The 175,510-nt window shown below is 51.0% G+C and carries 152 protein-coding genes, 2 tRNA genes, 1 other RNA gene and 2 pseudogenes; 95 read left to right on the forward strand and 62 right to left on the reverse strand.

Annotated features, from left to right (window positions below; translation table 11 throughout):
- Window positions 1-353: transposase (locus AC5L4R_RS00900; RefSeq protein WP_494478020.1), on the forward strand; the 353-nt coding region annotated here is incomplete at its 5' end.
- Between the two features lie 245 nt (window positions 354-598).
- Here the strand turns inward: AC5L4R_RS00900 and AC5L4R_RS00905 are convergent.
- The 3 genes from AC5L4R_RS00905 to AC5L4R_RS00915 form a co-directional block, all read right to left on the reverse strand.
- Window positions 599-1,399, reverse strand: a complete 801-nt coding sequence (locus AC5L4R_RS00905; RefSeq protein WP_494473460.1) for a segregation and condensation protein A — start codon at window positions 1,397-1,399, stop codon at window positions 599-601.
- Window positions 1,400-1,422: 23 nt separating this feature from the next.
- Window positions 1,423-2,508 carry a tryptophan--tRNA ligase gene (gene trpS, locus AC5L4R_RS00910; RefSeq protein ID WP_494473461.1) on the reverse strand — a complete coding sequence of 362 codons (1,086 nt, stop codon included), beginning with the start codon at window positions 2,506-2,508 and terminating at the stop codon, window positions 1,423-1,425.
- Between the two features lie 134 nt (window positions 2,509-2,642).
- Window positions 2,643-3,617 (reverse strand): LpxL/LpxP family acyltransferase, encoded by a 975-nt coding sequence (locus AC5L4R_RS00915; RefSeq protein WP_494473462.1) that lies wholly within the window; start codon window positions 3,615-3,617, stop codon window positions 2,643-2,645.
- Between the two features lie 471 nt (window positions 3,618-4,088).
- Here AC5L4R_RS00915 and AC5L4R_RS00920 point away from each other — a divergent pair, with 471 nt between their 5' ends.
- The gene (locus AC5L4R_RS00920) at window positions 4,089-6,233 is read left to right on the forward strand and encodes a carbon starvation CstA family protein (RefSeq protein ID WP_494473463.1); all 2,145 of its coding nucleotides are present in this window, start codon (window positions 4,089-4,091) and stop codon (window positions 6,231-6,233) included.
- A gap of 46 nt (window positions 6,234-6,279) precedes the next feature.
- Complete coding sequence (locus tag AC5L4R_RS00925; protein WP_494473464.1) at window positions 6,280-6,582, forward strand: YbdD/YjiX family protein; 303 nt, start codon at window positions 6,280-6,282, stop codon at window positions 6,580-6,582.
- Between the two features lie 86 nt (window positions 6,583-6,668).
- Here the strand turns inward: AC5L4R_RS00925 and AC5L4R_RS00930 are convergent, their stop codons facing one another.
- From AC5L4R_RS00930 to AC5L4R_RS00940, 3 genes are read right to left on the reverse strand one after another with little or no spacing between them, the layout of a single operon-like run.
- Window positions 6,669-7,235: an O-acetyl-ADP-ribose deacetylase gene (locus tag AC5L4R_RS00930; RefSeq protein WP_494473465.1), complete on the reverse strand. Its 567-nt coding sequence runs from the start codon at window positions 7,233-7,235 to the stop codon at window positions 6,669-6,671.
- 49 nt (window positions 7,236-7,284) lie between these two features.
- Window positions 7,285-9,105, reverse strand: a complete 1,821-nt coding sequence (locus tag AC5L4R_RS00935; protein ID WP_494473466.1) for a monovalent cation:proton antiporter-2 (CPA2) family protein — start codon at window positions 9,103-9,105, stop codon at window positions 7,285-7,287.
- A 36-nt stretch (window positions 9,106-9,141) separates the two neighbouring features.
- Entirely contained in the window at window positions 9,142-9,897 is a 756-nt protein-coding gene (locus AC5L4R_RS00940; protein WP_494473467.1) for a hypothetical protein, read from the reverse strand.
- A gap of 189 nt (window positions 9,898-10,086) precedes the next feature.
- Here AC5L4R_RS00940 and AC5L4R_RS00945 point away from each other — a divergent pair, with 189 nt between their 5' ends.
- The 6 genes from AC5L4R_RS00945 to AC5L4R_RS00970 all read left to right on the forward strand — a co-directional run bounded on the left by AC5L4R_RS00945 (window position 10,087) and on the right by AC5L4R_RS00970 (window position 17,583).
- A complete protein-coding gene (locus AC5L4R_RS00945) occupies window positions 10,087-10,998 on the forward strand; it encodes a hypothetical protein (protein WP_494473468.1) in 912 nt (303 codons plus the stop codon).
- An 84-nt stretch (window positions 10,999-11,082) separates the two neighbouring features.
- Window positions 11,083-12,288 carry a type II secretion system inner membrane protein GspF gene (gene gspF / locus AC5L4R_RS00950; RefSeq protein ID WP_494473469.1) on the forward strand — a complete coding sequence of 402 codons (1,206 nt, stop codon included), beginning with the start codon at window positions 11,083-11,085 and terminating at the stop codon, window positions 12,286-12,288.
- A 157-nt stretch (window positions 12,289-12,445) separates the two neighbouring features.
- A complete protein-coding gene (gene gspG, locus AC5L4R_RS00955) occupies window positions 12,446-12,916 on the forward strand; it encodes a type II secretion system major pseudopilin GspG (RefSeq protein ID WP_494473470.1) in 471 nt (156 codons plus the stop codon).
- A gap of 110 nt (window positions 12,917-13,026) precedes the next feature.
- Window positions 13,027-15,207 (forward strand): cytochrome c biogenesis protein CcdA, encoded by a 2,181-nt coding sequence (locus tag AC5L4R_RS00960; RefSeq protein ID WP_494473471.1) that lies wholly within the window; start codon window positions 13,027-13,029, stop codon window positions 15,205-15,207.
- Window positions 15,208-15,396: 189 nt separating this feature from the next.
- The gene (locus AC5L4R_RS00965; protein ID WP_494473472.1) at window positions 15,397-16,827 is read left to right on the forward strand and encodes a phospholipase A; all 1,431 of its coding nucleotides are present in this window, start codon (window positions 15,397-15,399) and stop codon (window positions 16,825-16,827) included.
- A 3-nt stretch (window positions 16,828-16,830) separates the two neighbouring features.
- Window positions 16,831-17,583, forward strand: a complete 753-nt coding sequence (locus tag AC5L4R_RS00970; RefSeq protein WP_494473473.1) for a ComF family protein — start codon at window positions 16,831-16,833, stop codon at window positions 17,581-17,583.
- On the opposite strand, the gene AC5L4R_RS00975 is transcribed toward AC5L4R_RS00970, so the two are convergent.
- Both AC5L4R_RS00975 and AC5L4R_RS00980 read right to left on the reverse strand, forming a co-directional pair.
- On the reverse strand, window positions 17,569-18,408 hold the full coding sequence (locus AC5L4R_RS00975; protein ID WP_494473474.1) for a UDP-2,3-diacylglucosamine diphosphatase: 840 nt from the start codon (window positions 18,406-18,408) through the stop codon (window positions 17,569-17,571). The genes AC5L4R_RS00970 and AC5L4R_RS00975 overlap by 15 nt on opposite strands.
- Before the next feature lie 16 nt (window positions 18,409-18,424).
- A complete protein-coding gene (locus AC5L4R_RS00980) occupies window positions 18,425-18,934 on the reverse strand; it encodes a peptidylprolyl isomerase (protein ID WP_067055938.1) in 510 nt (169 codons plus the stop codon).
- 278 nt (window positions 18,935-19,212) lie between these two features.
- Here AC5L4R_RS00980 and AC5L4R_RS00985 point away from each other — a divergent pair, with 278 nt between their 5' ends.
- Both AC5L4R_RS00985 and AC5L4R_RS00990 read left to right on the forward strand, forming a co-directional pair.
- Window positions 19,213-20,958, forward strand: coding sequence for a glutamine--tRNA ligase/YqeY domain fusion protein (locus AC5L4R_RS00985; protein WP_494473475.1), 1,746 nt, complete (start codon window positions 19,213-19,215; stop codon window positions 20,956-20,958).
- Window positions 20,959-21,377: 419 nt separating this feature from the next.
- Entirely contained in the window at window positions 21,378-22,448 is a 1,071-nt protein-coding gene (locus AC5L4R_RS00990) for a D-alanyl-D-alanine carboxypeptidase family protein (protein WP_494473476.1), read from the forward strand.
- An 84-nt stretch (window positions 22,449-22,532) separates the two neighbouring features.
- Here the strand turns inward: AC5L4R_RS00990 and AC5L4R_RS00995 are convergent, their stop codons facing one another.
- Entirely contained in the window at window positions 22,533-22,856 is a 324-nt protein-coding gene (locus AC5L4R_RS00995) for a TraR/DksA family transcriptional regulator (RefSeq protein WP_494473477.1), read from the reverse strand.
- 296 nt (window positions 22,857-23,152) lie between these two features.
- Between AC5L4R_RS00995 and AC5L4R_RS01000 the strand changes: the two genes are divergently transcribed.
- The 4 genes from AC5L4R_RS01000 to ruvA all read left to right on the forward strand — a co-directional run bounded on the left by AC5L4R_RS01000 (window position 23,153) and on the right by ruvA (window position 26,983).
- Window positions 23,153-24,361, forward strand: coding sequence for a phosphoglycerate kinase (locus AC5L4R_RS01000; protein WP_494473478.1), 1,209 nt, complete (start codon window positions 23,153-23,155; stop codon window positions 24,359-24,361).
- Between the two features lie 230 nt (window positions 24,362-24,591).
- Window positions 24,592-25,011, forward strand: coding sequence for a hypothetical protein (locus AC5L4R_RS01005; RefSeq protein ID WP_494473479.1), 420 nt, complete (start codon window positions 24,592-24,594; stop codon window positions 25,009-25,011).
- Between the two features lie 212 nt (window positions 25,012-25,223).
- A complete protein-coding gene (fba, locus tag AC5L4R_RS01010) occupies window positions 25,224-26,261 on the forward strand; it encodes a class II fructose-bisphosphate aldolase (RefSeq protein ID WP_494473480.1) in 1,038 nt (345 codons plus the stop codon).
- A gap of 86 nt (window positions 26,262-26,347) precedes the next feature.
- Window positions 26,348-26,983 (forward strand): Holliday junction branch migration protein RuvA, encoded by a 636-nt coding sequence (gene ruvA / locus AC5L4R_RS01015; protein WP_494473481.1) that lies wholly within the window; start codon window positions 26,348-26,350, stop codon window positions 26,981-26,983.
- On the opposite strand, the gene accC is transcribed toward ruvA, so the two are convergent.
- Both accC and AC5L4R_RS01025 read right to left on the reverse strand, forming a co-directional pair.
- The gene (gene accC / locus AC5L4R_RS01020; protein ID WP_494473482.1) at window positions 26,980-28,329 is read right to left on the reverse strand and encodes an acetyl-CoA carboxylase biotin carboxylase subunit; all 1,350 of its coding nucleotides are present in this window, start codon (window positions 28,327-28,329) and stop codon (window positions 26,980-26,982) included. The two genes, ruvA and accC, sit on opposite strands and share 4 nt — an antisense overlap.
- A gap of 47 nt (window positions 28,330-28,376) precedes the next feature.
- Entirely contained in the window at window positions 28,377-28,781 is a 405-nt protein-coding gene (locus tag AC5L4R_RS01025) for an acetyl-CoA carboxylase biotin carboxyl carrier protein (protein ID WP_494473483.1), read from the reverse strand.
- 483 nt (window positions 28,782-29,264) lie between these two features.
- Between AC5L4R_RS01025 and guaB the strand changes: the two genes are divergently transcribed.
- The 3 genes from guaB (at window position 29,265) to pdxH (ending at window position 32,950) form a co-directional block, all read left to right on the forward strand.
- Window positions 29,265-30,731, forward strand: a complete 1,467-nt coding sequence (gene guaB, locus AC5L4R_RS01030; protein ID WP_494473484.1) for an IMP dehydrogenase — start codon at window positions 29,265-29,267, stop codon at window positions 30,729-30,731.
- Between the two features lie 48 nt (window positions 30,732-30,779).
- The gene (glmM, locus tag AC5L4R_RS01035) at window positions 30,780-32,135 is read left to right on the forward strand and encodes a phosphoglucosamine mutase (protein WP_494473485.1); all 1,356 of its coding nucleotides are present in this window, start codon (window positions 30,780-30,782) and stop codon (window positions 32,133-32,135) included.
- A 134-nt stretch (window positions 32,136-32,269) separates the two neighbouring features.
- Window positions 32,270-32,950, forward strand: coding sequence for a pyridoxamine 5'-phosphate oxidase (gene pdxH / locus AC5L4R_RS01040; protein ID WP_494473486.1), 681 nt, complete (start codon window positions 32,270-32,272; stop codon window positions 32,948-32,950).
- Window positions 32,951-32,969: 19 nt separating this feature from the next.
- Here pdxH and AC5L4R_RS01045 read toward each other — a convergent pair whose 3' ends face one another.
- Window positions 32,970-33,860 carry a DegV family protein gene (locus AC5L4R_RS01045; RefSeq protein WP_494478021.1) on the reverse strand — a complete coding sequence of 297 codons (891 nt, stop codon included), beginning with the start codon at window positions 33,858-33,860 and terminating at the stop codon, window positions 32,970-32,972.
- A gap of 437 nt (window positions 33,861-34,297) precedes the next feature.
- On the opposite strand from AC5L4R_RS01045, the pseudogene AC5L4R_RS01050 reads away from it, so the two are divergent.
- From AC5L4R_RS01050 to hemE, 3 genes and pseudogenes are all read left to right on the forward strand, one after another.
- Window positions 34,298-35,519, forward strand: a pseudogene (locus AC5L4R_RS01050) (RNA-guided endonuclease InsQ/TnpB family protein).
- Between the two features lie 101 nt (window positions 35,520-35,620).
- Entirely contained in the window at window positions 35,621-36,736 is a 1,116-nt protein-coding gene (gene proB, locus AC5L4R_RS01055; RefSeq protein ID WP_494473489.1) for a glutamate 5-kinase, read from the forward strand.
- Between the two features lie 64 nt (window positions 36,737-36,800).
- Window positions 36,801-37,874 (forward strand): uroporphyrinogen decarboxylase, encoded by a 1,074-nt coding sequence (gene hemE, locus AC5L4R_RS01060; RefSeq protein ID WP_494473488.1) that lies wholly within the window; start codon window positions 36,801-36,803, stop codon window positions 37,872-37,874.
- 420 nt (window positions 37,875-38,294) lie between these two features.
- On the opposite strand, the gene rnpB is transcribed toward hemE, so the two are convergent.
- From rnpB to coaD, 3 genes are all read right to left on the reverse strand, one after another.
- Window positions 38,295-38,659, reverse strand: an RNA gene (gene rnpB / locus AC5L4R_RS01065) — RNase P RNA component class A.
- A gap of 81 nt (window positions 38,660-38,740) precedes the next feature.
- Window positions 38,741-39,007 (reverse strand): YfhL family 4Fe-4S dicluster ferredoxin, encoded by a 267-nt coding sequence (locus AC5L4R_RS01070; protein ID WP_494472292.1) that lies wholly within the window; start codon window positions 39,005-39,007, stop codon window positions 38,741-38,743.
- Window positions 39,008-39,034: 27 nt separating this feature from the next.
- Complete coding sequence (coaD, locus tag AC5L4R_RS01075) at window positions 39,035-39,580, reverse strand: pantetheine-phosphate adenylyltransferase (protein WP_494472293.1); 546 nt, start codon at window positions 39,578-39,580, stop codon at window positions 39,035-39,037.
- A gap of 253 nt (window positions 39,581-39,833) precedes the next feature.
- Between coaD and smpB the strand changes: the two genes are divergently transcribed.
- Both smpB and AC5L4R_RS01085 read left to right on the forward strand, forming a co-directional pair.
- Window positions 39,834-40,304 carry an SsrA-binding protein SmpB gene (smpB, locus tag AC5L4R_RS01080; protein WP_494472294.1) on the forward strand — a complete coding sequence of 157 codons (471 nt, stop codon included), beginning with the start codon at window positions 39,834-39,836 and terminating at the stop codon, window positions 40,302-40,304.
- A gap of 9 nt (window positions 40,305-40,313) precedes the next feature.
- Window positions 40,314-41,147, forward strand: a complete 834-nt coding sequence (locus AC5L4R_RS01085) for a methyltransferase domain-containing protein (RefSeq protein ID WP_494472295.1) — start codon at window positions 40,314-40,316, stop codon at window positions 41,145-41,147.
- Here AC5L4R_RS01085 and AC5L4R_RS01090 read toward each other — a convergent pair.
- Window positions 41,113-42,273, reverse strand: a complete 1,161-nt coding sequence (locus AC5L4R_RS01090) for an extracellular solute-binding protein (protein ID WP_494472296.1) — start codon at window positions 42,271-42,273, stop codon at window positions 41,113-41,115. The two genes, AC5L4R_RS01085 and AC5L4R_RS01090, sit on opposite strands and share 35 nt — an antisense overlap.
- Window positions 42,274-42,694: 421 nt before the next feature.
- On the opposite strand from AC5L4R_RS01090, the gene nadR reads away from it, so the two are divergent.
- Both nadR and pnuC read left to right on the forward strand, forming a co-directional pair.
- Window positions 42,695-43,798, forward strand: a complete 1,104-nt coding sequence (gene nadR / locus AC5L4R_RS01095) for a multifunctional transcriptional regulator/nicotinamide-nucleotide adenylyltransferase/ribosylnicotinamide kinase NadR (protein ID WP_494472297.1) — start codon at window positions 42,695-42,697, stop codon at window positions 43,796-43,798.
- Window positions 43,799-43,839: 41 nt separating this feature from the next.
- Window positions 43,840-44,580 (forward strand): nicotinamide riboside transporter PnuC, encoded by a 741-nt coding sequence (pnuC, locus tag AC5L4R_RS01100; RefSeq protein ID WP_494472298.1) that lies wholly within the window; start codon window positions 43,840-43,842, stop codon window positions 44,578-44,580.
- Between the two features lie 36 nt (window positions 44,581-44,616).
- Here pnuC and AC5L4R_RS01105 read toward each other — a convergent pair whose 3' ends face one another.
- From AC5L4R_RS01105 to AC5L4R_RS01125, 5 genes are all read right to left on the reverse strand, one after another.
- Window positions 44,617-45,321, reverse strand: a complete 705-nt coding sequence (locus tag AC5L4R_RS01105) for a hypothetical protein (protein WP_494472299.1) — start codon at window positions 45,319-45,321, stop codon at window positions 44,617-44,619.
- Window positions 45,322-45,483: 162 nt separating this feature from the next.
- Window positions 45,484-46,377, reverse strand: a complete 894-nt coding sequence (gene argB / locus AC5L4R_RS01110; RefSeq protein WP_494472300.1) for an acetylglutamate kinase — start codon at window positions 46,375-46,377, stop codon at window positions 45,484-45,486.
- Window positions 46,378-46,422: 45 nt separating this feature from the next.
- Complete coding sequence (locus AC5L4R_RS01115) at window positions 46,423-47,958, reverse strand: phosphomannomutase/phosphoglucomutase (RefSeq protein WP_494472301.1); 1,536 nt, start codon at window positions 47,956-47,958, stop codon at window positions 46,423-46,425.
- A gap of 107 nt (window positions 47,959-48,065) precedes the next feature.
- The gene (gene dut, locus AC5L4R_RS01120; protein ID WP_494472302.1) at window positions 48,066-48,527 is read right to left on the reverse strand and encodes a dUTP diphosphatase; all 462 of its coding nucleotides are present in this window, start codon (window positions 48,525-48,527) and stop codon (window positions 48,066-48,068) included.
- A 28-nt stretch (window positions 48,528-48,555) separates the two neighbouring features.
- Window positions 48,556-48,801: a hypothetical protein gene (locus AC5L4R_RS01125; RefSeq protein ID WP_494472338.1), complete on the reverse strand. Its 246-nt coding sequence runs from the start codon at window positions 48,799-48,801 to the stop codon at window positions 48,556-48,558.
- On the opposite strand from AC5L4R_RS01125, the gene AC5L4R_RS01130 reads away from it, so the two are divergent.
- The 4 genes from AC5L4R_RS01130 to AC5L4R_RS01145 all read left to right on the forward strand — a co-directional run bounded on the left by AC5L4R_RS01130 (window position 48,755) and on the right by AC5L4R_RS01145 (window position 56,435).
- A complete protein-coding gene (locus AC5L4R_RS01130) occupies window positions 48,755-52,456 on the forward strand; it encodes an AAA family ATPase (RefSeq protein WP_494472303.1) in 3,702 nt (1,233 codons plus the stop codon). The genes AC5L4R_RS01125 and AC5L4R_RS01130 overlap by 47 nt on opposite strands.
- Before the next feature lie 303 nt (window positions 52,457-52,759).
- Window positions 52,760-53,740 carry a cell division protein ZipA C-terminal FtsZ-binding domain-containing protein gene (locus tag AC5L4R_RS01135; RefSeq protein ID WP_494472304.1) on the forward strand — a complete coding sequence of 327 codons (981 nt, stop codon included), beginning with the start codon at window positions 52,760-52,762 and terminating at the stop codon, window positions 53,738-53,740.
- 161 nt (window positions 53,741-53,901) lie between these two features.
- The gene (gene ligA / locus AC5L4R_RS01140; protein WP_494472305.1) at window positions 53,902-55,968 is read left to right on the forward strand and encodes an NAD-dependent DNA ligase LigA; all 2,067 of its coding nucleotides are present in this window, start codon (window positions 53,902-53,904) and stop codon (window positions 55,966-55,968) included.
- Window positions 55,969-56,147: 179 nt separating this feature from the next.
- Window positions 56,148-56,435, forward strand: coding sequence for a YMGG-like glycine zipper-containing protein (locus tag AC5L4R_RS01145; protein ID WP_494472306.1), 288 nt, complete (start codon window positions 56,148-56,150; stop codon window positions 56,433-56,435).
- 170 nt (window positions 56,436-56,605) lie between these two features.
- Here AC5L4R_RS01145 and AC5L4R_RS01150 read toward each other — a convergent pair.
- The 7 genes from AC5L4R_RS01150 to leuS form a co-directional block, all read right to left on the reverse strand.
- A tRNA-Lys gene (locus tag AC5L4R_RS01150) sits at window positions 56,606-56,681 on the reverse strand.
- Window positions 56,682-56,761: 80 nt separating this feature from the next.
- Window positions 56,762-56,837: transfer RNA gene (locus tag AC5L4R_RS01155), tRNA-Lys, on the reverse strand.
- 132 nt (window positions 56,838-56,969) lie between these two features.
- Window positions 56,970-58,931, reverse strand: coding sequence for a MacB family efflux pump subunit (locus AC5L4R_RS01160; protein WP_494478023.1), 1,962 nt, complete (start codon window positions 58,929-58,931; stop codon window positions 56,970-56,972).
- A gap of 67 nt (window positions 58,932-58,998) precedes the next feature.
- Entirely contained in the window at window positions 58,999-60,324 is a 1,326-nt protein-coding gene (locus AC5L4R_RS01165; protein ID WP_494472308.1) for an efflux RND transporter periplasmic adaptor subunit, read from the reverse strand.
- Between the two features lie 339 nt (window positions 60,325-60,663).
- Window positions 60,664-61,734, reverse strand: coding sequence for a DNA polymerase III subunit delta (holA, locus tag AC5L4R_RS01170; RefSeq protein ID WP_494472309.1), 1,071 nt, complete (start codon window positions 61,732-61,734; stop codon window positions 60,664-60,666).
- Between the two features lie 23 nt (window positions 61,735-61,757).
- Window positions 61,758-62,321 (reverse strand): LPS-assembly lipoprotein LptE, encoded by a 564-nt coding sequence (locus AC5L4R_RS01175; RefSeq protein WP_494472310.1) that lies wholly within the window; start codon window positions 62,319-62,321, stop codon window positions 61,758-61,760.
- A 35-nt stretch (window positions 62,322-62,356) separates the two neighbouring features.
- The gene (leuS, locus tag AC5L4R_RS01180) at window positions 62,357-65,002 is read right to left on the reverse strand and encodes a leucine--tRNA ligase (RefSeq protein ID WP_494472311.1); all 2,646 of its coding nucleotides are present in this window, start codon (window positions 65,000-65,002) and stop codon (window positions 62,357-62,359) included.
- 169 nt (window positions 65,003-65,171) lie between these two features.
- On the opposite strand from leuS, the gene AC5L4R_RS01185 reads away from it, so the two are divergent.
- Window positions 65,172-65,522 carry a Spx/MgsR family RNA polymerase-binding regulatory protein gene (locus AC5L4R_RS01185; protein WP_494472312.1) on the forward strand — a complete coding sequence of 117 codons (351 nt, stop codon included), beginning with the start codon at window positions 65,172-65,174 and terminating at the stop codon, window positions 65,520-65,522.
- 80 nt (window positions 65,523-65,602) lie between these two features.
- On the opposite strand, the gene ccoP is transcribed toward AC5L4R_RS01185, so the two are convergent.
- The 4 genes from ccoP to ccoN are packed head-to-tail and all read right to left on the reverse strand — an operon-like array spanning window position 65,603 to window position 69,106.
- The gene (ccoP, locus tag AC5L4R_RS01190) at window positions 65,603-66,802 is read right to left on the reverse strand and encodes a cytochrome-c oxidase, cbb3-type subunit III (protein WP_494472313.1); all 1,200 of its coding nucleotides are present in this window, start codon (window positions 66,800-66,802) and stop codon (window positions 65,603-65,605) included.
- Complete coding sequence (locus AC5L4R_RS01195; RefSeq protein WP_067056036.1) at window positions 66,799-67,005, reverse strand: cbb3-type cytochrome oxidase subunit 3; 207 nt, start codon at window positions 67,003-67,005, stop codon at window positions 66,799-66,801. Before AC5L4R_RS01195 ends, ccoP begins: the two co-directional genes overlap by 4 nt.
- The gene (gene ccoO, locus AC5L4R_RS01200; protein WP_494472314.1) at window positions 67,005-67,622 is read right to left on the reverse strand and encodes a cytochrome-c oxidase, cbb3-type subunit II; all 618 of its coding nucleotides are present in this window, start codon (window positions 67,620-67,622) and stop codon (window positions 67,005-67,007) included. Before ccoO ends, AC5L4R_RS01195 begins: the two co-directional genes overlap by 1 nt.
- An 11-nt stretch (window positions 67,623-67,633) precedes the next feature.
- Entirely contained in the window at window positions 67,634-69,106 is a 1,473-nt protein-coding gene (gene ccoN, locus AC5L4R_RS01205) for a cytochrome-c oxidase, cbb3-type subunit I (RefSeq protein ID WP_494472315.1), read from the reverse strand.
- A gap of 431 nt (window positions 69,107-69,537) precedes the next feature.
- Between ccoN and AC5L4R_RS01210 the strand changes: the two genes are divergently transcribed.
- Window positions 69,538-69,933, forward strand: coding sequence for an SCP2 sterol-binding domain-containing protein (locus AC5L4R_RS01210; RefSeq protein ID WP_494472316.1), 396 nt, complete (start codon window positions 69,538-69,540; stop codon window positions 69,931-69,933).
- A gap of 215 nt (window positions 69,934-70,148) precedes the next feature.
- On the opposite strand, the gene AC5L4R_RS01215 is transcribed toward AC5L4R_RS01210, so the two are convergent.
- Window positions 70,149-71,096 carry a hypothetical protein gene (locus tag AC5L4R_RS01215; protein WP_494472317.1) on the reverse strand — a complete coding sequence of 316 codons (948 nt, stop codon included), beginning with the start codon at window positions 71,094-71,096 and terminating at the stop codon, window positions 70,149-70,151.
- A gap of 332 nt (window positions 71,097-71,428) precedes the next feature.
- Between AC5L4R_RS01215 and AC5L4R_RS01220 the strand changes: the two genes are divergently transcribed.
- Both AC5L4R_RS01220 and lolD read left to right on the forward strand, forming a co-directional pair.
- Complete coding sequence (locus AC5L4R_RS01220; protein WP_494472318.1) at window positions 71,429-72,664, forward strand: lipoprotein-releasing ABC transporter permease subunit; 1,236 nt, start codon at window positions 71,429-71,431, stop codon at window positions 72,662-72,664.
- Between the two features lie 39 nt (window positions 72,665-72,703).
- The gene (lolD, locus tag AC5L4R_RS01225; protein WP_494472319.1) at window positions 72,704-73,390 is read left to right on the forward strand and encodes a lipoprotein-releasing ABC transporter ATP-binding protein LolD; all 687 of its coding nucleotides are present in this window, start codon (window positions 72,704-72,706) and stop codon (window positions 73,388-73,390) included.
- A 1-nt stretch (window position 73,391) separates the two neighbouring features.
- Here lolD and AC5L4R_RS01230 read toward each other — a convergent pair whose 3' ends face one another.
- A complete protein-coding gene (locus AC5L4R_RS01230; RefSeq protein WP_494472320.1) occupies window positions 73,392-74,222 on the reverse strand; it encodes a YdcF family protein in 831 nt (276 codons plus the stop codon).
- A gap of 110 nt (window positions 74,223-74,332) precedes the next feature.
- Entirely contained in the window at window positions 74,333-76,291 is a 1,959-nt protein-coding gene (gene htpG / locus AC5L4R_RS01235; RefSeq protein WP_494472321.1) for a molecular chaperone HtpG, read from the reverse strand.
- A gap of 179 nt (window positions 76,292-76,470) precedes the next feature.
- On the opposite strand from htpG, the gene AC5L4R_RS01240 reads away from it, so the two are divergent.
- A complete protein-coding gene (locus tag AC5L4R_RS01240) occupies window positions 76,471-76,926 on the forward strand; it encodes a hypothetical protein (RefSeq protein WP_494472322.1) in 456 nt (151 codons plus the stop codon).
- Window positions 76,927-77,015: 89 nt separating this feature from the next.
- On the opposite strand, the gene ispH is transcribed toward AC5L4R_RS01240, so the two are convergent.
- The gene (ispH, locus tag AC5L4R_RS01245) at window positions 77,016-77,966 is read right to left on the reverse strand and encodes a 4-hydroxy-3-methylbut-2-enyl diphosphate reductase (RefSeq protein ID WP_494472323.1); all 951 of its coding nucleotides are present in this window, start codon (window positions 77,964-77,966) and stop codon (window positions 77,016-77,018) included.
- Window positions 77,967-78,165: 199 nt separating this feature from the next.
- Here ispH and gmk point away from each other — a divergent pair, with 199 nt between their 5' ends.
- A complete protein-coding gene (gmk, locus tag AC5L4R_RS01250) occupies window positions 78,166-78,783 on the forward strand; it encodes a guanylate kinase (protein WP_494472324.1) in 618 nt (205 codons plus the stop codon).
- Window positions 78,784-78,854: 71 nt separating this feature from the next.
- On the opposite strand, the gene AC5L4R_RS01255 is transcribed toward gmk, so the two are convergent.
- The 6 genes from AC5L4R_RS01255 to ahcY all read right to left on the reverse strand — a co-directional run bounded on the left by AC5L4R_RS01255 (window position 78,855) and on the right by ahcY (window position 87,509).
- Window positions 78,855-80,657, reverse strand: a complete 1,803-nt coding sequence (locus AC5L4R_RS01255; protein ID WP_494472325.1) for an acyl-CoA dehydrogenase C-terminal domain-containing protein — start codon at window positions 80,655-80,657, stop codon at window positions 78,855-78,857.
- Between the two features lie 126 nt (window positions 80,658-80,783).
- Window positions 80,784-82,577 carry an acyl-CoA dehydrogenase C-terminal domain-containing protein gene (locus tag AC5L4R_RS01260; protein ID WP_494472326.1) on the reverse strand — a complete coding sequence of 598 codons (1,794 nt, stop codon included), beginning with the start codon at window positions 82,575-82,577 and terminating at the stop codon, window positions 80,784-80,786.
- A 214-nt stretch (window positions 82,578-82,791) separates the two neighbouring features.
- A complete protein-coding gene (locus tag AC5L4R_RS01265; RefSeq protein WP_494472327.1) occupies window positions 82,792-83,583 on the reverse strand; it encodes a 16S rRNA (uracil(1498)-N(3))-methyltransferase in 792 nt (263 codons plus the stop codon).
- 21 nt (window positions 83,584-83,604) lie between these two features.
- Complete coding sequence (gene bioA / locus AC5L4R_RS01270; RefSeq protein WP_494472328.1) at window positions 83,605-84,960, reverse strand: adenosylmethionine--8-amino-7-oxononanoate transaminase; 1,356 nt, start codon at window positions 84,958-84,960, stop codon at window positions 83,605-83,607.
- Window positions 84,957-85,847, reverse strand: coding sequence for a methylenetetrahydrofolate reductase (locus tag AC5L4R_RS01275; protein WP_494472329.1), 891 nt, complete (start codon window positions 85,845-85,847; stop codon window positions 84,957-84,959). Before AC5L4R_RS01275 ends, bioA begins: the two co-directional genes overlap by 4 nt.
- A gap of 246 nt (window positions 85,848-86,093) precedes the next feature.
- Complete coding sequence (gene ahcY / locus AC5L4R_RS01280; RefSeq protein ID WP_494472330.1) at window positions 86,094-87,509, reverse strand: adenosylhomocysteinase; 1,416 nt, start codon at window positions 87,507-87,509, stop codon at window positions 86,094-86,096.
- 575 nt (window positions 87,510-88,084) lie between these two features.
- Here ahcY and AC5L4R_RS01285 point away from each other — a divergent pair.
- Both AC5L4R_RS01285 and AC5L4R_RS01290 read left to right on the forward strand, forming a co-directional pair.
- Entirely contained in the window at window positions 88,085-89,038 is a 954-nt protein-coding gene (locus tag AC5L4R_RS01285) for a hypothetical protein (RefSeq protein ID WP_494472331.1), read from the forward strand.
- A 209-nt stretch (window positions 89,039-89,247) separates the two neighbouring features.
- On the forward strand, window positions 89,248-90,351 hold the full coding sequence (locus AC5L4R_RS01290) for an RNA-guided endonuclease InsQ/TnpB family protein (protein WP_494472332.1): 1,104 nt from the start codon (window positions 89,248-89,250) through the stop codon (window positions 90,349-90,351).
- Window positions 90,352-90,408: 57 nt separating this feature from the next.
- On the opposite strand, the gene AC5L4R_RS01295 is transcribed toward AC5L4R_RS01290, so the two are convergent.
- Window positions 90,409-90,876 (reverse strand): Lrp/AsnC family transcriptional regulator, encoded by a 468-nt coding sequence (locus AC5L4R_RS01295; RefSeq protein WP_494472003.1) that lies wholly within the window; start codon window positions 90,874-90,876, stop codon window positions 90,409-90,411.
- Between the two features lie 172 nt (window positions 90,877-91,048).
- Between AC5L4R_RS01295 and leuA the strand changes: the two genes are divergently transcribed.
- From leuA to AC5L4R_RS01310, 3 genes are all read left to right on the forward strand, one after another.
- Entirely contained in the window at window positions 91,049-92,761 is a 1,713-nt protein-coding gene (leuA, locus tag AC5L4R_RS01300; RefSeq protein WP_494472004.1) for a 2-isopropylmalate synthase, read from the forward strand.
- Window positions 92,762-92,770: 9 nt separating this feature from the next.
- Entirely contained in the window at window positions 92,771-93,091 is a 321-nt protein-coding gene (locus AC5L4R_RS01305; RefSeq protein WP_494472005.1) for a YcgL domain-containing protein, read from the forward strand.
- A 79-nt stretch (window positions 93,092-93,170) separates the two neighbouring features.
- Entirely contained in the window at window positions 93,171-93,632 is a 462-nt protein-coding gene (locus AC5L4R_RS01310; RefSeq protein WP_494472006.1) for a resolvase, read from the forward strand.
- 70 nt (window positions 93,633-93,702) lie between these two features.
- Here the strand turns inward: AC5L4R_RS01310 and AC5L4R_RS01315 are convergent, their stop codons facing one another.
- From AC5L4R_RS01315 to AC5L4R_RS01335, 5 genes are all read right to left on the reverse strand, one after another.
- On the reverse strand, window positions 93,703-94,032 hold the full coding sequence (locus tag AC5L4R_RS01315) for a hypothetical protein (protein WP_067054646.1): 330 nt from the start codon (window positions 94,030-94,032) through the stop codon (window positions 93,703-93,705).
- Between the two features lie 133 nt (window positions 94,033-94,165).
- On the reverse strand, window positions 94,166-94,960 hold the full coding sequence (locus tag AC5L4R_RS01320) for an ABC transporter ATP-binding protein (protein ID WP_494472197.1): 795 nt from the start codon (window positions 94,958-94,960) through the stop codon (window positions 94,166-94,168).
- Between the two features lie 86 nt (window positions 94,961-95,046).
- Window positions 95,047-95,946: an ABC transporter permease gene (locus AC5L4R_RS01325; RefSeq protein WP_494472007.1), complete on the reverse strand. Its 900-nt coding sequence runs from the start codon at window positions 95,944-95,946 to the stop codon at window positions 95,047-95,049.
- 177 nt (window positions 95,947-96,123) lie between these two features.
- Complete coding sequence (locus AC5L4R_RS01330; RefSeq protein ID WP_494472008.1) at window positions 96,124-97,176, reverse strand: ABC transporter substrate-binding protein; 1,053 nt, start codon at window positions 97,174-97,176, stop codon at window positions 96,124-96,126.
- Between the two features lie 231 nt (window positions 97,177-97,407).
- On the reverse strand, window positions 97,408-98,526 hold the full coding sequence (locus tag AC5L4R_RS01335; RefSeq protein WP_494472009.1) for an ABC transporter substrate-binding protein: 1,119 nt from the start codon (window positions 98,524-98,526) through the stop codon (window positions 97,408-97,410).
- 298 nt (window positions 98,527-98,824) lie between these two features.
- Here AC5L4R_RS01335 and AC5L4R_RS01340 point away from each other — a divergent pair, with 298 nt between their 5' ends.
- The 14 genes from AC5L4R_RS01340 (at window position 98,825) to pdxA (ending at window position 108,870) form a co-directional block, all read left to right on the forward strand.
- Window positions 98,825-99,142, forward strand: coding sequence for a hypothetical protein (locus AC5L4R_RS01340; protein ID WP_494472010.1), 318 nt, complete (start codon window positions 98,825-98,827; stop codon window positions 99,140-99,142).
- 232 nt (window positions 99,143-99,374) lie between these two features.
- Window positions 99,375-100,157, forward strand: coding sequence for a molybdate ABC transporter substrate-binding protein (gene modA, locus AC5L4R_RS01345; RefSeq protein WP_494472011.1), 783 nt, complete (start codon window positions 99,375-99,377; stop codon window positions 100,155-100,157).
- Window positions 100,158-100,182: 25 nt separating this feature from the next.
- Window positions 100,183-100,872: a molybdate ABC transporter permease subunit gene (gene modB, locus AC5L4R_RS01350; protein ID WP_494472012.1), complete on the forward strand. Its 690-nt coding sequence runs from the start codon at window positions 100,183-100,185 to the stop codon at window positions 100,870-100,872.
- An 18-nt stretch (window positions 100,873-100,890) separates the two neighbouring features.
- On the forward strand, window positions 100,891-101,535 hold the full coding sequence (locus AC5L4R_RS01355) for an ATP-binding cassette domain-containing protein (RefSeq protein ID WP_494472013.1): 645 nt from the start codon (window positions 100,891-100,893) through the stop codon (window positions 101,533-101,535).
- 117 nt (window positions 101,536-101,652) lie between these two features.
- Entirely contained in the window at window positions 101,653-102,957 is a 1,305-nt protein-coding gene (locus AC5L4R_RS01360) for a molybdopterin molybdotransferase MoeA (RefSeq protein WP_494472014.1), read from the forward strand.
- A gap of 135 nt (window positions 102,958-103,092) precedes the next feature.
- On the forward strand, window positions 103,093-104,148 hold the full coding sequence (gene moaA, locus AC5L4R_RS01365) for a GTP 3',8-cyclase MoaA (protein ID WP_494472015.1): 1,056 nt from the start codon (window positions 103,093-103,095) through the stop codon (window positions 104,146-104,148).
- Window positions 104,149-104,183: 35 nt separating this feature from the next.
- Complete coding sequence (gene moaB, locus AC5L4R_RS01370; protein WP_494472016.1) at window positions 104,184-104,711, forward strand: molybdenum cofactor biosynthesis protein B; 528 nt, start codon at window positions 104,184-104,186, stop codon at window positions 104,709-104,711.
- 3 nt (window positions 104,712-104,714) lie between these two features.
- Window positions 104,715-105,233 (forward strand): cyclic pyranopterin monophosphate synthase MoaC, encoded by a 519-nt coding sequence (gene moaC, locus AC5L4R_RS01375; RefSeq protein ID WP_494472017.1) that lies wholly within the window; start codon window positions 104,715-104,717, stop codon window positions 105,231-105,233.
- Entirely contained in the window at window positions 105,220-105,477 is a 258-nt protein-coding gene (gene moaD / locus AC5L4R_RS01380; protein WP_494472018.1) for a molybdopterin converting factor subunit 1, read from the forward strand. The genes moaC and moaD overlap by 14 nt, the downstream gene beginning before the upstream one ends.
- 3 nt (window positions 105,478-105,480) lie before the next feature.
- A complete protein-coding gene (locus AC5L4R_RS01385) occupies window positions 105,481-105,975 on the forward strand; it encodes a molybdopterin synthase catalytic subunit (protein WP_494472019.1) in 495 nt (164 codons plus the stop codon).
- Between the two features lie 114 nt (window positions 105,976-106,089).
- The gene (locus tag AC5L4R_RS01390; protein ID WP_494472020.1) at window positions 106,090-106,299 is read left to right on the forward strand and encodes a (2Fe-2S)-binding protein; all 210 of its coding nucleotides are present in this window, start codon (window positions 106,090-106,092) and stop codon (window positions 106,297-106,299) included.
- A 318-nt stretch (window positions 106,300-106,617) separates the two neighbouring features.
- Window positions 106,618-107,100, forward strand: a complete 483-nt coding sequence (gene bfr, locus AC5L4R_RS01395; RefSeq protein ID WP_494472021.1) for a bacterioferritin — start codon at window positions 106,618-106,620, stop codon at window positions 107,098-107,100.
- A gap of 65 nt (window positions 107,101-107,165) precedes the next feature.
- Entirely contained in the window at window positions 107,166-107,642 is a 477-nt protein-coding gene (gene bfr, locus AC5L4R_RS01400; protein ID WP_494472022.1) for a bacterioferritin, read from the forward strand.
- Between the two features lie 133 nt (window positions 107,643-107,775).
- The gene (gene pdxA / locus AC5L4R_RS01405) at window positions 107,776-108,870 is read left to right on the forward strand and encodes a 4-hydroxythreonine-4-phosphate dehydrogenase PdxA (protein WP_494472023.1); all 1,095 of its coding nucleotides are present in this window, start codon (window positions 107,776-107,778) and stop codon (window positions 108,868-108,870) included.
- A gap of 125 nt (window positions 108,871-108,995) precedes the next feature.
- Here pdxA and AC5L4R_RS01410 read toward each other — a convergent pair whose 3' ends face one another.
- The 4 genes from AC5L4R_RS01410 to sat form a co-directional block, all read right to left on the reverse strand.
- Window positions 108,996-109,172, reverse strand: a complete 177-nt coding sequence (locus AC5L4R_RS01410; RefSeq protein ID WP_494472024.1) for a hypothetical protein — start codon at window positions 109,170-109,172, stop codon at window positions 108,996-108,998.
- 36 nt (window positions 109,173-109,208) lie between these two features.
- Window positions 109,209-110,018, reverse strand: a complete 810-nt coding sequence (locus tag AC5L4R_RS01415; protein WP_494472025.1) for a peptidoglycan DD-metalloendopeptidase family protein — start codon at window positions 110,016-110,018, stop codon at window positions 109,209-109,211.
- A 95-nt stretch (window positions 110,019-110,113) separates the two neighbouring features.
- Complete coding sequence (locus AC5L4R_RS01420; protein ID WP_067054699.1) at window positions 110,114-111,019, reverse strand: SDR family oxidoreductase; 906 nt, start codon at window positions 111,017-111,019, stop codon at window positions 110,114-110,116.
- 250 nt (window positions 111,020-111,269) lie between these two features.
- The gene (gene sat / locus AC5L4R_RS01425; RefSeq protein ID WP_494472198.1) at window positions 111,270-112,520 is read right to left on the reverse strand and encodes a sulfate adenylyltransferase; all 1,251 of its coding nucleotides are present in this window, start codon (window positions 112,518-112,520) and stop codon (window positions 111,270-111,272) included.
- A gap of 400 nt (window positions 112,521-112,920) precedes the next feature.
- On the opposite strand from sat, the gene AC5L4R_RS01430 reads away from it, so the two are divergent.
- The 5 genes from AC5L4R_RS01430 (at window position 112,921) to AC5L4R_RS01450 (ending at window position 118,383) form a co-directional block, all read left to right on the forward strand.
- Complete coding sequence (locus AC5L4R_RS01430) at window positions 112,921-114,606, forward strand: nitrite/sulfite reductase (RefSeq protein ID WP_494472026.1); 1,686 nt, start codon at window positions 112,921-112,923, stop codon at window positions 114,604-114,606.
- A gap of 43 nt (window positions 114,607-114,649) precedes the next feature.
- Window positions 114,650-115,309 (forward strand): DUF934 domain-containing protein, encoded by a 660-nt coding sequence (locus tag AC5L4R_RS01435; RefSeq protein ID WP_494472027.1) that lies wholly within the window; start codon window positions 114,650-114,652, stop codon window positions 115,307-115,309.
- Between the two features lie 158 nt (window positions 115,310-115,467).
- A complete protein-coding gene (locus tag AC5L4R_RS01440; protein ID WP_494472028.1) occupies window positions 115,468-116,103 on the forward strand; it encodes a phosphoadenosine phosphosulfate reductase domain-containing protein in 636 nt (211 codons plus the stop codon).
- A 185-nt stretch (window positions 116,104-116,288) separates the two neighbouring features.
- Window positions 116,289-117,728: a siroheme synthase CysG gene (cysG, locus tag AC5L4R_RS01445; RefSeq protein ID WP_494472029.1), complete on the forward strand. Its 1,440-nt coding sequence runs from the start codon at window positions 116,289-116,291 to the stop codon at window positions 117,726-117,728.
- Window positions 117,700-118,383 (forward strand): alpha/beta hydrolase, encoded by a 684-nt coding sequence (locus tag AC5L4R_RS01450; protein ID WP_494478022.1) that lies wholly within the window; start codon window positions 117,700-117,702, stop codon window positions 118,381-118,383. The genes cysG and AC5L4R_RS01450 overlap by 29 nt, the downstream gene beginning before the upstream one ends.
- Window positions 118,384-118,430: 47 nt before the next feature.
- On the opposite strand, the gene purB is transcribed toward AC5L4R_RS01450, so the two are convergent.
- From purB to dapD, 3 genes are all read right to left on the reverse strand, one after another.
- Window positions 118,431-119,840, reverse strand: coding sequence for an adenylosuccinate lyase (gene purB / locus AC5L4R_RS01455; RefSeq protein WP_395146778.1), 1,410 nt, complete (start codon window positions 119,838-119,840; stop codon window positions 118,431-118,433).
- Window positions 119,841-120,363: 523 nt separating this feature from the next.
- On the reverse strand, window positions 120,364-121,110 hold the full coding sequence (gene queE, locus AC5L4R_RS01460) for a 7-carboxy-7-deazaguanine synthase QueE (RefSeq protein ID WP_494472031.1): 747 nt from the start codon (window positions 121,108-121,110) through the stop codon (window positions 120,364-120,366).
- Between the two features lie 172 nt (window positions 121,111-121,282).
- Entirely contained in the window at window positions 121,283-122,116 is an 834-nt protein-coding gene (gene dapD / locus AC5L4R_RS01465; RefSeq protein WP_494472032.1) for a 2,3,4,5-tetrahydropyridine-2,6-dicarboxylate N-succinyltransferase, read from the reverse strand.
- A 271-nt stretch (window positions 122,117-122,387) separates the two neighbouring features.
- On the opposite strand from dapD, the gene cysK reads away from it, so the two are divergent.
- Window positions 122,388-123,440 carry a cysteine synthase A gene (cysK, locus tag AC5L4R_RS01470; protein WP_494472033.1) on the forward strand — a complete coding sequence of 351 codons (1,053 nt, stop codon included), beginning with the start codon at window positions 122,388-122,390 and terminating at the stop codon, window positions 123,438-123,440.
- Between the two features lie 105 nt (window positions 123,441-123,545).
- Window positions 123,546-124,355, forward strand: coding sequence for a 2OG-Fe(II) oxygenase (locus tag AC5L4R_RS01475; protein ID WP_494472034.1), 810 nt, complete (start codon window positions 123,546-123,548; stop codon window positions 124,353-124,355).
- Here AC5L4R_RS01475 and AC5L4R_RS01480 read toward each other — a convergent pair.
- The 3 genes from AC5L4R_RS01480 to lipA form a co-directional block, all read right to left on the reverse strand.
- Entirely contained in the window at window positions 124,344-125,270 is a 927-nt protein-coding gene (locus AC5L4R_RS01480) for an alpha/beta fold hydrolase (RefSeq protein ID WP_494472035.1), read from the reverse strand. The genes AC5L4R_RS01475 and AC5L4R_RS01480 overlap by 12 nt on opposite strands.
- A gap of 156 nt (window positions 125,271-125,426) precedes the next feature.
- Entirely contained in the window at window positions 125,427-126,911 is a 1,485-nt protein-coding gene (gene putP, locus AC5L4R_RS01485; protein WP_494472036.1) for a sodium/proline symporter PutP, read from the reverse strand.
- A 327-nt stretch (window positions 126,912-127,238) separates the two neighbouring features.
- Window positions 127,239-128,339 carry a lipoyl synthase gene (gene lipA, locus AC5L4R_RS01490; RefSeq protein WP_494472037.1) on the reverse strand — a complete coding sequence of 367 codons (1,101 nt, stop codon included), beginning with the start codon at window positions 128,337-128,339 and terminating at the stop codon, window positions 127,239-127,241.
- 488 nt (window positions 128,340-128,827) lie between these two features.
- Here lipA and AC5L4R_RS01495 point away from each other — a divergent pair, with 488 nt between their 5' ends.
- From AC5L4R_RS01495 to lldD, 24 genes and pseudogenes are all read left to right on the forward strand, one after another.
- The gene (locus AC5L4R_RS01495) at window positions 128,828-129,946 is read left to right on the forward strand and encodes a putative oxygenase MesX (RefSeq protein WP_494472038.1); all 1,119 of its coding nucleotides are present in this window, start codon (window positions 128,828-128,830) and stop codon (window positions 129,944-129,946) included.
- A 50-nt stretch (window positions 129,947-129,996) separates the two neighbouring features.
- Window positions 129,997-131,058, forward strand: coding sequence for a methionine synthase (locus AC5L4R_RS01500; protein WP_494472039.1), 1,062 nt, complete (start codon window positions 129,997-129,999; stop codon window positions 131,056-131,058).
- Window positions 131,059-131,123: 65 nt separating this feature from the next.
- On the forward strand, window positions 131,124-131,615 hold the full coding sequence (locus tag AC5L4R_RS01505) for a flavin reductase (RefSeq protein ID WP_067234866.1): 492 nt from the start codon (window positions 131,124-131,126) through the stop codon (window positions 131,613-131,615).
- A gap of 116 nt (window positions 131,616-131,731) precedes the next feature.
- The gene (locus AC5L4R_RS01510) at window positions 131,732-132,697 is read left to right on the forward strand and encodes a bile acid:sodium symporter family protein (protein WP_494472040.1); all 966 of its coding nucleotides are present in this window, start codon (window positions 131,732-131,734) and stop codon (window positions 132,695-132,697) included.
- A gap of 325 nt (window positions 132,698-133,022) precedes the next feature.
- Window positions 133,023-135,647 carry a bifunctional aconitate hydratase 2/2-methylisocitrate dehydratase gene (acnB, locus tag AC5L4R_RS01515; protein ID WP_494472199.1) on the forward strand — a complete coding sequence of 875 codons (2,625 nt, stop codon included), beginning with the start codon at window positions 133,023-133,025 and terminating at the stop codon, window positions 135,645-135,647.
- A 318-nt stretch (window positions 135,648-135,965) separates the two neighbouring features.
- Entirely contained in the window at window positions 135,966-138,782 is a 2,817-nt protein-coding gene (gene aceE, locus AC5L4R_RS01520) for a pyruvate dehydrogenase (acetyl-transferring), homodimeric type (RefSeq protein WP_494472041.1), read from the forward strand.
- A 124-nt stretch (window positions 138,783-138,906) separates the two neighbouring features.
- A complete protein-coding gene (locus tag AC5L4R_RS01525; protein ID WP_494472042.1) occupies window positions 138,907-140,979 on the forward strand; it encodes a 2-oxo acid dehydrogenase subunit E2 in 2,073 nt (690 codons plus the stop codon).
- A 179-nt stretch (window positions 140,980-141,158) separates the two neighbouring features.
- Window positions 141,159-143,060: a tRNA uridine-5-carboxymethylaminomethyl(34) synthesis enzyme MnmG gene (gene mnmG / locus AC5L4R_RS01530; RefSeq protein ID WP_494472043.1), complete on the forward strand. Its 1,902-nt coding sequence runs from the start codon at window positions 141,159-141,161 to the stop codon at window positions 143,058-143,060.
- A 32-nt stretch (window positions 143,061-143,092) separates the two neighbouring features.
- Complete coding sequence (locus AC5L4R_RS01535; RefSeq protein WP_494472044.1) at window positions 143,093-144,061, forward strand: AEC family transporter; 969 nt, start codon at window positions 143,093-143,095, stop codon at window positions 144,059-144,061.
- A gap of 260 nt (window positions 144,062-144,321) precedes the next feature.
- Window positions 144,322-145,008, forward strand: a complete 687-nt coding sequence (locus AC5L4R_RS01540; RefSeq protein WP_494472045.1) for a hypothetical protein — start codon at window positions 144,322-144,324, stop codon at window positions 145,006-145,008.
- Between the two features lie 257 nt (window positions 145,009-145,265).
- Window positions 145,266-146,369 (forward strand): RNA-guided endonuclease InsQ/TnpB family protein, encoded by a 1,104-nt coding sequence (locus AC5L4R_RS01545; RefSeq protein WP_494472046.1) that lies wholly within the window; start codon window positions 145,266-145,268, stop codon window positions 146,367-146,369.
- Between the two features lie 67 nt (window positions 146,370-146,436).
- The gene (gene tolQ, locus AC5L4R_RS01550; protein WP_494472047.1) at window positions 146,437-147,204 is read left to right on the forward strand and encodes a protein TolQ; all 768 of its coding nucleotides are present in this window, start codon (window positions 146,437-146,439) and stop codon (window positions 147,202-147,204) included.
- 146 nt (window positions 147,205-147,350) lie between these two features.
- The gene (gene tolR, locus AC5L4R_RS01555) at window positions 147,351-147,809 is read left to right on the forward strand and encodes a protein TolR (RefSeq protein WP_494472048.1); all 459 of its coding nucleotides are present in this window, start codon (window positions 147,351-147,353) and stop codon (window positions 147,807-147,809) included.
- 199 nt (window positions 147,810-148,008) lie between these two features.
- On the forward strand, window positions 148,009-148,995 hold the full coding sequence (locus AC5L4R_RS01560; RefSeq protein ID WP_494472049.1) for a cell envelope integrity TolA family protein: 987 nt from the start codon (window positions 148,009-148,011) through the stop codon (window positions 148,993-148,995).
- A 124-nt stretch (window positions 148,996-149,119) separates the two neighbouring features.
- The gene (locus AC5L4R_RS01565) at window positions 149,120-150,412 is read left to right on the forward strand and encodes a TolB periplasmic receptor (RefSeq protein WP_494472050.1); all 1,293 of its coding nucleotides are present in this window, start codon (window positions 149,120-149,122) and stop codon (window positions 150,410-150,412) included.
- 35 nt (window positions 150,413-150,447) lie between these two features.
- On the forward strand, window positions 150,448-150,903 hold the full coding sequence (locus tag AC5L4R_RS01570) for a DUF4870 family protein (protein ID WP_494472051.1): 456 nt from the start codon (window positions 150,448-150,450) through the stop codon (window positions 150,901-150,903).
- A gap of 178 nt (window positions 150,904-151,081) precedes the next feature.
- On the forward strand, window positions 151,082-152,116 hold the full coding sequence (locus tag AC5L4R_RS01575; protein WP_494472052.1) for a quinone-dependent dihydroorotate dehydrogenase: 1,035 nt from the start codon (window positions 151,082-151,084) through the stop codon (window positions 152,114-152,116).
- A gap of 59 nt (window positions 152,117-152,175) precedes the next feature.
- A complete protein-coding gene (locus tag AC5L4R_RS01580) occupies window positions 152,176-152,736 on the forward strand; it encodes a CvpA family protein (protein ID WP_494472053.1) in 561 nt (186 codons plus the stop codon).
- 167 nt (window positions 152,737-152,903) lie between these two features.
- On the forward strand, window positions 152,904-153,911 hold the full coding sequence (locus AC5L4R_RS01585) for an RNA-guided endonuclease InsQ/TnpB family protein (RefSeq protein WP_494472054.1): 1,008 nt from the start codon (window positions 152,904-152,906) through the stop codon (window positions 153,909-153,911).
- Window positions 153,912-153,985: 74 nt separating this feature from the next.
- Window positions 153,986-154,114 (forward strand): annotated as a pseudogene (locus tag AC5L4R_RS01590) (hypothetical protein); the annotation flags it as partial.
- A 204-nt stretch (window positions 154,115-154,318) separates the two neighbouring features.
- Window positions 154,319-155,854 carry an amidophosphoribosyltransferase gene (gene purF, locus AC5L4R_RS01595; protein WP_494472055.1) on the forward strand — a complete coding sequence of 512 codons (1,536 nt, stop codon included), beginning with the start codon at window positions 154,319-154,321 and terminating at the stop codon, window positions 155,852-155,854.
- Between the two features lie 359 nt (window positions 155,855-156,213).
- Window positions 156,214-157,908: an L-lactate permease gene (lldP, locus tag AC5L4R_RS01600; RefSeq protein ID WP_494472056.1), complete on the forward strand. Its 1,695-nt coding sequence runs from the start codon at window positions 156,214-156,216 to the stop codon at window positions 157,906-157,908.
- A 70-nt stretch (window positions 157,909-157,978) separates the two neighbouring features.
- Entirely contained in the window at window positions 157,979-158,737 is a 759-nt protein-coding gene (locus tag AC5L4R_RS01605) for an FCD domain-containing protein (protein ID WP_494472200.1), read from the forward strand.
- Window positions 158,738-158,764: 27 nt separating this feature from the next.
- Complete coding sequence (gene lldD, locus AC5L4R_RS01610) at window positions 158,765-159,967, forward strand: FMN-dependent L-lactate dehydrogenase LldD (RefSeq protein WP_494472057.1); 1,203 nt, start codon at window positions 158,765-158,767, stop codon at window positions 159,965-159,967.
- A 63-nt stretch (window positions 159,968-160,030) separates the two neighbouring features.
- Here the strand turns inward: lldD and AC5L4R_RS01615 are convergent, their stop codons facing one another.
- The gene (locus AC5L4R_RS01615) at window positions 160,031-160,573 is read right to left on the reverse strand and encodes a hypothetical protein (protein ID WP_494472058.1); all 543 of its coding nucleotides are present in this window, start codon (window positions 160,571-160,573) and stop codon (window positions 160,031-160,033) included.
- Window positions 160,574-160,719: 146 nt separating this feature from the next.
- On the opposite strand from AC5L4R_RS01615, the gene AC5L4R_RS01620 reads away from it, so the two are divergent.
- From AC5L4R_RS01620 to AC5L4R_RS01660, 9 genes are all read left to right on the forward strand, one after another.
- Window positions 160,720-161,139, forward strand: coding sequence for a helix-turn-helix domain-containing protein (locus AC5L4R_RS01620; protein ID WP_494472059.1), 420 nt, complete (start codon window positions 160,720-160,722; stop codon window positions 161,137-161,139).
- Between the two features lie 22 nt (window positions 161,140-161,161).
- Window positions 161,162-161,809, forward strand: a complete 648-nt coding sequence (locus AC5L4R_RS01625; RefSeq protein ID WP_494472060.1) for a hypothetical protein — start codon at window positions 161,162-161,164, stop codon at window positions 161,807-161,809.
- A gap of 99 nt (window positions 161,810-161,908) precedes the next feature.
- A complete protein-coding gene (locus AC5L4R_RS01630; protein ID WP_494472061.1) occupies window positions 161,909-163,573 on the forward strand; it encodes an ABC1 kinase family protein in 1,665 nt (554 codons plus the stop codon).
- 48 nt (window positions 163,574-163,621) lie between these two features.
- Window positions 163,622-166,483 (forward strand): bifunctional [glutamate--ammonia ligase]-adenylyl-L-tyrosine phosphorylase/[glutamate--ammonia-ligase] adenylyltransferase, encoded by a 2,862-nt coding sequence (glnE, locus tag AC5L4R_RS01635; RefSeq protein WP_494472062.1) that lies wholly within the window; start codon window positions 163,622-163,624, stop codon window positions 166,481-166,483.
- A gap of 232 nt (window positions 166,484-166,715) precedes the next feature.
- Window positions 166,716-167,642 carry a branched-chain amino acid transaminase gene (locus tag AC5L4R_RS01640; RefSeq protein WP_494472201.1) on the forward strand — a complete coding sequence of 309 codons (927 nt, stop codon included), beginning with the start codon at window positions 166,716-166,718 and terminating at the stop codon, window positions 167,640-167,642.
- Between the two features lie 20 nt (window positions 167,643-167,662).
- Window positions 167,663-168,436, forward strand: a complete 774-nt coding sequence (locus tag AC5L4R_RS01645; protein ID WP_494472063.1) for a glycosyltransferase — start codon at window positions 167,663-167,665, stop codon at window positions 168,434-168,436.
- Window positions 168,437-168,463: 27 nt separating this feature from the next.
- Window positions 168,464-169,339 carry a WaaZ-like lipopolysaccharide core biosynthesis protein gene (locus AC5L4R_RS01650; protein ID WP_494472064.1) on the forward strand — a complete coding sequence of 292 codons (876 nt, stop codon included), beginning with the start codon at window positions 168,464-168,466 and terminating at the stop codon, window positions 169,337-169,339.
- Between the two features lie 16 nt (window positions 169,340-169,355).
- Window positions 169,356-170,189: a hypothetical protein gene (locus AC5L4R_RS01655; protein WP_494472065.1), complete on the forward strand. Its 834-nt coding sequence runs from the start codon at window positions 169,356-169,358 to the stop codon at window positions 170,187-170,189.
- Complete coding sequence (locus AC5L4R_RS01660; protein WP_494472066.1) at window positions 170,186-170,896, forward strand: hypothetical protein; 711 nt, start codon at window positions 170,186-170,188, stop codon at window positions 170,894-170,896. The genes AC5L4R_RS01655 and AC5L4R_RS01660 overlap by 4 nt, the downstream gene beginning before the upstream one ends.
- Here AC5L4R_RS01660 and AC5L4R_RS01665 read toward each other — a convergent pair.
- Genes AC5L4R_RS01665 through AC5L4R_RS01675 form a run of 3 tightly spaced genes read right to left on the reverse strand, consistent with a single transcriptional unit; the run spans window position 170,893 to window position 173,778 of the window.
- Window positions 170,893-171,978, reverse strand: a complete 1,086-nt coding sequence (locus tag AC5L4R_RS01665) for a glycosyltransferase (protein WP_494472067.1) — start codon at window positions 171,976-171,978, stop codon at window positions 170,893-170,895. The two genes, AC5L4R_RS01660 and AC5L4R_RS01665, sit on opposite strands and share 4 nt — an antisense overlap.
- A 52-nt stretch (window positions 171,979-172,030) precedes the next feature.
- The gene (locus AC5L4R_RS01670; protein WP_494472068.1) at window positions 172,031-172,921 is read right to left on the reverse strand and encodes a glycosyltransferase; all 891 of its coding nucleotides are present in this window, start codon (window positions 172,919-172,921) and stop codon (window positions 172,031-172,033) included.
- Window positions 172,922-172,974: 53 nt separating this feature from the next.
- The gene (locus AC5L4R_RS01675; RefSeq protein WP_494472069.1) at window positions 172,975-173,778 is read right to left on the reverse strand and encodes a glycosyl transferase; all 804 of its coding nucleotides are present in this window, start codon (window positions 173,776-173,778) and stop codon (window positions 172,975-172,977) included.
- 165 nt (window positions 173,779-173,943) lie between these two features.
- Here AC5L4R_RS01675 and argC point away from each other — a divergent pair, with 165 nt between their 5' ends.
- Complete coding sequence (gene argC, locus AC5L4R_RS01680) at window positions 173,944-175,014, forward strand: N-acetyl-gamma-glutamyl-phosphate reductase (RefSeq protein WP_494472070.1); 1,071 nt, start codon at window positions 173,944-173,946, stop codon at window positions 175,012-175,014.
- Window positions 175,015-175,510 lie beyond the last annotated feature (496 nt).

Consider the following 175,510-nt stretch of genomic DNA (forward strand, 5'->3'; position numbering starts at 1 on the left):
GTTTTACCACGCTTTTAACAGGTGATGAATCTGCCGTTTACGCCGACAGTGCGTATAAAAGCCAAGCCCATGACGACTATCTTGCCGAGCATGAGCCACCTATCAACAATCATATCCATGATAGGGCGTGGCGTAATACACCACTTACCGAACAGCAAAAACGTACCAATACCCAAAAGAGCCAAACCAGAAATACGGTAGAACGGGTATTCGGTCATTTTAAATTGCATTATGGGATGAGCAAGGCTCGTCATCTTGGCTTAATGCAATTTCATACCAGTACCTTGCTTGCTAGCATTGTGCATAATTTAAAAACCGCCCTAGGTTTGAAGCGAAAATATGGACTGCCTTAGGGTTATTGTGTCTGTTGGTTGGTAAAACTAGCCAATAGACGTTAATTGACTGCAATTTAGGAGGCTTTTATGCCAATTCGGTGACTTTTTTCGCTTCTTTAACACCAATTCCAGTTTTTAGTTGAGTTTGGATTTGGTGGCGAGAGATGGTCGCTGGTTTGTGCAAAGGTCTCTAATTTAAAAAAAAGCAAGCCTTGTTAATAAATTAAGCGTCATCGGCGGGTGCAAAGATAGCTTACAAACCCTCACTCTGCCCAAATCAGCGTTAATTGATCTGAAGGGGTCGCGCTGTCTTCATCGATGATAAAATCAATCAAATGCTGCTTGGCAAGCTCTAACACGGCGACAAAGCTCACCACCACGCCAAGCCGACCTTGGCGTTTGTCTAATACCTGCCAAAACGGCGCGCGCTGCTGACTGCGCATAAACTGGCGAATACTGCGCATCCGCTCGGCTAGGCGCACGCGATCGGCACGAATGTGATGGGTGTGCAGTTGATAATCGGGGCGCATCTGCATGGCGCGTAGGCTTTTGGCTAGCCAGTCGGCAGGGTAGGGCGCACGCAAGTCAGCGGCGGCCTGGGCAAGGCTGTCGTCGTCGGGCAGGCTGGCGTACGCCAAAAACACATCGCGCTCTAGGCGCAATAAGCTATCCAAACGCTCGCTGACGTGTTTGATTTGTGCATAATGGGTCAGGCGGTCAAGCAAGGCTTTGGTTGGGCTGATATCGTCTGGCACGGGGCTTGGCGCAGGTAGCAGCAGCTCGGATTTAATTGCAATCAGCGTGCTTGCCATCAGCAAGTAATCCCCTGCCAATTCAAAGTACGCGTCGTCTAGTTCTTTGATATAGTCAAGATATTGCGCGGTAATCGGCAGCAGCGCGGTGCTTGTGATATCAAAGTTATTTTTTTTGACCAAGTACAGCAAAAAATCCAATGGGCCTTCAAACTGCTCAAGCCAAATGGCAAACGCGGCAGGCGGAATGTACAAATCCTCGGGCAGCGATTGCACGGGAGTCTGGTACAGCCGTATGACGGGGGTATCCATAAATTTTAACGCTGTTTTTAAAACTATTTCAACTTAGCCAAGGGCTTGATACCCACGGCTTTACGCACTTTTTCCATGCGTTTGCGGCTTTCGCGACGGGCTTTGTCTGCGCCCAGCTGTAGGATTTGTTCAAGCTCTTTGGGGTTTGCCATCAACGCGTGGTAACGCTTGCGAAACGGTGCGATTTCGCTATTGATTTTATCAAATAACGCCTCTTTTGCCTCCCCCCAGCCGATGCCTTGTTCAAAACGCGCGCGCATGGCGGCTTGTTCGGCAGGTGTGCTAAAGGCTTTATAAATCTCAAAAATCGTTGATTCATCGGGGTTTTTGGGCTCATCGGGCAGCTGTGAGTTGGTCACAATGCGCATGATGGCCTTTTTGAGGGCTTTTTCGCCATCGACTTGTGGATTGTCGCCAAATAGGGGGATGGTGTTGCCATAGCTTTTGGACATTTTGCGCCCATCAAGCCCCGTCAAAAGCGGCGTGTCTTCATCCACCAAGGCTTCAGGCAACACAAACAGCGGCTTGTCGGCCGCGCAATAGCGGAAGTTAAATGTGCCTGCGATATCGCGCGCCATCTCAATGTGTTGGATTTGGTCTTTGCCAACAGGCACATGGGTGGCGTTAAACATCAAGATATCGGCTGCCATCAGCACAGGATAGCCAAACAAGCCCATGCTGATGCCAAAATCGGGGTCGGTGTCGGGCGTGGCGGTATTGACATCCACCGCCGCCTTGTAGGCATGAGCGCGGTTCATCAAGCCTTTGGCACAGTTGCAGCTGAGCACCCATGACAGCTCAGGGATTTCGGCGATGTCCGATTGGCGATAAAACACCACGCGCTCAGGGTCAAGCCCGCAGGCAAGCCACGTTGCCGCGATGGCTTTGGTCGAGGCGTGTACCGCATCGGGATCATGGCATTTAATCAACGCATGTAAATCCGCCAAAAAAAAGTACGCATCGTGCGTGCTATTGGCAATCGAGGCAATCGCTGGGCGAATTGCGCCAACATAGTTGCCCAAGTGCGGAATGCCTGAGGTGGTAATGCCGGTCAAAATGCGTGTGGGTGACAAATTGGGGGTTTGCGCGGGTGTTTGAGGTGTGGTCATGGTCGGTCTTATTGGTGAATACCAAGTCAAATGCAAAAACGGTCAATGAAAATCGGCAGTATAGCAAAATTTGGCGCGCCCGTCTTATCGGCTCGGCTAATTTATCGGCTGACAAGGACCGATAGGCTAGGGGTCTATTTGGCATAATATTTTTTGCCATCGGGCTGGGTCTTAAAGCGGCGGTGAAACCACATGTATTGCGTGGGGTCAGCTAGCATAAGCTGTTGCAATAATGCATTAATCCGTGTCGCGTCGGCGGTTTCATCGCAGCTGGGGTAGTCGCTAAGCGGTGGGCTGAGCGTCAGCTGATAATGTGGACGCGGCGCATTTGCCGCGCTTGTGCGATAGGCATGAAACATAAAAAACACGGGCGGTTTTTGTTTATCGCCCAAACGGGCAAGGCGGCGTTGGGCGGTGATCGTCGCCGCAGGTACACCAAAAAATGCTGCCATCACGCCTTGTTTGAGCCCAAAGTCTTGGTCGGGAGAATACCACACCGCGTGTCCGTCTTTGAGGCTTTGCGCCAGCGCGCGCATATCACGGTGGCTGATTTGGCGGCGATAAATCCGCGTGCGCGCATTGAAAACAAACCATTCTAACAAGGCGTTGTTTTGCGGACGATAAATGACATCAATAGGCAGCACATGGCTCATCAGTAAGCCGCCCAAATCCAGCAACGTATAATGCGCCCCCAGCAAAATCACCGCGTGGCCATCGGCTTGCGCCGCCAGTACCGCCTCTGCGCCCGTCACATCCCAACAGCCATCAAACACCTGCGGGCGAAACCACGCGCACAGACTTTCAAACACGCCGATGCCTGCATTGATAAACACCTGTTTGGCAAGCCGTTCATGCTCGGCGGCGGATGCGTCAGGAAAAATCAACGCCATATTGATAAGCGTGTCACGGCGGCGGCGTGCAATACCGTGATACAGCACCACGCCCAACGTGCGCCCCAGCCAAAATTGCACACGCAGCGGCAACCACACCCACGGCAACACACACGCCATCAACAGCCAAATCCCCCAATATTGCGGCAACAAAAACCGCCATACAAACGGCTGGCGTGCTTGTGGCATTGGCTTAGCAAGGTTAGATGGGTGGTTCATAGCGGTCAAGGTTGGATGGTAAAAAGCTAAGTAAGTGAAAGCTGGTTTATTAAGCCCTAATTAACAACCGCGCGCTAACAACGCTGCTAACTAGTATTTTATAAAAAAATGTTGGCATTTATCCAAAAAATTATGCTAGGTTTGTAGCAAACACTGTGTTACAATCCAGTGAGAATGTAACGCTTACGGGATGTTAAGTAAGCTTTGATCCAGTTTGGATAACGCCTTTGTGGTCTAAGCATGGATTGTCTAAACCGATGAAACCGCTTGACCGCAAAGACTGCTTGAGCGTCAAGCGGTTTGGTAAACATCCATCCATCGTAAGTGGTTGCGCTGATTTCGTGTTAATTTGCCATGATGGCATGTTTTATCAATCTACGTCAAGGATAGACGTTGAAGCTGCCGCCACGATGAGTCAAAGGGGTTGCTGCGGTCTATCCGATGACGGCTAACGTTCACGAGGGACCGTGTATGGCGACTCATTTTTCCAATTCTGCTACCCGTACGCCACCCAATCACGCGCCAAACCCCACGCCAAAACGTGGGCTAGGCTCGCATTTGTTGTGGTTGGTGATTGCAATCATCGGCGCATTTGCCATCGGCACGTTGGCGCTGCACCGTGGTGAAACCATCAGCGCGATTTGGCTGGTGGTTGCGGCGGCGTGTGTGTATAGCATTGCGTATCGCTATTATAGTTTGTTTATCGCGCAGCGTGTGTTTGAGCTCAATCCGCGCCGTGTGACCCCTGCCCATAGGCTCAAAGACGGGCTGGATTATGTGCCGACCAACAAACAGGTGTTGTTTGGACACCATTTTGCGGCAATTGCAGGGGCAGGGCCGTTGGTTGGGCCGATTTTGGCCGCACAAATGGGGTATTTACCCGGCACACTGTGGCTGCTGGTTGGTGTGGTGTTCGCAGGCGCGGTGCAGGATTTTTTGGTGTTGTTTATTTCCACACGCCGCGATGGCAAGTCGCTTGGTGAGATGGCAAAAGACGAGCTTGGCAGCTTTGCAGGTATCACGGTCATGCTGGGTGCGCTGGGTGTGATGGTGATTATTTTGGCGGTGTTGTCGTTGGTGGTGGTTAAGGCACTCGCGCATAGCCCATGGGGGCTGTTTACCATTGCCATGACGATTCCGATTGCGTTGTTGATGGGCGTGTATATGCGTTATTTGCGCCCCGGCCGCATCATGGAGGTGTCGGTCATTGGTTTTGTGCTGATGATGGCGGCGATTGTGTTTGGTGGTAAAATCGCGGAAAATCCGTATTGGGCGGACGTGTTTACGCTGTCGGGTGTGCAATTGACGTGGCTGTTGATGGCGTATGGCGTGGTTGCGTCGGTGCTGCCTGTGTGGCTGCTGCTTGCGCCGCGTGATTATCTTTCAACTTTTTTAAAAATCGGTGTGATTGCAGGCTTGGCGTTGGCGATTGTGTTCACCATGCCACAGCTACAGATGCCAGCTTTGACCCAATTTATTGATGGCACAGGGCCGGTGTTCAAGGGTGCGTTGTTTCCGTTTTTGTTTATCACCATTGCATGCGGCGCGATTTCGGGTTTTCATGCGCTGGTGTCCAGCGGTACAACACCCAAGCTGGTTGATAATGAAGCCGATACGCGTGCGATTGGCTATGGTGGCATGTTGATGGAGTCGTTCGTTGGCATCATGGCATTGATTTGCGCGTGTGTGCTTGAACCGGGGGTGTATTTTGCCATCAATGCGCCAGCCGCATTTTTGGGCACAACGCCAGAGGCTGCGGCTGCGGCCATTGCCAACTTGGGCTTTGTTGTCACCCCAGACGCGCTAACCACCTTGGCACAGCAAGTGGGTGAAACATCGGTTATTTCACGCACAGGCGGTGCGCCCACGTTTGCCATCGGTATGGCGCATATTTTGTCGTTGATTTTTAATAACCCTGCGATGATGGGCTTTTGGTACCATTTTGCGATTTTGTTTGAGGCGTTGTTTATTTTGACAGCCGTCGATGCAGGCACGCGCTCATGCCGTTTTATGGTGCAAGACACCTTGGGCTTGGTCGCCCCTGTGTTCAAAACGCATAATGCAGTGACCAATTTTATCGCCACGCTTATTGCGGTCGGCAGTTGGGGCTTTTTTGTTTATCAAGGGGTGGTTGATCCGCTCGGTGGTATCAATTCATTATGGCCATTGTTCGGTATTGGCAATCAGCTGCTGGCTGCGATGGCGCTGACGCTTGGCACGGTGGTGCTGTTTAAAATGAAAAAACAGCGTTATGCATGGCTGACGGTATTGCCGATGATTTTTTTGGTCATCACTTGTATGACGGCAGGTTGGCAAAAGATTTTCCACAGTAACCCTGCTATTGGCTTTTTGGCGCAAGCGGATAAATACAAAGCTGCGATCGCCGCAGGTGAGGTGCTCAAACCTGCCAAGGATCTGGCAGAAATGCAAACCATCGTGCTATCCAACCAAATCAACGCCGTACTGTGTGGGTTTTTTATGACGGTATTGGTGGTGATGATTTTGGCATCAATCCGCAGTGTGCAACGCGCATTGGCAAGTCCTGTGCCTACCGTGGTTGAGGGCGAAGCAGTGTACGCTGATCCTGTACCATTATCGGTAAAGGCCGCGCATTGATGGTCAACAGACGACAACAAAGACACAGAATCAAAAGGTTAGCACAATGAAAAATCCATTGGCTGATAACAGCAAAATCTTGTTGGTTAATATGGTCAAAATGACCTTGCAGGCGCAAAAACAGCTGCTATTAACCCCCAAAAACTTGGCACGTGTCGCGCTGTTGGTCAAGCGGCTGCAGCAAAGTTTTCGCTTGATGGTTGGCGTGCCTGATTACGCCACCTACCTTGAGCACATGCGCACGCACCATCCCGACCTTGAGGCGATGGACGAAAAAACGTTTTTTCGTTACTGTGTGGATGCGCGTTATCCCACCAGCGGTGGTAATATGAAGCGTTGTCCGTGCTAAGGTTACTACTTTTTAACATTAAAGGTTTAAGGTTAAAAAAAAAGACGGTCAGTAGCCGTCTTTTTTGTGGCAAAAAAATATCAAACTTACGCCAATAACGCGTGATACAACGCCGCGTTGTCATCATCAAAGCAGACAAAGATAACGTCGCGCAATGTGGTTGTGGGGTGCTGCGTCAGCCAAGCGCGCACCGCATCAAGTGCCACTTGGGCAGCCTGCGCTTTGGGATAGCCGTACACGCCTGTCGAGATATTCGGAAAAGCTACGCTTGTCACCGCATGCGCGTCCGCCAGTGCCAGTGACTCGCGATAGCAGCTGGCCAACAATGCCGCCTCGCCTTGCGTGCCGCCATGCCACACAGGGCCGACCGTGTGAATGACATAATCGGCAGGCAGTTCGCCTGCGTGGGTGATAACCGCTTGTCCCGTCGGGCAGCCGCCTTGCCGCGCGCGGATGTCTTGGCACGCGGCCAATAAGGTTTTGCCTGCTTTGCGGTGGATTGCACCATCGACACCACCGCCGCCCAACAGGCTGCTGTTGGCGGCATTGACAATCGCGTCCACGTGTAGCGCGGTGATATCACCTGTGATGACCGCTAAATTGGTGTGGTTGATGGTGGTTTGTGCCAGTGGTTGGGGTGATGTGTGGTGCATAGTGGTTGCCTGATGTTAATGTGATAAAAATCTGAAATTGATGACAAAATTAGTCGTCTTTTTGTGCCATCAATGCTTTGGCTTCATTCAAATCGCTTTCAAACAGGCTTTCAAGCTCTGCCGTTGCCGATTGTGCCGATTCGATCAATTTGGCTTCATCGTCATAAATCGCCTGTTGCTGCTCAATCAATTCATCGTCATAATCGCGGAACATACGCACACTTTTACGCGCAAATTCCTTGCTAAAACCAAGTACCTCTAGCGATTCGCGCGACATATCCAACGCCGACAGATAAGTTTCACGCCAAATGTATTTGACCCCAACCTCACGCAAGCGATAATAATGCTGGCGGTTGATGGCGCGTGCCAAAATCGTCACCTCAGGGTAAGTGCGCACGACATAATCTGCCACAGTGACCGAATGCTCAATGTCACCAATCGCCAAAATAAACAGCCGTGCCTTGCCCAGCCCTGCCGCGCGTAGGGTGTCGGGGTTGCGCGGATCGCCATAAAACACACTGTTACCAAATTTGCGTACAAAATCGACTTGGTTGGCAGATTTTTCAATCGCGGTAAATTCGATATTGTGCATCCGCAGCACCCGTCCGATGATTTGCCCCATACGCCCAAAACCTGCCAACACCACAGGATGGGCATGGTCGGGGATGGTGTCATAATCGCGGGCAGGCGCGCGCTTGGCAAAATACGCCTCACCCACGCGACCCCACAGCCAAAACGCCAGCGGCGTAAGCGCCATCGATACCGTGACGATCAAATCTAACGTCGATTGTTGTTGGTGGTTGAGCAAATGCTGCCCACGTGCCACGCTAAACAGCACAAACGCAAATTCACCGCCTTGCGCCAAGGTCACCCCAAGGCGTAGGCTGTTGTCCCAGCGGTTGCCCAATGCGCGTGCAATCACGCTTAGCACGGCAAATTTGACGGCAATCAGCCCTAGCGCCGCGCCGATAATCAATAGCGGCTTAGCAACAATCAGCTTGACATCGGTCAGCATACCCACAGAAATAAAAAACAGCCCAAGCAGCAAGCCCTTAAACGGTTCAATACTCGATTCAATCTCATGCCGATACGCTGAGTCCGCCAACAGCACGCCCGTCAAAAAAGCACCCAACGCCATCGACAGCCCGATGTAATCCATCAGCAGCGACACACCCAGCACGATAAACAACGCCACCGCCGTCAAAAGCTCAGTGGCGTGGCTGTTGGCAACAAATTTAAAAAACGGGCGCACCACATAGCGACTGGCAAACACCAAACCTGCAAAAATACTGATCACCTTGGCAAAATATTCCCAATCGTAATGCTGCTGCTCTTGCACGCCCGACAAAAACGGCAACGCAGCCAGCAGCGGAATCACCGCGATATCTTGAAACAGCAAAATCGTAAACGCTTGCTGCCCGTGGGTGGTGGATAGTTGGCGGCGTTCGGTCAAAAGCTGCAACACAAATGCCGTCGAGGACAACGCCAATCCAAAACCGATGACAAAACTTTTTGCCCATGCCAAACCAAACACGACATGCACCAATGCCATCAGCACCGCGCCTGTGACTGCCATTTGCAAACCGCCCATGACAAAAATCAACTGCCGCAACGCCCACAGCCGCGACGGTTGCAGCTCAAGCCCAATCAAAAACAGCAGCAACACCACACCAAATTCAGAAAAATGCAGCAAATGGTTGGGGTTGTTCACCACATGCAGCCCACTAGGTCCAAGCAATAAACCTGTCAGCAGGTAGCCCAACACCGTGGCGATGCCAAAGCGTTTGCCAAGCGGCACCAAAATCAGTGTCGCGCCCAACAAAATACAGACTTCTAACAACAGGCTATTTGTGGTAGCGGCGGCAAACATCGGCGTTATTCCTGATTATACAAAATAATTGAATCTTTAAAGCTTAACAAATACCCGCCACACGCCGTTGTCGGCAATCGGATTTTGGTAGGCGTCATTGCGTTTTTTGCGCGGTGTTTGGCGGCTATCGAGCAATTTCATATCAGGCAAGGCATGAATGATAAGCCCCGTGCGATAAAAGCGTATGCGCTCAGGCTCAAGCAATTCGCCTTTGGCATTTTTGCAAAACACATACGCGCGCAAATCAATGAATTCTCGGTGCGCCACCAGTCGCGCATCGGCGGATTTTGCCAGCGCGTGCGTCATGCGCTCCACTTGTGCCTCATCAAACGCGCCGCATTTATCCACCAACGCACCTACCGCGCCGAAGTTTTTGGATTCTTTGGCACGGGTTTTGGTCAGATGCAGCTTGGCAACGTGATAAATAAACTGCGGAATCTCAAGGCTGGCTGGCAGTGGTAGATAGTCGGGCGGCAACCCTGCCGAGGGGTAAAACTGCTTAGCGCGCGCAAGTAGCGGCTGCCAGTCGTGCTGATAGGCTTGCACGCTTGCCAAATTGCCTGCATAAATCGGTAAATCTTGGATTTGCGTGAGCGTGGGTGGTGGAAAAAAATCCGCGCGAAACTGCGCGATATCGGCTTGTAAGGTCGAAAGCAATGCCTTGACGTGTTTTTTTTGTGTTTTGGCATCCAGCGTGCTTGCCTGTGATGGGTCAAGCTCAAGCTGATTATACTGCTCAAGGCTTAACTGATGAAAATCAGGCACAACAAACGGGGCAGAACGGTGTGACATACGGGCTCTTTTTTTATTACTATAAATTGGATAACAATCAATCGGCTGTTTGCCATTGTCACACATTTTTGCATGGCTGCAAACGATTATCTTAAGGTGATGCGCTTGCTCACAAGCCATGATAGCAACACAAACAGGCTTATGGTATAGTGACATTTTGACCAAAATCCTAAGCCATATCATCGCCCGATGTCTGAATCTGCCACCACCCCAGCCACTGCGTCTGCACCGCCCGATACGTCCGCGCCTGTCAGCGTGGGCTTTACGCGTCAGCCGCCCACACTTGCCGAGTTGTCAGCGCGGCGGTTACGGCTGTTTCGCCAGCAGGAAAATGCCGTTGGCGCGTTTTATCAGCAGCTAAGCCAGCGTTATGCTGCCAACAGTGCCAATTCTGAGCCGCTGTTTTATGTCACCGCGCACTGTGCACAGTTTGCTGAGTGGGGCAAATTCCAGACTTTGCGCCACCTTGATGTACGCGGTATTGCCGACACTGACGCGCTACAAACCTTGTTTGATCATCTGCACATTGTTGATGATTTGTTGCTTCAAGTCGTGCGCCGCTTACCGCCACAGCGTCCGTTGGGTTGGCAAATCACCAGTCACGCGCCAAACGCGCTCAATGTGCCGACATCTGCGCCCGTGCGCCAATTACCACGTCGCGGCATCGAGCAAAGCGCCGCCGCTACGGTGCTGCAATTTTTGGGCGTGGCGTGTTTTAGCCAAGACAAAACCTATTTTATTGGGCATGTGGCAGGCTATTTGTTTTGCTGCTATTATTTTGCCCATTTGGGCGTGCACTATGCCGCAACAGCGCTCAAAGAACCGATTGCCAACGATTACCCATACCAGTGGGTTGAAGTTGCTGAGTTGGTACGACTGTTGCAAGCGTTTGACCCGTTGCTTAAAGCTCAGGTCTATCAACTGGCGGTGTATTGCGCACAAATCAGCGAATACGCGCTCAGCAAGCAAATTGAAAAACTGCTGATCGGTGAGGTCAATAGCTTTGATAAGTTGCCGCTGCGTCACGCGCTTGCCGAGCAGGTACAATATGACCAAACGCTGATTGAGCCATTATTTACGCCACTAAAAAGTATGCGCTAGCGACTTGACGGGTCAAATGGTGGCAAGTAATCGCAAATAATTTTAAAGATATATCAAGCTAATTTAAACTTATAAGCCAAGACCATGCCTGCCTATCAATACAAAGCCATGGACACCAGCGGACGCGCGCGCCAAGGTATTTTAGAGGCCGACTCACCGCGCCAAATCCGCCAACAGCTACGCGAGCAAAATCTGTTGCCCGTTGAGGTCAATGCCGTGCAACAAACCTCCAGCACGCGCCGCAGCGTCTGGCAAAAAGGCTTGAGCGCGTATGATTTGGCCTTGATGACGCGCCAGTTATCGGTGCTATTGGCGGCGGCAATGCCAATCGAGCAAGCACTACAAGCCGTTGCCAAGCAAAGCGAAAAAGCCCATGTCAAGGCACTGCTGCACGCCGTACGCGCCAAAGTGCTTGAGGGCTTTAGCCTTGCCACCGCGCTGCAAGAATCGGGCAGTTTTCCGCCGATTTATATCGCCACGATTGCTGCAGGCGAGCGTTCGGGGCATTTGGATTTGATTTTGGCACAGTTGGCAGACTACACCGAAAACCGCTTTGCCATGCAAAAAAAAATCCAAGGCGCATTGGTATACCCTGTCATTTTGTTGGTCATGGCATTTGCTGTGGTGATTGGGCTGATGACGTTTGTTGTGCCAAAAATCGTCAAGGTGTTTGAGCAATCCGAGCAAGCGTTGCCGTGGATTACGCAGGCGGTGTTGGCAGTATCGCACGTCATCACCACAGGTTGGTGGTGGCTGTTGGCGTTGGTCATGGGTGTGGCAATCATCGTGATAAAATTTGTCCGCTCACCGCTTGGGCGTGCGCGTGTGGATGCCTTGACATTGCGTTTACCGATTTTTGGCAAATTAAGCCGTAGCCTCAATGCGGCCCGTTTTGCCAGTACGCTGTCGATTTTGGTGCGTTCAGGCGTGCCACTGGTCGAGGCGTTGGCGATTGGCGGTGCGGTCACCACCAATGTGCACATCAAGCGCAGCATTGAACAAGCCACCATCAAGGTTACCGAGGGTGCAAGCCTGTCAAGTCAGCTTGAGCGCAGCAATTTTTTTCCGCCGATGATGGTGCAGATGATTAAAAGTGGCGAGCAATCAGGCGAGCTTGACAACATGTTGGCACGCGCGGCAGACATGCAGCAAAATGAAGCCACCACGATGATTAGCACGCTGTTATCCTTGCTTGAGCCGTTGATGCTGGTGTTGATGGGCGTGATCGTGATGACGATTGTAATGGCGGTGATGTTGCCGATTGTCAATATGAATGATTTGGCAAATTAAACAGGGCGCAGGTCTGACAGGTTTAAAAAAACTTTGCGACAAGCTTACCCAAATCTAATTTTTTGCAGTTTGGCGTTAATTTGCCACCAATGCGTCAAATATTGCGACTATAATGCAGATTTTATCCGTTTTACCAAACTACTTATCGTTGGTTTTTATGAATAACACGTTGAACACATCAGCCGCTCACCCCACGCTTTATCCAGCCCAGTTGCATCGCCAAGCAGGTTTTACCTTGATAGAGGTGATGGTGGTCATCGTGATTTTGGCAATTTTGGCAGGCTTGGTGGTGCCCAAAGTGGCAGGACAAAGCGACAAAGCGCGCGTCAAAACCACTGAGACCGCACTAGCCACCACGTCAAACGCGATTGACATGTTTAAAGTCGATAACGGACGCTATCCGACCACCCAAGAGGGCTTAGCCGCGCTGTTCACACCGCCGCAAAACGCCAAAAACTGGCCAGAAGGTGGCTACATCAAAGGCGGTATGCCAAAAGACGGTTGGGAAAATGACTTACAATACGTGCAACCTGGCAGTGAAGGCCGTGCGTATGATTTGTTTTCGTTGGGTGCAGATGGGCAAGAAGGCGGCGAAGGGCTAGACGCGGACATCATGGCAAAACAATAAGCCATCAACAGGCAGGGCAGTAAAATAAGCAAGGTTGGATTAAATTGGTCACAAATAATATTCGATGGGCGCTAAAATTGCTGTTGGTAAGCGGTTGGTTGGGGCTTGCCATGCCTACTCAAGCCATCAGCCTAAGCGATGCCTTTGGCGATAGTGGCGCAAATGTAGGTACGATTAACCCTGCCAATGAGATCAGCGGTGTGCGCGTTGAGGGTGCAAAACCGCTGCCTGTGACACAAGCGTTTAATGTGACGATCAGCCAGCAAGACGCGCGTTTGACCATGCAAGCGCAGGTGCAAGATGGCTATTACGTCTATCGTGATAAGTTTAAATTGACCTTGCCCAACGGCGTAACCGCCACGCCGTTGACCTTTGGTGCAAAGCCAAGTTTTGTGGATGACCCCGATTTTGGGCGCGTGGCGGTGTTTGACCATGATGTCAGCGCGACCACAAGCTTAAAACTTGCCAAAAATTCAGCCAACCTCGCCAATGACAAAACTGTCACCTTAAAATGGCAAGGCTGCGCCAAGGCAGGTTTGTGTTATCCGCCGCAAACCGTGACCTTAACACTGGCAGATGTGCCACAACTTAGCCAGCCAAAAACCGAAACCGCCGAACAGCCTACAAAATCCGCTAGCGAACGTGTAGCGGCTGTCAACCCAGCCACCAATACCACAAATCCCAACGCGTCCACAAAATCAGCGATTTTACCAACGCAAGCTGCGTCTGTGCCTGCTCTTAGCGCGTCTACTACTGCGGCAAATATTGCCGATCGCGCGGCAAGTGCCACAGCAGATAGCAGTCAAAATGAATATCTAGCTGCCAGCGCCTCTGTGACGGCAAGCGCAAGTAACGCAGATGTGCCCATACTTGCATCCTCCAGTACTGTTGGTGCCATTATCAGCACCACGCCGTCACCCACCACCACCCAGACCACTTTACCAATCGATCGCCAAGCCAATGATCCGTTTGGACTCAATCAACATGCGGCGCTAGCGTTGCTGCTGTTGTTTTTGGCAGGGCTTGGGCTAGCATTTACGCCGTGCGTGTTGCCAATGTTGCCGATTGTCGCCAACATCGTCGCGCAAACCGCCAGTCGCAGCGATGGCAACAAAACCTCACGGCGGCGCGGTTTGGTTTTGACAGGTAGCTATGCCATCGGTGTGGCAAGCAGCTATGGTGTGTTGGGGGCATTGGTGGCGGTATTTGGGCAGTCACTTGGACTGGTCAATCGCTTGCAGCAGCCACCCGTGTTATTGGCGTTTGCTGCGCTGTTTGTCGTGTTGGCGTTGTATATGCTCGACAGATTACCGCTGCGGTTGCCTGCACCCATTGCGGCGCGTGTGCACAGGCTTGGGCAAGTTGGGCAAGCGCGTTTGGGCAGTGTGGGTGGTAGCTTATTGGCAGGGTTTTTCTCGGCGCTGGTCATGTCACCGTGTGTGTCTGCACCATTGGCAGGTGCGCTAGCAGGCGTGGCAGCAACGGGCAATGCGTGGCTCGGGTTTGGTGCATTATTCATGCTCGGGCTTGGGCTGTCCACGCCGTTGGTATTGCTGGCTGCGACACAAGGCACACTCATGCAGCGGTTGCCCAAGGCAGGCGCTTGGATGAATTGGGTCAAGGCAGGGTTTGCTTGGCTGCTGTTGGCAGTGGCATTGTTGCTGATTGAGCGTATCTGGCAGTCAAGCCTTGTGTTGCTCTTGTGGGCAGGTTGGTGGGCGGTGTTGGCATTGGGGACGTGGCAAATGCCCAACCAATTGCCAAATTCATCTGACCAGTTTGTTACCAACCACCTAAGCCGCCAATTGCTGTGGCGCGCGCCTGCGGTGCTAATGTTGGCATGGGTCGGGTGCTTGGTGGCAGGATTTGCCTCAGGCAGCCACAACAGCTTGCAACCACTTGATAAATTGACCGCACAAGCTGCTAGTCAGCCCACCAGTATGACCTCAGCAACTACACCTGCACCGATCACCATCACCGATGTCAATGCATTGCCTGCCTTGTTGGCGCAGCATCCGCGCGTGTTGGTCGAAGTCACCGCCGATTGGTGTTTGGAGTGCCGTTTGACGGAGCGCGACTTGTTTGCCGTGCCACCTGCTGAATTGGCTAATTGGCAGCGCGTACGGCTGGATGTCACTGCCGACACACCTGCTAGCCGTGCAGTATATCAAACGTTGGATATTTTTGCCCCACCTGTGTTGTTGTACTACCAAGAGGGCAGGTTACAGCTTAAACAGCAAGGCGCGGTATCGCGCAATCAGTTTGAGCAAACACTGGCGCGGCTACGTTAGCACCCAGCCAGTATTTAAAAAATCCAATCAAATCGGCAGATTACCATCTTTAAAATGGCTGTAATCGTCGCGCGGTAAATTTGTGCAACACGCTTGTCTAGCGTAGCACAATGTGTCATCATATACCCATTTATCCTAGCGTTTTTTTATCGACAAAGGCGAGCGCCCTGCTAAGCCTTAGGAATCGTCATGTCATCATTACCGCGATTATTCTCCTTGAGCGTGTTGGCATTGGCTATTTTGACCAATCCTGCACACGCCGCCAAAAGTAAGACCGCATCCAAGTCAGCGACCAGCAAAACCACCAAAAAGTCCACCGCCAAATCTCGTCGTCAGCCAACCACACGCAGCCAAACCTCTGCCGCAGCTGCCGCCAAAGACACGAATGCCGCTGCTGCCAATGCCGCTATCCCAAATGCTGCCAGTGACCAATCGCTTGCGCTGATTCAACGCTGTAGCAAGGAGTTTGACAACGCGGTGCGTTTGGCCTGTTATGATCGTGTGTCGGCGAACGCGGCGGCAGGCAATAGCGTATCGGCAAACGATGACACCAAAACGCCGCTGGATTTGGGCAAAACGTTGGCAGCAAGTTTGAGCGCGCGCCGCGCCGTGCCCGTGTTGGTGGATACCAATGCCGACGAGCTGACCAAGCAAAATGATAACGTTGGCGCTATTGAGGTCAAAGGCGTTAAGCCATCACAAGGTGACAAGCCAGCCACCCCCGTCAAAGTCACCAGTACTGACCCCGATGCCGCTCAACAAGTGCTTGATGAGGCAGGCATTACCGCCACCGATGTTGAGCGCTACACGCCGCTTAGCGTGTTGTATGACTTGGACAAAAATGATCCGCGCGGTATTTTTACCATTCGCCCCCACAAGCCCATGCACGTGTTGCCGCTATGGTATAGCGTCAGCCCGAACCGTGATCCGCACTCACCGCGCCTAGAGACACCCGAGGATTACCCCGACTATCAACACCTTGATAGCAAGGTACAAATCTCTTTAAAAACCAAAATGATGGAAGATTTGTTTGGCACGAGTGCGGACTTGTGGCTGGGCTATACACAAAAATTCTATTGGCAGATTTATAATTCCAAAGATTCGCGGCCGTTTAAATCATCGGATTATGAGCCAGAAGTGTTTGTCACCCAACCTGTGTTGGCGGATTTACCACTTGGTGGACGTTTGCGTATGGTGGGTGGCGGCTTTGTGCACCATTCAAACGGTGAATCTGAACCGCTGTCACGCTCGTGGAACCGCATTTATCTGATGGGCGGTGCAGAGTGGGGTAAGCTATCGGTGATTCCGCGCATTTGGGCGATTTTGCCAGACTTTGACAAAGACCATATCGACAACAAAGACATCGGCGATTATATGGGCTATGGCGATATCCGCTGGCAATACGCGCTTAGCAACCAACAAAGCCTTGGCGGCTTGGTGCGCTACAACCCTGCTGAGAACAAAGGCGCGGTACAGCTTGATTATGCCTATCCGCTACGCGGTGGTGTCAAGGCGTATGTCCAGCTTTTTCACGGTTATGGCGAGCGGATTTTGGACTATAACCACAAAGATACCAACATCGGCGTGGGCTTTATGTTCAACGATTTTCCGGGGATTTAACCCATGCTGGCAGGCAGCGCAAATCCCTACCTCAGCCAGCCGCCTGCTTGGTGGCAGTTACCGTTCGCGCCTGCGCTGGTGTGGCATGGCAGGTTTGGACACTGCCAGCTTTGCCGCTTGTATCCTTGTGTCACAAACACCGCTCACCAACTGGCGCGCACCAATCGGCATTGGTTGAACCGTTTGGGCTTTTTGTGCGCCTCTTGCCATGCCAGCATGGCTTGGCAAAAGGCGACCTTTCGGCTCAATCTTAGCAATGGCGATACACTGGCAGGTGTCGCCAGTACCGCGTATGCCTATCCGTATGAGCGCGTGATGACGCGCTACAAAAACCAACACAACCTAACCCAGCTGCTGCTGCTGGTGCACGCGGTGCGTCAGCTTGAGCCGCCACCAAAGTGCCATGCCGCAAGCAGCGTCATTATGCCTGTGCCAACGACCACAGACCGCCTGCGCGAACGCGGATTTGACGCGCTGGGCTGGTTGGCAAGGTATTTGAGTTTTCACTGGCAAATACCGTTGTTTACGGGGCTTGCCCGTCATGAACGCCAACGTCAGCAAGGCTTGAGCCGCGAGCAACGTTTAGACAACGTCAAGCAAGCGTTTTATCTAATGGCGCGTCCGTCAGCGCGGCATGTGATTTTATTCGATGATGTGGTGACGACGGGGGCAACCTTACAAGCCATCATCGAGGACAACCGCTTACACGATGGCAACTATCAGCTGCATGCGCGCGGAATCCTACACGGCGCTTAGGCGTTTGGTGGCTGGCAAAAACTGGCATTTGACCAGTTGAATATCCCCCGCCAACAACACCCCAATCACCGCATCCACGCTTTTTGTAGGGGTGACGCGCCAATCACCCAAAACCAAACGCCGCTTGCCAGCGGGCAGTACATGTTCGGCAGGGCGGTGGGTATGCCCGTGTAGTAAGCGGTCAGCAGATTGCAACGCGCGCTGCACCGCATCGCGATTGACATCCATGATGTGTTGTGCGGTTTGGGTTTTGACGTGGTTAGCCTGTTGGCTTGAGGCGCGTAAACGCGTGGCAAGGCGTTGGCGTTGGGATTTGGGCAAGGCGAGCAAGGCGCGTTTGGTGAATGGATTTTGTATGACCGCACGAAAACGCTGATAGCGTGTGTCATCGGTACACAGCGCGTCCCCGTGTTCGACACGCACACGCTGTTTGCCGACCTGCCAATGATACGGCTCAGCCAGTAGCTGGCCGCCAAACGCGGCGCAAAACCCTTGCCCCAGCAAAAAATCGCGATTGCCGCGCAGCACCAACACCGCACAGCCGCGCTGATTGAGCCGCCGAAGCCGCGCCAACATCGGGGCAAGCCATGCCGCGGTGGTGGGCGTACTGAGCAAATCATCGCCAAGCCACGCGGCAAACCAATCCCCCAAAATCCACAACTGGGCAAGATTTGGCAGGGTCAGCGCGTCATCTAGCAACGCCAAAAAAGCCTGCATCAGCGCAGGCTCATCGGGTGATAAATGGATATCACTGACCAACAGTGCCGTGATGGCATCCGCTTGTGTGCGTTGCAGCGACGTCCATACAGGCAGAGTGTTTGACATCACAACCCGTGGGGGATTATTTTTCAATCACACGCGCATGGGTGATGACAATCGGGGTTTTGGGCACATCGCCATGAAAACCGACTTTACCCGTGGGCACGCCTTTGATTTTATTGACCACATCCATGCCTTCAGTGACTTTACCAAATACGGCATAGCCCCAGCCTTGTGGCGTTTTGCTGGTATAGTTCAAAAAGCCGTTGTCTTTGACATTGATAAAAAATTGACTGGTGGCAGAATTTGGGTCACTGGTGCGCGCCATCGCCACCGTACCGATGTCATTGGTCAAACCGTTGTCGGCCTCATTGGCAATCGGTGCGTTGGTTGGTTTTTCGCGCATGTTAGCATCCATGCCGCCGCCTTGAATCATAAAGCCATCAATCACGCGGTGAAAAATCGTTCCGTCATAATGCCCAGATTTGACGTAGTTCAAGAAGTTTTCTACCGTTTTGGGCGCTTTTTCTTGGTTAAGTTCAATGACAATATTGCCTGCGGTGGTTTCAAGCTCAACGTATGGCATATCCATAAATTTCCTCATGCTTGTAAACAAAAATTTAGCGCGCCTAGTCTAGCCAATTTGCTGCCAAAAGTCACCTGTGCGATCGTCATGACTGTGTAAACATGTTGGGTTTTAATCAGCCAATCAGCCAAATCGCCTAGCAATTTACACCATACCTTACAACAGCCGTCAAACAATGGCTATGCTGCCAACCTTTGCTAAACCTTGCCAAAAGCTGTTAAAATAAGGCAATTTTCACACAATTTTTTATCCTCCTACCACCGTATTAGTTTTGGATTGTTGCTATGTCAAAATCGTCACCAAGCGCGCCTGCTGATTTGCCCGAAAAAAATGATTTTATCCGTGCCATTGTGCGCGAGGACGTGGCGCAGGGACGCTATGACGAAATCGTCACGCGCTTTCCACCAGAGCCCAATGGCTATTTGCATTTGGGGCATGTCAAGTCAATTTGCCTCAATTTTGGCTTGGCCGATGAGTTTGCAGGCGTGTGCCACTTGCGCTTTGATGACACCAACCCTGAGGCCGAAGAGCAAGAATTTGTGGATAACATCAAACAAGATGTCGAGTGGTTGGGCTTTCGTTGGGCAGGTGCGCCGCGTTACGCCTCAAGCTATTTTGAGCAGTTATACCGCTGGGCGGTGCAGCTGATTGAACAAGGCGATGCGTATGTGGACTTACAAACGCCTGAGCAAATTCGCATCAATCGTGGCAGTTTTGGGCAAGCAGGTGTGGATTCGCCCTATCGCAATGCCAGCATTGAGGAGAACTTGGCGCGTTTTGAGGCCATGAAAGCAGGTAAGTTTGCCAACGGTGCGGCGGTGTTACGGGCCAAAATCGACATGGCAAGCCCAAATATGAACCTGCGTGATCCTGTCTTATACCGCGTGCTGCACCGCGAACACCACCAAACAGGCGCTGCGTGGTGTATTTATCCGATGTATGATTACGCCCATCCGCTATCAGATGCGATTGAAGGCGTGACCCATTCGGTGTGTACGCTGGAATTTGAAGACCATCGCCCGTTTTATGATTGGGTGGTTGATAAAATCGGTTTTGCCAAACCACCGCACCAATATGAATTTGCGCGTCTCAACGTCAGCCACGTGCTAACCAGTAAACGCAAGCTCAAGCGTTTGGTGGCAGATGGCTTGGTCAGCGGTTGGGATGACCCACGTATGCCAACCGTGGCAGGTATGCGTCGCCGTGGCTATACGCCTGAAGGCTTGCGCGATTTTTGTGACCGCGTGGGGGTCAGCAAAGCCGATGGCGTGGTGGATTTTGGGCTGCTGGAGTTTAGCCAACGCCAATCGCTTGAGGATACCGCCGCGCGCGCCATGGCTGTACTAAATCCGCTCAAAGTGACCATCACCAACTTTGATGAAGCCGTTGCCGATGTCATGACGCTAAAAAAACCCAGCGTACAGGCGCGCCTTGCTGGTGATGTGTTGTGGCTGACCCAGCCCAAGCACCCAAATGCCGATGTCAATGCCGCCTTGGGCAACCGCGACATTCCATTTACCCGTCAAATTGTCATCGACCGCGCGGACTATGAAGTCACCCCACCTGAAGGCTACAAACGTCTATCGCCTGATAACCGCGAAATCCGCCTGCGCAACAGCTACATCCTTCACATTGATGAACATCGCACCGATGACGCAGGCAACGTTGTCGAGCTGTTGGCGACCATCGACCCCAAAACACTGGGCAATAACCCTGAAGGGCGTAAGGTCAAAGGCGTGATTCATTGGGTATCGGCGACGCATGGCGTGCCTGCCGAGGTACGCTTGTATGACCAACTATTCACCCAAGAAGACCCTGCCAAAATCGATATCGACAATCTGGCGCAACAAATCAACCCCGAATCCTTGCGCGTGGTGCATGCGTTGGTTGAGCCTGCGCTGGCAAATAGCGCGGCAGGTACGCGCTGGCAATTTGAGCGCGAAGGCTATTTTGTCGCCGACAGCCATGACCACAGCACCGAACACCCCGTGTTCAACCGCATCGTCACGCTAAGGGATGGCTATAAATAACCTGTTGCCAGCGTATTTGGGATAAAAGATATCTTAAACAATTGTATCAATTGGTCATTTTTTTGTAGAACTTGGGCAAAAACGGTCTGTTTGCCCATTTTAATGCGTGGCATTGTGCTAAAATTTGTTGTGTTAAAATTGGTAACAAAACGTTGGCTTTGGTAAATTTTGCTCAGTTTATAAACGATGGGTAAAATATCGTGGTGTTGTGACAAATTTGTCAAATAAAACGCAAAAATGTCGCGTTGGCAAACCCACCGCCCATCTAAGGCATCAACGTGGGGCATAAATTCATCAAATTTCCTTAAAGATGGCGATCCGCTTTGCTGGAGAATGGTGTTAGTATTTAGGGGAATCTCATGCGTTTGCAATTAACCTTGCAGACATAGATTGAAACATCAAAAAACGTGGTAGCAGCTATGAAAACAATCTTGAATCGACTGATGGCAGGCGCGTTGTTGGCAGCGTTGTCAATCTCAGCGCAGGCAGATTTGGTGATTCATTCAGGTGGACAAACAAGCTCAACTGGGCAAGGACGCGTGACATGGGGCGGCGAAAATAGCTTGAATAAAGCCCGCGCTATCATGTACAGCCAGCCAGCCTACAATACCACCTATAACAGCGGCTACAACAACAGCTACAGTGCGCCAAGCAGTAGTTACAGCGGCTGGAGTGAAGAGGACAATTTTAGCCCAAGCTGGCAAGCTGGCAGCACACGCGCAACGGGCAACTACTACGCCGCGTCCAAAGGTGCGTTGGTCATGGATGCCCTAAGTGGCCAGATTTTGTACGAAAAAAACGCTGACATTGCGCGCCCCATTGCGTCTATTAGCAAGCTTATGACCGCAATTTTGGTGGCAGAGTCGGGCGCGGATATGAATGAAATGCTGACCGTGGATTCACTGGATTTTAAAACCCCAAAAAAATCGGGCAGTGACCGCCTAAAAGTTGGCGACCAGCTTAACCGCGCCGAAATGCTGCTGATGATGCTGATGAAGTCCGAAAACCCTGCTGCCAAAGCCTTAGCGCGTACCGACCCCATGGGCTATGACGCATTTATCGCGCGTATGAATGCCAAAGCGCGTGAACTTGGCATGACCCAAACGGAATTTTATGACCCATCGGGGCTTGATTCACGCAATGTCGCCTCACCGCGTGATTTGGCGCAGTTGGTGCGCTATGCGTATCAGCATAATCTTGTGCGCAGCTTTAGCACCACCCCCAACCGTGATTTTTACGTCAATAATCTAAGCTCAGGCTTTCGCAGCATCTCAGCACGCAGTACCAATTACATGGTGCGCGATGGTTTGTACAGTCTAGGCTTGTCAAAAACGGGCTATATTCGCGAAGCAGGCAACTGCGTGGTATTTGAAACCAACGTTGGCAGTCGCCCAACGATTGTGGTCTTGCTTGGCGCGACAGATTCTAAAATGCGTTGGAATGATGCCGAAAACATCATCGCAAATTTAAGTATGCGTAAATACACATGATAGCCATTTAATAAAATAATCAGCAAGGTATTACCCCCAATACCTTGCTTTTTTTACTCACTATCAAAATCTATCCAGCAAAAACTACTGCGCGTGCTGCATGCAGGTGGTGGCAAATGGCACAGCTTGTAAGCGACCATCCTCGATATCCGATCCACACACCACGCACACACCGTATTGGCCATTATCCAAACGGCGCAAGGCTTGATTGACCAGCTCCAAATTATCCTGTGCCTCAACCAGCAAGTTTTTACGCATGTCGTTTTGCTCAGCAACGACGGCTTGGTCTTCCCAATCTTGTATCATGTCATCGGCAGGGTGGCGGATATCGTGCTCGATTTTGTCGATACGGGTTTCATATTCGTCTTTGAGCGCGTGGAGACGTTCAGCGGCGGCTTGATGATCCATGGCTATTTCCTTAAGTTTAACTAAAAAAATACCTAAAAAATTGACCAAATAATAGGTCAGCATTGATGGCTATTATTTGCCAAAATGGGCGTAATAGCAAGCCCAACCAAGCAATGCCACGCATCTGGGCTTTTTGACTGGCAAATCTGCGCCTAAATCTGCTAAACTGGGTACGATTTGCGCAGGTGTCAATCTGCTATCGGCAGGTTATCTGCGCCTCTATATGGATTGCAATTTTTTAGAATTTATAAACTTTTTACGTGGTTTTTAATAACCTGCTTTTGCTAAGGTGTGCTATGCAATTTAATCGCTTACAAGATTTTGATTTAGCTGGTAAAACGGTCTTAATTCGCCAAGATCTAAACGTGCCTGTCAAAGACGGCAAGGTCACCAATGACGCGCGTATTCAAGCCAGTTTGCCAACCATCCGCCAAGCCCTACAGCAAGGCGCGGCGGTGATTGTCTGCTCACACCTTGGGCGACCCGACCCTGCCAACATTGATGCCAAATACTCCTTGCAGCCTGTTGCCGATTACCTCACCCAAGCCTTGGGGCAACAGGTGCGTTTGGTCAGCGATTATTTGCAAAACGGTGTGGACGTACAGGCAGGCGATGTGGTACTGCTTGAAAACGTGCGTTTTAATGCAGGCGAAAAGAAAAACGATGCCGATCTTGCCAAGCAATACGCTAACTTGTGTGATGTGTTTGTCATGGATGCGTTTGGCACCGCACACCGCGCCGAAAGCTCAACCGAAGGCGTGATTCACCAAGCCAACGCCGCGTGCGCAGGGCCGTTGTTGGCAGCCGAGCTTGATGCGTTGGGCAAGGCCTTGCACAACCCTGCCAAACCCATGCTGGCGATTGTTGGCGGCTCAAAGGTTTCAACCAAATTGGATGTTTTGACCTCGTTGGCTGATATCTGCGACCAAATCATCGTCGGTGGTGGTATTGCCAACACATTTTTGGCAGCGCAAGGCGTGGACGTTGGCGCGTCATTGTATGAAGCGGATATGGTGGACACCGCGCGCGCCATCATGCAAAAAACCGATGTACTGTTGCCAAAAACGGTGGTGGTGGCTGACAAATCGGCGATTAATTTTGATGACTTTGTTGGCTCATTGGCACAAGCGCAAGCGGTCACCAAGTCCGTTGCTGATATTGGCGCAGATGACATGATTTTAGACATTTCTGCCGACAGCGCAGCGCAGATGGCACAAGCCATTCACACTGCCAAAACCATTTTGTGGAATGGTCCTGTGGGTGTCTTTGAGGACGACAAATTTGCCCAAGGCACGCAGATTATCGCGCAAGCCGTGGCAGATAGCACAGGCTTTAGCATCGCAGGTGGTGGTGATACACTGGCCGCGATTGACAAATTCAACGTTGCTGACGGCATTAGCTACACCTCAACAGGTGGCGGCGCGTTTTTAGAATTTGTTGAAGGCAAAACCTTGCCAGCCGTGCACGCCTTGAGCCAGCGTTATCAAGGGGCAGCGCAGGGCTAATCCACCACACGCCTTGCCTTTGTCAATGTTACACGCTACCGCAGCTTTGCTAAGCTAAATAGCCGATTGGTAATAAAATGTAGTTTAGTCGGTTTTAATATTGTTTAAGTGCATGGCTTAATTTAGACTAGCGTTCACTTTTAAGGTTAAAACCTTGCAATACGACACAAGACAAGTTTTGCGCTTTTCGGGTATCAAGAAAAGCGCGGCGTGAATAAAGGATATTTGCCATGAAAAAAGTTTTGATGGGTGTCATGTGTGCAGCGGTATTGGCGAGCAGTGCGTGCAGCGAGCGCACCGAGCAAGCCGCGGCGAATGGTAACCCACAGATGGCGGCGGATTCGGCAGGTCAAGACATCAAACAAAACACCGCCGAGTCGGCTGCGATGGTAGAACAAGCAGGGCAAAACGTGGCAGAGGCCGCACAAACAGGTGCGATGGTGGCAACCGGCGCAGCGATGAATGCTGGCGAGGCAATCGCCAGTGTCTCAACTGCCGCCACAGCAGCAACCGCCGACGCTGTTGCAACAGGCGCGCAAAATGTCGCGCAAGGTGCTGAAAATGTGGCGGATAAAGCCGCTGCCGCGCACAGTGGGGTCACTGATCCCAACCAAAATCCAAACTTAGTACCAGAAAAACAAAACTACTAATCAGGCGTTTTGGTCAGCGCCTAGTGACGGCTAAACGCCCAAGCCTGTGTGGGTTTGGGTTTTTATCTAACCAGTTGTGTCAAGTTTTGCCACCCATGCATGGTCTGTCACAGGTTTGGCATGGTTTTTGCTGGCAGATTTTGCTATACTGACAGTCACGCTAATTTAAGACAAATAACACGCAACCTTAAAATCGTTAAAGAGAATTTTATATGGCTTTAATCTCCTTGCGCCAGCTACTTGACCATGCCGCTGAACACAACTACGGTGTGCCTGCGTTTAACGTCAATAACCTAGAACAAATGCGCGCCATTATGATGGCAGCCGATGAAACCAATTCACCCGTGATTGTACAAGCCAGTGCAGGCGCGCGCAAATACGCAGGCGCGCCGTTTTTGCGCCATTTGATTTTGTCAGCGATTGAAGAGTGGCCGCATATCCCGGTGGTCATGCACCAAGACCACGGCACCAGTCCTGCCGTGTGCCAGCGTTCAATTCAGCTGGGTTTTTCATCGGTGATGATGGATGGCTCGCTCAAAGAAGACGGCAAAACGCCTGCGGATTATGACTATAACGTTGCCGTCACGCGTGAAGTGGTCAAAATGGCGCACGCGTGTGGCGTATCGGTTGAAGGTGAAATTGGCGTATTGGGCAGCCTTGAGACGGGCATGGCAGGTGAAGAAGACGGCGTGGGTGCTGAAGGACAGCTTGATCATTCACAGCTTTTGACCAGCGCGGATGAAGCTGAGCAGTTTGTCAATGACACCCACGTGGACGCGTTAGCCATCGCGGTGGGCACAAGCCACGGCGCGTACAAGTTCACTCGTCCGCCAACCGATGATATTTTGTCCATTGCGCGTATCAAAGAAATCCACGCGCGTATCCCCAATACCCATTTGGTCATGCACGGCTCATCAAGCGTACCGCAAGAGTGGCTTCAAGTCATCAACGAATACGGTGGCAACATCGGTGAGACCTATGGCGTTCCTGTTGAGCAAATCGTAGAAGCCATCAAGCATGGGGTGCGTAAGGTCAATATCGACACGGATTTGCGCCTTGCTTCAACGGGTGCTATTCGCCGTTATTTGGCACAAAATCCTGCCGAGTTTGATCCGCGCAAATACCTAAAAGAAACCATCAATGCGATGAAAGATATCTGTGTGGCGCGTTATACCGCATTTGGCACAGCAGGTCATGCCGATAAAATCCGCCCAATCAGCCTAGAAAAAATGGTTGATTACTACAAATAAGTGTTAGAAAAATTTAACCAAAGGCTAAGTTTGTCCCAGACAGGCTTAGCCTTTCATATTGCGTTATACAAACAGACAGTAACAGCATGATTGCAATATTACAAGGGCAGGTGTATGACCTGCTTGCGCCCATGGCGGTGATTTTGACCGCCAATGGCGTGGGCTATGAAGTTGAGTTGGCGCTCAATGCGTTTTGTCAATTGCAGCTTAATCAAACGGTGACGCTGTGGACGCATTTGGTGGTGCGTGAAGACGCGCAGCTATTGTATGGGTTTTTAAGCCAAGCTGAGCGGGATTTGTTCCGCGTGTTGCTCAAGGTCAATGGCGTGGGCGCAAAAATGGCACTGGCGATGATGTCCACCTTGAGCTTGGCTGAGCTACACCGCCATATCCAAAACCAAGACGAACACGCGCTGACCAAAATCCCTGGCGTGGGCAAAAAAACCGCCCAACGGCTGATTGTTGAGCTCACTGACAAACTTGCGCATATCGGCACAGGCGCGGTGATGACAGAGCTACCCGTGAGTGCGGCCTTGCCTGTGCAGGGTGTGAGCGAAGCGGTGGTGATTGCTGAGGTTGAGGCGGCGTTGGTGTCACTGGGCTATCGTGACAAAGAGGCGCAAGCAGCGATTAAAGTCGCCCGTGAGCACAGCCATATCAGCGCGGATGATTTGACCACCCAGCATTTGCTAAAACTTGCCTTGCGCGCCTTGGCGGTTTAAGCTGAGTGCGCTTTGAGCAGAACGTTTTCTAAATAGTGAATATTTTGCGCCTGCTCACAAAAGGCGGTGTCTGATAAAATCACATCACGGTGCAACGCGACATTGGTTGTGACACCCGTGATAATGAGCTCATCGAGTGCTTGACGCAGCTTGGCAAGTGCCTGCTTGCGCGTTTGCCCGTGGCAAATCAGCTTGCCAATCAAGGAATCATAAAAGGTTGGAATGGTGTAGCTAGGATAGAGGTGCGAGTCAAAGCGCACACCGCAGCCATTGGGCGCGAAAAAATGCTGCACCGTGCCTGGAGAGGGCAAAAACGTGCGCGGGTCTTCAGCATTGATGCGGCATTCTATCGCGTGCCCACGGACGCCAATCTCATCTTGGTGGTAGGACAGTCCATAGCCCGAGGCGATTTTGAGCTGCTCGACCACGATGTCGATGCCCGTTACCTGCTCAGTGACAGGGTGCTCAACCTGCACACGGGTGTTCATTTCAATAAAGAAAAATTCGCCATCTTCGTACAAAAACTCAAACGTCCCTGCACCCCGATAGCCCATTTGCTCACAGGCGCGCACACACGCGACCAGAATCGGTGCTTTGATATCGTCAGGAATATCGGGCGCAGGCGCTTCTTCAAGTACCTTTTGGTGACGGCGCTGCAAAGAGCAATCGCGGTCATACAGATGAATGGCGTTGCCTTGGCCATCGCCCAATACTTGCACCTCGACATGGCGCGGATTTTTGAGATAGCGCTCCATATACACGCTGTCATCACCAAACCACAGCTCGGCCTCTTGCTTGGCGGCTTGCAGCTGGGGGAGCAGGTGCTCGACGCGCTCGACGACGCGCATGCCGCGTCCACCGCCCCCTGCCGCCGCTTTGATAAGCAGCGGAAAACCAATCGCGCGCGCTTGCGCCTCAGCGTTTGCCAAGGTCACGCCTCCTGCTGAACCTGGCACGGTTGGTACGCCTGCTTTTTTCATCGCGTTGATGGCAGAAATTTTGTCGCCCATCAAGCGAATATGCTCAGCGGCAGGCCCAACAAACGTCAAGCCTGCCTCTTCGATACGCTCGGCAAATTCGGCATTTTCGGACAAAAAACCATACCCCGGATGAATAGCATCCGCGCCTGAGACATCGGCGGCGGTCAAAATCCGCTCAACATTCAAATAACTGTGGACAGGGCTGGGCTCGCCAATACAAATCGCTTCATCAACAAAGCGCAAGTGCATCAAATTGCTATCGGCCGTTGAATACACGCCAACGGTTTGGATACCCAGCTGCTTGCACGCGCGCACGATACGTAGCGCGATTTCTCCGCGGTTGGCGATGAGCAATTTTTTTATCATAATAATCTACATCAATCGTTTTATGACCAGCACCATGCTGGCAAGCCCTAGGCTTGATAGCGCACAATCGGTTGCCCAAACTGCACCACATCACCATTTTGTACCAAAATTTCGGCAATAATTCCACTTTGGGTTGCCTCAAGCGGATTCATGATTTTCATTGCCTCAATGATGCCCAGCGTGTCGCCTGCTTGCACACGTTGCCCCACTTGCACAAATGGTGCGTCATTCGGGCTTGGCGCAACATAAAACACGCCAACCATCGGCGATGGCTCAACCGCGCCTGCAGGCGTTGGTGTTACGGTGGGTATCGGTGCGGACATCGTGCTAGCACCTGCTTGCGGCAAATGGCGCAAAATAGCCACTTTTTTGTCGCCATCTTGCAATTCTAACTGGGCAAGCGCACGCTGCTCCATCAAATCAATCAGCTGTTTGATAAATGCGATGTCCATGTAATAGCCTTGTCTGATTCCGTTTACCGATTTTTGTGCGTTATTGGGTGCGGTGAAGGGCGTAGTTTACCAAGCACCACGCCGCGTGTTGCTTGGTATTGTAACAAGGTTTTTCAAAAAACGGTAGCATTATGCCCATGCCATAGACTGAATTTCAGCATTTGGCTCCTTAGGCAGGCTTAAAAAAACCTTACTGTTAGTGTGGGATAGCCGCGACATTGTTTTGCCAAATGACACATTGCGTGGCGTTTTGGCATAAAAAGTTTTGGTAAAACGGGCAAAAATCTGCTACAATACGCGGTCAAATTTATATCAAATACAGGCGGATGACCGCGTGATTGACCATAATACCTTCTAAATGCTAGGGCTGGGCAGGCAACTGTTCAGCCTTTTGCGGTTTTTGGCTGGTTAAAAATCGCTGTTGGGTGGTTGATAAGGGTAGGATGGCACACGCTGCACGCCGATGGCAAACGAGGTAATCCCATGCTCCGAATCGTAGATGAAGCCTTGACGTTTGATGATGTGCTGCTATTGCCTGCATACTCTGAAGTCTTGCCCAAAATGGTCGATTTAAAAACGCGCTTGACGCGTGATATCACCTTAAATTTGCCGTTGGTGTCAGCGGCAATGGACACGGTGACCGAAGCCAAAATGGCGATTTCGATGGCGCAATTGGGCGGCATTGGTATCATTCACAAAAATATGGACATCAGCCGCCAAGCGCGGCAGGTGCGCCATGTCAAAAAATTTGAAGCAGGCACGGTGGCTGACCCAATCACAGTCACGCCCGATACAACCGTTGGCGAGGTGCTGCGTATCACACGTGAAAACCGCATCAGCGGCGTGCCAGTGGTTGAGGGCAAACAGGTTGTCGGTATCGTGACCCACCGTGATGTGCGGTTTGTCACCGAGCTTGATGTCCCTGTGCGCAGCGTGATGACCCCCAAAGAAAAACTTGTCACGGTCAAAGAAGGCGAGTCGCAAGAGAACATCAAACGCTTGTTGCATGAACATCGTATCGAAAAAGTCATTGTTGTCGATGATGACGGTAAGCTAAAAGGCTTAATCACTGTCAATGACTTTACCAAAGCAGAGAATAACCCAAATGCCGCCAAAGACGCGCAAGGGCGTTTGCGTGTGGGCGCGGCAGTGGGTACAGGTGCAGACACCGAAGCGCGTGTGGAGGCTTTGCTTGCTGCCGATGTGGATGTCATCGTGGTGGATACCGCCCACGGGCATTCAAAAGGCGTGATTGACCGCGTGGCATGGGTCAAACGCAACTACCCACAGGTGCAAGTTATCGGCGGTAATATCGCCACCGCCGATGCGGCATTGGCATTGCGCGATGCAGGCGCAGATGCGGTCAAAGTGGGTATTGGCCCTGGCTCAATTTGTACCACACGCATCATTGCAGGCATTGGCGTGCCGCAGATTTCGGCAATTAGCAATGTGGCAGACGCGCTTAAAGATGAAATTCCGCTGATTGCTGACGGTGGGATTCGCTTTTCGGGCGATATTGCCAAAGCCTTGGCGGCAGGCGCGTCGTCGATTATGATTGGTAGTTTGCTGGCAGGTACTGAAGAAGCGCCCGGTGAGGTGGAGCTGTACCAAGGGCGGTATTACAAAGCCTATCGCGGTATGGGCAGCCTTGGCGCGATGAGCGGACAAAACGGCTCGTCTGATCGTTATTTTCAAGACAGCAAAGATGGTGTGGAAAAATTGGTGCCCGAGGGCATTGAGGGACGCGTCCCTTATAAAGGCCCTGTCACCGCCATTGTCAATCAACTGGCAGGTGGGGTGCGCTCGTCGATGGGCTACACAGGATGCGCGAATATCGAAGCGATGCGCAAACAACCCCAGTTTATCAAAGTCACCTCAGCAGGGATGAAAGAATCGCACGTGCATGACGTGCAGATCACCAAAGAAGCGCCAAATTACCGCATTGATTAATCACGTATGGGTTCAACATAATACATCAGATAAATTCGTGTGGTGACGATGAGTTATTTTGGTACAGATGGTATTCGTGGGCGTTTTGGCGAGCAGCCAATTCACCCGCAATTTTTGATTAAATTGGGTTATGCGGCAGGCAAGGTATTGCTTGCCGAGCAAAACGCACGCCGCGATGGGCAAGTGCCCAACGTGGTGATTGGTAAAGACACGCGGCTGTCAGGTTATGTCATCGAGGCGTGTTTGCAAGCAGGATTTAACGCGGCAGGCGTGGATGTCCACATGTTAGGCGTGATTCCAACGCCTGCGATTGCACACTTGACGCGCAGTTTTCATGCCGATGCTGGCGTGGTCATTTCTGCGTCGCACAACCCGTTTTATGATAATGGCGTGAAGTTTTTTTCACGCGATGGCAAAAAACTGTCTGACGCGACACAAGATGCCATCAATGCGCTGCTAGCGTCGCTTGAGAACCAAGCAATCGGCATTGACAGCCCTGAGGCGCTGGGGCGGCATTATCGGGTTGAGGATGCCAAAGGGCGTTATATCGAGTTTTGCAAAGGCACATTTCCGTATCACCTCAACCTCTCCGCCCTAACCATCGTGCTTGATACCGCAAACGGTGCAGGCTATAGCGTAGCACCGCGTGTGTTGCGCGAGCTTGGCGCGAGCATCATTGGTATGGGTGATGAGCCTGATGGGCTTAACATCAATGCCAAGGTGGGTTCAACCCATCCACAAGCGTTACAACAAGCCGTATTGGCGCACGGTGCGGATTTGGGCATTGCTTTAGATGGTGATGGAGACCGCATCATCATGGTGGATGAACGCGGTCAGGTAGTCGATGGCGACGCGATTTTGTATGTGCTGGCCACCCAAGGCAAACACAAGGCGGTGGGTGTGGTTGGCACGTTGATGAGCAACATGGGCTTGCAGCTGGCACTGACGCAGCAAGGCATTGACTTTGTGCGCGCCAAGGTTGGCGATCGCTATGTCATGCAAGCGCTTGAACAACGCGGTTGGACACTGGGTGGCGAGTCGTCAGGGCATATTTTGACCTTGGATAAAGCCAGTACGGGCGATGCCATCGTGGCGGCATTGCAGGTGTTGGCACTGGTTGTCGAAACGGGCAAATCGTTGAGCCAGTTACTGACAGGCTACACCCAACTGCCGCAAACGTTGGTCAATGTGCGTCTCAATCAACGTCAAGACCCGTTTGCCCACCATGAGCTTGCCGCGCGTTTTGCCGAGGCAGAGCAGAGCTTGATGGGGCGCGGGCGGCTGCTCATTCGCCAGTCGGGCACTGAGCCTGTCATTCGGGTGATGGTCGAAAGCGACGACGAAACCGAGTGCCACACGCTGGCAAATGAATTGGCAGGTGCGATTCGCCAAGCATTGGCATAACTGGCATAATGGGTTTAGACGCTGCCGCGCGAAGCTTGTTGTCTTGGCAAGATTGGGCTAAACTGGTTCGATAGATACAGTGACCAACCAACTTTAGCCCAATTTTAACGATACCTAACCGCAGAGCCCTCACCATGCCAAGCGCACCACACCACACCGAGTTTGATTTTACCAACCAACGCCAATCGTACGAGCAAGGCGAACTGCTAGAAATCACCTTGCCCGATGCGCCCATGCCACTGCTACAAACATGGCTCAAGCAAGCGTTGGCCACCGAGCCGCATGAAGCCTATGCCATGGCATTGGCAACTTGTGGGCGCGACCATCAACCATCGGTGCGCACCGTGTTGATGCGCGAGCTGGTTGCATTGGCTGATGGTCAAATTGGGCTGACGTTTTATACCAACTATGACAGCGCCAAAGCCGCTGATTTAGCCGCCAACCCACGCGCTGAGGTGTTGTTTTTTTGGGCATCGCAAGAGCGGCAAGTGCGCATCAGTGGGCAAGTCGCCAAGGTCAGCCGTGAGCAAACCGCCGACTACTTTGCCAAGCGTCCGCATGATAGCCAGCTGGCAGCTTGGGTCAGTACACCGCAAAGCGGCGTGGTTGATAGCCGCACCACCATGCAAACGCGCTATGACGCGCTTGCCGAGCAGTACCGCGACCAAACCGTGCCTGTACCAGATTTTTGGGGAGGGTATCAGCTGATCGCTGAGCATATCGAGTTTTGGCAAGGCCGTGCCAACCGTATGCACGACCGCATGGTGTATGTCTGGCAGGGAGCAGGTTGGACGCGTGAGCGTTTATTGCCTTAGTCGCCCCAACGTGCTGCCCTCACGTCAGCAAATGGCGATACAACAGCGGAATATCACCGTAAAATGCGCAAAGTCCCACAGCAAACACCCCGTGGTTGGCAATCGAAATCGGTGATAGTTCAACAATCGGTACTTGCGTCAAGCCGTATCGCTCTGCCAACAGCCGCTGCAAGGCAACTGATATATCCTTGGACACCGCCGTATCCGCGATAAACAGCGCACTGGCGCGCAGGCCTGCACGTTTGGCCAAGTGTTCGGCAATGCGCGTAATCGCCCGTTCGGTTTTGCGCACTTTGTCTGATACAATCAGCGTGCCCGTTTCATCAAGGTGAATCACAGGCTTGATGTCTAGCAAATTGGCAAGCCAGCCTGTGGGCGCGGAGATTTTTTTGTTGCGAATCAGATAATCAAGCTGACTGACAGTGAAATAAACATCGCTGTTGGCGCGCAGCGTATTGAGCCGTGTGACGATGTCATCAAACGATTTGCCTTGACTCAGCATGACACCTGCTTCATACACCAATGCACCCTCAGCCACGTTGATTGACTTGGTGTCATACACGCAGATATTCAGCTGTTGGGCAAAGCGCGGGCGCACACGCTCAACGATTGCTAAGCTGTCGCTAAATTGTGACGAAATACAGCTGACAAACACATCGGTATAGCCGCGTTGTATCAACTGGGAAAACAAATTGGCGATTTCATGCTCGCTGGCAGGGGTAGAAGACGCCAGCGCGTGGGGGCGCAGCGGATTGGTCATAATCTCAACCAGCCGCTGACTGTTGATATTTTTGCCATCGATGAATTCAACCGTATCAACCTTGACATGCATACGCAACAATTCAAGCTCAAACGGCAACGCCATACCCTGCAAACAACATGATGACGTGGCAACCACAATCGGCTTCATAGCAATCCCTGCCCAAATGTTAATGAAAATAGTCAGCGTCATCACCGTGGCGTGCCATCAACTGTCCTTGTGTTGGCTAACGTGCGGTGAAGGTCTGCTTAACATAGCAAAAAATTTATCCTGCCGCAAGCTTGGCTGAAGTACGGGTTGGGTGGCGCGACACGTATCGTGTTCAACCATTATCACAAACTTGCATTAGTGGCGCAATTTTATGCCAACGGGTGATAAAAATAGTCTCAAGGGGCGCAAAAGAGCATTTATTCCGCTGCATAAACTTGCTAAGATAACAGGCTAATTTTTTTATCCTCCGTTGTCGTAAACCTGCGCCTTTAGGCGGTGGATACAAGGCAACACGGGAACTAAAATTACACACGAATTTTTTTAGCGTGTGTGTTTTACCACGTGTGCTTTACTACAAATCTTGTTAAAATAACCCCATGAAAACCCTCAAGCTACGCATACGAGATAAAAACACAGACCAAATTAACCGCCTAAGTGGTTCGGTCAATTTCGTGTGGAACTACATCAATGACTTGAGCCTGCAATACCTTAAACGCACAGGCAAATTCCTATCTGCCTATGATTTAAACAAATACACCAAAGGCAGCGGCGAACACCTAAATCTACACAGCCAAACCATCCAAGCCATCAACGAAACCCACGCCAAATCGCGTCGCCAATTTAAAAAAGCCAAACTAAACTGGCGCACCAACAACCCCAAAGTTAAGCGCAAATCACTGGGTTGGCTACCCTTTAAACACAGTGCCATCAAACACCTAGCCACCAGACAAACAGGCAAAAAAGGCTTAAAATCTACCCTACAGCTTAGTTTAGCTCACGGGCAAAAGCTAATTATTGACCTATGGGACAGCTACAACCTAAGCCTATACCAAATTAACACCTGTGAAATCGTACAAGACAGCCGTAACCGATGGTATGCGTGTATCACCGTCAAAGACTACCCCAAACAACCATGTGGGGCAGGTAGCGTCGGCATTGATTTAGGCTTAAAAGACAGTGCTACCGCCTCAAATGGCGACAAGCTACAAATCAAGCAAACGCTCAAATACGCCAAAGCGTTAGCCACCGCCCAACGTGCAAATAACAAACAGCGTATCAAGGCAATCCATGCCAAAATCAAAAACACACGCCAAGACCTAATACATAAATTCACCTCCCGATTAGTCAAAGACAATGCCCTAATCGTGGTCGGTGATGTTAAAACTCCCCAATTTAACAGTAAACAAGGCAAACTCGCCAAGTCGGTTTACGATGCAGGTTGGTTTGAACTCAAACGACAACTGACTTACAAATGCGAGCACGCAGGTTGCCGTTTTGAAATCGTGAATGAACGATACACTACCTGAGGACGGCACTAGCGAAGCACCGCTTCGCCCGTCCGCAAGACAAGGGCTATGCCCGCCGTGACGTGTTCGTGCTGTGGCGATACGTCCAGTAGTCCGAAAGGTAGAGCAGGTTTGCGAATAAGAGATGAGAACGGATAAGCAAAGCACTGCTTTGCCCGTTCGCAAGACAAGAGCTATGCTCGCAGTAGACTTGTGCAAAGTGTGGCACATGGCATGATAGAGATATCAATGCCAGTCGGAACATTCTTGCGGCAGGTCTAACCGTCTGGGAGCAGGAATCCCCTCACTTTAGGGAGGGGAGGAAGTCAAAAAACAGGTGTTTTGTAAAATTTTTGATAAAATCGACCACAAGGAAATCGCGCGGTGACCGCCACTTTATCTAGCCAAGCCTCCCTGACAGAGCAACCTATAGCCGCCAACGGCAAGCCCAAACGTGCGCCGATTGTGGTGGTCAAAATCGGCTCATCGCTACTGACCAACAACGGGCGCGGCCTTGACCGCACAGCGATTTATGAATGGGCAAAACAAATTGCGCGGCTGCACCAAGCAGGGCAGCAGGTGCTATTGGTTTCATCGGGCGCGGTGGCAGAGGGTGTGGTACGCATGAACCTTGATGAACGCCCCAAAAAACTTGCCGCCTTGCAAGCGTGCGCCGCCGTCGGGCAAATGGGGCTGATTGAAACGTGGTGGTCGGCGCTGATTCAATACGGTATCCAAAGCGCGCAGCTGCTACTGACCCACGACGACCTAGCCAACCGTAACCGCTACCTAAACGCTGCCAATACCTTGCAGCAGCTGCTAGACTGGCAGGTCTTGCCCGTCATCAATGAAAACGACACGGTAAGTGTCGGGCAAATCAAGTTTGGCGACAATGACAGCTTGGGCGCGATGGTGGCAGCGATGGTCAAGGCGGATTTGTATATTATTTTGACCGACCAAGACGGCGTTTTCACCGACAATCCCCGCCACAATCCCGACGCAACCTTGATTGCCCATGAGCGTGCGATGGCAGATTATCTGTTTGATATCGCAGGTGAGGGCGGTAAACTGGGCAGTGGCGGTATGCTGACCAAAATCCGCGCGGCGCGACTGGCGGCGATGGGCGGTTGCCCAACTGTGATTGCTAACGGGCGTGTTGATGCTGTCATCACACGCATTGTGGGGGGTGAAGCGATTGGCACGCGCTTGACGACCAATGACGCGGATAAGAGCATTGCCAAAAAGCAATGGCTTGCCGCCCATTTGCGTATGGCAGGGCGGTTGGTGCTTGACGCAGGCGCGGTCAATGCCATTGTCAATCACGGCAAAAGCCTACTATTGGTTGGCGTGCGTGAATTGCAAGGCGATTTTGATGAAGGCGATGTCGTTGAATGCGTCGATGAGCAGGGCACGCGCGTGGCGGTCGGGCAGGTCAGTGCCAGCGCGCAAACCGCCCGTGATACCCTTGCCAACCAATCCGCGCAAAATTCAGTGATTTTACACCGCGACAATATGGCAGTGGTGATTTGATGGTTGGTGCAAGCCAACCGCCAGACCCAAGGACTTACCAAACTTACAACCCAGTAGGCGACCGATGACCCAGCACCCGTTTCCCCCCTTAAAAAATGACCGCTTATTAAAAGCCCTACGCTTTGAGCCGATTGACACCACGCCTGTGTGGATGATGCGCCAAGCAGGGCGTTACTTGCCTGAGTACAAAGCCACGCGCGCGCAAGCAGGCGATTTTTTAAGCCTATGTAAAAACACGGCGCTTGCAACGGAAGTCACCTTGCAGCCGTTGCGGCGTTTTGACTTGGATGCGGCGATTTTGTTTAGCGATATCCTAACCATCCCCGACGCGCTTGGGCTTGGGCTGTACTTTGAAGCAGGGGAAGGCCCTAAATTTCGCCGCACTGTGCGCAGCATGGCGGACGTTGAGGCATTGCCTGATGTCGATATGGTGGCGGCATTGGACTATGTCATGGCAGCAGTGACCAGTATTCGCCATGCACTTGCTGGGCAAGTGCCGTTGTTTGGTTTTTCAGGCAGCGCGTGGACACTGGCAACTTACATGGTCGAGGGCGGCAGCTCACGCGATTTTCGCTACACCAAAGGCTTGCTGTACCGTGAGCCTGCTACCTTGCACGCGCTGCTTAGCAAACTGACTGCCGCAATTATTGAGTATTTGGCAGGGCAAGTCGCGGCAGGTGCGCAGTTGGTGCAGGTGTTTGACAGTTGGGGCGGCGCGTTGGCGCATCGGCAGTTTGTTGAATTCTCCCACCAGTATAATTGTCAAATCGTGCGCGCGCTCAAAGCCCGTTGCCCCGATGTGCCTGTGGTGCTATTTACCAAAGGCGGTGGTTTGTGGTTGGATGAACAAGTCATGAGTGGCGCGGACGCGCTGGGCTTGGATTGGACAATGCCGCTGGCACGCGCGCGCCAAATCGCCGTGCCCAAGCAAGTCGCGCTACAAGGTAACCTCGACCCTGCCACACTGTATGCCGCGCCTGCCGATATCCGCCGCCACACCCATGCCATGCTTAATGACGTATATCGCGATGGCGTAACAACAGGTTACGTCGCCAACCTTGGGCATGGTATCAGCCAATGGGTCAATCCCGACCACGCCAAAGCATTTATCGATGCGGTGCACGATTATCGCTGTTAGCGGTATTGTTGCACCTCAATCAAAAAGCCCAAACCAAGGCGGTTTGGGCTTTTGTTAAATTCCAAGCTTTTTTATCATTCGTTGCCGTAAACCTGCGACTTCAGGCGGTGGATATAAGGCAATTGTTAAATGCGATGAGTTTTGCTATACTCATCTCACTATATTCAATGTCTTACATTCCACAGTTAAGTTAAGACTAAATTGCGAGTACGCAGTAACTTAACTGGTAAGACGTTTCCAAACACACACTTAAGCTAATTCGTGTCTAAGACAATCCTAACGGTAGGATTAGCTTAAAATAAGAACCTAAGATGTACGGTGTGTCGTACGGGCGGTTGCCATTGTCTTAGGTTTGCGGTGGGGCTTCACCGTCTTGCAGAAGGAATCCCCTCACTTTAGGGAGGGGAAGAAGTCAAACAAAGATTTGACAAACCGATAAGCCGGGTTCTGTCGAGGACGAACATTCATCTAGGCGCAGCGTCGCCGCTACGCTCAAGCAACCTACCCGTGTCCTATGCGGGCCACACGAAACGGACACCTATTTGGTCTTGCTACGAGTGGAGTTTACCTTGCCGTGCGTTGTTACCAAGCACGCGGTGGGCTCTTACCCCACCGTTTCACCCTTACCGCGGCAAGCATGCTTGCCGAGGCGGTCTATTCTCTGCTGCACTGGTCGTAGGCTTGCGCCTCCCAGCCGTTAGCTGGCACTCTGCCCTATGTAGCCCGGACTTTCCTCCCTACCGTTGCCTGCTGTGGCGTGGTACAGCGTTCGTCTGGTCTGCCAAAGGCAAATTATAGCACAGTTTTGGCAAGTTTTGTCAAAATCAGCAAATTTTGCCCAAACCCATGCCGCCCAATCTAGCCAATCAGGCATTGGGCGCGTCGTTTTGTCCCGTCAAACGCTGATACTTTGCCATAAGCTCATCGTGGCTTTCGATATGCTCAGGGTCTTTAGGGATACAATCAACGGGGCATAGCAAAGCGCACTGCGGTGTGTCATAATGCCCCACGCATTCGGTGCACAGCGCAGGGTCAATTTCATAAATCAACTCGCCCATATAAATCGCTGCATTTGGGCATTGCGGCTCACACACATCACAGTTGATACATTCGTCAGTAATTTTTAATGCCATGTTTCAATATATTTAAAAAATAACGCATCAAATCAAGCCATCGCGTTTTTTTTGGGCAAACGCAGCCTCAACCTCAGGCGGCACAAACTTGCTGCTATCACCGCCCAACTTGGCGATTTCGCGCACCAAGGTCGAGGAGATAAACGAATACTGCTGCGCAGGCGGCAAAAAAATCGCCTCAAAGTCAGGGTGCAGCTCACGGTTGATATTGGCAAGCTGAAACTCATACTCAAAATCCGACACCGCACGCAGGCCACGCAGCACCGCACTGGCGCGTTGGCTGGTAAACAAATCCACCAACAACCCCGAAAATCCGATGACCGTCACATTGGGCATGCGGTGTACGCACGCCTCAACCAACGCCACGCGCTCTGCCAAACTAAACAGCGGCTTTTTGTGGTGTCCGTGCGCCACCGCAATGACCACCTCATCAAACAGTTTGCTGGCGCGTTTGACCAAATCCAAATGCCCGTTGGTAATCGGGTCAAACGTACCGGGATAAAGAATACGGCTATGTTTTGGGCTATGACAGGTGGAATCGGCAACGGTTTGGGAATCAGCGGTAGCAGCCATAACAACGCCTAACGTGGTGGGGTGGAATAAAAAATAAGCAGGTAATACAAGACAGTGCCATACAAAACCGTATTGTAGCACAAAACGGCAGCAAAAAATCGGACTAAAAAATTGTGCCCCATGTCGGCAGGTAGCCAGCCGTTGGTCACCTGATTGCACCAGATGCGGACATTTGGGGAGACAGGTTGCGCAAGCCTGATTGTTTTTTGCGTCAATTTGCCCTATATTAGATGGTTTAACTTGGGAAAAAATTATGAGTAAAAAGGCGAAAACGCCCAGCCTGATTGCCAGTAACAAAAAGGCGCGTCATGAGTACTTCATCGAGGAAACCTACGAAGCAGGGCTTGAGCTGCTTGGCTGGGAGGTCAAATCGATTCGCGCAGGCAAGATGCGTATCACCGAAAGCTATGTCACCTTCAAAGACGGCGAGGCGTTCTTATTTGGGGCACATATTCAGCCGCTGCTATCTGCCTCCACGCACATCGTCGCCGATGCCATGCGCACGCGTAAACTTTTGCTACATCGGCGCGAGATTGACAAGCTGTTTGGCATGGTCAATCAAAAAGGGCACACCTGTGTCGCGCTTAGGGTATATTGGAGTCATGGGCTGGTCAAGTGTGAAATTGCACTGGCAAAAGGTAAAAAACTGCACGACAAACGCGCAACGCTCAAAGAACGCGACTATCAGCGCGACAAACAACGCGGTTTTAAACACTTGGCTTGATTAACACCCATGACCGACCGCAATTTTGACGATATCAGCAGCCATTTTGCCCAAAAAATCTATGGCGGCTTAAAGGGGCAAATCCGTTTGGCGGTGCTGCGCCGTGATTTGCACAACTGGCTTGCGGCATGGCAAGCGCACAATCCGTCACGCGCGTGTCGGGTGTTAGATATTGGCGCAGGGCTTGGGCAGCTTGCCATTGAGCTGGCAGTGGCAGGGCATACCGTCACGATCAATGATGTATCGGCAAATATGCTGGCATTGGCGCAACAGGCCGCACAGGCGCAAGGCGTGGCAGAGGCCATCAGTTGGCACACTTGTGCGTATCAAGATTTGGCGGTGCGTCTAGATAAGGCGGATACGCCAGCGTTTGATTTGATTTTGTGCCATGCGGTGCTTGAATGGCTGGATACGCCACAAGCGATTATGGCGTTTATCGATGATTGGCTGGTGGCAGGTGGTGCGTTGTCACTGTGTTTTTATAACCCTGCCAGCTTTGTTTATCGCAACCTTATCATGGGCAATTTTAATCTGCTTAACAACGCAGATTTTCAAGCCGATTCGGGCAGCCTAACGCCCAATCATCCTGTTGAGCTGGCCGCGGTACAAGGCTGGCTAGACGCGCTTGGCTATACGGTGGTGCAAAGCTCGGGGCTGCGCGTGTTTCATGATTATGCACCCCTTAAGCGTGGCGGCAATGCCAATCCCGACGCGGTGATTGCGATGGAGCTTAAATACAGCACACAAGCACCGTATAAATGGCTTGGACGCTATTTGCATTTGTTGGCGCAAAAGCCGCCCATGCTAACTAGCGATACCCCACATCATCCATCAACATCTTAGCATTGGCAAGCCCTGCGTGAGACTGCTCGGGCGTCAGTGCGCTGTAAACGCCATCGCCCCATGCTTTGAGGCGCACAGAAGGTTCGGCTTGCGGATGGATGGGGTAGGTGTCGGTCAAACTGGCAAATAGGCTTTGCTGGTCTGGCTTGGCAAGCCATTCTATCAGCTGTAGGGCAAGCTCGGGCTGCTGGCTTGCGCGCGCCATGGCGATGGCGGTCAAGCGTTTGGGCACGCCACCCGATGACGCATTTATCCATGTCAGTGCCAGCGGTGTGTTGGGGTTTTGCTCGGCAAACTGCGCAAAATGCTGGCTATCGACCAGCCCAACTTGGCATTCGCCGCGCGCGATGCCAGCCAGCAGCGCGTCATCATCCGCAAACGGTGGTCGCGCCAAGTTTGCAAGCCAACCTTGTAGCACGCTACGGGTTTTGGTTTCGCCCATATCGTGAATCAATTGCGCCACCAAAGCTTGATTGGCAGGGTCTTGGGCTGAGGTCAGGCAGAGTTTTTGTGCCCATTTGGGCGCGGCAAGGCTGGCAAAACTACCGATATCGGCGGATTTCAGCCAACGCCCATCATACACCGCTGTGCGCGCGTGATAAGACAAGGGCAACCAATTGCCATCGGGGTCAAGGTAAGCGTCGGGCACGGCATCGGCGGCCTGCTCGGCATTAAATGGCTGCAAAAGCGCGCCCTCAGCCGCCTGTTGCAAAATATCCGTATCACTGCTCAGCACAATATCGGCAGGCTGACCGCTTAAGGTGGCGACCAACTGCCGAGGTGTGGTAGTTACCACGCGGATATCGACCTCATGCTGTTTGGCAAAATCCTGCAACAGCGGACGAATGGCCGCAGGCTCAATACTGCTAATGATGTGCAGCACCGCGCGCATTTCGGTGGGTGTTGCGCTGGCTGCCGCAGCCGCATGGGCAGCGGGCGCACTGGCAGACGACTGGTTTGAGGTGTCATCAACGGGCGCGTTAGAACACCCCGTCAAAGCCAGCACCACGCCAACCAACAGCGCGTGCCGAACCGTCTGACACGCATCCAGACGTGACCTTGCTAAGGCGGTGAATCGGTCATGGATGGATGGGCAAAAACGGGCGGTGGTGGATTTTAGCATCATATCTTAACAATAGCACAAACACACGCCACGACCGAACACGTCAGCCACTATCAATTAAGCGTGCAAATCTGCCATTATAGCCCAATCTGTGTGCAAACTTAGCCATCTGGTCAAAAAAATACCCAAATGACGAGGCATTTGGGCAGGAGGAAAACGGGTATCGTGTTATTGTTATTAAACAACAAGGTAGCATCATTAAGCCATGGTTGCCTTGACTTGATGATGAAATTATTATAAATCAATGACATAATTTTAGGGTTGTATCTTGTGCAACTTGCGTAATGTTTTGCCAAAAAAACTTACTGCTCAAGAAACATTAAAACCAAAACGCGGCAAAATCGGCTACAATAGCGTTTGTTATATTCATTTGATTGCTGATAGTCAATCAATCACTTTCACTTTGGGCTTGTCAAGGATGACCATGCAAACCTCAGTCAAAACCGCTAACCCCACACCAATCCCACCGACGCATGGCGTGATGGTGGGCTATTTTCAGCCGCTACACATGGGGCATATGCAGGCCATGATGGTTGCCGCAGAGCAGGTTGAGCGGCTGACGGTGGTGGTGTTGCCGCATCCTGCCCCGAATCTGCAATTTTGTATCAACCAAAAGGATAAAGCGCGTTGGCTGACGATGGCATTGGCGCAGCTGCCGTTTGTCCATGTGATGTTGGCAGATGATGTGGATTTGCCTGTATTTGATGGTGAGAGGGCAAGATTTGACGACGCACAGCGCGCAGCAATGGCACGATTGGCACAGCAAGTGAAAGCCGAACATCATCTTGCGGCAGATGCCACACTGGCATGGTGTATGGACGCAGCCGACGGGCAGACGCTTGGCAGACAAATGCCCGACGGCTGGCAGGTATTGACCACACCGCACACAGGCTTTGATAGTGCGGCGATTCACGCCAATCCAGCACAGTATTGGGCGGCAATTCACCCTGAGGCGCGCGCCAGCTATACCAAAACCGTGGCCATCGTTGGCGGTGAAAGCTCGGGCAAAACCACATTACTGTACAAACTGGTGAACCACTATGGTGCAAGCTATGCGCTTGAGATGGGGCGCGTGTTTGTTGAGACGGATTTGGGCGGTACTGAACTTGCCATGCAATATACCGATTATCCGCTGATGGCGACCGACCACGCACAGGCGATTCGCGCGGCGTGTCGGCATGCGCCTGCGCCCGTGACGCTGATTGACACCGATTTTGTCACCACACAGGCGTTTTGTGAAGAATATGAAGGGCGCGCGCATCCGTTTTTGGCGGCGTGTATTGATACGTTTCGCTTAGATTATACCGTGATGCTAGCCAATAACACACCGTGGGTTGCCGATGGTATGCGCTCACTGGGTACTTTGGACGCGCGCCAGCGTTTTGCCGCACGTTTGGTGGATATTTATGCCCGTCACGGCATTGTACCTGTGCATATCAGCGATGCCGACTATCAAGCGCGGTTTTTGGCGGCGGTGCGCTTGATTGATACCATGGTTTTTGGCAAATCGCACACAGCGATTGCTTAATATTGGGCATTTGATAAATTATTGATGGGCAAGGATGTAACATGCGGATTGAGTTTTTGGATAACATCACGGGCAAATACGCCAAGCAATGGATTGTGACATGGTTTGTCTGTGGCGCGGCGGCATTATTTTGGGGATTTTGGACGACCACCGCGCACACAGCGGCAGATTGGTTTTATTTTGCGGTGTCCCTCATTGGGCTGGTGTGTGTGGTGTCATTGAGCTTTCGGCGCAATGTGCTGGGCAATGGGTTTGGCATGGTGGCAACGGCAGGCGAGAGCGTGGTGCAGGGTATGCACGGCTCAGTGGGGCTGATGCTTGCGCCAATGTTTAACTTTTTCACCCATGTGTATGGGCTGGTGTATTGGGCAAAAAACAGCGACGGCGATGGCAATATGATTCCCAAATCCGCCAACCGCGCGGTGTGGTTGGTGACGCTTGCCATCATGGTGGTTGGGCTGCTGCTGTTCCCAACGCTCAACAACTGGTTGGCATCGATGGGTTATGGCAATATCATTGACAACGATGGTAGCCGATTTTTGGGCAAAATCGACTTTTTTTGGATCAATGTGTTGGCTTTTGTGTTGTCGATTACCGCCCAAACCGCGATGATTTTGCGCTATTCGTTCAACTGGTGGTTGTGGATTTTGGTCAATGCGGTGTGGTTGATTGTCAATTTGATGACCCAAAACTACATTTTTGCCATCCAAACCGTGATTTATCAGGTCAATGCGCTAATTGGGCTGTATGAATGGCAACGTAGTACCCACGAGGTTGAATAAACGCTTATCAAGCAATGGCGAGTTATCAATTAACGGCTATAAGTGCGCCCAGCTACAGGTGATGGAATGGGTTTTTGGGCTAAATACCACCCCACTGCGCCCATCGCTGTAGCCGTAGCCGTTGGCAAGATATTGCCTAGCAAAGGCGTTGCGGTCGGTAATGACCATTTTGTCTTTGGCGGTCAGCTTGCCTGCGACGGTTTGGACATAAAATTTGGGGCGCAATGCCAAAAAGCGGTTGTCGGTAAAATAGATGGTGGCAGAGCTAAAGCCTGCACCTTGTGAGCCAAAATAAATCTTGCGAATGGGATAGCCAAACGCGCTGGCGTTCTTGAGCTGTAAGGTTTTGTAGCCATCGGTGACGTTGCCTGCGCCGCCGCGCTCGCCGCTGTTGGTTTGGATGGAGGCCAAAATCTGCATCGGTGCGTTGTCAATATCGGGCAAGTCACAGCCATTTTGCATGGTTTTGAGTACAGGTGTCCAATCAATCCGTCCCGATTTGTCCAGATACGGATTGACAGGTGATTTGGCGGATGTGTCGGCTGAACTGGTTGAGGCTTTTTTGCTTACTTTGGTGTCGGTTTTTTTGTTGCTGCTTTTATCGCTAGGTTTATCAGTTGGTGGCACTTGGTTGGCGTGTGCTGCGCTGATTGCACCAATGAATGCAAGACTCACCACGCCAAAGCGCATTGTATTTTTTAAACCCAAACCCGTTGCTTGCCCCAAACCCATTGCCTGCATAGTTGCTCTCCAAATGCCAAAATCAGCAAACTATTTTTCTATAAACTGTTTTTCTATAAACTGTTTTAATGTCAAATAGTTGCTGAATTTTAGGCGATAAAAAACGCGCTTAGTATAGCATATTGCCAATGATTGAGCGCGTTTGTCTGTGGTGCGATGGAGCTAGCTGCCTTGGCTAATGAGCGTGCCGACTCCCTTGTCGGTGAAAACCTCAAGCAGTGTGGCATGTGGTACGCGTCCATCGACGATAACCGCGCTTTTGACGCCGTTTTTGACGGCCTCAAGCGCGTAGCTGATTTTGGGAATCATACCGCCTGAAATCGTGCCGTCGGCAATCATCTCATCGACCTTGCTTGGCGTTAAGCCTGTGGCGATGTTGCCGTTTTTGTCAAGCACGCCTTTGATATTGGTGAGCAAAATCAATTTTTCTGCTTGCATGAATTCCGCCACCTTGCCGGCCACGACATCGGCGTTGATGTTGTAGGTGTTGCCGTCTTCATCCACGCCAAGCGGCGCGATGACGGGGATAAAATTCGCTGCAATCATCAAATCAATCACGTCTTTTTTGATGGACACCACATCACCGACAAAACCCAAATCCAACATATCCATGTTGCCGTCGTCATCGATTTTGTGCATCAGCAGTTTTTTGGCACGGATTAGGCTTGCGTCCTTACCCGTCAGGCCAATCGCGCGGCCGCCGTGCTGGTTGATTAGATTGACGATGGATTTATTGACCGTACCGCCAAGCACCATCTCGACGACATCCATGGTTGCCTTGTCGGTCACACGCATCCCGTCAATGCGCTCTGAGGTGCGCCCAAGCTCTTTGAGTAGGCTATCGACTTGCGGGCCACCACCGTGCACCACGACAGGATGAATGCCAACGGTCTTTAGTAGCACGATGTCACGCGCAAACGAGCTTTCTAACACTGGGTCAGTCATTGCGTTGCCGCCGTATTTGACCACCATGACCTTGTCTTCAAAACGCTGGATATAAGGCAGGGCTTCGGTCAAAACTTCTGCCGTTTGGGTGGCTTGGGCTAAATCGAGCATGATAGTTCCTAGGATTGTTATCTTAACTATGATTCAATGTGCAAATTAGACAGGTTGAATTTGGGCAACTTGTGCCGCCAAGTCATCATCAACCGAGGCGCACAGCCGACTAAATACACGCTGAGCGTGCTGCAGATCTGCCAAGGTGTCGCCACAAAAACGCACGGTGAGGTAGTTGCCCGTATTTGAGCGGCGCAGCACCCCAACCCCGTGGGCAAAATCTAGACGTAAGCCATCAACCGTGCTGATTTCGCGCACGGCAAACGCGCGCATTAGGCGGCTAAGCGGTTTTTGCACATGGGCAAGCAGCTGATTGAGCAGGCGTTGTCCGTGTTCGGCACTGGCAATCGGCAGGTACATATCTGCCGTACTGATGCTAACAGGCAAGGCGGTAAGCAGCTCGGCAAACGTCGCACGCTGATGGCGTAGCCAGTGCAACAAGCGCAGCGCGGCATACATTGCGTCATCATACAACACAAAATAGCCATCATTAAACAAAAAATGCCCCGACAACTCACCAGCAAACACCGATGCGCGGCGGCGACTTTGCAGGGCTTGGCGCATGAGGCTACTGCCCGTTTTTTGCATGATAGGTACAGCACCTTGCGTGCTTAGAAGCGTTGGCACATGGTGGGAGCATTTGACATCAAACATCACCTCAGCGGTAATCTTAACGCCATCAAGCATGGGGCGTTCGGCAAGCGCGACTTGGGCAAGCAAATACAGCAGATTATCGGGCGCGACCATCTGCCCATGCCCATCGACGACCATCACGCGATCACCGTCACCATCAAACGCCAGCCCCATATCCGCACCATGCGCCACCACCGCATGGCGCAGTTCGGCTAGGCGGCTAGGCTCGGCAGGATCGGGGTTACCTTTGGGAAAACTGCCATCGGGCATGGCGTTGAGCAGCTGGCAGTCATAGCCAAACCCACGAAACAGCCGCTCAGCAAACGCACCCGTCGCGCCATTCATGCAGTCAATGACAAGGCGTAAAGGCGCGTGTTTAGGCGTGTTATCGGGGTAACAGGTGCGCTGGATATCGGCAAACGCTTGTGCCATTGCGCTTTGATAGGCGTCAAACGCTGGCGTGCTTAGGTGGGCAAATTGATGAACCACCGCATGCACCCTTGCCACATCGGCCGACGTTGGCACATACGCAGGCAAATCGGCTAAATCATCAAACAACGCGGCAATCGCCTCACCACTGGGTGAATGATGGGCGCATAGCCATTTGACCCCATGCACATGGCGTGGCGAATGGCTTGCCGTGACCATCACCCCGTGCCCATCTTGACAGCTGGCAGCGTACGCCATCATCGGGGTGGTGACTTGCCCAAGCCAATCAACGTGCAAGCCTTGCGCGTGGCAATGATAGGCAATAAACGCAGCGATACGCGGACTAAACGCGCGCACATCATAACCAATCGCCACGCGTCCACCGCCATGCTGCCCAAATAGCCGCGCAAAACCTTGCCCCAATGCCCACAAAAAATCATCGCTAAACAGCGTGATATCGCCGCGAATGTCATACGCCTTGAACAAGGCTTGTTGCGGTAAAAAGGGATGTAACCACATACGCCAACACTACAATTCTACCCACGTCGAGTCGCATTATAGAAACAAACCGCGGCAAAATGTTGTAATATTATGTTACTTTTTAAGGGTTTGCATCAAAAGCGTGGCTAAATACGCCCACTTGAGCCAAAACCCGCCGTGCCGCGCGCGCTGATGTCAGAAAATTCCTCAACCACCGCAAATTGCGGCCGCATGACCGGCACGACCAAATACTGTGCCATGCGCTCACCGGGTTCAAGCACAAAATCGGTCTGGCTGCGGTTCCACACCGACACCATCAGCTCACCTTGATAATCGGCATCAATCACGCCTGTCAGATTGCCAAGCACAATACCGTGCTTATGCCCAAGCCCCGAGCGCGGCAAAATCAGCCCAACAAAATTCGGGTCAGCCAAATAAATCGCCAGACCCGTGCCAACCAACACGGTTTGCCCTGCGGCAATGGTCAAAGGCGCGTCAATACAGGCACGTAAATCCAGCCCTGCTGCGCCATCGGTAGCACGCGCAGGCAAGGGCAGGTGAGGCAATTTGCCGATATTTGGGTTGAGGATTTTGACTTGAAGTTGCATAGCAGGCTCTTTTTTAGATATCGCAAAACTAAATAGATAAAAAATTGTAGCACACTGGCGGCTTATTGCCTGTGAAAAGATTTTGTTGCCACCCAATTTGCCCCTGTGTCAAATGGTCTGTTGGTACATGGCTGGCGCACTTTGTAACAAACTTTGCCAAACCGCCAAAGCTTGCTAAAATAGCCGCTTTTTTTGCTGTCCATGTTTCAAAATTTACCCAAAACATCATGCGCTTAAAGCAGCTTAAACTCTCTGGTTTTAAATCCTTTGCCAACCCGACCACCTTGCACTTTAAACACCCCATCACCGCGATTGTCGGGCCTAATGGCTGCGGCAAATCCAATGTGATTGACGCGATTCGCTGGGTATTGGGTGAAAGCTCCGCCAAACAGCTACGCGGTGGGGCGATGAGTGATGTAATTTTTGCAGGTACACAGGCGCACGCCGCCAAAAGCCTTGCCAGTGTTGAGCTGGTGTTTGAGCACACCCAAGGCGATGACGGCAAAGGCGGCATTCAGCACGCGCTCAACCTGTACCATGAGCTGTCCGTACGCCGCCAAATGAGTAAAGACGGCAAATCCGACTACTTTATCAACGGCAGCAAGGTGCGCCGTCGCGATGTTGTCGATGTATTTTTGGGCACAGGGCTGGGCGCGCGCTCTTATGCGGTCATCGAGCAGGGCATGATTGGGCGCATTATTGATGCCGATGGGCGGCAGCTACGCGCGTTCATTGAGGAGGCTTCGGGCGTATCGCGCTATCAAGCGCGGCGCGATGACACCGAACGCCAACTGACCACCGCACAGGACAATTTGGCGCGGCTTGGCGACATGGCGCACGGCTTACGCGAGCAGCAAAGCCGACTGGCCAAGCAAGCCGCCGCCGCCACACAGGTGCAAGCATGGCAAGCCGAGTACGACGCACTTAGCCAAACGTTGTTGCTAGACGATTATGCCCAAGCCCATGCCAATGCCCAAGCTGCGCAAACCGACTACACCGCGCGCAAGCAGCAATGGCAAGCACAAGCCGACATTGTGGCGACGCTGGATGCACGCGCGCACACCCTTGCCGCTGACTTACACGCCGCACAAGCCGCTGAGCAGCACGCCCAAGACCAGCAGCAACACGCATTTGCTGACAAACTTGCCGCCCAAAATGCCGTCACGCAGCTTGAGCAGCAGCTTAGCCAATTTGCCAGCGAGCACACACGCCTAAGCCAAGAACAAGCCGAGCTACAGGCCGATATCCAGCGCAGTCAAACCGCGTTGGCGGATAGCTTGCCGCATTTGGCCCAGCTGCCGCCACGCCTTGCCGCTGTTGCCACCGAACTGCAAGCGCACGCCGCCACCACGGCCAAACTAGAAGCCGACCATCAAGCCAGCAAACGCGCCTTGTACACGCTCAACCAACAACAGCACGCGCACGCCACCGAGCAGACGCTGATTACCCGTGAGCTTGCGCGGCTTAATCAACAACTGACGCAACTACAACACCAACACGCCGAGCACGCCACACGCCAAGCGCAATTTGACGCAGATGACAGCAAAACAGATGAGCAGCTTGCCCATGCCGAGCAGCAGCTTGCTGACGTGATTGCCGCCATTGAGCGCACCGAGCAGGCGATTTTAGCCCGTCAAGACACCCTGCTGGATGAGCAAGATGCTTTGGCAGAGCTTGAGCAAGACCACCGCCGCATGGCCAGCCAACTTGAGCGGTGGCAAACCGAGCTTGCCACGTTGCAGCAGCTTGCCACAGTGCCCACACCCGTTGTCGTCCAGCACACCACACCACCCAACACCGCCCAAAATTTGCTGCAACACATCGAGCTTAGCGCGACAGGGCAGGCGTTTGCCGCGCGGTTTGACAAACTGGGCGATTGGCTGGCGTACTGGTTTAGCTTGCCAAGTGACAACTTAGCCAACCCTAAATTAGCAAACACCGCACCAAAACACACCGAATGGCAAACCCTGCTAAACTATCCTGCTGCCATACTACCACCGCTTGCGCTGCCATCTGGTGGGCAAGGTGGGCAAGCCTTGTACCCAACGCCGCCGACCGGTTGGCACAGTTTGGCGCAATTGGTTGCCCAGCCAACGCTTAAAATATTTGAAGCCATTTGGCTCAACGCTGAGCCCGTCACCCCTGTCCAGCTTAGGGACTTGCTTGCTGATTTGCCCCCCGATGTGTGGTTGTACGCCGTCATTCAAAATGCGGCGGATACGCCAAATCTTAGCGTATGGCTCAATCGGCAAATTTGCCTAAACCTTGATGCGTGGCGTGCCGCCCGAGCCCACACAGCACAAACCGATAACCAAACAAAAAAATCCGCCCCTGCCAATCAGCATTTTAGCCAACAGGTGCGCATCGACACGCTAAACACCCACCTTGCGCGCGAGCAGCCCAAATTTGCTGCCTTGCGCGCGCGGCTTGACCAACAAGCCATGAGCGTACAAGAATGGCAAGCGCAAGACCAGCAGCAGCGCGCTGAGCTTACGCGTTTGGGCAAACAGCAACTGACATTGCAACATGATGTCCACCGTTTGACCCGTGCCGCCGAGCAGCGCAGCGACAACGCCAAACGGTTAGCGCAAGAGCAAATCCGCTTGCGTGAAGACTTGGCACACGTACAAGCCGCCATCACCGAGCAGACACGCCAACAACAAATGCTGGCAAAACGCTTTGACCCACAAGCGTTGCATGATGCCAACCGCGACCGCCAAGCCATCGAGCGCGCCATCAGCGACCACGCGCACCGCGTCAAGCAAGCCGAGCGCACGCAACAGACGCTACAAGCTGAGCTAACGCAAGCTGAACTGACCGCCAAACACCGACGCGAACAGCTGGCGGCATTGGACGCGCGCGCCCAACGCTTGCAAACTGCCATCGCCACGCTCACCGCTCAACAGACCGACGCGCAGCAACGTCTGCCCAAACAGCACACCCAATTGTCCGCTGCCACCGCTGAGTATGCACGCAGCGAGCAACGCCTTGCCGAGCACCGTCAAGCCATTGCCGCGCTAAATGACCGCCAGCAGCAGCACACCGCCACCTTGAGTGCCGCTCAGCACACACTGGCCACGCGCCAAGCCGAATACCACCAAGCCGACACCGCGCATACATTGGCGCAGTCGCGGCTTGCGCAAATCGAGCAGACTGTGACACAGCATGGCATAAGCGTGCCCGACGATGGCGCACTTAGCGCACTATCTGCCCAAGCGCGCGACAAACTTGCCGCCCAGCAACGCCGCAGACACCAGCAAATTAAGCAAATGGGCGCGGTCAATCACGCGGCCGCCGCCGAGCTTGCCGACATCGAGGCGCGTTTATCGCCACTGGATGCGCAAATCACCGATTTGACCGCCAGCATTGAGCAGCTGACCCACGCCATGCGCCAAATTGACAGCCAAACCAAACAGCGGTTTTTGGCGACGTTGGATGATGTCAATGACGCACTTCAGCGCCTATTTGGTGAGGTGTTTGGCGGCGGACATGCCAAGCTGGTGTTGGAGGCTGACAGCGAGCCCAACGACAGCAAGACCACCGCAGGCAAAAACTGGCAGGCAGGCTTGACGCTGATGGCGCAGCCCAAAGGCAAAAAAAACAGCCGTTTGGCGTTATTGTCAGGCGGTGAGAAAACCTTGACCGCGCTGAGCCTGATTTTTGCGATTTTTGAACAGCAGCCCGCGCCATTTTGTGTGCTTGATGAAGTCGATGCACCGCTTGACGATGCCAACGTCGAGCGTTTTACCCGCTTAATCGCGCAGATGGCGCAAGGGGTGCAGTTTATTTTTATCAGTCACAACAAACTTGCCATGCAAGCGGCAGACGAGCTGAAAGGCGTGACCATGCCGACCGCAGGCATTTCAACCTTGGTTGATGTGGATTTGACTGAAGCTGAGCGTTATTTGGCGCAGGATGAGCTGACGTAATGCCCAAGGCGGCATAAGGCGTAAAGTGTTACACCCGATAATTTTTAGATTCTAAAAAATTTAATTAGATATAATGCACTGTAGCAAGGTGTAATATTTTGCGACAATTTTTTTGGCAATAAACTGCCCCAAACGCCAAAAAACCGCGCCAAGCCATCGTTTTGCTACGGTTTTTGCTAGCCGTGCGCCGTTTGTCGTGCTAGTATAGGCAAAAATTTATATCTTTAAAGCCTGACACGCATGGTTTTAAGATTTTTAGAATTTAACTGTTAAAAATTTAACCATATTAGGTGTGACATGCCCATGACTGTGACTCAAATGATTTTGTTGGTACTGGCGATTATCGCCATCGTTTGGGGCATCGTGACGTTGGTGGGCGCACTCAAGAAAAAAAAACATCACGAAAATAAGCCGACCCACAGCAAGGTGCTCAACAGCACCCCCATTGATAGCGCGGTCAATCAGCAAAACGGCAAAAACGGCTTGCCGATTGTGCCACGTCATGAGCGTGAGCCCGTGACGCATGAGCCTGTTTTTAAAGCCGAAATCACGCCCGACAATCCTGAGGGCAGCGTTGCGCTAAGCGCGGCAAATACCGATTTTGACTATCAGCGGCAGTCAGCGCAGACCCCTGGCGGTCATGCACCATCTGGCGGCAGCAGTCAGCTGGCCTTCACCAGTGCCGCGGCTGACGTGGACAACGAGCCTGATGCGTTTAGCCTGCTTGCTGACGCGACCGAGCACATCCGCCCCCCTGTGGCAACGTATGATGAAAGCCAGTTGCGTGAGCCGTTCACCGATAATAGCCCGATGGTGGATGGGCATATCCAAACCCAAATTGATCATGACCAAAACAGCCCGCTCAACCACGCCGAGCAAAACGTCAGCGTGTTTTTGTTCCCCGATCAGCCCAATGCGCGCATTGCAGGGCGTGATTTGTTGCAGTTGTTTGACAGATATGGGCTTAAATATGGCGCGATGAACATGTTTCACCGCTATGAGGGCAAAGACGGCACGGGGATTTTGTGGTTTAGTGTGATGATGGTCGGCGATGAGGGTATTGAGCCGTTTGATTTGAATCGCTTGCCAATGCAAACGGCAAGTGGCTTGGCGTTGTTTTTGTCATTGCCGCACCCCAAAGCGGCGCAAGGTTTTGACAGTATGATGAGCATTGCAGGGCTGATGGCACAAGCGTTGCAAGCCAGTTTGTATGATGAAAATAACCAACCTTTGACCAAAGAGAACATCAACCGTATGCGCGAGCTTGCGGTAAACTTCGTTTGATTCAGCCGCTAACCACCTATTTTTGTATAATTTGTCTAAGGATAAAAAGACGCAATCGGGGGCATTGCGTCTTTTTGTCATTCAATCCAAGCTTTTTTAAAAAAGCCTACTTTTAAAAAACATACTTAGAAATTTATCATAAGCTTTTGACTGCAAGTATTATGCCAAATCACACATCACCCACCGATACCGCCGACATCGTGGCAGCCATGCGCCGCCTAATCGACGCGCTCAAATACCACAACCACGCTTACTACGTGCTAGATGCACCGATTTTGCAAGACAGCGAATATGACCAACTGCGCCAAAATCTGCTCAGCTTAGAGGCGTCGCACCCCGATTTGGTGCAGGCTGATAGCCCGACCAATCAAGTTGGCGGTGCAGCGTTGGCACAGTTCACCCAAGTCACCCATACCACGCCGATGTTGTCATTGGGCAATGTGTTTAATTATACCGAATTGCAGGACTTTATGCGCCGCGTCAATGAACGCCTGAGCGACGCGCAGCAAAACCCTGAGTACGATATCGAGTTAAAACTTGACGGGCTGGCGGTGGCGTTGGTGTATGAACATGGTGTGTTGCAACAAGCCGTGACACGTGGCGATGGGCAGGTTGGTGAGGACATCACCCACAATGCGCGCACCATTCGCAATTTGCCGCAGGTGCTTCCTACCCAGATTGGACAAGCCATTGCGCGCCTTGAGGTGCGTGGCGAGGTGCTGATGCCCAAGGCAGGGTTTTTGCGCCTCAACCGCGCCGCTGAGGCACGGGGCGACAAGATCTTTGCCAATCCGCGCAACGCCGCCGCAGGTAGCTTGCGTCAGCTTGATCCTGCCATTGCCGCCCAACGGCCGTTGGCGTTTTATGCGTATTCGGTCAATGACGGCTTGCCTGCCGATATCAGCAGCCAAACCCAAGCCTTAACATGGCTGCAAGGTTTGGGCTTTAGTATCGGCGAGGTTCAGACCGCTGCCGACAGCGCGGCTGTGCAAACCGCGTATGAAGCGATTAACGCCACACGCGCTGACTTGCCGTATGAGATTGACGGGGTCGTCATCAAGGTCAATGACTTAAACCTGCAACGCCAACTTGGCTTTTTGAGCCGAGAACCGCGCTGGGCGATGGCGTACAAATTCCCTGCCCAAACCGTCATAACGCGCCTGAACGCCATCGAATGGCAAGTTGGGCGCACAGGGCAGCTTACGCCTGTCGGCAAGCTTGCGCCCGTCAATGTCGGCGGTGTGACAGTCAGCAACGTAAGCTTGCACAATATCGGCGAGATTCAGCGACTAGACGTGCGTGTGGGCGACATGGTCAGTGTGCACCGCGCAGGCGATGTCATCCCCAAGCTTACCCGTGTGTGGCTGGATGAACGCCCTGCCGACAGCGTGCCTGTGACCTTGCCCGAGCAATGCCCCGTATGTGCATCGCCTGTGGTATTGCCCGAAGGTGAGGCACTGGCGCGTTGTACGGGCGGCTTGTACTGCCCGGCACAGCAGCAAGAGGCGTTGGTGCACTTTGTATCGCGCCGCGCCATGGACATCGACGGGCTTGGCGAGCGTCTATTGGCGCAGTTTTTTGCCTTAGGTTGGCTAAAAAACGTTGCCGATATCTATGACTTGCCCATGCACCAAAACGAGATGGTCGCGCTTGATAAGCTGGGTGAAAAATCCGTCGATAATCTACTGACCGCCATCGATGCCAGCAAACACACCACCTTGCCGCGTTTTATCTATGCCCTTGGTATCCGTGGGGTGGGTGAGAGCACCGCGCTCAATTTGGCGCGTCAATTTGGCGATTTGCCTGCTCTGATGGCAGCTGGCACCGACGAGCTGCTCAAAACCCCAGACATCGGCGACATCACCGCCGCATCCATCCATGAATTTTTTGCCGCGACGCACAACCGCGAGGTTATCGAACGCTTACTTGCCGCAGGTATTCATTGGGACGCGGTCAGCCAGACCCGTGACGCGCGCCAACCACTCAAAGGCCAAACATGGGTCATCACAGGCACACTGGCACACATGCCACGCGATGAAGCCAAAGCCAACTTGCAAGCATTGGGCGCAAGCGTATCGGGTAGCTTATCGGGTAAGACCAGCGTGCTACTGGCAGGTGAAAAAGCAGGCAGCAAACTTGCCAAAGCCGAGAGTCTGGGCATTCGCGTGATGGATGAAGCCGAGTTTTTGCAGCTATTGGCAGATTTTGCTGACACAGCTGGCGAATAAACGCGGATTACCACGCTTTCAATAAGTGCGAGACAATGGTTACACAACGTGTAAAAAAAGTCGCGTGCACACAACACAAACCCTGCCATAAACGTGTATGCTAATCACAACGCCTGTATGGGCTTAAATACAACACATGGTTAAACAGCCATGAGCCAATATTTTAGTGAGGAGACACCATGAACGCAGTGACTAAACTAACAGGTATCGCCGTAATCGGCGCAGCACTTGGCTTGACCGCATGTGCCAGCAACCCATACGGCACTAATCAGCCTTATGGCACAACCAATCAAGGCTCAGCAACTGCTGCCACCAATGGCGCATTGGCAGGCGCGGCAATCGGTGCATTGGCCCAGTCTGACGGCAACCGTAAAGACATCGCCAAAGGCGCGGCGATTGGCGCAGCCGCAGGCGGCGTGACAGGTTACGCGCTTAGCACATCACCAAACTACCCTTACCAACGTTAATCAGCGCGCTTTAGCGGCTTATACTGTTTAGACGTTTGATAAGTTAAAGCCTTGCCAAAGCCAAACCAAATGCTTTATGAGCATTTGGTTTTTTTGCATGCGCCAAATTTTAGACAAAAAAATACGCCCCAATCAGGACGCATAATTTTTACTTGAAAGCGTTTAAAAAGTGGTGGATCGTCCGCGACTCGAACGCGGGACCAACGGATTAAAAGTCCGCTGCTCTACCAACTGAGCTAACGATCCTCATAAGCCCTGACAAACATCAGTGCGACATTTTTGGCTGGCTGACAGTACGCTAAGACTGGCTAAAGCGTTTTAAAAAATGGTGGATCGTCCGCGACTCGAACGCGGGACCAACGGATTAAAAGTCCGCTGCTCTACCAACTGAGCTAACGATCCATCAGCGTTTGCGGTGTGTTTTACCGCTTAGCCATCAAGTGAGAGCATATTATACGCATAAATCGCGCCATTGCAAGTTTTTTATCAAAAAAAATTGTATAACGACCCAATACAGGTCAATTACCGCGCCTGTTACTCACCGCTAAGCGCATCTACTGGGTTGAGCTTGGCGGCATTGCGCGCAGGAATAAAGCCAAATACCACACCAATCAGCGTTGAGCAGATCACCGCAGCGACGATGGAGCTGGTTGAATACACCACTTGAAACGTGCCGCCTGCAAAGTGGTTAATCAACGCGCCGATAGAAAACGCCAACGCAATGCCAAGCACACCGCCCAAAATACACACCAACACCGCTTCAATCAAAAATTGCTGCAAAATATCACTTTGGCGCGCGCCAACTGCCATGCGTACGCCAATTTCGCTGGTGCGCTCGGTCACCGATACCAACATGATGTTCATCACACCAATACCGCCAACAATCAAAGAGATGATGGCAATCGACGATATCAGTAAGGTCATGGTGTTGGTGGTGGATTGAATGGTTTGGCGAATCGAATCGGCGTTTTGGATACGAAAATCATCCGTGCCGTGCCGCTGCTGTAGCAAGTCATTGACGGCTTGTTCTGCCGCGCTGCTAGAAATCGTGTCTTTGAGTAGCACCACAAAGCTGTTGAGATTGCTGGTGCCAAGCATACGGCGCATGACGGTGGTGTAGGGCAAATAAAACGTTGGCGTGTCGCTGCTTGGTCCCATCGCCGACTCAAGCGGTGACAGCACACCAACCACCCGCACAGGCACGCTGCCTAGCACGATGACTTTGCCAATCGCATTGCCTTCGGGGAAAAACGTGGTTTTGGCGTTATCATCGATGATGGCATCTTGCGCCAGTTGGCGTACGCTGGTTGTGTCAAAATTTTGTCCGCGTCTAAGCTTGTTGCCTGTGACGCTAAAGTAATCTTGTCCCACGCCGCTGACATTGACCGAGGCTTCGGTTTCGCGATAGCGCGCGGTGGCTGAGGTACTGACGACGGGGCTGACACTTTGCACATACGGTTGGTCAGCCACGGCAAACGCGTCATCATCGGTCAGGCTGGGCTTGTGGTAGCGGCGGCGTGGGTCGCCATAGCGGTAGCCGTCACGGATGGTTAGGGTATTGGTGCCAAGTGTGCTGATATCCGCCAAAATACGCTGCTGTGAGCCTTGTCCCAAACCGACCACGGTCACCACCGAGGCAATGCCGATGATGATACCCAGCATGGTCAGCAAGGTGCGCATTTTGTGCGCGCGCATGGCAAGCAGTGACATCTTAAACGCTTCAGACAGCCTGTCCAAAAACGCCATCACGCCTGTTTTTGGGGTCAAAGGCGGCTTGGTGGCGGCAGCTTGGCGCGTGAAGGTGTTGTCGGTGTAGTAGTCGTTTAGAATATGCCCGTCTTTGATTTCTATCACGCGTTCGGCTTGTGCGGCAATTGACGGGTCATGCGTTACCATGATGATGGTATGCCCTTTTGCGTTGAGGTCACGCAAAATCGCCATGACATCCTTGCCGGACTGGCTATCAAGCGCGCCTGTCGGTTCATCGGCAAGGATGATATCGCCGCCATTCATCAACGCACGCGCGATGGATACGCGCTGTTGCTGACCGCCTGACAGCTGACTGGGGCGGTTTTGGGTTTTTTGCCCAAGCCCTAGCTGCTCTAGCAGGGCGTGCGCGCGCTGTTCGCGTAGGTCAGCAGGCATCCCTGCATACACGGCTGGCACGGCGACGTTGGCTTGCGCGTTGATATCACCAAGCAGGTGATAACGCTGAAAAATAAAGCCAAAGTGTTCACGGCGCAGCTTGGCAAGTTCATCGGGTGTCAGTTGGTCAATGGCTTTGCCGTACACGCGGTAGCTGCCTGCGGTTGGTTGGTCAAGACAGCCCAAAATATTCATTAAGGTTGATTTGCCTGAGCCTGATTGCCCGATGATGGCGACCATCTCGCCTTGATAAATGGTTAGGTCAATGCCGTGTAGCACGCGGATTTTTTGCTCACCTGCGCTAAATTCACGAATCAAACCCTCAACTTGCATGACAGGGGTTTTATCCATGGGTGCTTGTGGTGGGCTGATTGCAGCAGGCACGGCTTGGGCGGTGGTTGGTTGCATAGCCATTACCTTACATCATCGGCGGACGTTTGCTGCGCTTGCCACCACTACCGCTGCCTTTGCCCGATTTGTTATCGTCGCCTTCTTCGCTAATCACCACCGTGTCGCCTTCTTTGACACCGCTTAAAATTTGTGTGTTGATGCGGTTGGTGAGCCCTGTTTTGACGGGTTGTTGTTTGGTTGTGTTGTCGGGTTGTAGTAGCAAGACGTATTTGCCCAGTCGTTTGTCGGTTTTGATAGCGGCAGCTGGCACGCTAAGCGCGTTGTCGGCTTTGTTCTCAACGATATACACCTGCGCGGTCATGTTGATGCGTAGTGTGCCGTCGGGGTTTGGTACGTCAAAATAGCCCAAGTAATACACGGCGGCATCATCGCTGCTACTTGAGCTGTTGGCGGTCGTGCCTTCCGGGGCAGGCTCGATGGCACTTAAGGTGGCGTGCATTTTTTTATCGGGATTGCCGATGATGTTAAAGTACACGGGCATACCTGCTTTGAGGTTGATGACATCGGCTTCTGAGATTTTTGCCTTAATGCGTACGGTGCTCAAGTCCGCTAGGGTGACAATGGTTGGCGCGGTTTGGTTGGCGTTTACGGTTTGGCCTTGTTTGGTGGTGACAGAAATCACTGTGCCTGACATCGGTGCGGTGATTTGGGTGTAGCCAAGATTTTGCTGCGCGGTGCTGACCTCGGTTTGCGATTTTTTAATGGATGCTTGCGCGGTGGTGATATCCGCTTTGCCTGCTTGTAGATTTGCTTGCGCGGTCTTGATGGCCTGCTGGGCGTTATCAACAGCGGCCTGCGCGGTTTGGACGCTGGTTTGGGCTTGCTCAAGCTCTTGGCGTGAAATGGCATCGCTGCTCATCAGGCCTTGCATACGGCGGTATTCATTTTGCGCTTGCCTAAGTGTCGCCTGTTTGCTGGCAAGGTCGGCTTGTGCTTGTGCCAAGGCGGCTTGCCGCGTTTGGTAGGCGGCCTTGGTGCTGTCAAGGTTGGCAAGGCTTTGTTGTAGGTTTGCTTGCTGGGTGGTCAGTTGGTTGCGCATGGTCACAGGGTCGATTTGGGCAATCGGGTCGCCTTTTTTGACGGTGTCGCCAACATCGACGTACAGTTTGATGACCTCACCCGACACTTGCGCACCCACATCGACCTGGTTTAAGCCCTCGACTTTGCCGGTTGCCATGACGCTGTTTTCGATGTCGCTGCGTTCAACTTGTGCGGTGATATAGTTGGGTTCGGCAGGCTTGGGGCGCAAATACCAGTACGCCGCTGCAGCAAGCGCACAGACCATGAGCGCGATGATTGTCCATTTTAACCATTTTTTTTGTGTTCGCGTCATTGTGCGCACCTTGCCCAAGTGGTATCTATTGCCAATGTGATGATTTTATGAAAAAAATTAATCGAATTGAATGGTCGAATAAAACAGCCAAACTGACAACCGTAAACCGCATCAGCCAAGCCAAAGAATTTTGGCAAATCATTATCATATGATAACAGCTTGCATTGTCAAGCGCCAGTGTGGTGCATGGTCACCATGGTTATGTCGGCGCAAGCATAACAGACGCGCCTTGCTATGATTTGGGCAGGCGGTAAGCATGGGTTACGTTATTTTATACAAAATTGGCTGGCAAAAGGCAGGGTAGGTTGCAACGCGATTATCGGTGATAAAACACTGATATCAGGCATTTGTCAAACGTGGGGCAAACAGTGTGACCCCTGCAACGGCCAACGCAGCTTGCAGCAGCAGCTCCCACACAGGCTGCGCGATTAAGCCTTTGATGGCCTGGTCACAGCGGTGTAGCAGCGTTGTCCACGCGCCCAAATCTTGCTGCTGATGGCGACGGGCGGCTTGTTGGTATAGGCTTTGTTTGCTTGGCCAAATACCAAGGCTTGTGGGGCTAGCACCTGTTTGCATGGCTTGTAGCGCGCGCATGTCTTTGCTTAGCGTCCACAGTATCAAGCTTGGCGGCTCATTGCTGGCTTGCAGTTGGCGCATGATACGCACCACGCGCGCGCCGTTGCCTGCCAACATCGCATCGGATAAATCAAACGTGCTAAATTGCGCTTGGCGCACCAAGCCTTGCGCCAGTTGTGCGTTATCAATGGTGGTCAGCGACGGTGTGGTGGCGTTGGGTACAGGCGGGGTGGCATACAGGTAAGATAGCCGCCAGAGAGTCTGGTACGCGCTTAGCAGGTTGTTTTGGGTTTGGTCTTCAAGCTGCTGCCAAGCGTCAGCACTCAGTTGCAAGCCAAAATCGGCGGCATGGGCAACGAGTAGGGTATGGCGGTCACGCATTTGCCCAAGCCGACAGTCCACCACGTGCCCGTATTGGGCACACAGTTGATAAAACGCTGAGTTTTGCGCGCGTTTGTCCAACCGCGCGCTGATGATAACCAAGGCGTTTTGCGCGTCCGTTTGTTCATGTTCGGCTAGGGTTTTGAGCGCTTGTAGGATGTCGCTGTCGCGCTTAGCATCGGGCTTGTGGTTGCCTTGCGCGATGATGACGCGGCGTTCATCAAACAATGACAGGCTATCAAATTCGCCCAACACCTCTTGCCATGATTTGGCATTGACGATATCCGCGCGTTGCACCGCCATACTGTGCGCGCGCCAAGCGATGGCCATACGCTGCACCAGCCACTGTTGTAGCAAGTCCTCATCGCCATGTAACAGCCACAGTCCCGTTGCAGGCGTGGGGGTGCGTTGTGGGTCGGCTTGCCGAAAGGCGGTCAAAAAATCCAGCTGCATGGGTCAATGGTAGGTCTGAACAATTAAGACTTGGCAGGCATCAGTAAGGCCACGTATTGGTCGGCAATGCGCTGCGCCAAATTGTCCGCCAGCCACGCGCGCATTTGGTCGGCTTGTGGGTTGTCGGTGGCGACACTGGCTTGGTCGTATTGATAGCTGCGCTGTACTTGCAGGGTTTGGGTTTTGTTTTGCCACACGCCGTTTTGCTGCACACTGTAGCTGACATCGGCACTCATCACCATACGAATTTCGGTCAAAATTCCACGTAGCTGATAGGTATCAAGGCGAATGTTATCCACCTGAATCCGCGGCACTTCACTGGCGGCAGGCACCGCATTGCTACCATTGGCGATAGGGATTGAATCGGTGTAGCCCAACGCCAGTAAATCAAGCTGATGCTTGAGCGCATTTTTGACCATGATGTCATCGGGCTTGGTGCCAAACACCAGCTCAGTGGATTGCGCCAGTTGTACCACGGCAGAGGGATAGCCGCGTAGCTGAAAACCGCAGCCATGCAACGGCGCAACGCCGCTGGCAAGCGCGAGGGCAAAACCAAATATCCGCATCGGTTTTGTCAGTTTTTGCATGGGCTATCCTTTTTTTGCCAGTTTTGATATAACGTTTAGCCTTTGACCACGATGTTAATCAGCTTGTTGGGCACAACGATTTCTTTGACAATCGTACCTGTCAAGAATTTTTGCACGCTTGTAAGCGTTTTGGCTTGCGCCTTGAGCAATTCGGCATCGCTATCAGGGGGTGCTTGTAGCTGTCCGCGCACCTTGCCATTGACTTGCACCACCAGCGTGATGCTGTCTTGTACGCGCGCGCTTTCATCAACCGCTGGGTATGTCAGATGCAGTGGGTCAATGCCAAAGGCTTCTAGCAACGCTTGAGCCATGTGCGGCGCGTACATGCTAAGCAAGGTCAAAAGCGTCATCAACGCTTCGTGAGCCGCCGCCAAATCAGCCTCATCTTGCACCTTAAATGCGGTCAGCTCATTGGCTAATTCCATCAAAAACGACACGGGCGTGTTGAGGGCCAAGTATTTGCCCAACGCGTCATCGAGTTTGGCAATCGTGTCATGGGTCTTGCGGCGCAAATCTTTGGCGGCTGTGCCAAAGCTAAAGTCTGCCACCTTGACATCGGCAGCTTGCCAACCTGCGCTATTTAAGCGTTCTTGGTGCTCAGACGCATAACGCCAGACCTTTTTCAAAAAGTTGTATGGGCCTTTTAGACCATCATCAATCCATTCAAGTGTTTGGTCGGCAGGGGCGGTAAACATGGTATAAAGCCGTACGGTATCCGCGCCGTAGCGTTCAATCGTCGCTTGTGGGTCAATGCCGTTGTTTTTGGACTTTGACATTTTTTCAATTTTGCCAATCGTCACAGGCTCACCGTCGGCTTTGAGGTGCGCGGCTATCGGCTGCCCTTTGTCATTAAACTCAAGGCTTACGTCATCGGCAAAATAGTAGGTTTTGCTGCCGTCAGCGTTTTGGCGATAAAACGTGCCTGCCAGCACCATGCCTTGGGTCAAAAGATTGGCAAAAGGCTCATCGCCTTGTAATAGCCCCTCATCGCGCATCAGTTTATGAAAAAACCGTGCGTATAGCAGGTGTAAGACCGCGTGTTCAACACCGCCAACGTATTGATCAACCGGCAACCATTTATCCGCCGCCGCTTTATCCACCATCGCATCTTGACTGTGTGGTGAGGCAAAGCGCGCTTGGTACCAGCTTGACTCAACAAACGTATCAAACGTGTCAGTTTCACGCTTGGCAGGCTGGCCACAGCTTGGGCAAGTGGTATCGGTGAATGATGGCAAGTGGTTAAGCGGATTGCCGCGCCCATCAGGCACCACATCGGTGGGCAGCACCACAGGCAAATCCGCCTCAGGCACAGGCACAGCCCCGCAATGCGCACAGTTAATCACAGGAATCGGGCAGCCCCAATAACGCTGACGCGATACCCCCCAATCGCGCAAACGGTAATTGATGGTTTTCTCGGCTAAGCCTTGTGGCGCAAGTTTGGCTAAAATCGCCGCAAACGACTCGGCAAAATTCATACCGTCAAGCTCACCTGAGTGCACGGCCACACCGTTTTGCTTATCGCCATACCAGTCTTGCCATGTGGTTGGGTCAAACGCATTTTGTCCTGCCACCGCCACGACTTGCTGAATCGGAAGACCGTATTTATTGGCAAATTCAAAATCACGCTCATCATGGGCAGGCACAGCCATCACCGCACCTGAGCCGTAGCTCATCAACACATAGTTGGCAACCCACACAGGGATAGCTTGCCCCGTCAAAGGATGGCGAACCGTCAGCCCCGTATCCATGCCAAGTTTTTCGGCTTTGGCAATATCGGCCTCTGCGACCGAACCTTGCTTGATGGTATGAATAAAATCCGCCAACGCAGGGTTGTTTGCGGCCGCGTGCTGCGCCAAGGGATGCTCGGCAGCAACAGACACATACGTCACACCCATCAACGTATCAGGACGGGTGGTAAACACGTCAAGCGTACGCGCCTCACCCGCTAAGGTATAAGGAAAGCGCAGCTCCATACCCTCAGAGCGCCCAATCCAGTTACGCTGCATGGTGATGACTTGCGGCGGCCAATGCCCCTCAAGCTTATCCAAATCGTTGAGCAGCTCCTCGGCGTACGCGGTGATATTAAAGTAATACATCGGAATTTCGCGCTTTTCAACCAACGCGCCCGACCGCCAACCGCGCCCATCAACCACCTGTTCATTGGCAAGCACCGTGTTATCCACAGGGTCCCAATTCACCGTTGAGAGTTTTTTATACACCAAGCCTTTTTTGAACAACTGCACAAACAGCCATTGCTCCCAGCGGTAATATTCAGGCGTACAAGTCGCAAACTCGCGCGACCAATCAATCGACAGCCCCAAAGACTTAAGCTGCGCGCGCATATTTTCAATATTGGCAAACGTCCATGCCGCAGGCGCGACCCCATGCGCAATTGCCGCATTCTCTGCAGGCAAGCCAAACGCATCCCAGCCCATCGGCTGCAACACCTCATCACCCTTGAGACGATAATAACGGCTTAGCACATCGGTAATCGTATAGTTACGCACATGCCCCATATGCAGCTTGCCACTTGGGTAGGGGAACATCGACAGCAAATAGCGCGTTGGCTTATCCGTTGGCGCGTTGCTGACGTGATAACGCTTATCTGCCGCCCATTGCTGTTGCTGGGCGGTTTCGATGGCTTGGGGTTCGTATTGCGGATCAATGGTGGTTGATTTCATAACAATTTGGTAAACAATCTAACGGTGTTAAAATAAAACGACTAAACAGGCAAAATGATTGGTAAGATAAAACAGTAAGACCAAGCTAAGCCGCATAGCATACCGCAAAACAGGCTAAATTGCGATATGCGCACAGCGGTTTTATCACGTTTAAAAAGGAGTGATGGGTATGGCAACCTACCAAGTGTATGGCATCAAAAACTGCACCACCGTCAAAAAAGCACTGGCGCAGCTTGATAACACGGACAAAGACTACCATTTTACCGATTTTAAAAAAACAGGCGTCGATGAGCATCTGTTACGCGCTTGGATTGCCCAAGCAGGCTTAGCGCAGATTTTAAACAAAAACAGCCTAACATGGCGCAGATTATCGCCCGATGAACAAGCCACTGCCAGTACGCTTGATGGCGCAGTGGCATTAATGATGGCAAAACCCAATCTGATTAAACGCCCGATTTTACAACACGCTGATGGCCTGATTGTCGGCTTTAATCAAGCGGCTTATCAAGCGTTGATATAAAGCTTGCGGTGATTGAATAATAACCACAAAAAAAGCGGATTTTATCATCCGCTTTTTTAATTGAAGGCTTGCATTAACCACTAACTGGCGTTGCTGGCCGCTGCACTGGTACTAGCGGTTGCGGCCGCGGTGTTATCGCCTGCCGCTGTGCTTGCACTGCCTGACGCAGGGGCTGCACTTGCTGAGCCTGCCATTTCTTTACTATCAGGCACATCTTTGCTGTGGTCGCTTAGCTGATACACATACGCCGCCAACAGCATGATACGTTCTTCACCCAATTTGGTATCCCAGTGTGGCATCACACCAGCACGTCCACCGCGCAGCGTTTCGCGTACAGTTTCACGGTCACCGCCGTATAGCCAGATGTTGTCCGTCAAGTTTGGCGCGCCCACGTCGTGGCTACCTTTGGCATTTTCACCGTGGCAGACCGCACAGTTGGCTGAGTAAATCGCTTTACCTTGCGCCACAAGGGTTGGGTCAAGCTTACCGTTTTGTGCACCGCCATGTTCTGATGACAATGACAAAACGTATTCAGAGGCAGCGCGTACCCCGTCTTCACCAATTTGTGATTTCCAAGCAGGCATACCGCCGATACGGCCGTGGTTTAGCGTCATCAAGATGTTTTCAGGTTTACCACCGTACAACCAATCGTTGTCGGTCAAGTTGGGAAAACCTGGTGCACCGCGTGCTTGTGAGCCATGACACACCGAACAGTTTTGTAAGAACAAACGCTGACCAATTTTAACCGCTTGTGGGTTTTGTGACAGCTTCAAAACAGCAGGCGCAAGTAGTTCAATGTTTTTGTCGATCTCAGCTTTAAGATCAGCATCTTCACCTTGCTTTTTCATTTGCTCGGTTTGTAGCTTATCAATCTTTTGTAACACTTGCGTTGTCTGTGGGTCTTGCAAGATTTTTTCATTAAAAGTATTGATAAACAGGGCGTTGTTGCGCTCAAGGTCGCTGGCAAGCTCATTGGCACTTGTCCAAGGCACTTCTTGACCATCAACCTTGACGGTGGCCAGACCTTTCCAATGCGATGGCAAAATAGAAGGGTAGAGCAGCATATACACCAATGCCCATGCCAACGTACCCCAAAAGATGACTAACCACCACTTTGGCAACGGACCATCACGCTCAGAGATCCCATCATACACGTGCCCTGTCGTGCCTTCTTCATCCAATTCTGGACGAAAGCGCTGCGTGCTTGCTAGCCAGTATAAAATCCACGCCCAACAGCCGATGGAAAGTATCGTTACCCAAATATTCCAAAATAGGCTCATTTGTTATCCTTATCACGTCGTGATGCGTCTGACAAATCGGTCACGTCAGCCACTTTTTCGTCATTCAAGTCGTCATCTAACGCAAGTTTTGCATCTTCCTCAAATCGTTTGCGGTTGCGTGGTGAGTACGCCCACCACACAATCGCCAAGAATGCCGTGAACGCGGCGACTGTTGCAATACTGTGTAACGTCGCCAGCGACATTAGCGTTGTCCTTGCATGGCAGTGCCAAGCTGTTGTAGATAGGCGACCAACGCATCAAGCTCAGTCTTACCTTGTACGGCATCGGGCGCGGCAGCGATATCAGCATCGCTATAGGGCACACCAAAGTTGTCGCGGAATAAACGCATCTTGGCTTGTACTTGCTCTCCATTGACCGTATGCTTATCTAGCCACGGAAATGGCGGCATAACCGACTCAGGTACCAACGATTGCGGATTGATTAAGTGTTTGCGTTGCCAGTCATCTGAATAACGCCCCCCCACACGCGCAAGGTCTGGGCCGGTACGTTTTGAACCCCACAAAAAGGGATGATCCCAAGCAGATTCTGCGGCGCGAGAATACGGCCCATAACGCTCAACCTCAGCTCGCAATGGACGCACCATTTGGGTATGACACACGTGACAACCTTCGCGGATATAGATATCACGCCCTTCAAGCTCAAGCGCCGTCCACGGCTTCATGTTTGGTAGTGGCTGATTGACCTCTTTGGTAAAAATCAGTGGTACGATTTCAACCAACGTTGCAAAGCTGATTGACACCACGATGAGTGTCAATAGCAAACCTGTGTTACGTTCAATAATATCGTGAGAAAATTTCATCGTCTTGCCCCTTACGCTTGCTTAACCAACACAGGTGTTGCTTGCGCCTCAGGCGTGGTTGTGGTGATTGCCTCTTGACGTGAAGGCATTTTAATCGTGCGATACACGTTGTATGCCATAACAAACATACCAGATAGATACAACAAACCACCAAACGCACGACCAATGTATGGCAAGTGTGAGAACGCGACGGTATCTACAAAGCTATACACCAACGTACCATCTGGGTTGGTTGCGCGCCACATCATGCCTTGACCAATACCTGAAATCCACATAGATACGATGTAAAAAATCGTTCCGCTTGTGGCTAGCCAAAAGTGGGTCGTGATAAGGCTGGTAGAGTACATACGCTCTTTGTGCCAAATACGTGGAATCAACACATACAATGAACCAATGGTAATCATACCAACCCAGCCCAATGCGCCTGAATGCACGTGACCTACCGTCCAGTCTGTATCGTGCGACAACGCATTGACCGTCTTAATAGACATCATCGGGCCTTCAAACGTAGACATCGCATAGAACGACAACGCCACAATCAAGAAGCGGATAATCGGGTCAGTACGCAGCTTATCCCAGCTACCTGACAAGGTCAAAACACCATTAATCATACCGCCCCACGATGGCGCGAATAGAATCAACGAGAACACCATACCCAAAGACTGTGTCCAGTCTGGCAAGGCTGAATAATGTAAGTGGTGACCACCTGCCCACATATACGCACTGATGAGCGCCCAAAAGTGGATAATTGATAAACGATACGAGTAAATCGGACGGCCAATTTGCACGGGCACAAAGTAATACATCATACCCAAGAATGCCGCGGTCAGATAAAAACCGACCGCGTTATGTCCGTACCACCATTGCACCATCGCATCGGTTGCACCGCCATACAGCGAATAAGACTTCCACAAGGTCAATGGAATGGCCATATTATTGACCACATGCAGCAGGGCGATGGTCACAATAAACGCACCAAAGAACCAGTTTGCCACATAAATGTGTGAAGTCTTACGCTTGATAAGCGTACCAAAGAACACAATCGCGTAGGATACCCACACAATCGTAATCAAAATATCAATTGGCCACTCAAGCTCAGCGTATTCTTTGCTGGATGTAATGCCAAGCGGTAAGGTAATCACCGCCGACAAAATCACTAAATTCCAACCCCAAAACGTGAACCATGCCAAATACGGCGCAAATAGCCGTGTTTTACAGGTGCGCTGCACGATATAATATGACGTGGCAAACAGCGCACAACCCCCAAACGCGAAAATCACCGCGTTGGTATGCAGCGGACGCAAGTGGCTAAACGTCAGCCACGGAATACCAAAATTTAGCGCGGGAAATGCTAATTGCGACGCAATGAACACCCCCACACCCATACCGATAATACCATACACCACGGCCATGATTGAGAAATACTTAATAATCTCAATATCATAGTCGTCGGTGACAGGTACTGCTGTGGTTTGTACATTCATTCGATGTTTTCCTTGACAGCTTGTAGCCCAAACAGATGCCACCTAGATTTGCACCCGTGTAATATTATGAATTTGGCACAAACAATAGGTCAGTTGCTAGCTGGCGATAAGCGAGCACGCTGCTAGACACCCGTTTTTAACGTCTTATTGTAACGTAAAGTTTGCTAAATAGCACCCAGTGTAACGTAAGGAATGCCAAAAAATCCGTCAAAATACGGGTAAAAAAGTTTTTGCCTTACCATTATAATACGAAAACCAACCAAAATCCCATAAATATTGTAAGGAATTTGCCAAATTTACATAAACGCCTTGTCCATCGCTGCCGCTTGACAAGTCGCTTAGACTTGCTATGATAACCCTTCACACAAGATTTACATCTTATTTTCATCTTTTTGACATCGACAGTGACAGCACAAGCAAGGTAGCACACTATGGCAAAGGCAAAATTTTTATCCGATGATTGGTTTGCACAGGTAAATCAGCTTACCCAAGACGCAGGTGACCTAGACTTACCACCTGCGATAGCAGGCCTTAACATGAACTTTGAGGTCTCAGGTTTACAAGACCAACCCGTTAGCGCGTCATTCTCAAACGGCACGATTCACCAAGGCAGTGATGACAACGCGGCCACCACCGTACACCTAGACGCGGATACGCTCAAGGCGGTGATGCTAGATGGTGATACCAACCGCGCGATGGAAGCCTTTATGACGGGTAAAATCCGCGTCGATGGCGATATGGGTCAGCTGATTACCATGCAATCAGGCAAACCAAGCCCCAAACAACGCCAACTGTTTGAAAAAATTCTAGCAATCACGGATTTGTAAATCATCAATCCGTGTGATGCTAAATAAAAAAGGCAAACCGATTGGTTTGCCTTTTGTGGTTGTAGGGCGTTTGACTTGATAAGACGGTTGTTGTAAGACAATTTAAACCATTAAAATCGCTTTAACCCATTTGAATGCTTTAATACACCAAATAAACAGGCGATATAAAAGCAGTGGGCTATTATTTTTTGTTAATAACGTACGGTTATATACCCTCAAGCTGACGGTTGGTTTTGATTCTCTTGATAAATTGTGCCTTGTAGCCAGATGTTGGCTTGAATGTAATCATTGACTTGGATGCTATCATCAACATCTTTTTGATGAACCGCCAAGCGAATCACGACAGGCTTATCCAAGCTTTCACGCAAAATCACCACATCGAGCAGCACAAACGCTTGTCCGTCAAATGTCGTGGCGGATTTGCCAATCACTTGCCCTTGGCACCACGCTTCATCTTGCTGCCCGATGGTGTCGCCAAACAAATACGCGCACATATCACCCACGTTGATATGGACTGGCGCAAGTGGCAATTCATCGGGGGCAGGTTGCCACGCTGCGATTTGGGCTTGTAAGTCGGCAGGTGGTTTGCCGTTGTGCTGTGCCATGATGGCATTAAACGCGCGATGGTAGCGAATCGCCTCGGGGTCATCCACCACAATGACTTCATCGCGCTTGCTGCGGCTGACCTCATACGCCAATGCCGATAGATTGACGTAATAACGTTGTCCTTTGCGGTAGTGGTCGCGGTTGATGCTGTAATACGGGTCAAACGCATACATCACGGTGTCATCATCTAGCTGAAGGCGCAACACCGCCTCAAGTGTGGTTGGGGCTTGATAGATGGTTTCAATCGTTGCCCACCGCCCATAGGGGCTATCAACACAGGGATACGCATTGATAAAGCGTGTTGGTTTTTGCTGATCATCTAGTGCAATGAGCTGGTTGAGGTGGATCGGTGCATTACCCGTCAAAAGCAAATGTGAGCGCGGCGCTGTGCTGTCTGCCAGTGGTTTGGGCATAGCGCAAGTGTCAATGTGTTCGCGTAGCCAACGTGGCACATCGTCGCTGATGGTTTGGGTAAAACAGCGCCAATGGTCGGCATGCCCGACAATTTGTTCTGGTGTTAAATCGATGATATCGGGCTGTTGGCTGGGCGAGGTCATGGCATTGTCCTTGTTCAAATACGTCATCGCAAAACTAACTATCTACTTAATAGCTTGGTAGGCCGAACACGTCGGCGGTTGGTGTTGTTATGGGGGCAGACGTGGGATTTTCCATAGATTTTGCCAATAGCAAGCGATTTTTGCTCAATTCTGTGATTGATTTTATTAATTCTGGGTAAATTTGGGCAGTGACGGAGGTGTTATGGCGCAAATTTTTTGCTATTTTGCGCCAATTTGTGGCAGACTATGGGCTTTTGATTGACCTTCAATGCCGAATAAATACGGGCGTTGAGACGGATTGACTTGGGACAGCGAGTGCAATGCAAAAAGGTATGTTTCGGCCATTGGCGTTGTTTGTTGGGCTGCGTTATACACGCGCCGAACGCAGCAACCGCTTTATTTCATTTATCTCGCTGATTTCGATGATTGGACTGACGCTGGGTGTGGCGGTGCTGATTACCGTGCTGTCGGTGATGAATGGTTTTGACCGTGAGATCAAAAGCCGAATTTTGGGCATGGTACCGCAAGCCACCGTCACGGCAAATCAGATTATTCCAAATTGGCAAGCACTGGCGCAGGATATCGCCAACAACCCCAAGGTTGAGGCTGTCGCGCCGTTTATCCAGCTGCAAGGGATGCTGACGGCAAACGGGCAGGTAGCAGGCGCGGTGGTGACGGGCGTTGTACCTGACTATGAAAAACAGGTGTCAATTATTGGGCAGCATATGCAGGCAGGATCGCTTGATACGCTGCGCGGTGGTGAGTTTACTATCGTTTTGGGCAAAGACATGGCGCAAGGCATGGGGCTTGATGTGGGTGATAAAGTCACCTTGGTGCTACCTGAAGCCTCGCCATCGCCTGCAGGCGTGATTCCACGGTTTAAACGCTTTACGGTCAGCGGCATCTATGACATCAGCGCTGAGGTTAATAGCGTGATGGCGTATATTCCCATGCAGGATGCGGCGCGGCTGCTACGACTGCCCGATGGCGCGCAAGGCGTGCGTATGAAGCTCAATGATTTGTTCGCCGCGCCACAGGTCGCCCAGCAAGCGGCAAATCTGCAGCCAAATTTGCTGATGCCCAGTGACTGGACGGTGACGCATGGCAATTTGTTTAGCGCGATTCAGATGGAAAAAGCCATGATTGGCTTGCTGTTGTTTTTGATTGTGTTGGTGGCGGCGTTTAATATTGTCTCATCGCTTGTTATGCTGGTGACGGACAAAAAAGCCGATATCGCAATTTTAAAGACCTTTGGCGCGTCGCCCAAGCTTATCACGCAAATTTTCATGGTGCAGGGGTTGTTCATTGGTGTGGTTGGCACGCTGGCGGGCACAGCACTTGGGATTGTGATGGCGTTATCAGTCAGCCCTGTGATTGGCGCGATCAACAACGCGTTTAAGTTACACTTGTTTGACGCCTACCCCGTGCAGTACTTGCCGTCGCATTTAGAATGGCAAGACGTGGTGATTATCGTTGCTGCTTCATTGGTCATTAGCTTTGTGGCAACCATTTATCCTGCGCGCCGCGCTGCCAGCATCCAGCCTGCGCAAACCTTGCGTTATGAATAACCCAATCTTGCTAAAAATATTTCACAAAAGTAGCCGATTATGCCAACTGCCGAACCGATTTTAACCGCCAAACAAATCACCAAAGCCTACCAAGACGGCAAAACCGTGACACGCGTGCTTGATGGGCTAGATATCAGCGTGCAACAAGGTGAAAAAATCGCCATCGTCGGTACCAGTGGCTCAGGCAAAAGCACGTTATTGCATATTTTGGGCGGGCTGGATGTGCCGACGTCAGGCGAGGTATGGCTGCATGGGCAGTGTGTTAATCAGCTCAATGAAACCCAACGCGGACAGCTGCGCAATCAGCATTTGGGTTTTATTTATCAATTTCACCATCTATTGGCGGAATTTAACGCGGTTGAAAACGTCGCCATGCCGCTATTGATGCGCCCCGATGTGCCGATTGATACCGCACGTCAACGCGCAACCGATTTGCTTAAGCGCGTGGGGCTGGGTCATCGGCTGGGTCATCGCCCCGGTGAGTTGTCGGGCGGTGAGCGGCAACGGGTGGCGATTGCGCGCGCGTTGGTCACACAGCCGTCGCTGATTTTAGCCGATGAACCGACGGGAAACTTGGATTACGCCAACGCGCAGGCGATTTTTGAGATTTTAAGCGAGCTGCAAGCCAGTTTTAACACCGCGCTGTTGATGGTGACGCATGACCGCCAGCTAGCCAGCCTTGCTGACCGTCAGTTGGCATTGCAAAATGGCGCATGGGTGAACTAAATCAAAACTCTTTGAACAAAAAACCGCTGATAAACGCAAAATACTCACGCAGCCACACCGCAGGGCGCATGACGGGTGGGGTAGGCGCATCCATCATCATGACACTGGCTAAACCTTGGTGTTGGGCAATCGCCTGTGCGCGTAAGGTATGAAAATCACTGGTCACAATCACCACAGGGTCAGTCGGCATGATGCCATGCGCGCGCAAAATCGGTAAACTGTTGGCAATATTCAGCGCGGTGCTGGTGCTTTGACGCTCCAATGCCATGCGCCGCGCCGCAATGCCATAGCGCGTGTGTAGATAATTTGCCATAACCTCAGCTTCGCTTTGGGTGTCACCGCGACTACCACCACCTGTTAGCACAATCAGCGCATGGGGTGCTTGGTTGGCAAGCAATGCTGCACGGTCAAGGCGCGCGGCCAGCGTCGGGGTGGGTTGTCCGTTTTTAAAACCCGAACCCAGCACCATGATGGCGCGTGCCGTACCGACCGCAGGGGTGTGGTGCAAATGTTGATTGAGTACCAGACAAAACCCGATAAAACTTGCCAACCACACGCCAAACCCAAACCACACGCCTTGCCACAGTCGTCGCCATGTTGGACGTTGGCGCAGCCAGTTTTGCAAGCGTTGCCAGTAGATGCCATGCCCCGTCAATGCCGCGCCAATCGCTAGCGGCAGCAGCGTACCCAAATGGATTTTACGCTGCACCAGCAAAACAAGGCTATACGCTATCATCACCGAGCCGACGCTGATGCAGCCAACACGCGCGTACCGTATGAGCCGAGCAGGCAAAACAAAATGTGGCGAGGTTGGTAAAAAAGTGCGCGGCATGGTACACCTAGTTTTTGGGTTGATTTTGCGGTATTTTAACCAAAAAAAGCTTCAACCAAAAAAAAGCCGAGCAATGCCCGACTTTTTTGACAGCTGACGATGGCTTGCATTTAGCGCATCAGTAGCGTATTGATGCGTTTAAGGTACGCGGCAGGGTCATCTAGCTGACCGCCTTCGGCCAGTAACGCTTGGTCAAAAATCACCTGCGCCAAATCGTCAAACTGCTCCGCGCTGTCAAGTTTTTGAATCAGCGGATGGTTAGGATTGACTTCCAAAATCGGCTTGGTTTCTGGCACGGGTTGCCCCATCTGTTTGAGCATTTGCACCATCTGTGGCGACAATTCGCCGTCAGCGGTGACCAGCAGGGCAGGGCTATCGACCAAGCGGTTGGAGACGCGCACATCTTTGGCACGGCTTGACAGCACGGTTTTAAGCTTATCCACCACAGGCTTCATGGTTGCCTCGGCTTCTTCGGCTTGTTTTTTCTCCGCCTCGTCGGTCAAGTCACCCAAATCTACCGCACCTTTGGCGATGTTTTGTAGCGGTGTGCCGTCAAATTCATGCAAGAAGTTCATCGCCCATTCATCGACGCGCTGGGTCATAAGGATGACTTCAATGCCTTTTTTCTTAAAGACTTCTAGCTGTGGGCTGTTTTTGGCAGCCGCCAAGCTGTCGGCGGTCAAGTAATAAATCGCCTTTTGCCCGTCTTTCATACGTGCTTTGTAGTCTTCAAGACTGGTTGCCACGTTGTCATCGGTGGTGGTGGCATAGCGCAGCAGCTTGGCGATACGCGCTTGGTTGGTTTGGTCTTCGCCCAATCCTTCTTTGAGCACTTCACCAAATTCTGTATAAAACTGTTGGTATTTGTCTTGTTTTTCGGCCTCGTCGCTGTTGGCTAGGCTTGCCAATAAGGTCAAAACGCGGCGCGCATTGCCGTCACGGATGGCTTTGACATCACGGCTTTCTTGCAAAATCTCGCGGCTGACGTTGAGTGGCAAGTCGGCGGTATCAATCACACCTTTGACAAAGCGCAGATACATGGGCAATAGCTGCTCGGCATCATCCATGATAAACACGCGTTTGACGTAGAGTTTTAGCCCGTGTTTTTGTTCACGGTGGTATAGGTCAAACGGCGCTTTTTGTGGGATATACAGCAGCTGGGTGTACTGCAAACGCCCCTCAACGCGGTTGTGTGTCCAAGTTAGCGGCGGCTCAAAGTCATAAGTTAAGTTTTTGTAAAACTCGATGTATTCATCGTCACTGATGTCACTGGGTGTACGCGTCCACAAGGCGTTGGCTTGGTTGATGGTTTCCCATTCATCGGTGAGTACCATCTCGCCTTTGGGCACGGCGTTTTCGTCCGCATCGTCAGGCAGCGCTTCTTCTTGCCACACTTCTTTACGCATTTGGATGGGCAAGCTGATGTGGTCAGAGTATTTATTGACAAGGCTTTTGATTTTGTGGCGGTCTAGGTATTCGCTGTACTCATCTTTGATGTGCAGGCTAATCACTGTGCCGCGCGTGGGCTTGTCGATGGCTTGGGTGGTAAATTCGCCCGTGCCGCTTGATACCCAGCGCACACCATTGCTGGCAGGTTCGCCTGCTTTGCGGGTATCAACGCGGATGGTATCGGCGACGATAAAGCCAGAGTAAAAGCCCACGCCAAATTGCCCAATCAAGTTGCCATCTTGTTTTTGCGCGTCGCTAAGCTTATCCAAAAATGCTTTAGTGCCAGACTTGGCGATTGTGCCCAAGTTTTCGATGACATCGGCTTCGTTCATGCCAATGCCGTTATCCATAAAGCGGATGATGCTGGCGTCTTTGTCGATATCAATGCGAATGTGCAAGTCGCTGTCGCCTTCATACAAGCTATCATCTTGGGTGGCTTCAAAACGCAGCTTATCGCACGCATCTGAGGCATTTGACACCAATTCACGCACGAAAATATCGGCATTTGAGTACAGTGAATGGGTGACAAGGTGCAACAGTTGGGCGACCTCGGCTTCAAAGACGTGATTTTTGGCTTCGCCTGTGGTGGCGGTGTCCTGATGCAATGGTTCTTGTGACATAGTTTTCCTAAAATACTGTCAAATGTTGAAAAATTTAACAAATTCACCGTTTGACCGCTGTCACATGCTGGGGAAAGCCCCAACCAAACAACGTGCCAAGCGTTACGCAAAAGGTATGGTTGTGCCATACATGCTGGCTTATACTTGTGGTTTGGGCAAGATTTTTTCAAGCAATTTTAATGTCACTGAAAGCGTTAAACACCAAAATCGAGGTCGGTATGATGGTTTTTACCAAATCCACATGGGCTAGCGTTGTGGTGGCAGGCATGGCGGCATTGAGCCTAAGCGGCTGTGCCACCAATAGCGCGCGCCTTGTCAGCCCATCACCTGTCACTGTCGGCGGACAACGCGACGCGCACGGCTGCCTAAGCGCGGCAGGGCAAACATGGTCATATCTCAAACAGCAATGCTGGCAGACGTTTAGCGCGGCCGATATTCGTTTTGACCAACCTCACAACGGCACGACGTATCGCGTGGCGGTGATTTTATCCGATGACCGTCAGCAGGCCGAAGTGTTTGCGATCGATGTGCCGCCCCATACGATTTTGACGGCGGTCAAAGGTGGCTATGTGTCGGCAGATGGGCGTTTGCGGCTACTAAACACCGCCCGCGGTTGGCGTCTGCTGACGCAATAACTCGGGCGATAGGCTAGCCGACAGCCCATCGCATAAGCGTGGCAATGGGCGTTTGGGTGGTGAAACGGTTTTGGGGCAGACCAATGAATTTAGACGTCAGCCCGTGGCGTGCGCAACGCTTTGGGCAGGCTAAACGTCACATGCTCCTCAATGCCTGATAGCTCAACGGGTTTTTTGCCGCCCCATGTTTGCAAAGTATCCAAAACCTCTTGAATCAGCACCTCAGGCGCGGATGCCCCTGCGGTTACGCCAACGCTGTCCACACCCTCAAACCAAGCAGGCTGCATTTGCGCAGCGTTGTCAATCAAATATGCTTTTGCGCCCAAGCGTTCTGCCAGTTCGCGCAAACGGTTGGAATTCGATGAATTTGGCGAGCCGACGACCAACACCACTTGGCACGCCTGTGCCAAATCTTTGACCGCGTCTTGGCGGTTTTGGGTGGCATAGCAAATATCGTCTTTGCGTGGGGCATGGATTTTTGGAAATTTGTCTTTGAGCGCGTCAATCACGCCTGCAGTGTCATCCATGGATAGCGTGGTTTGGGTGACAAACGCCAGCTCGGTGTCTTGTGGCAAGTCCAGCTGTGCCACGTCTTGCACGTCTTCAATCAGATGAATGCGTCCGCCGTATTGTGGGTCAAAGCGCCCCATCGTGCCCTCAACCTCGGGGTGTCCTGCGTGCCCAATCAAAATCGCGTCCATGCCCGATTTGGCAAACTTATTGACCTCGATATGAACCTTACTGACCAAGGGGCAAGTCGCGTCAAACACGGTCAAATCACGGCGTTCGGCCTCGTCCTCGACGGCTTTAGACACGCCGTGCGCTGAGAAAATCACAATCGCACCGTCGGGTACTTCGTCCAACTCCTCAACAAACACCGCGCCACGCCGCGCCAAATCATTGACGACAAATTTGTTGTGCACCACTTCATGGCGTACATAAATCGGCGGCTCAAAACGTGCCAGTGCCTCATTGACAATCGCAATGGCGCGGTCTACCCCAGCACAAAAGCCGCGTGGGTTAGCAAGTAAAATCTGCATGGTTATATCGCTTATGGTTGAAAATGCAAAAAAAATGCTTGGATAAATTTTGCCGTCTATTGTACCTGTTTTCAAGCCAATACGGCACGATTGGACAAATAAAAATGCCACAACCCATGCGCTGGACGAATTTGGCAAAACGCACAGCCGCAAAACTGCTACAATACGCCCAACGCACAACGCCACAAAAGGAACAAGCATGACGACAGGTTCATTGTTTATCATCACTGCCGCCTCGGGCACAGGCAAAACCTCACTGGTCAAGCAGCTACTTGCCACCACCAATGATTTGGCGGTCAGCATATCGCACTCAACGCGCGCACCACGCCCCGGTGAAGTCGATGGACAGCACTACCATTTTGTCAGCCGTGCGGCGTTTCAAGCCATGATTGGACGCGGTGAGTTTTTGGAATTTGCCGATGTGTTTGACAATTTTTATGGCACTTCACAGGCCTCGGTCGATAAAATGCTGGCAAGCGGGCTGGATGTGATTTTAGAAATTGACTGGCAAGGCGCGTTGCAAGTGCAAAAACTGCGCCCCGATGCCATTTCGGTGTTTATCTTACCGCCAGACCGCCAAAGCCTGCGCCAACGCCTATCAACACGTGCCCAAGACAGCGCTGAGGTCATCGAAAAACGCTTGGCAGGTGCGGTGCGCGATATGCAGCAGTACCTGCATTTTGATTATGTTGTGGTCAATGACAATTTTGATGTCGCGCTGGCTGACCTCAAAGCCATCATCATGGCAAATCGGCTGACGCTTGCCAAACAGCAGCAGGCGCAAGCGGCGCGTATTGAGCGTTTACTAAGCGAGTAGTTAAGATGTGATACGCAAAAACCGCCCATAACAGGCGGTTTTTGATGATGGGTAAAACATGGTGGCGTGTTTTACGCCTCTTGGACAAAGTAGCCGTTATCAAACGCCATGATGGGGTCAGTACCTGCCTTGACCATCGCCACATGGCCGTGCAGGCGCGGCAGCATACGGGCGACAAAATAATCCGCCAATTTGGCTTTATTGGTATAAAACTCACCATCTTTGCCGTGCGCGGCTTCTACCATCAAGCCAAACATATACGCAAAGCTGACGTAACCAAATGCCGCCAAGTAATCCACCGCACAGCCGTTAATCGCGTCAGGTTTGTGTTGGATTTGTCCAAGCACGGCTTGGGTCAAGTCCGCCAAGGTGTCGGCACTGGTCAAAATCGCTTGCTTGATGGCATGGTTAGCTTGCATGTTGTTGGCAAAGTCGCGCATCTCGGCAAGGTAGGTTTCGACAAACGCGCCGCCGTTTTTGGCAACTTTACGCCCCAGCAAATCCAGTGATTGCACACCGTTGGTGCCTTCATAGATTTGTGAAATGCGTGTATCACGGACGATTTGCTCCATCCCCCATTCGCGGATATAGCCATGCCCACCAAACACTTGTTGGCAATCGATGGTCGCCTCTAGCGCGCGATCGGTCAAAAATGCTTTGGACACGGGGGTCAAAAGTGCGACGCGGTCGGCAGCGGCTTTTTTGGCGGTGTTGTCGGTGCTAAATTTGTAAATATCTAGCTGCTTGGCAACGTACATGGCAAAGCAGCGCGACGCTTCGCTGACCGCTTTGGCGTTAAGAAGCATACGGCGCACATCGGCATGGTGAACAATCGGGTCGGCGTAGTTTACGGGGATGTCCGAGGGTTTGTTGGGGTCTTGCGTGCTGTGGTCGGCGCGTCCTTGTACGCGGTCATTGGCGTATAGCGCCGCGTTTTGGTAGGCAAGCTCTGTACCACCGATGCCTTGTAAGCCCATGGTCAGACGCTCGTAGTTCATCATGATGAACATGGAGGCAAGGCCCGTGTTTTCTGCGCCAATCATCCAGCCTTTAGCCCCATCAAAGTTCATCACGCAGGTGGCCGACGCTTTGATACCCATTTTGTGCTCAATCGAACCACAGGCTAGGCTGTTGCGCTCGCCCAAACTGCCATCGGCATTGACCAAGAATTTTGGCACAACAAACAATGAAATACCCTTTGAGCCAGCAGGCGCGTTGGGGGTTTTTGCCAGCACCAAATGAATGATGTTTTGAGTTAAATCATGCTCGCCTGCGGTGATGAAAATTTTAGTGCCTGTGATGGCATAAGAGCCGTCATCGTTGGGTACGGCGCGGGTTTTGATGATGCCCAAGTCTGTACCTGCATGCGGCTCGGTTAGGCACATGGTGCCCGACCATTCGCCTGAGTAGATTTTTTCAAGGTAGGTTTGTTTTTGCTCGTCGCTGCCTGCATTGAGCAAGCACATCGCCGCACCGCCTGATAGGTTGGGGTAGAGCGCGAACGATTGGTTGGTAGTAAACACCATCTCTTCGGCAAGCATGGTCACCATTTTGGGCATACCTTGACCGCCGTACTCCATGTCTCCGCCCAGCCCAATCCAGCCGCCTTCGGCATATTCATGAAACGCTTCGGCAAACCCTGTCGGCGTTTTAACCTTGCCATCGCCCAAATATTGCGCGCCCTCTTCGTCACCGGTGCGGTTGAGCGGTAGCAGTGTGGTGGTGGCAAATTTTGCCATGGCTTCTAAAATCATATCGACTGTGTCGCTATCGACATGCTCAAGCGCAGGCACTTGTTGCCAAAACTCTGAGGCGTTAAATACATCGTTTAAAATAAAGCGCATGTCATCAATCGGTGCATGATAAATCGGCATAGCTATTTCCTTTTGCTAATATTTTATTTCAAAATTTGCTGATAAAAAAACTGCATAAAAATGCCATCTTAAACCTGTGGGCTTAAGATGGCGTAACACGTTTCATGGTTCACAGTTGTTTTGCAATTAAAACTGGAATTCTTCAACGTCCATTGCCATGTACGGCTCAAGCCCCGTTTCGATGCGTTTGGCATAGGTCAAGGTGCGTGGCAACAACTTGGCAAAGTAAAATTGCGCGGTTTTGATTTTGGCTTGGTAAAACGCGCGTTCGGTGGTATCGGTTTGTAGTGCAGCTTGTGCCACTGCTGCCATACGCGCCCACAGATAAGCCAAAGTCACATAACCGCTGTAGTACATATAGTCTACCGCCGCACCGCCAACCACGTCGTGGTTTTGCATGGCTTCCATGCCAACACGAGTGGTGATATCGCCCCATTCTTTGTTTAGGCGTTGTAACGGACGGATGAATTGTCCCATCTCGTCGTTATCTGCGTGTTCTTGACAGAATTTATGAATCACTTTGGTGAAGTTACGCAGCAATTTACCTTGTGAGCCCAAGACTTTACGCCCTAACAGATCAAGCGCCTGAATCTCGGTTGTGCCTTCGTACAAGCAAGCAATGCGCGTGTCGCGGACGTTTTGCTCCATGCCCCATTCGCGGATAAAGCCGTGGCCGCCATACACTTGTACGCCGTGGTTGGCCGCTTCATAGCCTGTTTCGGTCAAAAACGCTTTGGCAATCGGCGTTAATAACGACAACATTTGGTCGGCGTATTCTGCTGTTTCGCCGTCACCTTTTGCCACCACATCGGCAAACTGTGATAGATAATACACCAACGCGCGGCCGCCTTCGGCAAAGGCTTTACAGGTCAAAACCATGTTGCGCACGGCAGGGTGCACGATGATGGGGTCGGCAGGCAGGTCAGGGAATTTTGCACCGCTCAATGCGCGCATGGCCAAACGGTCTTTGGCATAGCTCAAGCCGCCTTGAAACGCCAACTCCGCCGCGGTCAAGCCTTGAATGGCCGTGCCAATCCGCGCGGTATTCATAAAGGTGAACATGCAGTTTAGGCCTTTGTTTTCAGGGCCAATCAAGTAGCCTTTGGCTTTATCAAAGTTCATCACACACGTGGCGGATGCTTTGATGCCCATTTTGTGCTCAATTGAGCCGCAAGTTACGCTGTTGCGCTCACCGATGCTGCCATCGTCATTGACGTTGAATTTTGGCACAATAAATAGCGAAATACCTTTGGTGCCTTGGGGGGCATTTGGCAAACGCGCCAACACGATATGCACGATGTTGTCTGCCATGTCGTGTTCGCCTGCTGAGATGAAGATTTTTTGCCCTGTGATGGCATAAGAGCCGTCATCGTTTGGCTCAGCTTTGGTGCGCGTGATACCCAAGTCACTGCCTGCGTGTGCTTCGGTCAAGCACATTGTGCCTGTCCACTCACCGCTGACCAATTTAAGCAGGTATTTTTGTTTTTGCTCATCGCTGCCGTGGTGTTCAATGGTGCGAATCGCGCCTTCTGACAAGCCTGGATACATTGAAAATGACCAGTTTGCCGTGCCCATGATTTCATTGACCACAGAGGCCAATGACAGCGGCAACTGCTGACCGCCAAATTCTTCATCGGCAGTCAGTGATGGAAAGCCTAACTCCCAGTACTGTTGATAGGCCTCTTTAAACCCTGCTGGCGTGGTGACATTGCCGCTGTCAAATGTACAGCCTTCTTCATCACCAGAGCGGTTTAGCGGCGCAAGCACGCTTTCGGCAAAATCTGCTGCCGCCTCGATATAGTTGTTCAAAATATCGCGGTCGTTTTCGGCATACAGGGGGATATTTTTGTAATGTTCAGAAAAATTTAACAATTCGTGCATGACAAATTGCATATCACGGATAGGGGCTTTGTATTGCATCGTGGCTTCCTTTAGCAATCGGTGGTGATGGCTCAGTCTTTGACCATCAAGGGATAAACAGCGCCGCAGCCCTGCGACAACATGCATAAAGATAGGTATTTATTGCCGCGCTGGCAAGAACAAGCTATGACTATAAAGTCATGAAAAAATCGTCAAAAAGTGCTAATGCACCTTGTCAAACCAGCGTGGTTGAACTGGATTGACCAAACACCCTTCATCGCGCTGCTTCATACCACGTGGCTAAGGCGGACAATGCCACCACAGGCGCGGTTTCGGTACGCAGTACACGCGCGCCAATTTGCCATGGATAAAAACCGCAAGCCAGCGCCGCTTGCACCTCAGCTGCCGACAAGCCACCTTCTGCCCCAATCAATAAACAAAACTGCGCCACCTGCGCTTGGCGAAACTGCTGCACAATCAAGCGCGGTGTTGTCTGTGGCGATGCGTTGTGCTCAGCCGATGGCACGGCAAGCACCAGTTTGAGCGTGGCTGGTTCGTCCATTGTCGCCAACCAATCGGCCAATGCCAGCGGTGGCAAAATTTTGGGCACGCGATTGAGCCCACATTGCTCGCACGCGGCAATCGCCACTTGCTGCCAATGGTTGAGTTTTTTGGGAATTTGCTCAGGCTTTAGGCGTACCTCGCCGTGCTGACTGGTCAAAAGCTGAATACGGCGCACGCCTGTTTCGGTGGCTTTTTGGATGGCATAATCCATGCGCTCGCCACGGCTCATCACCAGCGCGATATCTACCCCAAACGGCAACGCGCGGTCAATGGCAAAAAATTCTTCGATTTGTGCGCAGGCGGTGTTTTTTTGGACTTGGCTTAATGTGACGCGGTATTCACCGCCCGTACCATCAAACCACAACGCTTGTTCGCCAACGTGCGCGCGCAGCACCTTGACCCAATGCTGAAAAATATCGGGCGTAAGCGCAAGCGTCGCGCCTGTGTGTAGCGCGTCTTGTAGCGTATCACCGTTGTCAGATTGATAAAAAAATCGCCGCATGGTATCCATAGGTGGTAAAAATCACGCCAAACCGATATCTTGTGCCGCTGGCAAGTCATTGTCTGGCAGCGTTGCCAATCCATCAAGCAGCACATTAAACACCGTGTCCAATTCTGCCACCGTGGTCGAATACGGCGGCATCAGATACACCTGCGCGCCGATGGGGCGAATCAATACCCCCTGCTGCAAGCTGTGGCGCGCTAACGCTTGCGCCGCTTGTGCGCCTGTTGCCTGATTTTTGGCGGATAACGTAAACGCTGCAATCATCCCCGTTTGCCGTGGTTGGGCAATCTTGTCGGGATGTTGCTGCGCCAACGCGTGTAAACCCTGCGCCAGATGCGCCATGAGTGCTTGGTTGCGGGTCAAGACATCGTCGTTGGCAAAAATATCCAACGAAGCCAACGCCGCTGCCGCCGCCAACGGATTGCCCGTAAAGCTGTGCGAATGCAAAAAGCCACGCTCAAGGCGAGCATCATAAAACCCGTCATACACCGCTTGGGTGGTCATGACGCATGACATTGGCAAATAACCTGCCGTCAAGCCTTTTGACAAACACAAAAAATCGGGGCACAGTGTGGCAGCACGCGCTTGCAACGCTTGACAAACAAACATCGTACCCGTGCGCCCAAAGCCAACCGCGATTTCATCAAAAATCACCAACACGCCATAACGCTGACAGCACGCCACCGCCGCCGCCAAAAAATCCAGCGAGTACATCGCCATACCTGCCGCGCCTTGTACCAACGGCTCGACAATCAGCGCACAAATGCGGTCATGCTCAGCCGCCAGCGTCGCCTCAAGGTGGGCAAGGCAGTGCGCTTCATGGGCAGCTTGCGTCATATCAGGCGGCGCGAACAGATTACCGGGCGAGGGGGTGGTCAGCTGCTCAATGACCAACGGCTGATACTGCGCGCGAAACAGCGCGACATCCGTCACCGACAGGCTACCAAGCGTTTCGCCATGGTAGCCATGCGCCAGCGCGACAAATTTGGTTTTTGCCGTCCATCCTTGCTGCTGACAGTACTGCAAAGCCATCTTCAGCGCGACTTCCACCGCCGCTGAGCCACTGTCCGCAAAAAATACCTTCTGCAGCGGCGCAGGCGTGATATCCACCAAGCGTTCCGCCAATTCAACAATCGGTGGATGCACCACACCTGCCAATAAGGTATGCTCAAGCGTCGCCAGCTGCTCGCTGATTTTGGCATTGATGGTGGGATGGCAGTGCCCGTGTAGATTGACCCACCATGAGCTAATCATATCCAAATAGCCGTTACCATCGCTATCATACAACGTGCTGCCTTGCGCGCGCACGATGGCAAGCGGCGGCTGCTCGGCAAGGTGCTGCATTTGGGTACACGGTAGCCAAAGTGCGGTCATAGTTTGCCTGAATTTTCAAATGGTTCAGCCGTCGGGATAGCAGCTTGGCTTAAACCCAACGCCTCAATCAGCGTTTTGGTTGGGTGGGTTTGGTTCATACTATAAAAATGCAGCGCAGGCACGCCCTCTGCAATCAGACGCTCACACAAACGCATCACGACATCAAAACCAAATGCGCGAATTGCCGCGCGGTCGTCGCCAAAATCTGCCAACTGCCGACGGATATAACGCGGAATATCCGCGCCGCACATATCGGCAAAGCGCAACAAATTTGACGCGTTGGTAATCGGCATGATACCTGCCTTGAGTGCAAAGTCATCTTGCTGCACGCCGCGTTTTGCCAGCGCATCACGCAAATGCAAATAGCTGTCGGGGTTATAAAAAAACTGCGTAATCGCCGCCGACGCGCCTGCATGGTGTTTGGCAACCAGGTTGTCAATATCGCTGGCGAAGTTGCGCGCCTGTGGGTGCATCTCGGGGTATGCCGCCACCTCGATATCAAACCGCGTGCCTGCATACTCACGGATAAATTCGACCAAATTCACCGCATACGGCAGCTCACCAAAGCCCACCTGCCCCGATGGCAAATCACCGCGCAACGCCACGATTTTGCCAATACCCAACTTGGCATAGATGTCAAGCAATTCAGCGATTTCTGCCTTGCCATCACCGATACACGACAAATGCGGCGCAATCGGCGTGGTACTGACCTCGCTGAGCGTTTTGACAATACCAAGCGTGCGCGCCCGTGTTGAGCCGCCTGCGCCATAGGTCACCGAAAAATACTCAGGCTGCAAGGCGTTGAGCGTGGCAAACGTGTGCCGCAGTTTGCTTTCGGCATCGTCAGTTTTGGGCGGAAAAAATTCAATCGAAAACGGTGTGGTCATACAAAATCCAGTCATGCAAAATGCTCGCTATTATAACGGTATTTGGTTTGAATAAAATCGAATTTTTTTAAGCGTTTTTTTGAGGCGTTTTTTTTGAGTCTAAGCGTTTTGCTAAACCTAAGCGTTTTTTTAAGTAAGATTTTTTAAGATACAAACGTTATGATACAAAAACCATGTCATAAAAATGATAAAAAATGGCGACAGCCCAACGCCATCGCCATTTAATCTGCCTGTTACAGCAAAAGATTAATACTTGTATTCATCCGATTTAAACGGGCCATCAACAGGCACACCGATATAATCGGCTTGTTCTTGTGTCAGCTTTGTCAAAACCCCTGCAAAGCCTGCCACCATGGCCGCGGCGACTTCTTCGTCGAGTTTTTTCGGCAGTACCTTGACGTACACGCTACCTGCCTTGTCATCGGTTGGCAATTCGGCAAAGCGTTCTTGGTACAAATAAATTTGCGCCAATACCTGATTGGCAAATGAACCATCCATCACGCGTGAGGGGTGACCTGTCGCGTTGCCCAAATTCACCAAACGCCCTTCAGACAACAACACCAAATAATCGTTGTCATCATCTGAGCGGTATACTTGGTGCACCTGTGGTTTTACTTGAGCCCAGCGCCAGTTGTCACGCATAAACTGGGTGTCAATCTCGGTATCAAAGTGCCCGATATTACACACCACCGCACCTGCTTTTAAGGCCTTGAGCATATCGCTGTTGCACACATGATAGTTGCCTGTCGTGGTGACGATAAGGTCAGTATTTTGTAGCAAGGTTGTGTTCACCCCGTTGGCAGGATCACCGCCAACAAACGGTGAGACGACTTCATAGCCGTCCATACAGGCTTGCATCGCGCAAATTGGATCGACCTCACTGACGCGCACAATCATGCCTTCTTGCCGCAAACTTTGCGCCGAGCCCTTGCCCACATCACCATAGCCAATCACCAGCGCACGCCGACCCGACAGCAGCATGTCGGTAGCGCGTTTAATCGCATCATTGAGGCTATGGCGGCAGCCGTATTTGTTGTCATTTTTTGACTTGGTTACGGCATCATTGACATTAATTGCAGGTACTTTGAGCGTGCCTTTAGCCAGCATATCCACCAAGCGGTGTACGCCTGTCGTGGTTTCTTCACTGATGCCATGGATATTGTCAAGCATTTGTGGGTAGTGGTCGTGAATCAGCGCGGTCAAATCACCGCCATCATCCAAAATCAAATTGGCATCCCATAGCTTGCCCGATGCCTCACCGCCCTCAAAAATCTGCTGACGCAAGCACCACTCATACTCCGCTTCAGTCTCACCTTTCCACGCAAATACAGGGATACCTGCCGCCGCAATTGCCGCTGCGGCATGGTCTTGGGTAGAAAAAATATTGCACGATGTCCAGCGCACTTGAGCACCGAGCGCCACCAGCGTTTCAATCAACACAGCGGTTTGAATCGTCATGTGGATACAGCCGACGATTTTTGCGCCCTTTAGCGGCTGCTCGGCTTGGTAGCGCGCGCGAATGCCCATCAAAGCAGGCATTTCAGCTTCAGCCAGTTTAATCTCGCGCCGCCCATAATCCGCTAGGCTGATATCAGCGACTTTATAGTCATGAAATTCGTGATTGATGTTTGTAGACACTGCGTCCACTCCTTCTTGTTTCATCGTCTAAAACCAGCAAACCAAAGCCCTTGACGGTTGGTTGCCATAAGATTTCGTTTCGGCAGATGTCGTTGTTTTTTTATTTCAAAACGGATGTTTAAAACAAAAGCTAAGCCTGATTGTTTGGATAACACACCCAAACAAGCGCAACACCTCTTAGCACTGAGTGGGTATTAAGCGTTGTGGCAGACAGCACTTACCAAACCTCAGCGTGTATATTGTAGGCAAAAATCGCTGTTGTGTCATCCCAAACCTATCAACCCAAACGATACACAATATTTGTGCCAAAAACACACCCATCAAAGCATGATTTAATTGAATTATTTGCCATGATATTGGTTGAAAAAGTCGTAAGTAATTGCCATACTAAACCCAGCAATGTAGCAATTGACTGGTAAGTTTACACAAAGACTAACAAAAAGCGCATGAAGTTGCGTGACATTGCGCGAATTTTGCGCTTAAATATGCGCAAGCGATAAGTAACAAAATATGACCTGCTATTTACAGTAAGTGATATTTAGCAAAACGGGTATTGCAAGGTTACTTATTTTAAGGCTCACATGAATTGAGGAAAAGCTATGAAAGCATTGAAATTAGCAACGCTATCATCTGCAATGGTTGCAGGTAGCGCATTGGCTGCACCTGTTGTGGTTGATCAACAACCTGTTGTGGTTGCCCAGCCAGTAGCCGTTGCGCAACCTGTTGCTGTGGCTCAGCCAGTCGCAGTGGCACAGCCAGTTGAGGCAACACCTGTTGTGGTTGATCAACAAGTGGTTACCCAACCAGTGGGTGTTTCAACCACCACTTACAACCCAGCGACTGGCGTTGTTCAAAACACCACCACACAAATCGTTGAAGCTCCACGCACGGCGCTAGACACATTCTTCCACCCAGCTTCATTCGGTATCGAAGCAGGTACTTTGGGTTATGGCGCTAACATCGGTTGGTCAGTCAATGAAAACACCGAGTTGGTCGCTGGTTGGGCAGGCGGTGACATCAAAGACTTGCTTGGCGACGACTTCAAAGCACGTGGCGTAAAATACGATTACGACAAAGTTGATATGAATAACCCATACGTGGGTGTACAAATGCGTCCAGGCGCAAGCTGGTTCACAGTTGGCGCGGGTGTATTAGTACCAGACAATGAGCTTAAAGTTAAGACCCATGACTCAAGCGGTACTTTCAAAGTTGGTGGCGAAACCTACAAATTGACTGAAAACTCAGGTTTGAAAGGTGAGTTGGACTACCGTAACGACCTAGCACCTTACTTGACATTGGGTTTCCGTCCAAACCTAAACAACAACTGGGGTGTATTTGGTGAAATCGGTGCAGCCTACATGGGTAAAGCGGATGTCACAGTAGACGCTACGGGCGACAAAAAAGTTTATCGTGTAGACAACGAAACCAAAAAAGTTGTATCAGGTCCATTGAATGCTGATCCTGTAACACGTCAAGCGGCCGCTGATATCCGCGACAAAGATATCGCAGAGTGGCTACCCATCGTTAAGCTAGGTGTTAGCTACCGCTTCTAATTGGTCATGTTGGCTAAGTAATCAGCCAATGACTCAATAAAAAAGCGACACTGATTCGGGTGTCGCTTTTTTTATCCTCCGTTGCCGTAAAACCACCGACTTTAGGCGGTGGATATAAGGCAACACGGGAACTAAAATTACACACGAATTTTTTTAGCGTGTGTGTTTTACTACGTGTGCTTTACTACAAATCTTGTTAAAATAACCCCATGAAAACCCTCAAGCTACGCATACGAGATAGACACACAGACCAACTTAACCACCTAAGTGGTTCGGTCAATTTCGTGTGGAACTACATCAATGACTTGAGCCTGCAATACCTTAAACGCACAGGCAAATTCCTATCCGCTTATGATTTAAACGAATACACCAAAGGCAGCGGCGAACACCTAAACCTACACAGCCAAACCATCCAAGCCATCAACGAAACCCACGCCAAATCGCGTCGCCAATTTAAAAAAGCCAAACTAAATTGGCGCACCAACAACCCCAAGGCTAAGCGTAAATCACTGGGTTGGTTACCGTTTAAACAATCCGCCATTAAACACATCGCTACCCACCAAACAGGCAAAAAAGGATTAAAAACCACCTTACAGCTTAGCCTAGCCAAAGGGCAAAAGCTAATTATTGACCTATGGGACAGCTACAACTTAAGCCTATACCAAATTAACACCTGTGAACTGGTACAAGATAGCCGCAACCGTTGGTATGCCTGTATCACCGTCAAAGACCACCCTAAAACCACTTGTGGAACGGGTAGCGTCGGTATTGATTTAGGCTTAAAAGACAGTGCCACCGCCTCAAATGGCGACAAGCTACAAATCAAGCAAACGCTTAAATATGCCAAAGCGTTAGCCACCGCCCAACGTGCCAATAACAAACAGCGTGTCAAGGCAATCCATGCCAAAATCAAAAACACACGCCAAGACCTGATACATAAATTCACCTCCCGATTAGTCAAAGACAATGCCCTAATCGTGGTCGGTGATGTTAAAACTACCCAATTTAACAGTAAAAAAGGCAAACTAGCCAAGTCGGTTTACGATGCAGGTTGGTTTGAACTGAAACGACAACTGACCTACAAATGCGAGCACGCAGGTTGCCGTTTTGAAATCGTGAATGAGCGATACACTACCCAAACTTGCTCGTGCTGTGGCGATATGTCCAGTAGTCCGAAAGGTAGAGCAGGTTTGCGAATAAGAGAATGGACTTGTGCAAAGTGTGGCACATGGCATGATAGAGATATCAATGCCAGTCGGAACATTCTTGCGGTCGGGCTTGACCGTCTGGGGGCAGGAATCCCCTCACTTTAGGGAGGGGAGGAAGTCAAACACATTGTCTTTACAATGATGTCCACACAACGATTCAGATCAAGGCGCGGTTGCCGAACGGTTGAAGACAGCGCGTAGCTCAAAACTGGTGTGTACTTGGCTGATGCCCTCGATACGGTTGAGCCGATGCAGCAAAAAATCTTCATAATGCGCCATGTCGCGCACCACGGCCTTGAGTAAATAATCTTCACTTCTGCCTGTCACGATACTGCATTGCACCACTTCAGGAAACGCGCGTACCTGTTTTTCAAAATTGGCAAAACGTTCTGCGGTATGCCGATCCATACTGATTGCAATATACACTGTCAAGGCATAGCCAAGTGCTTGGGCATTGATTTGGGTGGTGTAGCCTGTGAGGATGCCTGCTTGCTCAAGCTGCTTGACGCGGCGCGCGCACGGGGTTGGGCTAAGATTGACGGCTTGCGCCAGTTCTAGATTGCTAATGCGTGCATTGGCTTGCAGCAAATCTAAAATTTTTTTGTCAATCGCATCAAGTTGGTAAGTCATTTTAAGTTTGTCCGTTTATTTGGTTAATTGCTTTAATTTTAAGCCAAAAATGCGTGATATTCACTATTATATAGAGCCATTGGCTAAAATTTTGGTGAGTCATGGCATACAATCTCAGCTATAATACCGTTATCTGATAGATAGTTCTAACGTTGATCATAGGTAGCTAATCATGACCCAAGTTGTCAATCGCCAGACTGCGATGATGCCCAAAAATAGCCAGTTTGACCACCGCAAATACCGCCCCTTTGCGTTTGCGCCCAAGCTCACCGAGCGCACATGGTGCGATAAAACCATCACCCAAGCCCCGCTATGGTGCAGTGTGGATTTGCGTGATGGTAACCAAGCGTTGATTGAGCCGATGAGCCTTGAGCAAAAAATGCGCTTTTTTAAGCTGTTGGTGGAGATTGGTTTTAAAGAGATCGAAATCGGCTTTCCATCAGCCGCACAGGTTGAGTACGATTTTACGCGCAAGTTGATTGAAGAGGGGCACATTCCCGATGATGTCACCGTGCAGGTGTTGGTGCAGGCGCGTGAACACTTGATTGCCCGTACGTTTGAGGCGCTAAAAGGCGTAAAACGCGCGATTGTGCATGTATATAACTCAACGTCTAAAGTACAGCGCGATAAGGTTTATAAAGCCGATCATGCTGAGATTACCAAGATTGCGGTTGAGGGTGCAGCATTGCTGAAAAAAATGGCAGCACAACACCCTGATACGGAGTGGATTTTTGAGTACTCACCCGAGAGCTTTTCACAAACCGAAACTGATTTTGCTGTAGAAGTTTGTGACGCGGTGTGCCAAGTGTGGCGACCTGATTTGGGACAAAAGGTGATTTTAAACCTGCCAGGTACGGTGGAGAGCTCAACACCAAACGTCTATGCTGACCAAGTTGAGTACTTTTGCCGCAATCTTGCCATGCGTGAGCATGTGACGATAAGTTTACACACTCACAACGACCGTGGAACAGCGATTGCAGCCAGTGAGTTGGGGTTGATGGCTGGCGCTGATCGTATCGAGGGTACGCTATTGGGCAATGGTGAGCGTACGGGTAACATGGATATCATGGTGATGGCGATGAACCTGTATAGCCAAGGCGTTGATCCGCAGCTAGACTTTAGCCACATGAGCGAGATTGCTCAAGTGGTCAGTGAGTGCAACCAATTACCGATTCATCCGCGCCACCCGTATGTGGGCGAGTTGGTCTTTACCGCGTTTAGTGGCTCACACCAAGATGCGATTAAAAAATCGTTGGATTACAATGCTGCCAATCCTGAAACCCAAGATTTGTGGGATGTTGCCTATTTGCCAATTGACCCTGCCCATATCGGACGTGGCTACCAAGACGTGGTACGTATTAACAGCCAGTCGGGCAAAGGCGGTGTGGCGTATATTTTGCAGCGTGATTTTGGTTTTAAACTGCCACGTTGGACGCAAATTGACTTTAGCCGCGTGGTACAACAGGAGGCCGAACAGCGTCAAACTGAGCTAACGTCTGATGATGTCATCAGTGTGTTTGAGGCCACCTATCTTAATCAAGATAAATTGGTGCTACAGGATTATGCCATCAACAACGCAAGCGGCACGGTGAGCTTTTCGGGTGCTATTAGCCAAGCAGGCAACACATTGACCATCAACGGGCAGGGCAATGGCGCTTTATCGGCCTTTGTCGATGGTTTGGCGCGTACCTTGGGCAAAGACATTCACGTCATCAATTATGCCGAACACGCTTTGACACAAAATGACGTGACCAGTACCGATGCTAGCGCCGTTGCATACTTACAGCTGAATGTGGATGGAGAGATTTATTCGGGGATTGGTACATGTACCAGCACCGTATCGGCCATGCTCAAAGCCACATTGTCGGCGTTGGCACAGGCATAAGGGGATATCATGCATTGCGATATTTATAAATTTGCTAAAAAGCCTGATTTGTATGTGTATATCGCGCGTCCCGATTATCCCAACGATACCGAGACGCTCAAAGACTGGCTTAGCGTGTTGCCGTCGGACTTTCGCCGTGCGTTGGGACGTGAGAGCTTTGTCATGCACCTAGACCTTGCTGCTACGCCAAAACTTGCGCGTGTCGATAAGGCAGATGTGCTTGCAAAATTACAATCTCAAGGCTACTTTGTCCAAATGCCTGACGAAGACGAATGGCAACGTCACGCCGCCACGCAAATGCACGAAGCGCAGCAGAATAAATGGCAATAGCCGCTTCACAGGTAAAAAATTGTGCTACAATGACGGGCACAAATTTACCACCAAACAGCACAGCTAAAGAGATACGCGCATGATATTGGCTTCATTGGACGGACTGGCGGACGCCTTAAGTTGGGTTATCAACGGTTGGTCACATTTGGTTAGCGGCGTGCCTGCTGAGCAGTTGCCTATCATCGCGTATGTCGGATTTTCATTGGTTGCGTTGGCGATATGGGCGCTGATTGCACGGCTTTTGCCACAGAGCCTAGCAGGCTTAAGCTGGATTATCTTGTGCGCGATTTTGCTTACGCCCACCACATCATTGGGGGTTGCGCCTGAGATTGCGCCTGCCAGTATTGCGGTGGTGTATGGCGTGTTGATGAAAGAGCCGTCCATTATCTTTAAAAATCTATTGCCGATCATGGTTGTGATTACCGTGGGTTGTATTTTGGGCTTTTTGTGGCAAATTATGCGCATGGGACTGGACAAAACCCGCGCCAAGCGCGTGGTAGCAACCGAAACCACAGTGACCGAAACTGTGACAGAACGTTGAAGTTTAGCGTATTTGAGGTCATAAAAAACGGGCATAATGGCCCGTTTTTTTTGGTTTAACGCTTAAAGTATCACGATTCTGAGGCAAAGTTGAAGTATTTGGATTGATTGGAGACGATTTTTTCAACCGCTTCGATGACATCATCCACCAAATCGTCGTACACACCGTAGTGCAATTCGTTACGAAATGAAGTGAACGGACTTTTGCGTAAGCCAGAGCGCACCTCGGTGATACCATCTTTGTGGTAAATAAAATCCACTTTACCGTTGGTGTTGAGCACGCAGCTTAGCCGTCCGTCTTTAACCATCATATCCACCCGCTCAGGCAAAAAGATGTATTCATTGACGTTTAGGGTTTGGTCTTCAACGGCTTTAACAAACAGTGATTTTAAATCAATCATGATAACCTCAAATCAAATAAGCATTGTTAAATTGGACAAATATTAGCCTATTATCCCGTTAAATACGGCGCAGCAATATAAAAACTATGTAAACAAGCGGCGCAATTCATCGCCTTTTTTGTAACGTTTTGGGCTAGCTCAGCAGTAAGCTGTCATCGGCAACCACTTCGCCGCGCGTGCGCTCAAACATCGCCAACAAATCCTGCACGGTCATGCCGCGGCGCTGTTCGCCTGCCACATCCAGCACAACTTGTCCTTGGTGCAGCATCACGGTGCGGCTGCCGTGGTTAAGTGCTTGCTGCATGGAGTGGGTGACCATCATCGCTGTCAAACCGTTGTCCTGCACGATTTGGTCAGTAAGCTGCAAGACAAAATCGGCGGTTTTGGGGTCAAGGGCGGCGGTGTGCTCATCCAGCAGTAGGATTTTAGAGGGCTGTAGCGATGCCATCAGCAGGCTGACCGCTTGGCGTTGTCCGCCTGACAGCAAGCCCATGCGGTCGGTGAGGCGGTTTTCTAGGCCAAGTTTTAATATGGCAAGTTTGTCGCGAAACAGCGCCCGATTTTTGCCCGACAATGCCCCCGTCAAACCGCGCCAACCGCCGCGTTTGTACGCCAGCGCCATATTCTCCTCAATGGTTAAGTGCTCGCAAGTGCCTGCCATCGGGTCTTGAAACACGCGCGCCACGAGCCCTGCGCGTTGGTAGGCGCTCTGACGGGTAACGTCAATACCGTTGAGCAAAATCTGCCCACTATCAACGCGCACCGTGCCTGCCACAGCGTTTAAAAACGTTGATTTGCCTGCACCATTGGTGCCGATGACGGTGACAAACTCACCCTCGCCAATCTCAAGGCTCAGTCCACGCAGCGCAGGATTTTCAATCGGCGTACCAGGGTTAAAGGTTAGGCGTAAATCTTGCGCTTGCATCATGGCGGCGGTTTTCCTCAAGTTGCCAACAACGCCCAACGCGCCTTTGGCGATACATACGAATGATGACAAAAAATAGCGGCTTGACGCTAACGCACGCGGCGTTTTGGCATAAAGCGGCTTTTGAGTTTGGGTAAAATCAGCGCGATAATGACCAACAGCGCGGTGACAATATTCAAATCCTGTGGGCCAAAACCGATTTGGCGCAAGGTTTCGCTGGCAAGTGCGATTTGGATAAATGACTTGTACAGCACCGCGCCGATAATCACTGACAGCGTAATCCATAGCATACGTTTGGCAGGTAGGATGGTCTCACCGATGATGACGGCCGCAAGCCCAATCACAATCGTACCAATACCGATGGAGATATCCGCGCTGCCTTGGGTTTGGACAAACAGCGCACCTGCCAGCGCAATCAGGCCGTTGGATATCGCCATGCCGAGCATGGTCATGCGGTCGGTGTTGATGCCTTGTGCTTGTGACATTCTTAAGTTAGAGCCCGTCGCGCGCATGGCAAGCCCTGTTTCGGTGCTAAAAAACCAATCAAGCAAAAGTTTTGCAGCCAACACAAAGCCGCCAATCACCACGCAGCGCATCCAAAAGCCGTTGCTGTCATTGACAAACGGCGCAAACACGCTGGGCTCACCCAAGAGTGACAGGTTGGGCGCGCCCATGATGCGCAGATTCACCGAGTACAGTGCCACCATGACCAAAATACTGGCAAGTAGCTGCAAAATACCCAAGCGCACGTGTAGCCACGCTGTGGTGACACCTGCCGCCATACCAGCAAGCATAGCAAACAGACACGCCAACCACGGATTGACATGCGCCAAAATCGCCACCCCTGCCACCGCGCCGCCAAGCGGAAAGCTGCCATCGGCGGTCAAATCGGGGAAATCCAAAATCCGAAACGAGATATAGACACCCAGCGCAACCAGCGCGTAGATAAGACCGCTTTCTAACGCGGCAAAAAAAGCCAGAAATGCCATATCAATTTAGTCTTCTGCAAGGTGTGCCACGGGTTGGCTAGGTGCTGTTAGGCGCGTTTGCGCCATTTAACGTTTAATAACGCCAGCGTCTGCTAACGCGCAAGCACTTGACCACAATGGATGTATGCTGTGTTAAACAGCGGCTTAAACACGTGGCGATTTTAAAAAGGGCATATTTTATTTGCTATTGCCCGTTGGTTCAACCACTTTTGCACGCCCGATGAGTTCAGGCGCAAGCGTGATGCCGACCTCTTGGGCGTGTGTGGGGCTTAAATACAAGTCCAAATCCTGCATGGTGTATGGCTTGATACTACCAGCCGCTTCACCCTTTAAAATACGGCCGACAATTTTACCTGTCTCTTGCCCCAAGCGGTGATAGTCCACACCCAATGCCGCCACCGCGCCACGTTTGACCGAGTCGGTGTCTGAGGCAATCAGCGGAATTTTGCTTTCTTTGGCGGCTTGGTACAGTGATTCGTATGCCGACACAACGTTGTTATCCAATGAGGTATAAATCACATCCACTTTGCCTTGTAAGCTGCGTGCGGCTGGCGCGATGTCGGTGGAGCGCTGGGCAGGTACGGCGATAAGTTTGATGCCTTGTGCGCCCAATTGACTTTCAAGCTGCTTTTGGACGATGGTTGAATTGACTTCACCTGGGCTATACACATAGCCGACGGTTTTGAGGTTTGGGATAATTTGTTTCATCAAGTCGATTTGCGGCTCAAGCGGCAATTGGTCAGACGCGCCTGTCACATTTGTGCCTGAAGCTTCCCACGATGGCACAAGCTTAGCCTCAACGGGGTCAGTGACGGCAGAGAACACCACGGGAATGGTGCGTGTGGCGGCGGCAACTGACTGCGCCGATGGCGTGGCGATGGCGACGATGACATCGGGATTTTCGGCAACAAATTGCTTGGCGATTTGTCCTGCGGTGGCGGTGTTGCCTTGCGCGGATTGAAAATTCACCTTAAGGTTTTGGCCGTCTTTAAAGCCTTCTTGCGCCAGTTCATCCATCACGCCTTGGCGCACTGCGTCTAGGGCAGGGTGCTCCACGATGGCGGTGATATCGACGGTTTTTTGTCCGCTGGCTGCTGTGCTTGTCGCGCTGCTTGCGCCTGTGTTGCTGCTGCCTGCGGCTGGGGTTTGGCTTTGGTTACACGCACTTGCGCCAAACACGCACAGTCCGCCTAGCATCAAGGCACGCGCCAAACGATTCATGTGATACATAACAACTCCTTAAACATCCATCCCTGTCACCCAATCTGGTCGCGGTTGGTGGCATTTGGCCATCAGCAAGGTCTAACAACAACCTAAAAAATTCGCGACAAAACTTCAACAAATTTTAGCACTGGCTTAAGCATTATGCCAGTCTTTGGGCGTGGTTTCATCATGACAAGGCTTTAAACATGGCAAGGCTTTAAAAAAACACGGCTACCAAGACACAAGCCAACCCGACACTTAATGGGCAGGCGTTGTATCGACATTGATAGCGTCTTGCAGTAGCTCAGGCGGTAGGCGGATGCCTTGGGCGGCGGCGTGTTTGGGGCTGACATACATGGTCAAATCATCCATGACGGCAGGCGTGACGGTTTGCACGGGTGTGCCGTCCAAGATTTTGACCACCATTTGACCCGTTTTGCGCCCAAAGTTGTAGTCATTGACCCCGAGTGCGGCGGCTGCGCCACGGCGCACGCTAAATTCATCGGATGCCACTATCGGCAATTTGGCTTGGTTGGCGACTTGCACCATGGATTCAAACGCTGAGGCGACGTTGTTGTCCATGGAGGTGTAAATCACCTGCGCTTTACCGACCAAGCTGTTGGTTGCCATGGCGATATCGGTGGCGCGGTTGGCAGGGATTTGTAGCAGCTGTAGGTGACGCGCGGGCAGTTCGGTTTGCAGGCGTTTGCCAAGGGCGACCGAATTGATTTCACCCGAGCTATACACATAGCCGACGGTGTGCAGGTTTGGCACGATGTTTTGGATAAAATCCAGCTGTGGTGCAAGCGGCAGTTGGCTGGATAGGCCTGTGATGTTGGACTGCGTGGGGACGTTGTGCGCGTCAATCAGCTTGGCGGCGACGGGGTCAGACACTGCGGTATAGACAATCGGAATGGTGCGCGTGGCAGCGGCAATGGCTTGAGCGGTTGGTGTGGAGATGGCGACAATTGCGTCGGGGTTGTCGGCGGCAAATTGCTTGGCGATTTGCCCTGCGGTGGCGGTGTTGCCCTGCGCGGATTGAAATTGCACGGATAAATTTTGTCCAACTTGGTAGCCTTGTGCGGCTAGTTCGTCAATCACACCTTGGCGAATTGCATCTAGCGACGGGTGCTCAACAATCGCGCTGATGGCGATTTTTTTGGCAGGTTTGTCGGCATGACCCGTGCCAGACGCGGCGGCGTTGGGCGCATGACTGACGGCGGCTTGGTCGGTGGTTGCAGGGCGTTGGCAAGCGGCAAGGCTAAGCGTGGCAAGCGTGAGCGCACCCAGCGTCAATTTGCCAAGCGTGGTTAGGTGGTCGGCAGCACCAATAGCGCGGCGCGTGGTCGGTTGGTTAAAGCCAAAGTGTTTTGCCATGATAGTCCCCAAAAATTGCCGAATCTCGCCCAAAAGTCGTCCTTTGTACAGTAATCACAGTGTTTGCTGGCGTATTGGCAAACCGCTGATTGATAAGCTATCGTATCATAAGTGTAAATTTGCGCAAATACAGCTGCCGACTGGCATAAAGTTAAAGTTTTTGTTGGGTCAAAACGCTGTCATAAAATTGTCACAATAATATGATAAAGAAAAATCTGGTAAAAAACCCAACAAGTGTGTATAATAGCGTTGTACAGAAGGTGTAAGTTACCAGTTTGGCGGATTTGTTGCCACAAATTTGCCGAGCGTAAATCTAGGCGTGAGCTTTGCTAGACCCTGTTTTGCTAGGGATTGGCATACCGATGGCGGTACGTCGTCATCGGCAAGTCCGCAAAACGCGGTCAGCGATACCCGCCTAAATGGACGGCCTCAATTTGAGGATAAGGAGCTAGGTATGAACACATTCGGTATGATGTCAGGTGTGTTGGTGGTGGGCGATGTGTTGCCCATCAAACAAGCACCCATGGCAACACACTACAACACCCAAGCACAGCCGATTAGCGAACGGGCACGCAATATGCCTGCGATTCGGATTGCAGTCAAAACCGCAAACTAAGGTGTGACGGGTTGTTGTAACAAAAAAACCGCTGCTGATGAAGTTGGCAGCGGTTTTTTGTGCGCAAAATTTGCTGCCCTCACAACCGCCTTGCAAAAATAACTATTTAAACCAGCGCGTGGGTGTGCTAATCTGCACCCATACAACAAATTTGTTCGACAATACTTTTTACAGCCAATCACGCTTGACTGTTTACCTCCGATCACACGTTGAACATCTGCCCAAGCCCGTCATGCCAAAATTACTGCCAAAAAATATCGCGTTATTGTCTGCCCTCATCGCAAGTTTGCCATGCGCGCATGCCGATGTCACTGTGTACGCGGCGGCAAGCATGACCAATGCCATTGATGACATCAACCAACGCTACGCACAAACCTATCCCAAAGCAGCACGGGTCAAAACGTCTTATGCTGCGTCATCCACACTTGCCAAACAAATCGAGCAAGGCGCGCCTGCGGATGTGTTTATTTCGGCAGATACCGCGTGGATGGATTATTTGGCACATAAAAACCGTTTGTTGCCCAATAGCGTGCGTCAAGTATTGGCAAATCGGCTGGTGCTGATTGCGCCCAACCAGCAACCGCCAAAAACCCCCATTCGCCTGACAAAAGCATTTGACATTGCGCGCGCGTTTGATGGTCGGCTATGCACGGGGCATACCCAAAGCGTGCCCGTCGGACGCTATGCCAAGCAAGCCCTGACCCGTTTAGGCTGGTGGCAAACGCTACAGCCACGACTGGTTGAAGCCGATGATGTACGCGCCGCGCTCAATTTTGTCAATCGCGGTGAGTGTGGGTTGGGGATTGTGTACGCCACGGATGCACGCATTGCCAGCAACGTGCATGTGGTGGCAACGTTGCCTACCAATTTGCACACGCCGATTATTTACCCAATGGCATTGGTGCAGCCGCAAGGCGCGGCCAAACCCGATGCCGAAACCGTGCGTTATTACCAGTTTTTGCAAAGCCCAACGGCAAAGGCGGTGTACCGCAAATACGGCTTTAGCGTTTTGTGACGCTTCAACGTAGGTGCGGTGGTCTATGCTTGCCTTAACCGATGACGAACTGGCGGTGATGACGCTGTCGCTTGAGGTGGCGGCAGGCAGTTTGTTGGTTAGTCTGTTGCCTGCGGTGGGCTTTGGTTGGCTACTGGCGCGGCAGTCATTTTGGGGCAAATCGCTGCTAGAGACTTTGCTGTTTTTGCCGTTGGTGTTGCCGCCTGTTGTACCAGGCTATATCTTGTTGCGACTGTTTGGTGGGCAAGGCGTGTTTGGGCAAGCGTTGGCAAGTGTGGGGCTAGAGCTGGCGTTTAACCGCAAAGGCGCGGTGTTGGCGGCGGCGGTGATGGGTTTTCCGCTGATGGTGCAGGCGGTGCGACTGGCGATTGAATTGGTGGATATCAATTTAGAGGCGGCTGCCAAAACGTTGGGCGCGTCAGCGTGGCAGGCGTTTTGGCAAGTCACCTTGCCGCTGTCGTGGGGTGGGATTTTGGTCGGTGCGGTGTTGGCGTTTTGCCGCAGTTTGGGGGAGTTTGGCGCGACGATGACCTTTGTGGGCAACATCGCAGGCGAGACGCGCACCTTGCCGCTTGCCATGTATAGCCTGTTGCAACAGCCCGATAGCGATGCTGCCGTTATGCGTCTGATGGGTGTGTCATTGGCTATCGCGTTTGCCGCGTTGTGGCTATCGCAGTGGTATAGCCGCCGTCAGCGCCAACGTTTGCTGAATTAATTGACCAAAATAGCCAAAATGACCGCAACCAACCTATGCTTTGATTGTCAATGTACGCTAAAATTGGGACAAAAGCGCCTAAACATTGATCTACAGGCGCGTGAGCGCATCGTGGGCGTGTTTGGCGCGTCGGGTACGGGCAAAACCAGTCTGTTGCACGCTGTTGCAGGGCTAATCACCCCCGTGCGTGGGCATATCCGCGTGGCAGGGCAGTGTTGGTTTGACCGCGCGCAACGCATCCATGTGCCCACCCAGCAGCGGCGCGTGGGTTTGGTGTATCAAGATGCCAAGCTGTTTCCGCACAAGACGGTAAACGCCAATTTGCTGTTTGGTTATCGTAACATCGCGCCTGCCGAGCGGCGTTTTGCGCCCGATGAGATTATTGAGCTTCTCAAACTTGCGCCGCTGCTTGCGCGTATGCCTGCCAAATTGTCGGGTGGTGAAAAACAGCGGGTGGCGTTGGGCCGGGCATTGTTGTACGCGCCGCAGGTGCTGCTGCTTGATGAGCCACTGTCCGCGCTTGATAGCGACCACAAGGCAGAGATTTTGCCATTTTTTGCCCAGATTGGTCAGCGTTTTGCGATACCGATGTTGTATGTCAGCCATGATAAACAAGAATTGTCGCAGCTCACCGAGGCGATGTTTGTTTTTGATACACTTTAAAACCGCCCAACCGTTGATAGGACGGGCGACCAAATGGGCGCATTATCCACCCAGTTTTTGGCCAGTTTGCCCAATTTAAGCCATTCTTTTTCATCAGATTGTAAAAAAGTTTAAACCATGCTCAGCGTTACCGAATTACAAGACTTAATCACCAACTATTGCCAACAATATACCGCGCGCTATCCCATTGCCGCGCGCGCCCAGCAAATCCTACCATTGACCCAAAGCCTTAACCGCGTGTTGGCGCAGCCAATAAACGCGCCGTTTGATGTGCCACGACAAAATTTGTCATCAATGGATGGGTTTGCCATTGCCACAGGTAGCGACTTGGCCAACGCGCCTTTGTGCGTGGTTGGTGAGTCCAGCGCAGGCAAGCCGTTTGAGGGGGTATTACAAGTTGGGCAGGGCGTGCGTATCTTGACAGGTGCGGTAGTGCCAGCAGGCTGTGACCGCGTGGTGATACAAGAAAACACCGAGTTTGCCAGCCTAACGCCAGACCAAAAACGCCTGCCGTATGCATTGAGGGTCAATAGCCTGCCAAACGCAGGTGCTCACATCCGCGTGCAAGGTGGCGAGGTGCAAGCAGGTGAGCAGGTTTTGCCGATGGGCAAGCGCATCAACGCCAGTGATATTAGCCTGTTGGCAACTTTGGGCGTGCATGAGGTGGCAACGCTTGCGCCGCTCACGGTTGGGCTATTGACGACGGGGGATGAGCTGATATCTGTGGGCGCGCCGCTGACCCACGCCGCGCAGCTGTACGACAGTAACAGCCCGACGCTGCACGCGCTGTTGGCGCATCTGCCGATTGTGATACAAGATTATGGCATTCTTGCCGATGACTCTACCGTGATTCGCGCTGCCCTTGAACAAGCGATTGCAGAATGCGATGTCATCGTATCAAGCGCAGGCGTGTCGGTGGGCGATTACGATTATCTTGGCCAGTTGGTGCGCAAGCTTGGGCAAATCCATCAGCATAAAGTGGCCATGAAACCTGGCAAGCCGCTGATTTTTGGTGAGTTTAACCGCCATCCAGCCAACAACGCCACCCCAGCAATCGCCGTGCCGTATTTTGGCTTACCGGGTAATCCGCTGTCGGTGGTGGTCGGTTGTCTAAACTTTGTCAGACCTGCCTTGTGGCAGTTGGCAGGCGTGGCAGCGGCTGATTTGCCCATTGCGTTGCGTGTGCCAGCGGTGCTGACCCATGCGCTGAGCAAGGCAGTGGGGCGGCAAGATTATCAGCGCGCGCATTTTTATCAAGCTGGCGATGGGCAGCTGCACGTCACGGCTATGGCGGCGCAGGATTCGCACCGCGTCAAACAGCTGACCCAAGCCAATTGCCTGTTGGTGTTGCCTGCTGATAGTACGGGCGCGGCGGCAGGTGAAACGGTTTGGATTGAGCCATTGCCGTGGGCGCTGGGCTAACGTGGGCGTTAAATTATCGCTTAACTTGGCAAAAGCTGATATAATACAGTGTTGTTGGTTAAAATTTTAACCCATTGATTTGTCAATATTTTTATTTTAAAAATTTATCACCCATTATAAGCACCCAAAGGATTTATGTCGTCAGCTGATGTACTCATCCCCCCCGTAGCCGCCTATCAGCCAAGCGTTTACCAACCGACAGCCCCCAGCCAAGCTGTGCCGCTGGTGGATAATTGGCAACGGCGGCTGACGTATTTGCGTTTATCGGTCACCGATGTGTGCAATTTTCGCTGTAGTTACTGCTTGCCAAATGGCTACAGTGGTAAGCCTGCGCCTGCGCTGACATTGGCAGAAATCAGTACCTTGTTGGCAGGATTTGCCGCACTGGGCATGACCAAAGTGCGCTTGACGGGCGGTGAGCCAGCAACACGGCAGGATTTAGCCGACATCATCGCGCAAGCGGCTAACCAAACAGGGGTGCGCACGGTCGCGCTTAGCAGCAATGGCTATAAGCTTGGCAGTCAGGTGCGCCGTTGGCAAGCGGCAGGCCTTAATCAGCTAAACATCAGCGTTGATAGCTTTGATGCGCCGACTTTTCAGCGCTTGACGGGTATGGACGTGCTGCCACGGCTGTTGGCGGATATCGACAGCGCGCTGGCGTTGGCAATGACAGTCAAGCTCAACGGTGTCTTGTTTGCCGATACCGCATTTGATACCCTACAAGGCGCGTTGGCGTTTGTCAAAACCCGTCCTGTGACGTATCGGTTTATTGAGCTTATGCAAACGCGTGACAATGTTGGCAGATTTTTTGCTAAGCAGCCTGCCAGCTTGCGCGAACGGTTGGTGGATTATTTGCTACAAAACGGCTGGCAGCCACAGCCGCGCGCGCAGGATGCCGGCCCTGCCATCGAATACGCCCATGCGGATTTTGTTGGTAAAATCGGTATCATCGCGCCGTACGCTGAGCATTTTTGTGACACCTGTAACCGCTTGCGCGTCAGTAGCACAGGCAAGCTGCATTTGTGTTTGTTTGACAGCGTCAATCACGATTTACGCCCGTGGCTACAGGCCAATGACGTGGCAGGCTTGATGATGACGGTACAAAACTTGATGGCGTATAAACCACCGCGTCACCAGTTGCAACAACAAGATAGTGGGCTGATGCACAATTTATCATTGATTGGTGGCTAGTTTTGGTGGGTGGTTGATTGTATGATAGGCAACATATGACAGAATTGGCATTTATCCCTTTAAACATCGCGGTATTAACCGTATCTGACACACGCAGCCTTGATGAAGACAAATCAGGCGCGTATCTTGCTCAAAGCGTGACCGAGGCAGGGCACAAGCTTGCGGCGCGCGCTTTGACCACCGATTGCAAGTACCAAATCCGCGCCAAGCTTAGCGACTGGATTGCTGACCCCAACATCCATGCTATCATCACCACAGGCGGTACGGGGTTTTATGCCCGTGATTTGATGCCCGAGGCTGCCAGTGTGCTGTTTGACAAGACCATTGATGGCTTTGGTGAGTTGTTTCGCGCGCTGTCTTTACAAGAAATCGGCGTTTCAACGCTGCAATCGCGCGCGCTGGCAGGTATGGCCAATCACACGGTGATTTTTTGCTTGCCAGGTTCGACGGGCGCATGTCGGACGGGATGGCAGCGTATCATCGCTGAGCAGCTCGACAACCGTACGCGCCCATGCAATTTTGTCGCCCATGTGTTTGGGCAAAACCCCAACCATTCGCATTAGACCATGACCACACCCCAACCAACTTCTACCAAGCTGACCACCAGCCCCCAGCTATCGCACGTCAGTGCTGATGGCGATATCCAAATGGTTGATGTCAGCGCCAAAACCATCACCACGCGGCACGCGCGCGCCACAGGCACGGTGCAATTTAGCCATGCGGTGTACGCGCAGCTCAAAGCCAACGCTGGCGTGACCAAAAAAGGCTCAATCACCCAAACCGCGCACCTAGCAGGCATCATGGCAGCCAAAAAGACCAGCGAGTTAATTCCACTTTGCCATGCCATCGCGCTGACAGGCATTGAGCTGCGATTTGACTATGATGACTCCAACGCTGCCGTCAGAGTGAGCGCAAGCGCACGCGCCGATGACAAAACAGGCGTTGAGATAGAAGCACTTACGGCTGTGTCGGTGGCGTGTTTGACGATTTATGACATGACCAAAGCATTGTCGCATGACATCGTCATCAGCGATATCAAACTGGTCAGCAAAACGGGAGGCAAGTCCGACTATGTCAGCGGCTAACCCCAAACACCTGACGGTACTGTATTTTGCCAGTTTGGCAGAGCGCGCAGGCAAAGACGAAGAAACACTTGAATTTGCTGGCGACAGTCTAGCGGCGCTGTACCAGCAGCTTAGCCAGCGTTACGCGTTTGACTTGGCACAAAATCAGCTGGCCGTTGCCATCAACCACGACATCGCCAGCTGGCACACGCCGCTACAAGATGGCGACATTGTGGCGTTTATTCCGCCTGTTGCAGGAGGCTAAGGCATGTCATACCGCCAAACTGCCACGCTCACCACCGCAACCGTATCCGAGGCACAAGCGTACGCTGCCGCCATCCAACACGGCTTTGCTTTATTGCCCAGCGCGATTGATGACACACGCCTAAAAACAGCCTTGCGCCACGCGGCTTGTGGCGCGTTGGTGACCTTTGAAGGTTGGGTGCGCAATCACAACAACACCCGACCCGTCAAAGCATTGCATTACCACGCCTATGAGCAACTGGCGCTTAACCAAGGTGCACAGCTTGCCGCCGCCGCCAAGCAGCAATTTGCCATCATGGATGCGGTTGCCGTGCATCGGGTTGGCGAATTGGCGATTGGTGACATGGCAATTTGGATTGGCATCACCGCCGCCCACCGCCAGCCTGCGTTTGCTGCGTGTGAGTGGTTGCTTAATGCCATCAAAGCCGATGTGGCGATTTGGAAGCAAGAATTTTACCAAGACAGCGACACCGCGCTATGGCTTAGCAACAACGGTTAAAACCGTTGCCATCAGCCCAAGATAAAGCGAAATAATAGCCAAAATCGGTTGCAAATGCGACTAATTATTATTATGATAACAATATCATTGATTAGTCACGGGAAAACAGCCACCATGTACGTTTGTATTTGTAATGCCGTTAAAGAAGCCCAAATCAAAAATGCCATCGCACAAGGGCATGATTCACTAGAAGCCTTGCAAGATGTGCTGGATGTCGCCACGTGCTGCGGTGGCTGTCAGCCAATGGTTGAAGACTACCTCACCGAGCACCACGCCGCCAAAGCCGATAACACCAAAGCCAATCTATATATCCAAGTTGCTTAATAATTAAGTCGCTTAGTAGTTAAATTGCTTGATATTCAAGCTGCTTGGTACAATTTGATTTTAGCGCTAACATCGTGCCCACCTGCCGCAAGCAAAAACCCAGCACACAGCCGCCTACAACCTTGTGCTTGTGGCTATAGCCAATCTTGACCCAAGTTAAAACAATTATCGTTAAAACCTTTATTGTTAATTATTACAAAATAGTTTTTGCCACAACTTGCCATAAACCTCGCCATACCGTACCATACTCACTACCAAAATGCCGTGCCGCCTAAAGGCGCGGTTAATTAATATTTGTGTATTTGGGGAGGTGGGGCTATGAAAGGCAGTCCACAAGTTATTGATTATTTAAATTTTTTGCTTGGTGGTGAGCTGGGCGCGCGTGACCAGTATTTTATCCATGCGCAGATGTACCACGAATGGCGCTATGACAAGCTATACACGCGCATCCATCACGAGATGCAAGAAGAGACCGACCACGCGCGTAAGATTATTAACCGTATCTTAATGCTTGAAGGCGTGCCCAATATGAAAGTGGACGCTATCCACATTGGGCATGATGTGCCAAGCATGTTGCGTGCAGACTTAGAGCTTGAATACAAAGTGCGCCAGCACCTCAAAGATGGTATTGTCCTGTGTGAGCAGCAAGGCGACTTTGTTACCCGTGAGCTACTGGTTGAGCAGCTGATTGATACCGAAGAAGACCACGCGCATTGGCTTGAGCAGCAGCTACGCTTGATTGATATGATTGGCTTGCCCAATTATTTGCAAGCGCAATTGGGCGATATTGACGAGGGCTAACCAACCTTGCTCAACCCATTGTGCTAACGAATTTTATCCATGAATGAATAAGGTAATTTGCTGCTATGCACGCATCCCGTGATGTTATCCGCGCCCTCAATGCCGCGTTGGGGCAAGCGTTGATCGCGATTAACCAGTATTTTTTGCATGCCCGTATCGCCAAAAATTGGGGTCTGCATGAACTAAATGATGTGCTGTACCGTCAATCCATCCGCGAAATGAAATGGGCGGATGATTTGATTGAGCGTATTTTGATGCTAGAAGGCTTGCCAAACTTACAAGAACTCGGCAAGTTGTTGATTGGCGAAAACGTTGCCGAAGTGTTGGCGTGTGATTTGCGCCTTGAATACCAAAAGACCGACCTGCTGCGCCAAACCATCGCGGTGTGTGAAGCGGAGCAGGATTTTGTCTCGCGTAAATTGTTAGTCACGCTCAAAGACGGCAGCGAGGAGCATATCGACTGGCTTGAGACCCAGCATGAATTAATTGAGCGCATGGGACTAGAAAAATACACCCAAAGTCTGCTGAGCGATGATGAATAACGCCTTGGTTTGGCGACAACGCCAACACATGCGCTGGTAAAAAAGCGCACCACGCCCCATGTGTTCATCAATACATGGGGTTTTTGTTGGGTGCTGGGGCAGGCAGGTTTTGGTAAAGCCACAGGAGAAAATAATGCTACACGACAATTTGACAAATCGCCTGAGCGCTGACAACAATCTACCGCTACTGATTACCACAGGCGAGCCTGCAGGCATCGGCATGGATATCGTGCTGATGCTGGCAAGCGCAGGCAAATTGGCGCAGTTTGGCCGCCCCGTGGTCGTGTTGGCCGCTATCAACGCCTTGCAAACGCGCTATGATTTATTATTAAAACAAAATAGCCTAAGTAACGATATACAATTTAATGCACTCTCACTGAGCCAAACCACTGAGGGCAACGTCATGTTGCCGCCGCTGACCAACCAGCCCAATACGCTTGACATCATTGACCTACCAACAGCCGAATCTGTGCAAGCAGGCGTGTTAAATCCTGCCAACGCCGCTATGGTAATAGCGCAGCTTGATGTGGCGCATACGCTGGCAAGCACGGGGCAGGTGGCGGCGATTGTCACCGCACCGCTGCACAAATCCGTTATCATGCAGCAGCTGCCTGATTTTATGGGGCATACCGAATACTTTATGCAGCGAGCAGGACGCAGCAAGGTGGTAATGATGCTGGCCAATGCAGCCATGAAAGTTGCGCTAGTGACCACCCATTTGCCGCTGCGTGCGGTTGCCGATGCCATCACACCCAGCGCGGTGCGCGAAACCGTGGCGATTGTGCTGGCGGATTGTCAAACCAAGTTTGGGCTCAAACAGCCGCGGATTTTGGTCTGTGGGCTCAATCCCCACGCAGGCGAAGACGGGCATTTAGGACGTGAGGAAATCGACATCATCAATCCTGTGTTGGCAGAATTTCGCGCCGCAGGTGTTGATATCAGCCTTGCCATGCCTGCCGATACGTTATTTACGCGCACACATTTAGCCAACTGTGATGTGGTGATTGCCATGTACCACGACCAAGGCTTAGCACCGCTTAAATCACACGGCTTTGGTGAAACGGTCAATATCACGCTTGGCTTGCCGTATATTCGCACCTCGGTAGACCATGGCACGGCGTTGGATTTGGCAGGCACAGGGCAGGCAAGTGCCAGCAGCCTATGCCACGCGCTGCAATACGCACAGACGATGGCAGATGCCCAAAATGTGATTCATGCCAACGCTTAAACTTGCACCAACGCTAGGCTTGCCACCCATCCAATAACGCGCTGACTTGCACGCGGTTATCTGTCATGGGCTTAAGCGCGTGACGCTCGGCGTAAGCTAATGATAATGGCTTATAAAGACGCGGTTCACGGATGGGTTTCGGTACGGCTGACCACGTCCAAGCATTCTTGATACAGCGTAAAAAACTCTTCTTTGGTGCGATAAACTTGCCCAGCACCCTCACGGTTGTCGTTGTGTTGGATGTGTTGAAACAAAAATTCTGCCATCTTTAGGGCAACAAATGCTTTGCTATTTTCGACCATGTTACAGCTCCTTTTATGCTGATGTTGCGTGTTGATTTAGCGCACAAATTGCGCAGGGTTGATCGGCGTACCGCGGTAGCGAATCTGAAACTCCAACGCCGATTGATTGACGCTTGGCGCGTAGCCGACATTGGCAATCGTTTGTCCTGCTTGCACGGTTTGTTTTTCTTGTACCAAAATATTGCCCAAATGTGCATAAGCGCTGATGTAGTCATTGCTGTGCTGAATCAGCACCAACCGCCCGTACTCTGGCAAATCGCTGCCGACATACAACACCGTGCCTGCTTGTGCGGCGCGTACTGCTGTACCTGCAGGGGCAGCAAACCACATACCAAGGCTGTTGGCGGATTTATCAAACCCACGAATGATGTTGCCCGTGACGGGGCGTAGCCACGTTTGCGCCGTCCAATTTGGCGTATTGTTTGGCATGCTGGTAGGCATAGTATTGGGCATTGGGCGCGGTGTGCCTGCCACAATCGGTGCGGTGGTGCGAGGGGTATTATACACAGGACGCGGTGTGGCAGTACTAACGCTACGCTGATTGGTCAAGCGCAAACGCTGTCCAGGATAGATGGTATAATTGCTGTCTAAGCCGTTGAGTGCACCAATTTGACGATAATCAAGCCCGTAACGGCTGGCAATCGCGCTGACCGTATCGCCGCGCCGCACCACATACACAGGAGGTACATTGCTAACCAAAATCGTGCGCGTGTGCGAGGCGTTTGGCGCAGGTTGGCGCGGTGCTGAACACGCCGCCAAACCGATACTTGCCGCCAGTACGGCAGACCATGCCAAAAGCTGTGATGACTGGGGTGAATAGATACAATCGCCAACAAACGCGCGCATAACAACATAACCTCTTATTTTTACTAGCAATTATTTTTTTAACCCAACAAGGCAGCAAGTTTTTTCAGCAAACATTAGCACACCTAACGCCACCATCAAAACAGCCGCGCTCCGCCTGTGATGCCGTAAATTTGCCCCGTGACATAGCTGGCCTCATCTGACGCCAAAAACACGTAAACGCCTGCCAATTCAACAGGCTGACCTGCGCGCTGAAGGGTGCTCTCTTGCCCAAAATCAACCACGGCTTCAGGGTCACGACCACAGGCGACTTGTAATGGTGTCCAAATCGGGCCAGGGGCTACAGCATTGACCCGAATGCCGCGCTCAGCAAACTGCGCTGCCAGCCCTTTGGTTAGGTTTGCCAATGCGGCTTTGGTGGCAGCGTATTGCAGCAAATTGGTCGTCGGCTCAAAGCCTTGAATCGAGCTGGTGGTGATAATGCTAGCACCTGCTGGCAAATAGTCCAACGCGGTTTGGATAGAAAAAATCTGTGAAAACACATTGATATCAAACGTTTTGCGCAGCTCATCGGCCGTCAAATCCTCCAAACGCTCGACCACTATTTGCCGCCCTGCGTTTAATACCAAAATATCAAGTCCGCCAAAAGCTTCAGCCGTATCTTTGACGATTTGGCGGCTGGCGTGCTCATCTTGCAAATCAGCAGGCAGTAGCAAGGCGCGCTGTCCTGCCGCCTCAATCAAGGATTTGACTTGTTCAGCGTCGCTTTGCTCCTCGGGCAAAAAACTAATCGCCACGTCTGCGCCTTCACGGGCAAACGCAATCGCCACCGCACGCCCAATACCCGAGTCACCACCCGTTATCAACGCCTTGCGCCCCTGCAAGCGCCCGTGACCGCGGTAACTGTCCTCGCCACAATCAGGGATATATTTCATCTGTTGTTGTACGCCGGGGTTAGGCTGTTTTTCGGGCGGAAAATCACCATCATGATACGCGGTGAGTGGATTGGTTGGCGTTTGTTTATCGGTTGCTTGTTGGTTCATATTTATACCTGATTGATTATGTTAATTTTAAAAATTTAAAACAATATCTTTTTAAGTTAAATAAATTAAAAAGTATCTGGCTATCAGACCTTCGGCATTGTGCCATAATACGCCCCCGTACTTGGGCGCGTAAGCGTCTTATTTTGGTAAGCGTATGTTAAAGCGGCAGTAAAAAAACGGCACAAATCAAAAAAGTGACCAATAAAAAAGGCAGACAAAACGCCTGCCTTTTGCACAGTTAGCCCAAACGTTATTTGGCAGAATGGCCTTTGAGCTCAACTTTATGTTTTTCATGCTCGCCTAAGCCTTGGTAGTAGGCACGCAGAATCTCTAGCACCTCTGGACGGCTGAAGTTTTCAGGCACATAGTCATCTTCTGATAATGCCTTGCGCAATTTAGTACCCGACACTTTAACGTGAGAATGCTCATCGTGTGGGCAAGTTTTGGTCGAAGCCATCGCCTCACACTCATCACACCAGAACGTCCAGTCAATTTTTAGCGGTTGGGTGACAAGATCATTGGGCTGCAGCGTATCAAAAATGTGTTGTGCGTCAAATGCACCATAATAATCGCCAACGCCTGCATGGTCGCGCCCAACAATCAGATGGCTACAACCATAATTTTGGCGAAATAGCGCGTGCAACAACGCCTCACGTGGCCCTGCATAACGCATATCAAGCGGATAACCTGCTTGAATAACGGTGTCTTTGCGGAAGTAATTGTCAATCAAAGTTGCAATCGCTTGTTGGCGCACTTCAGCAGGGATATCACCGGGTTTAAGCGCGCCCAAAAGTGAGTGGATCAACACACCGTCACAAATTTCGATGGCGATTTTGGCAAGGTATTCATGCGAGCGGTGCATGGGGTTGCGGGTTTGGAACGCGGCAACAGTTTTCCAGCCTTTTTGTTTAAAAATTTCACGGGTTTGCGTAGGCGTAAGATAAATATCGCCGTATTTTTCGGGGAAATCGCCTTCGCTTAGCACCACAACATCGCCTGCCAAGTTTACGTCGCCTTGCGCCATCACCAAAGCCACCCCAGGGTGGGCGGTGTCGGTTGTGCCAAATACGGTTTGGCATTCATGTGCTTTGTCGATGGTGTATTTTTCTGTTAGCGTCAAAATACCCATCACAGTGTCATTGTGCACCAACGCTACCTCATCGCCGATGGTCAGATGATCAGCGGTTGCCTGGTCGGTTGATAGGGTAATTGGAATTGGCCAAAATACGCCAGCGTTATCGCCTGTTGCTAGGTGCATGTTATCGCACACCGATTGCCAATCGGCTTGGTTCATAAAACCATCAAGTGGGGTAAAGCCGCCAATGCCCAGCATAATCAAGTCACCTGCTTCGCGTGAGGTGATGTTGATTTTGGGTAGGTTTTCGGCTTTTTGTTGGGCGGCGACAAGCGCGTCACCTGTCAAAAGTTTGGGTTTAAGCACAGGGCTACCGTGTGGCGGGACTAAGCCATCGGCAGGTTGGTTGGTGGCACTGGCAGGCATTGCGTTGGCGGCGTTGTGGTTGTGGGCGGTGGCAGGTGAGGGGGCTACTGCGGTCATCGTTGTTCCTGTTGGTTGTTGTGAAATAAACAAAATTAACGTTTAATCATAGGCGATTTGGGCGCGGTGATAAAATGGTTTTTTTTGATACAGTTATCACGGTTTGGAATTTAGCCATAACTTTATCACCGATTAGAATTTACCAAATTGTCCCTAAACTTTTAAGATAGCCGTTTGATTTGCCTTACCCGATTACGCCCAAAGCAATCAACGGGCTAAAAACCAAAACCGCTTGCCGCTATTGTTGGCGGTGATTTTGGTATACAATAGTCGGTTACAGACGTATCAACCACACTTATCCGCTAGCCAATAACCAGACAAGCGCTTAGCCAACGAGGTGATTATGTACCAATACAATGCCATCGACCAGCAGTTGGTCAATGACCGCGTGGCGCAGTTTCGCGACCAAACCCGCCGCTACCTAGCAGGGGAGCTGACCGAAGAAGAATTTTTGCCGTTGCGTTTGATGAATGGGCTATACATTCAGCGTTACGCACCGATGCTGCGCATTGCCATCCCCTACGGCTTGATGGCAAGCTATCAGCTGCGCAAGCTTGCCGACATCACCGAGCGGTTTGATAAGGGCTATGGGCATTTTACCACGCGCACCAACATTCAGCTCAACTGGGTCAAAGTCGAGGAAGTGCCTGATATCCTAGCCGAGCTTGCCAGCGTGCAAATGCACGCCATCCAAACTTCGGGCAACTGTATCCGCAATACCACCACCGATCCGTATGCAGGCGTGAACGCTGAGGAAGTCGCTGATCCGCGCCCGTATTGCGAGATTATTCGCCAGTGGTCTACCTTTCATCCTGAATTTACCTATTTGCCGCGCAAGTTTAAAATCGCGGTGATCGGCAGCAAAGAAGACCGCGCTGCAACCATGCTGCACGATATTGGCTTACATATCGTGAAAAATGATGCAGGCGAGTTGGGGTTTGAAGTCATCGTTGGCGGCGGGCTTGGGCGTACGCCTGTCATTGGTAAGGTGATCCGCGAATTTTTGCCCGAAAAAGACTTGCTATCGTATTTAGATTCGGTGTTACGCGTGTACAACCAGTACGGACGGCGCGATAACAAATACAAAGCGCGGATTAAAATTTTGGTTGAAAGCATGGGCAAAGATGCGTTTGCTGAGTTGGTTGAGCAAGACTGGCAAGTCTACAATCAAGACGGTGCATTGACTTTAACGCCCGAGCAAATTGAGTATGCTAAATCATTTTTTAGCTGTCCTGACTACCAAGATTTTGGTACAGATTTGCCTGCCATTGAGCAAGCCTTGCAAGACCAACTGGCCGCTGACAGCGACTTTGCTGCATGGTATCAGCATAACACCCACGCGCACAAGCTGGCAGGATACCGCATTGTCACGCTATCGCTTAAGCCGTATTTACAAATTGCCGGTGATGTCACCTCAACCCAAATGCGCGTGATTGCCGATTTGGCGGATCGTTACAATTTTGGCGAGATTCGCAGCACCCACCACCAAAACTTGGTATTTAGTGACATCGCGTTGGGTGATTTGTATGAACTGTGGCAAGCACTGGCTGAGTACAATTTGGCACGTCCCAATATCGGCACACTCACTGATATCATCGCGTGTCCTGGTTTTGACTACTGCGCGCTTGCCAATGCCAGCACGCTCAATATCGTAGACCAAATCAACGCACACTTTGAAGAAGTCGATTATGTGCATGATTTGGGTGATTTGCGCTTGAATATCTCAGGCTGTATGAATGCCTGTGCCCACCACCATGTGGGCGATATTGGGATTTTGGGCGTGGATAAAAAAGGCGAATATTGGTACCAAATTTCGCTAGGCGGCTCATCCAAACAGGATGCCAAACTTGGGCAAATTCTTGGGCGTTCGGTAGCGATGGACGCGGTGGCAAGCACGTTGGATGATATTTTGCAAGTATATCTAGCCGAGCGTCAGTCCGAAGAACTGTTTGCCGACACCGTGGCGCGGATTGGACTTGAGCCGTTTCAAGCGCGTGTGTATCGCGACAACGCGACCAGTGAAGCCTAACCCAGTACAGCTAACTTATTGAATAAAAAAGGATTGCGCCTGTATGCCGCTTATTGACCGCACGCATATCATCGAATCTGACGCATTTTACCCTGCCGATAGCAGCGCACGGCAATTTATTGACTTGACCGACGCGGTGCAGGGCGTTGTCTTGCAGCCCGATGCCCGTGAAATCGTCTATAGTCTGATGCCGCTTGCCTTGCTGACCGAAGATGCCAGCGCGGATGACAACAAAACCGCCAAAGCCAAACAAGCTGCGCGTAAGCAGCAATTTGCCGCGCGTTTGCCAACATTGGCTGATGATATCGCGTATTTGGCAGCGAATACAATCGATGGGCAACGTGTTACGCTGCTGTTGTCGGGTGATACTGACTACCAAGCCGTGGCACACGCCTTGCCGCAGATTTTGCCGCACATAGACGCGGTGATAATCTACTTTGCAGGTTTTCGCGATGGACGCGGCTATAGCCTAGCCCAAAGCATGCGTATGCATCCCGATTTTGGCGACACCACCTTGCGCGCGCTCGGCGATATCTTGCCCGATACGCTTGAGCTACTGATGCAAGTTGGTTTTAGCCAGTTTATCATTGATGAGCAAGCGTTTAATGACGCATGGTTTGCGTATTTTGACAGTATCCGCCACCCGTATGATGGACGCAGCGCGCAAGAATTACCGATGTTTAGCCGCGCACAGGCAAAATAAACGCACGCGTGGCTCAAATTACGCGTGGCTCAGATAAAGCAATAAAACAAATCGAATTTTGGCATAAGCATATTGGTAATTAGCATTTTTTTGGCATAAAAAACCTATTTACACTAACGAGCTGATTTTAACCGTATTGCATTAACTTGGACTAAACGATGAGCAATAAACTAAATATTGACCTTGACGCGGCAAACGCCGAGCTGAAAGACAAATCTGCTGAAGAAATCGTGGCATGGGCATTGCAGCATGCCAACAATCCGATCATCACAACCAATTTTCGCCCGTATGAATCGGTGATTTTACACATGGTTGCCAAGCAGCGTCCTGACATCACTGTGTTGTTTGTCGATTCAGGTTACAACACGGAAGCGACTTATCGCCATGCGATGGATTTGATTAAGCGTTTGAACCTCAACGTGGTGACGTATTTGCCACAACAAACGGCAGCGTGGCGCGATGTGCATTTTAATGGTATTCCAAGCGTCAATAACCCTGCGCACGCGGAATTTACCCAGCAGGTTAAACTTGAGCCATTTGGGCGCGCGCTCAAAGAAATCAACCCAGATTTGTGGATTAACGCGATCCGCCGTGACCAAACTGAATTCCGCCAATCGCTAGACGTGGTGACTGAGAGCAAAGACGGTATTGTGAAAGTTGCTCCGTTGTTCAACTGGACAGAAGACGATTTGGAAAACTACCTAAAAGCCAATGACTTGCCTAATGAGCACGATTACTTTGACCCAACCAAAGTCGAAGAAAACCGCGAGTGCGGCTTGCACACGCAACTGTAAGCACAAGACGATTTTTGTCACATCTTTGGCAAATGCGTTAGATCACCCATGCTTTATACAAAAAGCAGGCAAGCAAAAAAGCTGGACAGTTTGGTTCAGCTTTTTTGTCTTTCGCTTTTCAATGCTGCTGCAGATCAACCAACGCCTTTGTAACCCATCGGCGCAAATAGGTACAAGGGGCAAATATGAATACCTTACCGCTATTTTTTAAGCTAGAACACCAAGCCGTGTTGATTGTTGGCGGCGGAGAGGTTGCGCTGCGTAAGGCGACGCTGCTTGCACGGGCAGGGGCGCATATTACCTTTATCGCCAAGCGTTACCAAACCAGTCTACAAGCCGCGTTTGGTGACCAACCGCAACACACCTTGCACACGGGCACGTATGACAGTGCGTTACTTACGGGCAAAACCTTGGTGATTGCTTGCACCGATGACACGGCACTCAATGAGCAGATTTATCGCGATTGCCAAGCGCGGCATATCCCTGTTAATGTTGTTGATAATCCGCCACTGTGTACGTTTATTTTTCCTGCTATCATTGACCGTGATCCAATTACGGTGGCAGTATCAAGCGCGGGCAAAGCCCCTGTATTGGCGCGGCTGCTACGCGCCAAAATTGAAACCGTGATTCCACCGCAATACGGTGCGTTGGCAGGTTTGGCAGGTAAATTTCGTGATCATGTCAAAGCGGCGTTGCCAAACATCACTGCGCGACGTAAATTTTGGGAGCAGGTATTTGAAGGCACGATTGCCGAACACGTGTTTGCCAATGACGTGCCTGCGGCTGAACGTGATTTGCAGGATTTGCTGGCGACCCACCGTGAGCAATTGACCAGTGAGGCGGCGCAAAATAGCGCGTTGGGCAAGGTGTACATCGTGGGCGCAGGCGCAGGCGATCCCGATTTGCTGACCTTTAAAGCCTTACGCTTGATGCAGCAAGCGGATATTGTGTTTTATGATAATTTGGTATCTGCGCCGATTTTGGATTTATGCCGCCGTGACGCGACCAAAATTTATGTCGGCAAAAAAGCCAGCAACCACGCCGTTAGCCAAGACCAAATCAACGAATTGTTGATCAAACACGCCAAGCAAGGCAAGCGCGTGCTACGCCTCAAAGGTGGCGACCCGTTTGTGTTCGGGCGTGGCGGTGAGGAAGCCGAACGCTTAGCGGCAGCAGGTGTGGCGTATGAGATTGTACCAGGGATTACATCGGCGACGGCGGCGGCAAGCTATGCAGGCATTCCTTTGACCCATCGCGATTATGCCCAGTCGGTGAAGTTTGTCACCGCGTGTATCAAAACCCATACCATCAATGATCAGTTTGGTGAACTGCTCGACGACAGCCAAACGTTGGTGTTTTATATGGGTTTAAACCAGTTGGCAGCGATTGCTGATGGCTTGGTGGGGGCAGGACGCGCACCCGATACACCGATTGCGATCGTCTCGAATGCAAGCTTACCCAATCAGCGCGTACTCACAGGTACGCTTGCCGATATCGTCGCCAAACAAGCCGAGGCGAACTTACCAACGCCTGCACTGCTGATCATCGGCAATGTGGTGAAGCTGCATGACACGCTGGCGTGGTTTGGACCAAAAGATGCCAACGACGATGACCCTTCATCCTAACCACCAAGACATTGCTAAGCATACAGTGTTGCTGCACGGCTTGGCGCGGACGGCTTATTCCATGCGCACATTGGCGCAAAGTCTACAGGCAAATGCAGACATGGTGTGTCACAATTTGGCGTATCCGTCACGGCGCCATGACATCGCCACGTTGGCGCGGCAATTTGTTTTGCCACAAATCAACGCTTTGCCATCGGTGGATTATTATGTGACCCATTCCATGGGCGGCATTGTCCTGCGCTATTTGCTGCAACACGATTTAATTGCACCACCGCAAGCGATTGTCATGCTAGCACCACCCAATGCAGGTAGTGAAATTGTTGATAAGCTGGGTCATTGGCGAGCGTTTGGTTGGCTCAATGGCGCGGCAGGGCGCGAACTTGGTACAGGTGCGGATAGTATGCCCAACCGCCTCAACGCCATGGCGTATGCGCTGCCTTGCCCTGTTGGGGTGATTATCGGCAATCGATCACGCGACCCATTGCGCTACTTGCTACCCAGCGCCAATGACGGCAAGGTGACGTTGGCAAGTAGCCGTTTGGCGGGTGCGGATTTTTTGGTGTTGCCTGTTGGACATACCTTTATGATGACCAATCAAGCGTTACAAAGGCAAGTGAGGCATTTTTTGCAATACGGGGGTTTTAGGGTTAATTAAAAAACGCCCATGGATCAAACCATAGGCGTTTTTATATTTAGCGCAATTTAACTGTCTAGTTTAGCCAACCATGCATCGATCGCTGCCGCTTGGTCTGCTGCGTTGCCTGTATAAGTGGCAGGGGTCATTTCACGCAAGCGCGCCTTATCCGCGTCTGCCACGGCCGCCAACGCTTCGCTATCGACAAACGTCAGCATCATCTCACGTGTCATGGCATTACCGCGTGTCAAGGCTTTGAGCTGCTCATACGGATTTGCCACACGGTAACGGCGCATCACCGTTTGAATCGGCTCAGCAAGCACCTCTTGTGCTGCGTCCAAATCTGCCGCCAAACGTTCAGGATTGACTTGCAACTTGCCAATGCCTTTTAGGCAAGCGTCATAGGCAATCAAGCTTTGTGCCAGTCCCACCCCGATATTGCGTAAAACAGTCGAATCCGATAAATCACGCTGCATACGTGAAATCGGCAATTTTTCGCCCAAATGTGCCAGCATGGCATTGGCAACGCCCAAATTGCCCTCAGAGTTTTCAAAATCAATCGGATTGACTTTGTGCGGCATGGTTGATGAGCCCACTTCGCCTTCTTTAAGTTTTTGTTTAAAATAACCCAAAGAAATATATTGCCAAACATCGCGGTTAAAATCAATCAATACGGTATTAAAACGACGCAACGCGTCAAATAGCTCAGCGATGTAGTCATGCGGTTCAATTTGCGTGGTATAGGGATTAAACGTTAGCCCCAAATCCTGCTCGATAAAATCCTGCGCGTGCTGCTGCCAATCCACGTCAGGGTATGCTGACAAATGCGCGTTGTAGTTGCCGACCGCGCCATTGGCTTTACCCAGCAGTTCCACAGCACGAAATTGCTTGAGCTGACGCGCCAGCCGATAGGCGACGTTTGCCATTTCTTTGCCCAAGGTGGTTGGGCTTGCGGTTTGCCCGTGTGTACGCGATAGCATCGGCTGGGTAGCATGGGTTTTGGCAAGTTGGGCGATGTCATCAATCAACCGCTGCATAGTGCGCGTAAGCTCGGCGCGGCTGTCTTTGAGCATCAACGCATACGATAGGTTGTTGATGTCCTCTGAGGTGCAGGCAAAGTGAATAAATTCTAAACTATCTGCTAATTTATCGGCAAGCGCAGGTTGGTTTTTAAAGGTATTTTTGATGAAATACTCAACCGCTTTGACATCATGATTGGTGGTTTTTTCGATATTTTTAATCGCCTGTGCATCGGCTTCGCTAAAATGATCGACAATCGCGTTGAGCGCAGCTTGCGTGTCGGCATCAAACGCAGGCAATTCGGCGATATCAGGATGGCGTGCCAGGGCTTGTAACCAACGAATCTCAACCGTGACGCGGGCTTTAATCAAGCCAAATTCGGACAGATACGGGCGCAGGCTATCGACTTTGGCGGCATAGCGACCATCAATTGGTGACAAGGCGGTCAAGGTATTCATAGGCTTTTTCCAAATTAAGATAGACAAAACGTAACAAAAAAAGATTTAAGGTGCCATTATACACAATTGCACAGGCTTACGGAATTTACTGCTTTTTTAAAAAATTGTTTGGGTGGTCAAAGGCGGCTACCATCGTGCATACTAACTGATAAAAGCTCAAGCTAACTGATAAAAGCTCAAGCGTGCGCAAACAATACCAGCGCGGAGGTATCATGGACATATGCATATGGTGTGTAGGCTACGCGCTGTGCAGCGCGCTAAACTATTGGCTGCTAGCACGCGGCGGCGCAAAGGTTGTTGAGGGTTGGCTGTCGATGTTTGTTGTCGGTTGGCTGGCTTGGGATTGGAATAGCGAGCAAATTCGTTTGTATACTGTAATTATATGGCTGGTTGAAACAGTGGTATTTATGCTTGGAGTATTCAATACGCCGCTGCGCTTAGCATGGCTTGGTTTACCCGCGGCCTAATGGTCACTTAGTTCAATCATGGTTGAGTTAAATTTGCCAAAATCTTACCCAAAACGTCATTTACCCTTAGCATCTGCCCAGATGATTTTGTGTAATTGTAGCTGAAAACGCACGGGTAGGGCATCTGCCAAAATCCACTCCGCCAATTCGGTGGCAAGACTTGGCACTTCAGGCGAGCAATCAGCATACACATTAAACATTGGTGAAAACCATACCGTACCGACTTTATCGGCCAGATCATATCTTGCTAGCACCTGTTTTGCCCAGTCATAATCCGTGCGATTCATGATGACAAACTTCAGTTGGTCATGGGTAGTCAAGCAAGCAAGGTTAGCCCACAGGTTTTTATCCACTTCACCCGATGACGGTGTTTTGATATCCATGACCTTTGACACAGCAGGTGGCACACCGCAAACATCCAATGCACCCGAGGTTTCTAACGAAATTTCATAACCTAAACCCAGTAACTGACGCATAAGCGCGATGGCATTGGGCTGCGCCAATGGTTCACCGCCCGTCACGCACACGCGCTGACACGCATAACGCGCCACATCTGCGATGATGTCCTCTAGGCTCATGCGCTCACCGCCAAAAAACGCGTACTCGGTATCGCAATACACACAGCGCAGTGGGCAGCCTGTTAGGCGAATAAACACTGTCGGCAAACCTGCCGTCAATGCCTCACCTTGTAGTGAATAAAAAATCTCGCTCACGCGCAAACCTGCTGCAGGGTCAGTGGTCGGAATGGTGGTGTTGCGTAGGGGAGTATTTAATAAAATATCGGACGCGTTTGATATAGACATATGTTGGATATAAAAAAGTATATTAACCGCACCATTTTAACAAATTTAACAACGTTAAGCAGGTATTTGGGCGTTTAAATCTCTTACCGATCGGCTAAGATGTCAAATATCATAAAAAAAAGCAGCTTGGCGTGCCAAACTGCTGGTTGTGCTTAATGGGGTAGTTGGTCTATCAATCCATTCTGAGCAACTCATTGATACCAACCTTGCTGCGCGTTTGGGCATCAACTTGCTTGACGATCACCGCGCAGTACAAGCTATGGCTACCATCTTGACTTGGCAAGCTGCCTGCTACCACCACCGAACCTGCTGGCACGCGCCCGTAAGTCACCTCACCTGTCATGCGGTTATAAATCTTGGTCGATTGCCCGATATACACACCCATTGAGATGACCGAGCCTTCCTCAACAATCACGCCTTCAACAATTTCTGAACGCGCACCAATAAAGCAATTGTCCTCAATAATCGTGGGGTTGGCTTGCAAAGGCTCAAGCACGCCGCCAATGCCGACACCGCCCGACAAATGCACGTTTTTGCCGATTTGCGCACAGCTACCCACCGTTGCCCATGTGTCCACCATCGTACCGCTATCGACGTACGCACCAACATTGACATACGATGGCATCAGCACCACGCCCTTGCCGATAAACGCGCCACGACGTGCCACCGCAGGCGGTACTACGCGCACACCTGCTTGGGCAAACTGCGCATCGCCCCAGTCTTCAAACTTGGTATCAACCTTGTCAAAAAACTGTAAATCGCGTCCGCCTTGCATGATGCGGTTGTCATTCATCCGAAACGACAGCAATACGGCTTTTTTGACCCACTGATTAACGATCCACTCATCGCCTTGTTTTTCAGCCACGCGTAGGCTGCCATCATCAAGCTTGGCAAGCACGTCATTCACCCCTGCGCGCAGCTCGTCACTAAAGGTTTTTGGGCTTAAATCGGCGCGGTTGTCAAACGCGGTTTCAATCAGTTGTTGTAGGTTGGTTGTATCACGCATAAAAGGTTCCTTTCGCCATGTTGGTGAGTCAAATTAAACATCAAATGTATGCAAAATAATGATAACTTTATTCTTAAAATTTGACGAGTACAGGCTTTATATTGTCGCTAATTTAGCCTAAATTAGCAAATACAAAAAGCAAAGGCACCCAGCGTTTTTTCTTGTTAGAATAAAACATCGGTTCTGCTATGATATGCTAAGACTGCTTGCTAAAGTATGGTTAAAATAGCATTTTTAAAATTTTTATCAACATAAAACTAGGACAGATCACATGACGATTCAACAACCCGACCCACAATTCGCCCAAGCGGCGGCTGATCACCACCTTACTGATGACACGCGCACAACCAGTAGCGCGGCGGTGTATGCCAACAATGCCGACGCGATTGGCAACACGCCACTGGTACGCCTCAACCGTATCATGCCGCAAGGTGTGACAGTTTTGGCAAAAATTGAAAGCCGTAACCCAGCGTTTTCGGTCAAATGCCGTATTGGTGCAGGCATGATTGAGGATGCCGAAAAATCGGGCAAACTCAAAGCTGGTATGCACATCATCGAGCCAACCAGCGGCAACACAGGCATCGCATTGGCGTTTGTGGCGGCGGCAAAAGGCTATCCGATTACATTGACCATGCCATCATCAATGAGCATGGAGCGGCGCAAGGTACTAGCGGCATTGGGCGCAAACTTGGTGCTCACCGACCCAGCGGCAGGTATGCGCGGTGCCGTCGAAAAAGCCCAACAAATCCATGACAGCGCGCCTGATAGCTACTTTTTGCCACAGCAGTTTGATAACCCTGCCAACCCTGCAACCCACGTGCGCACTACCGCACCTGAGATTGACCGCGCAACGGGCGGACACATCGATGCGTTGGTTGCAGGCGTGGGCACAGGCGGTACGCTAACGGGCATTGCGACGTATTTTAAACAGCACAAACACCAACCGCTTTACACGGTTGCGGTTGAGCCTGCCGAGTCGCCCATTATCAGCCAAACCTTAAAAGGCGAACCTATCACCCCAGGTCCGCACAAAATTCAAGGTATCGGCGCAAACTTTATTCCCAAAAACTTGGCACTTGATTTGATTGATGAGGTCATCCCCGTGGATAGCGACAGCGCGGTACAATGGGCGCGCCGTGCGATGACTGAGGAGGGCATTTTGTGCGGTATTTCTTGCGGTGCTGCGCTCAAAGCTGCCAACGAGCTTGCCAGTCGCCCCGACATGCAAGGCAAAACCATTGTGGTGATTTTGCCTGACAGCGGCGAGCGTTATTTGTCATCGGTACTGTTTGATGGCGTATTTAGCGGCGAAAACTTCAGCTAAACCAAATGAGTTTAGCCAAATATTAACGGTTTAATACAACTGACTACTGGGCTTATGCAAGTTATCATAAGCCCATTAATATTTTTATCTTAAAAATAAGTTTAAATGATGATGTCATTTATCAATTACGAGCTGATGCACCAGTTTGATACCAAAACCTTTCGCCAGCAACAGCCATTTCCGCATACCTTGTTTAAAGATCTGCTACGCCCTGAAGCGTTTGATTTGCTGTATCGTGAGTTTCCAAGCCTAGATTTGTTTGAACGGCATGTCAATGTGGCCAGAAATGCGACGGGGCAACGCCCACATAATCGCTATTATTTGGCGTTGCAGCAGTCGATTTATCATGATAAGCAGGCAGGCAGCCGCGGCGTGGCGACGCTTGCCCAACTGCCTGCAAGCTGGCAAGCGTTTGTCACCGAGCTACAAACCAGCACGGCGTATCACGATTTTTTGGCACGCATGCTGGGCATTGAGGATTTTGATGCGCGTTACGCATGGCATGTTGGCGAAAACAGCTCTGAGGTGTCGCCGCATTGCGATAGCCTTGAAAAACTTGCCACGCATATTTTTTATTTTAATACGTCAGCGGACTGGGATTTATCATGGGGCGGTTCGATTATCGTGCTAGATGGTAAGCAAGTACCACAAGATAATCCTGAAATCAGTGACTTTCGCCATGCCGAAGCGTTTGATATCCGTGATAATCGCAGTTTTTTGTTTCAAAACACGGCACGCGCGTGGCATGCAGTCGAGGCATTGACCAGCCCAGCAGGGCACTATCGACGGTTGTTTAACGTCATCGTTCAAGTACCCAAGGGCAAAAAGCTGCGCCATTTTGATCCCAGTCATTGGCAAAATCGCTTGCGCCGTGGGCTGATGTTGGGCGGTATTAGTGGGCGGTCAGGTCGTTAGGTGCTGCTTAATCCAGCCTATGATGTCATCATAAACTTGCGCATGGTCGGGGTCAAACAAAATTTCATGGCGCATGCCCATGTACTGCTTGTATTCAACATCGCTAAACGCTTGTTCGCGTAAGCGTTTGACGATACGCGGTAATGCTTTACCCATTTGTCCGACATTATCGTCCTGCCCACTGACCCATAGCATTGGCAAGTCACGGCGCACGCCCTGAGCCCAGTCGGCAGGGGTAGCGCGTGCCATCAATTCCATCAATGCATAAAAGCCATTGTAAGAAAAATGAAACATCATCAACGGGTCATCGATAGCACGTTGAATTTGTTCGTGGTCGGTGTTGAGCCAGTTTAGGTGGTTTTTGTCGCGCTCACGCCAAAACGGCAAGTTGGTCACACGGCGTAGCAAACCATCAAGCACCGCACTATCTTGCTGTGGTGCGATCACATTCAGCGCGCGTGTGATCGGCAAAAAGACCCCTGCCAGCGGATTGGCATCTGATGTACCCATCAAAATCGCGCCTGCCAGCTGTGCGTTGGGTTGTTCTGTCAGACTCGGCAACAACGCACGGGCGACAAACGAGCCCATGCTATGCCCCAAAATAAACTTGGGTAAATCAGCATAATCATACGCCAGCGCGTCATATTGCGCGCGCGTGTAATCCAAAATCCGCTTGGCAGGGTCAGGCAAGCCCATATAGCCCAAGTCGCCCATTTGTGCCGCACGCATGCCGTGTCCCAGTTGGTCAAACGTCTGTACCACCACACCTTGCGCTGCCAAAAACTCAGCAAAATCAGCATAACGCCCTGCGTGCTCGACCATGCCATGTACCAACAGCAGCGCAGCAGTTGGCTTGACATCAGCAGGCGGTAAATAGCGGTTGTAGTGGTATTCATTGAGAATGGGTGAGGGCATGGGTATTCCTTAGCGTCAAGTAAACATACAGGCTAGGTTATGGCTTTATTTTTATACGATTTTCATGGGCAAAACCAAACACAATGCCTTAATTTTAGCGGTTTGGGCGGCAGATGACAAGGCATAAGCCGCCGCATTTTGGGCGTGCAAAACAAATCAATCCGCCAGCTGATACAAGCGTTGGCCCTCATCAAAGCGTTTTGCCACATTCGGCGCGGCAGGCGTCAGCACTGATACAACATAAATTGCCACACTTGCCAACACAAAGCCTGGCACGATTTCATACAACGCGCTGCCCGTTTGTTTCCACAGCACCACCGTCAGCGCACCAACCACCATACCTGCCAACGCGCCTGCGCCACTCATACGCCGCCAAAACAGCGAAAACAGCACCACAGGGCCAAACGCCGCGCCAAAACCTGCCCACGCATACGACACCAAGCCCAGCACACGGCTATCGGGGTCTTGGGCAAGCCAAATTGCCACCAACGCCACCGCCAGCACCATCGCGCGCCCAATCCAGACCAACTCTTTTTGCGACGCATGCGGGCGTACAAAACCTTTATAAAAATCCTCAGTGATTGCACTTGAGCACACCAACAGCTGACAGCTTAATGTACTCATCACCGCTGCCAGCAGTGCCGATAGCACCACACCGACCACCCACGGATTAAACAACAAACGCGTCAAGCCAATAAAAATCTGCTCAGAATTACCGCCCAAAATCGCCACGTTGTCGGAATGTTGGTTAAAATACGCAATACCAAAATAACCAATCAGCACCGCGCTTAGCAAGCATACCACCATCCACGCCATACCGATGCGCCGCGCATTGATTAGTGACTTGACCGTATCTGCCGCCATAAACCGTGCCAAAATATGCGGCTGCCCAAAATACCCCAAACCCCACGCCATTGAGCTGATAATCCCCAAAAGCGTCGTGCCATACAGCAGGCTGCCGTATTGCTTGCCATCTGCCAGCGTTGCCGCACCAATCGCTGCCTGAATCTCTGCCATACCGCCCAAGTTCAAATAAATCATCACAGGCACGAGCAGCAGCGCAAAAAACATCAACGTGGCTTGCAGCGTATCCGTCCAGCTCACCGCCAAAAAGCCACCGATAAACGTATAAGCAATCGTCGCAAACGCGCCCAACCACAACGCCGAGCCATAGCTCATAGCAAACAAACTTTCAAACAAGCGCGCGCCTGCCACAATCCCCGACGCGCAATAAATCGTAAAAAAAAGCAAAATAATCGTCGCCGAGATGATTTTAAGCAAGCGATTGTTGCCACCAAAACGGTGATAAAAATACTCAGGCAGCGTCAGCGCGTTGGCATTGACCTCAGTATGCACGCGCAGCCGCCCTGCCACCAACAGCCAGTTGATATACGCGCCAAGCGTCAGCCCAATCGCAATCCACGCCTCGCTCAGACCCGACACAAACACCGCACCTGGTAGCCCCATCAGCAGCCAGCCCGACATATCCGACGCGCCTGCCGACATCGCCGTGACAAAACTGCCCAAGCTGCGCCCGCCCAAAATATAATCATCGAAATTGCGCGTGGCAAAATATGCTGCAAAACCCAAGCCCAGCACCACAACCAAATACAGCCCAAAGGTAATATAAACGGGATTCATCTGTTTGCCTTGACCCTCTGCTCCAGCGTGTTGCCACCGTTTGCCAACGTCCGTATCAAACCGACAACACAAAAAAAAGCCAATCCGTCAATCGGCTGGCAAAAAATTTCACACGGCTTAAACACCGTGGCTAAAGCGTTCTACTGTAGCATGTTTTTGACACACCGCGCAATGTGGTGAGTTAATGCCAGTCAAAGGCAAGGCAGGCATCACACCTGTATCACCGCCACACCATACAACCAAACAACCATACAAAAAAAGGTGCACACAACGGTACACCTTGATTTGTTCAAAAATTTTTATCACGCTTTTAAAAACTTGGCTGTCTTAGCACGCGGCTTTTTTGGTTGCCAACGCGCCTGCTTTCATATCCGCCTCTGACACAGGATTTTTACCACGAATGGGGCGAGGACATGGCTCGCCGTAGTACTGGCGGTCAGCAAAGTAGCTAGAACGCACCATCGGGCCTGCCCACACATTAAAAAAGCCCAATTTTTTGCCATACGCCATGTAACGGTCAAACTCATCAGGATGCACAAAGCGATCGACAGGCGCGTGGCTTTTACTTGGCGCAAGGTATTGCCCAATCGTGACCAAATCCACGTCATGCGCTTTTAAATCATCAAGCAGCGCGTAAACCTCTTCTTCGGTTTCGCCCAAACCCACCATAAAGCCGCATTTGGTTGGCAAATCGGGGCGACGCGCTTTATATTGCTTGAGCAAATCTAGCGAATGCTGATAATCTGAACCGGGGCGAAATGCCTTATACAACCGTGGCACGGTTTCGATGTTGTGGTTAAACACATCGGGCGCGGTCTCAACCAAGGTGTCAAGCGCAACTTGCATACGCCCACGAAAATCGGGCACTAAAATTTCAATCAAGCAGTTTGGTGACAGCGCGCGCGTACGCTCGATGACCTCGGCAAAATGCCCTGCGCCGCCATCGACCAAATCATCACGATCCACCGACGTAATCACGGCGTATTTTAGTCCCATATCACTGATGGTTTCGGCGGTGTGGCGTGGCTCATCGGTGTCTAGCGGCCGCGGACGACCGTGCGCCACATCACAAAACGGACAACGCCGCGTGCAGATATCACCCATAATCATGAACGTTGCCGTACCATCGCCAAAGCATTCAGGCAAGTTTGGGCAAGCGGCTTCCTCGCACACGGTGTACAGGTTGTTACGGCGTAAGGTGGACTTGATACGCTCGACCTCTGCCGATGATGACAACTTGACACGAATCCAATCGGGTTTTTTGGGGGCAACCTCGGTGGGAATGATTTTAATGGGAATCCGCGCCACTTTGTCATGTCCGCGCAGTTTTTCGCCAACTTCAGGACGTTTGACACCAGCACGCGCAGCAGGGCGTGGCGCAGGGGTAGTGCTGGCGTTGGGGTTGTGGGTTTGGACAACATCGGTCATAGCGATTCCTTGTTCTTATATCGCAGCGATTTACGTCGGCTGTTATGTATCACGCCATTATAGCAAATCGCCGCTTGTTTGGCAGCTTTGCTTGCTGGTCAAAAAGCGGATTGTTGGTTACTTGATTGGCAAAAATCATATGACACCTAAATTTAACGATTGATATTAACGCGCGCCTGATGTTAAAGCGCGCCATGATTTGCCGTCGGCATGACTTTTAAAAAATCGACAGAAAAAAATCAGCAATCGATAACAAGTTTTAACTTATTGTATGCTAAGTGCCTAAAAATCAAGCTATTAGTTTGCTAGGCGCGTCGATATGTTGTTGTGGTCTGATGTCATTGCCGCAATCGCAAAGCAATAAAAATTTCTAAAATGAATTTTATTCAACTTATTTTAGAATAATATCATTTTTATTCATGTTAAAAATCGGGTATAAATAGCGGCATAGATTAAAACCTAAAATCTTACAAGATGTAAGATTAATTGTGTCAGATAACCCGTTAGCCAAAGGTGATTTAGCGATGACGACTTCAACCCAACCGACTTCAACCCAACCGACTTCAACCCAACCGACTTCAACCCAACCGACTTCAACCCAACCGACTTCAACCCAACCGACTTCAACCCAACCGTTTGCTTGTTCAGTCCAGCGCATTCGTTTTGATGAAAACTATGTGCCTGCCAAAAGCACACGCTTGACAACCAATTTTGCCAACCTTGCACGCGGTGAGCGCCGTCAGCAAAACCTGCAAAATACGTTGAACATGATTAACAACCGCTTCAACAATCTGGCGCATTGGGATAACCCAACGGGCGATCGCTATCGCGTTGAGCTTGATATCGTATCGCTTGATTTGGATATCGAAGGCAACGGCGAGCGTTTTCCTGCCATCGAGATGCTGCACACTACCATCATTGACCAACAAACCCACACGCGTATCAGCGGCATTGTTGGCAACAGTTTTTCATCGTATGTGCGCGATTATGACTTTAGTGTGTGGCTGCGTCGTCACAACAATAACTACCAAAACACTGACTTCACAGTCCCCGATAACTTTGGCGTGCTGCATGGCAAGTTGTTTAAATACCTGTTAGAATCAGATGAGTTTCGCCAGCAATTTCCCAAATCGCCTGTGATTTGCCTAAGTGTTTCGACAACAAAAACTTACGAGCGCACAACCAACGTGCATCCAATTCTTGGCGTAGAGTACCGCCAAGATGCGTATTCGCTGACCGATGAATACTTTGCTCACATGGGCTTACGTGTGCGTTACTTTATGCCGCCCAATGCGGTTGCCCCGTTGGCGTTTTATTTCTCAGGCGATTTGCTCAACGATTACAGCAACCTTGAGCTGATTGGTGCCATCAGCACGATGGAGTCATTCCAAAAAATTTACCGCCCAGAGATTTATAACGCCAATTCGGCAGCAGGGCAGGTGTATCAGCCAAGTTTGACGTATGACGATTATTCATTGACAAATATCGACTATGACCGTGACGAGCGCACGCAGCTTGCTATCGAACAAGGCAAGTACACCGAGACCAACTTCATCGAGCCATTTCGCAATGTGTTAGCACAGTGGGCAGGTGTGGATGTTATTTAGTGATTTATTTAATTTAAAAATTTAACTAATTTAAAAAATAGGAAGCTTTTATGACGCAATCAGCAAGCCGTATCGACCATCTACAGCGACTACCGACCTCAACCGCAGGTAGCTTACCGAAGCCTGCGTGGTTGGCAGAACCTGAAAAACTGTGGTCAGAATGGAAAGTCACAGGCGATGACTTGCAACAAGCCAAATATGACGCGCTGTTGGTATCACTGCAAGAACAAACTGCCGCAGGGCTTGATATCGTTAGCGATGGCGAGCAAACTCGTCAGCATTTTGTCACCACCTTTATTGAGCATCTTAATGGTGTGGATTTTAACCAACGCCAAACGGTCAAAATCCGTAACCGCTACGATGCCAGCGTGCCAAGCGTTGTAGACGCGGTGTCGCGCTCCAAGGCGGTATTTGTTGAAGATGCGCAGTTTTTGCGTCGTCATACCGACCGCGTCATCAAATGGGCATTACCAGGTCCGATGACCATGGTTGATACCTTGTATGATGCGCACTACAAAAGCCGTGAAAAATTGGCATGGGAATTTGCCACCATTTTGAACCAAGAAGCCAAAGAATTGGCGGCAGCAGGTGTGGATATTATTCAGTTTGATGAACCAGCGTTCAACGTGTTTTTTGATGAGGTTCACGATTGGGGCATGGCGGCATTAGAACGCGCTTGTGAAGGCTTAGCCGATATGGGTTGCCAAACCGCGGTACATATCTGTTATGGCTATGGCATCAAAGCAAACACCGATTGGAAACAGACACTGGGCAGCGAGTGGCGACAATACGAAGAAGTATTCCCAAAACTGCAAGCATCATGCTTGGACATTATTTCATTGGAGTCGCAAAATTCACGCGTGCCGATGGATTTGATGGAGCTGATTCGCGGCAAAAAGGTCATGGTGGGCGCGATTGACGTGGCGACCGACACCATCGAAACGCCCGAACAAGTTGCCGATACCTTGCGCAAGGCATTACAATTTGTCGATGCTGATAAGCTGTATCCTTCAACCAACTGTGGCATGACGCCGCTATCACGCGCGGTTGCCCGTGGCAAGCTTGCAGCTTTGACAGCAGGGGCAGCACTTGTGCGTCGTGAATTGGCATAAGCCAATCGCACGCGGTATTTTTTTAGGGTCAAAAAGTTATAACAGTAAAAGGTAAGCAAATACAAATGGTAGCAGCGAGCGATTTTCGAGATGCCATGGCAATGCTCAGTAGTGCGGTCAATGTGGTAACCACCGCAGGCGAAGCAGGGCGGCACGGCTTTACCGCCTCGGCGGTGTGTAGCGTCACCGATACGCCACCGACCTTGCTGGTGTGCATGAATACCGCGTCACGCTCTTACCAGTATTTTGTTGAAAACCGTGTGCTAGCGGTGAATGTGCTGGCTGAACACCATGAGCCGCTGTCGAATAGCTTTGCCTCCAAAATGAGCTCTGAGGAGCGTTTTGGACAAGCTGAGTGGACAACGTTGGCAACGGGTTCACCGATTTTGACCAATGCGCTGGTGAGTTTTGATTGCCAAATTGAGCAAATCCAAGAAATTGGTACGCATGGTATCTTTATGTGCCGCATTGTCGCCTTGCGTCAAAATGACCACGATCAAGGATTGGTGTATTTTAACCGTGCGTATCACCGCGTGGGCACGCCCAAAATCGGCTAGCATGGTTTAATTGACCCTATTTCGGTGGTTTTTTCGCTGTTTGTTGTTGCGCGCCTGCTATTGGTCATGAGCCAGTAGCAGGTCTTTTCATGTTGAGATAAAGGGATGTTACGATCATGAACCGACCCAAGTATTTGCCCGATAATTTTAGCCTGCTGATTATGCTGATGGTGGTGCTTGCCAGTATTGTGCCGATATCGGGCACGCCTGCGCGCGTGTTTAGTCATATGACGGATGTTGCCGTTGGGATGCTGTTTTTTTTGCATGGAGCAAAATTATCGCGTGAAGCGGTGCTTGAGGGCTTGCTGCATTGGCGGCTGCATTTGATGATTTTTGCCGCCACGTTTGTGCTGTATCCACTGCTTGCGCTTGTTATGAAGCCGTTGGTCATGCCATTTATCACGCCTGAGCTATACATGGGCTTTGTTTATCTGTGCCTGTTGCCCTCAACAGTGCAATCCTCGATTGCGTTCGTGTCGATTGCTAAAGGCAATGTGCCTGCGGCGGTGTGCAGCGCGTCTGCGTCCAATATCATCGGGATTTTTCTGACACCTGTGCTCGTTGGGCTGTTTTTAAATCAGTCAGTAGACGGCGCAGGTGGTGTCGGCATGGGCGTAGTCGGCAAAATCGTTGGGCTGCTACTGGTGCCGTTTATTTTGGGGCAAATTGTTCGCCCACGGATGATCAATTTTTTAAAACAGCATGGCAAATTGGTCAAGGTGGTCGATCAAGGCTCGATTTTGATGGTGGTGTATTCGGCATTTAGCGCAGCGGTGATTGAGGGCATTTGGCACCAAGTATCGTGGGCGACCTTGGCGTATTTGATTGGCATTTGTCTGGTCATGCTTGCCGTTGTCATGGTGGTGCTACAGATAAGCAGTAAAAAACTTGGCTTTAACCGCGCTGATCGTATCACGATTTTGTTTTGTGGCTCTAAAAAAACCTTGGCAAGCGGCGTGCCGATGGCAAAAATTTTGTTTGCAGGGCAGCCATACGGCATGTTGATTTTGCCGTTGATGTTGTTTCACCAAATTCAGCTATTGGTCTGTGGGATTTTAGCAGCACAAATGGCCAAAAAATAATAGGCAAACATCAGCTAATCAACACAGCGCCAAGCAAGGGGTAGCAAACTATATTTTGTGCAAAAATGCCAAAATGGGGTTTGTATTTTGCAGCTAAATAACGATTATAGCCAACCACCGTGCGATTTTGCTACCGTTTTGCCTTAACTTTTTGCCATAAATACGGTATAGTAAGGCGATTTTAATCAATAAAACATTGATACCTCGCGTTGCCAAGACAATAGGCCAAAAAATTTTGGTAAATCACGGCAACTTGCTCGGTAAAATTAAATTTTAATAGCTCGCCAAAAGCCCAACTTAACCATCAACAGCCAGAGGGATGACTATGTTACAAGATTATCGCAAACACGTCGAAGAGCGCGCCGCGCAAGGCGTTGTGCCACAACCGTTGAACGAACACCAAACCGCCGAACTGGTTGAAGGGCTAAAAAATCCGCCTGCCGATGAAGGCGAGTTTTTGCTTGATTTGTTAGAAAACCGCATTCCACCGGGGGTGGATCAAGCCGCGTATGTCAAAGCCGCATTTTTGGCAGATATCGTCAAAGGCAACGCGCAATCGCCTTTGGTGAGCAAGCAAAAAGCCATTGAGTTGTTGGGCACTATGCAAGGTGGCTACAACGTACAACCGCTGATTGACGCGCTAGACGACAAAGCATTGGCAGCCGATGCGGCAAACGCGCTTAAACATACCTTGTTGGTGTTTGATGCGTTCCACGATGTGGCAGAAAAAGCCGACGCAGGCAACGAATACGCCAAAGCGGTGATTCAATCATGGGCGGATGCAGAGTGGTTCACCAGCCGCAAGCCTGTGCCTGAAAAAATGACTTATAAAACCTTTAAAGTCACGGGTGAGACCAACACCGACGACTTGTCGCCAGCCCAAGACGCATGGAGCCGTCCTGACATTCCACTACACGCGCTTGCCATGCTCAAAAACGCGCGCGATGGCATTCACCCCGATGAAGACGGTGTGATTGGCCCGATGAAACAAATTGAAGCGCTTAAAGCCGATGGCATCCCCTTGGCGTATGTGGGTGACGTGGTCGGTACAGGCTCAAGCCGTAAATCAGCCACCAACTCCGTACTATGGCTGATGGGCGATGACATCAAAGGCGTGCCCAACAAACGCGCAGGTGGTTTGGTCTTGGGTGGCAAAATTGCGCCGATTTTCTTTAATACCATGGAAGACGCAGGCTCATTGCCCATCGAGACCGACGTATCAGGCTTGAACATGGGTGATGTGTTTGACATCTATCCACACGATGGCAAAATCACCCGTCATGACTCTGACGAGGTCATCTCAACCTTTACCCTAAAATCACCCACCCTATTGGATGAAGTGCGTGCAGGCGGACGTATTCCGCTGATTATTGGACGTGCCTTGACCAACCGTGCGCGTGACTACTTGGGCTTGCCAGCGTCAGAGGTGTTTATCAAGCCCGTGCAACCTGCCGACACAGGCAAAGGCTATACCTTGGCACAAAAAATGGTGGGTAAAGCCTGCGGCGTTGAAGGCGTACGCCCTGGTACTTATTGCGAGCCCAAAATGACCACAGTCGGCTCACAAGACACCACAGGCCCGATGACCCGCGATGAGCTTAAAGACTTGGCGTGTTTGGGCTTTAGCGCAGATTTGGTGATGCAGTCATTTTGTCATACCGCGGCTTATCCAAAACCCATTGACGTTGAAACCCAACACACCTTGCCTGATTTTATTATGAACCGCGGCGGTGTGAGCTTACGCCCTGGTGACGGTATCATCCACTCATGGCTGAACCGTATGTTGTTGCCCGACACCGTCGGCACAGGTGGCGACTCACACACACGTTTCCCAATGGGTATTTCATTCCCTGCAGGGTCTGGTTTGGTCGCGTTTGCTGCCGCGACAGGCGTCATGCCACTTGATATGCCAGAATCTGTACGCGTGCGCTTTGTGGGCGAGATGCAGCCTGGTATCACCTTGCGTGACCTGGTTCATGCTATCCCTTATCAAGCTATCCAAGAAGGCTTGCTGACCGTTGAAAAAGCAGGCAAGAAAAACGTATTTAACGGCCGTATCCTAGAGATTGAAGGCCTAGAAAACCTCACCGTTGAACAAGCGTTTGAATTATCAGACGCGTCAGCTGAGCGTTCTGCGGCAGGTTGTACCATTACCTTGTCTGAAGAATCGGTGAAAGAATACTTAAATTCTAACATCACCTTGCTCAAATGGATGATTGCCGAGGGCTATGGCGATGCGCGCACCTTGGCGCGTCGTATCCAAGGCATGGAAGAATGGCTAGCCAATCCAAGCCTAATGCGTGCGGATGAAGACGCCGAATATGCGGCAGATATCGTCATTGATATGTCAGAAATCAAAGAGCCTATCTTGTGCTGCCCAAATGACCCAGACGATGCCAAAACCTTGGCAGACGTGGCAGGCGACAAAATCGATGAAGTGTTCATTGGTTCTTGTATGACCAACATCGGCCATTTCCGCGCCGCAGGCGAGCTACTCAAAGAAGTACCCGCAGGCAGCCTTGTGACCCGTTTGTGGATTGCACCGCCAACCAAAATGGATGCACGCCAATTGATGGATGAGGGCTTGTACAACGTCTATGCGCAAGCAGGTGCACGCACCGAGATGCCGGGCTGCTCACTGTGTATGGGTAACCAGGCGCGTATTGCACCAAAATCGACTGCGGTCTCAACCTCAACGCGTAACTTCCCGAATCGCTTGGGTCAAGGAGCTAACGTGTATCTGGCATCCGCAGAATTGGCGGCAGTGGCGGCGGTATTGGGACGCTTGCCGACCAACGACGAATATCAACAATACGCAAGCAAAATCAATAGCATGTCAAAAGACATCTACAAATACATGAACTTTGACCGCATGGCAGAGTACACCAAAGAAGCCAATGAAATCGATGTTGAAGCCGTCAGCAAAATCGATGTGGCTCAGCTTGCATAAATAATGTGACCGTTATACCAAAGCCCTATCCCAGCGATAGGGCTTTTTGTTACAATGAATTTTTAGCAAAATTTTGACTATTTAGTAAAAAAATAGTCAAGGTGAAAAAGTAAAAATAAAGAAATATGTGGGCGGTTTAAATTGTCAGCAAAACTTTGTAAGATAGCCCTAAGCTGCCGTGTATCTGATATAAACCAATGCCATAGGCTGATGATTTTTTGGCAACTGTAGTGTTTGTCTAGATGTTATTGTAAAACGTGCGCTTGTAACTGATTACAAGTTTAATCCGCTGTATTTTTCAACCATAAGGAACCGAAGATGCAAGAACAGCAATATTATAATGACCCCGATAACCAAGAAACCCAAGAATGGCTTGAGGCGTTTGAGTCGGTCATCAAACACGCTGACAAAGACCGCGCCAAGTTTTTGCTTAAAGCCTTGTACGATAAAGCCGTGCAAGAAGGCGTGATGTTCAACCGCCTAGAAACTGCCTACGTCAATACCATCCCTGTTGAAGATCAGCCCAGCTACCCAGGTAACCTTGGCATTGAGCATCGTATCCGTGCGATGGTGCGTTACAACGCGGTGGCGATGGTCATGCGTGCCAACAAGTCAGGCGATGACTTGGGCGGACACTTGGCGACATTTGCCTCAAGCGCGACGCTATATGAAACAGGGTTTAACCACTTTTGGCGTGCCGCGACCGAAGACTTCGGTGGTGATATGATTTATTACCAAGGGCATTCATCACCTGGTATGTACGCGCGTTCCTTCCTAGAAGGACGCTTGAGCGAAGAGCAGTTGATTAACTTTCGCCGTGAAGTCGGTGGCAAGGGCTTGCCAAGCTATCCACACCCATACTTGATGCCCGACTACTGGCAATTTCCAACCGTGTCGATGGGGCTTGGGCCTATCATGTCAATTTATCATGGGCATGTCCAAAAATACCTAGAAAACCGCGGCCTAATCCCACAACAAAACCGTAAAATCTGGGCATTCTTGGGCGATGGTGAGACCGATGAGCCAGAAACCTTGGGGGCTATTTCGCTGGCAGGTCGCGAAAAACTTGACAACCTCATTTGGGTTATCAACTGTAATCTACAACGCCTGGATGGCCCTGTACGCGGTAACGGCAAAATCATCCAAGAGCTTGAGTCGGTGTTCCGTGGGGCAGGCTGGCGCGTGATTAAGCTGGTATGGGGCAGTAACTGGGATCCACTGCTTGCCAAAGACAGCTCAGGCGCGCTCAAACGCCGTATGCAAGAAGTCGTTGATGGTGAATACCAGTTGTATGAAGCGCGTGATGGCGCGTTTGTGCGTGAGCATTTCTTTAACAAATACCCTGAGCTTAAAGAAATGGCAGACCAGCTAACCGACGATGAAATCGCACATCTAAACCGTGGCGGACACGATCCGATTAAGATTTATACCGCATTTAGCGAAGCGATGAAAACCAAAGGACAGCCAACCGTCATCTTGGCAAAAACTGTCAAAGGCTATGGATTGTCAGTACAGGCGCAAGCGGTCAATAAAGCCCACCAAATCAAAAAACTCGACATCGAGGGCTTGCAATACTTCCGCGATCGTTTCAATTTGCCATTTACCGATGAGCAGCTTGATGAATTGCCGTTTTATCGCCCTGCCGAAGACTCGCCAGAGTTTAAATACTTAAAAGCGCGTCGTGAAGCGTTGGGTGGGCACTTGCCAAACCGTCGCAGCGGCCATATTCCGCTAGAAATTCCTAGCCTTGATATGTTTGATAAAGTGTTGCAAGGCAGCGGTGGCAAAGAGCAATCAACCACGATGGTATTTGTGCGCTTGCTATCAGCCATGCTCAAAAATAAAGCGATTCAAGAACGCGTCGTACCAATCGTACCCGATGAGGCGCGTACCTTTGGGCTTGAGGGCATGTTCCGTCAGTTAGGCATCTATTCATCGGCGGGGCAAAACTACACGCCAGAAGACAGTGAAGCCTTGATGGGTTACAAAGAAGCCAAAGACGGGCACATGCTAGAAGAGGGCATCAACGAAGCAGGCGCGATGAGCGCGTGGATTGCCTTGGCGACCAGTTACTCAGTCAATGCCTTGCCAATGATACCGTTCTACATCTACTACTCCATGTTTGGTTTCCAACGTGTGGGTGACTTGGCATGGGCCGCAGGTGACTGCCAAGCGCAAGGCTTCTTGATGGGCGGCACAGCAGGGCGCACAACCTTGAACGGTGAGGGCCTACAGCACCAAGACGGTCACCACATGGTACTGTTTAACACCGTGCCAAACTGTGTGTCGTATGACCCATGCTATGGCTATGAGTTGGCGGTTATCATCCACGACGGCCTAAAACGCATGTATGCTGACGGCGAGCGCGTGTACTACTACATCACCTTGATGAACGAAAACTACGAACAACCTGCCATGCCTGAAGGTGTGGAAGAGGGCATCAAGCGCGGTATGTACCTGCTAGAAGACCACGGTGCCAAGCAAGTACAGCTGCTTGGTTCGGGCGTGATTTTGCGTGAAGTGCAAAAAGCCGCGCAAATTTTGGCCGATGAATTCAACATCCAAGCCAACGTGTGGAGTGTGACCAGCTTTAACGAACTGGCGCGCGATGGTATGGCAACCGATGAGTACAACCGCTTGCACCCACTTGAAGAGCAAAAAACCCCATGGGTTACTGAGCAATTAGCGCAGCACGAAGGTGTGGTTGTGGCAGCGACTGACTACATTCGCGCATTCTCAGAGCAAATCCGCGCATGGTTGCCCGACTCACGCCCATACGCGACGCTAGGTACCGATGGTTTTGGTCGCTCAGACAGCCGCGCGCAGTTGCGCAGCTTCTTTAAAGTTGATGCCGCGCATATCGTGGTTGCCACGCTCAAATTGCTTGCCGATGAAGGTGAGGTCGATCCACGCTTGGTCAAAGATGCCATCAACAGCTTTGGCATTGACACCGAAGCGCGTCCTGCTTGGTACCCACCACAACAAATCGACCAATCGCCTGACGCGCCAGCGCCACGCGGTGCACACCCTAAACCTGTGCCACAGTTGGTAGAAGAGGACGATGAGGCGATTTCAACCGAAGGCAAGGCAGAAGACCAAGCCGATGCGCCGCTTATCAACGACAAACCAGAATAAACCCAAACCGCCAAGCCAGCGCAAGGCTTGGCGCAATCCTTACAAATCAGCAGGTGCGACGCTTGTGGCGTTGTACCTGCTGTACAAATGCTACCAAAATATCAAAAAAACGAAGGACAACGACATGCAAATTAAAGTGCCCGATTTGGGCGTGGACAGTGCCGAAGTCAGCGAAATTATGGTAAAAGTCGGTGACACGATTGCCAAAGATGACAATATTGTCTTGCTTGAATCTGACAAAGCTTCAGTTGAAGTGCCTGCCAGTGCCGCAGGCAAGGTAAGCCAAATTGCGGTAAAAGTGGGCGATAGCGTCAAAGAAGGCGATGTTCTGCTAGAAGTTGAAGACGCAGCACAAGCAGATGATAGCAGCGCAGACCAAGCCGCTGATACACAGCCACCCAGCCAAAGCGCAGAGCCGAGCGCAGACCAACAACCCAGCGAAACCCAACCAGCGCAACCAGCCGCCCAAACCCAAACCAGCCAAGGCGGTGAGCAAACCTACCAACTACCCGATTTGGGCGTAGAGACAGCGGACGTGGCTGAATGGCTGGTCAAAGAAGGCGACAGCGTCGAAAAAGACCAACCGCTGGTATTGGTAGAATCTGACAAAGCCTCGGTGGAAGTGCCAGCACCAGCAGCAGGTAAAGTCGTCAAATGTTTGGTGCAAGCAGGCGACAGCATCAGCAACGGACAAGACTTTGTGGTTATATCAGGGGCTAGCAGCAACACCACCGACGCAGTAACGGCTGAAAAACCTGCCGACCACAGCACCCAAGCTGCGCCATCAACAGACAGCCAACCGACAACGACCCAACCAGCCGCCCAAACCCAAACCAGCCAAGGCGGTGAGCAAACCTACCAACTACCCGATTTGGGCGTAGAGACAGCGGACGTGGCTGAATGGCTGGTCAAAGAAGGCGACAGCGTCGAAAAAGACCAACCGCTGGTATTGGTGGAATCTGACAAAGCCTCGGTGGAAGTGCCAGCACCAGCAGCAGGTAAAGTCGTCAAATGTTTGGTACAAGCAGGCGACAGCGTCAGCAACGGGCAAGACTTTGTGGTCATCTCAGGCGCAGCAGGCGCAAGCCAGCCAGCAGCGAAGCCTGAGCCTCAGCCACAAATACAAACAGCACCCAAAACCCCAAGCGCTGAGCCAGCAAAACCAGCAGATAACCCACAACCAGCCCAGCCAACAACCGATGCCAGCAGCCATTCAACACAAAGCCAGTCACAACTTAGTGAGGCTGAGCTGAACGCCAAATCTGCCGATGTCTATGCTGGCCCTGCGGTGCGCAAACTTACCCGTCAGCTTGGCGTGGATATCAGCCAAGTCAAAGGCAGCGGCAAACACGGGCGTATCGTCAAAGATGACATCTTTGCGTATGTCAAAACACAAATGCAGAGCCTAAAAAATGCACCTGCGGCAAATACGGGCGCACCGACAGCGGCGCGCAGCGGCTTACCTGCGCTGCCAGATATGAGCAAAGCGGAAATTTGGGGCGACATTGAACGCCAAGATTTGAGCCGTTTACAAAAAGTCTCAATTCCACAGCTCAATTACAATACTTACTTGCCGCAAGTGACCCAGTTTGATTTATCAGATATCACCGATACTGAACAACTGCGTGTTAGCCTAAAAGAAGACTTCAAAAAACAAGGCGTGAGCTTAACGATTTTGGCATTTATCATGAAAGCCACCGCGTACGCCTTGCAGCAGTTCCCTAAATTCAACAGCCACTTGAGCGATGACAATACCCAAATTTTGGTGCGTAAATCGGTGCACATGGGTTTTGCGGTGGCGACGGATGATGGCTTGACCGTGCCCGTCATTCAAAACGTGCAAGATAAGGGCATCAAGCAAATCGCCATTGAAATCGGCGAACTTGCCAAAAAAGCGCGCGATAAGAAGCTAACTGCCAAAGAGCTGACAGGCGCATCGTTTACCATCTCAAGCCAAGGTAACTTGGGTGGTACATACTTCACGCCGCTGGTAAACTGGCCACAGGTGGCGATTTTGGGGGTCAGTGAAGCCAGTATGCAGCCGCGCTGGAACGCCGATAGCCAAAGCTTTGAGCCGCGCTTGATGTTGCCGCTGTCGTTGTCGTATGACCACCGCGTGATTAACGGCGCTGATGCAGCGGTGTTCACGCGCTATGTGGCTAACTTGCTGGCTGACCCACGGCGCATTTTATTCTAATTTTTTAAGTAAAATACCAAAAAACCTGTCCCCAAGTGTGACAGGTTTTTTTTTCAATAAAAAAGCCCAATAAAAAATGCCTTAAAATCAACATGGTTTTATCCAAAAGTTGATTTGGTGTATAATAGTCTGTTTTTTTAAACATGGGTGCAAACCCATCGAACCTAAGCGAGGGCGTGATGAAATATCCTAAAATATATGATGTCATCGTCATTGGTGGCGGACACGCAGGCACAGAAGCGGCGTTGGCGGCGGCGCGGATGGGGCAACAGACCTTGCTTTTGACGCATAATATCGAGACTTTGGGGCAGATGAGCTGTAACCCTGCGATTGGCGGCATTGGCAAGTCGCATTTGGTGCGTGAGGTCGATGCGCTAGGCGGTGCGATGGCATTGGCAACAGACAAAGCAGGCATTCAGTTTCGGGTACTCAATAGCCGCAAGGGCGCGGCAGTACGGGCAACGCGCGCGCAAGCCGACCGTATTTTGTACAAAGCGGCGATTCGCGCGACCCTTGAAAATCAGCCGAATTTAGACTTGTTTCAGCAAGCGGCAGATGATTTGGTTGTGCAAGATGGCAAGGCGGTGGGCGTGGTCACGCAATCGGGCATTGAATTTGCTTGTGGGGCGGTGGTGCTGACCACGGGCACGTTTTTGGGCGGTATTATTCACATTGGCTTGCAGCAGCACCAAGGCGGACGAGCAGGCGATCCACCTGCCCAGCGTTTGGCGCAGCGTTTGCGTGAGCTCAACCTACCCGTGGGGCGGCTTAAGACAGGCACGCCGCCACGTATTGACGCGCGTACGGTGGATTTTAGCGTGATGACCGTGCAACCAGGCGATACGCCGCTGCCTGTGATGTCGTACATGGGCAATGTCCACATGCATCCGCGCCAAATCAACTGCTATATCACTCACACCAATGCGCAGACGCATGACATTATCCGTGCAGGGCTTGACCGCTCGCCGATGTATTCGGGTGTGATTGAGGGCGTAGGGCCGCGCTATTGCCCGTCGATTGAGGACAAAATTCATCGTTTTGCCGACAAAGACAGCCATCAGATTTTTATTGAGCCTGAGGGCTTGACAACGCATGAGCTTTATCCCAACGGTATCTCAACCAGTCTGCCGTTTGATGTGCAGCTTGCGTTGGTGCGCTCAATGAAAGGGCTTGAAAACGCGCATATTTTGCGCCCCGGTTATGCCATCGAGTACGATTATTTTGACCCACAAAATTTACAGCCAAGTCTTGAAACCAAGTCGATTGAGAACTTGTATTTTGCCGGTCAAATCAACGGCACGACGGGCTATGAGGAGGCAGCGGCGCAAGGGATTTTGGCAGGTATCAATGCGGCACGGCGTACCCAAGGTCTGCCTGCGTGGACACCGCGCCGCGACCAAGCGTATTTGGGGGTGTTGGTGGATGACCTTATCACGCATGGCACCAAAGAGCCGTACCGTATGTTTACCAGCCGTGCCGAATACCGCTTGCTGCTGCGCGAGGACAATGCCGATCAGCGTTTGACCGAAATTGGGCGCGAACTGGGCGTGGTGGATGACGCGCGCTGGCAAGCGTATAGCGAAAAAATCGAGGCGATTGCGCGTGAAACCCAACGCCTAAAAGCGCTATGGGCAACGCCAAGTAACGCGCTTGGACAAGCTTTGATGGCAACTACCGATGAAGTTTTGACCAAAGAAAGCACCGCGCTTGATTTGCTAAAACGTCCCAACATCAATTTTGCCACGCTAGCACCTTTGACTAAGTCCGATGTCGTGCCCGAGGTGGGCGAGCAAATTGAAATCGGGGTCAAATACGCAGGCTACATTGACCGCCAAGCTGCTGAAATCGGGCAGATGAAAAAACTTGAACACATGGCATTGCCCGTGGATTTTGACTACACGCAAGTGTCAGGGCTGTCCAATGAAATCGTGCAAAAACTTGCCCATGTGCGGCCCGCCAGTTTGGCGCAGGCGAGTCGTATCAGCGGTGTGACCCCTGCGGCGATTCAGCTATTGATGATGACCCTAAAAAAACAACAGCTCAAACGCCAGCTAGCCGATGACCATGCGCCTGTCGTCTAAAAGCAACCGTGGGCAATTGATAAGGCAAAATGATGGCTAATGCGTCGTGGCTTGCCGCCTTGGTATTTGCGCTCAATATCACCTTGCCCAATCTGTTGATTATGGCGTTGGGGTTTGCCATGCGGCGCTGGACGCAGATCAACGCCAACTTTGTTGATATCGCCTCAGCGTTGGTGTTTCGCTACTGCCTGCCGTGCTTGCTGTTTTTTAGCGTGTCGGACAGTCGCGTTGATATCGGCGCGCAGTTGCCGCTGATTGGCGCAGGCGTGCTGGTCACCCTGCTGTTATTCATCGGGGCGGAGCTATACGCACGCTGGCGTATTGCTGACCCTGCCGACCAAGGCGTGTTTGTGCAAGGCGTGTATCGCAGCAACATGGCAATTATGTCGCTGGCGACCGTGGCCAACGCGTATGGTCAAGCAGGCCTTAGCGTGGGCGCGGTGTACATGGGTGTGGTGACAATTTTGTTTAATGTGCTGGCCGTCATCACGCTAAGCCGCACCCAGCAGCACACCTCCATGGGCGCGCGCGTGGCAAATCTTGGCAAAACCATGCTCAAAAATCCGTTGATTATCGCGTTGGTGGCGGCGTTTGTCTATAAGGGCTTGCGCTTGCCGCCCTTGCCGACGGTGATTCACCACACAGGGGATTTGCTGGCGGCAATGGCACTGCCGCTGGCGTTGATTTGTGCAGGGGCAAGTTTGGATTTTGCCTCAATGCTGCGCTTGTCGGGCGTGTCAATGCAGGCAAGTTTGGGGCGGGTGTTTGTCGCGCCGTTGGTGGCGGTGGCGGTAGGGCTGGTGTTTGGCTTGCCGCCGTTGTCGATGGGAGTGTTGTTTTTGATGGTCGCCTCACCTGTGGCCGCCGCAAGCTATGTCATGGCAAAAGCGATGGGTGGCAATGACGTGGCCGCTGCCAATATTTTGGCATTCACCACGGTGGCATCGATGCTGAGCATGGCGGTAGGGGCAGGGGTGCTGCGCGCGTTTGGCTTGATGTGATTTGGTTTTCCGTATTGCTTATGATAAATTTTTAAAAATTTACCTTGTGGATTTTTTAAGTGAAAAAATAATGGTAAGACGGGTTGGCTAATTTTTTTTGGTATAATTTAGCAAAATTTACCATGCTGCCGTGTGACGCTGTTGCCAACCGTTGCCAATAGGATCTACAAAACATTGAGTATTGAGTTTTGTTCGCTGAACTTAGCAGAAGATATAACAAAATGATACCGCAAATACACGCGCCAAACCACGCTATTTATATGAATTCTCAGCCCAAACCGTTGGATTTAATCAATTTTTTAGATGATACGCTGGCGAACTGGCAGGTTCATCGCTGTCAGCTGGTGGAGGCCAACATCAGCCAAGCGCGTCCGATGCCGCTGATTTATCACTATGAAGCCTTGGCAGATGACCTCAAGGCGCAGTATCCGCTACAAGGGCAATTGCTCAAACGCTTTGACCAAGCCATGAGCCGTGAGGAATTTGCCGCAGGGCTTGGCATTGCACCGCAAGCCGTGCCGCAAGCATGGCAGCTTAAATTCACGGGTAAATTGGTGCTGTATCATGCGCAGCCCGATGTCGCGCTGCGTTTGCACTGGACCAACACGCTCAAGGACTTTTTGCCGATTTATCAAACGGACTTAGCCACCGCAGTGGCGCAAAGTTTTGATCATTGGCAGTGGGTTGGTGCGGTGGAAGTGGTCAATCGTGACCGTGCGTGGCAGCTGGTCGGTGCGTTGGCACAGGATACGGCAAGCGGCGAGCAGGCGGTGTGGCAACTGGCCGTTGATACACAGTTTAGCGCATTGCCGCCGCCGTTGGCCGATGTGGTCAAGCAGACCTTGTACGCCGATGATGTCAGCGCGCGTTTGGCGGCTGTGATGCAAGATACTGCCCAAAGTTATGCTGAGAATTTTATCGCCACCAAAGACGCTACTTTGGCTTAAGCGGTGCTTGTCAGACTTGTCAGACCCCAACAAAACGCCTTGTCACCCCTTGCCATAAACTTTCGACTTTAGGCGCAGGATGAAGGCAATTGTTAGGCGCGTTAAGTTTTGCTATACTCGTTTTTGTTGTATTTTATCCTCCGTTGCCGTAAACCTGCGACTTCAGGCGGTGGATATAAGGCAACACGGGAACTAAAATTACACACGAATTTTTTTTAGCGTGTGTGTTTTACTACAAAACTTGTTAAAATAACCCCATGAAAACACTCAAGCTACGCATACGAGACAAACACATAGACCAACTAAACCGCCTAAGCGGTTTGGTTAATTTTGTGTGGAACTACGTCAATGACTTGAGCCTGCAATACCTTAAACGCACAGGCAAATTCCTATCTGCCTATGATTTAAACGAATACACCAAAGGCAGCGGCGAACACCTAAACCTACACAGCCAAACCATCCAAGCCATCAACGAAACCCACGCCAAAGCACGCAAACAATTTAAAAAAGCCAAACTAAATTGGCGAACTAACAACCCAAACTCTAAGCGTAAAAGCTTAGGTTGGTTACCGTTTAAACAATCCGCCATTAAACACATCGCTACCCACCAAACAGGCAAAAAAGGCTTAAAATCAACCCTACAACTAAGCTTAGCCAAAGGGCAAAAACTTATCCTTGACCTATGGGACAGCTACAACCTAAGCCTATACCAAATTAACACCTGCGAACTGGTACAAGACAGCCGTAACCGATGGTATGCGTGTATCACCGTCAAAGACTACCCTAAAACCACTTGTGGAACGGGTAGCGTCGGTATTGATTTAGGCTTAAAAGACAGTGCCACCGCCTCAAATGGCGACAAGCTACAAATCAAGCAAACGCTTAAATACGCCAAAGCGTTAGCCACCGCCCAACGCGCCAACAACAAACAGCGCGTTAAGACTATTCACGCCAAAATTAAAAACACCCGAAACGATTTAATCCATAAATTCACTAACAAACTGGTTAAAGATAATGCCCTAATCATCGTGGGTGATATTAAAACCAGCCAATTTAACAGTAAAAAAGGCAAACTCGCCAAGTCGGTTTACGATGCAGGTTGGTTTGAAATGAAACGACAACTGACCTACAAATGCGAGCACGCAGGTTGCCGTTTTGAAATCGTAAATGAACGATACACTACCCAAACTTGCTCGTGCTGTGGCGATATGTCCAGTAGTCCGAAAGGTAGAGCAGGTTTGCGAATAAGAGAATGGACGTGTGCAAAGTGTGGCACACGGCATGATAGAGATATCAATGCCAGTCGGAACATTCTTGCGGTCGGGCTTGACCGTCTGGGAGCAGGAATCCCCGAACGATAGGGAGGGGAGGAAGTCAAGATGCCAATATTTGCCGCCAAAATTTGGTGCGCGATTCACAAACAAGCGGATGACCCCATCAATGACTTTGGATATCGTCGGGCTGGTGAGCCAAGCCAGCATTTTTGTGCAAATCATCATGGCGCTGCTGCTGTTGGCGTCGCTCTTGTGTTGGGTGACGATTTTTCGGCTCAGCAGTCGGCTGGCAGGCGCGCGCGATGCCGATGAGCAGTTTGAGCAAAGCTTTTGGTCAGGTATTGAGCTGCCGACTTTGTACAAGGGGGTGCAAGGCAATCCCGAGCGCAGTGGGCTTGAGCAGGTGTTTTTTGTTGGCTACAGTGAGTTTTTGCGTCTAGCGCGCAAGGCATTGTCGGCGGCGGATATCACCGCAGGTGTGGAGCGCAAGCTGCGTGTGGGGCTGGGTCGTCAGCAGCTGGAGCTTGAACAGGGTTTGCCGCTGCTGGCAAGTATTGCATCGGTGTCGCCTTATATCGGGCTGTTGGGCACGGTGTGGGGGATTATGACGGCGTTTATGGGGCTATCGGCCGAGCAGCAATCCACGCTGGCCGCCGTTGCCCCCGGTATTGCCGAGGCGCTGATTGCCACGGCATTGGGTTTGTTCGCGGCTATTCCTGCGGCGTTGGCATTCAACCATTTTACCGCCAAAGCCGAGCAGATTTATCAAAGCCGCGCGCTGTTTTGTGATGAAATCACGGGGATGTTGCTGCGCGAAAGCCGTCCTGACCACGCGCCCAGCAATTTGTCCGCCGATGCGCCTGTGGGTCTGCCGAGTTTAGACAAGCAGCCGACGGTGGTGTTGCCCAATGACGCGGTTTGATGTGTTCCCTACTTTAAAACGCAAGAATCGGCACGACCGTTAGGCTTGTTTGTGTGGATAATTGCCGCAAGCCTGCATGGATAGCCACAGGTTTACGGCAACGCGTGTTAAAATCGGTCTGCCAGTTGCGAATGGTTGCTCAAAAAATGAACCCAAGCCCTTATAGCCGCGCCAATACGCGCAAAATCAATGCCAGTATGAACGTTGTGCCGTACATTGACGTGATGTTGGTGTTATTGGTCATTTTCATGGTCACCGCGCCCATGCTGACCACGGGGGTTGATATCGACTTGCCCAAAGCACAAACCAAGGCACTCAGCCAAGGCAGCCAACTGCCCGTGATTGTGTCGATGGATGCACAAGGCAAGCTGTTTATCAGCTACCAAAGCACCGCTGACCAGCCTGTATCACGCCGTGAGCTGATTGCCACATTGCAAGAATTACAAGCCTTGCCTGAGTATCAAGTTGAGGGCAAATCGCAGCTAAATGTCATGATTAACGCCGACCAGCATAACCCGTATGGCGATATCATGCAATTAATGGCAAGCCTACAGCAAGCAGGCATTCAAAAAGTCGGCTTACTGACAGCACCGCCCAAAAAATAACGCGTATCAAAGTGCTTGGAGGTTGCACTGCTTTATTTTGGCAAGGTATAATCCAAGTATCATTCAAAGGTATTATTCAATAAAAACAGACACAACGTCTTTTTATTTATTGGTTTATCAATTATTGGGCTGCCAATCATGGGGAGGCAAGGCAAAACAGCCTGCCTAAGCCCGCTAAATACAAGGAAAATCACCGCCCATGCGTCCGCAGATTTCCGCCGTGTATGTACCTGTGCGCACACCAGATTACAAAACATGGGCGTTGATACTCAGTATTTTGGCGCATGTATTGCTGATTGGCGCGTTGGTGTGGTGGAATCGTGACCCACCACCTGCCGCCATGCAGACCAGTTTGGTCACGCCCGAAGAACTGGCCGATATCCAAAGTCAAATCCGTGCCAACCAACGCGCCGAAGCTCTTGGCCAAAGTACCCAAGGCGACCCCAATGCCACAAGCCTGACTGACCCCATGCCTAGCGCAGGCAATGCCCATTCGCGCCAGTCTGCCACCAACCACCACACGCCGCAACAGGCTGCCATGCAAAGCCTTGCCGAGCAGCAAGCCGCGTTTGACGCGCAGCGTGCGCAATACGCTGAGCAAGCTGACCGCGAGTTTGCCGAGGCACAGCAGGCCATCGTCGATGACCTCAACCAACAGCACGCCGATGAGCAAGCCGCACTGGCAAATTATCGCGAGCGTGAAAACAGCCTTGATGATATCCTTGAGGAAAACCGCCGCACGGCAGAGGCGTACAACAAAAAAATCGTCATTGAACGTGTCGATATGGGCAAATCTGACACCGCCAAACAAGGCAATGCCGCAAGCCGCACCGATAACGCTGACAGCAAAACCAACGCCACAGACACAACCAATGCTGGCAGCTCGGCCAACAATGCAGGCAGCCGTAGCGGCGGTGGTGGTGATGCAACCAGCTACATCAGCCAAATCAAAGCCAAAATCGAAGCCAACTGGAGCGTACCTGCCAACAGCCAAGGCAAAACCGTGCGCGCGTCATTTAATATTTCGCCATCGGGTGACATCAGCAACATTCGCATCCATGGCGGCGATGAGATTTTAAAATTAAGCCTGACCAAAGCGCTGCAAGCCTCAAGCCCGCTGCCTGCTCCACCTGCCGACATCTATAGCAAAGTTGAAAGCAACAATTTTACCTTTACCGCCGAGTAATGCGCGGTTCAAACTGACTGAATCCCTACTCACCACCGTACAACCATAAAAACCTTTTGCCGCCTTGCATTTGATGGTATGATTTTGGTAAATTTTATGATGACCTTGCCAAAGATTTTAACCAATGAAAACCACCGTTAAATTTCGTCCGATTATCAGCGCCGTGGCCATCGCCAGCGGTCTGCTCGCCGCCACTCTGCCAAGCGCGCAAGCTGCCGATGTCACCATCACCAAAGCTGCGCCGCGCACCAACACCCAAATCGCCATCGTGCCATTTGCTGGCGCGGAGAGTATCTCGGGCATTGTTGCCAATGATTTGACCAATCTTGGACAATTCGCGCTTGACAGCAACTTGCCTGAACGCCCCAAAGCAAGCGGTGAAGTCACCTTGCCCGTGTGGCAGCACCAAGGCGTGCCGTATCTGGTTGTGGGTAACACGCGCAGCAATCGCGGTGATGTTGAAATCAATTTTGAAGTGATTGAAGTGGGTAGCGGGCGTGTACTAGACGGCGTGCAGCGCGTTAGTAGCCGCAATACGCCCAATGCGTTGCGCCTAGCAGGGCATAAAGTCGCCGATCGTATTTATGAACTTTTGACAGGGGTGCAGGGGGATTTTTCGGGTAAAATCGTGTATGTTGTCGAAAATGGCACGGGCAAAAACCGCGTATCACGGCTGGTGATGTCCGATGTTGATGGCTACAACCCTGAAATTTTGCGCGAATACCGCGGCACGATTAAATCGCTTAACCCATCCCTAGATGGCAAAAGCTTCACCTACACCGCGCAAGGTGAGGGCTACCCCGTGGTGTACGCCAGTGACGTGGTCAGCAAATCCAGCCGCCTACTCACACCGTTTCGCGCCAACAACTTTAGCGCGTCCATCTCGCCCGATGGCACGCGCGTGCTATTTAGCAGTGACAAAGACGGCAACCCTGAAATTTATTTATCAACAGGTGGCGGCACACCACAACGCCTGACCAACCACCCGATGGCGGACATCGCGCCAAGCTGGGCACCTGATGGGCAGTCATTTTTATTCACCTCTGACCGTAACGGCAATAACCGCCCACAGATTTACCGCTATCGCTTTGCCACACGCAGCATTGAGCAGGTTAGCCGCGGCGGCAGCTACAATACGTCGGGGCGCATCAGCAGCGATGGCAAAAAAATGTCGTTCTTGTCAGGGACGCAGCAAGGTGCGGTGATGGATTTGACAACAGGGGCTATCAGCGCGATTAATAACGCAGGCCTAAGCGAAGCTCCCAGTCTCTCACCAAACGGGCAACACTTGATTTATTCGGGGCGCAACGTCATTACTATCAAGTCCGATGGTAAAACCGTCAGCATCAACCCACGTCAAAATGGTGTGCCTGCAGGCACGATTCGCGAACCGATTTGGCTCAAAGGCGCGCCTTAGCCGTTAAAAATTTTTAAATAATAAAAGGGAAAAACATGCAAAATTCCTACAATAATCTACCCACAGGCAATGCGCCAACCCACGCGGTTGCCGAGCGTGTCGAGAGCTTGATACCGTATAACCACATCAGCTATGCGCTATATCTGTTTAGCTATTTTACCGCAGGCTTAACGTGGATTATCCCGATTGTGATGAACTATATCAAACGCGATGAAGTGCGCGGTACATGGTTGTATAGCCATTTTGACTGGCAAATCAAAACGTTTTGGTACAGCATTGTGTTTTTTGTGATTGGCGTGATGATGATAGCCATAGGCTATGGCTCAGCGATTTTGGGTTTTAGCATGGGCGGTGGCAATAGCAGCGTGGGCTGGGGCGGTAGTTTAATCGGTACGTTGGGTCTGGCGGTGACAAGCTTTACTATTTTATGGCATTTATACCGCATTATCCGTGGTTGGATTGCCTTGGCGCAGCGTAAAGCCGTGCCATAAACCAAAACGGGCAAACGATGGCGGGTTTTTGCCGCTTGTTCGTGAACTTAAATGACAAATCTGTTACAATATGCACACCCGTTAGCCGTATCTGGTGTGAGTGGTTGTTCATTGATGGCGACTACTGCCTCAGATGAGCGGTTGAATGTTAGCGTTTTATCAACAAAAAGCGATTGCTATGTATCCGTTATTGCGCCCGTTTTTGCTCCATACTGACCCCGAACGCGCCCATGAGATGACACTTGCCATGCTTGAGCGTGCGCAAAAAATGGGTATGTTGGGCTTTGTGTATGCCAAGCAGCAGCTTACCACCGAATGCATGGGGCTGACATTTAGCAACCCTGTTGGGCTGGCAGCAGGGCTCGATAAAAATGGCGAATACATCGACGCGCTGGCGGCGCTGGGTTTTGGCTTTATTGAAATCGGCACGGTCACGCCCAAGCCACAAGCAGGCAATGACAAGCCGCGATTGTTTCGTATCAAAGAGGCGCGCGCCATCATCAACCGCATGGGCTTTAATAATCAGGGTGTGGATTATTTGATTGCGCAGGTTAAGCGCAGCAAATACCAAGGTGTGCTTGGTATCAATATCGGCAAAAATGCCGTCACCCCCGTGGCAAATGCGCTGGATGATTATGTATTTTGTTTAGAGCGCGTCTATCCGTACGCTTCTTATATTACCGTTAATATCTCGTCACCGAATACCAAAAACTTGCGCGATTTGCAGCAAGGCGACGCGCTCAGCCGTTTACTGGATGGTATCAAAAATCGCCACAGCCAAATTGCCAGTCAGCACGGGCATTATGTGCCGTTGGTGCTCAAGGTAGCCCCCGATCTGGACGATGCGCAGGTAGATTTTATCGCACAAGAGGTGGCGCGTTTTGAGATTGATGGGCTTATTGCGACCAACACCACGCTAAGCCGCCAAGGGGTAGAGGACGACCCAACCGCTAAGCAAGCAGGTGGGTTGTCAGGCAGACCCTTGAGCCATCGCAGTACACAAATTTTGGCACAATTTGCCGAACGCTTGCCCAAGTCGGTGGCATTGATTGGGGTTGGGGGGATTGACTCAGGGCAACGCGCAGTCAATAAAATTGAGGCAGGCGCGGAGCTGGTGCAGCTATATAGCGGCTTGATTTATGAAGGGCCGGCACTGGTGCAAGATTGTGTGGAAGCCATCGATGGCTATTATCTTAGCCAAAAACCTGCCTAAGCCTTGGCTGCGATGCGTCATGCCAACATATTGTCAGTTATCAAGCCCACGACCCCACCATGACAGCGATTGATGCGTTGATTGGTGGTTTTGTGCTGCTCGGCTTGTGGCAGGGCTATCGCGCAGGCTTGTTGCGCGCGTTGGTTGGCATGTTTGGCTGGCTGGTGGCGCTGATGACGGCGACCGTGCTGGCGCGTCCGCTTGCGCCGTGGGTGGCAGGTTGGTTGGGGATTGAAACCGACTGGTTGGCACGGGTGGCAAGTTTTGCGGTGCTTGCGGTGGCGGTGGTGCTGACGCTACATGTCGTGTTGTGGGTGCTGCGGCGCACGTTGCAGGGCTTGCGGTTGGGATTTTTGGACAGGCTGGCAGGCGCAGGCTTTGGCGCGGCGCGTAACTTGCTGGTGGTGTTGGTTGGGCTTAGCACGCTTGTGCCGCTGACGGCGGATGCCAAGATATGGCAAGATTCGCGTAGCGTGCAGGTGCTGTTGCCATGGGCACCGTTTGGTATGGCGCTCAGTCGGCAACTGACGCAGCAGGTACACGACGGCGGACGGCGTGGCACGGGTGCGTTACAACAAGCCGTGGATGGGCAAAACACAGCGGCTAAGCCCAGCAAATAACGCTCAATCAGCTGAATACATCGTCGATTTTATCCTCCGTTGCCGTAAACCTGCGCCTTTAGGCGGTGGATATAAGGCAACACGAGAACTAAAATTACACACGAATTTTTTTTAGCGTGTGTATTTGACTACGTGTGCTTTACTACAAATCTTGTTAAAATAACCCCATGAAAACACTCAAGCTACGCATACGAGATAAACACACAGACCAACTTAACCGCCTAAGTGGTTCGGTCAATTTTGTGTGGAACTACGTCAATGACTTGAGCCTGCAATACCTCAAACGCACAGGCAAATTCCTATCCGCTTATGATTTAAACGAATACACCAAAGGCAGCGGCGAACACCTAAACCTACACAGCCAAACCATCCAAGCCATCAACGAAACCCACGCCAAATCGCGTCGCCAATTTAAAAAAGCAAAACTAAATTGGCGAACCAACAACCCAAACTCTAAGCGTAAAAGCTTAGGTTGGTTACCGTTTAAACAATCCGCCATTAAACACATCGCTACCCACCAAACAGGCAAAAAAGGATTAAAATCAACCCTACAGCTTAGTTTAGCTCACGGGCAAAAGCTAATTATTGATCTATGGGACAGCTACAACCTAAGCCTATACCAAATTAACACCTGTGAACTGGTACAAGACAGCCGTAACCGATGGTATGCCTGTATCACCGTCAAAGACTACCCTAAAACCACTTGTGCAACGGGTAGCGTCGGCATTGATTTAGGCTTAAAAGACAGTGCCACCACCTCAAACGGTGACAAACTCACCATCAAACAAACACAAGCATGGGCAAAAAAACTAGCCACCGCCCAACGTGCCAAAAACAAACAGCGTGTCAAGGCAATCCACGCCAAAATTAAAAACACACGCCAAGACCTGATACATAAATTCACCACCCGATTAGTCAAAGACAATGCCCTAATCGTGGTGGGTGACGTTAAAACTACCCAATTTAACAGTAAAAAAGGCAAACTAGCCAAGTCGGTTTACGATGCAGGTTGGTTTGAAATAAAACGTCAACTGACCTACAAATGCGAGCACGCAGGTTGCCGTTTTGAAATCGTAAATGAACGATACACTACCCAAACTTGCTCGTGCTGCGGCGATATGTCCAGTAGTCCGAAAGGTAGAGCAGGTTTGCGAATAAAAGATGAGAACGGATAAGCAAAGCACTGCTTTGCCCGTTCGCAAGACAAGAGCTATGCTCGCAGTAGACTTGTGCAAAGTGTGGCACACGGCATGATAGAGATATCAATGCCAGTCGGAACATTCTTGCGGCAGGTCTAACCGTCTGGGAGCAGGAATCCCCGAACGATAGGGAGGGGAGGAAGTCAACCAACGGTTTGATGTTAAACGCTTTAATTTAGCAAATTATCATCGATGGGCAAATAACCTTGAAATATCGGTGTTTTGCCTTAGTAAAGTGCTTACGCTAAGCAGTGCTGTCAAATTGGCGTATGGGCTAATAAGACAGGACCAAGGTCTTGGGCGCGCCGTTAGTTGTTATGCAGCGGTTTTGTTTCAATCATCTTTTACTATCAAAAAGATGGGCTAAAAAAGAAGGGGGCGGTATGTGCGGTGTGGTCGGAATTGTGGCACACAGTCCAGTCAATCAGTTATTGTATGATGCGCTGACGATGTTGCAGCACCGCGGGCAAGACGCGGCAGGCATCGTAACGTGCAAGGACGGGCGACTGTTTTTGCGTAAAGAAAATGGCATGGTGCGTGACGTGTTTTTGACACGCCACATGATGCGTTTGGTGGGTGATTTGGGCATTGGGCATGTGCGCTATCCCACCGCAGGCACTTCAAGCAGTGCTGAGGCGCAGCCGTTTTATGTCAATTCGCCCTATGGCATTACGCTTGCGCACAACGGTAATTTGACCAATGCGCTTGAGATTGCTGCTGAGTTGTACGATGAGGACATGCGCCACATCAATACCAACTCAGATTCTGAGGTGCTGCTTAATGTGTTGGCACATGAAATGCAAAAACTGGGCAAGCAGCACCCAACGCCTGAGGATATCTTTGATGCCACCACCGCTGTGTACGGGCGCATTGAAGGCGCGTATGCGGTTGTGGCAATGATCACAGGTTATGGGATTTTAGCGTTTCGTGACCCCAACGGCATCCGCCCGTTGATTTATGGTGAGCGTTTGGCAGACGATGGCGGCACTGAGTACATGGTCGCCTCGGAGTCAGTTGCCTTGACCGCTGCAGGGTTTAGCGTGGTGCGTGATATCAATCCAGGTGAGGCGATTTTTATCACAGAAGGCGGACAGCTGTTTAGCCGTCAATGTGTTGAGCCCAAAGTCTTTGCGCCGTGTATTTTTGAATACGTGTACTTTGCGCGTCCCGATTCAATCATGGACAATATTTCAGTCTATAAAGCCCGTATGCGTATGGGCGAAAAATTGGCGCAAAAAATCAAGCGCGAATGGGGCGATGCTCACGGTATTGACGTGGTGATTCCAATCCCTGATACCTCGCGCACCTCAGCGATGGAGCTGGCGCAGCATCTGGGCGTTAAATACCGCGAAGGCTTTATGAAAAATCGCTATATCGGGCGCACGTTTATCATGCCAGGGCAAAAGCAGCGCAAAAAATCGGTACGCCAAAAGCTCAGCGCCGTACCGCTGGAGTTTAAAAACAAAAATGTGTTGCTGGTCGATGACTCGATTGTACGCGGCACAACGTGTCATGAAATCATCCAAATGGCGCGCGACGCAGGCGCAAAACAGGTGTTTTTTGCCAGTGCAGCGCCGCCTGTACGTTACCCAAATGTGTATGGCATTGATATGCCTGCCCGTAGCGAGCTGATTGCCTCGGGTCATAGTGTTGAAGAAGTTTGTCAGATGATTGGCGCGGATCGCTTGATTTATCAAGACTTGGATGATTTGATTGAGGCCGTACAAGACAAGCACAGCCCAGTCAAGCAGTTTGATTGCTCAGTTTTCAATGGCGAATACGTCGCAGGCAATATCGATGAGGCGTATTTGGAGCTGTTGCAGCGTAAACGCAGCGAACAAGCCAAACAAAAATCCGCAGGCGTGCAGGTCATTGCCGATACCCCCGTCGATATGATGGGCGTGCATACCGAAGGCTAATGACAGCTTGATAAGCGCTTTGATACGCCATTTAACCGTATCAGCGGTTTAAAAAATAGTCGTCCGATTGGGCGGCTATTTTTTTTACCAACCAGTTGTATTTGGTCTGACCAATATTAAACAGGACACGATTTAATTTAACCACATCGGTATAAAACCTACAAAAAACTCAACGTTCAACAAATTTTCATTGCCTTATTGTCGCAAAAACACTAAGATGGGCGCGTTTAGTGGCATAAAGTAACTTTTTTGTAATGATTGGTCTGATCAATTTTTTAAGCTGTCATTTGGCTTAGGGTACGAGTAGTGCAGATGTTTAACCTTTTTTGTGTGGTAAAGTGAGGTTCAGGGAGGAACACATGCAACAATGGCAACAAGTGTATGACCCATTTGGCAATATTTGGCTGTCGAGTGCGGTCGCGTTAATTCCGATTGTGTTTTTCTTTATCGCGCTGGCGGTGCTGCGCCTAAAGGGCAATATCGCAGGCACGATTACGGTGATTTTGGCGTTGTTGGTCGCGCTGTTTGCTTACCAGATGCCGCTTGCTATGGCATTGGCAGCAGGGGCGTACGGCTTTATGTACGGGTTGTGGCCGATTGCGTGGATTATCATTGGTACGCTGTTTTTATACAAAATTACGGTCAAAACTGGGCAGTTTGATATTATTCGTGCCAGTATTTTGTCTTTGACCGAAGACCAACGCTTACAGATGCTGTTGGTTGGGTTTGCGTTTGGTACGTTTTTGGAAGGGGCAGCAGGCTTTGGCGCGCCTGTGGCGATTACCGCCGCGTTGCTGGTGGGTTTGGGCTTTCGTCCACTGTATGCAGCAGGTTTGTGCTTGATTGTCAATACTGCGCCCGTGGCGTTCGGGGCAATGGGGATTCCGATTATCGTTGCAGGTCAGGTGTCAAATATCGACACACATGCAATTAGTCAGATGGTTGGGCGACAGTTGCCGTTTTTTGTGCCAATTGTGTTGATCTGGATTATGGCGATCATGGACGGCTGGCGCGGTGTGAAAGAAACATTCCCTGCGATTGTGGTTGGTGGTGGGGCATTTGCATTGGCGCAATTTTTGACTGCCAACTACATGGGACCAGAGTTGCCTGATATCACCGCAGCGATTGCGGCACTGATCAGCTTAACGTTGTTGTTCAAGGTCTGGCAACCTAAGCATATTTTCCGCTTTGATGAAGCCGAGCATGCAGAATTAAGCACGCAGCCTGCTGTTAAGCATACCACTGGCGAGATCATCAAGGCGTGGATGCCGTTTGCGATTTTGACCGCGATGGTGTCAATTTGGAGTATTAAGCCGTTTAAAGATTTGTTTGCCAAAGGCAAAGACGGTATGCCAGACGGTGCGCTGTCTGACATGGTGGTGTCAATCAAAGTGCCGTTTTTGCACAATATGGTACAAAAAATGCCGCCCATCGTGCCAGATGTGGCAGACTACGCGGCCATTTATAAGTTTGACTGGTTCTCGGCAGTTGGTACAGCGATCATGCTAGCTGCGCTGATTTGCATCGTATTTTTGAAAATGCGCCCCAAAGAGGCACTGAACACATTTGGTGAAACGTTGTACGAGCTGCGTATTCCGATTTATTCTATCGGCATGGTATTGGCGTTTGCCTTTATTGCCAACTATTCAGGATTGTCAGCAACATTGGCGCTGGCACTGGCGCATACGGGCAAGGCATTTACGTTCTTCTCGCCGATGCTTGGTTGGTTGGGCGTGTTTTTGACAGGTTCAGACACCTCTGCCAATGCGTTGTTCTCCGCCTTGCAAGCCACAACGGCACAACAAATCAACGTACCAGAGGTATTGTTGGTAGCGGCGAATACCTCAGGTGGGGTAACAGGTAAGATGATCTCACCGCAGTCGATTGCCATTGCCTGTGCAGCGGTCGGCTTGGTTGGTAAGGAGTCGGATTTATTCCGCTTTACCGTCAAGCACAGTTTGACTTTTACGGTGATGATGGGCGTGCTGATCACGTTGCAAGCGTATGTCTTCCCGTGGATGATCCCTGCGCTACCTGCCGTAGCAGGACATTAATGAACAAACTTTACCAAAAAATTGTGCTAAATTTTAGTCAGTGGACTTGAAAAAAGGGCGAGAGGTGAGCATGAAAGTCAGCGCGCAGACTGCCGAAGCCTTATTGCTGATGATTGAGGCACAAAATTTACCAATAGGGGCGCGTTTGCCTGCCGAGCGCGCGCTTTGTCAAGAGCTGCAAGTCTCACGCGCCGCATTGCGTGAAGCGATTGGGCAGCTCATTGGGCTAGGCGTGCTTGAAAGCCGCGCAGGATCGGGCACATTTGTGCGTCAGCCGTTGGCGGTAACGATGTTTCGGGCAAGCCAATCGTCTCTAGAGCCTACTGCTATAAAAGACGATGATGCCGACCCATTGTATCGGCTTGATGTCTATGAGGCGCGGTTGGTGCTTGAGGCGGGCACGGCATGGTACGCTGCCCAACGCGCCACACCTGCCGATATCGAGCATATTCGTGCAGCGTATGATCGCCTAGCGAATTTTCAGCGGCAAGGCAATACCGAGCAGGCGGCGCTGGCAGATGCGCAATTTCATCTGGCAATCGCGCAGGCGTCGCATAATTTGGTGCTACTTGAGCTTATGCATAATTTATTTGAGCGTTTGCAACACAATGTAGTCACCGCCAGACGCAAAATTTATACTCAAACATACGAATTTGATAAGTTACACGCGCAGCATTCTGCTATCTTAGCGCATGTGAGTGATGGCGAGCCGCAAGCCGCCCGTGAGGCAATTTGTGAGCATATCGGTTTTGTGAATCAGCAAATCACCGATATTGAGTTACAGCAAGCACGTACCCAACGTGTTAGTCGGCTGGGTATCCTGCTTTAATTTTCTTTAATCAAATAAGGGCACATTATGATTATCTCTTCTGCCAATGACTACCGCGAAGCCGCGCGTCGTCGTTTGCCACCGTTTTTGTTCCATTACATTGATGGCGGTGCGTATGCTGAGCAAACCCTAAGCCGTAACGTACAAGATCTATCACAAGTTGCGTTGCACCAACGTGTACTTAACGATATGTCACAGCTTGACCTATCAACCGAAATTTTTGGTGAAAAATTGTCATTGCCATTGGCACTATCACCTGTGGGTCTAACAGGTATGTACGCGCGTCGTGGTGAAGTACAAGCAGCAAAAGCCGCGGATAAAAAAGGCATTCCATTTACACTATCAACCGTGAGCGTGTGCCCGATTGAAGAAGTTGCGCCTGTCATGCACCGTCCAATGTGGTTTCAGTTGTATGTATTGCGCGATCGTGGCTTTATGAAAAACGTGCTTGAACGCGCCAAAGCCGCAGGCTGTTCAACCCTAATCTTCACCGTTGATATGCCAGTACCTGGTGCACGTTATCGTGATGCACATTCAGGCATGAGCGGTCCATATGCCAACTTGCGTCGTTACGCACAAGCAGTGGTACACCCACATTGGGCGTTTAACGTAGGTCTATTGGGTCGTCCACATGATTTGGGTAACGTGTCAAAATACTTGGGCAAACCGATCCCTCTAGAAGATTATATCGGTTGGTTGGGCAAAAACTTTGATCCATCGATTTCTTGGAAAGACTTGGAGTGGATTCGTGACTTCTGGGATGGTCCGATGGTAATCAAAGGTATTCTTGACCCAGAAGATGCCAAAGATGCGGTACGTTTTGGTGCGGATGGTATTTTGGTGTCCAACCATGGTGGTCGTCAGCTTGATGGCGTAATGTCTACTGCCAAAGCCTTGCCATACATCGCTGATACTGTGAAAGATGAAATCAAAATCTTGGTGGATTCGGGTATCCGTAATGGTCTTGATATCGTGCGTATGATCGCATTGGGCGCAGATATGTGTCTGATTGGTCGTGCATTTATCTATGCCTTAGGCGCGCAAGGTGAAAAAGGCGTAACCAATTTGCTAAACCTTATCGAAAGCGAAATGCGCGTTGCGATGACTTTGACAGGGAATAACACCATCAAAGATATCACCCGTGATGCGGTTGTCGATTATGACAAACTAAGCAGCGATGCCAAAGCCGCGATGGAGCGTCGCGCTGCACAAGCTGCGCAAGACAAATAATTTGCCGCTTGAGTAATAAAAAAAGCCATCCACAAGGGGTGGTTTTTTTATGGTCAAATTTTTTTAGCGTTGGCGAGTAGTACAAGATGCCATGCCACTACCTAAACTTGTACAGGTACTGATGGTTTGATTAGGGTAAATACTGGGCGCAATAAAAGGCTGTGGTATAGTTGATAATATTTGACTATTTTGCATCATTTGATTGGCTAAAGCAATTTGGTGTTTACTGATATTATTAGCAGTATCGCTAAATGTTTTTACCGCCTGAGCCATTTCAGCTTGTCGTTTCTGTGTGTAAAGAATATCACTTGATAATGATACGGCATACCTTTGACAAATTTGTGGAGTGATTTGTGGTGCATACTGTGCGTATGAATTCATATATTGATTGATTAAATCATCATCAACCGTATAATGATTATATCGCTCGCGGTAAAATGCCATACCTTGTGCCGCTAATTTGGGATCTAATAGTCCTTTTTCGCTGCACATGCCGAGCAAAGATACGTCTTTTGCGAAAGTCATATGCTGTTCAGGTGTCATAGTAGTGGCACAGGCTGTTAGGTAAATTGAAGCCGTTACCATTAAAAGTCTAGAATTTTTCACTGCTGTTACTCCGTTCAGTTTAATGTATAGTTACAGTAAATTACAAAATGTTAAAATCGTTTAAATGATAAAGATTGGTGCTGTAGCCGTCCACGAACCAAAAGTATTTTCTCCCTAACTTTTAGTGTAGTTACATAAATTAAATCATGAAAATTCACGAAAAAATTCGCAACCTTAGAGAAATGAACCATTGGACACAAGAGGATATGGCAGAGAAATTATCTTTGTCTGTGGCAGGATATGCGAAAATAGAAAATGGCAAAACCCATTTAACGCTCAAACGTCTTGAACAATTTGCCGAAATTTTTAACGTGGAAATCTTAGATTTGATTCAAAACGAAAATAACGTTTTTTATCAATTAAACTCTGATAGTAATGCGCGCAACCAAGCGCAAGTATTCTATAATATAGGGTCACAATCAAATACCGAAGAACGTGACTTAGTAAATGAGATAGAAAAATTGAAACTTGTAGTTGAACATAAAAATGAGTTGATTAATCAATTGCAGCAGCAAATTTATGATTTAAGAACACTTAATAAATTACTACAAAGCAATAATCCGTAAATTCTAAAAAAAAGGAAAAAACATGCTATCGGTATTGGCATTGGTGGCGTTTGAAAAAGCCGCGAATTTGGCATTGGCAGCTGACCCAATCACCCAGCAGGGCATCGCACCCCTATCGGGCAAGACCTTGCGATTGGTGTTGCAGTCACCGCCCGTGTCGGTGGATACGATTTTTAATGACGGCCATATCCGCTTTGAGCCCGTCGTTACGCCGATTTTTGAGCCTAAAGGCGGACAAGCCAGTGTGGCAACGCCCGATTGTACCGTGACAGCGCGTGATATTGCACAGCTGTTATATTTGATGGGGCGGCCTGAAGGCAATTTGCCGATACAAGGTGATTATAAAATTTTGGCACAGGTCAAACGCTTATTGGCAGGCTTTGAGCCTGATATCGTTGATCGACTGCAGCCTGTCATCGGGGTGTCATTGGCCAGTCAATTGACCTTGTTGCTTGAGCAGCTAAAAAGCTTGGCAGCACAGCATGTTTCAGCCCATGCCAGCCAAAATAAACACCACACTGCTTATGCCGCGTCAATGACGAATTTTAACCCAAACGAACAGGCAGGGGATTATGATATCCATGCCAGTGATGACATCAAGCAAGCGCAATTACGCCAACGCGCCGACAAAGAGCGTGAACAAGCCCGATATGAGCGGCGAAACCGTTAAACCGCTAACCTGCGCATCGCCAAAATTATCGCTCTACCCATTAGAACGTGCTACAATCGCCTATCCATTCTGTTTTTTGCCAACCGTTGAGCCGCTGCTGTGTTATTGCAATATCGAAAGCGCCTGTTTGAGCTGTGGCGCATTGCCGCGTATTATCGCCTTGATACCCATCTGCCCGTGACGCAAGCGCCGCAGTTGCAGCCGATTGCGCGGCTGATTGCCATGCATCCCGTGGCGTGGTTTGCCAAACCCAACCCCAATGGCGTAAAACTTGCGCTTGAGGACATGGGTACGTTGTTTTTAAAACTCGGTCAGCTGCTATCCACGCGCCGCGATTTGGTCGCGCCTGAGATTATCGAGCAGTTGGTACAGCTACAGGACAAGGTCAAGCCGTTTGATGTCAGTCTTGCCAAAGCGCAAATCGAGTGTCCGCTGGCAGATGGTGGGCTGGGGCAGTCGGTGGCGACGTTGTTTGCGCGTTTTGATGATAAGCCCTTGGCGGCAGGGTCGATAGCACAGGTGCACACCGCGCGCTTGCATGATGGGCGCGAGGTGGTTGTCAAGGTCGTGCGTCCGCAGATTCGTGAGCAAATCGTGGCGGATTTTGAGCTGCTGCGTGAGCTGGCAAACTGGGCAACGGCACGTATCGAGGCGGCGCGTGCGGTACATGCGCGTGAGTTGGTTGAGGATTATCGCCAAGTCATGTTGGCAGAGCTGGATTTGACGCTTGAGGCGGCCAACACCACGCAAATGCGCAACAATTTTTTGGGCTCAAGCCTGATGTATGTGCCCGAGGTGTATGCGGTTGGCAAAAATGTCATGGTGATGGAGCGCATCGAGGGCGTGCCCATATCGCGTACTGAGGTATTTGACGCGCTGGGCTATGACCGCGCCGCATTGGCAGAAAAAGGCTTGACGATTTTTTTTACCCAAGTGCTGCGTGATAACTTTTTTCATGCCGATATGCACCCAGGCAATGTGTTTGTCGAAACCTTACCTGCAGGCACGCCCCATCCTAATCCGCGCTATATCGCATTGGACTGCTCAATCGTCGGTGAGCTGTCACGCCAAGACCAATTGCTGGTTGCGCGGCTGCTATTGGCGGTGATGAATGGCAATTTTACCATGCTGGTGGATATCATCGCGCGCGCAGGTTGGATACCACCGACGACAGACCGCCACGCGCTGATGCGTGACATGCGCCGCACCGTATCACCGATGATCGCCAAGCCAATCAATGAAATTGACTTTGCTGGCGTGCTGATGCAGGTGCTTGACATCGCGCGGCGGTATCACTTGGATATTCCGCCGCAGCTGATGCTGTTGCTAAAAACCTTGGTGCATGTTGAGGGGCTGGGACGTGATTTGTATCCCGAGCTTGATATTTGGTCATTGGCAAAACCGATTTTGACCGAATGGGTCAAGCAGCAATTTGACCCCCTGCAAAAGATCAATGAAGTGCGCCAAAACTTGCCCGAGTTGCTACTGGCGGTCAATGATTTGCCCGCGCTGCTAGACAACAGCTTGCAGGGTTTGTCGCGGCTTGGCGGCCAGCAAGACCGTCAGCTGCGTGAGATTCAGCAGTTGCGTGCCGATATGCTCAAAAGCCGACAGCAAGATTGGCTAGCGGTGTTGGGGTTTGTTGGGCTGTTGGTGTTGGCAAATCTGGTTGCCAACCACAGTATTTGGCAAATCAGCAGTTGGCTGACACCGCTACTGTATATCGCGGCGGCGGCGTGTGTGCTGTGGCGGCTGCTAAGCTGATAAAAAACGGTTCAACCTACAAAAACGATTAAAAAAATACGCCCCGCCATGACCACCGATGTAGCCAACCTTGCCCCTCTTGCTTTGACAGGTAAACCAGTTAATCCGCCAACCGCCGAGCAGTTGGCGCGGCTTGAGCTGGCAAGCCCGTTTGCGTGGCGGCTGTGGCAACGCCAAACTGACACCGTACGCGCGTTTTTGGCACGTTTTGCGCTTGGGCAGACGCTGGATGCGGCAGTTTTTGCTGACTTGCTGACAGAATTTACCCAAACCCGTGGCGACCGTTATGCCGAGCAAGCCGTTGTCATGCATGGGCTGCGTGCTTTGCGTAATTTGTTGATGTTGCGATGGATTTGGCAAGATGCGTTGGGGCTTATTCGCTTGGAGGATTTAACGGCGGAGTTGTCTGAATTTGCTGACGCGTGTTTAAAATTTGCCAAACACCATGTTTATCAAGGTTTACAACGCCGCTACGGCACGCCACAGTTTGACGATGCCAAAAACCGTCCATGTGCCGATGATTTGGCGGTGATTGCCATGGGAAAATTGGGCGGGCATGAGCTGAATTTATCCAGTGATATTGATTTGGTATTTGTTCATCAAGGGCAAGGCGAAACGCTGGTTGAGCATGATTTGGCGCCAAAATCACGGCGACAAAAGTCGATTGATACCAAAAAATTCATGCAGCGTTGGGGGCAGGGCATTATTGACCTGTTGGCAACGCCGACCGAGGCAGGCATTGTGTTTCGCGTGGATATGCGCCTACGTCCGTGGGGAGAGGGCAGCGAGCTTGCCATTCATTTATCTGCGCTAGAAAAATACTTTGCGCAGCATGGGCGCGCGTGGGAGCGTTTTGCATGGCTTAAGGCGCGGCTGGTCACGCCTGTGGTATTTGCCGAGCCACTTGACGAGCTGATTCGGCGGTTTGTGTTTCGCTACTATGTTGATTACAGCGCGTTTGCCGCTTTACGCAGCATGAAGTCGCTGATTCAAAACCAAGTCGCCAGTCGGCAAGATGTCGATAACATCAAGCTTGGCGCAGGTGGAATCCGCGATATTGAGTTTATCGTGCAGGCGTTTCAGTTGATTTATGGCGGAAGGGTGTCAGAGCTTGGTGTCAAAAACTGTTTGCGCGCGCTGGATGCACTGGGCGAATTTGACTATTTGGATGCCAAAACAGCAAGCGAGCTTGCCGCGGCGTATCGGTTTTTGCGTCGTGTTGAGCATGCCATCCAAGCCATGCACGATGAGCAAACCCAACGCTTGCCGACCGATGCGCCGACCCGTGCGCGCTTGGCACAGGCGTTAAACTACCCCGATTGGCACACACTGATGACCGAGCTTGACGCGGTGCGTGCGCAGGTCAAAGCGCCGTTTGAGCGTATGGTCATCGACCGCAGCGCGATTGCCGAGATGCCGCAAATCCATCATGCCAAAAACCAAACCGCGCTTAGCACCCGTCTGACCGCTGCCAACATCGCGCGGCTAGACGCGTTTTGGCACAGCAGCCAAGTGGCAAAGCTGGATGATGAATCGCGCCGCCGTCTCAACAGCGCGTACCCTGTGCTGGTACACGCGTTGTTATCGCCCAATCTGGACGATGACGCACTCAATCGTGCTTTGCCGCGTTTGCTGGATTTGTTAGAAGCGATTAGTCGGCGTTCAATTTATCTGATTATGCTGGCAGAAAATCCAAACGCGACGGGCAAGCTAATGCCGATGTTGGCCGCCAGCCCGTGGATTGCGCGCGAGCTTGCCAGTCACCCTGTGTTGTTAGATTCATTTTTGCGTGAGCAGTACCGCCACCTGCCCGACAAACCCGAGCTTGCCGATATTTTGCGCCAGCAGTTGTTGCGCGTTGAGCCCGATGACGACGAGGGGGTGCTCAATGCCTTGCGGTTTTTTAAAAATACCCAAGTCTTGGCGGTGGCGGCCAGCGATATTTTGGCAGAGCGTCCGTTGATGAAAGTGTCAGATTCGCTGACGTATATTGCCGAGGTTGTGCTACAAGCCTCGCTACAACTGGCATTTGCCGATTTGGTCAAAAAACACGGCCACCCAATCAGCGCGCGCGGTACGCCTGTCAGCGAGCAGGCGATGGGTATTGCCATCATCGGTTATGGTAAACTTGGGGGGCTTGAGCTGAGCTATAGTTCGGATTTGGATTTGGTCTTTATCCATGACATTGATGAAGCTGCGCTGACGACGGGCGACAAACCGATTAGCGGTATGCGCTTTGCCATGCGTTTGACACAAAAAATCATGAATTATCTGATTACCCAAACCCGTGATGGACGCGCGTATGAAATTGACATGCGCTTGCGTCCATCGGGGCAGGCAGGTATGCTGGTGGTTTCAACCCACGCATTTGCGCTGTATCAAAGCCAAAAAGCATGGGCATGGGAGCACCAAGCCTTGGTGCGCGCGCGCCCTGTGGCAGGTGACCTAAACGTGTGCCAAACATTTGCCGAGATTCGCCAGTGTGTGCTTGCCAAGCCACGCGCGCTTGCCGATGTCCGCGCCGAAGTTGCCGCCATGCGCCGCAAAATGCACGAGCATTTAGCCAGCCCAGCCCATGCCGCCAACGCAGGGCAGTTTCACCTCAAGCAAGATTTTGGGGGCTTGGTTGATATCGAGTTTATGGCGCAGTTTGCCGTGTTGGCGCACGCCCATGCTTATGCCGAATTGGCGGTGTGGAGTGACAATGTGCGGATTTTTGAGGCGCTGGCAGGCACGGGGTTGGTAGAGGCGGCAACGTGTGCGCGTTTGACCGAGGCGTATTTACACATTCGCGCCGCCATGCACCGTTTGGCGTTGGCAGGGCAGCCGCCGATTGTTGCCGCGTCGGATTGGCAGGATTTACGCACATTTGTTGAAAGCGTGTGGCAAGATTGGATCGGCGCGCGTTAAAATATTACCAAACAACGTGTGGATAAAAAAAGTTGGCGTGAGCGTAAAAATTTTTCGCTTTAACTTAGCGCTAAAATCTTGTTAAATGCTATTATTCAGCCATGGCAAAATTGTGCTAACCACCTTAATGGCTGAACAAGATTTTATTTTTGGGTGGCAACCTGTCTAAGGCAACACCCGACCTTTAACCTTAAGTTGTAACAAGGAGCAAAACGTGCAACTGGTACCAAGTATGGCAGACCGCGATGGCGTGATTTGGAAAGACGGCGAGATCGTCGATTGGCGTGAGGCAAAAGTGCACGTGCTGACCCACACCCTGCACTATGGTTTGGGCGTGTTTGAAGGCGTGCGCGCGTACGAGACCGCCGACGGACGCACTGCGATTTTTCGCCTTGACGCGCACACCGAGCGGTTGCTTAATTCCGCCAAAATCTTTGAGCTTGACGTGCCCTATGACTTTGACACGTTCAACCAAGCCCATAAAGCTGTCGTGCGCCAAAACAACCTCAAATCCTGCTACCTACGCCCATTGATTTGGGTGGGTTCTGAAAAAATGGGCATCTCTGCCAAAACCAACACCATTCATGCGATGGTGGCGGCGTGGCATTGGGGCGCGTATTTGGGTGAAGAGGGCATGGCAAAGGGTATCCGCGTCAAAACTTCCTCACTGACCCACCACCTGCCCAATGTGACCATGTGTAAAGCCAAAGCGGTGAGTAACTACCCTGTGTCGATTTTGGCAAACCATGAAGTCACCCGTAATGGCTATGATGAAGCCATCTTGATGGATCCGCAAGGTTATGTGTGCCAAGGCTCAGGCGAAAACCTATTTTTGGTCAAAAACGGTGAGCTGCATACGCCTGATTTGGCAGGTGGCGCGCTTGACGGTATCACACGCCGTACCATTATTACGCTTGCCAACGATTTGGGCATCAAGGTGCATGAACGCCGCATCACGCGCGATGAGTTTTATATCGCTGATGAAATCTTTATGACAGGCACGGCAGCAGAAGTCACCCCGATTCGTGAATACGATGACCGTGTGATTGGCAAAGGCGCGCGCGGCGAGCTGACCACGCAGCTGCAATCAATGTATTTTGACATCGTGTATGGCCGCAACGACAACTACGCGCACTGGCTGACGTACGTTGATGAATAATAGCTTATCACAATTGATCGATGAATAACGCAGCCAACACCCCCAAAGACCGCTCACCGCGCTATGTGGTGTGTATGAAGTGGGGCACTAAATACGGCGCTGAATATGTCAATCGGCTGTATCGTATGGTCAAACGTCACTTGACGCTTGACTTTACCATGGTCTGCTTGACCGATGACAGCCACGGCATTGATAGTGCCGTGCGTTGTTATCCCTTACCGACGCTCAATTTACCGCCGAATTTGCCCGAACGCGGTTGGAACAAACTCACCACGTTTGCACCAACCCTGTATGACCTAGCAGGCACAGCGCTGTTTTTGGATTTGGATGTGGTGATCGTCGATAACATCGATGCGCTATTCACCTATCCCACGCGCTATCCTGATAGCGTGCTGATTATCCGCGATTGGAAAAAACCGTGGCGTATGGTGGGCAACAGCTCGGTGTACCGCTTTCAAATCGGGCAAAACACCTATCCCAATCTATTGGCAAATTTTGAGCAAAATTTTGCCACCATTCGCCAGCAGGTGCGCCATGAGCAGGCGTATTTGTCCAATTATTTGCGCGCGCACCACCACTTGGAGTATTTTCCCAAAGACTGGTGTGTGAGCTTTAAATACCAGTGCGTTGCACCGCCGCCGTTTAACTTGGTGATACCGCCCAAACTGCCCAAAGGCGCAAAAATTGTCATCTTTCATGGCGAGGTCAATCCACCCGACGCGATTCGCGGTGGCGTGGGCAAGTGGTATCGCGTGGTGCGTCCTGCGCCATGGGTTGCTGAGCATTGGCGCTGACAGCGGCAAACGAGCGGATAGTGACACATGGTAATCACGCGTGGGCAAGACCAAGACCAAAACCAAGACCAAGTGACTTTGACCGCCAACCACCAGTCGCTGACGGTGGCGCGATTAAGCCTGCAAGATTTGGCAGGCTGGCACGCCCAAACAGCAGGCAAGCCCGTGAATGTGTTTGCCTCAGGGCCATCCATCAAGGAGGTGAACTTCACCGCTGCCGTATTGGCGCAGCCTGCGTTGTTTGTCAATGGCAGTCTAAGCCTTATGGGGCAATACCAATTCATCTGGCCTGTGGCGTATGTGGTCACCGATGCGCGGTTTATTCGGCATAATTTGGCAGTCATCCTTGCGCACTACCAAGGCATGTTGTTTTGTCTGACCTTGCCTGTGTTGCAAGCCTTGGTGGCGGCCGCCCCCGATTTTGTCGTCAAGTTTTGGCCAAATTTGCGCCTGATTTTTGCCATTGACCGCCCGATTGTGCGCCAGACGCGCCCAAGATTTTTGGCATGGCTAGCAAATCGGCAAACATTTACGGTGCAAAAAGTTGCGCTACGCCAAGCGGATTTATCGACACAAAATTTTGTCATGGATTGGCAGCATAATCCCGTGATTGGCGTGTCGCTGGATATCACCCAAGGTTTTGTTGAGGCAGGTACGGTGGCGTACGCAGCGGCACAACTGGCATTTGGTTTGCGCCCATCGGCAATTCATCTGTACGGTGTGGATTTGCTCAACACACAGCAGCCACGGTTTTATGAATCTGCGCACAATGCCGCGCCCATCATGCTTGATAAGGCGGTGGCAAGTCGGATTGTGCCGTCGTTTGACTGGCTAAAACGCGTGTATGCCCGTCAGCAGGTGGCATTGATCAATCAATCGCCCGTATCACAAGGCTTGTTTTAGGGGCTTCAGAGGTTGTATGTATCATTTGACAGGCTGGCAACGTAAGTTGGTACTGCTATTTTGCAGTGAAAAACGCTTGGGTGCCAAGCAGCTGTTGGCGGTCTATGCCGACAAAAGTTTTGCTGAAATGAAACACACCATCATCACCGATACCGATGTTGATTGGACGGTCTATGAAAACAGACCGCGTATTCGTGATTTAAATAAACATTTTAACAAGCTTAAGGCTGAGTTTATTGGCAAGCCTGAGCTGTGCTTTTATCATGCCATGTTGGTTGTATTGCTACGCCGCGATTACAAAAGCGCGCAGACGTTTGCCGAATTTGAGCGGTTGTGGCAGGCTGAAGCGGATTTTTTGTTAGAACAATTGTCGCTGCGTTGGGTGGTGTCTGCGTGTGATACGTTTGTTGATTTTAGCCCAAAATTGACCAACAACGCTGTACGCGCAAGTATTTTGATGAATGTGGTAAGCTTAGTTAATACCCTAAAAGTTTATGAGACGCAGCTTCTAGCCATTGAGCGTGCGCTTGGCTTTGAGCCTAAGCGGTTGGATTTTAGCCAGTTTAGCCTTGCGCATGATGCGCTGGCGATGGGCACAGGGCTAGATTACTTTCGAGTTGGGCGCGATGATACATTGAAAAATATGCGCACGCGCTATCAGCACTTGGCAACGCTTGATCCGTTGGCAGGTAAGATTTTATTGCAGGTGTTTGAATCAGTGCAGCATATTGATAGCGCGTTTGCATTTGTCAAAGCCTTGCACACCGATGACAAAAGCATGTGGTGGCAGTCTGATGCCACCGTGCCAACGGATTTGGTTATGAACCATAACGAGGAAAAAAAACCGTGAACCCGTTAATGATTGAGTCTGAAATCGAGGCGTTTAACAGCGATGATACGTTTGTGGTGGGCTGTTTTTATACCGCCAACTATCGCGAGCATGCCATGCGTCTTAAGGCATCGTTGGAAGAATTTGGTTTAAATTATTACTTTGCCCAAGTGGCCGATGCAGGGTTTTGGGAGGCCAATACGCGTATTAAGCCGTATTTTATTGCGCATTGTTTAGCAAAATTTGCCAAACACGGGGTGTTGTATTTGGACGCCGATGCGGTTGTAAAACGCCCCTTGGATTATTTTAACCAAATCGATGCGGATGTGGCACTGTACCACACGCGCGGGCTTGCCAATATGTCGCATGACTATTTGGCAAGCACCATGTTTTTTAACAACACGCGTGCCAGTCATGAGTTGGTCGCACAATGGATTGCCGAGCAGCAAGACGGTAAGCGCACACAGGTCGATCAAGACAGCCTTGACGCTGCCATGCACAAGATGGCTGACCAAATTAGCGTCGCGCCATTGTCGGCAGGCTATATCAAGATTTTTGACCGCGACACGCGTCAAGATGGCTATGACGGTGATATTTATATCGAGCAGTACCAAGCCAGCCGCAGCCAAACCAAGTTGCGCCGCACATTGATACGGCGGCGCAATCGCATCATGGGTGCAGGCGTGGTGATGGGGTTGGCATTGGGTGCATACTGGTTGTTAAATTAAAACGTTTGTGCTCTGGCGGTGTGCTGAGCAAAATCCACATACTGCTGGGCGACGTTTTCGGGCAAAAACTGTGTATCAAACGTCGCGATAAAATCGCTCGGGCTGTCCATAAGGGCATTGAGTTTGGCTGTCAGCGCGTCGCAGTCGCCAACAGGCACAAGATGGTGCGTGGGCAAAATCTCATTGGGGCCAGACGGGCAGTCTGTGCTAATGGTCGGCACGCCTAACGCCACCGCCTCAATCAAAGCAATGGGCATACCCTCAAAATCCGACGACAAAACAAAACCGCGAGCGTTTTTGACAAAGGGGTAGGGATTGGGCTGAAAGCCTGCCAGTATCACATGATCTTGCAAGCCAAGTTTGGCAATTTGTGCACGAATCTGCCCCTCAAGTACACCTTTACCGACCAAAACCAGCGGATATCGGCGGCTGGATTTGGCGTAAGCCTGTAATAGCAAGGCGTGATTTTTTTGTGGCTTAAAACTGCCAACCTGGACGATATACGCTTGCGCCAAATCTGGTAAGAATTCTGCGGCGAGGCGTTGAAGCTCAGCTGGGTCAGTGGGGTTGTGAATAACCGTGATAGGCTGCTGGCTGGCGAACAGTTGTTTAAAATCTTGTGCCATGCCGTGGCTGACGGCAACGGTTGGGTACTTGGTAAATACGTTGCGGTAATAGCGTTGTTTTTTGGGGGGCAGCTTATACCAGTTTAGTTTAATCGACAAATAGTTATGCAGCACAACATTGACCGCAACCCCCCGTGCCGCTAAGGTTGAGTGCAAAAACACCTCATACGCGCGGTACAAATTAACCAGCACAACATCGGCGGCAAGCTTACCAATGAGCGCATCGACTTGACGGGCAAATAACCGATACCGTAGGGGCTTTGGGATACTGCGGCTTAGTTTGGCAAACGGTAGCAAATGATAGCGCAAATTTGGGCTTAACGTGTGTTCAACGGTTGCTTCAAAATACACCACATCAACCGTGTGCCCAAGCGCGGCCAACGCATCGCCAAGCGTCAGCACAAACTTTTCTGCACCGCCGCCCTGTAGCGAGTTGATGACAAGGACAATTTGCATAATCACACTCGGTAATTCGTCTCACGGTGATTGTTAAAATCAAACCCCAAGCCTAGCCATGGCGTAAAATTTTGTCGAGTTGTCTTTTGAGCCAAGACGGCGTTTGCTTGCCCTCAGGTCGGGTGATGGCATTGCCCTTGTAGGACTTTTGGCTTTTTTTGCTAAATATACCAAAGGGTGGCACGCGATAATCTTCCACCGTGTAGCCTGCTGCCAATGCCTCATGATAGTATTGGTCAAAAAGCGCTGCCAAATCTTGCCGAGGGTGCGGCAAAATCTGCCCATCAAACCAATGCCGCTGGCCTTCTTGTTGCAAGCGTGGTAATGAATAACGGTGGCTAAACTGCGTGCCCATATCAGAATAATGCAAAATTTTAATCGCCTCAATGGGCAAGTCTTCGCCATCGACACAGTTAAAGGTATCTTGATACACTTCGATCCATTCAGGATGCTCGCGAAACAGGCGCATCATTTGTTGATGGCTATCGGGATCCGCTTGTAATTCAGTAAGCGGCGGTAAAACCGCTCGCGCTTTGGCGCAGTCCCACACACAGGTACATAACCTTGTCAAGTCACCGTGACCTTTGGCGGCCACCACCGCACTGCCCGTGATCGGGTGTTGCCATAGCTCGTTGATATCGCTGAGCACCAGCATATCAGCGTCCATATAGATTGCACGCCCTGTAAAGCCGCAATACTCAGGAATCGCCCAACGAAACCCCGAAAACGGTGTTGCCCATTCTTGCGTGTGCCAGCCTTTACCCGTTGCTGGATCGGCGTACCACGCGCTGCTTGGGTCATGCGACAGCTGCATCCATGTGATGTGCACAGGCTGTTGGGTGTGCTTGTGGATGCTGTAGTCAAGCACCATCATTTGTTCTAGGTCGCTGTTGTTTGGGTCACAGCCGACAAAAATGCGAATGGGTTGCTGGTCTGTCTTCATAATTTTTATGGTTGTTTAACTTTTATGGTTGTTTAACAATGAAACATGTGAGGTTATTCGCGCCAGTGCTGTGCCACCCAATCGGTTGGCAAAATAAAATGACGCAAATGCTTGATTGGGTGCTTGAGTTTTTCTGGGGTGAATAATCGCGCCAAGTGGTCTTTGGCGTTGCTGGCAGATTGTTTGTTGTATTTGCCATCAATCGCGTTTTGGGGATACAAGTCACCGGGAAAAATCACAATCCGCGCATCATGCGGCAATTTGGGCGGCAACACATAGTTGAGCGGAAACGGCTGGCGGCATTTACGGCGAAAATGCACCACCCACGCTTTGGGAAACAGTTTAACCCCGTTGGGCGCGTTTTTGGTGACAAAGCGTTGTTCAAAACGGTATTTATCCGCCACACCTTGGGGGTCGGCGCGAAATTTCTCCAGCAGGGGCGCAAGGCTACCGACTTGAAAGCGAAAGCAAGAGGTTTGCCCAAGGCGTTCTAAGGGATTGCTGGGATTGTATGATAACACCGTATCATCGGGGTTGGCATAACTGAAAAAATCATCCAAATTGCCGACAATCACCACATCTAAATCCAAAAACAACACCGTGCCCGTGATATCGCCAAGGGTTTTGTTCCATAGGCGTGATTTTGGCCATTTGCCCAGCGTGTTTTTGGGCATCGGGATATCACTTGGTGGGAGTGGTTGGCATTCTACTTCCGGGCGAATGCCGTCGGTGTTGTCAGTAAAACAGACAAAACGAAACGGTGGCGTGATATTGCGGCTAACCATGCCATACAGTTTATTGACATAGCTGGCGTTGTATTTAGTGCCCCATTTGATGCAGATGATTTGTTTAAGCATAATAAAGCGTTTTATTAAAAAAATATTCAATGCGTAACGCGCTTGCTGGCATTATACACCGTCTGGTTTTGGCGGTAAATGTATGTTAAGCTTATGTGCAATGCCAATAGTCCAACCTTTGGACATTGTTAAAAATTTTTAAATAACCATCAGGGCGGGGCAAAAATGATAAACGTGGGTATCGTTGGCGGCACAGGCTACACGGGCGTTGAGCTGATTCGGCTGCTTAGCCAGCACCCAGAGGTGACCATCCGCTGTTTGACCTCACGCAGCGAGGCAGGCAAGCGCGTTGATAGCCTGTTTCCAAGCTTGCGCGGTGTGTCAGATTTGGTGTTTAGTGACTTAGACCCCAAGCAGTTGGCAGCCTGTGACGTGGTGTTTTTTGCCACACCGCATGGGGTAGCCATGCAGCATGCTGAATTTTTGCTTGAGCACAATACCAAAGTTATTGATTTAGCGGCAGATTTTCGCCTGCAATCGTTGGATGATTTTACCCAGTGGTATCAGCTAGATCACGCTTGCCCCGCGCTTTTGCGCGAAGCGGTGTACGGCTTGCCCGAGGTCAATCGGGCAGCAATCAAAAACGCGCGTATCATCGGCAACCCCGGTTGCTATCCAACCACAGCGATTTTGGGCTTAAAACCATTGATTGATGAGCAAAATCAGCAAGGGCAAGCGTTGATTGAGCCGTGGATTGTCATTGATGCCAAATCGGGCGTATCGGGTGCAGGCAGACAAGCCAAGCTTGATTTGTTATTTAGCGAGACAGCAGACAACCTAAAAGCCTATGGCGTGGCGGGGCATCGGCATTTGCCCGAAATCATGCAAGGGGTGGATGATTTATTGTGCCAGTCTAACAATGCTGTCCAGCGGCATGATATCCACTTTGTGCCGCATCTGGTGCCGATGATTCGCGGTATGCTAAGCACCATCCATGTGCGTTTGACCGATGCTGGGCGCAAGCAGCATTGGCAAGCGTTGTATGAGCAAGCTTACGCCGATGAGACCTTTGTCGATGTCATGCCGCAAGGTAGCTATCCTGATACGCGCAGCGTTCGCGCCAGCAACCGCTTGCGTATTGCCGTGCAAACCTTGCCCAATAGCCCAATGCTGACGGTGTTGGTGGCACAAGATAATTTGGTCAAAGGCGCGGCAGGGCAGGCGGTGCAAAACATGAATTTGCTGTTTGATATCCCCGAGACACACGGGCTTATGCTTGCGCCTGTTGTGCCATAATCGTGATATTACGCCGCGCCCATCCATCATGGCTAAAAACGCTATGCGCCAAACACGGTGCGCCGACAAATAGCACTGTTTTTTTGCGTTAAAATTGTTTATCATGCGCTGCGATATAGCCATCGCTTTTAAGCGGTTACTGTCTAAGCGGTCAAGATAAGGTAACTTAACTTAACTTAACTTAACTTAACAAGGTAACTTAGATAATTCGGGGCTATTTAAGGTAATTTGGGTAACAAACCAGCTTAGGCAGCCACGCTGCCTCACAAAAATTTGTTAAATATTATCATTCGTTGCCGTAAACCTGCGACTTCAGGCGGTGGTTTTACGGCAATTGTTAAATGCGATAAGTTTTGCTATACTCATCTGACTATATTCAATGTCTTACATTCCACAGTTAAGTTAAGACTAAATTGCGAGTACGCAGTAACTTAACTGGTAAGACGTTTCCAAACACACACTTAAGCTAATTCGTGTCTAAGACAATCCTAACGGT

Source organism: Faucicola sp. SE7633, assembly GCF_059264685.1.

Excerpts from the sequence above, each read along its gene's own strand:
- AC5L4R_RS00905 (WP_494473460.1), bottom strand. The coding sequence starts at position 1,399 with ATGGATACCCCCGTCATACGGCTGTACCAGACTCCCGTGCAATCGCTG.
- trpS (WP_494473461.1), bottom strand. The coding sequence starts at position 2,508 with ATGACCACACCTCAAACACCCGCGCAAACCCCCAATTTGTCACCCACA.
- AC5L4R_RS00915 (WP_494473462.1), bottom strand. The coding sequence starts at position 3,617 with ATGAACCACCCATCTAACCTTGCTAAGCCAATGCCACAAGCACGCCAG.
- AC5L4R_RS00920 (WP_494473463.1), top strand. The coding sequence starts at position 4,089 with ATGGCGACTCATTTTTCCAATTCTGCTACCCGTACGCCACCCAATCAC.
- AC5L4R_RS00925 (WP_494473464.1), top strand. The coding sequence starts at position 6,280 with ATGAAAAATCCATTGGCTGATAACAGCAAAATCTTGTTGGTTAATATG.
- AC5L4R_RS00930 (WP_494473465.1), bottom strand. The coding sequence starts at position 7,235 with ATGCACCACACATCACCCCAACCACTGGCACAAACCACCATCAACCAC.
- AC5L4R_RS00935 (WP_494473466.1), bottom strand. The coding sequence starts at position 9,105 with ATGTTTGCCGCCGCTACCACAAATAGCCTGTTGTTAGAAGTCTGTATT.
- AC5L4R_RS00940 (WP_494473467.1), bottom strand. The coding sequence starts at position 9,897 with ATGTCACACCGTTCTGCCCCGTTTGTTGTGCCTGATTTTCATCAGTTA.
- AC5L4R_RS00945 (WP_494473468.1), top strand. The coding sequence starts at position 10,087 with ATGTCTGAATCTGCCACCACCCCAGCCACTGCGTCTGCACCGCCCGAT.
- gspF (WP_494473469.1), top strand. The coding sequence starts at position 11,083 with ATGCCTGCCTATCAATACAAAGCCATGGACACCAGCGGACGCGCGCGC.
- gspG (WP_494473470.1), top strand. The coding sequence starts at position 12,446 with ATGAATAACACGTTGAACACATCAGCCGCTCACCCCACGCTTTATCCA.
- AC5L4R_RS00960 (WP_494473471.1), top strand. The coding sequence starts at position 13,027 with ATGCCTACTCAAGCCATCAGCCTAAGCGATGCCTTTGGCGATAGTGGC.
- AC5L4R_RS00965 (WP_494473472.1), top strand. The coding sequence starts at position 15,397 with ATGTCATCATTACCGCGATTATTCTCCTTGAGCGTGTTGGCATTGGCT.
- AC5L4R_RS00970 (WP_494473473.1), top strand. The coding sequence starts at position 16,831 with ATGCTGGCAGGCAGCGCAAATCCCTACCTCAGCCAGCCGCCTGCTTGG.
- AC5L4R_RS00975 (WP_494473474.1), bottom strand. The coding sequence starts at position 18,408 with ATGTCAAACACTCTGCCTGTATGGACGTCGCTGCAACGCACACAAGCG.
- AC5L4R_RS00980 (WP_067055938.1), bottom strand. The coding sequence starts at position 18,934 with ATGGATATGCCATACGTTGAGCTTGAAACCACCGCAGGCAATATTGTC.
- AC5L4R_RS00985 (WP_494473475.1), top strand. The coding sequence starts at position 19,213 with ATGTCAAAATCGTCACCAAGCGCGCCTGCTGATTTGCCCGAAAAAAAT.
- AC5L4R_RS00990 (WP_494473476.1), top strand. The coding sequence starts at position 21,378 with ATGAAAACAATCTTGAATCGACTGATGGCAGGCGCGTTGTTGGCAGCG.
- AC5L4R_RS00995 (WP_494473477.1), bottom strand. The coding sequence starts at position 22,856 with ATGGATCATCAAGCCGCCGCTGAACGTCTCCACGCGCTCAAAGACGAA.
- AC5L4R_RS01000 (WP_494473478.1), top strand. The coding sequence starts at position 23,153 with ATGCAATTTAATCGCTTACAAGATTTTGATTTAGCTGGTAAAACGGTC.
- AC5L4R_RS01005 (WP_494473479.1), top strand. The coding sequence starts at position 24,592 with ATGAAAAAAGTTTTGATGGGTGTCATGTGTGCAGCGGTATTGGCGAGC.
- fba (WP_494473480.1), top strand. The coding sequence starts at position 25,224 with ATGGCTTTAATCTCCTTGCGCCAGCTACTTGACCATGCCGCTGAACAC.
- ruvA (WP_494473481.1), top strand. The coding sequence starts at position 26,348 with ATGATTGCAATATTACAAGGGCAGGTGTATGACCTGCTTGCGCCCATG.
- accC (WP_494473482.1), bottom strand. The coding sequence starts at position 28,329 with ATGATAAAAAAATTGCTCATCGCCAACCGCGGAGAAATCGCGCTACGT.
- AC5L4R_RS01025 (WP_494473483.1), bottom strand. The coding sequence starts at position 28,781 with ATGGACATCGCATTTATCAAACAGCTGATTGATTTGATGGAGCAGCGT.
- guaB (WP_494473484.1), top strand. The coding sequence starts at position 29,265 with ATGCTCCGAATCGTAGATGAAGCCTTGACGTTTGATGATGTGCTGCTA.
- glmM (WP_494473485.1), top strand. The coding sequence starts at position 30,780 with ATGAGTTATTTTGGTACAGATGGTATTCGTGGGCGTTTTGGCGAGCAG.
- pdxH (WP_494473486.1), top strand. The coding sequence starts at position 32,270 with ATGCCAAGCGCACCACACCACACCGAGTTTGATTTTACCAACCAACGC.
- AC5L4R_RS01045 (WP_494478021.1), bottom strand. The coding sequence starts at position 33,860 with ATGAAGCCGATTGTGGTTGCCACGTCATCATGTTGTTTGCAGGGTATG.
- hemE (WP_494473488.1), top strand. The coding sequence starts at position 36,801 with ATGACCCAGCACCCGTTTCCCCCCTTAAAAAATGACCGCTTATTAAAA.
- AC5L4R_RS01070 (WP_494472292.1), bottom strand. The coding sequence starts at position 39,007 with ATGGCATTAAAAATTACTGACGAATGTATCAACTGTGATGTGTGTGAG.
- coaD (WP_494472293.1), bottom strand. The coding sequence starts at position 39,580 with ATGGCTGCTACCGCTGATTCCCAAACCGTTGCCGATTCCACCTGTCAT.
- smpB (WP_494472294.1), top strand. The coding sequence starts at position 39,834 with ATGAGTAAAAAGGCGAAAACGCCCAGCCTGATTGCCAGTAACAAAAAG.
- AC5L4R_RS01085 (WP_494472295.1), top strand. The coding sequence starts at position 40,314 with ATGACCGACCGCAATTTTGACGATATCAGCAGCCATTTTGCCCAAAAA.
- AC5L4R_RS01090 (WP_494472296.1), bottom strand. The coding sequence starts at position 42,273 with ATGATGCTAAAATCCACCACCGCCCGTTTTTGCCCATCCATCCATGAC.
- nadR (WP_494472297.1), top strand. The coding sequence starts at position 42,695 with ATGCAAACCTCAGTCAAAACCGCTAACCCCACACCAATCCCACCGACG.
- pnuC (WP_494472298.1), top strand. The coding sequence starts at position 43,840 with ATGCGGATTGAGTTTTTGGATAACATCACGGGCAAATACGCCAAGCAA.
- AC5L4R_RS01105 (WP_494472299.1), bottom strand. The coding sequence starts at position 45,321 with ATGCAGGCAATGGGTTTGGGGCAAGCAACGGGTTTGGGTTTAAAAAAT.
- argB (WP_494472300.1), bottom strand. The coding sequence starts at position 46,377 with ATGCTCGATTTAGCCCAAGCCACCCAAACGGCAGAAGTTTTGACCGAA.
- AC5L4R_RS01115 (WP_494472301.1), bottom strand. The coding sequence starts at position 47,958 with ATGTGGTTACATCCCTTTTTACCGCAACAAGCCTTGTTCAAGGCGTAT.
- dut (WP_494472302.1), bottom strand. The coding sequence starts at position 48,527 with ATGCAACTTCAAGTCAAAATCCTCAACCCAAATATCGGCAAATTGCCT.
- AC5L4R_RS01130 (WP_494472303.1), top strand. The coding sequence starts at position 48,755 with ATGCGCTTAAAGCAGCTTAAACTCTCTGGTTTTAAATCCTTTGCCAAC.
- AC5L4R_RS01135 (WP_494472304.1), top strand. The coding sequence starts at position 52,760 with ATGACTGTGACTCAAATGATTTTGTTGGTACTGGCGATTATCGCCATC.
- ligA (WP_494472305.1), top strand. The coding sequence starts at position 53,902 with ATGCCAAATCACACATCACCCACCGATACCGCCGACATCGTGGCAGCC.
- AC5L4R_RS01145 (WP_494472306.1), top strand. The coding sequence starts at position 56,148 with ATGAACGCAGTGACTAAACTAACAGGTATCGCCGTAATCGGCGCAGCA.
- AC5L4R_RS01160 (WP_494478023.1), bottom strand. The coding sequence starts at position 58,931 with ATGGATAAAACCCCTGTCATGCAAGTTGAGGGTTTGATTCGTGAATTT.
- AC5L4R_RS01165 (WP_494472308.1), bottom strand. The coding sequence starts at position 60,324 with ATGACGCGAACACAAAAAAAATGGTTAAAATGGACAATCATCGCGCTC.
- holA (WP_494472309.1), bottom strand. The coding sequence starts at position 61,734 with ATGCAGCTGGATTTTTTGACCGCCTTTCGGCAAGCCGACCCACAACGC.
- AC5L4R_RS01175 (WP_494472310.1), bottom strand. The coding sequence starts at position 62,321 with ATGCAAAAACTGACAAAACCGATGCGGATATTTGGTTTTGCCCTCGCG.
- leuS (WP_494472311.1), bottom strand. The coding sequence starts at position 65,002 with ATGAAATCAACCACCATTGATCCGCAATACGAACCCCAAGCCATCGAA.
- AC5L4R_RS01185 (WP_494472312.1), top strand. The coding sequence starts at position 65,172 with ATGGCAACCTACCAAGTGTATGGCATCAAAAACTGCACCACCGTCAAA.
- ccoP (WP_494472313.1), bottom strand. The coding sequence starts at position 66,802 with ATGAGCCTATTTTGGAATATTTGGGTAACGATACTTTCCATCGGCTGT.
- AC5L4R_RS01195 (WP_067056036.1), bottom strand. The coding sequence starts at position 67,005 with ATGTCGCTGGCGACGTTACACAGTATTGCAACAGTCGCCGCGTTCACG.
- ccoO (WP_494472314.1), bottom strand. The coding sequence starts at position 67,622 with ATGAAATTTTCTCACGATATTATTGAACGTAACACAGGTTTGCTATTG.
- ccoN (WP_494472315.1), bottom strand. The coding sequence starts at position 69,106 with ATGAATGTACAAACCACAGCAGTACCTGTCACCGACGACTATGATATT.
- AC5L4R_RS01210 (WP_494472316.1), top strand. The coding sequence starts at position 69,538 with ATGGCAAAGGCAAAATTTTTATCCGATGATTGGTTTGCACAGGTAAAT.
- AC5L4R_RS01215 (WP_494472317.1), bottom strand. The coding sequence starts at position 71,096 with ATGACCTCGCCCAGCCAACAGCCCGATATCATCGATTTAACACCAGAA.
- AC5L4R_RS01220 (WP_494472318.1), top strand. The coding sequence starts at position 71,429 with ATGTTTCGGCCATTGGCGTTGTTTGTTGGGCTGCGTTATACACGCGCC.
- lolD (WP_494472319.1), top strand. The coding sequence starts at position 72,704 with ATGCCAACTGCCGAACCGATTTTAACCGCCAAACAAATCACCAAAGCC.
- AC5L4R_RS01230 (WP_494472320.1), bottom strand. The coding sequence starts at position 74,222 with ATGCCGCGCACTTTTTTACCAACCTCGCCACATTTTGTTTTGCCTGCT.
- htpG (WP_494472321.1), bottom strand. The coding sequence starts at position 76,291 with ATGTCACAAGAACCATTGCATCAGGACACCGCCACCACAGGCGAAGCC.
- AC5L4R_RS01240 (WP_494472322.1), top strand. The coding sequence starts at position 76,471 with ATGTCACTGAAAGCGTTAAACACCAAAATCGAGGTCGGTATGATGGTT.
- ispH (WP_494472323.1), bottom strand. The coding sequence starts at position 77,966 with ATGCAGATTTTACTTGCTAACCCACGCGGCTTTTGTGCTGGGGTAGAC.
- gmk (WP_494472324.1), top strand. The coding sequence starts at position 78,166 with ATGACGACAGGTTCATTGTTTATCATCACTGCCGCCTCGGGCACAGGC.
- AC5L4R_RS01255 (WP_494472325.1), bottom strand. The coding sequence starts at position 80,657 with ATGCCGATTTATCATGCACCGATTGATGACATGCGCTTTATTTTAAAC.
- AC5L4R_RS01260 (WP_494472326.1), bottom strand. The coding sequence starts at position 82,577 with ATGCAATACAAAGCCCCTATCCGTGATATGCAATTTGTCATGCACGAA.
- AC5L4R_RS01265 (WP_494472327.1), bottom strand. The coding sequence starts at position 83,583 with ATGCGGCGATTTTTTTATCAATCTGACAACGGTGATACGCTACAAGAC.
- bioA (WP_494472328.1), bottom strand. The coding sequence starts at position 84,960 with ATGACCGCACTTTGGCTACCGTGTACCCAAATGCAGCACCTTGCCGAG.
- AC5L4R_RS01275 (WP_494472329.1), bottom strand. The coding sequence starts at position 85,847 with ATGACCACACCGTTTTCGATTGAATTTTTTCCGCCCAAAACTGACGAT.
- ahcY (WP_494472330.1), bottom strand. The coding sequence starts at position 87,509 with ATGAAACAAGAAGGAGTGGACGCAGTGTCTACAAACATCAATCACGAA.
- AC5L4R_RS01285 (WP_494472331.1), top strand. The coding sequence starts at position 88,085 with ATGAAAGCATTGAAATTAGCAACGCTATCATCTGCAATGGTTGCAGGT.
- AC5L4R_RS01290 (WP_494472332.1), top strand. The coding sequence starts at position 89,248 with ATGAAAACCCTCAAGCTACGCATACGAGATAGACACACAGACCAACTT.
- AC5L4R_RS01295 (WP_494472003.1), bottom strand. The coding sequence starts at position 90,876 with ATGACTTACCAACTTGATGCGATTGACAAAAAAATTTTAGATTTGCTG.
- leuA (WP_494472004.1), top strand. The coding sequence starts at position 91,049 with ATGACCCAAGTTGTCAATCGCCAGACTGCGATGATGCCCAAAAATAGC.
- AC5L4R_RS01305 (WP_494472005.1), top strand. The coding sequence starts at position 92,771 with ATGCATTGCGATATTTATAAATTTGCTAAAAAGCCTGATTTGTATGTG.
- AC5L4R_RS01310 (WP_494472006.1), top strand. The coding sequence starts at position 93,171 with ATGATATTGGCTTCATTGGACGGACTGGCGGACGCCTTAAGTTGGGTT.
- AC5L4R_RS01315 (WP_067054646.1), bottom strand. The coding sequence starts at position 94,032 with ATGATTGATTTAAAATCACTGTTTGTTAAAGCCGTTGAAGACCAAACC.
- AC5L4R_RS01320 (WP_494472197.1), bottom strand. The coding sequence starts at position 94,960 with ATGATGCAAGCGCAAGATTTACGCCTAACCTTTAACCCTGGTACGCCG.
- AC5L4R_RS01325 (WP_494472007.1), bottom strand. The coding sequence starts at position 95,946 with ATGGCATTTCTGGCTTTTTTTGCCGCGTTAGAAAGCGGTCTTATCTAC.
- AC5L4R_RS01330 (WP_494472008.1), bottom strand. The coding sequence starts at position 97,176 with ATGTATCACATGAATCGTTTGGCGCGTGCCTTGATGCTAGGCGGACTG.
- AC5L4R_RS01335 (WP_494472009.1), bottom strand. The coding sequence starts at position 98,526 with ATGGCAAAACACTTTGGCTTTAACCAACCGACCACGCGCCGCGCTATT.
- modA (WP_494472011.1), top strand. The coding sequence starts at position 99,375 with ATGCCAAAATTACTGCCAAAAAATATCGCGTTATTGTCTGCCCTCATC.
- modB (WP_494472012.1), top strand. The coding sequence starts at position 100,183 with ATGCTTGCCTTAACCGATGACGAACTGGCGGTGATGACGCTGTCGCTT.
- AC5L4R_RS01355 (WP_494472013.1), top strand. The coding sequence starts at position 100,891 with ATGACCGCAACCAACCTATGCTTTGATTGTCAATGTACGCTAAAATTG.
- AC5L4R_RS01360 (WP_494472014.1), top strand. The coding sequence starts at position 101,653 with ATGCTCAGCGTTACCGAATTACAAGACTTAATCACCAACTATTGCCAA.
- moaA (WP_494472015.1), top strand. The coding sequence starts at position 103,093 with ATGTCGTCAGCTGATGTACTCATCCCCCCCGTAGCCGCCTATCAGCCA.
- moaB (WP_494472016.1), top strand. The coding sequence starts at position 104,184 with ATGACAGAATTGGCATTTATCCCTTTAAACATCGCGGTATTAACCGTA.
- moaC (WP_494472017.1), top strand. The coding sequence starts at position 104,715 with ATGACCACACCCCAACCAACTTCTACCAAGCTGACCACCAGCCCCCAG.
- moaD (WP_494472018.1), top strand. The coding sequence starts at position 105,220 with ATGTCAGCGGCTAACCCCAAACACCTGACGGTACTGTATTTTGCCAGT.
- AC5L4R_RS01385 (WP_494472019.1), top strand. The coding sequence starts at position 105,481 with ATGTCATACCGCCAAACTGCCACGCTCACCACCGCAACCGTATCCGAG.
- AC5L4R_RS01390 (WP_494472020.1), top strand. The coding sequence starts at position 106,090 with ATGTACGTTTGTATTTGTAATGCCGTTAAAGAAGCCCAAATCAAAAAT.
- bfr (WP_494472021.1), top strand. The coding sequence starts at position 106,618 with ATGAAAGGCAGTCCACAAGTTATTGATTATTTAAATTTTTTGCTTGGT.
- bfr (WP_494472022.1), top strand. The coding sequence starts at position 107,166 with ATGCACGCATCCCGTGATGTTATCCGCGCCCTCAATGCCGCGTTGGGG.
- pdxA (WP_494472023.1), top strand. The coding sequence starts at position 107,776 with ATGCTACACGACAATTTGACAAATCGCCTGAGCGCTGACAACAATCTA.
- AC5L4R_RS01410 (WP_494472024.1), bottom strand. The coding sequence starts at position 109,172 with ATGGTCGAAAATAGCAAAGCATTTGTTGCCCTAAAGATGGCAGAATTT.
- AC5L4R_RS01415 (WP_494472025.1), bottom strand. The coding sequence starts at position 110,018 with ATGCGCGCGTTTGTTGGCGATTGTATCTATTCACCCCAGTCATCACAG.
- AC5L4R_RS01420 (WP_067054699.1), bottom strand. The coding sequence starts at position 111,019 with ATGAACCAACAAGCAACCGATAAACAAACGCCAACCAATCCACTCACC.
- sat (WP_494472198.1), bottom strand. The coding sequence starts at position 112,520 with ATGCCTGCCAGTGCCACCAACCAACCTGCCGATGGCTTAGTCCCGCCA.
- AC5L4R_RS01430 (WP_494472026.1), top strand. The coding sequence starts at position 112,921 with ATGTACCAATACAATGCCATCGACCAGCAGTTGGTCAATGACCGCGTG.
- AC5L4R_RS01435 (WP_494472027.1), top strand. The coding sequence starts at position 114,650 with ATGCCGCTTATTGACCGCACGCATATCATCGAATCTGACGCATTTTAC.
- AC5L4R_RS01440 (WP_494472028.1), top strand. The coding sequence starts at position 115,468 with ATGAGCAATAAACTAAATATTGACCTTGACGCGGCAAACGCCGAGCTG.
- cysG (WP_494472029.1), top strand. The coding sequence starts at position 116,289 with ATGAATACCTTACCGCTATTTTTTAAGCTAGAACACCAAGCCGTGTTG.
- AC5L4R_RS01450 (WP_494478022.1), top strand. The coding sequence starts at position 117,700 with ATGCCAACGACGATGACCCTTCATCCTAACCACCAAGACATTGCTAAG.
- purB (WP_395146778.1), bottom strand. The coding sequence starts at position 119,840 with ATGAATACCTTGACCGCCTTGTCACCAATTGATGGTCGCTATGCCGCC.
- queE (WP_494472031.1), bottom strand. The coding sequence starts at position 121,110 with ATGTCTATATCAAACGCGTCCGATATTTTATTAAATACTCCCCTACGC.
- dapD (WP_494472032.1), bottom strand. The coding sequence starts at position 122,116 with ATGCGTGATACAACCAACCTACAACAACTGATTGAAACCGCGTTTGAC.
- cysK (WP_494472033.1), top strand. The coding sequence starts at position 122,388 with ATGACGATTCAACAACCCGACCCACAATTCGCCCAAGCGGCGGCTGAT.
- AC5L4R_RS01475 (WP_494472034.1), top strand. The coding sequence starts at position 123,546 with ATGATGATGTCATTTATCAATTACGAGCTGATGCACCAGTTTGATACC.
- AC5L4R_RS01480 (WP_494472035.1), bottom strand. The coding sequence starts at position 125,270 with ATGCCCTCACCCATTCTCAATGAATACCACTACAACCGCTATTTACCG.
- putP (WP_494472036.1), bottom strand. The coding sequence starts at position 126,911 with ATGAATCCCGTTTATATTACCTTTGGGCTGTATTTGGTTGTGGTGCTG.
- lipA (WP_494472037.1), bottom strand. The coding sequence starts at position 128,339 with ATGACCGATGTTGTCCAAACCCACAACCCCAACGCCAGCACTACCCCT.
- AC5L4R_RS01500 (WP_494472039.1), top strand. The coding sequence starts at position 129,997 with ATGACGCAATCAGCAAGCCGTATCGACCATCTACAGCGACTACCGACC.
- AC5L4R_RS01505 (WP_067234866.1), top strand. The coding sequence starts at position 131,124 with ATGGTAGCAGCGAGCGATTTTCGAGATGCCATGGCAATGCTCAGTAGT.
- AC5L4R_RS01510 (WP_494472040.1), top strand. The coding sequence starts at position 131,732 with ATGAACCGACCCAAGTATTTGCCCGATAATTTTAGCCTGCTGATTATG.
- acnB (WP_494472199.1), top strand. The coding sequence starts at position 133,023 with ATGTTACAAGATTATCGCAAACACGTCGAAGAGCGCGCCGCGCAAGGC.
- aceE (WP_494472041.1), top strand. The coding sequence starts at position 135,966 with ATGCAAGAACAGCAATATTATAATGACCCCGATAACCAAGAAACCCAA.
- AC5L4R_RS01525 (WP_494472042.1), top strand. The coding sequence starts at position 138,907 with ATGCAAATTAAAGTGCCCGATTTGGGCGTGGACAGTGCCGAAGTCAGC.
- mnmG (WP_494472043.1), top strand. The coding sequence starts at position 141,159 with ATGAAATATCCTAAAATATATGATGTCATCGTCATTGGTGGCGGACAC.
- AC5L4R_RS01535 (WP_494472044.1), top strand. The coding sequence starts at position 143,093 with ATGGCTAATGCGTCGTGGCTTGCCGCCTTGGTATTTGCGCTCAATATC.
- AC5L4R_RS01540 (WP_494472045.1), top strand. The coding sequence starts at position 144,322 with ATGAATTCTCAGCCCAAACCGTTGGATTTAATCAATTTTTTAGATGAT.
- AC5L4R_RS01545 (WP_494472046.1), top strand. The coding sequence starts at position 145,266 with ATGAAAACACTCAAGCTACGCATACGAGACAAACACATAGACCAACTA.
- tolQ (WP_494472047.1), top strand. The coding sequence starts at position 146,437 with ATGACCCCATCAATGACTTTGGATATCGTCGGGCTGGTGAGCCAAGCC.
- tolR (WP_494472048.1), top strand. The coding sequence starts at position 147,351 with ATGAACCCAAGCCCTTATAGCCGCGCCAATACGCGCAAAATCAATGCC.
- AC5L4R_RS01560 (WP_494472049.1), top strand. The coding sequence starts at position 148,009 with ATGCGTCCGCAGATTTCCGCCGTGTATGTACCTGTGCGCACACCAGAT.
- AC5L4R_RS01565 (WP_494472050.1), top strand. The coding sequence starts at position 149,120 with ATGAAAACCACCGTTAAATTTCGTCCGATTATCAGCGCCGTGGCCATC.
- AC5L4R_RS01570 (WP_494472051.1), top strand. The coding sequence starts at position 150,448 with ATGCAAAATTCCTACAATAATCTACCCACAGGCAATGCGCCAACCCAC.
- AC5L4R_RS01575 (WP_494472052.1), top strand. The coding sequence starts at position 151,082 with ATGTATCCGTTATTGCGCCCGTTTTTGCTCCATACTGACCCCGAACGC.
- AC5L4R_RS01580 (WP_494472053.1), top strand. The coding sequence starts at position 152,176 with ATGACAGCGATTGATGCGTTGATTGGTGGTTTTGTGCTGCTCGGCTTG.
- AC5L4R_RS01585 (WP_494472054.1), top strand. The coding sequence starts at position 152,904 with ATGAAAACACTCAAGCTACGCATACGAGATAAACACACAGACCAACTT.
- purF (WP_494472055.1), top strand. The coding sequence starts at position 154,319 with ATGTGCGGTGTGGTCGGAATTGTGGCACACAGTCCAGTCAATCAGTTA.
- lldP (WP_494472056.1), top strand. The coding sequence starts at position 156,214 with ATGCAACAATGGCAACAAGTGTATGACCCATTTGGCAATATTTGGCTG.
- AC5L4R_RS01605 (WP_494472200.1), top strand. The coding sequence starts at position 157,979 with ATGAAAGTCAGCGCGCAGACTGCCGAAGCCTTATTGCTGATGATTGAG.
- lldD (WP_494472057.1), top strand. The coding sequence starts at position 158,765 with ATGATTATCTCTTCTGCCAATGACTACCGCGAAGCCGCGCGTCGTCGT.
- AC5L4R_RS01620 (WP_494472059.1), top strand. The coding sequence starts at position 160,720 with ATGAAAATTCACGAAAAAATTCGCAACCTTAGAGAAATGAACCATTGG.
- AC5L4R_RS01625 (WP_494472060.1), top strand. The coding sequence starts at position 161,162 with ATGCTATCGGTATTGGCATTGGTGGCGTTTGAAAAAGCCGCGAATTTG.
- glnE (WP_494472062.1), top strand. The coding sequence starts at position 163,622 with ATGACCACCGATGTAGCCAACCTTGCCCCTCTTGCTTTGACAGGTAAA.
- AC5L4R_RS01640 (WP_494472201.1), top strand. The coding sequence starts at position 166,716 with ATGGCAGACCGCGATGGCGTGATTTGGAAAGACGGCGAGATCGTCGAT.
- AC5L4R_RS01645 (WP_494472063.1), top strand. The coding sequence starts at position 167,663 with ATGAATAACGCAGCCAACACCCCCAAAGACCGCTCACCGCGCTATGTG.
- AC5L4R_RS01650 (WP_494472064.1), top strand. The coding sequence starts at position 168,464 with ATGGTAATCACGCGTGGGCAAGACCAAGACCAAAACCAAGACCAAGTG.
- AC5L4R_RS01655 (WP_494472065.1), top strand. The coding sequence starts at position 169,356 with ATGTATCATTTGACAGGCTGGCAACGTAAGTTGGTACTGCTATTTTGC.
- AC5L4R_RS01665 (WP_494472067.1), bottom strand. The coding sequence starts at position 171,978 with ATGCAAATTGTCCTTGTCATCAACTCGCTACAGGGCGGCGGTGCAGAA.
- AC5L4R_RS01670 (WP_494472068.1), bottom strand. The coding sequence starts at position 172,921 with ATGAAGACAGACCAGCAACCCATTCGCATTTTTGTCGGCTGTGACCCA.
- AC5L4R_RS01675 (WP_494472069.1), bottom strand. The coding sequence starts at position 173,778 with ATGCTTAAACAAATCATCTGCATCAAATGGGGCACTAAATACAACGCC.
- argC (WP_494472070.1), top strand. The coding sequence starts at position 173,944 with ATGATAAACGTGGGTATCGTTGGCGGCACAGGCTACACGGGCGTTGAG.